Genomic DNA, 230686 nt, shown 5'->3' with positions numbered 1-230686 from the left:
GCGCGTACCCCGCGTCCACCCACTGCTTCCACAGCGAGAGGGCCGCAACTCCCTTGTCGGAGTCCAGCTTCGTGAGGTCGCCGCCCGCACCCCAGAACCAGGGCAGGAACTGGAAGCTGCCCTCCTCGGTGTTGATCGCCGAGAAGGTGATCCCCTTCTTCCCGGCCGCCTTGACCTTCTTCAGCGCGTCCGTGAGCGACGCCCAGTCCTTGACGGAGGCCGGGTCGACACCGGCCGCGGAGAGGACCTTCTTGTTGTAGTAGAGCGCGAGGGTGTTGGCGCCGATCGGGACGCCGTAGGAGGCGCCGTCGATCGTGCCGGCGCCGATGATGTTCTTCTGGATCGAGGAGGTGTCGAGCCCGAGGTCGCTCGTCTTGTTGAGGATCCCCGCCTCCACCAGCGTGGAGACGACCGGGTTGTCGACCAGCATCACGTCCGGCGCGTTGCCCTGCTGCGCGGCCAGCAGCGCCTTGTTGCCCAGGTCGGTGGTGTCGTACGCGGTCCGCTTGAGCTTCACCCCGGCCGCGGTGCCGCACGCGGCCACCCGCTTGCCCCAGTCCGAGGAGGCGTCGAACTGCGGGTACGGGTCCCAGAAGGTGTACGTCCCGCCGGCCGGCGACGACGATCCCGAGGAGCCGGAACCGCCACCGCAGGCGGTGAGGGGGAGCAGGGCGGCCGTGGTGAGGGCCATGAGAGTACGGCGGGTGGGTATCACGGGGTGACCTCGTTGTCGTAGGACGGGGGGTGTCTCAGGAGGTGGGGAGCCAGACGCGCATGCTGCCGTCCTCGCGGTTGGCCCAGACGTGGTACGGGACCGCGGTCAACTCGACCGGCTCGCCGTCCGGTCGGGGACCGGTGCCGGACGCCGTCGCGTACGGCCACCAGCCCCGGTCGGAAAGCGGGCGCCGCCGGCCGGCGGCCACCACGGTGGTGACCCCGCCGAGCAGGTCCGGGCGGTGCTTCACGGCGAGCGGACGGGACGGGTCGAGGACGATGTCGTCCAGACCGCCGCCCGGATGGTCGGCCTGTTCCAGGCAGTGGACGAGCGGCCCGCGCTCGATCGCCACGCAGCCGCGTACGGCGTCCACGCGCGGGTCGGCCGCGGTGAGCCGGGGCTCCAGAACGAGTTCGAGGACCACGCGGTCGCCCGGCGCCCAGGTGCGCGACAGCCGCAGCCAGCCGTCGTCCACCGGCGAGTCGTACGTCTCCTCGCCGCACCGCACCCGGAACTCCCGGCACCACTCGGGGATGCGCAGCGACAGTGTCCAGGGGCCGTCGGACCGGGTCTCCTCGACGGTGAACGCGACCGTGCCGTGCCAGGGGTAGTCCGTCTCGGCCCGCACCAGGACCCGGTCGGTCGCGTACGTCCCGGTGACGAACTGGTGGATCTGCAGGCCCTGCTCGTCGCCCGATGCCAGGTAGTGCTGCAGGCTCGCCAGCAGCCGCATCACGTTGGGCGGGCAGCAGGCGCAGCGGAACCAGCGGGTGCGGCGGGCCGACTGGTCACCGCCGGCGTCGGTGTGGCCGTCGCGGACCTGGAGCGGATTGACGTACAGCCACCGCTCGCCGTCCAGCGAGACCCCGGCCAGGAAACCGTTGAAGAGGGTGCGCTCGATCAGGTCGGAGTAGCGGGCCTCCCCGGTGAGCAGGGCCATCCGCCAGCTCCACTGCACCGACGCGATGGCGGCGCAGGTCTCGCAGTAGGCCCGCTCGTTGGGGAGTTCGTACGGGTCGCCGAAGTCCTCCTTGTCGTGGTGCGCACCGAGCCCGCCGGTGAGGTGGGTCTTGGTGGTGGTCATGGCGTGCCACAACCGCTCGCCCGCTGACCGGAGTTCGCTCTCCCCGGTCTCCGCTGCCAGGTCCGCGGCCGCCGCGAGCAGGTACAACTGCCGTACGGCATGGCCCTCGACGTTCGTCGCCTCGCGCAGCGGGACGCGGTCCTGGCAGTAGGCCGCGCCGTCGAGCAGGCCGTGGCCGTGCCGGTCCACGAAGTATCCGGCCAGATCCAGATAGCGGCGCTCGCCGGTCTCCCGGTACAGCTCCACCAGAGCCGTCTCGATCTCCGGGTGGCCGTCGATGCCGTCGAGGGGTCTGCCGCTGCCGGGGAGGCCGAACACGGAGTCGACGTGGTCGGCGAACCTGCGTGCCACGTCGAGGAGTTCGCGGCGGCCGGTGGAGCGATGGTGGGCGACGGCGGCCTGGATCAGATGGCCCGCGCAGTACAGCTCATGCCCCCAGCGCAGGTCCTGGTACCGCTCTCCGCCCTTGACCAGCTGGAACCAGGTGTTGAGATAGCCGTCGGGCTGCTGGGCGGCGGCCACCAGGGCCACGATCCGCTCCACCTCGGCGGCCAGCGACTCGTCCGGGTTCTCGGCGAGTTGCCAGGACGCCGCCTCCAGCCACTTGTAGACGTCCGTGTCGACGAACGGGAACGCGCCCCGGAACCCGCCCTCGGCCGACGCCTCCGGTGCGGCCGCCGCCAGCCGCAGGTTGTGCAGGTTCCCGGCGGACTCCAGCAGGTCCGGACCCTGGGGGAGGGAGACCCTGGCATTGGTGGTGCGACGGTCGTGCCAGAAGCCCGCGTCGATGGTGACGGCCGCCGGACGCAGCGCCGTACGGGCGTCGGGGGTGAGCCGGACCGGGCCGACGGGGGAGGACGAGGCGGAGCGGGTGCGGGGCATGGCTCTCCGGGGTGAGGAGGGGGTGGGCGCCGTGACGTCAGTGCTGTCGATATGTCGAACACCGTCTGGAGCCTCGGGTATGGCGAGGCCGTGGGACCATTGTGAGCAACCGTTTTCTCGCCGAGAAGTACAGGGCAGCCGGAGACGGGGGTCAAGGCATCCGGCACGGATTTCTCAAGTTGCCCGAGGGGTCTGGTCCTTCACCTGGCGGGCTGCGAGGATGGCGGGCGGCTTTGTCGCCGCGAGACGGGCGACGCAGTCGAGAGACCATCGAGGAAAAGGTTTGCCCGTGACCTCCGCTCCAGACTCCCCGCCCACCGGCCGGGCCAGGCTCGCCGATGTCGCCGCCCTCGCCGGTGTCAGCGTGGGCACGGCCTCCAAGGCGCTCAACGGCGCCGGCCGGATGCGCCCGGAGACCCGGCAGCGGGTGCTGGACGCGGTGGCGGCGCTCGGGTTCCGGCCCAACCAGCACGCGCAGAGCCTGCACAGCGGCCGCAGCTGGACGGTCGGCCTGATGACCACGGACGGCATCGGGCGCTTCAGCACCCCGGTGCTGCTCGGTGCCGAGGACGCGCTGGGCGCCGGGAAGATCTCCGTCCTGCTCTGCGACACCCGCGGCGACGCCATCCGCGAGCAGCACCATCTGCGTACCCTCACCGACCGCCGGGTCGACGGCATCATCGTCGCCGGCCGCCGTACCGACCCCCGCCCGCCGCTGACCGGTATCGACCCGGCGATCCCAGTCGTCTACGCCCTCTCCCCGTCGACCGACCCCGCCGACACCTCCGTCGTCACCGACGACCGCGGCGGGGCCCGGCTCGCCGTGGAGCACCTGCTCGCCACCGGTCGTACCCGCATCGCCCATGTCACCGGGCCCGAGCACCACCAGGCCGCCCGCGACCGTGCCCGGCACGCCGTCGAGCACCTGGCCGGGGCGGGCCTCGAACTCGCGGCGGGGCGAGTGCACTTCGGGGAGTGGAGCGAGGCCTGGGGGCGGCGCGCCGCCGACGCGGTGCTGCGGACGGCACCCGGCACGGACGCCGTCTTCTGCGGCAACGACCAGATCGCCCGCGGGGTCGCGGACGTCCTGCGCGAGCGGGGGAAGGACGTGCCGGGGGACATCGCCGTGGTCGGCTACGACAACTGGGACACCATGGCCCTCGCCTGCCGGCCGCCGCTCACCACCGTCGACATGAACCTGGCCGAGATCGGCCGGATCGCCGCGCTGCGGCTGCTCCAGGCCATCGACGACGAGCCGGAGCCCGGGGTGCACACGGTGCCGTGCCGGCTGGTGGTGCGCGAGTCGAGCTGACGCGACGCCGGACGTGCCGCGAATCTTCACTTCCCGCACGGACATCCTGGTTGCTTAAGTCAATCAATTGACTTACATTCGGGAGGGTCGTGCAGACCCGAGCGGCCCTACGGAGGCCCGACCATGTCCCATGCACAGCCCCGGCCGGCGGTCGCCGGGGACTCCGCCGCGCCGCGGACCAACGTCGTCGTCGCGGTGCTGGCCTTCGGCGGGATCGTGGTCTCGCTGATGCAGACCCTGGTGATCCCCATCGTGCCCGAACTGCCGAAGCTGCTCAACGCCTCGGCGTCCAACGCGGCCTGGGCCGTCACCGCCACCCTCCTCGCGGCCGCCGTCGCCACCCCCGTGATGGGGCGGCTCGGCGACATGTACGGCAAGCGGCTGATGCTGCTGACCAGCGTGCTCATGCTGGTCGCCGGTTCGGTCACCGCCGCGCTGAGCGACACCCTCGTACCGATGATCATCGGGCGCGCCCTGCAGGGGCTGGCGTCCGGCGTGATCCCGCTCGGCATCAGCATCATGCGCGACGAACTCCCCGCCGAACGGCTCGGCTCCGCAACGGCGTTGATGAGCGCCTCGCTCGGTGTCGGCGGCGCCCTCGGTCTGCCCGCCGCCGCGCTGATCGCCGACCACTTCGACTGGCACGTGCTGTTCTGGACCTCGGCCGCGCTCGGCGTCGTCGCCGCCCTGCTCGTGCTGGCCCTCGTGCCGGAGTCGAAGGTGCGCACCGGCGGCCGCTTCGACCTGCCCGGCGCCCTCGGCATGGCGGCCGGCCTGGTCTGCCTGCTGCTCGGCATCTCCAAGGGCGCCGACTGGGGCTGGTCGAGCGGCACCACGCTCGGCCTGTTCGGCGCCGCCGTGGTCGTCCTGCTCGCCTGGGGACAGTACGAACTCCGCACCCGGGAGCCGCTGGTCGACCTGCGCACCACGGCCCGCCGCCAGGTCCTCGTCACGAACCTCGCCTCGATCGCCTTCGGGTTCTCGATGTTCGCGATGTCCCTGGTGCTTCCGCAGCTCCTGCAGTTGCCTGAGGCGACCGGCTACGGTCTGGGCAAGTCGCTGCTCGACGCCGGCCTCGTGATGGCCCCGACCGGCCTGGTGATGATGGCGATGGCGCCCCTGTCCGCCCTCATCTCCAAGAACTTCGGTCCCAAGGTCACCCTGATGTGCGGCGCGGTGATCGTGGCCGCCGGGTACGGGCTCAACATCGTGCTGATGGACGCGGTCTGGCAGCTCGTGCTGGTCTCCTGCATCATCGGCGCCGGCATCGGCTTCGCGTACGGCGCGATGCCCGCGCTCATCATGGGGGCCGTCGACCCGCACGAGACGGCCGCCGCGAACAGCCTCAACACCCTGATGCGGTCCATCGGCACGTCGACCGCGAGCGCCGTCGCCGGGGTGATCCTGGCCCAGATGACCACCGTCTTCGGCTCGACGGCCATCCCCTCCGAGAGCGGCTTCAAGGTGGTCATGGCGGCGGGCTCGGGCGCGGCGGTCCTCGCGCTGCTCGTGGCCGCGTTCATCCCGCGCCGGAAGCCGGCCGCGGCGACGGGCGGGGCGACGGGCGGGGCGACGGGCGGGGCGCAGCGGGCCACCCCCGCGCAGGCCGCGCCGAAGCCGGTCCCCGCGGCGCCGGTGGCGGCGGAAGCGGCTCCGGTGGGCACGGAAGAGGCTGCGCCGAACCTCCCCGTCCCCCTCCCCGCCGCCGGCGACGGCATCCGGGTGCACGGCCGGGTGCGCGGCACCGACGGAAACGGCGTCGGCCGGGCCGCCGTCACCCTGATCTCGCCCGGCGGCCGCCAGCTCGGCCGCGCGGTCGCGGACGCCGGCGGCGCCTACGCGGTGGTGGCACCCGGCGAGGGGACGTACGTCCTGATCGCTGCCGCCGACGGCTGCCGGCCGCAGGCCACCACCCTCGTCGTGAGCTCCGAACCGGTCGTCCACGACCTGCTGCTCTCCGGCAGCAGCGGCCTGGCCGGGGTGGTGCGGGCCGCCGACAGCGGGGCGCCGGTCGCCGGGGCGGCGGTGGTCGTCACCGATGTGCGCGGGGACGTGCTCGCCACCCAGCAGACCGACGGGCTCGGCGAGTTCACGCTCGGCGACCTGGTGCCGGGCACCGTGACCCTCGCGGTCAGCTCGCCCAAGCACCGGCCGCTCGCCCTGCCCGTCGAGATGGCCGGGACCGGGACCACCCGGGTCGACGTGGAGCTGCGGCCCGGCGCCCATGTACGGGGGACGGTCCGGGGAGCGGGAGGCCCGCTGGGCGACGCCCGGGTCACGCTGGTGGACGCCGCCGGCAACGTCGTCGGCACGACCACCACCGGGGACGACGGCGCGTACGCCTTCTCCGACCTGGACAGCGGCCAGTACACGGTCGTCGCGACCGGCTACCCGCCGCACGCCGCCGGGGTGGCCGTCTCCGCCGCCGACGTCCACGACCACGACATCGAACTCGCCCATCCGGGCGCGTAGTTCGCAGGAGCCAGGCAGCGGGTCCGGCGAAGTGGGTCGCGGTTCGGCAGCGCCCCAGACGGGTGCGGGGCCGTACCGAAGGTGCGGCCACCGCCGCGGTGCAGTCCCCCGGGTTCGAGTGAAGCCGGCAACTCGGGGGAGCGACCAGCCGGGACGGCGCCGCAGTCGACCGGCGACAAGTCACGGCGCCTCCGGCGGAGCACTCGGCCGTGCTCGGGCGGAGCACTCGGCCGTGCTCGGGCGGAGCACTCGGCCGTGCTCCGGCGGAGCGCTCAGCCGTGCTCGGGCCGCCGGGCCGCCCACAGGCCGCGGACGTGGCCCAGGTGGCGGGTCATGACCTCGTGCACGGCCCGCTCGTCACGGGCCAGCAGGGCGTCGAGGAGCTCCAGGTGCTCCTCGGCCGAGGCCTTCAGGCGTCCGGCCGCCACCAGCGCCGTCAGCCCGTACAGCCGCGAACGGCGGCGCAGGTCCCGTACCACCTCGACGAGATGGCCGTTGCCGGCCAGCGCCAGCAGGCCCAGATGGAAGGCCAGGTCGGCCTCGACGTAGGAGATCAGATCGCCCTTCACGGCCGAGGTGACGATCTCCAGGGCGACCGGCCGCAGCGCCTCCAGGTCGTCGGGGTCGGCGGTGGCCGCGAGGGCGACGGTCGTCGGGATCTCGATCAGGGACCGGACGTGCGTGTACTCGTCGAGCTGCTGCTCGGAGAGAGCGGTGACCCTGAACCCCTTGTTCGGGACGATCTCGACCATGCCCTCCTTCACCAGCTCCAGCATGGCCTCGCGCACCGGGGTCGCGGAGACGCCCAGGCGTGGAGCGAGCCCCGGCGCCGAGTACACCTCGCCGGGGCGCAGCTCACCGGCGATCAGCGCGGCCCGCAGCACGTCCACGACCCGCTCCCGGAAGTTCGGCTTCCGGCCGCCGAGCGACGGAATGGCGGGCTTGGCGGTGGGCGGGCTGCTGGGCCGGTCGGCCATGGCGGAACTCCTGGAGGATCGTCGGGGGAATCAGAGTACGAAGCCGGCCGGGAACGGGTCGTCCGGGTCCAGCAGATACTGGGCGGTGCCGGTGATCCAGGCCCGGCCGGTGAAACTGGGCAGGACCGCGGGGAGGCCCGCGACCTCGGTGGTGCCGAGGAGCCGGCCGGTGAACCGGGTGCCGATGAAGGACTCGTTCACGAACTCGGTGTCCAGCGGGAGTTCGCCGCGGGCGTGCAGCTGGGCCATCCGTGCGCTGGTGCCGGTGCCGCAGGGGGAGCGGTCGAACCAGCCGGGGTGGATGGCCATCGCGTGCCGGGAGTGGCGGGCCGTGGCACCGGGGGCGATCAGGTGGACGTGGTGGCAGCCGCGGATGGACGGGTCCTCGGGGTGGACGGGTTCCGCCTCGGCGTTGATCGCCGCCATGAGGGACAGGCCGGCCCGGAGGATGTCGTCCTTCCGGGTGCGGTCGAAGGGGAGGTCGAACTCGTCGAGGGGGAGGATGGCGTAGAAGTTGCCGCCGTAGGCCAGGTCATAGGTCACCGACCGGCCGTCGGCGAGCACGATCTTCCGGTCCAGCGCGACGGAGAACGACGGTACGTTCCGCAGCGTGACGTTCTTCGCCGCGCCGTTCTCCACCGCCACCTCGGCGACGACCGGGCCGGCCGGGGTGTCGAGCCGGATGGTGGTGACCGGCTCCACGACCTCCACCATCCCGGTCTCCACGAGCACGGTCGCCACGCCGATCGTGCCGTGGCCGCACATCGGCAGGTAGCCGGAGACCTCGATGTAGACCACGCCCCAGTCGCAGTCGGGCCGGGTCGGCGGCTGCAGGATCGCCCCGCTCATCGCGGAGTGCCCGCGCGGCTCGTTCATCAGCAACTGCTTGATGTCGTCGCGGTGGTCACGGAAGTACAGCCGGCGCTCGTTCATGGTCGCGCCCGGGATGGTGCCGATCCCGCCGGTGACCACGCGGGTGGGCATGCCCTCGGTGTGCGAGTCGACGGCGTGCAGGACGAGTTTGCTGCGCATGACGCTCCTGGTGGTGAGTCAGGCCGGTCGGTCGAGGCGGATCGGGTCGGCCGGGTCGGGGTCGGTCACGCCAGTCCGGCGGCGACGGCCTTCTCGGTGGCCGCGCGGACCACGGCCTCCTGCTCGGGCAGCAGCGGCACGCGCGGCGGGCGGCAGGCGCCGCCGTGCCGGCCGACGATGTCCATGGACAACTTGATGGCCTGGACGAACTCGACCCGGGAGTCCCAGCGCAGCAGCGGATGCAACTGCGCGTAGAGCCGGCCGGCGGTGTCCAGGTCCCCGCGGACCGCCGCGCGGTACAGCTCGACCGACGCGGCCGGCAGCGCGTTCGGGTAACCGGCCACCCAGCCCTTGGCCCCCGCGATCGCCAGCTCCAGCAGGACGTCGTCGGCGCCGATCAACAGGTCCAGCTCGGGGGCGAGTTCGGCCAGCCGGTAGGCGCGCCGGACATCCCCCGAGAACTCCTTGACCGCGTGGACGTACCCCTCCCCGTGCAGCTTGGCGAGGAGCTCCGGGACCAGGTCGACCTTGGTGTCGATGGGGTTGTTGTAGGCCACGACCGGTACCCCCGCCTTCGCGACCTCCGCGTAGTGGGCCAGCACCGACCGCTCGTCGGCACGGTAGGCGTTGGGTGGCAGCAGCATCACGGCCGCGCAGCCGGCGTCCCGGGCCTGCTCGGCCCAGCGGCGGGCCTCGGCCGAGCCGTAGGCGGCGACGCCGGGCATGACCCGGGCCCCGCCGATCGCGGCCACGGCGGTCTCGACGACCTTCGCCCGCTCCTCGGGGGTGAGCACCTGGTACTCACCGAGAGAGCCGTTCGGTACGACGCCGTCGCAGCCGTTCTCGACCAGCCAGGCGCAGTGCTCGGCGTACCTGTCGTGGTCGACGGAGAGATCGTCGCGGAGCGGGAGGGCGGTGGCCACGAGGACACCGCGCCAGGGGCGGGGGTGGGGAGTGGACATCAGGGTTCCTCCGGGGGGTCCGAGTGATCCGGGTGCTAGGTGACATGGCACTGTTAGTCGTCGGTGCCGCCGGCCCGTGCGAGCACCCCGAGCGGCACCGGCCCGGCGAACGGCCTGCGGGCCGCCGTCTGCGGGCAGCCGGTGAGCCCGGCGACCGCGGGCCCGCACATCCGCCCCTGGCACCAGCCCATTCCGGCCCGCGTGAGCAGCTTGACGGTCCGTACGTCTCCGGCGCCCAGCTCGGTCGCGGCCCGCCGGACCGCACCGCCGGTGACCTCCTCGCAGCGGCAGACGACCGTGTCGTCCGTGACCTGCTCGGTCCAGTGCGCGGGCGGTGCGTACGCCTCGTCCATCGTCACGGCGAACCGCCGCAGCCCGGCACGGGCCCGGGCGGCCCCCGCCCAGCGACGCGGGTCCGGCTCCCGGCCGGACAGCCGCGCGGCGGCGGACCGGCCCGCGATGTGCCCCTCGGCGAGGGCGAGGACCGCGCCGCCGACGCCGGTGGCCTCGCCGGCCGCCCACACCCCCGGTACGTCGGTGCGCTGCTCGTCGTCCACGTGCACCGCGACCTCGTCGATCCGGCAGCCCAGGCCCTCGGCGAGGTCGGTGTGCGGGAGCATGCCGTGCCCGACGGCCAGGGTGTCGCAGCCGATGCGCCGCAGCGTGCCCGGCCGGACCCGGCCCGCCGTGTCCAGCGCGGCGACGGTGACGGCCTGGAGCCGCTGGTCGCCGTGTGCCTCGACGACGGTGTGGTGGACCAGGGTCCGGACGCCGTGCCGCAGCAACCGGGCCGCGTAGTGGGCGCCTTCGGCGAGCTTGTCCGGCTGGGCGGCCAGTGCGGGGGAGTGCCGTACGAAGGCCCGCGGGTCCGCGGACTCCACCAGGGCCGCCACCCGGGCGCCCGCCGCCGCGAGCCCGGTCGCGACCGGCAGCAGCAGCGGTCCGGTACCGGCGACGACCGCCGTACGGCCCGGCAGGACCAGTCCGCCCTTCAGCATGGCCTGTGCCCCGCCCGCCGTGACGACACCGGGGAGCGTCCAGCCGGGGAAGGGCAGCACCTTCTCGTAGCCGCCGGTGGCGAGCAGCACGCCGTCCGCGGCAACCTCGACGGGCTGCTCTTGCTCGGGGCCGAGCAGGGCGTGCACGGTGAAACCGGACCGTCGCCGGGTCACGCACCACACGTGGTGGTCCCGCAGATGCGCCACCAGCCCTGCCGCGACGAGCCCGTCCAGGCCGGCGCGCAGCCGCTCCCAGCCGCGCCGGCGGTGGTGCAGCGCCTGCGGGCGGCGGGCGCCGAGCCCGGCGGCGGGCTGCCGGTAGAACTGGCCGCCCGCTTCGGGGGCCGCGTCGACCAGGGTGACCCGTACGCCGCGCCGGGCGGCGGCCAGGGTGGCGGCGAGACCGGCGGGGCCCGCGCCGATCACGGCGAGCCGGGGTGCCGGCTCCCGGCGGCCCGCGTCAGCCATCGTGCCCCGTCCCCTCCTGCGTACGGATCTCGTCGCCCGGGTGCGCGGGCACCAGGCAAGCCCGCTGATTGGGGCGGCCGTTGACCGTGACCAGGCAGTCGAAGCAGACGCCGATCCCGCAGAAGACCCCGCGCGGACGGCCCTCGCCGCGGGTCGTCCGCCAGGACGTGACACCGGACGCCCAGAGCGCGGCCGCGACCGTCTGGCCCGGCAGCGCCACGATCTCGCGCCCGTCGAAGGTGACGGTGAAGGCCGGGCCCGGCCGGGCCCGCACCAGCTGAAGGGGGTTCACGCGCTCTCCTCGCCGAAACGCTCGGGACGGAACGGGGTCAGGTCCAGCTCGGGTGCCCTGCCGCTCAGCACCTGGGCGAGCAACTGCCCGGTACCGGTGGCCAGTCCGATGCCCGCCCCCTCGTGCCCGCAGGCGTGGAACAGGCCGGGCGCCCTGGGATCGGGGCCGATGGCGGGGAGGTGGTCGGGCAGGTAAGGGCGGAAGCCCAGGTAGGTGCGCATCGCCCGGACGCCGGAGAGGAAGGGGAACAGCCGGATGGCGCCGGCCGCCAGCGCCCGTACGGCCGGCAGCGAGAACGACCGGTCGAAGCCGACGCGTTCGCGGCTCGCGCCGATCAGGACGGGCCCGGCCGCCGTGCCCTCGACGACCGGCGAGGTCTGCAGGGCGGCCGAGTCGCTGGCCACGTCGGCCACGTAGTCGGCGGCGTACACCTTGTGCCGTACCCGGCGCGGCAACGGCTCGGTGACCAGGACGAAGCCGCGCCGGGGGAGGACGGGCAGGCGCACCCCCGCGAGCGCGGCCACCTCACCGCCCCAGGTCCCGGCCGCGTTGACCACGGCCGGGGCGTGGATGTCGCCGCGGTCGGTGCGGACACCGCGTACGGTACCGCCGGCGCCGCGCAGCACCTCCGTCACCGTGCGGCCGGTCGACAGGCGGGCGCCCGAGGCCCGCAGGAGATGCGCGGCAGCGAGGGTCGGCATGACCTGGGCGTCCTGCGGATAGTGCATCCCGCCCGCCAGCCCGGCAGCCAAGTGCGGCTCGAGGTCGTGCAGTTGATCCGCGTCGACGTGCTCCGCCGTGACCCCGGCGGCCCGTTGCCCGGCAGCGAGCCCGGCCAGGGCGGCCAGCCCTTCGGGTTCGGCGGCGACGACCACCCCGCCCTTGGGTTCGTACTCGATCCGGTCACCGAACTCCCCGGCCAGGCCGGTCCACAACCGGCCGGACAGCAGGGCGAGTTCGAGCTCGGGCCCGGGCTCCTTGTCGGAGACGAGCAGATTGCCCTCACCCGCCCCGGTCGTGCCGCCGGCCACCGGGCCACGGTCCACCACGATGACGTCCAGACCCGCCCGGGACGCGTACAGGGCACAGGCGGCGCCTGCCATGCCCGCCCCGATCACTACGACGTCGCAGGTCAGTCGCATGCTCACGTCAGTAATATGTCACATGGCACACTGCGGCGGAAGACCGAATGGCGCTCCCGAGTTGACAGGAAGACGATGGAGTGGTGGACGGGAGTTCGAAGGGAGGACACCGTCATGCTGGAGATCAAGACGGTCGACAAGCCGGACGAGCGGCGTGACTTCCCCCGTGGCCACCTGGAGGCCGTGCACCTGACCGGCCTCGACTTCGCCATCGGCACCTTCGAGCCGGGCTGGCGCTGGTCGGAGTCGGTGGCGCCGATCGCGGGCACCGAGAGCTGCATGGTCCACCACAACGGCTATGTGGTGCAGGGCAGGATGCACCTCGTCATGGACGACGGCGGCGAGGGCGAGATCGGCCCCGGCGACGTCTTCGTCCTTCCGCCGGGACACGACGCCTGGGTCGTCGGGGACGAGCAGGTCATCGTGTACGACTTCGCCGGCGGCATGGCGACGGACTACGCGAAGGCCAAGGAGAGCTGAGAGCAACCGCGGGTGCCGTCACCTTCCGTAGCTCACGGCACCCGGTGTGTCACACCGGCAGCAGCCGCCCGATCAGCCCGCCGAGCTGGCGGGCGGTGCGGCACTCGTGCATCTCCACCAGCTCCGCGTAGTCCGGCGCGGCCGAGTCGCCGGTGCCCCACAGGGAGTGCGGTTCGGGGTTCAGCCAGTAGACGCGCCGCGCCTGTCCGGCGATCCGGCGGACGGCGGCGAGGTTCGGGTCGAGGTTGTTGGTGCGGGCGTCGCCGAGCACGAAGACCGTGGTCCGCGGGCCCACCGCGGCTCCGTACCGCTCCGCGAACTCGCCGAGCGCGACGCCGTAGTCGCTGCTGCCGTGCCAGCCGGTGAGCGTCGCCTCGGCGCGGATGCGCGCGCCCAGCCCCTCCGGATCGGCCCGGCCGTGCTCCAGGAGGCCGGTCACCTCGTCGATCCGGTTGACGAACGCGAACACCCGGACCTTGCTGAACTGGTCGTGCAGCGCCTGCACCAGCAGCATCGTGAAGTCGGAGAACCCCGACACCGAGCCCGAGACGTCGCACAGCAGCACCAGCTCGGGGCGGACCGGGCGGCGCCGGCGCAGCACCGGCCGCATCGGCACCCCGCCCGTCGACAGCGAGCCACGCAGGGTGCGCCGCAGGTCGATGGTGCCGCGCGCGGCCCGGCGGCGGCGCGCGGCCAGCCGGGTGGCCAGCTTCCGCGCCAGCGGCTGCACGGTCCTGCGCAGCTCGGTGAGCTGCTCCCGGCCGGCGGACAGGAAGTCCACCCGGTCGGCGGACGGCGCCACCGCCCGCCGGGCGATCCGGTCCCGGCCGCGCCGCTCGGCCACCCGGCGCCGGGCCTCCGCCGCGACCATGCCCCGGAAGGCCTCGATCCGCCGCCGGATCTCGTCGTCGAGCAGCCGGTCCGTGAACCCGGATCCGGTCCCGCCGCGCGCCCGGACGTCCGACCGCACCCGCGCGAGCAGCGTCTGCGGCCGCAGCCGGTCCAGGGTCTGGTACGACGACCAGCCGTCGGAGCCCGGCGAACTCCCGTACCCGCCCAGGCCGTCCACGGCCTCGGCCGCCAACTGCCGCAGCAGCGTGCTGTCGTCGTCCGCCAGCGCGGCGGCGAGCCGCTCCCGCAGCTCCTCCCGGTCGGCGGACGGGTCGCCGGAACCACCGCCGGGCGCGCCCACCGCGCGCGGGAAGTAGAGGTCGAAGACCTGGTCAAACACGGCCCGTTGCCCGGTGCCGTGCAGCAGGGTCGCGGCCAGCCCCTCGCGCAGCAGCTCCCGGTCCGCCAGGCCCAGCGCCGCCACCGCCCGGCCCGCGTCCACGGTCTCCCCGGTGCCGATCCGCACCCCGTGCGTCCGCAGCGCGCCGGCCAGCCCCGTCAGCCGCTCGGCGAGGTCGGCCGGAGCACCGGCCGGCGAGGCGGCCGATGCGTCGGCCGGTGTGCTCACAGCGCGTCCAGGTCCAGCTTGGCGGCCGCCTTCTGGATGTCGTCCTGGTGCTTGAGGATCACGCCCAGGGAAGCGCGTACCACCTGCTCGTCCAGCGTGTCGGCCCCCAGGGCCAGCAGCGTGCGCGCCCAGTCGATCGTCTCCGCCACCGAGGGGACCTTGCGCAGGTCCATCGCCCGCAGCGCCCCGACCACGCGGACCACGGACTCGGTGAGCGCCTCGGTGAGCCCCGGCACCTTCAGCCGTACGATCCGGCGCTCCAGCTCCTCGTCCGGGAAGCCGATGTGCAGGAACAGGCAGCGGCGGCGCAGCGCCTCGGACAGCTCGCGGCTTGCGTTGGAGGTGAGCACGACGAAGGGGCGGCGGGTCGCGGTGACCGTACCCAGCTCCGGCACCGTCACCTGGAAGTCGCTGAGCACCTCCAGGAGCAGGCCCTCCACCTCGACGTCGGCCTTGTCGGTCTCGTCGATCAGCAGCACCTTCGGGTCGTCGCCCCGGATCGCGGTGAGCAGCGGGCGGGGGAGCAGGAACTCCTCGCTGAAGATGTCGGTGCGGGCCTCGTCCCAGGTCTCGTCCCGGCCGGCGCTGATCCGCAGCAGTTGCTTGGCGTGGTTCCACTCGTACAGCGCCCGGGACTCGTCCACGCCCTCGTAGCACTGCAGCCGTACCAGCCGGGCCCCGGCGACCTGGGCCACGGCCTTCGCCAGCTCGGTCTTGCCCACCCCGGCGGGGCCCTCGACGAGGAGCGGTTTGCCCAGCCGGTCGGCCAGGAAGACGGTGGTGGCGACGGCGGGGGAGGCGAGGTAGCCGGTCTCCGCGAGGCGGGCGGAGACGTCGTCGACGGAAGTGAACAACGGGGCCTCCGGCTGATCAGGGTCGTGGAACGCGTGCGGCGAACCGGTCGGGGTTCCTATCTAAGCGCTTGTTCACCTCCCCTGCCACCCTGTATACCGGTCGGTTTCCTCACAGGATCCACGCAGGAGCGGGCCGGACAGGGCGGCGCGGCGGATCCGGTCCTGCTCGCCCGGCAGCTCATGCTGGTCTTCGACGGGGGCCGGCGCCCGGATCGAGCACCTCGACGACGGGCTGGTCACGGCGACGGTGACCACGCGGCTGGACGCGGCCGGCATGAAGCAGCCGCCCTAACGGATCACCAGAACGCGCCCGGCCGGTCGCCCACCCGGTGCAATGGAGGCGTGACCGCGCCCCCGAACGACTGCCTCGCGCGCAACGAGTGGATCTGCGGCGCATATCTGACCAGCCGCCGCCAGATCCTCCTCGACGCGGTCGGCCAGCACGTCCGGCTCACCGCGGTCTCGGTGCTCCTCGGACTCGTCATCGCCGTCCCCCTGGCCCTGCTGGCCCGCCACCGGCGCTGGTCGGCCGGACCCGTCCTCGGCGTCACGACCATCCTCTACACCATCCCCTCCCTGGCGATGTTCTCCCTGCTCCTGCCCGTGTACGGCCTCTCGGCCTCCCTCGTCGTCGCGGGGCTGGTGCTCTACTCGCTCACCCTGCTCGTCCGCAACATCCTGGCGGGACTGCGCGCCGTCCCCGAAGAGACCCGGCAGGCCGCCCGCGGCCTGGGCTACGGCCCGATCCGCCTCCTGCTCGCCGTCGAACTGCCCCTCGCGCTGCCCGCCGCGATGGCCGGCCTGCGCATCGCCACCGTCTCCGCGGTCTCCCTGGTCACCGTCGGCGCGATCGTCGGCTTCGGCGGACTCGGCAACCTGATCTACGCCGGCATGAACACCTACTTCAAGGCCCAGGTGCTCACCGCCTCGGTGCTCTGCGTGCTGATCGCCGTCGCCGCCGACCTGCTGCTGCTCGGCGTGCAGCGGATGCTCACCCCGTGGACGCGGGCGGACCGCGCGTGAACACCCTCGCCGACGCCTGGGCCTGGCTCACCGACCCCGCGCACTGGGCCGGGGAGGACGGCATCGGGCACCGGCTGCTCCAGCACCTCGTCCTCACCGTCGTCTGCCTCGTCGTCAGCTGCCTGATCGCGCTGCCGGTCGCGCTGGTCCTCGGCCACCTCGGCAAGGGCGGCGCGCTCGCCGTGAACATCTCCAACGTCGGCCGGGCCGTCCCCACCTTCGCCGTCCTGGTGCTGCTCCTCCTCACCCCGATCGGCAGATGGGGCGAGGGCCCCACCGTGGTCGCCCTGGTGCTCTTCGCCGTGCCGCCCCTGCTCACCAATGCCTACGTCGGCATGCGCGAGGTCGACCGAAGCACCGTGCAGGCCGCGCGGGGGATGGGGATGACCGGGCGACAAGTGCTGTTCCGTGTCGAACTGCCCCTCTCGCTCCCCCTGGTCCTCAACGGAGTGCGGATCGCCGCCGTCCAGCTCGTCGCCACCGCCACCATCGCCGCGCTCGCCGGCGGTGGCGGACTGGGCCGGATCATCACCGCCGGATTCAACCTGGCCAGCACACCCATGGTGGTCGCCGGAGCGTTCCTGGTCGCGGTCTTCGCCCTGATCGTCGAGGGTGTCTTCGAACTCGCCGAGCGCCTGGCCCCGGTCTGGCTGCGGGGCACGCGATGAGACTGCGGACGGCGGCCGGTGCCCTGCTCCTCACCCTCACCGCCTGCACCGCCGGCCCCTCCCTGGAGAACCGCGGCGAGGTCACCGCACCCCCGGGCGACAGCAAGCACCTGACCGTCGGCTCCGCCGGCTTCACCGAGAGCGACCTGCTCGCCCAGATGTACGCCCAGCTCCTGGACCAGGCGGGATACAAGACCTCCTTCATCACCGTCGCCAACCGCGAACTCTACGAACCCGCTCTGGAGTCCGGGCAGATCGACGTGGTCCCCGAATACGCGGCCACCTTCGCCGACTGGCTCGACGCCAAGACCAACGGGCCCGACGCACCACCCGTGGGCTCCCCGGACCTGACCACCACGATGCGGGCACTGCGCCGCCTCGCCACCCCCCGCGGCCTCACCGTCCTCGACCCCGGCAGGGCGGTGGACCAGAACGCCTTCGCGGTCACCGCCGCGTACGCCCGGCAGCACCACCTCAGGACCCTCAGCGACCTCGGCGCCTCGGGACTGAAGGTACGGCTCGCGGCGGGCGACGAATGCGTGCAACGGCCGTACTGCGAGCCGGGGCTGAAGAAGGTCTACGGCATCGACATCACCGGCGTCGACCCCAAGGGCGTCGGCACCACCCAGGCCAAGCGGGCGGTGCAGAGCGGCCAGGACCAGATGGTGCTGACCACGACCACCGACGCGACCCTCGACCAGTTCGGGCTGGTCCTGCTCGCCGACGACAGACATCTTCAGAACGCCGACTACGTCGTCCCGGTCGTCAACCGCGCGCGGGCCGGCAGCGAGCGGGTCACCAGGGCGCTCGGCAGGGTCAACGACGTCCTCACGACGGCCGACCTGGCCTCGATGAACCAGCAGGTCGACAGCTGGCGGCGACTGCCCGAGGACGTGGCCCGGACCTATCTGCGGGACAAGGGCCTGCTGAAGTGACGGCAGGCGGCGGCCGGTGGGGCGACGGCCCGGGCCGTTGTCAGTGGCGGGCGGTACGTTCGAGGCATGGGGATCTATCTGGTGAGTGTCGGTGCGCAGGAGTGGCTCGACGGCGACGAGGACGAGGGCGGCAAGGGCGCCCTCGCCGCGGCCCTCGACGAGGAGCTGCGGCGGCGCGGGCTGGCGCCGTACGAGTCGGTGCCCGAGGCGGCCGCCTTCGTGCGCGGCTCGGGGCTGTCCTTCGAGGAGAAGCTGGTACCGCCCATGGACGGGTTCGGCGCACTGTGTGGGGAGCACCTGTCACCGAGCGAGGGGGAGCTGCTGCTGGGCTGGACGGTGCTGGTGCCCTTCTCGCTCGGCGACGAGATCCGGCTGCCCGTCGCATCCGCCTACACCGACGAGACGGTGGTCGCCGGCGCACCCGAGGTGCTCGCCCTCGCGCAGCGGCTCGCAGCGGTGATCGGGCTTCCCGTCGAGGCGATACCGGAGGCCTGCGACAACCTCGACCTGACGATGTGGTTCCTGGAGGGTCCGGCGAAGGAAACGGCCGAGTCCCGCCCCGGTCCGTGGGGTCAGGACCTGGACACCTCCTTCTACGTCGCGCTCTACCTGCGCGCCGCCCAGCACTCGCTGCGCCGTGGCTGCCCGATGACGTACTGCTGACGACCGCGGCCGCCCCTGCCGGTCAGGCGCCGGAGACCGAGTCGAACCGCACCTGGCCCCGCGAGACGCCGCGCGCCTCCGCGTCCACCGAGCGGCGCAGCGCCTCGTGGAGCTTGGCCGGGGTGAGCACCCCGAGGAAGCGCGAACCGTCCAGCACCGCGACCCACCCGGCGTCGTACTGGAGCATCACTCCGAACGCCTGCTTCAGCGGGGCGCCCACCGGCACCCACGCGGTCATCCGGTGAGCGAGGGCGTCGACCGTGCCGCCCGCCGCCAGCTCGTCCCGGCCCACCCAGCCGTGCAGGTCGCCGTGCGCGTCCAGGACCACCGCCCACCGGGCGCCCTCGGCCCGCAACCGTGCGGCGGCGCTCTCGGCGGACTCGCCCAGGCGGGCGACCGGCGGCTGCTGCAGGTCGTCCGGCTCGATCGCGGTCACCGACAGCCGTTTCAGCCCGCGGTCCGCCCCCACGAACCCGGCCACGTACGGCGTGGCCGGCCTGCCCAGCACCGCACCCGGGGTGTCGAACTGCTCGATCCGCCCCTGCCCGTACACCGCGATCCGGTCACCGAGCCGCACCGCCTCCTCGATGTCGTGCGTCACCAGCAGCACGGTCTTGCGCACGGCGGCCTGCATCCGGAGGAACTCGTCCTGCAACTGCTCACGCACCACGGGGTCGACCGCGCCGAACGGCTCGTCCATCAGCAGCACCGGGGGATCGGCGGCGAGCGCCCGGGCCACGCCGACGCGCTGCCGCTGGCCGCCGGAGAGCTGGTCCGGGTAGCGCGGCCCGTACGTCTTGGGGTCCAGGCCGACGAGGTCGAGCAGTTCGGCGGCGCGGGCCCGGGCCCTGGCCCTTTTCCAGCCGAGCAGGGCGGGGACGGTCGCGGTGTTGTCGAGGACGGTGCGGTGCGGGAACAGGCCCACCTGCTGGATGACATAGCCGATCCGCCGGCGCAGCCGCACCGGGTCGACCCCGGCGACGTCCGCGCCGTCGACGAGGATGCGGCCCGAGGTCGGTTCGATGAGCCGGTTGACCATCATCATCGTCGTGGTCTTGCCGCAGCCGGAGGGACCGACGAGCGTGACGAGTTCACCCTCGGCCACCTCGAAGGAGAGCCCGTCCACCGCGGTCGTCCCGTCCGCGTACCGCTTGGTGACCTGCTCGAACCGGATCATTCCCATACGTTAGCCGCGAGCGTCACGAATCGCCCGCGTTGACCTCGGTGGTCTGCGGGGTGCCGCCGACGAGCACGACCTCCAGGGTGCGCGGACCGTGCACCCCCTCGACCCGGTCCAGCTCGATGTCACTGGTCGCGGAGGGGCCGGAGATCCAGGTCAACGGGCGGGCCGGGTCGAGCCGTTCGAGGGCCTGGGGCACCGAGGACACGACCTGCTCCGGGACCCGTACCACGCAGATGTGGTGATCGGGGACGAGGGTGATCCGGCGGCGGCCCTGGTCCGGGCCGCCGTCCAGCACGATCGTCCCGGTCTCGGCGATCGCCACCGCACATCCGGTGACCACGCTGCCGACCCGGTCGAGTTCGTGCGGGGTGCTCTCGGCCCGGTCCGCAATCTGCTCGGCCCCGGTCGCCGCGAGCCACTCCGGGGGGAGCCCGGTGGGCACGGCCACCGTCCCCGAACCGCGCTGGGCGATCAACCGACCGATCGTGGCGGCCAGTTCGTCCGCCGCGCACCGGTGCACGACCGCCCGGTAGTCCGCCAGGTTCTCGGCGAGCAGATCCACCGTCTCCGTGAGGCTCCGCTCCCCGTGCTCGCGCAGATACGCCCGCTCGACGGGCGTTTCCTCGTCCCCTGCCCCGGCCAGCGCCCGCCGCACCCGGCCCAGGATCCGCTCCCTGCTGCTCACTTCGCCCCGCCCTTTCCGCCGCCGGTCCGCTGCCACCAGTCCCGGAACGGCTCCGCCGGTACGGCGGGCAGGTCCCGGGTCCCCGTCCACGCCCGGCCGGGGCCCGGCAGCGTACGGGGATGCAGACGGCGGCTGCGGGAGGCGAGCCGCTGGCCGGTGCGCAGGGCCGCCGGGTGCGAGAGCGCCCAGCGGGCCGCGCGCATCGCCGCCCGCTCGGCCGCGTGTCCCCTGGCCGGCTTGAGCAGCACCTTGTTGCCGCCGCGGACCGCCTCGCCGCCCTCGACGACCCGCTCGCGCAGGTGCACCAGCACCTCGGGGATGTCGATGGCGACCGGGCAGACCTCGTAGCAGGCCCCGCACAGCGAGGAGGCGTACGGGAGCGAGGCGTCGATCTCGCTCTGCGTGCCCCTCAGCTGGGGGCTGAGGATGGCGCCGATCGGGCCGGGGTAGACCGAGCCGTAGGCGTGGCCGCCGGCCCGCTCGTAGACCGGGCAGACGTTGAGGCAGGCCGAGCAGCGGATGCAGCGCAGGGCCTGGCGGCCGACCTCGTCGGCGAGGGTGTCGGTGCGGCCGTTGTCGAGGAGGACCAGGTGGAAGGCCTGCGGGCCGTCGCCGTCGGTCGTGCCGGTCCACGTCGACGTGTACGGGTTCATCCGCTCGGCGGTGGAGGAGCGGGGGAGGGTCTGGAGGAAGACCTCCAGGTCCCGCCAGGCCGGCACGATCTTCTCGATGCCGACGACCGAGATCAGGGTCTCCGGCAGGGTGAGGCACATCCGGCCGTTGCCCTCGGACTCGACGACGACCAGGGTGCCGGTCTCGGCGACCATGAAGTTGGCGCCGGAGATCCCGACCTTGGCGCGGAGGAACTTCTCGCGCAGGTGGAGCCGGGCCGCCTCCGCCAGTTCGGCGGGGGTGTCGGTCAGCCCCTCGGGGGCCGGGCGCCCCCATGCGCCCATCTCGCGCCGGAAGATGTCCCTGATCTCACCGCGGTTGCGGTGGATGGCGGGCACGAGGATGTGCGAGGGCCGGTCGTGGCCGAGCTGCACGATCAGTTCGGCGAGATCGGTCTCGTAGGCCCGGATGCCCTCCGCTTCGAGGGCCTCGTTGAGCCCGATCTCCTGCGTGGCCATCGACTTGACCTTCACGACCTCCGACTCACCGGTCGCCTTGACCAGTTCGGTGACGATCCGGTTCGCCTCGTCGGCGTCCGCGGCCCAGTGGACCGTACCGCCGGCCGCCGTCACCGACTCCTCCAGCTGGACCAGGTAGCGGTCGAGATGGCGGAGCGTGTGGTCCTTGATCCGCTTGCCCGCCTCGCGCAGCGCGGCCCAGTCGGACACCTCCCCGACCGCCTTGGCCCGCTTGGCGCGGATGGTGTGCGTGGCATGGCGCAGATTCCCGCGCAGCGTGGGATTGTTGACGGCCTCGTGCGCGGCCTTCGGGAAGGCCGGCATCCCCAGATACGTCCCGCTCATGCGGCCGGGTCCTCCTCCGTGCTCGCCAGGATCTCCGCGATGTGCACCGGCCGCAGCCCGCTGCCGAGCCGGGTCATGGTGCCGCCGATGTGCATCAGGCAGGAGTTGTCGGCCGCGCACAGCACCTCCGCGCCGGTCGACTCGGCGTTGCGCACCTTGTCCGTGCCCATCGCGGCCGACACGTCGGGGTTCTTCACCGCGAACGTGCCACCGAACCCGCAGCACTCCTCCGCGCCCGGCAGCTCCACCAGCTCCAGGCCCTTGACGGCCTGGAGGAGACGGCGGGGGCGGTCGCCGAGCCCCAGACTCCGCAGTCCGTGGCAGGTCGGGTGGTAGGTGACATGGTGCGGATAATATGCGCCGACGTCCGTCACCCCCAGGACGTCCACCAGGAACTCCGTGAGCTCGTACGTCTTCGGCACCACCGGCGCCAGCGCCGCCGCCAGCCCGCTCCCGCGTCCCTCCGCCCGCGCCCGCTCGCCCATCCGCGGATACAGCTCCCGCACCATCGCCCCGCACGACCCGGACGGGGTCACGATCGCCTCGTACTCCCCGAATACATCGGAGAAATGCCGGGCCAGCGGCTCCGCCTCATGACGGTATCCGGTGTTGTAGTGGGCCTGTCCGCAGCAGGTCTGCGCCATCGGGAAATCGACCTCGACGCCCAACCTGGTCAGGAGTTTCACCACGGCACGGCCGGTGTCCGGATAGAGCGTGTCGTTGACGCAGGTCAGGAAGAGAGCGACACGCATCGCGGCTCCTAGAGGTCGATCATCGGATGAGTGCAGCGTAGTGGGCCGGTGAGATCAAAGGGAGACCCGGTCACCGTGTGGCGAGTCGGGGCCGCCGCCGACCGGCCGGCGGTGCCTGGTGAGGAGTGGTCAGCGGGTGGTCAGCCGGGCCTCGGCCGCCTCCCAGCGGGAGGTGTCGCCCTGCGGCGTGTACCGGGTCAGCGGCTGGGTGCGGGTGAGCAGCCGCCGCATGTCGGCGAGGTCACCGACGACACCGTGCGTGCGGGCCTGGACCAGCACGTTCCCGAAGGCGGCCGCCTCGGTCGGCCCCGCCACCACCGGCAGCCCGCAGGCGTCGGCGGTGAGCTGGCAGAGCAGCGCGTTGCGCGTGCCACCGCCCACCACGTACACCGTGTCCACCGGATGGTCGGCGAGCCGCTGCGCCTGGGCGACCGCCCGCCGGTGGGCGAGCGCCAGCGAGTCGAGAATGCACCGGGTGATCTCACCGGGCGTCCGCGGCACCGGCTGCCCGGAGGCCCGGCACGCCTCGGCGATCCGCTCCGGCATCCGCCCGGGTGCCAGGAACCCGGCATCACCGGCGTCCACCACCGACCGCAGCGCCGGCACGCCGGCCGCCGTCCGCAGCAACCCACCCAGGTCCGGGTCGCCCCAGGCCCGTACGCACTCCTGGAGCAGCCACAGCCCCATGATGTTGCGCAGATAGCGGACCGTGCCGTCGAGCCCCAGTTCGTTGGTGAAGTTGGCGGCCCGGCTCTCCTCGGCCAGCACGGGCGCCGTCAGCTCCAGCCCGGCCAGTGACCAGGTGCCGGTGCAGATATAGGCGAACCGCTCACCGACCGCCGGTACGGCGGCCACCGCCGACGCGGTGTCGTGCGAGCCGACGGCGGTCACCGGCACGGGCCCGGTGAGCCCCGTCTCCTCCAGCACCTCGGGCCGCAGCAACCCGGCCGGATCCCCGGGTCGCCGCAGCGGCGCGAACAGCCCGAGGTCGATCCCCAGCCGGTCCGCGACCTCGTACGACCACTCACGCGTCCGGGGGTCGATCAGCTGGGTGGTGGAGGCGTTGGTCAGTTCGGTGCCCTGCTCGCCGGTCAGCCAGTACGACATCAGGTCGGGGACGAGCAGCAGCCGCTCGGCGTGTGCGAACTGGGCGCTCGACCGCGCGGCCACCAGCTGGTAGAGGGTGTTGAAGGGCGCGTACTGGAGCCCGGTGCGGGCGTACAGCTCCGCGGCCGGCAGGGTCGCCCACACCTTCTCGGCGACACCCTCGGTCCGCGCGTCCCGGTAGTGCACCGGGTTGCCGAGCAGCGCCCCGTCGGCGTCCAGCAGCCCGTAGTCCACGGCCCAGCTGTCGATGCCGACCGAGTCCACCTGGCCCGCCGCCCGCAGCCCCTCCAACACCCCCGCGTACAGCCCGAGCACGTCCCACCGCAGCCCCTCCGGCACCCGCACCGGCCGGTTCACGAACCGGTGCGCCTCGGCCAGCTCCAGCGAGTCCGGACTCACCCGGCCGACCATGACCCGTCCGCTGGACGCGCCGAGGTCCACCGCGGCATAGGAGTTCACCGAGCTCATCGCAGGAAAGCGGCCGCCACACCCGCGTCGACGGGCACATGCAGCCCGGTGGTGTGGGTCAGTTCCCCGCCCGTCAGCGCGAACACCGCGTTCGCGACATGCTCGGGCAGTACCTCGCGCTTGAGGATGGTCCGCTGCGCGTAGAACTCGCCCAGCTTCGACTCCTCCACCCCGTAGACGGCGGCCCGCTGAGCCCCCCACCCGCCGGCGAAGATCCCCGACCCGCGCACCACACCGTCGGGGTTCACCCCGTTGACCCGGATGCCGTGCTCGCCCAGCTCGGCGGCGAGCAGCCGCACCTGGTGGGCCTGGTCGGCCTTGGTCGCGGAGTAGGCGATGTTGTTGGGCCCGGCGAACACGGCGTTCTTGGAGGCGATGTAGACGACGTCCCCGCCCAGCCCCTGGGCGATCATCACCCGCGCGGCCTCCCGCGACACGAGGAAGGACCCGCGGGCCATGATGTCGTGCTGCAGGTCCCAGTCCTTGGCAGAGGTCTCGAGCAGTGGCTTGGAGATCGAGATCCCCGCGTTGTTGACGACGAGGTCCACTCCGCCGAAGGCGAGCGCGGCGGCCCGGAACGCCTCCGCGATCTGCTCCTCGGACGTCACGTCCACGGCGACCGCGACGGCCTTGTCGGCCCCGCCCAGCTCCTGAGCCACTGCGGCCGCGCCCTCGGCGTTGAGATCGGCGACGACGACACACGCCCCCTCGGCCACCAGCCGGTGCGCGATCGCCTTCCCGATCCCGCTGCCGGCCCCCGTCACCAGCGCCACCCGGGTGGCCAGGGCCTTCGGCTTCGGCATCCGCCGGAGTTTGGCCTCCTCGAGGGCCCAGTACTCGATCCGGAACTTCTCCGACTCCTCGATCGGCGCGTAGGACGACACCGCCTCGGCCCCGCGCATCACGTTGATCGCGTTGACGTAGAACTCACCGGCCACCCGGGCGGTCTGCTTGTCCTTGCCGAACGAGAACATCCCGACTCCGGGGATCAGCACGATCGCCGGGTCGGCCCCGCGCATCGCGGGGGAGTCCGCGTCGGCGTGCCGCCGGTAGTAGGCGGCGTACTCCTCCCGGTAGGCGGCGTGCAGCTCGCGCAGCCGTGCCACGGCTTCCTCCACCGGAGCGGCCGGCGCCAGGTCGAGCACGAGCGGCCGTACCTTCGTCCGCAGGAAGTGGTCCGGGCAGGACGTGCCCAGCGCGGCCAGCCGCGGGTGCTCGGCCCTGGCGAGGAAGTCGAGGACGACCTCGGAGTCGGTGAAGCGCCCGACCTGCGCCCTGTCCTGGGAGGCGAGCGCCCGGACGTACGGCGCGAGGGCCGCGGCCCGCTCCCGCCGCTCGGCCTCGGGCAGCGCCTCGTACCCCTCGACGAGGGGCCCGAACGGCTCGGCCTTCCCGTGCTCCGCCAGGAATTTCTCGGCGGTCCGGATGATGTGCAGCGAGTTGCGCTCGCACTCCTCGGAGCTGTCACCCCACGCGGTGATCCCGTGCCCGCCGAGCACACACCCGATCGCCTGCGGGTTGGCCGCCTTGATCGCGGCGATGTCCAGCCCCAGCTGGAACCCCGGCCGTCGCCAGGGCACCCATACCACCGTGTCTCCGAAGCACTCCGCGGTCAGCTTCTCCCCGTCGGCGGCGCAGGCCAGCGCGATCCCGGAGTCCGGGTGCAGGTGGTCGACGTGCCGGGCGTCGACGAGCCCGTGCATGGCGGTGTCGATGGAGGGCGCGGCGCCGCCCTTGCCGTGCAGGCAGTAGTCGAAGGCGGCGACCATCTCGTCCTCGCGGTCGACCCCCGGGTAGACATCGGCGAGCGCACGCAACCGGTCCAGCCGCAGCACCGCCAGCCCACCCTCGGTGAGCGTCCCGAGATCCCCGCCGGACCCCTTGACCCACATCAGCTCGACGTCGCCGCCGGTGACGGGGTCGGACGCGGTGCCCTTGGCGGAGGTGTTCCCGCCGGCGTAGTTCGTGTTACGCGGATCAGCACCGAGGCGGTGCGAGCGGGCGAGGAGGGCGGCCGCTTCGGGATGGGTGGACATGAAGGTTCCTAACTTCTCGAGGAGTGGACACCGGTGCGCCCTTCTGGGGCGCTGGGGGTACCCCCAGCCGAAGGCTGGGGGAGGAACTGCGCGACCAGCCACACCCGGCCCGCAGCCCGCGATGAAACAGCCCAGGGCAGACGCTCAGGCCCCCCAACCCGCCTGTTCCCCTCCGACCCGCTCGGCGACGATCTTCTCGGCCCACCCCGACCGGCGGTAAGCCGAAACAGGGTCGGCGTCCAACCCCATCTCCTCCCGCACCTCGGCGAGCAACGGCCGCACATCCGTGTTGTACGCGTCCATCAGCACGGCGTTCGCGGCCAGCACGTCCCCGGCTCGCTGTGCGTCGGCCAGAGCGGCACGGTCCACCAGCAGCGCCTTCGCCGTGGCCTCCTGCACGTTCATCACCGACCGGACGATCGCCGGGATCTTCGCCTCGATGTTGTGGCACTGGTCCAGCATGAAGGCCACCTCGGCCGTGAACCCACCACCCCGCACCACCTCGTACATGATCCGGAAGAGCTGGAACGGATCCGCGGCCCCGACCATGAGGTCGTCGTCCGCGTAGAACCGCGAGTTGAAGTCGAACCCGCCGAGCTTCCCCTCCCGCAGCAGCGTCGCGACGATGAACTCGATGTTGGTGCCCGGCGCGTGGTGACCGGTGTCGACCACGACCTGCGCCTTCGGCCCCAGCTTCAGGCAGTGGGCGTAGGCCGTCCCCCAGTCCGGCACGTCGGTCGTGTAGAAGGACGGCTCGAAGAGCTTGTACTCCAGCAGCATCCGCTGCCCGTCGCCGAGGCGCGCGTAGACCTCGGCCAGCCCCTCGGCCAGCCGGTCCTGGCGGTCCCGGATGTCGTCCTGGCCGGGGTAGTTCGTGCCGTCTGCGAACCACAGCTTGAGGTCCTGCGACCCCGTCGCGTCCATGATGTCGACGCACTCCAGCAGGTGATCGACCGCCTTCCGGCGCACCGCCGCCTCCGGGTGGCAGATGCTGCCCAGCCTGTAGTCGTCGTCCTGGAAGGTGTTGGAGTTGATCGCCCCCAGCCGCAGCCCCCGCTCCTCGGCGTGCTTGGCCAGGTCCGCGTAGTCGTCCACCTTGTCCCAGGGGATGTGCAGCGCCACCGTCGGCGCCACCCCCGTCACGGCGTGGACCTGCGCGGCGTCGTCCAGCTTCTCCTTCGGCGAGCGCGGCACGCCCTGCTGGGCGAACACCTTGAAGCGGGTCCCCGAGTTTCCGTACGCCCACGACGGCGTTTCGACGGCCTGGGTCTTCAGCGCGGCCTTCACCGCGGCGAGGTCGGTCACTTCGGGGCTCCTGAGGGATCGGAACAACGGGGTGGTGAAACGATTCAGAACCGCAAAGTATGAGGCCTGCACGGGAGTGTCAAGCATTCCGACCAACCCCGTTCTCCGTGACTCCGCCGTGACCTTCGGCTATCGAAATTTTTTCGACACGGACCCATTGACGTGACATGCCCGTGGTGTCTACGGTCCCGGCAATCCAGTTGAAACCTTTCACGACGCCGTGAGGTCCGGTTCCCGCCGTCTCGCCGTGTCGTCGAGGAGCCCCCATGACCCACCCGTCCGACACGGGACCGGCCCCGGTGCTGGCGCTGAAGGACGTCTCCAAGTCCTTCGGTGCCGTACGCGCCCTGCGGGACGTCTCCCTGGAGCTGTTCCCCGGCGAGGTGCACGCCCTCGCCGGAGAGAACGGCGCGGGCAAGTCGACGCTGATCAAGACCCTCGCCGGAGTGCACCGACCGGACGCCGGCCAGGTGCTGCTCGACGGCGAGCCCGTCGTCTTCCACGGCCCCGGCGACGCCCGCGACGCCGGAATCGCCGTGATCTACCAGGAACCCACGCTCTTCCCCGACCTGTCGATCGCCGAGAACATCTTCATGGGCCGCCAGCCCCGGCGCGCCCTCGGCCGTATCGACCACAAGGCCACCCACGCGGCCACCGCCGCCCTGATGAAGCGGCTCGGCGTCGCCCTCGACCCCGACCGCCCTGCCCGCGGCCTGTCCATCGCCGACCAGCAGATCGTCGAGATCGCCAAGGCGCTCTCCTTCGACGCCCGCGTCCTGATCATGGACGAGCCGACGGCCGCCCTCACCGGCAGCGAGGTCGCCCGCCTCTTCGGCGTCGTCCGCACCCTGCGCGAGCAGGGCGCCGCCGTGCTGTTCATCTCGCACCGGCTCGAAGAGATCTTCCAGATCTGCCGGCGGGTCACCACCCTCCGGGACGGGGCCTGGATCGCCAGCGAGCTCGTCGACGGCATGACCGAGGACGACCTCGTCCGCCGGATGGTCGGCCGGGACCTGGACGAGCTGTACCCCAAGCAGGACGTCAGCCCCGGCGAAGTCGCCCTGAGCGTACGGCGCCTGACCCGAGAGGGCGTCTTCACCGACGTCTCCTTCGAGGTGCGGTCCGGCGAGATCGTCGGCCTCGCCGGACTGGTCGGCGCCGGCCGTACCGAGGTCGCCCGCGCCGTGTTCGGCGTCGACCGCTGGGACGCCGGCGAAGTCGAGGTCAGGGGACGGAAGCTGACCAACGGCGCCCCCTCCGTCGCGATGTCCGCCGGCCTCGCCCTCGTCCCCGAGGACCGGCGGGCCCAAGGGCTCGTGATGGACATGTCCATCGAGCGGAACATCGGCCTGACCGGACTGCGTACGACCGTGAAGGCGGGCCTCGTCGACCGGGGTGCCGAGCGCAGCCGCTCCCTCGACTGGGCCGTCAGGCTCCAGGTGAAGTACGCCCGGATCGCCGACGCCGTCTCCACCCTCTCCGGCGGCAACCAGCAGAAGGTCGTCCTCGCCAAGTGGCTCGCGACCGGCCCGAAGGTACTGATCGTCGACGAGCCGACCCGCGGCATCGACGTCGGTACGAAAGCCGAAGTGCACCGGCTGCTGAGCGAGTTGGCCGCCGACGGGGTCGCCGTGCTGATGATCTCCTCCGACCTGCCCGAGATCCTCGGCATGGCCGACCGCGTGCTGGTGATGCACGAGGGCCGGATCACCGCCGAGATCCCGCGCTCCGAAGCCAGCGAGGAAACCGTGATGGCCGCAGCCACGGGGAGGGCCGCCGCATGACGGTGACCACCTCCGAACCCACCCCCGTCGCCGAGGCACCCGAGTCCGCGGGGACCCGGCTCGTCGACCGCGTCTTCAAGATGCGTGAACTCGCCATCCTGATCGTCTTCCTGGTGATGATCGCCGTCACCCAGGCCGGCAACAGCGAGTTCCTCTCCGAGCAGGGCATCAAGGACCTGCTGCTCAACGCCACCATCCTGGTGCTGGTCGCCACCGGCCAGTCGCTCGTGGTGATCACCCGCAACGTCGACCTGTCCGTCGGCTCCACCCTCGGCATCACCGCCTTCGCCGCCGGCGACTACCTGCACGGCGGCGGCAACCCGGTCGTCGCGATCCTGCTCGCCGTGCTGCTCGGCATCGGCTGCGGACTCCTCAACGGCCTGCTGGTGAGCCTCGGCCAGGTACCCGCCCTCGTCGTCACCCTCGGCACGCTGTACATCATCCGGGGCGTCGACTCCATCTGGGTCGGCTCCCGGCAGATCACGGCCGCCGACCTCTCCGGCTCCTTCGTCGACTTCGGCTCCGGCGGCCTCTCGGCGATCCCCTGGCTGGCCCTCATCGCCCTCGCGGTCCTGGTCGCCACCGCCTACTACCTCAAGCACTTCGGCAGCGGACGGGAGTTGTACGCCCTCGGCTCCAACCCCGAGGCCGCCCGGCTGGCCGGCATCCCGGTCCGCAAGCGGATCCTCACCGCGTACACCTTCTGCGGCGCCCTCGCGGGACTCGCCGGGGCGATGTACCTCGCCCGGTTCGGCAACGTCGACTCCGGCACCGGCAACGGCTACGAACTCACCGTCGTGAGCGCCGTGGTGGTCGGCGGCGTGGTCTTCACCGGTGGCTCCGGGAGCGTGTACGGCGCCGCCCTCGGCGCGCTGGTGCTCACCTCGATCAACAGCGTGCTGCCGGCCCTCGGGGTCAGCTCCGTGTGGGTCCTCGCCATCAACGGCTTCCTGCTGCTGCTCGCCATCGCCGTCGACCGGATCGTGGCGGTGCGGGTGGCCTCCGCCCTGAAGAAGAGGAGCGCCCGCCATGCCTGACTCCCTGACCCGCGCGGTCCGCTGGGACACGGTCGTCGGCGCACTGCTGATCGTCCTCCTGCTGCTGTCGTTCGGTTTCGTCGACGGCTTCGGGAACTCGCTCAACCTGTCGTTCCTGATCGGCAACACGCTTCCCATCGCGCTGATCGCCCTGCCGATGACGCTGCTGGTCGTCGCCGGCGAGATCGACCTCTCGGTCGCGTCGACCGCCGGCCTCTCGGGCGCCGTCATGGGCAAGCTCTGGAACGAGGGCATGGCGATCGAGACGATCATCCCGCTGTGCCTGCTGCTCGGTGTGGTGTGCGGGCTGGTCAACGGGCTGCTGGTGACGCGGCTGGGCCTGCCGTCGCTGGCCGTAACGATCGGCACGCTCGCCGCCTACCGGGGCATCGCGCAGATCGTCCTCGGCTCCGACGCGGTGACCGACTTCCCCACGCAGTACCTCGACTTCGCGGCGGGGCGGCTCGGCGACACGTTCCTGCCGCGGGCCTTCCTGCCGTTCCTGGTGCTGCTGGTGATCGCGGTGCTGGTGCTGCACGCCACGCCGTTCGGACGGTCGCTGTTCGCCGTCGGGGCGAGCGAGGAGGCGGCACGGTTCGCGGGAATCCGCGTCAGGCGCAACAAGCTGATCCTGTTCGTCGCCACCGGCTTCATGGCCTCGCTCACCGGGATCTTCTGGGCCCTGCACTACGCGAGTGCGCGGTACGACAACGCGACGGGGCTCGAACTGAGCGTGGTGGCGGCGGTGTTGCTCGGCGGCATCGACTTCGACGGGGGCAAGGGCACGTTGGGCGGCGCGATCGCCGGGGTGTTCCTGCTCGGGGCGTTGCAGAACGTGATGAGTCTGCTGAACGTGTCCGCGCAGTCGCAGATCGTCGTGACCGGTGTGTTGCTTGTCGTCTCGGTGCTCGGGCCCCGGGTTGCCCGTCAGATCTCGTTGGCACGGCACAGGGCGGCCAAGGCCGTCTGAACACTGCGGGCCGTTTGTGGCTGGTCGCGCAGTCCCTCCCCCAGCCTTCGGCCGGGGGTACCCCCAGCGCCCCCGAGAGGGGGCACCTCACGAACCCATCTTTCAAAGGACCCGCGTCATGCGTAAGTCATCCCTCCGGCGTGTCTGTGTCGCCGTCGCCGCCGTTTCCTCGCTCGCGCTCGCTGCCACCGCCTGCGGCGGCACCACCAAGAACAACTCCGGCAGCGACGAGTCGTCCGCGGCCACCTCCACCGCCAAGGCCGACCCGAACGCGGCGCTCAAGAAGGGACTCACCGTCGGGTTCCTGCCCAAGCAGGTCAACAACCCCTACTTCACCTCCGCCGACAAGGGCGGCGAGAAGGCGCTCACCGAGCTGGGCAGCAAGTACAAGGAGGTCGGGCCGTCGAGTGCGACCGACACCTCCGGGCAGGTCAGCTACGTGAACACCTTGACGCAGCAGCAGGTCAACGCCATGGCCGTGTCCGCCCAGGACCCCGGCGCCCTGTGCACCGCGCTCAAGCAGGCCATGAGCAACGGCATCAAGGTCGTCACCTACGACTCCGACACCAACGCCGGCTGCCGCAACGCCTTCGTCTCGCAGGCCAGCGCCGAGGACCTCGGCCGCACCGAGGTGCAGCTGCTCGCCCAGCAGATCGGGTACAAGGGCGAGATCGCGATCCTGAGCGCCGCGCAGACAGCCACGAACCAGAACACCTGGATCGGGTTCATGAAGGACGAACTCAAGGACCCGAAGTACAAGAACGTCAAGCTCGTCAAGATCGCCTACGGCAACGACGACGCCCAGCAGTCCTTCCAGCAGACCCAGGGCCTGCTGCAGCAGTACCCGAACCTGAAGGGGATCATCTCCCCGACCACCGTCGGCATCAAGGCGGCCGCCCAGTACCTCTCCGGCTCCAAGTACAAGGGCAAGGTCAAGCTGACCGGCCTCGGCACGCCCAACGACATGCGGCAGTACGTCAAGAACGGCACGGTCGACGCCTTCGAGCTGTGGGACCCGGCCAAGCTCGGCGACCTCGCCGCCCGCACCGCCGTCGCGCTGGTCTCCGGGCAGATCACCGGCAAGCAGGGCGAGACCTTCAGGGCCGGCGACACCACGTACACCATCGGCAAGGACGGCGTGATCAACCTCGGAAAGCCGACCGTGTTCGACGCGAAGAACATCGACCAGTTCAACTTCTAGCGCGAGAGCGGTACTTATGCAGCGCGTCTGTTTCCTCCTCAAGGTCCGGCAGGACCGCCTCGCCGAGTACCGCGAACGCCACGCCGCCGTGTGGCCGGAGATGCGCGCGGCGCTCTCCGCCACCGGCTGGCACAACTACTCGCTCTTCCTGCGCGACGACGGCCTGCTGGTCGGCTACCTGGAGACCGAGGACTTCAAGGCCGCCCTTGCCGGCATGGAGGCCACCGAGGTCAACGCCCGCTGGCAGGCCGAGATGGGCCCCTTCTTCGAAGCCCTGGACGGAGCCCGTCCCGACGAGGCGATGAAACCGCTCACCGAAGTGTTCCACCTCGCCTGAATCACGACAGGAGCCGCTCGTGAAGAGACGTACCGTGCTGGGGGCCGCCCTCCTCGGCGCCGTGACCACCCCCGCCCTCGCCGCCGGCACCGCCCGCGCGGCCGACCCCGGACCGTCGGTGAACAAACAGCAGACCACGCAACTCGACGCCCAGGCGATCTACTTCGTCTCCTACGACGGCCTGGTCAACAACAACTCGTTCCAGAAGAACGGGCTGTTCACGTACAAGGGCTACCAGTACGCCGGCTGGTACACCTCGACCGGCTCCGCCGTGATCGGGCGCCGGGTGCTCGGCGGGGCGTCCTGGTCGACCGTCACCCTCGCCCACCAGCTCAAGTCCAGCGACTCGCACAACGTCATCTCGATGGGCGTGTCGAAGACCGACGGCCGGCTGCACATCACCATGGACTCGCACAGCGACGGCTTCTTCTACGTGAAGTCCGCGGCCGGGCTGCTGGACAACCCCGGCACCACCGCCTGGACAGCGGCCGTCTTCGGCGCCGTACAGACGTCCCTCGACGGGGTGTCGCTCACCTCGCAGTTCACCTACCCGCAGTTCGTCTCCACCCCTGAGGGCAGGCTCCAGCTCAGCTACCGCGTGGGTATCTCCGGGAACGGCCGCAACGCCCTTGCGGAGTACGACGGTTCGAGCTGGACCGCGCTGGGGGAGTGGAGCAGCTCCACCGGGACGTACACGAGCACGCACGGTTCGTCGGCCGCCCGCAACATGTACCTGCACGGCATCGACTACGACGTCAACGGGCGGCTGCACTCGTTCTTCACCTGGCGCGAGCAGAACGCGGCCGTGATGTGCAACAGCGGCGGCATCACCAACCACGACACCGGCTACGTCTACTCCACCGACCGCGGCCGCACCTGGCGCAACGACGCCGGAACCCTGGTCGCCACCACCGGCAGCCCGGACACCGTCGCCGTCACCGACTCCGGGCTGGTCGTCGACTCCCTCAACCCCGACCACTCCCTGATGAACCAGGAGAGCCAGTGGACCGACTCCGCCGGCCTCCCGCACGCGATCATCAGCTACGTCCCCGGCCGCTTCGGCCAGTGCACCACGAACTACGTCAGCGACCGCACCGCCAACGGCCGCGCCTTCCACCTCCGCAAGAACTCCGCCGGCACCTGGCAGAAGACCGAGATACCCGTCGTGCTGAACTCCAGCCAGCGCACCAAGCTGGTCCTGGACAAGTACGACAACGCCTACGCGGTCTTCCCCTACGGCAGGATCGCCGGCGCCTCGAAGTCCTCCGGCTACACCGACTGGGCGCTGCTGTACGACGGCAGCGGCCTGAACGCCTTCGGCGAGGTCGTGATCGACGAGATGCGGGTCAAGGCGGACAATGTCCTGTCGTTCATGTACCAGGAGACGTCGAGCGGCACGACGCCGTCGGCTCTCCACGTCGTCGACTTCGCCCTGCCCGCCTGACCCGGACCGGCGTGCGAATCTGTCGTAATGTGAAGCCCTTCCCGATGTGCCCTTCCGTGCCGTGAAGGCGCCGTCCATGTTTCCTGGAGGTCTCGACCGATGGCCCAGTCGGTGGGTATCAAGGACGTCGCCCGCGCAGCCGGAGTCTCGGTGGGCACGGTCTCGAACGTCATCAACCGTCCGGACACCGTCGCCGGCGAGACCCGGGCGCGGGTGCAGTCGGCGATCGACCGGCTCGGCTACGTCCGCAGCGAGTCCGCACGCCAGCTGCGCGCGGGCCGCAGCCGGATCATGGGCCTGCTCGTCCTCGACATGGGCAACCCCTTCTTCGTGGACGTGGCCCGGGGCGCCGAGCGGGCGGCCCGGGACGCCGGACTCGGCGTGATGGTCTGCAACAGCGCGCAGAACGCCGGCGAGGAGGCCGAGTACCTCTCGCTCTTCGCCGAACAGCGGGTGCGCGGCGTCCTGCTCACCCCGGCGGACGCCACCGGCCGCAACATCGAGACCTTCCGCCGGCACGGCATCCCCTTCGTGCTGGTCGACCGGGTCGCCGAGGGCACCACCGAGTGCTCGGTCAGCGTCGACGACGTGGCGGGCGGCGCGCTCGCCGTCCGCCACCTCGTCGACGCCGGTCACCGGTCCATCGCCTACGTCAGCGGACCGCCCGGCTTCAACCAGGTCCGCGACCGGCGCACCGGCGCCCTGAACGCCCTCGCCGAGGCCGGCCTCGGCCCGGACGCGCTGCGCGAGCTGCCCACCGAGCGGCTCGACGTGGCGGCCGGCCGGGACGCGGGAGCCCGCCTGCTCGGCCTCTCCGACCGGCCCACCGCGGTGTTCTGCGCCAACGACCTCCTCGCCCTCGGTGTCCTGCAGGCCATGTACGCGGCCGGAGTGGTCGTCCCGGACGACCTCGCCATCGTCGGCTACGACGACATCGAGTTCGCCGCCGCTGCCGCCGTACCGCTGACCTCCGTCCGCCAGCCCGCCGTCACCATGGGGGCGATGGCCGCGGACCTCCTCCTGGAGGAGACCGAGGAGCGGGAGGGGCAGGCGGCGCACCAACACCGCCGGGTGGTGCTCCAGCCGGAACTGGTGGTGCGGCGCTCCAGCCTCGCCGCCCGCTGATCGGTTGTTCAGTAACGATTTCATGATCCCGGGGGCGGATCCGCCCGGGACATGTGCTGAACTGGCACGCGTCCGTCCGTCCGTCCCGGGAGAAACGTTGAGCCTCAGCTACCGCCAGCCTGGCGTCGTCCTCACCGACCGCCGCTTCACCGTCCCCCTCGACCACGCGGACCCGGACGGCGAGACCGTCGAGCTGTACGCCCGGGAAGCGGTCGCGAGCGACAAGGCGGACCAGGAGCTGCCCTGGCTGCTGTACCTGCAGGGTGGTCCCGGCTTCGGAGCGAATCGTTTCGTCGGGCGGCAGGCCTGGCTCGACCGGGCCCTGGCGGACTACCGCGTGCTGCTCCTCGACCAGCGCGGCACCGGCCGCTCCACCCCGGTCAACCGGCAGACCCTCCCGCTCCGCGGCGGCCCGGCCGCCCAGGCCGACTACCTGGCCCGCTTCCGCGCCGACTCGATCGTCCGGGACTGCGAGGCGATCCGCCCGCAGGTCACCGGCGGCGCCCCGTGGACGACCCTGGGCCAGAGCTTCGGCGGCTTCTGCACGGTCACCTACCTGTCGTTCTTCCCGGAGGGGCTCACGACCTCCGTGATCACCGGCGGCCTGCCCTCCCTGGACGCGCACGCCGACGACGTCTACCGCGCCGCCTACCCGCGCATCGAGCGCAAGGTCACCGCGCACTACGACCGCTACCCGCAGGACGTCGAGCGGGCCCGCCGGATCGCCGGGCACCTCCTGGAGCACGAGACGCTGCTGCCGAACGGCTACCGGCTCACCGTCGAGGCCTTCCAGTCCCTCGGTCTGATGCTGGGCATGAGCGACGGCAGCCACCGCCTGCACTTCCTCCTGGAGGACGCCTTCGTCCCCACCCCCTCCGGCCCCGAACTCTCCGACGCCTTCCAGGAACAGGTCCAGGGCCTGCTGTCGTACGCGAGCAACCCGCTGTACGCCCTGGTCCACGAGCCGATCTACGGCCAGGACGCGCGCCCCACCGACTGGGCGGCCGAGCGGGTCCGCGCCGAGTTCCCGCAGTTCGACGCGGCCAAGGCGCTCGCCGGTGACGCCCCGGTGCTGTTCACCGGGGAGACCGTGCACCCCTGGATGTTCGAGACGGACCCGGCCCTGCGGCCCCTGAAGGCGGCGGCCGACCTGCTCGCCGCCCGCACCGACTGGCAGCCGCTGTACGACCCGGCCCGGCTGGCCGCCAACGAGGTTCCGGTCGCCGCCGCCGTCTACCACGACGACATGTACGTCGACGCCGGGCACTCGCTGGCCACCGCCCGGGCCGTCCGGGGCCTGCGCACCTGGGTCACCGACGAGTTCGAGCACGACGGACTGCGCGTCGGCTCCCCCCGGGTCCTGGACCGGCTCCTCGCGCTCGCCCGCGACGAGGTGTGAGCCCCCGCCGGTAAAACAGGTTGCGGGCGGGGCGGGGCCGCCTGGTCTGCGGCCGTGGAGGAATGGGGGACATGACCATGGACACGGAACTGCTGGCCGGCCGCTTCCAGGAACACCGCGGCCAACTGCGCGCGGTGGCCTACCGGATGCTCGGCTCGTTCGCCGAGGCGGAGGACGCCGTCCAGGAGGTCTGGCTCAAGCTGGGCCGCGCCGACGCGGACGGGATCAGGAACCTGGGCGGCTGGCTGACCACCGTGGTCGGCCGGGTCTGCCTCGACATGCTGCGCTCCCGTGCCGCGCGCCGCGAGCAGCCCATCGACGAGACCTTCGTCCCGGACCCGGTGATCAGACCGCTGTCGGGCGCCGACCCCGAACAGGAGGTCCTGGAGGCGGACTCCGTCGGGCTCGCCCTCCTCGTCGTCCTGGAGACGCTGGAGCCCGCCGAGCGGCTGGCGTTCGTCCTGCACGACCTGTTCTCGGTCCCCTTCGACGACATCGCGCCGATCGTGGAGCGCAGTTCGGCGGCCACCCGGCAACTGGCCAGCCGGGCCCGCCGCCGGGTGCAGGGGGCCTCCCTGTCGGCCGACCCGGACCTGGGCAGGCAGCGCCAGGTCCTCGACGCCTTCCTGGCCGCCTCCCGGTGCGGCGACTTCGAGGCGCTGGTCGCGCTGCTCCACCCGGACGTGGTGCTGCGCGTCGACTCGGGCGCGCTGGTGCGCGGCGCCGCCGCCTCCAAGGTGCTGCACGGGGCGCGGACGGTGGCCGAACAGGCCCTCACCTTCCGGCAGTTCGCCGACTCGGCGCACCTCGCGCTGGTCAACGGCACCGTCGGCATGGTCACCGCGCCCGAGGGACGCCCGCTCTCCGTCATGGCGGTCACCGTCGCCGACGGCCGGATCACCGGGATGTACATCCTGGCCGACCCCGAGCGGCTGGACCGCCTGGACTTCCCCGCCGGGGACGGCTGACCGCCGTTCGGACGGCGGCGGCCGGGGCCTTCGGGGCGCACGGTCCGTCGAAGCGGGTGCACCCGATGATCACGTCAGACAGCGCCTCCGCGGGGGACGAGGTCCGCGCCGGTCAGTAGGCTGCGCGGGTGCCAGAACAGATATCCGAACGTGGCCGGCTGAGCGGGGACTGCGCCCGCTGTTTCGGCCTGTGCTGTGTCGCCCTGCCGTTCGCCGCGTCGGCGGACTTCGCGGTCGACAAGCCCGCCGGAAAGCCCTGTCGCAACCTCGGCGGCGACCACCGCTGCGGCATCCACGCCGAGTTGCGGCAGAAGGGGTTCAGTGGCTGCACGGTCTACGACTGCTTCGGCGCCGGGCAGAAGGTCTCACAGGTCACCTTCGGCGGCCGCGACTGGCGGAGCGGACCGGCGGCGGACGCCCGCCGGATGTTCGACGCCTTCCCCGTCGTACGCCAGCTCCACGAGCTGCTCTGGTATCTGACCGAGGCCCTCGGCCTGGCCGCCGCCCGCCCCGTCCACGCCGATCTGCGCGCCGCGCTGCGGAAGACGGAGCAACTGAGCCTCGGCACGCCCGGGGAGCTGGCCGCCCTCGACGTGGCCGCGCACCGGCAGGAGGTCAACGTGCTGCTGCTGCGGACCAGCGAGCTGGTCCGGGCGGGGGTGCGGGGGAAGAAGAAGGACCGGCGGGGCGCCGACCTGGTGGGCGCCCGGCTCAGGGGCGCCGACCTGCGCGGGGCGAGTCTGCGCGGCGCCTGTCTCATCGCCGCCGACCTCACCGGGGCCGACCTGCGCGACGCGGACCTGATCGGCGCCGACCTGCGGGACGCCGGCCTCGGCGACGCGGACCTCACCGGCGCCTTCTTCCTGACCCAGCCCCAGCTCGACGCGGCCCGGGGCAACGCGGGGACGCGCCTGCCGGCGTCAGTCACCCGCCCCGTGCACTGGGCGGCCGCCGCTCTCTGACGCGGGCGCGTCCGGCACGGTCACCGGCGCCGGGGCGGGGGTGCGCCGCTCCAGCCGCAGCCGCAGCCCCTCCGGCATCAGCGTCAGCCGCTCGGTCACCCGCAGCCGGTAGTCCGGGTCGGCCACGAGGCCGTAGCGGCGCAGCAGCAGGCCGAGGACGAGGGTGGCCTCGTGCAGGGCGAACTGGCGGCCGATACAGGCGCGCGCCCCCGTGCCGAACGGCTTGAAGGTGTGCGGGGCCCGGCCCCGTGCCGCCTTCGCGTCGAACCGGTCCGGGTCGAAGCTCTCGGCGTCCGGGCCCCACACCTCGGGGTCCCGGTGCAGCATCGGCGTCAGGACCAGCGCCCAGCCGCCCCGGCGGATCGGATGCCGCCCGGCCAGCACGGTGTCCTCACGGGCCTCGCGGGCGAACGCGGGAGCCGTCGGCCACAGCCGCAGCGACTCGTCGAGGACCCGGCGGACGTAGCGGAGCCTGGCCACCTGGTCGTAGCCCGGAGCGGGCGTGTCGCCCCAGACGCGGTCCACCTCGGCGGCGGCCCGGGCGGCGATCCGGGGGTGCAGGGCGAGGTAGTGCAGGGCGAAGGAGAGCGCGCCCGAGGTGGTCTCGTGGCCGGCCACCAGGAACGTGATCACCTGCCGCCGCACGTTCTCGGCGGACAGCCGCTCACCGGTCTGCGGATGGGCCGTCTCCAGCATCCGGTCGAGCAGGTCGCCCTCCCCGCGGCTGGTCCGGCGCCGCTCGGTGACGAGATCGTCGACGGTGCGGTTGAGGAAGCCGATGTCGGCCGCGTTGCGCCGGGCTGCCTGCCGCAGCAGCAGCGGGGCGAGCGGCCCGGGCACGCTGTTCAGGCGCTGCGCGTAGGTGAGCGTGCCGATCATCGCGGTGACGAAGGGGTGCGGCCGGTCCCGTTCGAACGAGCCGAAGTCGTGCCCGAACCCGGTGCGGGCGATCGTCTCCAGGGTCAGTTTGGTCATGTCGCCGGGCACGTCCACCCGGCGGCCGGCCGCCAGCTCCCGGTCCCAGTGGTCGGTCAGCCGCCCGGCCACCGCGAGCATCATCGCGTGGTAGCCCTCCATGGCCTCCCGGCTGAAGCCCGGTGCCAGCACGTCGTGCGCCAGCTGCCAGTTCGGCTCGTGGTTGTACGCCGTGAACAGGCCGTCCCCGGCGACCGGACGGAGATTGGCCACCCCGAGCCCCACGTGCTTGGCGAAGCGCGACTCGTCGGCCATGTCGGCGGCCAGTTCCGCACCCCACACGAAAACGAACTCGTTGCCGAACGCCTTACGGCGGAAGATCGGGCCGAGCTGGGCGCCCAGGCGCATCGAGTCCTGCAGGGGCGTGCGCCGGTCGACGCCCAGGACGTCGCCGAGCAGGGGCAGCCGGCGCGGCGGACGGGGGATGTGGCTCAGCTCGGGCCAGCCCTGTTCGGCGCCCCGGAACCCCTTGGGCAGCGGGGCGTCCTCCTCCGTCCGCGTGACCGTCTCCGCCATGACGCGATCTCCCTCGCTGCTGCGGCAGGTGAGCTAGTTGTACGTGGGTTCAATAAGCGGCTAGTCTCGTCCCGTTGCTGAACCCACGTCAAGTAAGGTGCGGTCATGGCCGCGAATCCGAGTGGGCGCACCCGCCGCAGGCTCAGTACCGCGGAACGCCGTGAGCAGCTCCTCTCGGTCGGGGCCAGGCTCTTCTCCGAGAGTCCCTACGGCGACGTGTGGATCGAGCAGGTCGCCGAGATCGCCGGGGTCTCCCGAGGTCTGCTGTACCACTATTTCCCGACCAAGCGCGATTTCTTCGCGGCGGTCGTGGAGCGGGAGAGCGAGCGGATGCAGCGGATGACGGCGGCCGAGCCCGGCGTGCCCGCGCGCGAGCAGCTCAACGCGAGCCTGGACATCTACCTCGACTACGTCCACACCCACGCGCACGGCTTCCGGGCGTTCCACCGTGCCGAGGCCTCCGGCGACCAAGCCGTGCGCCGCGTCTACCGGCACGCGCAGGCGGCCCAGGAGCGCCAGACCCTCGCCGCCCTGGCCGCCGACCCCGAGTTCGGCCCCGCCCTCGAGCAGCGCCCTGACGCCCGCCTCGCGGTGCGCGGCTGGCTCGCCTTCACCACGCACGTATGCCTGGAGTGGCTGCGCACCGAGGAGCTGACACGGGAACAGGTGCGGGACCTGTGCGCACGGGCCCTGCTGGGCGTCATCTCCTGACCGTCCCGGTCCCTTCTCTCCCCCTTCCGCACGTGCCCGGCGTGGGGCGTGCTTGGCGTACTCCTCGATCTTCGCTAAGTTAGGCAAGGCTTACCTAAGGAGGTTCGCGATGGGTGACGAACAGGCAGCCTGGGCGGCCGGACCGGGCGCGGCGGAGCAGGCCCGGTCCCTGCTGACCGTCGCGTGGTCGTGCACGGTGACCGCGGACGGCGGGCGCGAGGAGTACGTCGGCGCACACGCCGTCGCCGACGACGGCCGGGTGCTGCTGCACGTGCCCGAGGACGGCGCCCTGCGCACGGCAGCGCTCTGCGCGCCGCGCGGTGAGCCGTCTGCGGTGCTGGAGTTCGCCGACGTCGCACCCGTCCCGGTGCGCAGCCGGATCCGGGCCCGGCTCTGGATGGCCGGCTGGTTCACCCCCGCCGGCGAGCACCTCGTCTTCCGGCCCACCCGCGTGGTGCTGCGCCGGCCCTCCGGCGCGGTGGCCGTCGACCTCGACGAGTTCGCCGCCGCGAACCCCGATCCGCTGGCCGGCGCCGAGGCCCAACTGCTCACCCACCTCGCCGACGCCCACCCGGACGCCGTCGAGCGGCTCACCCGGCTCGTCGAGCCCGGGAGCCTGCAGGCCGCGACCCGCGTCCGGCCCCTCGCCGTGGACCGGCACGGACTGACCCTGCGCATCGAACGCACGCGAGCCCAGGGCGACGCACGGCTAGCCTTCCACGCGCCGGCCGACGACGTCGCCCAGCTCGCCGAGCGCATGCACGTCCTGCTGGCCCGGGCGGGCGCGGCCGCCGCCTGCCCGCGGGCGCTACAGCGGCAGCGCGCAGACCGCGACCGGTGACGTGAACGGCTCGCCCGCGAGCCGGAGTTCACCGCGGTCCGGGTCGACGGTGAAGAGGCTCGCTGGGGTGCTCCCTCGACGTGGCCGGCGAAGTTCTGAAGCGGTTGTTGGCGATGGGGGCGCTCGATTGGGACCGTCCCGCGGGCCATGGGCAGGACCGTTTGCTCGTCCCGGCGATCCGTGCCGCGTACGAGCGCACCCGGACCTGCATCGTCTTCTGAGGCTGCGGAATCGGGGGAGGTCCTGGCCTGGCGGGTATGGACGGGTACTGGGTGGGGTCTTCGGGGTGCCGGTGTGGGGCTGCGAGGTGTGGGGTGGGGGGTGTTGTTTTTAGTTTGATTGGTGGGGTGGATGCTGCCGGGCTGGATGAGGGATCGGATCGTCGTGAGTGCTGTGGTGTGCGAGTGTCGCCCGCGCGCGGCCGGTTGCTGGGTGTGTGGGTGTGTGGGTGGGTGTGTGGGTGTGTGTTCGTGTGGTGGGGTGGTTGAGGCGAAGTGCGAGTGGTAGTTATGCGTGATCTTGTTCTGCCGTCGTGGTTGAGGTGGATTGTGCCTTTGTTGATTGGGAGTAGTTGGCCCAAGGCGAGTGAGTCTGGGCTGCTTGATTTGGGTGTGGATCATTCGCGGTCGGTGAGGTTTTTGGGTCATGCGCGGGCGGGGGTGAGTGGGGCGCGTGCGCGGTTGCGGGAGAGTGGTTCGGGGTCTGCTGCTGAGGCGATGGATGCGTATTTGCGGCAGCTTGAGGAGAGTCTTCCTGCGCTGGCGTCGTCGAGTGCGGGTATGGGTTCGATGTTGCGTGATGCGGCGGTGTCGGTGCAGTTCGGCAAGCGTATGACGGTCGGCATGATGGCTGTGGTGGCGGTGGAGGTGGTGCATGTCGCGATGTGTGCGCCGGAGGCTGTTGAGGCTTTGGTGGTTGCGGGGCGGTCGGCTATTCAGAAGTTCCGGGTGGCGTTGACGACTCGGATGACGGCGGTTGCCGCGGCGGAGGCGGGGGGGATTGCGGGGGATATTGAGGCTGCGATGGTGAGTTTGCGGGATTTGCTGGTGGCGGTGGCGGTGGATGCGGGTCAGTATGCGGCTGTGGGTGGGGGGATGAATGCGGGGCTGGACTTGTTGGTTCAGTTGTCGCAGGAGGCGGAGGGTACTCGGGACGGTGTTGATTGGGAGATGGTTCTTTCTGATCTCAAGTCGGGCGCGATTAGTGGTGCGGTTGCGGGGGGTGTTCTGGCTGCGGGGAAGAAGCTTCCGGGTGGTGGCAGGGGGGCGGAGGGGGGTTCGGGGCCGGCCGTGGTGAGTCCTGGGGGTGGGTCTGGTGGGGCTGTTCGTGTGGGGGGTGGTGGTGCGGAGTCGGTGGATGGGGGTGTGGGTGTGGGGGATGAGAAGCCGGTGGTTGGTGTGGGGAAGGAGGGTTTGGTTGGTGTGGTTGTGGGTGGGGTGAGGGGGCGGGGGTCGGGTTCGCCGGGTTCTCCGGTGACGGCGGCTGTGGCGTGGGGTGTGTCGGGTGTGGTGGCTTCCAAGGCGGCTGAAGATATGTCGGGGGAGAGTTCGGGGACGAGTGCGGAGCTGGGGTATGGGTTTTTGTCGGGGGCTGTGGGTGGGATTGTTGACGCCGATCTCATCAAGGGGCATACGGCGCATTTGCAGGCGAAGAATGCGGGTGCGCGCGCGCTGGAGGGGGATGTAGCGCGTGTGCAGGCCGCGGCCGCGGGTGCGCGTGCTGGTGTCACCGACAACGGTGCGGGTGGTTTTGTGGTGGGGGACGGTTCGGCGGCGGCTTTTGTACAGGCTTCTGGTGTGGGGGTGTCTTCGGCTGCTGGTGGTGCCGCCACGGCCTCCGCCATCGGGAACAGCGCCGGGGGCGGACCGTCTGCTGCCGGAGCGGCTGTCGGGGCATCGCGTGGGTCGGCCGGACTGCCGGGTGTGGATACGGTTCTGCCCGGTCGGCGTAGTGGTGACGGCATGGTGGCGGGTGGTGAGGAGGAGTCGAAGGCGGTGCGGGGTGCCGACGGGCCGGTGGGTTTGACGCGTAATCCCCGTGCGGGGGGTGTGCCGGTGCGGGCTGAGGCGTCCTCGGTCTCGGTGGTGCGGGGGCTTGTGGAGCGGCTGGTGGTGGAGCGCGACCGGTTCCGCGCGGCTACGGCGGCCTCTGCCCGTCCCGGCCCGGATGTCGGTCCTGGGCCTGGTCCCGATGCCGGTCCTGGTGCTGCTCGTGGTGGGGATCCGGTCCCGCGGGTGTCCCGCCCGGCTGCGGCTGCGGCTGCGGGCGCGGGTGCCGGTGCGGTGCCGTTGCGGGCCATGACTCTGCGGGAGCAGCAGGAGTGGGTGGAGAGCCGGGTGGCGGACCGGTCGGCCGTGGGTGGGGAGGGCGCGGGCGCTGGGTTGGAGCAGGAGGTTCGGGCTGAGGCGACCCGGTTCATCCGGGAGTTGCATGAGGAGGTCGCGCCGTCGCTTGCGCCCGTCACCGGACATGAGCATTTCACTGAAGCGCCTCACTGGGTGGACCTTGACAAGGTCTGGGCATCGGCCCGGCGCTGGCATGCCGAGCAGGTGCGTATGGTCTCCCTGCGGGAGGCGGAACTAGCGCAGGCTGAGGATGATGCCGCCCGGCAGCAGCGTTTCGGGGACCGGTTTGCCGGGTGGGCAGCGAGCTATACCGGCGGTGTCCCGGAGGCGGAGCCGGATGGTCTGTCGGACGTGTACGCGGACACGGATGGCGGGGCGGCAGGTCCGGATGGCCCCGGGCGCGGCGGCGAGCTGCGGGAGCGGGTACTTGCCCGGGTCCGTGCGGAGGCCGAGGTCCGGGTGGGGCGTCGGCTGGACGACGGTACGGCGGACGTACTCGACACGTTGTCGGGGCTGACGGCTCATCTGGACCGACAGCTGGTCATGGAGCATGCTGTCACGCTGGCCGGCCGGTGGTCTGAGCAGGTTTTTGGTGCCTGGCAGCGTGCCCTGCCCGTCGAGCGACGGGAGTGGCTGCAGCGTCCCGGTCCGGACCGGGTACCGGAGCCGTCGGCGGGTGAGAGCGGGCATCAGGATGAGGCCTTCCCCGGGGAGAGCACGTCGGCGGAACGGATTCTGCAGGCGGCGTGGGAAGTGTTCGAGCGGCAGGTGCGTTCCGCTGTGGAGAGTTTGGTTACTCCCGCGGCGATGAGGGTGGGGCCGCAGCGGTTGCTCGCCGAGATGACACGTGCCATGGACGCCCGGCTCGCCGCCCCCGGCACGGCACCCGGCGACGCATGGTTCAGCGGTGACGGATCTGGCGGTGATCGGTCTGGCGGTGACGGGTCTGGCGACGAGGAGGTCGACGGTCCCGAGTCCGATGACGCACGCCCCCGTGCGGCCGGCACGTCTGCGGCGGACCGGCCGGATGCGTCCGCTGTGTCCTCGCGGCTGACCGGGAGCGTTGAGCGGGTGGTGGGGCGGCTGGCCTCCGCGTTTCCGCGGCTGCATGAGCTCTTCGACCACGCGGTGGCCGACGAGGCCGGCCGTCAGGAGGCGCGAGAGCGTTTCACGGTGGCCGTGGACGCGGCGGACGCCGTGGACCGACGTGGCGCCGGCGGTGCCGTTGAAGACCTCGTGGTGCCGGGGCACGACGGTGTGCTCGTCGTGCGTGAGGTGTTCGGGTCGCGGCTGTCCGCGGGTGGCCGGGAGCGTTTGCTGGGGCAGTGGCTGGCGCAATTCGAGCAGGACCGCCTGGACATATTCGGCCCTCCGGGTGACGTACGGCGGTATGGCGAGGAGCGTGACGGTGCCGAGCGGCGCTGGCGGGAGCTGCGGCAGGTGCGGGTCGGGGAACTGGCGGCCCGTATCGAACTGCACATAGCCAAGGAGACGGCCGCCCGTAAGGCGGTCGAGGCCGTAGGCGGGTCGGCCGCGTCTGGTGACTGGAAGTCGGCCATGGAGAGCCTCGGCGAGCACTTCCGTGACGTGTTCCCGGTTCACGAACACGACGCCGACAGGGCCGTCCAGCAGCGTGCGGCTCTGGTTCTGGGGCATCGTATCCATGAGGAACTGGACCGGTGGGCGGCCGAGGGCGGGCCGGATGCCGGTGTTTTCGGGCGGATCATCACCGAGCACACCGGGGCCGGTGTCGTGGACCGGGGTGTCGCGTTGTCGGTGGCCCGGAATCTGGCCGAGTCGGGGGCCAGGGCCGAGGCGGCCGGCCTGGTCCGGCAACAGGCGCCGTCCGCTCCCTCGGATGCCGTGGACCGGCTGGTGGAGGGGCATGCCGAGCGGGTGACCGCTCTGTTCGACGGGCTGTTCGCCTCGCTGGAGAGCGGGCCGGCCGGGGCCGGGGAGATGGACCGCTGGCATGACGGCCGGCGGAGTCTGAGCGGGGAGCTGCCGGCGCATGTGCGTTTCGAGGTCAGTGCCACCGGCGGCCTTGAGGCATGGGCCGGGGGTTTTCGTGCTTCCGCGGCCGGTCGGGGCCTCGCGGAGGAGGACCTGGCCCGTATCGGCGGGCAGGACCGTGATGACTGGTTCACCGCCTACCAGTGCGGTGGGCAGGGGCGGTGCGGTGGGTGGGGTGGTTGCGGGGGTGTTGGTTGGTTCTGGTGGGGTGGAGGGGGGTGGTGTGTCTGGGCCGGGGCGGGTTCTTTGGGGGGGCGGGGATGAGATCCGGAGTGTGGTGCTGACGGATGCGGAGGGGAAGCCGGCGGGCGTGTCGTTCCTGCCGGAGGGTGAGGCCTCCTTGCGTGCTCATGCTGTTCTGCCGCGGGCGCGGGTTTACTACGCCGGTGGAGCCTCTGGGACGTCGTCGGTGCGGCGGGTGGCCTGGGACGGCATGGATGTGTATCACGTGGTGGCGCACGGGGTGCCTGGCCGGGTCGAGGTGACCACGCGGCAGGGGCACAAGCGGCTGCTGTCCGGCAAAGACCTGGTGCGTGTGCTGGCACCCGGTGTGCAGGAGTGGAGTGACCGGCACCCGGAAGCCGGAAGGCCCGATCTTGTCATGCATGCGTGCAATCTGGCTTCCTTCCCCGAAGGAAAGGCGGTTGTGGATCTGCTGGGTGATAAGCAGCCTGGGCCCCAGGAGCTCGTCGACGCGCTGGCCGGTGTTGTGCGGGCGGTCTTCGCGCCGGATACGGAGATCGGTGTCGGTCCTGTTCGTGCAGGGGATACTGCAGCGGCGGCTGAGGATGTTCTGCTGCTGGGGGGTCCGCGGGCGGTTGGGGTGTATGTGAAGTTCAGGCCGCGGCCGGATGCGGGGCGTATTGCGGAGCTGGCCCGGCTCACGGGGACGTCGCCGGGGGACGTGCTGCGGGTGGTGTGGCTGCTGCGGCTGCTGTTCACGGCGGACGTGGACGACAGGGCGGACTACGAGTCGCTGGTGCGCGCCGTCGCGATGACAGACCGGCGGCGCCGGACCGATGTGCCGGGTCTGCACGGTTCCGTCATGATGTTCGAGCAGATCGTGGGTTACCTGGCCGCCGTGCCACGGGGCCCTGAACCGCTTGCGGACTGGGCCGGGGAGGGCCTGGCGGACCTGGTGCCGGCACTCCGGTCACTGGTGGGGGGTGTCGAGGCACTGGTCGGGAATGCCGGCACGCCGGCGCAGGCTTGGGTTCGCAGGTGGCTGCCCGAGCACCTCATTCCCGTGCGCGGCCCGGTCCCGGATCCGGTCGCCTCCCCGCATGCCGACCATCACCCGATAGCCGTCCCCGCGGGGAAGGTGCACTGGCTCTCCGCACGCCCCCCGGCGGCATACCCGGCACATTCCCTGCACGGCGGCGGGCTGGATACCGAGTGGCGGAAAGTCAGGTGGCTGCCGCCGAGGGAGAAACCAGAAGCGGAAGAGCTTGCTCGGTATGTACTCCAGCTCGATGACAGCCGCTTCCAAAACGCGGCGATCACGGAGAAGCATTACTGGCAGCTGCTGTTCACGACACAGCGCGCAGCAAATATTCTTCCGCATGTCACTGATGTGCCTTTCCGTGACGTACTGCGCCATGCGCGTCTTGATTTTCTCCGTAAAGTGTTGCTGTCGGATGACACAGCCTCTTCAGCGGCTTTGGTCAAGGGGGATCTGGTCATACCGGTTCCCGCCCGTGTGTGGAACCGTACCGCAGAGGTGGCGTCGGGGCTTGACCTAAACCGTATAGATCACGGGTTTACATGGGCAGAAGAATGGATGAAGCCGTCAGGAGGGGGGGCCCCCGTCATGGCGTATTACTACCGTCCGGACGTGCGGGAGCCGGCGCCGTGGGGTGACAGGGTTTATCCGGTGGTGGCCGACGTCGATCCGGGCGATTGGACCATCACGGTGGAGGCTCTGGCTGACGGGCACGCCGTCGTACTGACGCCACCTGAGTTCGCTCGGCTGATCGCAATGGATCCTGAACGTCCTTCTGGCGTCGATATTGCGTTGGTCGGGAACTATACGGCGGACCGGCATTTGGAACGCATCGTCGATACCGCCGTCCGGGATTTCGAGACGGCGCGGCGTATAGAACGCCTCGTCGCCGTTCAAGCAGAGGCTTTCGGGTTCACCCATCGACTGGAGATCACTAAGGAAGGTTATCTCGCGCCTTACCGTAATCCAATCAGTTCCATTCGTCTGGGGCGATGGGTGCGGTCAGCAGGAATTCCTTGGGAGGACCCGTCCAGGTATGTCTCCGCCGTCTTCACTGACGCGAATTACCGGCCGATAGGTCGGGAATACACGGCGGGGGAGCACGACAGGCATCTGGGGCCGAGAAGGGAACTCGGGTCGCTCAGGTTCTTTTCGATCGCTACGGGCGAGAAATCGTTTCTTTTCGCTGGTGAGGTTCCTTGGATTGACAAGACCGCCTATTTCGTCGGGGCACATGGCGATCCGGAGTCTGTTACCCTGCCATTGCGTGATGGACGGAGCGAGAACGTTACTGCTCTGATTTCTCAATTGAAACGTTCGCGGAGTCGGCAAAATTTGTTCGCCCGGAGCAGATCTGAAACTCCGAACCGCCAGACCGCTGCCGTGTGCTTGATTTGTTATGCAGCTTCCTTTCCGGAGAAAGTCAATATTCTCAAAAAAGAAAATCGGTCGACGCTTCAGCAGATGAGCGATGGGTTGAAAGGGGAAGTGGATGTAATATACGGAGCCAATACTATTATAGGCGTTCTGCGAAGTTACGAAGCGGAGGCAGATGCTAGGAATTATATGTACGTTGAGCGGGACAACGAGCCTCCGATGATTGTGGAGGCCCGGCCGATGCCGAGCGACGATGAGCTCTCCGGCCTGGCTCGGTATGCCAATGATTATGTCCCGGAAACAAGGTGGGTGGGCGTCGAGGAAACATGGGGAGTGGTGTATCTGCTGCGGTTGTTGTTCGGACCGGACGTGGGAAGTCGGGAAACGTACCGTGATCTCGTGCGAGCCGTTGTCGTGACGGATGTGTTGAGGAGGACTGATCCGTCGGGCCGCTACGGTTCCGCCGACGGCGACATGTGGTTCGGCGACATCGTCAGGTACGTGCAGGACGATAAGTACCGACACACCCCGCCAGAGGGCGTTAGCGAGCTGGCCTTCAGACAGCTGTGGGCTGCTGCGCAATCCTTCGAACCCAAGAAAGCGTTTTTCGGCAAATGGGTTGATATGAGCGGCAATCGGGCGGGGCGGCTGTCTGCGCCGTCCGCTTCGTGGGGGGTGTCTCGGTCGGGTGGTGGGGCTGGTGTGGTGTCCTCTGGGGGGCCTTTTGGTGTGCGTTTGGGTGGGGTGAGGGGTGGGGGTGTGGGGGTTGAGGTAGGGATGCGGCACGCGGGTGGTGTATGGACTTCTATAACTGATGATGTGAATGGTGGGCGTTTGGGGGCGCTGGTCGGGGAGTTGCCGGGGTTGGGGACTTTCTGGCGTGAGGACGTGGCCGGTGATGGCCGTGATGGTGAGGTGGGGGTGGTGGGGTTGGTGGAGGGGTCGGAGGAGCCGGTGGGGTGGGCTGGTGCTGCGGGGCGTGGGCGGGTGGCGTTTTTCGCGGTGCATGGTGATGAGGGTGCTGTGTATCCGGTGGGTTCGGGTGGCGTGCGGGTTGGGGTGGATGGGGGGGAGTTTGCTCGGCGTGTGGTGGGTCCTGCGCTGAGTGGTGCGGAGTTGACTGGTGAGGATGTGGAACTGGTTCTGCTCGCCTGTAAGTCGGGGGCGGGCGTGGTGGGGCAGCAGGTGGCTGATGCTCTGCGGGGTGTGGTGAGGGGTGTGTGGGCGCCGGTGGGGGATGTGACGGTGGGGGCGGATCAGGTGGTGGGGGGTGAGCGGGTTGCGGTGTCGTTGTCGGTGGGGGTGGGCGGTGGTGGTGAGGGGGGTGCGTGGCGGTGGTTCTCGCCGCGGCCGGCGGGTGTGGTGGCGGTGGGTGGGGAGGTACCCGGTTCGGTGCCGGTGGGTTCGGCGGCGGGGGCTGTGGCGGAGTCGGTGGTTGCCGGGGGTGGCGGGATGGTTCAGGGTGGTGTGGGTAATGGGCGGGCTTGGGCTTATCGGCTCGCGGAACCGGTCGGCGCGTTCGGTGGATCTGACCGGGACGGGGTGCCGGCGCCGGGGTTTTCCATGGACGGGGACCTGGATGCCGAGTGGGATAGTGTTCCCGGGCTGCCGCCGAAAGGCAGTGTAGACGCTGAACAACTTGCTCGGTATGTACTCCGACTCGATACCGACGGCTTCGAAGAGGTATGGATCAACGAGCAACTTTACTGGCAGTTGCTGTTCACGGCAAAGCACGCATCGAAGGTTCCTGATGTGGAGTTGACCCCCGATGGACTGCGGGATGTGCGACTCGGTTTTCTAAAAGAAGTGTTGCTGCGGGAAAATTTGACCTCTCCGGCGACTTTGGGCAGTGCCGATTGGTTTGCCGCTCGCGTATGGGGACGCACGGAAAAGCTTGACGGTCTGCAATCTGGAGCCCTTAACCTCAGCTGGATAAGTAGCGTGCGTACCACGAAGGTAGACGCAGAATCTCCCGATATGTATGTGGGGGAATGGCGGGAGGCGCCGTGGGGCACGAATCTTTATCCGGTGGTGGCTGACTTCGACCCGGAGGACTGGACGTTCACAGTGGACCGACAGGCCGTCGGACATGCCGTCGTACTGACACCCAAAGAAGCCGCTCTGCTGATCGAGATGGATCCATTGCGTCCGCGTGATGCCGAGGTGGTGTTGGCCGGAAACTACACGGCGGCCGAGCATATGGAGCGCCTCGTAAGCTCCATCATTCACAGGGAGGTTTTTGGCTTCACCAACCGGATCGAGATCAACTCGGAAGGTTATCTCGTTCCTGATCCTTCCGTCCCGACAGGGCGATGGGTGCGGTCGGGAGGAGTCGCCTGGAAGAGTCCGTCCGACCCTGTCTCCACCGTCCTGACTGATCGGCATTACATGCCGGTAGGGCGGGCTTTCAGGTTGGAGGATCACGATGAAACGGGGCCGTTCAGGGATATCGCTTCGTTTACTACTTATTCTATCCAGAAGGCTCCGGGCAAGTTTTCTTCCGCTATTGAGGTTCCCTGGCGAGACAAGATCGTCTACTTCGTCGACCTGCACGGTAGTCCGCAGGAGGTGGAAATAGGGTTGCGTAGCGGAGAGACGCAGAGAGGTGGCCGTGCTCTGGGTGAGGAACTGAGGAGGCGGCCGAGCCTGGAAGCGCTGATCCACCGCAACAGGCAAGAGGCTGTGCCCAGAAAAATTGCTGTTGTACTCATACAGTGTCATGCCGCTTCCTGGCCGTATGGAAAGCGCGCGAATGTTCTGGGGAGCCAGCCGCTGGCCCAGGAAGTGGCCGACATGTTGGCCGGAAAAGTCGACGTAGTGTACGGGGTCAACGCGAAAGTGTACCCCTGGCACATATATATCCCTGGATGGGAGCACAATCTTTACCTTGTTCCGAATCCGGGAGTGAAATATTCGACGAGCTGATAGAGAAATCGCGAGCTTACGATCCCAGGAAATCCTGGTTCGGCCATTGGGTGGATAGGGGAGGCGTGCGGGCGGGGCGGCAATCCGTGCAGCCCGCCGCCGGGGCGGCGAGGGCGTTGGCTGGTCCGGCCGAGACCGAGACGCCAGTAAACGGTCGGCACCAGGCCGTGCCCCTGACCGGCCCTCAGGCCGATCACCCGGCTCCTCACCTCGAGGTGGCGGATGTTGCCGATGCCGTCCCCGAGCCGAGGAACGTCCGGTCCGACGGACTGCCCCCGTCGGTGGCGGATTACGGCACGGCCCGCGACCGCGACGGCGCGACGGCCCTGATGCACGTCGCGCCCATTTCACAGGCGACGGTGGAGTGGCTGCACGAAGAGATCTTCCGTTCCGTCGAGAAGGACGGAGTAACGGACGACACCTTCCGGGAGTCGGTGCGCCGCGTCGTCACTCCCGAGCGACTGCGGTATGAGTGGACCCAGTTGATCAGTGAAACAGGCTGGCCCATGCCGGCCGCCTACCGGGGGAACAGCCACCCGATCGCCCTGCGGGTGTCGCTCGAAGTCGTCGGCCCCTCCCCGCAGCGGGTCGACGAGTCGCCTGCCGACCCGCCGGTCGGCCTCCAGCGTTGGATCGCCGATGGCGCCGACACGACCGGAGCCTCAGCGGTCGGCAATGTGCGCTCGGGAAGTTATGACTACGCCAGAGGCATCGACCGGGATGGCAAAAGTTTCAGGGCGTAACGCTGGGCGCTGGACTGACCGTGCGCTCGCCATTTCGGCAGGTGCCGGCGAGAACACTTCGGGGGCTGTACCCCATTCGCAGCAACGAGCCCTCTCGGTCCATCGACTACGAGATGAACTGGGAACTCCGCGAGCACCACCAGCGGAATCTGCTGTCGTCCGAGCCGCCGCTCGATACCGACGGGCACTCGGCGCGTGGTCCCGTGCCGGACCCACTGACGGTCTCGGTCCCCCACCACCTCGCCGCCCCCGACGAGGCCGCTGCCGTCACCGCCGGCGGCCCGTCGGACGAACCGGTACCGGTCAGCGAGCTACGCGACACGCTACCCCCTCTACGCACCGGTGCCCTTCCCCACCACGACCTGCTCCGGGCCCGGATCATGCATTCCTTCGAGAGCCAGCTCGGCGGTCTCGCGGAATATTCCATGACGGCACTGTTGGACTACCTCCAGGAAGGTCATATCCGTGTCAACATCGATCAGCTGTGGGATGGCTCTCTGACGTCCCCCACCTTGTACGACAAGGACGGCCACATCATCGGCCACCTGCGGCTGACCGCCAGCCTGTCCGGTGGCGACCGCGGCACCGGACCCAGTACCACTGACCCGTCAATCGAGGCCCTCACCACGGCCACGCGGTATGTACAGGGCAGTACATCGGTCCTCAACGCGCTCGGTATCAGGGGGCTGCTGAGTGCCAGGTTCTCCGCCCCCAGCAGGCCCGTCGCAGGGTAGCTCACCGCAAACGTCGCCCTTCAGCAGAGGTTCAATCTTGTGCTCAGCCACGCCAAAGCCGGGTGGCAGGTGGGTGGGCTGAGCGTCGGCAGGCGTCTGCTGCGCGTCATTGCGGACATGATCATCAAGGCCACGCTGGTCCGTCGCCAGGGAACGGTCACCCCCGCTCCCGGCACGGTTCTGGCAAACGGAGCCGCGCACAAGATGAACATGCTGGTTCCTTCCAAGGCGCACCTGGGCAAGATGAGGTACAACGCCACCTCGCATCGGAAGGCCGATCCGAGAAAGGCGCTCATGGCCTCGACACGATGCTTTTCACCGCGGTGAACCTCGCTACGGCCGCCGCGTCGACTTTCGTCCTGGCCGCTCCCCACGTCTCGGTCGAGACATCGCGCGGCACCGCCGAAGAGCGGAAGCGGACGGTCATCACCGGCCACAAGACGGTGGCGGAGGCGTCCGTTCCGTTCGAGGCCGCGCTGCGCATCCGGGTGTTCGCCGACGGCGAGAGGCGCCGGCGGAACGGGTGACGGCGCCCCTCGGTCTTGTCATCGAGCTTCCCCCCGCGTTGGTGCCGACGGACAACCTTCGCCCGGTGGACGACAGTGGACCTGTGGGCTGTGCGGCTTCCGCCGCGCTCGGCGGCGACATCACGAGCGGCTCCTTCCGGCAGGGGGGAGATGTGGTCAACGCCGTCGACCTGACGCCCACAGTCGCGGCGCCCCAGGCGGAGCTGTGCGGCCGCGAGCTGGCTCCGGACGCGGCCAAGAAGGTGGTCGCGCAGGTCCTGCCGCTGCTCAACGAATTGGGGTGCCGCAACGACAGCCAGTGGTGGCTGACCAGCGGCCCGGTCTTCCCTCATGATCACGCAGGGCCTGCGCGGCTTCCAGGGGTACTTCCGGGCCAGGGTCACCGTGCGGCCCGCCACCGAAGCGGACGCGCGGCCGGTCGGCGTGAGCATGCTCCGGACCCGGCTGGACCACGGCGGAGGCATGACCGGGGCAGGACACAGACGAAGAAGAGCGCGATCGGCTATCAGGTGCCGGCCAACGTGGCGGGCTGGGTCCATCCGGCGGCGCAGCAGTCGCACCCGGTCAAGGGCTACGCCCCGATGGCCGGCGTAGGGCTCTCCTTGTCCCGGCAGGTGTCCCAGACGCTCCAGTCCCAGTCGCAGACCCACGCGACCTTCACGGTCAAGGAATCGTACGTCCGCTACCGCCATACGGGCGACACCGAGTTGGAATGGCGCACCGGTGACGGCAAACTCCTCTTCACGATCAAGAGTCAGGCTCCCGCCGAGACAGGCGTGCCTCAGCGTGCGGAAACCGGCGATCAGCCGCCCGGCCCAGTGGCGGCCCTGCCGTACGTCCGCCAGGTGCGCCGGCAGTCAGGGCTTCCGTTGCCCCGGACGATGACCCGGCCGAAAGTGCCGGACCGCTATTTCGCGGCGAACAGCAGCCGGCCGTCGGGGGAGAAGGCGATCTGGCGAGGGAAATCCCCGTGCACCGGCACCGTGTCCAGCAGCCGCAGCCGGGCCCCGGCGGCCTCGACCGCGTACCTCGCGAGCGTGTTGTCGCCGCGGTTGGCCAGATAGGCGTAGGCGCCGTCCGCGGTGACCAGGAACTGGGCCGGGTAGTTGGTGGTGCCGGCGGCGCTGCCGGTGGACTGCGGCTTGCCGACGGTCAGCCGGCCGGTGGCCGGGTCGTAGCCGCAGACCGAGACCGCGTTTCCCACCTCGTCGGCCAGGTACGCGTACCGCCCGCCCGGGTGGAAGGTCAGATGGCGCGGGCCCGCCCCCGGCCTCGTGTGCGCCTGGGCGGCCTCGGTGAGCGTGCCCCGCGCGGGATCCAGGCGGTAGCTGTAGACCGTGTCGGTGCCGAGGTCCACGGCGAGCACGTGGCCTCCGTCCGGGCTGGTGATGAACTGGTGGGCGTGCGGGCCCTGCTGGCCGGGCCCGGGCGCCGGGCGGGAGTGCGTGACCAGGTCCGTGCGCTCGCCGAGGGCGCCCGAGGCCTCGATCGGGTGCACGGCCACGCTGCCCGAGGTGTAGTTGGCGCTCAGCAGCCAGCGGCCGGTCGGATGGACCGACACGTGACACGGGCCGGCCCCGCCGGTGCTCCGGCTGCCCAGGATCCGCCGGTCCGACAGGCGTACGGCGGTCACGCTGCCGTCCGCGCGCTCGTTCACCGCGTACAGCGTGCGACCGTCCGGGTGGACGGCCAGGTACGACGGGTCGGAGACCCCGGTGAGCGTGCCGGCGCCGGTGATCCCGCCGGTCGCCGGATCGTAGGTGGCCAGGCCGATGCCGGTGCCGCCGCCGTCCACGGAGGTGTACGTGCCGAGGTAGAGCGGGCGGGGCGCCGAGGAGGTCGTCCCCGGGGCGCCGGCCGCCGGGTGCACGGCCCGGCGCGGCCGCTCCGCGGGCGGTGCCGCCGGCGCCGGGACCGCGACCACGGCGGCCGCACCCCCCAGCGCGCCGACGAAACGGCGCCTGCTCCAGCCGCCGCGCGTCCCTTCCGTACCACTGCCCATGCCACGCACCTCAGGTCGTGAGTCACCCCGGACCTGACACACCTTGACGTGGACCGAGGGGGCAGCGCAAGAAGAGCAACGTCCGTTGCATCACGTGCAATGGCGTCACCAGTCGCCGTCCTCCACCGGCTTGCCCTGCGCGTCCTTCAGGGGCAGCACCTGCCCCGGGGACGGCTGCTGCCAGGGCTCCAGGTCGTCGCCGAGCCACTCGCCGACCGGCTTGACCGCCTCCAGGGCGTCCGTGGGGGCGAGATCCCGGGCGTCCTGGTCGTAGTAGTCGTACCAGGGCAGCCCCGCACGGGTGTACGCCGCCCGGTCCACCGGCGAGGGCGGGGGTGCCTCGCCCGTGATGCGCTGCCACTGCGGGGGCGTGACCAGGTGCACGAAGACGCGTCCGGCCGGGGTCTCGGCCCAGTCCCGCAGCGGACGCTCGTCCAGGTACACCTCCTGGCGCATCGAGCCGCCGACACCCAGGCCCATCGCGGCCGGGGCTGCCGACTTCCGTCCCCGGGGCACCGGTACCGCGCCCGGCGCGGCCGCCGCCATGGGCGCCGCGCCGAACGCGCCGACCGCCCGGGAGCTGTGCGTCCGCTCCCGGGCCAGCCGCTCCCGCCGCAGCCGCTCCTGACGGTGGTACTCGGCGAGCGCCTCCTCGGACAGCGGGAAGGACTGGAGCTGCACCCCGCCCCACACCTCCTCGCCGGTGACCTGCCCCTCCACCGTCGCACCCAGCCCGAGCGGAACCGCCACGAACTGACGGACCGTGCCCTTCCCGGAGTTGATGCCGTCCAGCCACGGCTGCCGGGGGAGCACCAGATAGTTCTGCGGCCGCTGCGAGAGCCGGTCGCTCCACGGTTCGCCGGACACCGCGCACACCTTGCCCACGCCGACCTGGAGCGCCGCCGGCCGCGCCGTGCCCGCGAAGCTCAGCCACATCGCCTCGCGCAGGTAGACCGGCAGCATCACCCCGCCCCGGGCCCGCCACTCGTCCGGAACCGTGTCCGGGTAGTCGGCCACCCGCCGGACCGGGAACTCGCCGAGCCCCGGCGGCAGCGGATGGGTGCCCGTCTCCGGGAGCCGCAGCGTGCGCACGAACCGCACCGCCACCCCGCCCGGCAGCCGCAGTGAATTGCCGTCGATCCGTACCGCCGTGTCCGTCATCGGCGTACCCCCTTCCCCGTCCGTGACGGAGAACGCCCCGGACGGCCGTCCTGGTTCCGCCGCAGCCGCTCCGGTACGCCCGCCCGCTCCCGCAGCCAGGTCAGCCACGGGCGTTTGGCGCGCTGCTCGCCGGAGACGCGGTCCAGCTCCTCCAGCAGGCGGCGGGTGCGGTGCTCGGTGTCGAGCTCGTCGAGGAGCCGGTTGACCTCGGTCAGGACGGCACCGAGCAGCTGCCAGTTCCGGTCGTCGCGGCGGACCTCGTCCTGGAGCAGTTCGGCGAGCTTGTCGCGGGTGCCGGTCGCGGTGTGCAGTTCGGCGGCGAGCCGGGCCTCGGCCGACTCCGCGTTCTCGCTGATGCTGGTGGTCACCAGCACCGCGAAGCTCACCACGGCGTCGGCGATCTGGGACAGCAGCTGCTCCAGGGCCGTACCCGCGTCCGACGCGAACAGCGGCTCGGGTTCGCGGACCTTCGCCAGGTCGGTGAAGGTGCGGGCCAGCACGCGCAGGACGACCGTGCAGATCTCCAGCGTGTCCAGGCCGGTGCGGAGCACCACCCGGTGCAGCAGGCCCTCCCGGACCCGGGGGTTGAGCCGCAGGCTGTCCTCCGCCTGCCGCAGCGCCGCGTCGACCTCGATGATGGCGTGGTCCAGACGGCGGGCCTCGTGCAGCCGTGCGGCGGCCTGCTGCCAGGGCATGATCTCCGCCGCCTCCTCGCCCATCCGCAGCATCAGCTGCCGCAGCCGGCGGGCGAGGCCCTCGATCGACTCCCCGGCCTCGTCCACCCACACCGGGGGCGGCAGGAGGAGGTTGCAGCCCATGCCGACGACCGCGCCGATCAGGGTCTCCACGATCCGCGCCCACGCGGTGCTGCTGATGGTGGTGACCCCGAGCACCAGCATGGCGCTGATCGCCACCTCGGGGATGTACTCGTCGACGCGTACCAGATGCCCCACCGCGAGCGAGGCCACGATCAGCAGGGCCAGGCTCCACCAGGTCAGCCCCACCAGCTGGCTGAAGGCGATGGCGACCAGCACCCCGGCCACCACCGCGTTGACCCGGCGCAAGCCGTTGGTCAGGGTGGCGTACAGGGTCACCTGGACGACCAGCAGCGCGGTCAGCGGGGCGGTGAGCGGGGCCGGCTCGGGGCTCAGGTGGAGCGCGACGACGTAGGCGATCGTGGCCGCGGCGGCCGACCGCAGCGTCTGGACGACCACCGGGTCCCGGTGCCGCCGCAGGAGTCGCGACAGCCCCTCGGTCCACTTCCGTACGTTCTGCATCCCTTGGCCTGTTCCCACTCGGGTGTCACGGCGAACGTGATTTCCACAGATCATGCGCGTGTCGGTGGCCGTTGACCAGAGTCGATTACGGAGGGTGTCCGCCACCGCGCGCCCGCCTCGGAAACCGGCGCGACCGGACCGGCCGTGACCGGCTAGGGTCGGCCGGCATCGGATCGGCCACAGGGGGAACCCGATGGAGTTCGCGGACGCCGGTGCGGCGCGGGGCGCGGCGGCGCTGCGCCATGTGGCCGCCCTGTCCTCGGGGCCGCCCCTCGACCCCGGCCTGCGCATCACCCTGAACTTCCACCCCGACCGGCTCTCGGCCGGCCTGCCGATCCTGGAGGCGCTCGCCCGGGACGGCGCCTACCACTCCCAGTTCGTGACCGGCACCGGCAACGGTGGGCTCACCGCACACCCCGGCGGTGACCGGTGGCGCTGGGAGAGCCGGATCTTCGGCGGGACCTACGACGACGCCCTCCCGGCCGAGCGGCCGGTGTACGGCGCGCTGGACGTCCGCCGCCAAGTGGTCGGCGCGGCGCCCCGCTTCGGATCCTCGCACCTGCGCCTGACCGGGCCGGCACTCCACCGCGCCACCTTCTGCTACCCCGACAGCGCTGCCGAGCCCACGGACTTCGGGGTGGCCGCCGGCACCCACCTGCCCGCCCTGGCCGCGGCCGACGAGAGGGACGCCCTCGACGACTACATCGAGGCGCAGGTGCACGGCGGGGTGCGGCTCGACCGGGACGTCGAGGCCCTGGTGCTGGACGCCTGCTACCGGAACACGCCGGTGGCCGCGGCTGCCCGTCGGCTGCCCTTCCCGGTCGAATGGCACCCCGGCTACCGGCTCACCGTGCCCGACCTGCGCCGGCACGCGGACTTCCGGGGCGCCGAGTACGCCGAACTCGGCGCCGCGATCGCGGAGAAGGGGGTGGTCGACCCCCGGATCATCGGTGCCGCTGCCCGCACCGGCCGGTACGGGATCCAGGACCTGAAGATGGTCTGGCACACCCTGGCCCGATTCGGCGCCCCGGAGGGCGCGGGCACGGCCTGCTCGGCCGGAGCGGGTGGGCGGGCGCTCGGTCCGAGCACGCCCAGGGCGTAGCCGCGGGCGACCGTTCACCGGGGCGCGCGTGGCGTTCCGTAGGATGTTCCAGGACCGCAATCCCGGCGGGAACGCGGACGATCGGCTGACTCCCTGGTGGTGGACGGCCGTTGCGTGGAGGATGTCTACGCGGCGAGCCGACGGGTGCCGCAGGGTGGAGCGCTCCGGCAGGAGCGCGGGAGCTGCGCGGGCGACCATGACGCACCCGCAGCCCGCACCCCCCGCACCCCTGCGGTGCACCCCGTTCTCCAGACCCCTTCACTCACAGCGTGAACTAAGGGTTGGGAAAATATCGCTTCCGCCCTCCCGAAGGAGTATGTTGCAGGTCGGGCAGGGTTCGTGAAGGGAGCCACATGGCGGGGCGGAACGGGCGCACGGTACGCGACCTCAGAAGGGCCAACCGCACGGCCGTACTGCAGCGGCTCTACTTCGACGGCCCCCTCAGCCGCTTCGAGCTGGGCCCGGCCACGGGCCTGAGCTCCGGCTCGGTGAGCAACGTGGTCGCCGACCTGGTCGCCGACGGCCTGGTCGAGGAGGCCGGCAGCGTCGACTCCGACGGCGGCCGCCCCCGCACCCTGCTGCGCGTCGCGCCGCACAGCGGTCACATGATCGGCGTGGACGTCGGCGAGACCCGGGTCCGGGTCGAGCTGTTCGACCTCAACCTCACCGAACTGGCCCGCGTCGAGCGCCCCCTGGAGCAACAGGGCTACGACGTCGAGGTGATCGTCGGCCACATCCGGGACGGCATCGACGAGGTCCTCGCCACCGAGGGCGCCTCGCCCGAACTGCTCCTCGGCGTCGGCGTCGGCGTTCCCGGCATCATCGAGCACACCGAGGACCGGGGCGCCCTCGTACACGGCCAGACCATCGGCTGGGACGCCGTCCCCCTGGAGGAGCTGCTGCGCACCGGCTGCCGGCTCCCGGAATCCGTGCGGTACTTCATCGACAACGGCGCCAAGACCCTGGGCCAGGCCGAGATGTGGTTCGGCGCCGGGCGTGGCGCGGACAACGCGGTCGTGGTGCTCTTCGGCTCCGGCGTCGGCGCCTGCCTGGTCACCCCGGACGTGGAGAACGGCCGGGCGGTCGAATGGGGCCATCTGACCGTACGGGTGCGGGGCCGCCGCTGCCGCTGCGGCGCGCTCGGCTGCCTGGAGGCGTACGCCGGTGCCGAGTCGCTGCTCGCCCGCTGGCGCGAGGAGGGCGGCCGGCCGGCCGAGGGCCTCGACGAGGAGTCCGCCCTCACCGCGATGCTCGCCGCCGCCTACCCCGCCGAGGGCACCGAGCCGGACCCGGTCGCGCTCGCCGTGCTGGAGGAGACCGCCGAGTACCTGGGCGCCGGCCTCTCCGACCTGATCAACCTCTTCCAGCCCGAGCGGATCCTGATCGGCGGCTGGGCCGGCCTCCAGCTCGGCGCCCGCTTCCTGCCGGCCGTACGGCGGTACGCGACCACGTACGCGCTGCGGCACCCCGCCGAGCAGGTCACCATCGACCTCGGCCGGCTCGGCCCGGACGCGGTCACCGTCGGCGCCGCCATCCTGCCCCTCGCCGACTTCTTCAGCCGCGGCGGCCGCCGTGCCGAACCGGCGACCGAGAACCGGCTCCCCGCCTGGCGCGCGGCCCTGGAGGAACGCAGCCCGCGCTGACCCACGCGCCGCCCTCCGGTCCTCGCGTCGGCTCCGCGTTTCGCGCGGTGTCGCCGAGGTACTCGCCCGACGCCCGGAACGAGGCCTCGGAACGACGCGAGGGAGTACGCCGTGGGCGAGAAGCAGGACGGCAAGCCGGTCCCCCGGGACCTGCCGGACCAGCAGGCAGGGTCCGGTCAGGACCCGTGGGAGGCGGCGGAGAGCGGACGGCCCGAGGTCCGCCGCGACGACGACCTCCCCGACCTCGACGAGGCCGGCGCGGGGCCGCACGGCACACCGCGTTCGGGGTCGGCGCACCCCGAGAAACCGGTGCCCGACGAGCCGACGGCCTGAGGGGCGGGAGGAAGGCGCATGACGCTCGCCGACCGGTTCCGCTCCTGGCCCGTCCGCCGCCAGCTCACGGAACGCGGCCTGGAGAACGGCGGCTGGGCCACCATCGTCACCGCCCGCAACCCGTCGAGGCACGGGTCCTGGTGACGGAGCGGATCCGGCCGCTGCGCGTGCAGGGCCGCACCGTCCACCAGATCGGCCTGCCCTTCCACTGGGGGCCCAACGGAGTCGCGACCGGCGACGCGGCCAACGAACTGGTGGCCATCACCCTCGACCCCACGCCCACTCCAGGAGGACAAGGCGCTTACCGCCGACATCCTGGCCGGCCGCCGCCCCCGCGGCCCCGACCTGCCCTGGCTGGTCGCCGAGTACCGCAGGCGGGCCGGCATCACCGCGGCCACCGGAACCGAGGTACGCAAGTGACGGGGGTACGCGTCGGGTTCTTCGCCGGCACCTCCGTCCGCAGCGCGTGGACTTCGGCCGGCGACTCCTGAGGCCCTGCCGGGGCGGCGTTGCGGGTTCACGCGCCCTCAGGCGAACGCGTTCACGCCCGTCAGCTCCGCCGACAGGTCCCACAGCCGGGCGGCCTGTTCCGGGTCGACGGCCCAGGCCTTCACGCCGGTCGGCTCGCCCTCCACGGCGGGTTCGGCGATGTCGCAGTCCTCCAGGTACACCCCGCCGAGGTCCGCCAGCTGCGGGGAGGTGGCCGCCCAGGTCTGGGTGGCCGCACCCTGCTCGGGCGTCTTCAGGCCCGCGACCTCCAGCGGGTTGCCCTGCTCGTCCACCCAGCCGCGCTCGATCTTCTCCGCGAGGGGGATGTGCCGCTGGAGCGGTGTCATGATGCCGCCGGGGTGCAGGGCGAAGGCCCGCACGCCCGAGTCCCGGCCCAGCCGGTCGAGGTGCACGGCGAACAGTACGTTCGCGGTCTTGGCCTGGCCGTAGGCCTGCCACTTGTCGTAACCGTGCCGCCACTGGACGTCGTCCCAGCGCATGCCGGAGAAGTGGTGGGCGCGCGAGGAGACCGACACGACCCGGGCGCCGCCGGGCTGGAGGGCCGGCCAGAGCCGGTTGACGAGGGCGAAGTGCCCGAGGTGGTTGGTGGCGAACTGGGCCTCCCAGCCCGGCCCGACCCGGGTCTCCGGGCAGGCCATGATCCCCGCGCTGTCGATCATGAAGTCGACGGTTCGCCCGGAGGCCAGGAACCGCTCCGCGAAACCGCGCACGCTCTCCAGGTCACCGAGGTCCAGTTCGTCCACCTCGACCCCGTCGAGGCCGGCCAGCGCCTCGCGGCCGGCTTCGACGCGCCGTGCGGGGACGACGACCTGGGCGCCTGCCTTGGTGAGGGCCCTGGTGGTCTCCAGTCCGATGCCGGAGTAACCGCCGGTGACGATCGCGAGCCGGCCGCCGAGGTCGAGTCCGGCCAGGACCTCGTCGGCCGTGCTGTCCGCGCCGAAGCCGGAACCGATCTTGTGCTGAGGTGTCGTAGCGCTCATGACCGAAACGCTACGAATTGGAGTGCGCTCGAAGTCAAGCGCGTGTTCCCGGGCGCCCGGAGCGGCCCCGAACAGGGGAAAGCCCCGGCCGCGACGGGGGATTCGCGGCCGGGGCGGCCAGGTGGTGGGCACGGATGGCGGTCGCCTCTCGGCGAAAGGCTCCACAGGGCTTCAGCCGAACGATCGTCCCTGTGGGCAAAAGGTGAGGCCCGGGGACACTGTCCCATCCGCACCCACGGCCGGTTCAACGGACAACCTCCCCCGGCTGTTCCGCACCGGTACGTGATGCGCGTCACCCGCCGGAGAACGGGCTGTCCGCCAGCGAGCCGAGCAGGTCGGCGGGGTCGGCGTAGATCTCCTCCGCCCCGGCGGCCACCAGGTCCGAGCGGGGGATCCCGCCGCACAGCACCCCGACGCAGCGCACGCCGGCCTTGGTGCCCGCCCGCATGTCCCACACCGTGTCCCCCACGAACACCGCGCGGTCCGCCGGCACCCCGGCCAGCTCCAGGGCGTGTTCCACGGGCTCCGGCGCCGGTTTGCCCCGGGTCACGTCGTCGGCGCTCGCGGTGGCGGCGATCGTGTCGTCGGCGTCGATCGCGCGGCGCAGCGCGGCCAGCTCGGGGCCGCTCGCCGAGGTGGCCAGCACCACCCGCCAGCCGTCCCGGTGCAGGCGCCGCAGCAGCTCGCCGGCGCCCGGCAGCGGTGCGAGCCGGTCGAAGTACTGCCCGTAGAGCGCGGTGTGCGCGGCGCTGAGCTCGTCGTCCTGGCTCCGGTCGCGGTCCTCGCCGAGGAGATGGGCGATCAGGTCGCCGGAGCCGAGCCCGACGGAGTGGTGCACGGCGTTCATGGTGACCTGGTGACCGGCCTGTCTGAAGGCCTCCCACCAGGTCGTGACGTGCAGGTGGTTGGTGTCGACGAGGGTCCCGTCGACGTCGAACACGGCAGCCCGGTCCATCGCTCGGCGCCCCTTCCTGTGGTTCGGCTCCGGCTCACCGGGTACCGCGTCAGGCGCCGGTCACGCGCGCCGGAACCCGTCCCTCGCCGGTCCAGGCCAGCAGCTCCCGCGCGGACCAGGTGGTCACCACCCGGTCGGCGGGCACCGCGCACTCCTCGGCCCGCGCGCAGCCGAGGATCTGCCAGTCCAGCTGGCCGGGAGCGTGGGCGTCGGTGTCGATCGAGAACAGCACCCCGGCGTCCACGGCCCGGCGCAGCAGCCGGCGGGGCGGGTCGAGCCGCTCCGGGCGGCTGTTGATCTCCACGGCCGTACCGGACTCGGCGCAGGCCGCGAACACGTCGTCCGCGTCGAACTCGGACTCCGGCCGCCCCCGCCCGGTGACCAGGCGGCCCGTGCAGTGGCCGAGGACGTCGGCGTGCGGATCGCGGACGGCCGTCACCATGCGCCGGGTCATCGAGCGGGCGTCCATCCGCAGCTTGGAGTGGACCGAGACGACGACCACGTCGAGCCGTTCCAGCAACTCCGGCTCCTGGTCCAGCGAACCGTCCTCCAGGATGTCGCACTCGATGCCGGTGAGCAGCCGGAACGGCGCCCAGGGGGCGTTGAGCCGGGCCACCACGTCCAGCTGCTCGCGCAGCCGCTCCGGGGAGAGCCCGCGTGCCACGGTGAGCCTCGGGGAGTGGTCGGTGAGCACCGCCCAGTCGTGTCCGAGGGCCGCCGCGGTCCGGCCCATCTCCTCGATGGGGCTGCCGCCGTCGGACCAGTCCGAGTGCAGATGGCAGTCCCCGCGCAGCAGCGCCCGCAGCCCGGAACCGGGACCGGTGGCGGGTTCGGCCGTCTCTTCCTCAAGCCTGCGCAAATATCCGGGCAAATCTCCGGCCAGCGATTCGTGGACCACCTGGGCCGTTTTCGGGCCCACGCCGCGCAGCGACTCCAGGGTCCCGGCCCGGGCCCGCGCGGCCACCTCGTCGGCGGGCAGGGCGGCCAGGGCTCTTGCGGCGGTGCGGAAGGCGCGGACCCGGTACGTGGGCGCCAGCGACCGTTCCAGCAGGAAGGCGATGCGTTCCAGTGCCTCGACGGGGTCCATGGCCACCTCCACCGTCAGGGTGACTCAGGCCGGTCACTTCCGCCCGGGGAGATCTACCCTCGATTGCATGACCGAGATAGCGAGCCCGTTCATCTCCCAGCCGCGGATCCTGGTGCTCGGGGTCATGACCGGCAAGCCCGGCACCCCGCCCTTCCGCATCGTGGAGATCGACGGTGAGGTGGTCTGCCAGGCGCGCACCATCACGGATGTGCTGGAGGTCGCCGCGTCCCACGGCATCAAGGTCCACGACCTGGACGACCCGGCCGTGGTCTGCTGGGTGGGCGGGGACAAGTTCACCTGGATGCCCCGCCCGTCGCGCCGCTAGGGGCGAGCACTGCGCTCAGCCGACCGTCCACTTCTGGTTGGCGGCGCCCGTGCAGGTCCAGATCTGCAGCCGGGTGCCGTTGGCCGAGTTGTTGCCGGTGACGTCCAGGCACTTGTTCGCCTGTGGGTTCACGATGTCGTGCGCCGAGGAGACGGCCCATTGCTGGGCGGCGGTGCCGTTGCAGTCGTAGAGCTGGACGGCCGTGCCGTCCGCCGTGCCGCCGCCGGTGACGTCCAGGCACTTGCCGAGCGCGCGGACGGTGCCGTCGCTGGCGACCGTCCACTGCTGGGCGGCGGTGCCGTTGCAGTCGTAGAGCTGCACGGGCGTGCCGTTGGCGGGATTCGCCCCGGCCACGTCCACGCACTTGCCGGCCAGGCCCTTGATCGCGACCCCGGCCGCGCTGTCACTGGTCGTCACCGACACCGAGTCCACGACCAGCTGCGCCGGGAAGGCGGTCGAGCCGTCCGGGTCGCCCGGCCAGTAGCCGCCCACGGCCAGGTTCAGGATCAGGAAGAACGGCTTGTTGAACGCCCAGGTGTTGCCGCCCACGTCGGCGGGGGTACGGGTCTCGTAGACGGTGCCGTCGACCGACCACTTGATCGAGTTGGGTGCCCAGTCGACGGCGAACGTGTGGAAGGCGTCCGCGAAGGCCTGTCCGTTCGGCAGCGAGTAGCCGGCGCCTATCCCGTTGGAGCCGGAGTAGCCGGGGCCGTGGATGGTGCCGTGCACGGTCGAGGGCTCGAAACCGACGTTCTCCATCACGTCGATCTCGCCGGAGTTCGGCCAGCCGACCGACCCGATGTCGGTGCCGAGCATCCAGAACGCCGGCCACATGCCCTGCCCGCGCGGGATCTTCATGCGGGCCTCGACGTGCCCGTACTGGGCGCTGAACTTCCCGGAGGTGTTCAGTCGCGCCGAGGTGTACTGGCAGGTGCCGTACCAGCACTGGTAGTTGGCGGGGTTCTCCTTCCTGGCCGTGATGACCAGGTGCCCCTGGCCGTCGAGGGCCGCGTTGTTGGTGCCCGAGGTGTAGTACTCACGCTCGTGGTTGTTGACGTTGTCGCCGGTCTCCAGCGTCCACTTCGAGGAGTCGACCGGCGAACCGGCGGCCCCGTCGAAGGTGTCGGAGAAGGTCACGGCGGCCGCGCTCGCGCCGGCGGACGCGGACGCGGCCCGCGCGGGCCCGACCGCGGCCGTCGCGACCAGGGCCGCGGAGAGCGCTGCGAAGAGACATCTGCGGAGCGATCGTGGGGAGGCCACGGCTCTTCCTTCCGTCGGCGGCCGGGCGCGGGGAGGCAGCCGACCGGGGTGGGGGGTGAAGGCGTCGCCTCTTGATTTAAGAAGTGAGATAAGTCGGCGTCAAGAGCGTGGTACGGACCAGTGTGCGAAAGGGCGGGACGGCCTCGCCGTGCGCCGTACAGATGCGGGCCGGTGGGGGCCGGCCGCACTTTCCCCGCGCCCCTTCAGGGGGCGCGGGGAACTGCGCGGGGCGCGGGGAACTGCGCGAGCAACCACCCACGGCCCGCCGGCGCCCGCCGGGCGAGCCGGACCCGGCCGTCCCGCCGGGTCACGCCTTGCGCTTGCGGGCGTGCACCGCGCGGCCGAGCCGGCGGCCCAGCAGCAGCCAACCGACCAGCGCCCCCGTGGTGTTGAGGATGACGTCGTCCACGTCGAACGCCCGGCCGGTGACCAGCGCGCCCTGCGCCATCTCCACCAGCAGCATCACGATCGCGGTCAGCAGCAGCACCCGCAGCACGCCCCGGGCGCCGGGTGCGAGGACCGGCACGAGGATGCCGAACGGGGCACCGAGCAGGATGTTTCCGCCGATCTGCTTCACGGCGTCACGGAACCCGGGCTGGTCCAGATAGAGCTTCAGGGTGGCGCCGGGATGCAGGTTGGTGTGGGCGATCGACACGGAGGCCGGGGACGGATCAAGGGTCAGATCGGCCAGCACGACGGCGAAGGCCACCATCGCGGCGAAGGCGCAGGCCATGGCCAGCAACCGCAGGGGCAGGGGGAGCGGGCGACGCTCCGTGCCGGTCCGGGCGGCGGAGGTGTCCGCCTCGCCCGCTGCGCCCTTCCTGCCGATGCGCGTCTTCCCGGCGGCCGGCTCCGCCGTGCCGCCCGCCCTGCGCGCGGTGGCCGTCCCGCCTGCCGCGCCAAAGCCGCGCAACCTGCCGAGGAAGCCCGTCCTCCCGGCATCCGCGGGCTCGGCCGTGCCGCCCGGAGCGGCGGCACCGCCCGCGGTGCCGGAGCCGCGCAACCTGCCGAGGAAGCCCGTCTTCCTGGCATCCGCCGACTTGGCCGTGCCGCTCGGTCCGGCGGTATCGCTCGGGGTGCCGGAGCGGCGCACCCTGCCGAGGGTGCCCTTCTTCCCGGCGTCCGCCGGCTTGGTGGAGCCCCCCTTCGTGGCGGTGCCCGGCTGGTCGCCGCGGACGCCGACGACGCGTGCGGCCCTGCTGAACAGCCTCGCCCTCGTGCCGGTGTCCCCGTTCTTCTTCGTCTCCTCGGTGGTCTCGCCTTTGGTGATGCGCAGGCGCGAGGCGGCGCTGGCCATTGAGTCCTCCACTCTCCAACCTTGCGGCGTGATGAGCCAGTTACCCCCGAAACGCCGGGCGATGCCGTGGCCCGGAGGTCGGCCGGAGCAGACCGCTGGTTTCCGGGTGCGCCCCCTGGGCACTCCGGGTGCGTTCCCGCGTGCCGCCGCTCCCGGCGACGGTCGCGATGCTTGGATGCACAAGCGGCAAAGAAGCGGCGAATCGGACATCGCGCCGCACGGCGACCGAGGAGGCGGCGTATGACCAGGCGCACGGCGCTCGGCGCCGCGGCCGAACTGCTGGCCTGGTGGGCCGTTCTCGCCCTGCTCTGGCTGGTGTTCATCAGCAGCGTCGACACCCTGGAGCGGATCGTCGGCGCGAGCGTGGCGGCGATCGGGGCGCTGGTGGCGCGGGCCGGCCGGCGGGCGGTGAACTGGCGGTGAACGGCTGGATCCTGGCGGCGACCGTGCTGCTGGCGGGGGGCGCGGGCACCGCCCTGTGGGGCGTGGCCACCGGCCCGCTGAGCCGCCGCGTGGTCGCCCAGAACCTCTCCACCTCGGTGGTCTGCGCGAGCCTGCTGCTGCTCGCCCAGGGCTACGACCGTACGTCCTACGTCGACCTCGGCCTGCTGCTGGCCGTGCTGGGCCCCGTCGGCACCCTCGTCTTCGCCCGGCTGCTCGCCGACGACCTGACGGACGGCCGGGCCGCCGCCTGGGGCCTGACCTGGACGACGGTCGGGGTGGACGCGGCCGTCGTGGTCGCCCTGTGCGTGGCGACCGGGCCGGGCCGGGCGATGGTCAAACTCCTGGTGATCGGGGCGTTGCTGACCGGCGGGAACGTGGTCGCCTCCCGGGCGCTGTCCGGCGGCTTCCGGGGGGTGCGCGGTGGCTGACGCGGTGATCGTCGTGGCCCTGCTGCTCACCGCGGGAGCCGCGACCGTGGCCGTGGCGGTCCGGGACCCGGCCCGCCAGGCCCTGGTGCTGTCCCTGCTCGGCCTGTTCCTCGGCGTCGTGTTCACCGTGCTCCAGGCCCCCGACGTCGGCCTCTCCCAGCTCGCCGTCGGCTCCGCCCTGACCCCGCTGCTCATCATGCTGTCGGTGCGCAAGGTGCGGCGGCGCGGGAAGGGAGGCGAGAAGTGAGCCGCTCCTTCCGGCTCTGGGTGCTGGCCATTGGCGGCGCGGGCCTGGCGGCGCTCCTGGTCGCCGCCTGCTTCGACCTGCCCGGCTTCGGCGGCACCCGCCACCCCTACGGCGACCGTGCCGTGCGCGCCTCCCTCGCCCGGCACACCGCCAACGTCATCTCCTCCGTCAACTTCGACCAGCGGGCCTACGACACCCTCGGCGAGATGAGCATCCTCTTCGCCGCCGTCCTCGGCTGCGTGGTCCTGCTGCGCCAGAACCGGGACGAACAGCGGGACCGCCCGGAGCCCACCGAAGTGGCCCTGCCGGTCCGGCGGTACGCCCTGCTGATGCTGCCCGTCGCCCTGGTCACCGGCCTGTACGTCATCGCGCACGGCCAGCTCAGCCCCGGCGGCGGCTTCCAGGGCGGGGTCGTCGCCGCGACCGCGCTGCACCTGCTGTACCTCGGCGCCGACTACGGCGCCCTCGAACGCGTCCGCCCCATCGGCGTCTTCGAGGTCACCGACTCCCTCGCGGCCTGCTCCTACCTGGTCCTCGGCCTCGCCGGGGTGCTGGCGGGCACCGCCTTCCTGGCCAACACGCTGCTGCCGTACGGCACTTTCAACACGCTGTCCTCCGGCGGCACGGTCCCCCTGCTGAACGCGGCCATCGGCATGGAGGTGGCGAGCGCGGTCGTGGTGCTGCTCGCCCGTTTCCTCGACCAGGCCGTCGAGATCGAGGAGGAGAACGGGAGTTGAGCCCGCAGTGACGCACTCCGTGATGCACGTCTTCCCCTACCTGGTCGCCGTCTGGATCTTCCTGGCCGGCTGCTACGGCCTCGCCACCAGCCGGAACCTGATCCACGCCGTCGGCTGTCTGGCCGTCGTCCAGTCGTCGACGTACGTCCTGCTGCTCGCCGTCGGCTATCGCGACGGCGGCACCGCACCCGTCTTCTCCGACCTCGAGCCCGGCGCCCGGCCGCTGGTCGACCCGGTCGTGCAGGCCCTCGCCCTCACCGACGTGGTGGTGGGCGCGACCGTCACCGCGCTGCTGCTCGCGCTCGTCCTGCAGATCGCCAAGCGGCACGGCACGGTCGACCCCGACGAACTGACGGAGCTGCGCGGCTGATGCACCACCTGCTCCCGCTGCTCGCGGCCGGTCCCCTGCTCGGCGCCACCCTGCTGGTGGCCGCCGGCCGCCGGCTGCCCAGGGTCGTCGCCGAGAGCTTCGCCTGCGCGGTCTGTGCGGGCACCTGCGCCCTCGCCCTGGTCCTGCTCCTGAACTCCTCGCCCCCGATGACCGAGTGGGTGGGCGGCTGGCGGCCGGTCCACGGGGAGAGCGTCGGGATCCTGGTGGTCGGGGACGGACCGGCCCTCGGCATGGCCACGCTCGTCTCCCTGCTGACGCTCGCCGCCCTGGTGTACTCCTGGCACTACTTCGAGGAGCCGCCACGCGGCCACGCCGGCTCCTACCCGGCGCTGATGCTGGCCTTCCAGGCCGGCATGTGCGGGTTCGCCATCGCCGGCGACCTGTTCAACATGTTCGTGTTCTTCGAGCTGATGAGCGTGGTCGCCTACGCGCTGACCGGCTACCGCATCGACGAGGCGAAGGCGGTGCAGGGCGCGCTGACCTTCGGCGTGGTCAACTCCCTCGGCGCGTACGCGATGCTGACGGGCATCGGACTGCTGTACGCCCGCACCGGCGAACTGGCCATGTCGAAGATCGGCCGCGGCCTGGACGCGCACGGCCGCCCCGACGCGCTGGTCCTCGCCGCGTTCGTGCTGGTGCTCACCGCGCTGCTGGTAAAGGCCGCCGCCGCCCCCTTCCACCTCTGGCTCCCCGACGCCCACGCCGTCGCCCCCACCCCGGTGTGCATGCTGCTCTCCGGGGTCATGGTGGAACTGGGCGCGTACGGCGTGTGGCGGGTGTACGGCACGGTCTTCGCCGGCCCCGGCGGCATCCCGGCGGCCGACCTGGAACGGGCCCTCGTCGTCCTCGGCGTGCTCACGGCCGTGGTCGGCGCGGTGATGTGCTGGCACCAGCGGCACATCAAACGGCTGCTGGCCAACTCCACCGTCGCCCACACCGGGCTGTTCCTCGTCGCCCTGGGCGTCCTCACCCCGGAGGGCGACGACGGGGCCGCGCTCTACATCCTCGGGCACGCGGGCGTGAAGGCCGCCCTGTTCGCGTGCACGGGCATCCTGCTGGACCGCTACGGCAACGTCGACGAACGTGCGCTGCACGGGAGGGGCCGCGATCTGCGCACGGAGGGCGTCCTGTTCGGCGTCGGCGGGCTGGCCCTGGCCGGCCTGCCGCCGTTCGGCACCGGCATCGGCAAGGCGGTCTCCGAGGAAGCGGTGGGCGGACCGCTCACGGTGCTGTTCGTCCTCGCGTCGGCGGTGACGGCGGGCGCGGTGCTGCGGGTCGGCGCCCGGGTCTTCCTCGGCCTCGGTGACCCGCCGCCCAAGGGCGCCGCCTACGAGACCACCGGGGCCGACGAGGAGCCCGAGACGGAGGGCAGGCTGGACCGCATCCCGGCCACCATGACCCTCGTCCCCGCGGTCCTGCTGGCCGGCGCCCTCGCCGTCGGTGTCGCTCCCGGCCTACCCGAGATGCTGTCCCGTGCCCTCGCCGCGGCCGGCACGGGCGGGACCCCGGCCGCCGTCCACTGGACGACGGCCGGGGTCCTGCTGGGCTGTCTCTCCACCCTCCTGGCCGTGGGCCTCGCCGCCGTCGCGATCGTCCGCCCCGGCCTGCTGTCCGCCCCGGACCGGGCGCTGCCGCTGCGCCGCCTGCAGTCCGGGCACATCGGGGACTACGTGGCCTGGCTGCTGGTCGGCACCGCGGCACTGGGCGCGCTGGCCCTGCCCGCGGTGCTGGGCGGCTGATCACACGGCGTCGATCAGATCGTCCCGTACGACACGTGCACCTCCGTGAATCCGAGGGAGTGCAGCAGCCCCTCCAGCATGTCGGTGGTGTTGGTCTCGGCCCGGGTGGTCAGCCCGCTGTCCTTGGCCGCTGTGTCGATGTGCTTCACGGCCAGCTTCTGCACCGCCTGCTCACCGTTGGGGTTGTCGGAGAACAGGTCGCCGAGCCGGTCGAGCAGGCCGCGCTGCTTGGACACGGCGTAGGAGTGGTCGGGGTCCAGCGTCGCCTTGCCCAGCTGGGCGTGCGGCAGCCGGATGGTGGCCTCGGTACGGTCGCCGTTGACCGTCACGTCCTTCTGCGCGATCCCGCCGAGGTCGACATAGGCGTCGACCGTGCCCGCCCCGACGTACAGGGTGCGGGTGCCGCGGATCGCGCTGGGCAGGTACTTGGCGTCCTTCTCCAGGTCCACGACGACCTGGAAGTTGCCGGAGGCCGCGTCGTAACGGCTCATGTCCTGGATGGACTTGAGCAGCGCCGGGCCGGTGTTGTCGCGGGTCTCCGTGCCGAACAGGTCCTTGATCCCGGGCAGCACCGCCAGTTTGATCCCGGCGAACAGCACCACGAGCACCAGCACCAGCGCGGTGACCAGCTTCGCCCAGCCGGGCATACGCCGGGTCCGGGCCGTGACGGGAGCGTCCTGTGTGGCGCTCGCCTTGCTCTCCTTGGTGGAACTCGCCATGTGACGGTCCTCCTTTCCAACGACACGCATGCCCGCCAAAAGCCCTGCCAGACCGTCTTGTTGGCCGATTGAGACAGCTGAGGCAGGACTGATACACGCGGCGGCGTGACAGTCCCGGCGGCCACCGGCCACCGGCCACCGGCCACCGCTCGCCCGGACGGCCGGTCAGGACCGTGCGGCCAGCTCCGCGATCCGGCGCGCCGACGGCGAACCCGGGTCCGCGGTGACGAGGACGACCTCCTGGTCGTCCTCCGGCACCAGCAGGACGTCGCAGTTCAGCCGCAGCCGCCCCAGCTCCGGATGGTCGAGGAGCTTGGTGCGGTGTCCGGGGGCGTGCACCGGATGGGCCGCCCAGATCCGCCGGAAGTCCTCGCTGCCCGCCCGCAACTCCTCCAGCAGGGCGCTGAGCTGAGCGTCGTGCGGATACCGCTCGGCGGCCCGCCGCAACCGGGCCACCACGATGTGCCCGGTCTCCTCGGCACGGGAGCTCTCGTACATCCGCCCCTGGCCGAGGAAGCGCCGGCGGGCCAGGTTGGTCGTGCCGAGGCCGAGATCGCCGCCGAGCAGCAGCTGGGCGAGAGGGTTCCAGGCCACCAGGCCGTAGGCCGCGTCGGTGACGATCGCGGCGGTGTCGGGGAGCCGTTCCAGCAGGCGGGCCACGTGCGGTCGTACCCGCCGTACCGCCGTGCCGCCGGGTGGCGGCGCGGCCGAGCCGGCCAGGTGGAAGAGGTGGCTGCGCTCGGCGGGGGCCAGCCGCAGTGCCCCGGCCAGGGCGTCCAGGACGCGTGGGGAGGGGCGGGGGCCGCGGGCCTGCTCCAGGCGGATGTAGTAGTCGACGCTCATGTGCGCGAGCTCGGCTACCTCCTCGCGGCGCAGCCCGGGGGTGCGGCGGTCGGTGCCCGGCGGCAGGCCCACCGTCTGCGGGTGCAGTCCCGCGCGGCGCTCGCGCAGGAAGCGGGCCAGTTCCTGCCTCGCCATGCCGGCGTCCTCTCCTCGGTCCGCCTGGTACAGGTGGTCCCTGGCAGGGCGGACGCGGCCGGGGGACCGTGGCTGACATGAACGATCGCACAGCACTCGTCACCGGTGCCAACAAGGGCATCGGCTTCCACATCGCCAGGCTGCTGGCCGAGGAGGGCTTCCGCGTCCACGTCGGGTCCCGGGATGCCGAGCGCGGCGCGCGGGCCGTGGCGGAGATATCGGCGCGAACGCACGGCTCCTGGTCCTCGACGTCACGGACCCCGGCAGCGTCGAGCGGGCCGCCGCCGGAGTCGACCGCCTCGACGTCCTGGTCAACAACGCCGGTGTCCAGCCGGTGACCGGCACCCCCTCGGAGACCGGCGTCGCGGACTTCCGGCGGACGTACGAGGCCAACGTCTTCGGCGTCGCCGCGGTCACCAACGCCTTCCTGCCCGCCCTGCGCCGCTCCGCCCACCCGCGCGTGGTGAACGTCAGCAGCGGTACCGCGTCCCTCGCCTGGAGTACCCGGCCCAATCCGCAGTTCGCCGAGGGCGTCCCCAGGTCCGCCGCCTACCGCTCGTCCAAGGCCGCGCTGAACGCGCTGACCGTCCTGTACGCCCAGGAGCTGGCCGAGGCCGGATTCAAGGTGAACGCCCTGGCCCCGGGACGGCGGGCCACCGACCTGGTGCCCGGTGCGGCCGCCGGGGGCGGCGATCCTGCCGAGGGTGCGCGGGGTGCCGTACGACTGGCGCTGCTGCCCGACGACGGCCCCAGCGGCGGGTTCTTCTCCTGGGACGGCACACCCGTGCCGTGGTGAGAGCGGCACGGTCCGTAGCATGAGCCCGTAGCCCGTACTGATCATGCGAGGAGCGGATCGTGCGAGACATCGCCGTCTTCAGCGGGAGCGCCCACCCCGAGCTGGCCGAGGAGGTCTGCGCGCACCTCGGGGTGCCGCTCAGCCCGACGCGGGTCAGCCGGTTCGCCAACGACTGCCTGGAGGTGCAGCTCCAGGCCAACTGCCGGGAGCGGGACGTCTTCCTGATCCAGCCGCTGGTCCGCCCGGTGCAGGAGCACCTGGTGGAGCTGCTGCTCATGTGCGACGCGGCCCGCGGTGCCTCCGCGGGCCGGATCACCGTCGTGATGCCGCACTACTCCTACGCCCGCTCCGACAAGAAGGACGCCCCGCGCATCTCGCTGGGCGGCCGCCTGGTCGCCGACCTGCTGGTGGCCGCCGGCGCGAGCCGGGTCCTCGCCATGACCCTGCACGCCCCGCAGGTGCACGGCTTCTTCTCGGTACCGGTCGACCACCTGCACGCGCTGCGCGAGCTGGCGGCGCACTTCCGGCGGTACGACCTGTCGCGCACCACCGTCGTCTCGCCCGACCTCGGCAACGCCAAGGAGGCCGCCGCCTTCGCCCGGCTGATCGGAGCCCAGGTGGCGGCCGGCGCCAAGCAACGCTACCCGGACGACCGGGTCACCATCAGCTCGGTGATCGGCGAGGTGGCCGACCGGGACGTCATCGTGCTCGACGACGAGATCGCCAAGGGCAGCACGGTCGTCGAACTCCTGGAAAGAATCAGGGAGCTGGGGCCGCCGCGGTCGATCCGGATCGCCTGTACGCACGGGCTGTTCGCGGCCGGGGCGCTCAAGCGGCTGAGCGAGCAGCCCGACGTGCTGGAGATCGTCTGCACCAACACCGTGCCGGTGCCCGTCGAGGAGCACACCGACAAGCTGCGGATCCTGTCCATCGCCCCGGCCCTCGCGGAGGCCGTACGCCGTATTCACAACGGTGAGTCCGTGAGCGCCCTGTTCGACGAGCCGCGCAACCTCTAGACAGGAAGGAGGAGTTGTAGCGCTGAACCGCGCTCGGCGGCACCGACGCGATCAGGAGGCCCCCCGTGGCGAAGGCCAGGTTCGAGCGGACGAAACCACATGTGAACATCGGCACCATCGGGCACATCGACCACGGCAAGACGACACTCACCGCGGCCGTCACCAAGGTGCTGCACGACAAGTTCCCCCAGCTCAACCCCTTCACGCCGTTCGACCAGATCGACAAGGCGCCCGAGGAGCGGCAGCGCGGCATCACCATCTCCATCGCGCACGTCGAGTACCAGACCGAACGCCGGCACTACGCGCACGTCGACTGCCCCGGCCACGCCGACTACATCAAGAACATGATCACCGGAGCCGCCCAGATGGACGGGGCGATCCTGGTGGTGGCCGCCACCGACGGGCCGATGCCGCAGACCAAGGAACACGTGCTGCTGGCCCGCCAGGTGGGGGTGCCGTACATCGTCGTCGCGCTCAACAAGACCGACATGGTCGACGACGAGGAGATCCTGGAACTGGTGGAGCTGGAGGTGCGCGAACTGCTCACCGAGTACGAGTTCCCCGGCGACGACGTCCCGGTGGTCCGGGTCTCCGCGCTCAGGGCCCTGGAGGGCGACCCGCAGTGGACCGCGGCCCTCCTCGAACTCCTCGACGCCGTCGACCGGTTCGTGCCCGAGCCGGTGCGGGACGTGGACCGGCCGTTCCTGATGCCCATCGAGGACGTCTTCACCATCACCGGCCGCGGGACCGTCGTCACCGGCCGGATCGAGCGCGGTGTGCTGCGGGTCAACAGCGAGGTCGAGATCATCGGCATCCATCCGCACAAGACGCGGACCACGGTCACCGGCGTCGAGATGTTCAGGAAGCTGCTCGACGAGGGCCGGGCCGGGGAGAACGTCGGGCTGCTGCTGCGCGGGGTCAAGCGGGACGACGTGGAGCGCGGGCAGGTCGTCATCAGGCCCGGATCGGTCACCCCGCACGTGGAGTTCGAGGCGCGGGCCTACATCCTGTCCAAGGACGAGGGCGGCCGGCACACGCCGTTCTTCGAGAACTACCGTCCCCAGTTCTACTTCCGCACGACCGACGTGACCGGCGTCGTCACCCTGCCCCCGGGCACCGAGATGGTGATGCCGGGCGACAACACCACCGTGCGCGTCCGGCTGATCCAGCCGATCGCGATGGAGGAGGGCCTGAAGTTCGCGATCCGCGAGGGCGGGCGGACCGTCGGCGCCGGTCAGGTGACGAAGATCCTGCAGTAGGACTCCTGGGGGCGCAGGCCCGCAGGAAACCGGAGTGGCAACGGTGTCATAAGGTGCCGGACGTGGCCTCGGGCTGGCCCAGGGCCGCGTCCAGCGTCGCCCGGGGCGGCAGCAGCCGCGACAGTCCCGTCACCTTGAGCACCCGCAGGGTCAGCGGGTGCGTGCAGACCAGCTGGAGCTCCCCGCCGCGCTTCAGCACCCGGCTGCGCGCCCGGTAGAGCAGCCGCAGCCCCGAGCAGTCGAAGAACTCGACGGGCAGCAGGTCGATCACGACCCGGCCGTTCTCCTGGGCGGTCACCCGGTCCAGATGGGGCGCGATCTCCGTCGCCGCCGCGATGTCGATCTCGCCCCGCAGCTCCAGCACCGTGTGGCCGCGGTCCTGGTGGATGCGCAGGTGCCGGGAGAGCGGCGCGGGATCCTGCCGGGGTTCCTGGCGCACGTCGACATCAACCTCCCACCCCTGCCGGTTCAATTCCGTTCCCCGCACTGCAAGTTACCCTCGATGGAGGGAATTTGAGCATGTTCGATTGACATATGTCTGCTGCTTCGGCTCGCCATTTTCTGTGGCGTGCGCGACAGTCGGGGAACCGGCACGTGAGAGCGGTGCCCGCCTAGGAGAGCGCGTGCCACGCCTTGCTCAGCGCCTGGCGGAACTGCTCCTCCTGGTGCGCGGTGAGCTCGCGGACCATCCGCTCCTCCAGCTCCCGCACCGGCCCGGCGGCCCCGGCGAGCAGTTCGCGCCCGGCGTCCGTCAGCAGGATCAGCAGCTCCCGCCGGTTGCGCGGATTGCGCTCCCGCCGGATCAGGCCGCGCGTCTCCAGGGACCTCACGAGGTCGGCCATCGACTGGGCGGTGACGAACGAGTCCCGTGCCAACTGGGCCGCCGACAGGCCGTCGTGGCGCTCCAGGACGGTCAGGGCCGTGTACTGCAGCGCGGTGATCCCGGCGGGCTTCACGAGCTCGTCGAGGTGTGAGCGCACCACCAGCTCCACCTGCTTGACCATGTACAGCAGCGAGGGGCGTGTCTTTGTACCGACCATGCGTTCACCCTAGACCATTGACAGGAATCCTGTCCGTAATGAGACTGCGGACCAACAGGAATCCTGTTTGTTGAAGGCTAAGCGATCGACGCTGGGGAGTGGGCAATGACGACCACCTTCGAGACCGGACCGGGGCAGCTGTTCATCGGCGGACAGTGGCGGGAGGCCGTCGACGGGGCCCGGACGGAGGTGACCGACCCGGCCACCGGTCAGGTGATCACCACCGTCGCGGAGGCCGGCGCCGCCGACGTCGACGCCGCCGTCCGCGCCGCCCGCGAGACCTTCGACGCGGGGGAGTGGGCGGGACTCAGCGGCCGGGAGCGCGGCCGCGTGCTGCACCGCGTCGCGGAGCTGATCCGGGAGAACGCCGAGGAGATAGCCGCCCTGGAGAGCCTGGACGTCGGCAAGCCGATCACGCTGGCCCGGGCCGTCGACGTCACCAACGCGGCCAACGACTACGAGCACTTCGCCGCCCTCGCCCACTCCCTGGACGGCGCCGTCCGCGACGTACCGATGAACGCCCTCGCCTACACCCGGCGCGAGGCGATCGGCGTGGTCGCCGCCATCACCCCGTTCAACTTCCCGCTCATCCTCGCCGGTTCGAAGATCGGCCCGGCCCTCGCCGCCGGAAACACGGTCGTCCACAAGCCCGCCGACGAGACCCCGCTCAGCGCGCTGCGCATGGCCCGCCTGTTCAAGGAGGCGGGCGTCCCGGACGGGGTGGTCAACGTCGTCACCGGCGCCGGGCCGGTCGCTGGCGAGGCCCTGCTGCGCCACCCGGGCGTCGACAAGGTCGCCTTCACCGGCTCCACCGCCGTCGGGCGGCACGTGACGAGCACGGCCGGGGAGGCGCTCAAGCCGGTCACCGTGGAACTCGGCGGCAACGCGGCCCACCTGGTCTTCGAGGACGCCGACCTGGAGAACGCCGTCGGCGCGGTGATCAAGGCGTTCGTCTTCAACACCGGCCAGTTCTGCATGGGCGGCCCCCGGCTCCTCGTCGCCCGCCCCGTCTACGCCACCCTGCTCGGCATCCTCGCCGAGGCCGTCCCCGGCGTCCCGGTCGGCGACCCGCGCGACCCCGCCACCGTGGTCGGCCCGATGGCGGGGGAGAAGCACCTGCGCAAGGTCGAGGAGTACGTCGACCTCGCCCGCAAGGAGGGCGGCCGGATCGTCTGCGGCGGCGAACGCCTCGACCTCGGCGGTGGCTTCTACTACAAGCCGACCGTCGTCGCGGACCTGCCGAACGACTCCCGGGTGATCCAGGACGAGATCTTCGGCCCGGTCCTCACCGTGCAGCCCTTCGACTCCGAGGACGAGGCCGTCGCCCTCGCCAACTCCACGCCGTACGGCCTCGCCGCGGGCGTCCAGACCGGCAGCCTGGCCCGCGCGCACCGCGTCGCCGCCCGCCTCCAGGCCGGGATCGTCTGGGTCAACGACTGGGCGATGCTCGACCCCGCCGTCCCCTTCGGGGGTGTCAAGGCGTCCGGCTTCGGCCGCGAGTACGGCCCCGAGGCGCTCGCCGCCTACACCAAGGTCAAGTCCGTCGTCGTCTCGCTCGACTGAGCCCCGCAGACCAGGAGTTCCTACGATGTCCCTCACCACCCGAGCCGCCGTGGTCGAGTCCGGCGGCGCCCCCTTCACCCTCGGCGACGTCCAGCTCGACGCACCGGGGCCGTACGAGGCGCTCGTCCGCATGGTCGCCACCGGTCTGTGCCACACCGACCTCAGCGTGGCGAGCGGCGGACTGCCCTTCCCGCTGCCCGGGGTGCTGGGCCACGAGGGCGCCGGCGTCGTCGAGGCCGTGGGCTCCGCCGTCACCGGCGTGGCCCCCGGCGACCACGTCGTGCTGTCCTTCACCTCCTGCGGCTCCTGCCGCAACTGCCACGGCGGCCACCCCGCCTACTGCACCACCTGGCTGCCGCTCAACCTGATCGGCGGCCGGCGCGCCGACGGCACCGCCACCGTCAGCCGGGACGGCGAGCCGCTCGGCGGGCACTTCTTCGGTCAGTCCTCCTTCGCCGAACGGGCGCTGGTGGACGAGCGCAGCCTCGTCAAGGTCGACCCGGACGTCCCGCTGGAGTCGATCGCCCCGCTCGGCTGCGGGGTGCAGACCGGGGTCGGCGCCGTGTGGAACGTCCTTGAGCCGGCCGCCGGCAGCACGGTCGTCGTCCTCGGCGCCGGAGCGGTCGGCCTGTCGGCCGTCATGGCCGCCGCGCTCACCCCCGCCACCACGATCGTCGCCGTCGACCGGGTGGCCGAACGCCTCGAGCTGGCAAGGGAGGTGGGCGGCACCCACACCGTCGACGCGAGCCGGGAGGACGTGCCCGAGGCCCTGCGGCGCATCTCCAAGGGGGCGGGCGCCGACGGCGTCGTGGAGACGACCGGCAACGTCGGCGTCCTGCGCCAGGGCGTCGACGCGCTGGCCGCCCGCGGCACCCTGGTCGTCGTGGGCGCCCCGCCCTTCGGCACCGAAGTCCCCCTGGACGTCAACGGGTTGCTGTCGGGCAAGCGGATCGTCGGCCTCACCCTCGGCGACAGCGAGACCCAGGCCTTCATCCCCACCCTGGTCCGGCTGGTCCGCGAGGGGCGGCTGCCGCTGCACCGGCTGATCAGCACCTACCCGTTCGCCGACATCGACCGGGCGGTGCGGGACATGAGCACGGGCAAGGCGATCAAGCCCGTGCTCACCTTCTGACCCGCGCGGGTCAGTCCACCACCAGGACCAGCTTGCCCGTGGTCCGGCCGGTGCCGCCCAGCTCGTGCGCCTTGGCGGCATCGGCCAGCGGGAAGGTCCCCGCGACGGTCGCGCGCAGCTTGCCCGCCTCCACCAGTTCCGCGACCGCCCGCATCCCCGCCCGGTCGGCGTCCACCAGCATCCGCACCGCCCGTACGCCCAGCCGCTCGGCCTCCTGGAACAGCTCCGGCGAGCCCACCGGCAGGATCGACACCAGGGTCCCGCCCGGCCGCAGCACCCGCAGCGAGGCCACCGACGTGTCGCCGCCGACCGTGTCGAGCACGACGTCGACGTCCCGCACCGCCTCCGTGACGTCCACGGACCGGTAGTCGACCGGCTCGTCCACGCCGATCTCCCGCAGGAAGTCGTGCTTGCCGGCGCTCGCGGTGCCGATCACGTACGCCCCGCGCGCCTTGGCGATCTGCACCGCCACATGCCCGACCCCGCCGGCCGCCGCGTGGATCAGCACCCGCTGTCCCGGCCGGACGTCGGCGTTCTCCACCAGCGCCTGCCAGGCGGTCAGGGACACCAGCGGCAACGCGCCGGCCTGGACGTGGTCGACGGCGGCGGGCTTCGGCACGAGGGCCCGGGCCGGGACGATCACGTATTCGGCGTGCGTGCCGTGCCCGAAGGGGTAGGGCGCCATGCCGAAGACCTCGTCACCGGGCGGATCACCGAACGGGGCTCCGGTGCCGCTACTTTCGGTTAGACTTGGCTTCAGCACGTTGCGAGAACCAAGCGCGTGCTGCTCTTTGATGTTCACGTCAACCGGGCTGGTTCCAACCCGGCTGGTGCTGATCGTGTAAGACTCGGCCACTCGCTGAGCGGTCAAGCTACGTGAGCCAGGAATCCCCCTTCTGCGGTTGGGGGAGGGTTCAAATCGTTCATGGTCACCCAGTTCACTGGGGTGTGCCCACTGGGGAAGGGCACGATTTCCCATTGCCCGTGGAATCGTGCCAGCCCAACCTCTTGGCGAGCGTGAACGTTCCGGCCCGCTCCGCCGTCGAAGGACGGCAACGGTGGCGAGCGGCGGGGGTGGGCATGCGCAGGGGTCTGGCGGCGGTGACGGTGCTGGTGGCGGCCGCGGCGCTGGGGTGCGACGGTGCGAGCGGACCGGACGTCGTGGTCGGGGGGACGCCGCCGGCGACGCCGTACCGCGGGCCGCTGGACATCCCCGCGAAGGAGGCCGACGCGAGCACCGCGCAGGCACTGCGCACCGCCTCGGGCGCGGCCGGCCGCGCGCTGGAGTGCGACGGGGAGATCTACTGGGGCACCGGGCCCGACGGCTGGAGCGACAGGGACGGCGGTGACTCGCCCGAGGACGGTCTGCGGCTCTTCTTCGACATGTTCGACCCGGAGGTGCCGCGGGCCGGCTACCGCGTGGAGCGTCGGGAGGCGGACCGGGTGCTCTACTCCTACGACGTCGGCGGGCGCACGAAGGTGGCCGTCGTGGTCGCCAGGGACCAGCGGGGCAGGCCCGGTTGGGGTCCGGAGACCAGCGCCTCCTGTGATCCCTCGGAGCTCCCGGCGAGCGTGACGTCGGGGCCGGGGTGGCCCGAGATCTGGACCGACGCCCACGGCCGCCGCGTACCTGTCTCGAAGATCACCAGCTCTGCCGGCGCGGAGCACTGCGGCTGGCAGTCCGCGCACTTCCTGACGGTCGGCGGCAGAACCTACGTCCGCGATCCCCACGGCGTGTTCGCCCACGACTCCGCACTCGCCGGACGCTACGACGTTGACACCGCGATGCCTGCCGGCGCCCACGACACCGGATACCGCCTCCGTGCCTGGCGGCTGTGGCTGACGGAGGACGGCGACACGGCCTACGTCCGCACCTCGCACGGCGTGGAGGCCTGGCCGAAGGAGCGGCGCGGGTTCGCCTGCGACTGACCGGTCAGCGGCTCATGTGCAGGGCGACCAGCAACTGCCAGACCTGGTCCGCCACGTCGTCGGCGCCCGCCTCCAGCATGCCGTGCAGCCAGTCGGCCAGCACCCCGGCGAAGGTGGCGGCCACCGCCGAGGCCACCAGCGGGGCGTCGGCCGCGCCGACCAGCTCCCGCTCGGCCAGGCTGCGCGCCCGCAGGTCGCGGTGGAGGACCCGGCCCAGCGGACCCCCGCCGCCCGGCGCGAGCAACTCCCGGTACAGCGCCGCGTGCGGGACCAGCCCGGCGAAGAACTCCCGCAGCGCCGGCGGCGCGTGCACCGGATCCGGCCGGCCGCGCCAGGCGTGCAGCGCGTCGACCGCTTCCCGTACGACGTCCGCGCAGGCGTCGACCGCCAGCGCCTCCAGGCCGTCGTAGTGGACGTAGAACGTGGCCCGGCCCACCCCCGCCCGGCGCGCCACCGCGGCCACGGCGGTCTCGGCGAGCGGTCGCTCGGCGCACTCCTCCAGGAGGGCCGCCCGCAGCCGCGCCCGGGTGCGGGCGGCCCGCGGGTCCTCCGCGGCCGGGCGGCCGGTCATCGGGCGGCGAGGACGGCGGCCAGGGCGAGCGCACCCGGCAGCGCCTGCGCGAACAGAATCCGTCGGTTGGCCGTGACCGCTCCGTACACCCCCGCCACGACCACGCACGACAGGAAGAACACCTGGGCCCGGAAGCCGGTCGGGTCGGCGGCCACCAGCCCCCACACCAGGCCGGCCGCCAGGAACCCGTTGTAGAGGCCCTGGTTGGCGGCGAGCGGCGCGGTCCGCCGGGCCAGGTCGGCGTCGAAGCCGTGGAAGCGCATCCCGGGGCTCTTCTGCCACAGGAACATCTCCATCACCAGGATGTACGCGTGCAGCGCTGCGACCAGCCCGACCAGCACGTTCGCCAGGATTTCCATGATCGGCGGACTCTCCCCATTTCTTGAACAGGTGTCCAGTGTAGCTGGACAGATGCCCAGGAAGCCTGGTGGGGCCCTGGGGCGGGTCATTGGGGGTGCATGTCCCGAAGTCGCGGGCAGGAATGGGTATGTGTTGATTTGCCGCCAACTGGCGGAGCGTGACGGAACCCTCACTTCCTCGTGCTCGTCGAGGTTGATCCTTTGGGGTTCAAACCCGATAAGCTCCCTTCCGTCACAGCGAGTTGACGCACCCCAGGGTGGGTCCGTCCCGCCGTGTGCACTCGTGAGTGCGGTCTTCGCACACCGCCCCTGTTCGCTGTTGTTCGATCGTGTTGCTTCGAGGGATGCAGATGGAACTCGCCACTCCGCCGCCGGCGGCGCGGGCCCCTGTCGCCTGGTACAGCTGGTGGCTGATGCCGCTGGCCTTAGGAGGAGGGACGGTCGCCGCCACGTTCATGAGCTCGGAGCGAATAACCGCGGCCGTCGCCGGCGCCGCGGCCACCGCCGCGAGTTCGGTGTGCGTGCGCCTGCTGATTCGCTCGCAGCGCCAACTGCGCAGCGCCGAAGGGTCCTTCCGCAGCTCGCAGGCCGAGCACTCCCAGCAGTGGCAGCAGCATGTCGCCGGCCTGGAGCGCAAGTTCTCCGCCGAGCGCGCCACCCTGGAGGGCCGGCTCGACGAGCAGGCGGCCGCGTTCGACGCCCAGGCCGCGGAGCAGACGGCCGCCTTCGAGGCCCGGCTCGCCGACCGGACCGCCCACTACGACGCCCAACTGGTCGAGCAGGCCCAGGCGTACGAGGAGCGGCTGGCCGACCAGCTGAAGTCCGCCGAGGCACAGCTCGCCGACCAGGCCGAGGTCTGGCAGGACCAGGTCACGCACCAGCGGGCCGCGATCTCCCGGCTCGCCGACGAGCAGCTGCCCGAGGCCCTCAAGCGGCTGCGCGACGGCGACGCCATCGACGACCTGCTGCCCGCCACCGACCAGTGCGCCAAGGTCGACAAGGACGTCCAGGCCGACCTGCGCCGCATCCTGCGGACCTCGCTGATCGGTGTGGAGGAGGAGTTCAACCGCTCCACCTCCGCCGAGCAGGCCGTGATCAGCATCGGCAACCGCATCCACGTCCTGACCAGCAAGCTGCGCGGCCGGCTGCACGAGATGCAGGGCGAGCACGGCCGGCTGCCCGCCGTGGCCCGCGGTCTCATGGAGCTCGACCAGGAGCTCGGCCCCGCCGACTCGCTCGCCGCCAGCATCGGCGTGCTGGGCGGTTCGGACCGCCCCGGCCGCCAGTGGCAGGAACCCCAGCGCCTGCTCAGCGTCGTGCGCGGCGGCATCGGCCGGATCAAGGACTTCCACCGCGTCGAGGTCCGGCACCTGCCCGAACTCGGCGTCGACGGCGGTCTGGTGGACCACCTCACGCTGATCTTCTCCCACCTGCTCGACAACGCGGCCCGCTACTCGCCGCCCACCGAGCCGGTCGTCGTCTCCGGCAAGGAGGTGCCGAACGGCGTCGGCATCGAGATCCAGGACTCCGGCAAGGGCCTGAGCGAGGAGAAGAAGCGCGAGGCCGAGCACTCCCTGGCGGGCACCGACGCCGGACCCGGTATCGGCGGCATCTCCGAGGACGCCAACATCGGCCTGCGGGTGGTCGGCATCCTCGCCCGCCGCTACGGCATCCGGGTCACCTTCGCGGACTCGCCCTGGCTCGGTACCTCGGTGGTCGTCGTGGTCCCGCACAAGTTCTTCAGCCCGCTGCCCGCGGCCCCCGCCGCTCCGGCCGCCGCGACGGCCGCCCCCGCCGCCGCGTCCCCGGTGCAGGCGCACGGCCCGGTCGCCGTCGAGACCGTCACTCAGCCGGAGTCCGGCGAGGCCCTGGATACCACCCCGGGCGGACTGCCCCGGCGGCGCAGCCGGCGCCGCGACGAGGAGCAGCCCGAGGAGCGCGCCGCGCGCCCGGAGGGCACCGCGTTCCCGGCGGTTCCGCCCGAGGAGTCCTTCGCGGGCCTGGCCGCCTTCGCCACCGCGGGCCGTGCGCCCGCGGCGGACGAAGCCGCGGACAGCGACGCCGAGTTGACCGGAGACGAAGACGACGCGGCACCCGCGACCCCGGCCGGCGCCGATGACACCGCCGCCGGACGCGAGTCCGCCGAGCACCGCACTGAAGAGAGCGACTAGTCCACATGACGCAACAGGGAACCGACGTGAGCTGGGCGCTCCGCGATCTGGTGGAGAGCATCCCGGAGATCCGATTCGCCCTCGTGGCCTCCAGCGACGGCAAGGCCATCACCTCCTTTGGTGCCGAGGACCCCGACGACGTGGACCGCTTCGCGGCCGTGGTGGCCGGGCTCCAGGCCCTGGCCCAGCCGGTCGCCGAGCAGTTCCCCAAGTACGCGGGGCAGCTGCGTCTGGCGATGATCGAGGTCGACGGCGGTCACCTCTTCGTCGTACGGGCCGGTGTGGAGACGTATCTCGGCGTCCTCGCCCGCGAGGGACTCGACCAGGGGCTGCTCGGCCATCAGATGAGGGATCTTTCCCGGCGGATGGGCGAGCTGCTCGGCACCTCTCCGCGCCTGGAGGAGCACTCTGGATGAGTGCTCCCCGCCGACCGTCGGATCCGTCCGGTCTCGAGCGCTACTACGTCCTCACCGGGGGACGCAGCGGACCGGGCGGGTCGGCGTCGAGCCTCGACGTGGCCACCCTCGTCGTCTCCCGCACCGCTCCCGTCCCGGGGATGCAGCACGAGTACGAGGAGATAGTCCGGCGCTGCCGTGATCCGCTGTCGGTGGCCGAACTCACCGCCCATCTCGGGTTGCCCTTCAACATTCTCGCGGTGCTGTTGGCGGATCTGCTGGACGCAGGCCGTATTGAAGCCCGTGATCCCATTCCGGCGCACCACGCCGGACGCGGGCCTGACCTCGCGCTCCTCCAGGAGGTACTCAGTGGACTTGAAAGGCTTTGACCATCCCGGCGACCCCGGTGCCGGGGGGACCCGCTCGGTCAAGGTGATGATCGCCGGGGGGTTCGGCACCGGGAAGACCACCATGGTCCGCTCCGTCAGCGACATCAAGCCGCTCACCACCGAGGAGACACTCACCCAGGCCACCGTCGGCGTCGACAACCTCATCGGCGTCGCGGACAAGGCCGAGACCACGGTCAGCCTCGACTTCGGCAAGATCAGCATCAACGAGAACCTGATGCTGTACCTGTTCGGCACCCCCGGACAGGAACGGTTCTGGTTCCTGTGGAACGGACTGTTCAAGGGTGCGCTCGGTGCGATCGTCCTGGTGGACACACGACGGCTGGCCTCCAGCTTCCGGGCGATCGAGGAGATGGAGCGGCAGAACGTGCCGTTCGTCATCGCCCTGAACGTCTTCCCGGACTGCAAGGAGCACCCCGTCGAGGAGATCCGGGACGCCCTGGACATCTCCCCGCACACCCCGATCGTGGCCTGTGACGCCCGTGACCGGGCCTCCAGCCGTGACGTACTGATCGCCCTGATACGTCATTTGAAGGAACGCTCCGCCGTCGCACTGGAGCCTCGATGAACGAGCAGAGCCCCGACCGTCCCGAGGCCCCCCGCGGCTGTCCGGTGGCACACAGTTCGGCCGAAACGGTGCGGCTGTACGGGCCCGAGGCGGCGACCGACCCCTTCGGCATCTACGAGCGGCTGCGCAAGGAGCACGGCTCCGTCGCGCCGGTGCTGCTGGAGGGCGACATCAACGCCTGGCTGGTGCTGGGCTACCGGGACGGCCGACGGGTGCTCGACAATCCCCGTCAGTTCGCCCGGGACGCGCGGATCTGGCGGGACTGGCGGGAGGGCCGGATCGCGGAGAACCATCCGCTGGTTCCGATGGTCGCCTGGCGCCCGGACTGCGTCTCCCAGGACGGCGAGGCGCACCGCCGACTTCGTGGTGCCGTCAACGACGGGCTGCAGGCCGCCGTCGGCCGCGGCATCCGGCGGCATGCCACGCACTTCGCCAACAAGCAGATCGACGCCTTCGCGGACGAGGGCCACGCCGATCTGGTGGCGGACTACGCCGGCTTTCTGCCGATGCTGATCCTCACCCGCATTCTCGGCCTCACCGAGGCGGAGGGGCGCCGGCTGGTCGAGTCCAGTGCCATGGTGTTCCAGGGCGGCGAGGACGCGATCGTGCACGACGGCATCATCAGGGAGATCCTCGGCGAACTCGTCGAGCGCAAGCGGGTCGAGCCCGGCTCCGACTTCACCACCGGCCTGCTGGATCACCCCGCGGGCCTCGACCACGACGAGATGGTGAGTCATCTGCGTCTGGTGCTGGTGGCCGGGCACAGTACGACCAGCAATCTGCTGGCCCGGGTGCTGCAGCTCCTCCTCACCGACACCTCGCGGCTCACCGACCTGATCAGCGGTCAGCTGACCGTCTCCGCGCTGGTGGAGGAGGTCATGTGGAACTCTCCGCCGCTGTCCGTCCTGCCGGGGCGCTTCGCCGTCAGCGACATCGAACTGGGCGGCCACCGCATCGAGGAGGGCGACCTTCTCGTCCTCGGCCTCGCCCCGGGCAACCTCGACCCCGAGGTCCGGCCCGACCCGGACGTCTCGGTGCAGGGCAACGGGGCGCACCTGGCGTTCAGCTCCGGCCCGCACGAGTGTCCCGGGCAGAGCATCGGACTGTCCATCATCGAGATCGCGGTGGACGTCCTGCTGCACCGGCTGCCGGGGCTGCGCCTGGCCGTGCCGCCGGAGGAGCTCACCGCGACCGCGTCCACCTGGATGTCCGTGCTGGACAGCCTGCCGGTCGAGTTCGCGGTGTAGGTCCGGGCACGCCGTTGCCCGGTCGGGTCGACCCGACCGGGCAACGGCGTGCCGGGGTGTCAGCCGTCGAGCCAGTCGCCCGCGACCTCCGTGGGACGGTAGCCCGTGGCGTTCCAGAGGAAATGCGGGTGCGCGCAGCCGAACATGTAGGCGAGCAGTGTGGTGTCCTCCCGTCCGGTCAGCGGGTCGTGCAGGGCGTGAAACCTTTCTGATCCCACCGCACCGGCGTCCTGCTGGACCTGACGAGCGCGGTCCGGGGACGCTGCGGCGCTGGATGCCTCCACGGCGGCGACGTAGGTGCGGCGCAGGATCTCCCAGGCGTTGTCGGTGTCGCCGTGCCAAGGGCCGTGCACCGCCTCGAAGGCATGGAGCTCGGCGTCGAAGAGGGGCCACGCCACGGGGTGCCGGGCCCGGCAGCGTGCGGACAGCTCGGCGGTCCGCGGGCTCAGTGCCGGTACGGTGGGACGCGGGGCGATGGTGAGGGTCGTGCCGTGGGTGAGGATGCCGGTGCACGCGTTGGGCTGCAGGTCGCACAGCGCGCAGCCCTCGGCCGGAGGCAGACCCTCGGTGATGCCGTCGAACCACAGGGCGTGCCGTCCCGTGAGCCCCATCCAGACGACGGTGGTGGTCAGCAGCCAGGTGTTCCACATCGGGCGATGCGCCTCGGGCGTGCAGCCGTACTTGACGAGGGCTATCGCACAGGCGGCGTAGAAAGCCTTGGTGTGGGTGGGCATCTCGGCGAGCCAGAAGTTGCTGATCTCGCCGGTGAGGGCGTCGGCCCGGACGTCGGCCATGTCGTCGATGACGCGGCACAGCAGCAGGGAGGCGAGGTTCTCCTCCTGCCACAGTTCGGTGTCGGGTGCGACGTGCCAGAACAGGCAGTCCAGCATCTGCAGGACCGAGTAGGAGCCGTGGCCCAGTGGGTTGGTCTGGGGGAGCGTGACGCTGCCCGCGTCGTGCTGTCGGAGCCAGTACTCGTCGACGGACCGCTTGTGGGCCGCGAAGAGCCCGGAGACCAGGGCCCGTGCGCTGTTGGTGCTGAAGCTCTCGGCCAGGCGGTCCTCCACGTGCTGGGTGAGGCGCGTGGTGTCGATGGTCTCGATCACGCGCTTGTACTCGTGGAAGACGAGGATGTCGTCCTCGAAGCGGTGGCGGTGGCCGAGATCGCGCTCCAGGTCGTTCATCTGGCGGGTCCAGGACCAGCCACCGGTCAGGACGCTGTCGAGCTCCCGGCGGTACGGCCAGGTCTTGACGGCGAGGGGACGGCCGGCGCTGTGCCGCCAGCGGTAGTCGTCCGGCGTGCGGGCGGGGGGTGCGGGCAGCCGACGGCACAGCGGGCAGGTGCAGACGGTGGGCTGCTCCTCCGCACGCGGCGGGGCCAGTGCCCGGCTCCGCCAGGCCCCTTCCAGCATCGCGCAGGTCAGTCGGCAGATCTCGGCGTCGGTGCGGACCTCGGGGAAGGCCGCCTCGATCATGCGCAGGCTGGTGTCGAGGTGCCTCAACCTGGCATGGCCCTCCGCGTCGGGTGGGAGGAACTCGGGCGGCGCCTGGTGAAGGGCTCCCGCCAGATGCAGTGTGGTGCCGGAACGGCGGGATCCCAGCGCGTCCAGCCGCTGCCGGGCGGCGTTCTGGAAGTTCCGGTATTCGTCCGTGCTCCCGTTCGTGCGCTGCAGGAAGATGCCGGCCAGGGCGTCCCCCGCCTCCGTGGGCCGGAACTGGGCGCCGGGCTGAGCCGGGAGCAGGCTGTCGGCGGACGCCTTCGGAACAGCACCAACGCCTCGGGTGTTCACAGTGATCTCCTTCAAGTTGTGGTCATGACAACGCAATCGGTCGGCTACGGTCGCCGGAGGTCGTGTCTGCGAACGGCCGGCCTCTTCCGCGAGGGCCTCGCCGGACGGCCGGACGCGAGCGACCGGATCCGGCTCCTGCCGTGAACGGCCGAGAGGGGCGGGCTCTGCGTCGGCGGCCGGGGAGCGGGGCGGGGTCGTCCGGCGGAGCGCGCCGGCCCACGGCGGACGCGTCCTCGGCGCCGCCGGGCTTCCATGGACGGCCCGTCCTCGTCGTGACTTTCTCGCGGCACGACGAGGACCTGGGGCGCGGCCTCAGCTGTGCTGCTGTGGCCGCGCCTCAGGTCCATGTCCCGGATCCGGCGCGGATGACGGGCGCGCGGACTCCGGATGCTCACTGACGGGGGAGTCGAAGGGCAGGTCGAAGGTGACGTCCTGAGGCATGTGGTTCCTTTCGGGCGACAGTGCGCAGAGCCCCCCGTCCCTGCGAGCGGGTGGCCTGTCGGCCACCCGTGCACTCGAACTGGCCTTCGTGGCTCGAAAGTTGAGCCGTGAAGCGCTACGAGGCTGCCCAGAGCGTAAATGATCTACGCGTGACCTGGCCGTGACGTGTGTTACTGCTCATGCCTCCTGAGCCGAGTACACTCGCGCGCCCCCGACGTATGTGTGCGCGACGCGTGCGTCCGCGATGCGCTCGGGGGGCCCGGCGAACGGGTCGCGGTCCAGGACCACCAGATCCGCGAGCGCGCCGACGGCCACCCGCCCGGTGCCGTCGAGGTGGTTCACGTACGCCGAACCGGCCGTGTACGCCCGCAGCGCGGCCGCGAGTCCCAGCCGTTCCTCCGGCAGGAAGACCGGCGCGTCGCCGCCCGGTTCGACCCGGTTCACCGCCACATGGATGCCCTGGAGCGGGTCGGGGCTGCTCACCGGCCAGTCGCTGCCGCCCGCGAGCCGCGCCCCGGAGCGCAGCAGCGACCCGAACGGGTACTGCCACCCGGCCCGTTCCGGGCCCAGGAAGGGGATGGTCAGCTCGTCCATCTGGGGCTCGTGGGCGGCCCACAGCGCCTGGATGTTCGCGGTGGCGCCGAGCCGGGCGAAGCGCGGTACGTCGGCGGGGTGCACGACCTGAAGATGCGCCAGGTGGGGCCGCGTGTCGCTCATCCCGTTGGCGGCCCGTGCCGCCTCCACCGCGTCCAGGGCGTCCCGTACGGCCCGGTCGCCGAGCGCGTGGAAGTGGCACTGGAAACCGAGGGCATCCAACTCGGTCACATACTGCGGGAGGTGCCTGGGATCGATGAAGCTCTTCCCCCGATTGCCCGTCGTGCAGCCGCACTTGTCCAGGTAGGGGTCGAGCAGCGCCGCCGTGCCGTTCTCCGCGACCCCGTCCAGCATCAGCTTCACCGTGCCGGCCCGGAACCTGCCGTGGCTCAACGCGGCTCGCTTCTCGACGAGTTCGGGGATCTGCTCGGCACCGCGCTCCCGGTCCCACCACAGCGCCCCGACCACCCGCGCGGTCAGCGAACCGTCCCGGGCCGCGGTCAGATACGCCGACGACGGATCGTCCATGCCGAGGAAGTCCCCGATCAGCGCGTCCTGCCAGGCCGTGATGCCCAGCGCGTGCAGATGACGCTGCGCGTGCAGCAGCGCCGCCAGCCGGTCCGCCGGGCCGGCCGGCGGGGCGAGCCGGCCGACCAGCTGCATCGCGCCCTCCTGGAGCGTGCCGCTCGGCACGCCGGAGGCGTCCCGCTCGATCCGCCCGTCGGCCGGGTCGGGCGTGTCGCGGCCGATCCCGGCCAGCTCCAGCGCCCGGCTGTTGACCCACGCACCGTGATGGTCCCGGTTGGGCAGGTACACCGGCCGGTCCGGTACGACGGCGTCCAGCAGCTCCTTCGTCGGTGTGCCGCCCTCGAACGCCTCCATGGACCAGCCGCCGCCCAGGATCCACGCCCGCTCCGGATGCGCGTCGGCGTAGGCGCGTACGGCGGCGACGGTCTCCGCCGCGGTCCGCAGCCCGGACAGGTCGCACTGGGTCAGTTCGAGGCCCGCCGGGACCGGATGGACGTGCGCGTCCTGGAACCCGGGCAGCAGCAGCCGCCCGGCGAGGTCGACCACCTCGGTGCGCGGCCCGGCGAGCTCCCGCAGCTCCCCAGGGGACCCGACGGCGGTGATGCGCTCACCGGTGACGGCGACGGCGGTGGCGGTGGCCGTGGGGCCCTCGTCGGTGAGGACGCGGCCACCGGTGAAGAGCAGATCTGCGTGCATGTTTCCTGTTCCTCAGTTGGAGGTCGTGAGCAGCTGGGGCGCGTCGGCGTCGGTGCCCCGGCCGGTGCGGAAGTACGGCGAGCGGCGCACGTACTTCGCCCAGCCGGCCGCGACGAACCCGGACACGATCATCGCCAGCGGGGTGGCCAGCAGGAACCACCCGTTGTCCGCGCTGACCTCGAAGTGGTCTGCGGAGGTGTAGAAGGACCAGCCGAGGTAGCCGCCGAGACCCAGCAGGGCGAGGGCGCTCAGCGCCGGAAGCACCACGGCCGCCACCCCCTGCCGCCAGTCCTCGCGCAGCAGGGAGCGGAAGCGCGCGGCGGCGGCCAGCGCGGTGAGCGCGTAGGACAGGGCGACCACGATGCCGACGGCGTTCACCGTCGCCATGATCATGTCGGCGAGCCGCGGGATCACCAGCGCGAGTCCGGCGACGGCCGCAGCCAGCACGCCGATCAGCAGGGTGCCGGCCGCCGGGGTCCCGTACCGGCCACTGACCCTGGACCACAGCGGCCCGAGGGTACGGTCCCGGCTCATCGCGAACATGCCCCGCGCCGTTGGGATCACCCCGGCCTGCAGCGAGGCCACCGCCGAGAACATCAGCGCCACCAGCGGCAGCGCGGCCCAGGGCTGCGCGGCCAGCCGGTCGCCGAAGAACGCCAGACCCTCGGCCCCGTGCCCGGCCAGCTCCTGCTCCGACAGCACCCGCTGGAAGGCCACCGAGCCGAGCAGGAACAGTCCCAGCATGGTCACCAAGGTGATCAGCCCGGCCCGGGAGGCGTCCCGGGGGTCGCGGACCTCCTCGTTGACGCTGAACGCGGCCTCGAAACCCCAGTAGCAGAACACCGACAGGAGCAGGCCCTGGGCGAGCGCGGTGGCCGACGGGATCGCGAACGGGTCGAACCAGCTCAGGCTGAAGGGATGTGGCCCGGCGACGATGCCGTAGCCGCAGAACCCGAGCAGGACCGCGTACTCGAAGACCAGCAGCCCGGTCTGCAGGCGGGCGGCGGTACGGATGCCGGTCACGGCGGTGAGGGTGACGGCGACCAGGACCACTATCCCGAGGGCCGTGGTCTGCGCCGTCGAGCCGGGGTCGAGCGCGAGCGAGCCGATCCGGTGCACTCCGGCCTCTCCCGCCAGTTGCAGCATCGCGGATCCCGTGACCGCCGTGGTGTAGGCGAGGAAGGCCACCGTCGCCACGATGTTCACCCAGCCGACCAGGAAGCCGAGCCAGGGATTGAGTGAACGGCCCACCCACACGTAGCCGTTGCCCGCGTTCGGCTCCACCCGGTTCAGCCGGGAGTAGGCGCCCGCGATCCCGAGGACCGGCAGGAACGCCAGCAGCATGATGGCCGGCAGATGCAGCCCGACCACCCCGGCCGTCACCCCCAGGCCGATGCCGATGCTGGTGGTGGCCGCGGTGCTGGACGCGGCGACCGCGACGCCGTCGAGGACGCCGAGGGATCTGCGCAACTCAGGGGGGTCCGCCGTGTAGGGCTGGTCGGTCATGGCCGGCACACTCCGCTCGCACCTGGGGGCCGGACTGGTCGGCCCCGGTGACGGGACATGAAACTGCCGGTGCCCTTCACAGGTCAACGGTGTTGTCATAAGGTGCCGGCACGTCATGAGGAGGTCCGTTGAGTGAACGTGTCGTCCCGGCCGCCGCCCGGCAGCGCCGGCGCCCCACCAAACAGGGCGTGGTCCTCTCCGAGGCCCTGATCGTGGAGACCGCGCTGCGGCTGATCGAGGAGCACGGCGCCGACGCCCTGTCCGTGCGCCGGCTCGGCCGCGCCCTGGGCGCCGACCCCAGCTCCCTCTACCGCTACTTCCGGCACACCGACGACCTGATGCTCGCCATCGCCGACGAGCTGATCGGCCGTACCCTGCGTGTCTGGCGGCCCACCGGCGACTGGCGCGCCGATCTGCGCGACCTCGGCCTGCGGATGCACGCCGGCGCCCTCGCCCACCCCCGGGCGGCGGTGCTCAGCGCCCACCGGGTGACGGGGCGGACGTACGAGATCCAGGCCGTCGAGACCATTCTCGGGATACTCCGCGACGCCGGTTTCCCGGACGCCGAGGCGGTCCGCGTGTACCACGCCTTCGTCGACCAGGCCCTCGCCTACAGCGCCCTCGACTCCGCCAACACCGCCCTGCCCAGGCCCGCCCGGGACGCCGAGGCGGACGTCTGGCGGGCGACCTACGCCCGGCTGCCCGCCGCCACCCACCCGAACATCGCGGCAACCGCCGGCCATCTCGTGGCCTCGATGCGGGGCAGCTCCTATCCGGCCGCCCTCGACCTGCTGCTGACGGCGGCCGAGGCCCGGCTGGACCGACTGGCGCCGGGAAGCGGCTGAAGCAACTGGGCGCCGGGAGCGGCTGGTGGGCGACTGAATCCGCTGATCCGGGACAGACGTGTGCCGGGAGAACCTGCCGAGGGAGGAAGCATGGCACTGGTGACCGCGGCCGTCGTGGTGCTCGACTGCGCAGAACCCGAGAAACTCGCCCAGTTCTACCGGGAGTTCCTGGACGCCGAGGACGGCGAGGCCTCGGCCAACCTGATCGAGATCCGGGCCACCGGCGGCTTCCGGATCGCCTTCCGGCGCGACGTCAACGCGACCCCGCCGAGCTGGCCGAGGCCCGAGAACTCGCTCCAGGCCCATCTCGACTTCCTGGTCGAGGACCTCGACGCAGCCGAGCGCCGGGTGGTCGGCCTCGGCGGACGGCCGATCGAGACGAAGGACCCGGCCGGGCCGTACGAGGAACGCGGGTACGCCGACCCGGCCGGACACTCCTTCACCCTGCGCCTGATGCCGACCCCGGCACCTAAGCAGGGCTGAGACCGCTCAGTCCCGGCCACCCTTGCCGGCCGTCGGCCACACCCCGGTGGAGCGCTCTATGGCCCTCGCACCGGTCCGGTCCACGGCGCTGCGCACCACCGCGAAGACCGCGCCCTGGACCGCCGCGGCCAGCAGCACCTCGCCCCAGCCGCGGTCCCGGTCCAGGGCGTCCGGCGCGTCCTCCTCGCCGCGCAGCGCCTTCCAGGTGCGGCGGAAGGCGAGTGCGCCCAGCGCCCCGCCGGCCCAGCTCAGCACGTAACCGAGGGGTGCGTAGACGAGGGGGAGCTTCAGCTTCTTCCTGCTCTTGGCCATGCCTGCCTCCGCCTTCTCAGGGCCGACCCGCGACCGCGACTTCCTCGGCCGCCCGCACAGGGCCGGGCGGCGTCCCGTCCCCGAAGGGCCGGCCGCCGAGCTCCTCCCGGTGATGGGGCGTCAGCCACCCGGCGAGATCCGGGCCGAGGGGGACGATCCGGGTCGGGTTGATCCCGGTGTGGACCTGGTAGTAGTGCCGCTTGATGTGGTCGAAGTCGACGGTGTCACCGAATCCCGGCGTCTGGTAGAGGTCCCTGGCGTACGCCCACAGCACCGGTTGCTCCGTGAGCTTGAGGCGGTTGCACTTGAAGTGGCCGTGGTAGACGGCGTCGAACCGCACCAGCGTCGTGAACAGCCGGATGTCGGCCTCCGTGATCGTGTCCCCGACCAGGTAGCGCCGCCCGGCCAGTCGCCCGGCGAGCAGTTCCAGCCGCCGGAACACCCCGGCGCACGCCTCCTCGTACTTCTTCTGCTCGTGTGCGAAACCGGCTCGGTAGACCCCGTTGTTGACGTCCTCGTACACCTCCGCCATCACCGCGTCGATCTCGTCCCGGTGCCGTGCGGGGTACAGGTCCGGCGCCCCGTCCCGGTGCAGTGCCGTCCATTCGGTGGCCAGGTCCAGGGTCAGCCGCTGGTAGTCGTTGGTGACCAGCTGCCCGCTCGGCACGTCCACGACGGCGGGCACGCTCACCCCGCCCGGGTAGCCGGTCTCCCGGCGGTCGTACGCCTCGCTGAGGTAGCGGATGCCGAGCACCGGGTCACGGCCGCCGGGGTCGAGGGTGAAGCGCCAGCTGCGGTCGTCCTGGATCGGGTCGGTGACGGCGAGCGACAGCGCGTCCTCCAGGCCGAGCAGCCGCCGGGAGATCACCGCTCTGCTCGCCCACGGGCAGGCGCGGCTGGCCACCAGCCGGTAGCGCCCGGCCGCGACCGGCCAGCCGTCCCGGCCGTCCGCGGTGATCCGGTCCCTGAAGTGGCTGGGGGACCGGTCGAATGCCTTGTGTCCCAGCGCGCTGTTGCCGTCGCCGCCGCTCATGCGTCCTCCTTGCCCGGGGGCCGCCCTACGGTCGATCGGGAGGCCTGAGGAAATGCGTTCCCCTATTTCCGCCTCTCGCACGGAGTGATCAGCGCGCGTCGGGGCAGTCGGCGGGCGTGGGCTGGACACCGTCAAAGAAGCATCTGCATCAGAAGCATCCACAACAGAAGCAGCCGGACCGGAAGCGTGGGAATCTGAAACCGAAACAGTCGGACCAGAAACAGTCGGACCACACACAGTCGGATCCGAAACAGTCTGTTCAGCAACACTCGGATCGGAAGCGGCCGGAGCGGGAGCGTTCGGAGCAGAAGCTGTCGGGGCAGCCGACGGCCGATCGCCGGACCCGCGTGACCGTGTTCGTTGCGCTCGCCGCCAATCTGGTGATCGCGGCCGCCAAGGCCGTCGGCGGGGTCGTGGCCGGCTCGCCGGCGCTGCTGTCGGAGGCCGCGCACTCCGTCGCCGACAGCCTGAACGAGGTCTTCCTGCTGGCCGCCCTGCGCCGCAGCCGCCGCCCGCCGGACACCCGGCACCCCTTCGGCTACGGCAAGGAGCGCTTCTTCTGGGCCCTGCTCGCGGCCGTCGGGATCTTCGTCATGGGCGGCTGCTTCTCCTTCTTCCAGGGGGTCGAGGCGCTGCGCAACGGCGCGGACGAAGAGCTCAGCGGCTACGTGGCCGGACTGGTCGTACTGGGCATCTCCCTGCTCGCCGAGGGCGCGTCCCTGATCCGGGCGCTGCACCAGGCCCGCGGGGAGGACCGCGGGCTGCGCGATCCGGCGCTGCGCACGGTGATCGCCGAGGACGGCACCGCGGTGCTCGGCGTCTGCCTCGCGATCGTCGGCATGGTCCTGCACATGGTGACCGGCCAGGTCGCCTGGGAGGCGTCGGCGTCGCTGGCCATCGGCGCCCTGCTCGTGTACGTCGCCTACCGGCTGGGCGCCGACGCCCGCGACCAGCTGATCGGGGAGGCCGCGGATCCGGAACTCAGCGCCAGGATCCGCGAGCTGCTGGAAGCGGAGTCCGAGATCGACAGTGTGGAGGCGCTCTTCACGATGCAGATGGGGCTCGAATCGACCCTCGTCGCGGCCCGGGTCGACCTGGTGCCCGGCCTCGACAGCGAGGACGTGGAGGAGGTCCTGGTGCGCATCAAGGGGACGCTCGCCGACAGGTTCCACGAGACCGACCAGGTCTTCCTGGACGTGACCGACCGCTCCGCGCAGGAGGCACGTGAAAGCCCCGCCGCGACGGGGGAACGCGGCGGGGCCTGATATTCGGCTGCCCGGGCCGAAGCCGGTTCATGCCTCCCCGAAACAGATTTTTCTAAATTCCGACGGTCCCCGGCCGGAATGAATTCCCGGAACCGCCAATTCCCCTGCTGCGGTTCCGGGTGGTCCGGTTCCGGCTACTTCGGTTCCAGCACGAACAACGGGATCTCCCGGCTGGTCTTCTTCTGGTAGTCGGCGTACGGCGGATACGCCGCGACGGCCCGCTCCCACCACTCGGCCTTCTCCGCACCGGTGACCTCACGAGCGGTCATGTCCTGCTTGACCGGCCCGTCCTGGAGCTCGACGACCGGGTGTGACTTGATGTTGAAGTACCAGACCGGATGCTTGGGCGCGCCGCCCTGCGAGGCGACCACGGCGTACTTCCCGTCGTGCTCCACCCGCATCAGCGGCGTCTTGCGGATCTTGCCGCTCTTCGCACCCAGGGTGGTGAGCAGGATGACGGGCAACCCCGTGTCCATCAGTGTCGTGCCCTCCTTCCCGCCCGAGCTCTCGTACAACTCGACCTGCTCGCGCACCCAGGCGGCCGGGCTGGGCTCGTACTCGCCCTCAAGAGGCATGAGGTCCGTCCCCTCGTCGTTTCCAGGAATGACGTGATGATTCAACACGCGAAGTGCCCCGGATCATCCGTACGACACCGGTCCCGTGCCGGTATCCCGCCCGCGCCCCGTGGGCACCGGGCGCCGGCCCGGTCACAGCACCATCCGGGCCGCCAGCCCCAGCATCACGCCGCTCGACAGCAGCGCCGTGACCAGGCGGCCCCGGTGGCCGGTCAGGCCGCGGCCGAGGAGTGCCCCGCCGCCGGCCAGCAGGAGCTGCCAGCTCGCGGACGCGGCGAAGGCCGCGAGGACGAAGACACCCTGCTCCAGCGGCCGTACCGCCTCGGCGGAACGCGTGCCGACCACCAGGGCGGCGAAGTAGATCACCGTCGTGGGGTTGAGCAGCGTGATCCCGAGGAGGCCGAGATACGCCCGTCCGGGGCCGGGTACCGGCCGCTCGGCCCGGGTCGTGAGCCGCCGTTCCCGGTACTGGCGCAGCGCGACCGCCGCGCCGCGCACCGCGAGCGCCACCAGCACCAGGGCCGAGACCCAGCGCAGCGGCGCCAGCACCGGCAGCAGCGCCGCCGCCAGCGCGGCGCCGCCGACCGTGGCGAGCAGGGCGTACAGGCCGTCGGCGCTCGCCACACCGAGCGCGGCGCAGGCGCCGGTCCGCAGTGACGTGCGAGCGGTGAGGGACACTAGATATGTGCCGACCGCGCCGACCGGGACGGCGATCCCGTACCCGGCGAGCAGGCCGGCGACGAGCGCGGCCGTCACGCGCGTGCGGGCTCGGGCCTCCAGGGACGCCCCGGCTGCTGCTGGACCCGCACCCGACGGACGGTCGCGGTGGTCAGCGGCACGATGGCGTCAGGAGAGTTCATGCGCAGATCCTGGGGCCCGCGTCGCCGCACCGGCAAGCGAATTTCGGCGCGGAACCGTCCCCCGGCCGAACGTGGTTCGGCCAGATCACCCGGCGCAGCGATCTGGCCGAACTTCCGGTCGCCCCATAGGTGCCCCGAGCATCTAATGAAGATCGGCACGACGTACGACACTCGTCTGCGAGGTCTTCCATGAACGAAGTTACGGACCTGACGGAACCCATCCCTCCGGCCGGCCGGGCCGACCCCGTGGCCTGGCCGCAGGACCGCACGTGCCCCTACCACCCGCCCACCGGCTACGACCCGCTGCGGAACGGAACCCCGCTGTCCCGTGTCCGTCTCTACGACGGCCGCACCGCCTGGGCGGTCACCGGCCTCGGCGCGGCCCGGGCGCTGCTCTCCGACCCCCGGCTCTCCAGCGACCGCCGGCGGGAGGACTTCCCGATGCCGAACGCCCGGTTCGCGGTGGCCCGGGAGCGCCGCCAGGTCGCCCTGCTCGGCCTCGACGACCCGGAGCACCAGATCCAGCGCCGCATGCTGATCCCGGACTTCACCCTCAAACGCGCGACCGGGATGCGGCCCGCCATCCAGCGGATCGTCGACGGGCTGCTCGACCGGATGATCGCCGAGGGGCCGCCCGCCGACCTGGTGAGCTCCTTCGCGCTGCCGGTGCCGTCCATGGTCATCTGCGACCTGCTCGGCGTTCCCTACGCCGACCACGAGTTCTTCGAGGCACAGTCCCGGCGGCTGCTGCGCGGTCCGGCGCCCGCCGATTCCCTGGACGCGCGCGACAAGCTGGAGGCCTACCTGGGCGACCTGGCCGACCGCAAGAGCCGGGACGAGGCGCCCGGCGAAGGAGTCCTCGACGACCTCGTCCACGAGCGGCTGCGCGCGGGCGCCCTGGACCGCCAGGAGGTCGTCTCGCTCGCCCTCATCCTGCTGGTCGCCGGGCACGAGACCACCGCCAACATGATCTCGCTCGGCACCTTCACCCTGCTCCAGCAGCCTGAGCGGCTCGCCGAACTGCGCGCCGACCCCGCGCTGGTGCCCGCCGCCGTCGAGGAACTGATGCGGATGCTGTCCATCGCCGACGGGCTGCTGCGCGTCGCCCTGGAGGACATCGAGATCGACGGCACCACCATCCGCAAGGGCGACGGCGTGCTCTTCGCGACCTCGGTCATCAACCGCGACGAGTCCGTGTACGACGACCCCGACACCCTCGACTGGCACCGCCCGGCCCGCCACCACGTGGCCTTCGGCTTCGGCGTCCACCAGTGCCTGGGCCAGAACCTGGCCCGCACCGAGCTGGAGATCGCCCTGCGCACCCTGTGGGAGCGGCTCCCGGACCTGCGGCTCGCCGCACCGCCGGAGGAGATTCCCTTCAAACCCGGCGACACGATCCAGGGGATGCTGGAACTCCCCGTGACCTGGTAAGAGGCTCCTGCCATGCACATCGAGATCGACAGGGACGTCTGCATCGGCGCGGGGCAGTGTGCCCTGACCGCCCCCAACGTCTTCACCCAGGACGACGACGGCTTCAGCGCGCTGCTCCCCGGCAAGGCGGACGGCGGCGGCGACCCGCTGGTCAAGGAGGCGGCCCGGGCCTGCCCGGTGCACGCCATCACGGTCGGGGAACCGACGGGTTAGGCAGCCGCCGGCACGTCGAGCACCGCCACCTCCAGCCCGCGCAGCCGCACCGGGTCGGCGACCACCTCGTACGCGGTCACCCGGTCGCCCTCGACGGTGACCCGCAGGACGTGAAGCAGCCGTCCGCGCGGGGCGACCACGAGGCCGACCCGGCCGTCCACCAGGGCCGGTACGGCGAACCGGGCGCGGTCGCGCAGCAGCACCGTGCCCTCCGCGACCGCACGCGCGCCCCGCAGTTCCGTCGCCCTGCCCGGCGGCAGGGCCGCGGGGTCGGCGTACCGGACCACGTCGGGGGCGAGCAGGCCGAGCAGCGCGCCCAGGTCACCGCCCCGGGCCGCGGCCAGGAACGCCTCCACGACCCCGCGGTGCCGTTCCTGCTCGGCGGCCGGCAGCGCGGGCGTGCCCCGGACCTTGTGCCGGGCCCGGCTGGCGAGCTTCTTCGCGGCCGGCAGCGAGCGGTCGGTGACCGCCGCGATCTGCTCGAACGGCACTCCGAACACATCGTGCAGCACGAACGCCACCCGCTCGGCCGGGCTCAGCCTCTCCAGCACCACCAGCAGGGCGAGCCCCACCGATTCGGCCAGCACGGCCTCGTCCTCGGGGCCGTCGCAGGCCGCGCGCTCCGGGAGGTCCTCGCCGTACGGCTCCTCGCGGTGGGCGGCGCGGGCGCGCAGCACGTCCAGGCAGATGCGGGAGACCACCGTCGTCAGCCAGGCGGTGAGGTTGCCGATGCCGGCGCCGCCCGCACGGCTCAGCCGCAGCCAGGCCTCCTGGACCACGTCCTCGGCGTCCCCGGCCGAGCCCAGCATGCGGTACGCGATCGCCCGCAGCCGCCCGCGCCGCGCCTCGAACTCCGCCGCCAGCTCGTCGTGCCGGTCCATGGGGTCACCTTTCCGTCCCGTACTCCGTCACCCCGTCGACGTATCCGGACCGACCGAGGTGACCACCCCATGCTGCTGCACATCGACTCCAGTGCCGACGCGACCGCCGACTCCGTGACCAGGCGCCTCACCGCCGGCTTCGCCCGCGCCTGGCGCGCCGGGCACCCGGTGGGGGAGTACCGCCACCGGGATCTGACCGCGACCCCGGTGCCGCCGCTCACCGGCGCCTACACCACCCTGGGCCGCCGGGTGGAGCGCGAGGGTTTCGTGCCGCCCGCCAAGGTGCCCGCGCTGATCGAGAGCCCGGCCGAGGCCCGCGAGTGGGAACAGACCCTGCCCCTGATCGCCGAACTGGCCGCCGCGGACACGGTGCTGCTCGGCGTCCCCATGTACAACTTCGCGGTGCCCGCGGCCCTCAAGGCGTGGATCGACCGGGTGACCTTCCCCGGCGCCTTCGTGCACCCGGACACCGGGGAGAGCCTGCTGTCCGGTACCCGGGTGGTGGCCGTCCTGGCGCGCGGCGGGGCCTACGGCCCGGACACCGGGCGGGCGGCCTTCGACTTCCAGACCCCGTACCTGAAGGCCTGGACGGGCCGGCTGGGCGTCCGGCCCGAGCACCTCCATCCGCTCGCCGCCGAGCTGACGCGCGTCGACGTGCTGCCCTTCCTGGCCGGACAGGAGGAAGCGGCCGCCGCCTCCCTCGCCGAGGCCCGCACCGCCCTCTTGCGGCTCGCCGCGATGCGCTGACCCTCACCCGGCGCGCAGCAGCACCCGGGCCGCCGCGCGGGCCTCCGCCGCGGGCTGCGCGCTCCCGGCGACGCCCGCGGTGACCATCGCCCCCTCGGCGAGCAGGAACAGCGGCCCGGTGAGCGCGGCGTCCAGCCCGGCGTCGGCCACCAGCCCCGCGACGTAGTCCCGGAACGCCTGCTTGTGGCCCCGCACCTGGGCCGCCACCCGCGGGGAGACGGCGCCGAGCTCGCCGTACGCGTTGATCCAGGCGCACCCCCGGAAGTCCGCCTCCCCGAACCATCCCTCCAGCCAGTCGAAGACCGCGAGCAGCCGCTCCCGGGGGTCCTCGTGGCGCCGGACGTGCTCGGCGAGCCGTTGTCGCCAGCGCACGTCCCGCCGCTCCAGGTAGGCCTCCACGAGCTGCTCCTTCGCGGGGAAGAGCTGGTAGAGCCGTTTGAGGGAGACGCCGGAGGCGCCGCGTATGTCGTCCATGCCGACGGACTGCACCCCGCGCCCGTAGAACAGCCGCTCGGCGGCGTCCAGAGCCTGCTCGCGCGCGACCGCGCTGTCCATGGGCCACTCCTTGACGGCAGAACGTGCGTTCTCCTACGGTAGCAGCGACCTGGAGAACGCACGTTCTCCCTTCGTCGAGGAGGAGACCATGGCCGACCGACCGCCCCTGCCGCCCTTCACCCGGGAGACCGCAGTCCAGAAGGTCCAGGCCGCCGAGGACGCCTGGAACACCCGCGATCCCGAGCGGGTGGCGCTCGCCTACTCCGAGGACTCGGTCTGGCGCAACCGCGGCACCTTCGTCACCGGCCGCGCCGCGATCGTCGAGTTCCTCACCGCGAAATGGGCCCGCGAACTCGACTACGCGCTCCGCAAGGACCTGTGGGCCTTCGACGGCGACCGTATCGCGGTCCGCTTCCAGTACGAGTGCCACGACACGGACGGCCAGTGGTGGCGCTCGCACGGCAACGAGCTGTGGGAGTTCGACGGGCACGGACTCATGACCCGGCGCGAGGCCAGCATCAACGACGTCCGGATCGAGGAGCACGAGCGCCGGATCCACGGTCCGCGCCCGGAGTCCGAGCGGGGCCTGTCCTTCCCGCTCCGGTAGCCCCCCGCATAGGGTTCCCGGATGACCGACGAGCCCCGCAAGCCCTTCCTCTACCTGGTCGTCTGCGCCGCCGGCATCGCCGCGGGCGTCGGCAGGCTCATCGCCGCGGCCCAGGAACGCGGCTGGGAGGTCGGGGTCATCGCCACGCCCGTGGCGATGACCGGCTTCTTCGACACCGCGGAGGCGGAGGCGCGCACCGGCCGTCCGATCCGGTCGGCCTGGCGCCGCCCCTCCGAACCGCGCCCCTTCCCGGCGCCGGACGCCGTCGTCGTCGCCCCCGCCACTTTCAACACCGTCAACAAGTGGGCCGCCGGGCTCGCCGACACCCTCGCCGTCGGCACCCTGTGCGAGGCCCTGGGGCTCGACGTCCCGATCGCGGTCCTGCCCTGCGTGGCCGGCGCGCTGGCCGCACACCCCGCCTACCAGGAGAGCCTGGCCCGGCTGGGCGCGCTGGGCGTCCGCTTCGGCGACCCCTACGCCGGCGAGACCGAAGCGGACGGCGGGCGCCCCGCGTTCGCCTGGGAACAGGCACTGGACCTGCTGGAGCGGCCCTGACACCGTCCGATAACCACCGCCACGACAGGAGACCGGCCGGCCGGCCGACGTACGCTCGCCTCTGTACGACGTGATCTGAAGCTCGGCCGCACCGGTATGGACGTGTCCCGCATCTGCCTCGGCTGCATGACCTACGGCCTGCCCGACCGCGGCACCCACGAGTGGACCCTCGACGAGGAGGCGACCCGCCCGCTGATCCGGCAGGCGCTGGAGGCGGGCATCAACTTCTTCGACACCGCCAACGTCTACTCGGACGGCACCAGCGAGGAGATCGTCGGCAGGGCGCTGCGCGACTTCGCCCGGCGCGACGAGATCGTCCTCGCCACCAAGGTGCACGGCCGGATGCGCCCCGGCCCCAACGGCGGCGGGCTGTCCCGCAAGGCGATCCTCACCGAGATCGACCACAGCCTCGGCCGCCTCGGCACCGACTACGTCGACCTCTACCAGATCCACCGCTACGATCACGCCACGCCGGTCGAGGAGACGATGGAGGCGCTGCACGACGTCGTCAAGGCGGGCAAGGCGCGCTACATCGGGGCGAGTTCGATGTACGCCTGGGAGTTCTCCAAGGCCCAGTACACGGCCGAGCTGGGCGGCTGGACCAAGTTCGTGTCCATGCAGAACCACTACAACCTCCTCTACCGCGAGGAGGAACGCGAGATGCTGCCGCTCTGCGCCGACCAGGGCGTGGGCGTGCTGCCGTGGAGCCCACTGGCCCGGGGCCGCCTCACCCGCGACTGGGGCACGGTCACCGAGCGCAGCGCGAACGACAACTTCGGCAACCGCCTCTACCAGGAGGGCGACCGCGCGATCGTCGAGGCGGTCACCCGCATCGCCGGCGACCGGGGCGTCCCGCGCGCCCAGGTGGCCCTGTCCTGGCTGCTCCACCAGAACACGGTGACCGCCCCGATCATCGGCGCCTCGAAACCGAACCACCTGGAGGACGCCGTGGCAGCCGTCGAGTTGGCACTCAGCGACAAGGAACTCGAAGAGCTGCAGGAGCCTTACGGCCCGCATCCGATCTCCGGTCACTGAGCTTCTTCAGAACGGCCACCGATCGGGTGACGCGCAGCGTCGCGATCCGGGCCGGCACGTCGGCAGTCGCCCTGCTCACCAACGTCGTCAACGCCCAGTGGTTCCTCACTCGCCGGAGGGGCGGCTGAAGAAGCTCACTGAGACGCCCCTGAAGGGGCGCTGGGGGAGGAACTGCGCGAGCAACCACGTCGCACCCGCACCCGCACCCGCATCACAACCGCTCGGTCCCGCACGGACCGCCCCCTTCGCTCTCCAGCAGAGGAACAGGTTCCCCACCCATGGACAACGTCCGGTAGTACCCCCCGATCCGCTCCGCCGACCGCCCCACATAGTGCCCGATGAACGACCGTCGGCTGCGCCCAGCGGAGCGATTGGGCTGGGACCCCTGCACCAGACTCCCGTTGAAGAACAGCACGTCCCCCGGCCCCATGTCGACCGGCACCGCCGCGAGCCCCTCCGGCGGTGCCACGTACTCCCGCGCGAACGACAGCTCCGCATCCGACTCCTCGGGGCAGAACAGGTCCATCCGGTGCGTCCCCGGCACCACCTCGAGGCCGCCGTTCTCCCGGTCAATCGCCTCACAGGCGACCCACGCGGCGACACACGTCCCCGGCTCCACCCGCAGATAGAAGTTGTCCTGATGCAGCGCCTGCCCCCGGGCCCCCGGTGGCTTGAAGTAGAACATGCTCTGCGCGGCGAGCACCTCCTCCCCGAACAGCGCCTCCAGGACCACCCGCAGCCGCTCGTCCAGCAGGAACCGACGCGCGAGGGCACTGATCTCGTGGGGCTGCATCACCCGCGGAAACCGCTGCAGCGGATCGCCCGTCGGCTTCGGCTCGAAGTGCCCCGGCACGACCCGCCCCGCCGCGTGCAGCGCCTCGAACTCCGCGCACAGCCGCTCGATCTCGTCGTACCCGAACAACCCTCGTACGACGGTGAACCCGTCCTCCTCGAACTGCCGCACGTCCGTGGTGTCGATGCCTGTGGCTGTCATGGCCGCCCTCCTCGGTCCGGTGCCCCGGACCTGTCACGCTAGGCCGACGCCACCACGGAGGGGATGCCCATGAGCGCTGCGGAGCTGCCCGGCACTGCTGTCCCGGCCCCGCCGCCGGGCACGGTCGTCACCGGCCGCTACGACGAGGGGCCCGGCTACCGGATCAACCGACCCGGGGGCGCGAGCAGTTGGCTGATCACCTGGACGACGGACGGCTGCGGCCTGCTCCGGCAGGGGGCCGTGCAGACCCCGGCGCGCGCCGGCGATCTCGTCGTCCTCGCCCCGGGCGTCCCGCACAGCTACGCCGTCGGGCCCGGCGCGCGCCGTTGGCGGTTCTGGTGGACCCACTGCCAGATCCGCCCCCACTGGACCCCGTGGCTGGCACCGCGTGCCCTCGGCGACGGCGTGTACGCCGTCGCCGCCCCGCACGGCACCCACACCCGGATCGAGGCGGCCTTCCACCGCGTGCTCGCCGACTCCCGCTGGACCGGCTCCGGCGCGCCGCCCGCCCCGGCCCCCGGTGACGCCCCCGTCGCCGTCGCGCACGGCAGTGCGGCGCGCGAACTCGCCCTGTGCGCCCTGGAGGAGGCCGTCCTGCTCGCCACCGCCGGTCCGCACCCGGCGGCGCCCGGCCGGGCCACCGAGGACCCGCGGGTGCGCCGCGCCGAGGAGCTGATCGCCGCCGATCCGGGCGCCCCGCACACGGTGCGCTCGCTCGCCGCGTGTGTCGCGCTGTCGCCGTCCCGGTTCGCCCACCTCTTCACCGGCCGGACCGGGGTGCCGCCCATGCGGGCGCTGCGCGAGGCGCGGCTGCGACACGCCGCCCGGCTGCTGGAGGGCACCGACCTGACCGTCGAGCGGGTCGCCGCCGCGTCCGGATTTCCCAGCCCGTTCCACTTCAACCGGGTTTTCCGAGAAAGATACGGTGTCCCGCCCGGCGCCTACCGTGCCGGTGAACGCGGTTAATTCACCCGGCTATTGGTTCCGGGGTGGCGTCGGCCGGGCGGCTTGCGCAGGTCGGGGCGTGGTTCAATGGTTGCGCCGATACCAGGACCGTCGGCCCCGAATCCTTGCGTCAATTGCGATGTCGATACAGAGACAATGAGTCGGCTCCGGCATTGACGTTTCGTCAAATTAGCGCAGCCGCCGGGCAATGCGTAAAACCCCGAGATCTCTTGTTCTGCCCTGCTGGCCTGTGCAAAGGTGTGGCGTGTCGGCATGCGGACAATTATTTTCGACCGCCGCGTGCGCGAGGCCGCTCCCCGCGTGCCGAACCCCCCAACACGCCCATCCGGCCTCGGTGTCGGCCGGGCCGCCCACCGGTCGCATACCAGACGGTATGGGCCGAATCCCGCGTTGCGTCTGGAAGGAATGCCGCCGTGAATGACGCAGGCCTGGGGAATTCCCCTACCCCCGCCCGGCCGTTCGACGTCACCGACGAGCAGCTCAGCGCCGAGCTCAAGCAGTGGACGGGCACGGCGCCCGCCCTGCACCCCGTCGGTGAGCTTCTCGACCGGCACTGGGAAGCGGCCTTCGCCTACGCCCGTCTGTGCACCGACGGGACGCGCGGTGCGGGAATGCTCACCACTGCCGCATTCACCCGGCTCTTCGGTGAATCCCTCCGCCAGGCCGGCCCGACCGCTGCCTGGCGCCCCCAACTCCTCGTCACCGTGCGCCGTATCGCCGCCGAATGGGACAACGACGGCCGCGGCGAACTGCTCCACCCCCAGCTGCGCGCCGGCAAGGGCGAGCGGGCCGCCGCCCGGCTGCTTCCGCCCGCGAACCGGCGGCTGCTCTCCCGGGCCTTCCAGCGCCTCACCCCGTCCTCTCGGACCGTGCTGTGGCACACCGAGGTCGAGTCGGAGCCCCTGGCGGCCCCCGCCGCACTGCTGGGCATGGACGAGCAGGACGCGCACGTCGAACTGCGCCGGGCCCGCGAGCGGATGCGCGAGGAGTGCATCCAGGTGCACCGCGAACTCGCTCACGAGGACGAGTGCCAGCGCTACGTCCGGATGATCGACGTGACCTTCCGGCGCGGCGGGATCGACGTCGACCGGGACCTCCAGCAGCACCTGAACGGCTGCAAGCACTGCCGGTACACCGCCGACCAGCTCCACCAGTTCAACGGGGGCGGCCTCGGCGTCGCCCTCGCCGAGGCCGTGCTCGGCTGGGGCGCCCGGGCCTACATGGAGTCCCGGGCCGGCCTGGCCGAGGAGCCCACCGAGCCCGAGACCGCTCCCGCCGGAGGGCTCGCGGGCGGCGAGGCGTTCGCGCCGTCGGCCGCCCCGGGCAAGGGCCTGGTCGTGCATCCCGCCGCCTCCCGCCGGGCCCGGCAGCGGGCCGCCCGCCGGGCCCGCCGCCGCAACCTCACCGTGGCCGTGGCCACGGTGAGCGGCCTGGTCGTGCTGCCGCTGGTGCTGTGGTCGGTGCTCGGCTCCGGCGACGACAGCACCTCGGCCGCCGCCAAGCCGTCCGCCACGCCGGCCGGGTCCGCCACCTCGGGCCCGTCCTGGGTCGGCACCAGCCGGACCACCCAGGGCACGCTGCGCGGCCGGCTCCACAACATCGCCTCCGGCCTGTGCATCGGCGTGGTCGGCAAGAAGGCCGTCGAGGGCGCCGAGACCGAGCTCGCCGAGTGCTCCTCGGTCGCCAGCCAGCAGTGGACGTACGAGGGCGACGGACTGCTGCGCAACGCCGCGGCCCCCGGCCTGTGCCTCGACTCGCACCTCGGCTACTCCGTCCGGCTCGTCCCGTGCACGGCGGCGACCGGGACCAAGGCCAAGAGCGTCCACTACGACTTCACCCTCCAGGGCGCCCTGGTGCCCCGCTGGGACCAGGACCTGGCCCTCGCCCCCGCCGCCACCGACGGCGGCGGCGCGCTGGTGGTAAAGAACCGGACGAACGCCGGCGCCCAGCGCTGGGTGATGGACACCTCCCAGCCCGACCTGCAGATGCAGGTCGTCAACTGGGACGCCGACACCACCCCGACGCCGGCCGCGGCCGCCACCCCGACCACCAAGGCCGCGAAGCCCGCCACGCCCACGCCCACCGCGTCGAGGACCACCGCGCAGCCGACGCGGTCGAGCACCCCGAGCTACGACCCGTGCGCCGAGTACCCGGGCTACTGCTACGGCTCCGGGGGCGGCCAGTACGGCGGCGGCTGGGGCGGCGGCGGTGGTTACGGTGGCGGCTACGGCGGTGGTTACGGCGGCGGTGGTTACGGCGGCGGGGGCTACCACGGGCGCTGAGCCCGTGCCGGGTCAGGGGCGCGGCGGCGGAGGCGGCATCGTCGTCAGATCCGGCGCCCCCTCCGGCCACACCAGCAGCACCGGGCAGGGCGCGTGGTCGACGACGAACCGCGCCGCCCTGCCCAGGCTGTGCGGCCCGAGCCGGGACCGGTCGCCGTCCCGGGCCAGGACCAGCAGGTCGGCGTCGCCGGCGGCGGCCACCACCTCCCGCTCGACCCGGCCGGCCCGCTCCAGCCGGGTGCAGGGCCGCCCCAGCCGGGACTCGGCCGCGTCCAGCAACTGAGCCGCCGAGCTCCCGCCGAGCTCCACCAGCCGCCGCTCCGGATCCGGTTCCGAGCCGGCCCGGCCCAGCAGCCCCGCGAAGGCGCCGTGCGCGAGCCCGGCCACCCCCGGTTCGTCGACGTGCAGCAGCACCACCTCGGACGCGTCCGGCGCGTAGCCGCGCACCGCGTCCACACAGGCGGGCCAGGTCCCCTCGACCAGCCAGACGATCACCCGCATCTCCATGGCCTCCCAGCTAGATCCCGACTGGACACCCGACTAGACCCCGACCACCTGGAGCGCCCCCCACAGTGCCACCACCGCCCCGCACAGCGCGGCCGGCACGGCGAGCAGCCCCAGCCGGGTGAACTCCCCGAGGTCCACGCCGTGGTCGTGCTGGTGCACGATCCTGCGCCACAGCAGCGTCGCGAGCGACCCGGCGTAGGTGAGGTTCGGGCCGATGTTCACCCCGAGCAGCACGGCCAGCACCGCGCCCGGCCCGGCCGGGGCGGCCAGCGGCAGCAGCACCAGCACCGCCGGCAGGTTGTTGACGATGTTCGCGAGGACGGCGGCGAGCGCGGCGATGCCGAGCAGCGCCGGCAGCCCGGTCCCGCCCGGCAGCACGTGGCCGAGCGCGTCCGCGAGCCCGTTGTCGACGACCGCCCGCACCACGATCCCGAGTGCCAGCACGAACGCCAGGAACGCGGGCGCGGCCGCCGTCACCACCGTCAGCGGCGTCGCCCGCCGCCGCAGCAGCGCCCGCCCGGCCAGCACCAGCGCACCCGCGCAGGCCGCCCACGCCGGGTCGATGCCGACCGCGGAGGTGAGCACGAACCCGGCGAGCGTGCAGGCCACCGTCACCAGTGCGAACACCGGCAGCCGGGGCGGCTCGCCGGTGTCCTCGGAGCCCGGCGCCGCCGAGGACAGGTCACGGGCGAAGAACCGCCGGAACACCAGGTACTCGGCGCCGATCGCCACCAGCCAGGGCAGCACCATCAGCGCCGCGAACCGGGTGAAGCTCAGCCCGCTCGCCGCGAAGGCCAGCAGGTTCGTCAGGTTGGACACCGGCAGCAGCAGCGAGGCCGTGTTCGACAGATGCGTACAGGCGTAGACGTGCGGTTTCGCCCGCACCCCGGACCGGGCCGCGGTCGCGAACACCACCGGCGTCAGGAGCACCACCGTCGCGTCCAGGCTGAGCACGGCCGTGATCACCGACGCCAGCGCGAACACCGCGGTCAGCAGCCGCACCGGCCGCCCGCCCGACCAGCGGGCCATCCACGCCCCGCAGGCCTGGAACAGGCCCTCCACGTCGCAGAAGTGGGCCAGTACCAGGACCGCGGCGAGGAAGCCGACCACCGGCCCGAGCTGCTCGGCCTCCGCCCGCGCGTGGTCGAGGGAGATCGCGCCGGTGGCGACGACGATGCCGGCCGCCGGTACGGCGAGCACCGCCTCCGGCCAGCCGCGGGGCCGGATCACGGCCCAGGCGAGGACGGCGGCGAGCAGGAGGACGGACAGGGTCTCGGCGAGCGGGGTGTTCAGGGCGCGTCCCTCGGAGGCGTGATCAAGTACGGCCCACCCATGAAAGCAGATGAAAGCAGATGAAAGCAGACGGACCCGGTTTACGAGGACGGGGTAGCCGCCGCACCCAGGAACTCCCCCCAGCCGCCCGTGGGCTCCTGGCCCGGGTTCAGCGTGCGCAGCTTGCGCAGCACCGCCTGGTCCTGCGCCTCCAGCCATGCCACCAGCTGTTTGAAGGACACGAAGCGCACGTCGTCGTGCTGGGCCATCGTGCCGATCGCCTCCTCGACGGCGTCCATGTAGATGCCGCCGTTCCAGCGCTCGAAGTGGTTGCCGATGAAGAACGGCGCCCGGTTGGTGGTGTACGCCCGCTCGAAGCCCGCCACGTAGCTGTCGCGGGCCTGGGTGCGCCAGGCGTCGTACTGGGCCTTGTCGCCCAGCGGATTGCCGGCGGACTGGTTGTACATCATGTTGTAGTCCATCGACAGGACCTGGAAGGAGTGCCCGGGGAACGGTATGGACTGCAGGGGGAAGTCCCAGATGCGGTTGCCCTGTACCTTGCCCGGCCAGATCTGCAGGCCGCCGGGGGAGGAGGCGTCGTACTTCCAGCCGAGCGCCGCCGCGGTGGGCAGCAGGTTGGCCTGGCCCTCCAGGCACGGGGTGCGGCCGCCCGTCAGCTCCTTGCGGTAGTCGAAGGGCAGCGGCTCCAGGTCGGTGAAGCCGGTGTTCGTCTTCCACCGGGTGACGAAGTCCATGGCCTGGTCGATCTCGCTGCGCCACTCGGCGGGGGACCAGTTGCGCACGCCGTCGGAGCCGCAGAAGTGCCCGTTGAAGTGGGTGCCGATCTCGTGGCCCTCCAGCCAGGCGGCGCGCACCTGCTGGAGCGTGGCGTGGATGTGCCGGTCGGAGAGGTAGCCGATCGCGGAGGCGCCGACCGGGTGCTGCGGGGGACGGTAGAGGTCCTTCTTGGACTCAGGGTGTAGATGCCGGACAGGAAGAACGTCATCTTGGCGCCGTGGTCCGCGGCCACCTTCCGGAAGCGGGAGAACAGCTGGTTGCTGAGCTCGCCCGCGCCGTCCCAGGAGAACACCACGAACTGCGGTGGCTTGGTGCCGGGCGCCATCCGCGTCGCCTTCGGCTGGTGCGGCTGCGCGCCGGTGTCGGCGGTGGAGCCGTCACCGATGAGCTTCAGCGGCTTGGCGGGCACGCTGCCGTTCTTGCCGGCGTCCTTCACGCCGTCGGCCGAGCTGCTGCCGCCCAGCGACCAGTTGCCGTTCGAGCACGCGGAGAGGGCGCCCAGGGCCCCTGCCGTCGCGCCCGCCGTCAGCACCCGCCTGCGAGAGATGCCGCTCATGTCCGCCCCGATTCCGTCGTCCCGGCCCCTCAGGGAGCCGCGTTGCTGTGTGGTCGACGGGTTCGATGGGCGGTCCGGCGAAAAAGATCGGAGCCGGCCGCGCGTGTTGCACGCCTGTGACACTCGTGGCCCGGACATGACGAACCCCGCTGCCCGGGGGAGTGGGCAGCGGGGTCCGGTCAGGGGGCGGTCAGGCGCCGGTACCGGCGCTGAACACGGTCAGCCGCACCGAGGAGGCGTTCCCGGAGACCGGGACCGCGCCGTTCTTCCAGGCGACCTTCAGCGAGTCCTTCTCGTCCGGCGGGGTGACCAGCAGCGCGGCCGGGGTCGCCGTCTTGGCGCCGCTGATCTCCGGGTTGGAGAAGGTCAGCCCCGCCCAGGCGCTCTGGCCGGGCTTGAGCGTGACCGTTGCGGGGGTGCTGCCGGACGCACGCTGCGGATCGGGGCCGAGCTGGGTGCCGGCCGCGTTCACGAAGGCGGCACCCGGGAAGCCGCGCACGGTGCAGGTGCGGCCCGACCTGTTGGTGAGCACGACCGGGAAGTTCTCCTGGCCGGCCCCCGGGTTGTTGCCGCCCACCGAGGCGGCCAGCTCCGAGGTGTGGCAGCGGGCACCGGCCGAGGTGGCGGTGCCGGTCGTGGTGCCCCCGGCCGACGAGCCGCCGCCCGTCGCCGAGCCGCCGGTCTGCGAGGCCGGCGAGGACCCGGTGCCGGACGGGACGGCGGAGGTGCCCGAGCCGTCCGCGCTCGACGCGTTGCCGGTCGCGGGCGCGGCCGTGCCCGACACCGACTCCGGGGACTTGCCCTGGCCGCCGTTGCCGCAGGCGGTCAGCAGGCCCAGGGCGGCGACCGTGCTCGCGAGCAGGGCCGCCCCGCGCCGCAAGGACTGGGACGTGTGCGCCATGTGTCTCACCACTCCTGGATGTGTCGTGGCACGCCCGCGAGGCGTGCCGGAGGCGCTCCGTGCGCCGTCACTCCCCATCCGATGCGAGAAACGGCGGAAAAGTTCGGGGGCACGCCGGAAGTCACCGGGTCAGGTGACCCGAAGGGACCGGAGTATGCCGTCGGTGGCGCTCTCGTCGACGGCGCCCTTCTGCCGGACCTGCACGTACACCTGGGGCCGGCTGTCCCCGTCGGCCGGGCTCAGGGCCACCTCCTGGACCGAACCGCCCGCGCCGGAGCAGCCGCTCCAGCTCCGGACCCGGCCCTTCCAGCCGGTGCCGGTGAAGGCGCGGCTGCCGTCGTAGTGGCAGCCGGTGTGGGAGAGGGCGTTCACCTTGGCGGTGACGTCCCCGTGCTCGCTCACGCCGATGAAGACGCCGTTCACCGCGGTCGTCAGGTCCTGCCACTCGGACACGTCGTCGGCGACCTCGAGGCCCGGCTCGTGCCCGGAGGCCAGTCCCAGGGCCTGCGGGTTCCAGCCGGAGTTCCGCAGCTCGCCCGCCCACCCGGACGGCACCCGGGCCACCACCCGCCCGGTGGAGTCGGCGACCCGCGTCCCGTCCTGCGCCCCGTTCCGGTCGACCATCGTGACCGCGAGGGCGGTGCCGCCGGCCGCGAGGACCGCGGCGACGATGAGCGTGACCGTGTTGAGCCGCCTGCGGACCCCGTCCAGGCGCCGGGGCCGGCGGGCCGCCGCGGCCGCCGCCAGCCGGTCCAGCTCGTCCGCGAAGGCCTGCGCGGACGGCCAGCGGCGCTGCCGGTCCGGCTCCAGGGCCCGCATCAGCGCCCGCTGCACGTCCTCCCCGAGATCCGGCCGCAGCCGCTCCGGCCGGACCACCCTCCCGGGCGCCGCCGGCACCGTCCCGGTGACCAGCTCGTAGCCGACCGCGCCCAGCGCGTAGACGTCGGCGCGGGCGTCGATGCCCTCGCCGGGCTCGGCCTGCTCCGGCGGCTGGTACCCCGCCGAGCCGGCGGCCAGGGTCAGCCCCGACGCCTGTGCCAGGCTCTTCGCCAGACCCAGGTCGGCGAGCAGCACCCGCCGGGTGCCGTCCTGCGCGGTGCGCAGCAGCACGTTGGTCGGCTTGATGTCCCGGTGCACGATGCCCGCCCCGTGCAGGTCCGCCGCGCCGCGCGCCGCCAGCGCGGTCAGCCGCAGCGCGTCGGGGATCGGGAGCGGGCCGCCGCCGAGCAGGTCGGCGAGGGTGCCGGCGTCGGCGTACTCCATCACGAAGTACGGTCGCCCGTCCGGGAGTTCGCCGATGTCGTAGACCTGCACCACGCGCTTGGAGTCGGCCCTCCGCAGCAGCCGCGCCTCGGACAGGAAGCGGTCGTGGATGTCGAGGCGGTGGGACCAGTTGTCGGCGAGCACCTTCACCGCGACCGGGGCGTCCAGCTGGTCGTCGTGGGCGAGCCAGACCGTCCCGAAGGCACCGGTGCCCAGGCGCCGTTCGAGGCGATAGCGGCCGATCCGCTCCAGGGGTTGCATACGACTATCATGCCTGTCCTGAGATCGACTTCGAGGGGGACCTCCCGTGCCGGACGCCGCGCTGACCGAAGACCTCGCCCGGCGGGCCGCCGTCGGCGACCAGGCGGCCCTCAACCAGCTGCTCTCCGAGGTCTGGCCGGACGTCGTACGGCGCTGCGGGCGGTTCCTGCCGTGCCGGGAGGACGCCGAGGAGGCGGCCCAGGACGTACTGCTCCAGATCTCCCGGAAGATCTCCACCTTCGAGGGCCGCAGCCGCTTCAGCACCTGGCTGTACACGGTCGTCGCCAACTGTTCCCGGCAGAAGTACCGGGACCTCAAGCGGCGGGCGGCGGAGCAGCCGGCGGCCATCGAACCCACCGCGCACGTCGACCCGCGTACGACGAGTGTGATCGCCGGGTCCCGGATCGACCTGCTGGAGGCGCTGGACCGGCTGGAGCGGGAGCATCCGCAGCTGGTCGCGCCGCTCGTCTACCGGGACATCTGCCAGCTGGACTACGCCGAGGTCGCCGAGCGGGTGGGGATCCCGCTGGGCACCCTGAAGTCCCGGCTGCACGAGGCCCGTAAGCAGGTCCGGCCCTGGCTGAGCGCGCCGTGACAGCAGAAAGGGCCGCACATCGGCGGCCCGGGGCAGACACGGCAGGAGAGGTTCTTCTCCTCTCCCTTCTTAACGTATAGCGCACGGGGGGGCTTGCCGCAAGGCCCCCCTCGTCCCGCAGAATCGCAGGCCGAAGCCAGGGACCGCGGTATTTGGGGGATGCGCGACATGCGTGTGCTGTTGATGGGATATGGGTCGCGTGGCGACGTGGAACCGCTGGCGGGACTCGCCGTGGCGCTGCGCCGGCTCGGCGCCGAGGCACGGGTGTGCGCCCCGCCGGACGAGGAGTTCGCGGAGTTGCTGGCCCGTGCGGGCGTGCCGCACGTGCCGTTCGGGCCGTCGGTGCGTGCGCTGGTGACCCGGCCGAACCCGGCGCCGGAGGACGCGTTCAAGCTCGCGCCCGAGCTGGTGGCCGCGCACTTCGACACGGTCGGCCCGGCGGCCGAGGGATGCGACGCGCTGGTGGCGAGCGGCCTGATGCCGGCCGGCGCGCGGTCGGTGGCCGAGAACCTGGGCATCCGCTACGTGCTGGCCTGCTACCACACCGCCGGACTGCCGTCCTCGCGCTTCCCGCCGGCGCGCCGGCCGGGCCGCCCGGCCCCGGCCGACGCCGACCTGCCGACGCTGTGGAAGGTGGACGCCGAGCGGGTGAACGCCCTGTACGGCGAGGCGCTGAACACCCACCGGGCCGCGCTCGGCCTGCCCCCGGTGGACAACGTCCGCGACCATGTCCTCACCGACCGGCCGTGGCTGGCGGCCGACCCGGCACTGGCCCCGTGGCGGGAGATGACGGACCTCGACCTGGTGCAGACCGGGGCCTGGCTGCTGCCGGACCACCGCCCGCTGGCGGACGACCTGGTGGCGTTCCTGGAGGCCGGCACACCGCCGGTGTACGTCGGCTTCGGCAGCATGGCCATGCGCGGTGCGCCCGACGCGGCCCGGGTGGCGGTCGAGGCGGTGCGCGCCCAGGGCCGCCGGGTGCTGGTCGGCCGCGGCTGGGCCGACCTCGGCCCGGGCGACGGCGCCGACTGCTTCGCCGTCGGCGAGGTCAACCACCAGGCCCTGTTCCGCCGGGTGGCCGCCGTCGTCCACCACGGGGGTGCGGGCACCACGACGACGGCCGCCGTGGCCGGGGTGCCCCAGGTGGTCGTTCCCCAGGTCGTGGACCAGCCGCACTGGGCCGCACGGGTGGCCGAACTGGGCATCGGCGCGGCCCACGCCGGCCCGACCCCGACCCTCGAGTCCCTCTCGGCCGCGCTCGCGACCGCCCTCACCCCCGCGACCCGGGCCCGTGCGACCGCCGTGGCCGGCATGGTGCGCACCGACGGAGCGGCCGTGGCCGCACGGCTGCTCCTCGACGGCGCCTGAGCAGCGCACACGGCCACCGCTGTGCCCCGTGAGGGGCGCGAGCTGCGCCGGTGCGCGGTCCGCCGGACCGGCGCGACCGGCCACGAGGGCCCCGCGGTCCGTCCGGCACCGCGCTCCGGGACGATCCCTGGGCGGCGGTCGCCGTCTCCCCGAGTTCGTCCGCCCCGTGTTCGTCCCGCCCCATGTTCGTCCGCCTTGTGTTCGTCCCGCCCCATCTTCGTCCGCCTTGTGTTCGTCCCCCCATGTTCGTCCCGTCCCTCCGGACGTCCTGCCGTGCGCGCCCCGGCCGCACGGCCTCCCCACGGAGCTGATGCATTGCAACCCCTGACCACCAGCGCCTTCGACCTCCCCGAACGCCTCTCCGCCAAGGCCGACCCGGCCCTGATCGCCGACGACGAGCGGCAGCTGGCCGCGATCGCCGAGTGCCTCGCCCAGTCGATCGCCGAGCTGTCCGACCGCCTCGACGCCGAGCTCAGGGCGCCGGGCGGCACCGGCCGGGCCGCGATGGACCGGGACGTCGAGGTCCACCGGCTGACCGGACGGCTGCGCACCCTGCGCCGCTTCGGCCTCGACCTCTGCCTCGGCCGCATCGTCGGCATCGACGACCCCGAACCCGTGTACATCGGCCGCCTGGGTCTCACCGACAGCACAGGCCGCCGGCTGCTGGTCGACTGGCGGTCGCCCGCCGCGGAGCCGTTCTTCGCGGCGACCCACGCCGACCCGGCGGGGCTGCGCAGCAGGCGCAGGTACCGCTGGACGGACGGCCGGATCAGCGACTACTGGGACGAGGTGTTCACCGCCGACGGACTCGACGGGCATGCCGCGCTCGACGACCAGTCCGCGTTCATCGCCAGCCTGGGCGCCGACCGCTCGGAGCGGATGCGGGACGTGCTCGCCACCATCCAGGCCGACCAGGACGCGATCATCCGCGCGGGATCCCGTGGCGCCCTCGTCGTCGACGGCGGCCCGGGCACCGGCAAGACGGTCGTCGCCCTGCACCGCACCGCCCACCTCCTGTACTCCGACCCGCGTCTCGGCCACCGCCGGGGCGGGGTGCTGTTCGTCGGCCCGCACCGGCCCTACCTGAACTACGTCTCCGACGTCCTGCCGAGCCTCGGTGAGGAGGGCGTGCAGACCTGCGTCCTGCGCGACCTCGTCGAAGAGGGGGGCGCCGCCGGCGACGAGACCGACCCGGAGGTGGCCCGGCTGAAGTCGTCCGCGGACATGGTGCGGGCGGTCGAGACGGCCGTCCGGTTCTACGAGGAGCCCCCGGCCGAGGGGATGACGGTCACCACCGACTGGGGCGACCTCCGGCTGACCGCCGACGACTGGGCCGACGCGTTCCGGGCACCGGCTCCCGGCACCCCGCACAACGAGGCACGCGACCAGATCTGGGAGGAGCTGGCCACCATCCTGCTGGACAGGTACCTCGGCGACGACGTGGCGCCCGCGGAGTTCCGCAGGGCGCTGCAGCGGGACCGGGACCTGGTCGACACCCTGGACCGCGCCTGGCCGCTGCTGGAGCCGACCGACCTGGTCGGCGACCTCTGGTCGGTGCCCGCCTACCTCAGGCTGTGCGCGCCCTGGCTCGGCCGCGACGACGTGGAAAGGCTCCAGCGCGCCGACGCCCAGGCCTGGACGGTGCCGGACCTGCCGCTCCTGGACGCGGCCCGGCAGCGGCTCGGCGACCCCGAGGCGGCCCGGCGCACGCGGCGGCAGGAGGCCGTGCTCGCCGCCCAGCGCGAGCGCATGACCCAGGTCGTCGACAACCTGATCGGGGCCGTCGCCGACTCCGGCGCCGACGGTGACGAAGGGGAGGGCCTGGTGAGGATGCTGCGGGGCACGGATGCCAAGGTCAGCCTGGTCGACGAGTCCGAACTCTCCGTCCTCGCCCCCGACCTGCTGGCCGGCCCGTTCGCACACATCGTCGTCGACGAGGCCCAGGAGCTCACCGACGCCGAGTGGCAGATGATGCTGCTGCGCTGCCCGTCCCGGAGCTTCACCATCGTCGGGGACCGTGCCCAGGCCCGGCACGGGTTCACCGAGACCTGGCGGGAGCGCCTGGCCCGGGTCGGGTTCGACCGGATCGAACTGGCCTCGCTCAGCATCAACTACCGCACCCCGGAAGAGGTCATGGCGGAGGCCGAGCCGGTCATCCGGGCCGTGCTCCCGGACGCCAACGTGCCGACCTCGATCCGCGGCGGCGGCCTGCCCGTGGTCCACGGCTCCGTGTCCGAGCGGGACGAGATCCTCGCCACCTGGCTCGCCGCCCACGCCGAGGGCGTCGCCTGCGTGATCGGCGACCCCCGCTTCACGGCGACGCCCCGGGTCGCCTCGCTCACTCCCGAACTGTCGAAGGGCCTCGAGTTCGACCTGGTCGTCCTGGTCGACCCGGAGGAGTTCGGCACGGGCGTGACGGGCGGCGTCGACCGGTACGTCGCGATGACCCGGGCGACCCGGCAGCTGGTCGTCCTGACGAGCGACCAGCCGGCACCCCGTCCGTCACGGACCGCCGGGGAGGCCGGCCCGGCCGGAACCCGGAGTCAGGCCACGCCGAGCTCGGTCGCCGCGCGCACGGCGAACCAGACCTCGGTGAAGGCGGCCGTCGTCGACAGGTCCCGGCCGGTCACCTCGCCGAAGCGGCGCAGCCGGTAGGCGAGGGTGTTGGGGTGGATGTGCAGGGCCGCGGCGGCGTCCTCGGTGCGGCGGTCGCGTTCCATCCAGGTGCGGACGGAGACCAGCAGCTGCGACCCGTGCGCCTCGTCGTAGCGCAGGGCCGGGCCGAGGACCTGCTCGACGAGCGCCGACAGCAGCCGGCGGTCCTCGGGCAGCCAGCGCCCGGTGGCGTCCTCGCCGTAGTGGAGGAGCGGCTTGCCCGCCTCCTCCGCGCGGCCGGCCGCCCATTCCGCCTCCTGCTGGGCGACCCGCAGCGGCTCGCCGACGCTGAAGGGGCGGCTCACCCCGCACACCGCGCCGGGCAGCTCGGCCAGGGCCTCGGTGAAGCCGGGTTCGGCGAGGACCAGCCGGTCCTCGCCCCGGCGCAGGGTGAGGTGCGGGTGGCCGGACAGGGCGCCGTCCAGCTGCTCGTCCGGGGTGCGCCGGAGCACCGCGAGAACGACGGGCCGCTGGGCGTCCAGACCGTGGTGGGCCAGCCTGCGCTGGGCACCGGCCGGGTCGAGGGTGTCCTGGAGCATCTCGGCGAGGGTCTCCGCCCCCTCTCGCCGCAGCACCTCGCGTTCCCCGCGCACCATTGCGAGCCGCAGCGCGGCGACGGTGGCCAGGTGCTGGACGACGGCCAGCCCGGCCGGGCGGGCGCCGGCCTGTTCCAGCGCGACCAGGTAGCCGGCCGCGCCGCCCGGGCCGAGGACGGGGAGCACGAAGCCGCCGGGCACGGTCGGCGGGGCGTCGGGGTGCGCCGGCAGCACCGAGAGGTCCTCCGGCGCCGGGACGCCGGGCAGCAGCGGCCGCCCCTGCGGGGTGCACAGGAAGAGGCGGTAGCCGCTGAGCTGCTCCAGGCGGTCGAAGAGCGCAGGGATGTCCAGGTCCTCCTCGGCCATCCAGCGCAGCGCGCCGAAGACCTGGAGCTGGGCACCGAGCCGCTCGGCGGACTTCTCGCTGACCGCGGCGGCGACCTCCTGGGCGATGGTCACGAACGGAACGGTGAGCGGCACCTCGAGGACCGGGAAGCCGCGCTCCTCGGCCGCGGTGAGGAAGGCCTGGCGCAGCGGCGGGGTCCGCAGCTGGGTGCTGAGCACCAGCGCCGCGACGCCCGCGTCGTCGAGCCGCTCCAGGTAGCGCCGCTGCGCCTCGCCGCCGCGGGGCACCGCGAGGCCCACGGTCATGAGGACCTCCGAGCCCTGGAGCCACGGGGTGGGGTCCTCCAGTTCGCTGACGTGGGCCCAGGAGACCGTGCGGCCCAGGCCGCCGCCGCCCGCGAGCAGACGGATCTGGAGGGCCGGGAAGGACAACAGGTCGCCGACGGTGAGGACGGAACGCGGCGTGGCTTTGTGGTCAGACACAAGACCACTGTAGTTCTTCGTTTTGTCAACAATTGACCCTGTCGGCCGGCCGTCCGCACACTGAGGCATCCCCCGCTACCGGAACCACCAGCTCCGGTCCTGGGTCCGCCCACCCGGCGGTGTACGCCCCAGGCTCGACAGGAAGGTGCCCCATGACGACCGAGCCCCGTGGACCCGTGGACTCCTCCCGCGTCCCCCGCTACGCGGGCCCCGCGACCTTCGCCCGGCTGCCCCGCCTCGACGAGGTGCCCCGCGCGGACATCGCCGTCGTCGGCGTCCCCTTCGACACCGGCGTCTCCTACCGGCCCGGCGCCCGGTTCGCCCCGGCCGCCGTGCGCGAGGCGTCCCGGCTGCTGCGCCCGTACCACCCGGCACTGGACGTGTCCCCGTTCGCGTCGGCACAGGTCGCCGACGCCGGTGACATCCCGGTGAACCCCTTCGACATCAACGAGGCGATCGAGACCGTCGAGCACGAGGCCTCGCGCCTCCAGGCGGACGGCACGAAGCTGGTGACCATCGGCGGCGACCACACCATCGCGCTGCCCCTGCTGCGCGCGGTCGCCAAGCGGCACGGACCGGTCGCCGTGCTCCATTTCGACGCCCACCTCGACACCTGGGACACCTACTTCGGCGCCGAGTACACCCACGGCACCCCGTTCCGCCGCGCCGTCGAGGAAGGCATCGTCGACACCGAGGCGCTCAGCCACGTCGGCACCCGCGGCCCCCTGTACGGCAAGCGGGACCTGGAGGAGGACCGCCGGCTCGGCTTCGGCATCGTCACCTCCTCCGACGTGCTGCGCCGCGGCGTCGACGAGACGGTGGACGCGTTGCGGCAGCGCATCGGCGACCGGCCGCTGTACGTGTCCGTCGACATCGACGTCCTCGACCCCGCACACGCTCCCGGCACCGGTACCCCGGAGGCCGGCGGCATGACCTCGCGTGAGCTGCTGGAGATCCTGCGCGGCCTCGCCGGGCTCAACCTCGTCGGCGGCGACGTCGTCGAGGTCGCCCCCGCCTACGACCACGCCGACATCACCTCCGTCGCCGCGTCGCACGTCGCCTACGACCTGATCAGCCTGTTCACCCTGGACTCCGCCGGCCCTCGCGAGGAGCAGACATGACCACCAGCCCGCAAGCGGAGCAGCACGACGCCCCGTCGCTGACCGAGATCGAGACGTACGGCGTCGAGCGGATCCCGGACGCCGACCGCACCGCCCGGCCGCTCGACCTGTTCCGGGTCGCCTTCGGCGGCGCGAACACCTTCGCCACCTGCGTCCTCGGCGCGTTTCCGATCCTGTTCGGGCTCTCCTTCTGGCAGGGCCTGGCGGCCACCGGACTCGGGCTCGCCGTCGGCGCGCTGATCCTCGCGCCGCTGGCCGTCTTCGGCCCGCTGAACGGCACCAACAACTCGGTCTCCTCCTCCGCCCACCTGGGCGTGCACGGCCGGGTCGTCGGCTCCTTCCTCTCGCTGCTGACCGCGGTCGCCTTCTTCTCCATCTCCGTGTGGTCCTCCGGCGACGCCCTCGTCGGCGGCGCGCACCGGATGTTCCACCTCCCGACCAACGAGGGCGTGTACGCACTGGCGTACGGGCTGTTCGCCGCGCTGGTGCTGACGGTGTGCATCTACGGCTTCCGGTTCATGCTCTTCGTGAACAAGATCGCGGTAGCCGCCGCCTCCCTGCTCTTCGTCCTCGGCCTGTTCGCCTTCGGCGGCGACTTCGACCCCGGCTACCAGGGCAGCTTCCACTCGCTGAGCACCCCCGGCTTCTGGCCGGCGTTCATCGGCTCCGCGCTGATCGTGCTCTCCAACCCGGTCTCGTTCGGCGCCTTCCTCGGCGACTGGGCCCGCTACATCCCCGCCGACACCCCGCGCCGCCGGGTCATGGGCGCGGCCTTCCTCTCCCAGATCGCGACGATCCTGCCATTCTTCTTCGGCCTCGCGACCGCCTCGATCATCGCCGCGAAGGCGGGGAACTTCCTCGACCCGAGCGCCCCGGACTACGTCGGCGGACTGCTCGCCGTCTCGCCCTCCTGGTACTTCCTGCCGGTCTGCCTGCTCGCGCTGATCGGCGGCATGTCCACCGGCACCACCTCGCTCTACGGCACCGGCCTCGATTTCGCCAGCGTCTTCCCGAGGTTCAGCCGGGTGCAGGCCACCGTGTTCATCGGCGTCCTGTCGATCTCCTTCATCTTCGTCGGCCGGTTCGCCGCCAACCTGACCCAGTCCATCTCCACCTTCGCGACGCTGATCATCGTCTGCACCGCGCCGTGGATGGTCATCATGACCCTGGGCTTCCTCATCCGCCGTGGCTGGTACGACCCCGACTCGCTCCAGGTCTTCAACCGCCGCCAGCGAGGCGGACGTTACTGGTTCACACACGGCTGGAACTGGCGCGGCATGGCCGCCTGGCTGGCCTCCGCCCTGCTCGCGGTCCAGTTCGTCAACCTCCCCGGCCAGTTCGTCGGTGCCCTCGGCGACCTCGCGGGCGGCGTGGACATCTCGCTGCCCGTCGGCCTGGGCCTGGCCGCGATCCTCTACCTGGCCCTGCTGTGGTTCTTCCCCGAGCCCCGCGCCGTCTTCGGTCCGAAGGGTCCGCGGCTGGTGCGCGCAGTCGACACCCCGGTGCCGCCGATCACCGCCGCCGACGGGGTTCCCGTCGCCGCGCCCGAGCCGGCGGAGGTGTGAGCGCGGTGCGCCTGATCGACCTGTCGGTGCCGTTGCGCACCGGCATGCCGGTCTACCCGGGCGACCCGGAGGTGGACATCCGGCCCGCGCTCACCGCCGCCCACGACGGGGTCAACGTCCTCCGGCTGCACATGGGTTCGCAGTCCGGCACGCACGTGGACGCCCCCTCCCACATCGAGGACGGCCTGCCCGCGCTGGACCAGCTGCCGCTGGACTGGTTCGACGGTCCGGCCCACGTCGTCGACGCCCGGGGCCTGCCGCCCCGGGCGGCCATCGGGACCGACCTGCTCGCCCGCGTCCCGGCCGGCCGGATCGTGCTGATCGCCACCGGCTGGTCCGCCCACTGGGGCACCGACGCCTACCACGACCACCCCCACCTGACCGAGGAGGCGGCCGCCCTCCTCGTCGCCCGCGGCGTGCACACCGTCGGCATCGACGCCCTCAGCGTCGACCCGACCCCCGGCGAGACCCTTCCCGCCCACCGCATCCTGTGCGGCGCCGACGCCGTCATCGCCGAGAACCTCACCAACCTCGCCGAGGTCCTCGACGCCCAGCACACCGGCCACGACGTCCACGTCAGCCTCTTCCCCCTGCACCTGCCCGGCGCGGACGGCGCACCCGTCCGCGCCGTGGCCCGGATCTCGGAGCCGAGACCTTGAGCAACGACCACGACACCGCCCTCGCCGCGGCGGACGCCCTGATCACCGCCTTCGCCGAGGGCCGCACCGACGACTACTTCGATGCCTTCGCGGCCGACGCCACCTTCGTCTTCCACACCACGGGACGACGGCTGGACTCCACCGAGGAGTACCGCGCCCTATGGCGGAAGTGGCGTGAGGAGGACGCCTTCCGCGTCCTCGCCTGCGACTCGGACGACCGCCGCCTCCAGCTCTTCGGCGACACGGCCGTCTTCACCCACTCGGTGACCACCCGCATCTCCACCAAGGCGGGCGAGGAGGTCCTGCACGAACGCGAGACCATCGTCCTCCACCGCACCGACGACGACTGGCTGGCGGTCCACGAGCACCTGTCCGCGGCGCCCGAATAAGGTCTGCGGTTCCGCAACGCGCCCCCTGAGGGGCTCTGGGGGTACCCCCGGCCGAAGGCCAGGGGTGGAACTGCGCGACCGGCCACAATGTCGCCGCACCCGACCGACGACGACACGCGGCGCCCTCAGCGGTCATCCTCCTCGAAGAGGGAAAGCTCCGCCCAGATCGTCTTGCCCTCCGTGGTGTGCCTGGTGCCCCACCGCTGGGTCAGCTGGGCCACCAGCAGCAGCCCCCGGCCGCCCTCGTCCCAGGTCTTGGCCCGGCGCAGGTGCGGGGCCGTGTGGCTGGTGTCCGAGACCTCGCAGATCAGCGTGGTCGTGTCGTGGATCAGCCGGAGCCCGATGGGGTGGGCGCCGTAGCGGATGGCGTTGGTGACCAGCTCGCTGACCACCAGCTCAGCCGTGAAGGAGGCCGTGCTCAGGTCCCAGACGTCGAGCTGCTCCACGACCTGCTTGCGGATCGGCGCGACCAGGGCCGGGTCGGCGGGGATGTCCCAGGACGCCACCCGGGCCGGCGGCAGGCTCTGGGTGCGGGCCAGCAGCAGTGCCACGTCGTCGGCCGCGCCGCCGGACGGCAGCAGGGCGTGCAGGATCCGGTCGCAGGTCTCGTCCAGCGAGTCGCTGTACGCCGCGAGCGCCTCGTGCAGGAGCCAGCGGCCGGTGTCCGGGTCCCGGTGCCGTGAGGTGATCAGCCCGTCCGTGAACATCGCCAGGACCGTGCCCTCGGGCAGCGTCACCTCGGCCGACTCGAACGGCAGCCCGCCCAGTCCCAGTGGGGGTCCGGCGGGCAGATCCAGCAGGTAGGGGCGGTGGCCCGGGCGCAGCAGAACGGGCGGCGGGTGCCCGGCGCGGGCCAGCGTGCAGCGCCGGGACACCGGGTCGTAGACGGCGTACAGGCAGGTCGCGCCGACCTCGCCGGGGCTGCCCTCGCCGCCCTGCTCCTCCGAGAGCCGGAGCACCAGGTCGTCGAGGTGGGTGAGCAACTCGTCCGGGGCCAGGTCGATGTCGGCCAGGGTGCGCACGGCGGTCCGCAGCCGGCCCATCGTCGCCGAGGCCTGCACGCCGTGGCCGACGACGTCCCCGACGACCATGGCGACCCGCAGCCCGGACAGCGGGATCACGTCGAACCAGTCGCCGCCCACCCCGGCCCGCGCCGCCGGCAGGTAGCGGGAGGCGGCCTGCAGGGCCGCCGTGCGCGGCAGTGTCCGGGGCAGCAGACTGCGCTGCAGGGCCAGGGCGGTCTCGCGCTCGCGCGAGTACCGGCGGGCGTTGTCGATGCAGACGGCCGCCCGGGCCGTGATCTCCTCGGCGAGCAGCACGTCGTCCGGGCCGAACGGGTCGAGCCGCCGGTGCCGCCGGAACACCGCGACCCCGAGGGTGGTGCCGCGGGCCTGGATCGGCACCGACATCGAGGAGTGCACACCGAACTCGCGCACCCGCTCTCCTCGGCGCTTGTTCCAGGACAGCCACTGGTCCAGCTCGCCGGAGGTCACCGAGGCCACGATCGTGTGCCCCGCGGTCAGCGAGTCCGCCTGCGGTGAGGAGGCCGGGTAGACCTCGGTCTGCCCGGGCTTGAGGACCGCCTCGGGGACGCCGGGGAGCACCGACTGGTGCGCGATGCGGCGCAGGGTGACCGGCGCGTTCAGCCGGGCCGGGAGGTCGCCGCCGTGCTCCGGCGGGTCCAGCAGGTCGACGGTGACGAGGTCGGCGAGTGCCGGGACGCAGACGTCCGCCAGCTCCTGGGCGGTCCGGACGACGTCGAGGGTGCTGCCGATCCGCACGCTCGCCGCGTTGACCAGCTGGAGCCGCTCCCTGGCCAGGTAGTTCTCGGTGAAGTCGTGGGCGGCCAGGCTCACGCCCCACACCCGCCCGGCGGCGTCGGTGACCGGCGCCATCCGGGCCAGCCAGGCGTGCGCCCGGTCCTCACCGCCGGTCCGCATGTACGTCTGCACGTCCAGGGGCCGGCCCGAGGCCAGCACCCGGAGCATGTGCCGCTCCAGGTCCCCGCTCTCCGGCTTGCCGCCGATCTCGGTGACCCTGAGCCCCTGGACCCGCCCCTCGGGCAGCCCGATGACCCGGGCCATCGCGTCGTTCATCCGGCGCAGCCTGAGCTGGTCGTCGTAGACCGCGATGGCGCACGGCGACTGGGTCAGCGTGGCCGTCGCCAGCGGATCGTCCGGGGTGCGCGGTCCGCCGCCGTCCAGCGGGGAGACCACCAGCCAGTGGCCGGGCCGTCCGTCGCGGGCCGGGGTGTGGTGGGCGAGCAGCCAGACCGGGATCGTACGGCCGTCCCGGTGGCGGAGTCCGAGGGTGCCGTCCCAGCGGGCGCCGACGGGCGCGCGGTGTGCCACCTCCCCGGCGAGCAGCAGCGCCGCCGGCCGGCCCACGACCTCCTCGGCCGGGTGGCCGAGGAGCCGCCGCGCGCCCTCGCTCCACCCGGTCAGTGTGCCGTCCTCGCCGATGACGGCCCGGGCCGTCGCCGCATCGTCGAAGGGGTAGACCCGGCTCATCTCGCCACTCCCAAGCGCACACTCACAGTCAACAGGTGCACCACTCGTGTTCAGGGTAGTGCTTCGGACCCTCCCGCGACCGGCAAACGGCGGCGGCCGGTCGGTCGCGACCGGTCCCCGTCCGGAGTGCCGAACGGGGACCGGTCGACAGGACGAAAGGGGTGGGCGGAGGCCTCCGGACCCTTGACGGGCACAAGTGCCACCCCGTCAGAATCTGTTTGTTAACGATCAGTTGTGAGTAGTTCTGGGCCCCGACGAGGGAGAGCCGCACCATGACGGTCACACGCAGATCGGTTCTGGCAGCCGCCACGGCAGCCCCGGCGGCCGGCGCCCTGCTGGGCGCCCCGGGTGCCTGGGCGGCCCCGGACGCCGGCACGTCCTCGCAGGTCACCGGCCGCCATACGGTCGCCCTGCGGGACGGCTGGCGGTTCGCGCTGGTCAACCCGGGCGGGATCACCGACCCGACCGGCGCCTACGCGGACGCCGCCGACCCCGGATACGACGACTCGGCCTGGCGGCAGGTCGCCGTACCGCACGACTGGAGCATCGAGCAGACCCCCACGACCGACCACGGCACCACCAGTGGCACCGGCTTCTTCCCGGGCGGCCTCGGCTGGTACCGGCTCGCCTTCACCCTGCCGCCCGGCTACGCCGGCAGCCGGATCTCGGTGGAGTTCGACGGCGTCTACATGGACTCCTACGTCTACTGCAACGGCACCCAGGTCGGCCGCCATCCCTACGGCTACACCGGCTTCGCCTTCGATCTCACCGACCTGCTGCACACCGACGGCAGCACCGAGAACGTCCTCGCCGTCAAGGTGCAGAACCAGCTGCCCAGCAGCCGCTGGTACTCGGGCAGCGGCATCTACCGCGAGGCCCGCCTGGTGGTGACCGACCCCGTGCACGTGGCGCGCTGGGGAACGTACGTCACCACCCCGGACGTCACCGCCGGCCAGGCCGTGGTGCGGGTGCGCACGGCCGTCGTCGACGAGTCCGGCGCGGGCGCGGACGTGACGGTCCTGTCCCGCATCGCCGGCCCCGACGGCCGCACGGTGGCCCGCACCTCCTCCACGGTCACCGTCACCGGCTCCGGCGGGGCCACCGCGACCCACGAACTGACCGTCGCGCAGCCGAAGCTGTGGGACGTCGACGCCCCGCACCGCTACACCCTGCACACCGAACTCCGGGTCGGCGGCACCCCCACCGACACCTACCGCACGGTCTTCGGCATCCGCAGCTACCGCTTCGACCCCGACGAGGGCTTCTCCCTCAACGGCGTGCCCATCAAGATCAGGGGCGTCGACCTCCACCACGACCAGGGCGCGCTCGGCGCTGCGGTCAGCGCCGACGCGGTGCGCAGACAGATGACCATCATGAAGTCGATGGGCGTCAACGCCTTCCGCACCTCGCACAACCCGCCCTCGCCGCAGATGATCGAAGTCTGCGAGGAGCTGGGCATCGTCATGATGGTCGAGGCCTTCGACTGCTGGAAGACCGGCAAGACCAGGTACGACTACGGCCGCTTCTTCGACGAGTGGTGCGAGGCCGACGCCACCGAGATGGTCCTCGCCGCCCGCAACTCGCCCGCCGTCGTCCTGTGGTCCATCGGCAACGAGATCCCCGACTCCACCTCCACCGCCGGCCTCGCCATGGCCGACCGGATCATCGCCGCCGTCCGGGCCGCCGACGACACCCGCCCCCTGGTCATCGGCTCCGACAAGTACCGCAGCGTGCCCAAGCAGGGCTCCGCCGCCGACCTGATGCTGGCCAAGCTCGACGGACTCGGCCTCAACTACAACACCGCCAGGTCCGTGGACGCCCTGCACGCGGCCTACCCGCACCTGTTCCTCTTCGAGTCCGAGTCCTCCTCGGAGACCTCGACCCGAGGCACGTACCAGGAGCCGGAACACCTCAACACCGGCGAGAACCACACCCCCGGCCGCCGCGCGACCTCGTCCTACGACAACAACCTGGCCTCCTGGACGATGAGCGGCGAGTACGGCCACAAGAAGGACCGGGACCGGAAGTGGTTCGCCGGCCAGTTCCTGTGGTCGGGCATCGACTACATCGGCGAGCCGACGCCGTACGACGTGTTCCCGGTGAAGTCGTCCTTCTTCGGAGCGGTCGACACGGCCGGTTTCCCGAAGGACATGTACCACCTCTTCCGCAGCCAGTGGACCACCGAGCCGATGGTGCACCTGCTGCCGATGAGCTGGAACCACGAGGAGGGGCAGACGGTCGAGGTGTGGGCGTACGCCAACGTGCCCTCCGTCGAGCTGTTCCTGAACGGAACGTCCCTGGGGGTGCGGGAGTTCGACACCAAGAAGACCACCGACGGCCGTACCTACCTGGAGACCACCGAGGCCACCGGCGACGACAAGACCGTCACCACCGGCCCCTACCCGGGCAGTTACACCAGCCCCAACGGCAGCGCCGGCAAGCTGCACCTGACCTGGGAAGTGCCCTACCGGCCGGGCGAGTTGAAGGCGGTGGCCCGGCGGGACGGCAAGGCGGTCGCGACGGACGTCCTGCGCACCGCCGGCGCCCCGCACGCCGTCCGCCTCGTCCCCGACCGCGACTCCCTGGCCGCCGACGGGCGTTCGCTGGTCTTCGTCACCGCCGAGATCGTCGACGCGCACGGCGTGGTGGTGCCCGACGCCGAGCACCTCATCTCCTTCGCGGTGACCGGCGGTTCGCTCGCCGGGCTCGACAACGGCCGTGAGGAGAGCGCCGAGCGCTACCAGGCCAGCACCCGGACCGCCTTCCACGGCAAGGCACTCGCCGTCGTCCGCTCCGGCACGAAGCCCGGCGGGCTCAAGGTGACCGCCCGGGTGGACGGCCTGCGCAAGGACACCGTCACTGTGCACACCACGCCCGCCCGCACCGTGGCGGGCACCCCCGCCGCCGACTTCGGCCCCGACCACCCCTCCCCGCCGAACCTCCCCTACGCGGACGCCAGTTACTCCGGCCGACCGGACACCCTCCCGGCCGCCATGCTGGACGGCGACCCGGCCACCGGCTGGTCCAACGCCTTCGCCAAGTCGGCCACCGCCCTGCTGCCCGCGTTTGGCGGCGCCCGGGCCACGGACTGGGTGTCGGTCGACCACGGGCGCACCCGCACCTACGACCGGGTGGACGTCTCCTTCACCGTGGACGCCACCCACGCCCTGCCCGCCTCGGTCGAGGTGGCCGTCTGGGACGGCACCGCGTACCGGGCGGTGCAGGACACGGCGGTGGACTGGGCGACCGCCTCGGACACCCCGACCGTCATCACGTTCGGCGCGGCCCGCGGCTCCCGGATCCGGCTCACCCTGACCAGCGCACACCCGGGACAGACCTCGGGCGCGGTACGGATCAGCCGCCTCGACGTCTGAGGAGGCGGCCTCGGTCAGGCCGCGTCGTGGAAGACCAGTCCCAGGGTGCGGCGGCGGCCGGAGCGGACGGTGCTCACGCCGTGCCGCACGGCCCCGGCCGACCAGCCGCGCCTGGTGCGCACCGGGTGGTCGCGGGTGGTGAAGACCAGCCCGTGGCCCTGCCGCAGGGGCGTCGCGCTGCCCCGGGACTGGGCGCGCGGGCGCTGTTCGACCGTCAGGAACTCGCCGCCCGTGTAGTCCTCGCCGTACACGTCCAGCGCGACGACCACCTGGAGCGGGAAGACCAGGTCGCCGAAGACGTCCCGGTGCAGGGCGTTCCAGTCGCCGGGGCCGTAGCTCAGCAGGATCTGGGCGCTGCGGTCCTGGCCGGCCGCGTGGCAGCGCTCCAGCCACTCGTCCAGTGAGTCGGGCCAGGGGGCCGGGCGGCCCAGGCGGGCCGCCCAGTCCCGGGCGACGGGCAGCAGCCGCGGATAGAGCGCGGCGCGCAGCCCGGCCACCGGCGCGGGCAGTTCGTGGGTGAAGTAGCGGTACTCGCCGGATCCGAACCGGTGCCGAGCGAGGTCGACCGTGGTGCGGAACAGCTCCGGCTTCTCGTACAGAGCGGCCAGCTCGCGGCACTCCGCCGGGGTCAGCAGGGGAGCGGTCGGGGCGCTGCCGAGTTCGTCCAGCCCGGCGGCCAGCGCCGTCCAGTCGGTGCCGGCCACGCGCCGGCGGGCCTCGGTACGGGTGAACGTCATGGTGGCTCCTTTCCTCGCCGTCCTCCTCAGCCGAGCATCGGCTGCAGCGCGCCCTCGTGCGTGAGCAGCCGTACCTTGTTCCCGACCCCGCCCGCGTACCCGCGCATCGAGCCGTCGGAGCCGAGCACGCGGTGGCAGGGCCGGATCACGAGCAGGGGGTTGGCGCCGACCGCCGCGCCCACCGCCCGGACCTCGGCCCGGGGCACGCCGAGCCGTGCGGCCAGTTCGCCGTACGTCGTCGTGGAGCCGTACGGGATGTCGTCGAGTGCCCGCCACACCAGCCGCTGGAACTGTGTGCCCCGGTCGGCGCAGGGCAGGTCGAAGCGGGTGCACCGGCCGCCGAAGTAGGCGTCCAGCTGACGCACTGCCTCGGCGAACGGGCGGTCGGCGCGGACGGTCCCGGCACCGCGCCGTCCCGGCAGGGTCAGTGACGTGAGGACGAAGCCGTCGGCCGACTCCGCGCCGGTCAGGCGCAGCTCACCCAGCGGGCTGTCGTACACGGTGTACACGTCCATCGGATTCCTCACTCCCGGAACTCCCGGAACTCTCGGACCTTCTCGGAGCTCTCGGCGTCCGGGCGCTGTGCGCTCCCACGACGCCGGGACACCGAGTCTGTCGCCGTGGCGCCCCGCCGACCGGCGGAAAACGGACATGGCCCTCGGGCCCGGCAGGTACCGTGGCGAGTCCGTCTTGACCTGCGGGTATTTACGGCCGAGTACCCTCGCGGTACCGTGAAGGACATGCCAGCTCTCAACGTGGAGTTCAGCGACCGCGAACTTGAGGACCTCAGGCAGATAGCCAAGGAGCGCGGTACGTCGATGAAGGCCCTCGTCCGTGAGGCGGCCGCCGCCGACATCGCCCGGCACCGGGCCCTGCAGGAAGGCGCGGAGGAGTTCCGCCGTTTCTTCGCGGCCCACGCCGCCGAGTTCGCCGCCGCGTTCCCGGACGACGAGCAGCCGCCATCGAAGGGCGAGGCCGCCTGAGCCATGCCGCCGGTCATCCACATCGACGTGCCCTGGCTGCTCCAGCGCCACGAGGAAGTCATGCCGGAGCAGCCCACCATCAACGACTTCTCCGCGCTGGTCGCCGCCGTCGCCCGGCACCGGGTCGATCCGCCGCGACTCGGCGTGGACTCCGACGCCGCCTGGCGGGCCGCGGCCCTGCTGCACACGCTCGCCCTGCTCAAGCCGCTGCCCTCGGCCAACGCCAGGTTCGCCTGCGCGACCGCCGTGGCCTACATGTACGTCAGCGACGTCGGCATCGACCCGCCCTACGGCGCCCTCGTCGACCTCGCCCGCGACCTGATGAGCGGCAAGGCCGACGTCTACGCCGCGGCGGACCGGCTCCGTTCCTGGCAGCTCTGACACCCGCCCGGACGTGCAGGGAGAGCTGCCCCTGCGGCCCTCGGGGCCGACGGCCGAGGGCGGGAGGAACGGGGCCGGCGGCCTGTTTCGCGCGGAAGAGCCGCCGTTCCGCGCGGGGCCTCGTGAGGAGGGCCGGTCATCAGTGGACCACCCGTGCGGGCGGGCCGGGAGTGTGCGCGCGGGACCGGTGCGGGCGCGCGGTTCACACGGGGCGCGCGGAATGGTGAATGCGGCCATGAAGGGGCAACAGCCACCGCCCCCTTTCTGACTTTCTGTCAATGCTGTCGATGTTGTGCTGGCGCCTTGTTGCTTGTGTGAGACTTGTGCGAGGGTGAATACCCGCGCGGGGTAATGGCCTGGTCCAATTCGGCAGTTGAGGAACGCGACCGGCACCGTGGCGGTGAATTGCCGCTCCCCGCAGGCGCACCGAAGAGGTACGCACCACCGCACCAAAGGAATCCGCTCCGTGCCCACCCCCCACCCGCCTCGCCCTTCCTATCCGCCGCCGGGTGGTGGTGCGGGGGAGTCCGACGAGTCCCTCGCCGCCCCGCTGCGAGCCGGATCGGACATCGAGGCCTCCCGGTCCGCCGCGCTGCTCATGGCCCGGCACTGGCGGCCCGTTCAGGAGTACGCGGTCATCTGCCTGGCCGCCTCCGGGCCCGTCGCGCACATGGTCGCGGCCGCCGCCTTCCACCAGATCCTCGACCGGGTGGCACTCGGCGAGACGGCCGACGCGATCCGGCCGCGCCTGCTGGTCTCCGTCCGCGACACCGTCGCCAACTGGGCCGTGGAGGACCGAATAGCGGAGGTTCTTCCGGACCTCGGGAAACCGGCCGGCGGCCGCGGTATGCGTGCCGCGAAGTCCATGACCCCGGAAAACCGCACCCTCGCGGAGCGTTCATTCCTGGGCCTTCCGGCGCTCGCGCAGAGCCTGCTCTGGCATGCCGAGGTGGAGGCCGAGCCGATAACCGTACCGGCCGGTCTGTTGGGCATGGACACGACAACCGCGTCGGCGGCTCTCGAGGACGCCCGGGAGAAATTCCGCGAGGGCTGCGTCCGCGCCCACCGGGAACTCGCGCCGTCCCAGGAGTGCCGTTACTACAACCGGCTCCTGGACGTGCCGATCCGCCGCGGCGGCGCCCTGCTGCCGGACGTCCAGGAACATCTGGCGCAGTGCCCCTACTGCAGGGCTGCCGCCGAACAACTCGGCCATGTCGAGGGCGGGCTGGGCGTGCTGCTGGTGGAGGCGGTGCTCGGCTGGGGGGCCCGCCGCTACCTCGACTCGCGCCCGGGACGCAAGGGCGGCGAGGAGGCTCCCCGGACCCGCGCCGCGGCGCGGCGCGGCGGAGGGGGCGGGCGCCGGCGCGCGGCCGCCCGGACCACCCGCATCCTCGCCCGCATCCCCGTGCCGGTGCGCCGCCCGCCCGGTCCCTGGTCGTCGAAGACGCTGCTGACCAGTGTCGGCGTGGCCGGCGCCGGACTGCTTGCCTCCGTGCTCGCCGTCAGCACGCTCTCCGGCGGCGGTGACGGCAAGGACGCCGTGGCCACCGCGGGCCTGGTCCCCGGCGACTCCGAGGCCGAGACCACGCCCACGCCCACGCCCACCTCCGGCAGGGCCGGGCTGCCGTCCGCCGACCACACGACGCGGCTGCGCAACGCCGCCGCCCAGCTCTGCCTGGACATCGACGGTGAGCCGAAGCCCGGGGCGAGTGTCGTGCTCGCCGTGTGCTCCACGGCCTCGACCCAGCAGTGGACGTTCGAGAGCGACGGCGAGCTGCGCAGCGCGGCCGGGCCGGACCTGTGCCTGGACTCGCACGCGGACGCCGGAGTGGTCATCCTCGGCACCTGTGCCGCGGAGGACGCCGGGCGCGGCAAGGACGTGCGCTACGACCTCACGGTCCAGGGTGAGTTGCTGCCCCGCTGGGACGAGACCCTCGCCCTCGCGACGGGCGGGGTGGACCCCGGCTCCGACATCGTGGTCAAGGTCCGCGACCACACCAGCGGCCAGCACTGGCTGACCGACGCGCCGCTGCCGTCCCAGAGCCACGGCTCACTCTCCATCGCCGGGACCGGGGGTACGTCGGCACAGCCGGCGGAACTGGCCGGCCACTGAGCGCTCCGCGGGCAGGGCCGTGGTTCGTCTGCGGCGCTGTTGTGGCTGGGCGCGCAGTTCCTCCCCCAGCCTTCGGCCGGGGTACCCCGGCGCCCCTTCGGGGCACTTTCAGTCGGTGTCCGGGCCCTGGGCCCGGACCCGCTCGACGTGTTCGAGGGAATCGCGCAGTTCGGTCAGCCAGTCGTCGGTGTGCCGCTGGACCAGCCGTACGCACCAGGCCAGCGCCTCGCTGCGGCTGCGGGCCACGCCGCCGGCGATCAGAGTGTCCAGCACCTCGCGCTCGGGCTGGCGCAGCCGGGTCATCACCGGCGCGGCCACATGGGTGAACAGCGCCCGCTGACCGGCACACTCCACGCCCCAGGAGACCTTGCGCCGGAACTGGTGCTCCGCCTCCCGCGCCACGGCCATCCGGGTCTCCCGGGTGCGCTCCCGGAACTCCTGGATCCGGCCCTGCACGGCCGCCTCCCGCTCGGCGTCCGACGCGCCGTCCGCCAGTCCGGGGCCGGGGATGCGCCCGATGACGGTGACCTCCTCGCGGTCGACCGTCACCTCGACCAGTTCCTCGAAGAGACCGTCGGGCAGACGGCCGGCGAACCAGCCGCGGAGCTTGTCTCGTTGCTCTTGAGTAATCATGTAATGACGATTACTCCGTTGCACCGCGAAGGCAAGGGCTTGCCGGGAAGTCCGCCGACAGCGGAAGCGGAATGTTTCAGGACGATTAACGAGGCGATGCGATCAGGCCATCTGGCCGCTTCGAGCGATCAAGAACCGCTCCGTTGAGCGGTCGTTGCGTTCGAATTCCGTGACTTCACGCCACTGATTCAATACGCAAGGTTACTGAAACCTATGGGTTCGATGTGTGTTTCGGCGGCGGACTCGGCAGAGTGGCGCCCGCCGCCCCGGCACCCACCGGGCCGAGGGCGGCACCCGTCGAATCGAGCGGAAGGATGCACACAATGCGAACCACCGCGCGCTGGGCAGCGACCCTCGGCCTTGCGGCCGCCGCCGTCTGCGGACCCCTGACGGGGGCCGCGGACGCCGCCCCGAGCTCGCTCTACGCCCCCTCGGCCCTGGTGCTCACCACCGGCCACGGCACAGACGCGGCCACCGCCACGCCCGAGCGCGCCGTCACCCTGAACTGCGCCCCCAGCGCTTCCGGAACCCATCCGGCGGCCACCGAGGCCTGCGCCGAACTGCGCGGCGCCGGCGGAGACCTGAACGCCCTCGTGCCCAAAGCCGACGTGTGGTGCACCAAGCTCTACGACCCCGTCGTGGTCACGGTGGAAGGCGTCTGGCAGGGCAAGCGCGTCTCCTACGAACACACCTTCGGCAACCAGTGCATGAGGGACGCCTACGGAGCGCACGTCTTCGCCTTCTGAGCCCGGGATCGCACGGTCCTCGTGACTGCCGGACAGGTCCGCAACTGGGGAGTGCGGCCCCTGGAGCGGGGAACCTGCGATCCCGCACCGGGGGGCGGACGGGTGGTGTGGGGCTGCCCGTCCGACCCCCGGCATCACCGCCGCTCCCCGGCGTTCCCGTCCCGGGGAACGCCGGGGAGCGGCGGAAAACACCACCGGCCACACCGCACCCGCGCCGGCAACGGCGAGGGGCCGCCGTCTCCCTGCTGACGGCGACCCCTGAGTCCCTGCTGCGGCTCAGCGGGAGTTACATGTGAACAACCGGCGCCGCGTCCGCGTCCTGCTGCGGCACCCCCGTGCGGAACAGCAGGAAGGCGATGACCGCGCCCGCCGCGAACATCCCGGCCGACCACCAGAACGCGGTCGTGTAGCTCTCGATCGTGGCCTGCGCCTGCACCAGCTTGTTGGTCGCGTCCTTCCCCGCCAGGTAGTCCGTCGCCGCGCTCGCCGCGAGCGTGTTGAGCAGCGCCGTACCGATCGAACCGCCCACCTGCTGCATGGCGTTGACCGTCGCCGAGGCGACACCCGCCTCGTCGGCCGTGACCCCGCCCGTGCCCAGCTGCATGGCCGCCGGCATGACCAGGCCCAGACCGAGGCCGGTGATGACCAGCTGCGGGAGCACCGAGCTGACGTAGCTGGAGCCGACGCCGATCCCGGTCAGCCAGGCCATGCCGGCGGCGGAGACCGCGAAGCCCAGCGGGATCACGACCTTCGGTCCGAGCCGCGGTACCAGGGCCTGGGTGCCGATCTGCGCCGTCACCATCAGGCCGCCGATCATCGGCAGGAACGCCACGCCGGTCTTCGTCGGGCTGAAGCCGAGGTTGAGCTGCAGGTAGTAGGTGAGGAAGAGGAACACACCGAACATGCCGCCGGCGGAGATCAGCACGGTGAGGAGCGAGGCCGCCCGGTTGCGGTCCATCAGGATGCCCAGCGGCAGCAGCGGGTGCGCGGCCTTGGTCTGCCACCAGGCGAAGGCCGCGAGGAGCATGACACCCGCGGTCAGGAAGCCCCAGGTCAGCGGAGAGCCCCAGTCGTGCGTCTCGGCGTTGGAGAAACCGTAGACCAGCGAGAACAGACCGGCCGCGACCAGGACCGTGCCCAGCACGTCCAGCTTGGAGTTCCCGGCGTCCCGGTGGTTGTGCAGCAGGGCCATGCCGCCCGCGAAGGCGACGAAGGCGATCGCGACGTTCACGTACAGGGTCGAGCGCCAGTCGAACGTGTCGGTGAGGACACCGCCGAGCAGCAGACCCACCGCACCGCCGGCACCGGCGATGGCACCGTAGACACTGAACGCCCGGGCCCGCTCACGGGCGTCGGTGAACGTGGTGTTGAGCAGCGAGAGCGCGGTCGGGGCGAGCAGCGCGCCGAAGGCACCCTGCAGGGCGCGCGCGGTGACCAGCATCCCGAAGCCGTTCGCGGCACCGCCCAGCGCCGAGACGGCGGCGAAGCCGACGACGCCTATGAGGAAGGCGGTCTTGCGGCCGAACAGGTCGGCGATCCGGCCGCCGAGCAGCAGCAGGGACGCGAAGCTGAGGGCGTACGCGGTGACGATCCACTGCCGGTTGCCGTCGGAGAACCCGAGGTCGGCCTGGGCGGACGGGAGGGCGATGTTCACGATGGTGGCGTCGAGCACCACCATCAGCTGCGCGACGGCGATGACCGCGAGGATCCACCACCGCTTGGCGGAGGCGGCCGGCGGCGCCTCCTCGGCACCGACGCGGACGTCGTCGGTGAGGGTCTTCTCAGACATGCGGGAACCACTCCAGGGAAGTCGTTCGGGATTAACCGAGAATCCGCTTCGCCGCCACGGCACCTACAGGTCCGCGAACGAAACGGTTTCGTACACATCGAGCCTAGACCACTTTCAGCGAAACGGCAACGTTTCGCTGGGAAGGGGGGTGACCATGGTCGGCAGGATGCTCTGACGGCCCGCCCCCTGGACGAGACGGCAAACGCCCCGGAAGCCCCACCCCGAAGGACTGATCCCGATGCCCGCCGAACTCACCGGCACCTACCTCACCCTCGACGACGGCCGCCCCGCCGTCCGCTTCAGCCGTGTCCACGGCCATCCCCTCGACCGCGTCTGGCACTTCGTCACCGACCCCGACGAACTCGCCGGGTGGTTCCCCTCCCGCGCCGAGTTCGACCTGCGCCCCGGCGGCACCGTCAGGTTCACCGGCGACCCGAACATGCCCGAGTCGCACGGCACCGTGCTCGCGGTCGACCCGCCCCGGAACCTGACCTTCGACTGGGGCGGCGACCAGATCCGCTTCGACCTGGAGGACGCCGGACCCGACGGGACCCGCTTCACCCTCACCCACGTCCTGGGCGAGGAGAACACCGCCGCCCGCACCAGCGCCGGCTGGGAGGTCTGCCTCGCCGCCCTCGACGCCAGATCCCGCGGTGAGCGCTTCGAGGGCCCGCACGCCGGCGTCACCGCGCCCTGGAGGGAGTACTACCAGGGCTATCTCGACGCGGGTCTGCCCTCCGGCGCCCCGATCCCCGGCGCCTGATCCGTCAGGCGAGCTGCCGCCGCACCAGCTCGTGCAGCCGCCCCCCGGTGTCGGCGAGCAACTGGGCCGGCGGGCCCTGCTGGGCGACCTTGCCGTCCTCCATCACGATCACCCGGTCGGCGTCCAGGACCGTGGACAGCCGGTGGGCGATGACGATCCGGGTGGCGTTCAGCTTGCGCGTGCTCTCGATGACCGTGCGCTGGGTGTCGTTGTCCAGGGCGCTGGTCGCCTCGTCGAAGAAGAGGATGCGGGGCCACCGGATCAGCGCCTGGGCGATCATCAGCCGCTGCCGCTGGCCGCCCGAGATCGCGCCGCTCCCGGCGACGATCGTGTGCAGCCCCATCGGCATCCGCTTGATGTCCTCCGCGAGCCCCGCCATCTCGGCCGCCGCCATCGCCTCCTCGGGGGTGTACGGCTCGGTGCCGCAGATGACGTCCAGGATCGAGCCGCTGAACGGCTGCGCGTGCTGGAGCACCACCCCGCACTGGCGGCGGACCGCCGACTGGTCGAGGGCGGCCAGGTCCTGGCCGTCGTACAGCACGCTTCCCGAGACCGGTTTGTCGAAGCCGATCAGCAGCCGCAGCAGCGTCGACTTGCCGCAGCCGCTGGGGCCGACGACCGCCACGAACTCGCCCGGGCGGATGGCGAAGGAGACGTCGTCCAGGACCAGGGGACCGTCGTCCGTGTACCGGAAGGAGAGGCGGCGGGCCTCGACGGCACCGGACAGCGGGCCGGGGCGGGTGCTGGCGGTGCGGACCTCGGGGGCTGCTTCCAGGACCGGCCTGATCTCCTCGAAGAGGGGGAGCGCGGCGACCGCGGACACAAAGGAACCCGTCAGCTGGGTGACCGAGGTGAGCAGCATCGTCACCGACGTGTTGAAGGTGAGGAAGGCCGCCGCGTCCATCGCCCCCCGCGCCGGGCCCGCGAGGAGCATGAACATCAGCAGGGTGCAGACCGGGAGGTAGACCGAGCCCAGCACCGTGGTCAGGTTCTTGATCCGGCCCACCTTCTGCTGGAGCTCCCGGCTGCGCGCGAACTCGCCCGCCCAGGCGGCGTACGCGTAGTTCTCGGCCGCCGCCACCCGCAGCTTCGGCAGGCCGCGCAGGGTCTGGAAAGCCTGGTTGTTCAGCTTGTTGCCGAGCACCACGAGCCGGCGCTGCCAGCGCACCTGCCACAGCCCGAGCCCGAGGAACAGCGCGGCGATGACGACGAGCATGGCAAGGGCCGCCAGCGCCATCGGCACGCTGTACCAGAACAGCAGGCCCAGGTTCATCGCCCCGACGGTCACCGACTGGGCGACCACCGGGCCGACGCCCGCCAGCAGCCGGCGCATCGCGCTCACGCCCATCGCCGCGCTGGCCAGCTCACCGGTCGAGCGCTCGGTGAAGAACCTGGTCGGCAGCCGCAGCAGCCGGTCCCAGACGGCCGGCTGGAGAGTCGCCTCGATCCGGCCCTCCAGACGGAGGATGGTCAGGTTCTCCAGGAGCGTGAACGCGGCCGACACCACGGCGCTCACGATCACCGCCAGGCAGACCTGCACGATCAGGTCCGTCTGGGCCTTGGGCACGTAGTCGCCCAGCACCTTGCCGGTGGCGATCGGCACCAGGGCACCGATGGCCACCGTGACCAGACCGGCGAGGAGCAGGCTGCCGAGGTCGCCGCGGGTGCCGTGCATGCTGAAGCGGAGCAGGCCGAGCGGGCTGAGCGCCTTGTCGGGCAGCGGCCGGTAGAACATCACCGCGCGCGACTCGAACTCCGCCGCGTTCGCCTTCTCGATCGGGGTCTCGCGGCCGGTCGCCGGATGGACGGCCACATAGCCGCCCCGCCGCCACAGCAGCGCGACCGGCGCGCCGGACAGGGCGCGGTGTCCGACCAGCGGGCCGACGTTGTCGTGCCACCAGCGGCCGTCCAGACGTACCGCTCGGGTACGGACCCGGGAGGCGAGGGCCACCCGTTCGACGGGGTCGATACGGTCGCTCTCGGTGCCGCTCTGCGCGGGCTCCGCGAGAGTGATGCCCGCGGCGTCGGCGACCAGTCTGCAGGCCGCGTAGGAGGCGTCGGCGTCGGCGGCCGTGGTGCGCTTGGCCGCCTTGCCGATGGAGGCGAGGAGGGTGTGGTCGGCCTGGGCGCGGACCGCCTCACCGGCCTTGATACCGGCCGCCGTCCGTGTCTCGTGGGTGTGTTCCAGCTGCTCGATCCACCGATCCAGGGTGGTCAGCAGCCGGTACTGCTGGTCGACCATGCTCTGCCACAGCGCGGGGTCCGTGAGCAGGTCGGCGGCCGCCTCCGCGCCGTACAGCGAGCCGTACTGCACGCTGCCGGGCGGCACCTGCATCCAGAAGACGTCGTCGTCGGTCGGGGCCGCGGCACGCTCGCTGGCGGTCATCGGGGCCTGGAAGAGGACGGACAGGCCGCGGCCGACGCCGAGGGCCAGGGCGTACTCCAGGGGGCTGGTGGCCGGCGGGACGTACTGGGGGTTGCCGTACTCGTCGTAGGACCAGGTCTGGGTGTGGGAGGGCTGGTACAGCTCGCGCAGGCCGATGCGGTGCACGACGCAGTCGCGCAACGGGCGGGCCACCAGGGTGTGCTGGGGCCCCGCGACCGGGCCGAGCAGGAGGGCACCGGCCTCCAGACGGCCCAGGTGGTGCCAGTGGCCCTGCTGCTCGGCGTCCACCGCGAACAGGTCGAGGGCGCCGGCCGCCACCAGCCACAGCACCTGGGGGCCTTCGAGGTCGAGGCGGGTGAAGCCGGCGCAGTCGATCCGGGTGCCCAGTGATCCGAACGCGCCGAGTACGAGGTCGCCTTGGTCCACGGTCGTCATCTCATCGCTCCCTGACCAGCGCGGCGTACGCCCCGCCGTGTGCCACCAACTCGTCGTGCCGTCCGCGCTCCACGATCGTGCCGTGCTGGAGCACGACGATCTCGTCGCTGTCGCGGACCGTGCTCAGCCGGTGCGCGATGACGACGCACGCGCAGCCGCGGCGGCGCAGGTTGTCCATGACGACCAGCTCGGTCTCGGCGTCCAGGGCGCTGGTCACCTCGTCGAGGACGAGGATGCTCGGCCGGCGCACCAGCGCCCGTGCGATCTCCAGGCGTTGGCGCTGGCCGCCGGAGAAGTTGCGGCCGTCCTGCTCGACCCTGCTGTGGATGCCGCCGGGCCGGCGCGTCACCACGTCGTACAGGGCCGCGTCCCGCAGCGCCTCCTCCACGGCCTCGTCCGGGATCGACGGGTCCCACAGCGCCACGTTGTCGCGTACCGAGCCCTCGAAGAGGAAGACGTCCTGGTCGACGAAGGAGACGGAGGCGGCCAGCGCACCGCGCGGGATGTCCTCCAGGCGCTGTCCGTCGATGCGGATCACGCCCTCCCAGGGGGCGTACAGGCCCGAGATCAGCCGGGAGACGGTGGACTTGCCGCTGCCCGAGCCGCCCACCAGGGCGACCTGGCGGCCGGGGCCGACGGTCAGGTCGAAGCCGGTGAGCAGGGGCTTGTCCAGCGGGCTGTAGCCGAAGCTGATGTTCTCCAGCTCGACGTGGCCCTGCAGCCGCCGGGTGGAGTCGCCCGCGCCGGGGCGGGCGTAGACCGGGTCCGCCTGGAAGTTCTCCACGTCCTTGAGGCGGGCCACGTCGGCCGCGAAGTCCTGGATGCGGCCCGCCACGCCGTTGAGCCGGGTCAGCGGGGCGGTGAAGCGGGTGACCAGGGACTGGAAGGCGACCAGGAGACCGACCGAGATGCCGCCCTCGACCGCCCGCATGCCGCCGATCCACAGGATCAGCGCGCTGTTGACGGTGGCCAGCGTCGGGGCCACCACCCCGAGCCAGGCACTCGGCACCCCGAGCCGCTGCTGCTCCTCGAGCGTGCTCGCGTGCTGCCCCGCCCACCTGCGGAAGTAGCCGTCCTCGCCACCGGTCGCCTTCATCGTCTCGATCAGCTGGAGGCCGGTGTAGGAGGTGTTGGTGAGCCGGGCGGTGTCCGCGCGCAGCTTCGCCGTCCGGGTCGCGCGCAGCCGTACGACGAGCCGCATCGCCACGATGTTCAGCAGGGCCACGCCGATGCCGAGGACGGTGAGCTGGACGTCGTAGGTATAGAGGAGCACGGCGTAGAGGACCACGACCACGGCGTCCACGCCGGCCGCCGCGAGGTCGCGGGCCAGGGTCTCGGCGACCTGGTCGTTGGACTGGAGGCGCTGCACCAGGTCGGCCGGGCTGCGCTGGGAGAAGAAGGTGACCGGGAGGCGCAGCAGGTGGCGCAGGAAGCGGGCGCTGGTCAGGGTGGAGGAGACGATCCGGCCGTGCAGCAGGTTCGCCTGCTGCAGCCAGGTCAGGACCAGGGTGAGCAGGACGCAGGTGCCCATCGCGGCGAACAGCACGGTGAGCAGCGAGGTCTGGCCGCCGATGAGGAACAGGTCGATGTACTGGCGGCTGAGCGCGGGTACCGCCGCGCCCACGGCCACCAGGAGCAGGCTGGCCAGGACCGCGGCCGGCATGGTGCCGGCGGTGCCGCGCAGCCGGGCCGGCAGCGCGCCGAGGACGCCGGGACGCCGGCCGCCCTTCTCGAAGCCGTCGCCCGGCTCCACCACCAGCACGACTCCGGTGAAGCTGCCGTCGAACTCCTCCATGGGCACGAACCGGCGGCCCTTGGCGGGGTCGTTGATGTAGACGCCCCGGCGGCCGAAGCGGCGGCCCATGCCGTCGTAGACGACGTAGTGGTTGAACTCCCAGAACAGGATCGCCGGTCCCTGCACGTCGGCGAGGGCGGCCAGGTCCATCTGCATGCCCTTGGCGGTGAGTCCGTAACTGCGGGCCGCCTTCAGCAGGTTGCTGGCGCGCGAGCCGTCGCGGGAGACACCGCAGGCGATGCGCAGCTCCTCCAGAGGGACATGGCGGCCGTAGTGGCCGAGGACCATGGAGAGGGAGGCGGCGCCGCACTCGACGGCCTCCATCTGGAGCACAGTGGGCGTGCGGACGGTCCGGCCGCGGCCCTTGGGTACCGGACGCTTGGGCGGGGCCGCGCGCCGGCGGCCGCGGGTCTCCTGGGCGGTGGTCACGGGAGCAGCCAATCGACGGGGCGCTGGTCGGCCAGCCGGATCGAGCCCGAGGCCAGGGTCATGGAGTCGAGCCGGAACGGCGGCCCGTCGGCCGAGGACCACTTGTAGCCGCTCTTCGTCCGCCTCGACGGGTCCAGCCGGACCAGTACGGCCACCGGGCGGCCCTTCTTGGTGAACTGGTCGCCGAGCTGGCTGTCGCCGAGGAACGCCGAGATCGACTGGGCCGACTGGGCGGCGCGGTCCACCGACTTCACATGGCCGCGCAGCACGCCGTACTCCTGGGTCGACACCGACGACACGGTCAGGTCGACCGGGGCGTCGGCGGGGATCGAGGAGGCGTTCTCGGCGGGGACGTAGACCGTGGCGTACAGCGGGTCCGAGGCGTGGGCGACCTTCTCCACGGCGGCGACGTTCGTACCGGTCTGGATGATCTGCCCGATGGTGGCGGCGAGCGCGCTGATCCGGCCGGCGGCGACCGTGCGCACGACGGAGTCGCCCTGGCTCGTGTGCACCTTCAGGACGGGGGAGTTCGCCGGCAGCCGCTCGCCCTGCTCGGCGAGGACGGCGGTGACCTGCCCGGCGACCGGGCTCTGCAGGATGTAGCTGCCCTGCCCGTGGGTGAGGATGGCCTGCGCGCTCACCGTGGAGGCGACCGAACCGGTCACCGCCCACACCGAGGCCGCCGCCATCACGACGACCGAGACGGACAGCGCGAGCCAGCCCTGCGGACGGGCGAAACGCACCGGAAGGTCGAGCTCCTCCGGCGACTGGAGCTTGGCGAGGGCCTGTTGGCGGAACTGCACGGAACTTCCCTCACCTGTGGGAGAGACGCGGGGTTTCAGAACGCCCGAGAGCCCCGGGGCCGGGATCCGGCTCCGGGACTCAGCGGCAACGAGGTGCGATCAGAGACCGGCGACCAGGTTGGTGACCGGCTGGGTGTTCAGGCCGGTGACACCCTCGACGGTGCCGACGACCGTGTTGACCAGGCCGGAAACCGGGGCAACGCTGTCCACCAGGCCGGTGACGGTGCCGACGGCGTTCAGGGACAGGCCGCCGGAGACGTTGTCGAGCTCGGCGTCGGAGATCTCGACGGTCTCAACCTGGGGGGTGGAGTTCATGATGGAACTTCCCTTCATATGGGTATTCACAAGGGGGAGAGCGGCCCCCCGACGCCCTTCAGGGACGAACACGGCCCTTGGGGGGACGAGCGGACGGCCGCGACCGCGAGCGCCGGGCGCCCGTTTCCGGAAGCCCTTCGCGGCCCCCGCGGTGCGATGGATCAAAGCACGCCCGCGGTCCGCGCTTCCAATCAACCAGGCGCCTCACCTGGGAACTTGAGCCCCGCAAGGGCGCAACCGTGCAGGCGCGCGCACCGCTTGTCGGCGACTCCTTCACAAGGCGCACGACTTCGCCGCGGCCGCACGGCTTGCCTGCCCGCCGGCGAATCCGGCACTCCGGGCCAAGGGCACGGCAGGGGGCGTGCGGTTGTGCAGATCCGCTGCGTCCCGTGACTCGCTTGGGTAGTGGATGTGCAGATTCCCTGAAGCAAGGATTCCGGTCCGTGATCGTGACAGAGCGTTCGTGACCGGTTGCCGATGGTGTCGGTTCGTCACTGGGGAAGCGCCCGGAGTCAGCCCAGAAGTGCGTAGACCGTGCTCGCCCTGGCCGCGAGCGCCCCCGTCGGCTGATCGCTCATCGTGATGTCGGCGAACGCCGTCCGGCGGCCCAGTTTGGTCAGCACCGCTTCGATCAGGACATCCGAACCGGTCACCGCACGCTGGAACGAGGTCGACTGCTGCACCGTCGTCATCGGCACGAAGCCGCCCCGGGCCGCGGAGACCGCGATCACCGTCGCCGTGTCGGCCGCCGCCATCAGCGCCTGTCCCGACAGCCCGCCACCCTCCCGGGACAACCGGTCCGACCAGGGCAGACGCAGCGTCGCCCGGTCCTCGCCCAGCGACTCGACGGCCAGCCCCAGGTCGAGCACCCAGGGGGCGAAGTTGGCGGACAGGATCTTGTCGGCTTCGGCGGTGGTGATCGTCATATGGGGGATTGTTCCCGGCCCGGTGGCCCGGTACGCGGACCTGGTTCACCACGGGCGCGCCATGGCCGATTCAGCACCGGGTCAAGGAAGTTGGGAAGCGGAATTGAACGCACCGCGTGACCCGGCCGTACCTATGGCCATCCAGGCGCCGCTCACGAACGACTGCCCCGCAACGGCAGACACTCCGTCCCTTGGAGGTCGAGAAGTTTGAGTCACAAGCGAATTCCGAAGCGCAAGGCCGCTATCGCGGTGGGCGGTGTCGCGGCGCTCGGTGCCGCGGCGTTCCTGCTGCCGATGGCCAACGCGTCTCAGGACAACGCCTCCGGCGCCACGGCAACCGCTCCCAAGACGCTCAAGTCGGCGTCCGACGCCTCCGACCTTGCCGCACAGCTCCAGGACCTGCTCGGCCAGGCCTTCGCCGGGTCCTACTACGACAGCGGCAAGCAGCAGCTCGTCGTCAACGTCATCAGCGGCGACAACAACATCGTCGTCCAGGCGGAGAAGGCCGGCGCGGTCGTCCGCCAGGTGCAGAACAGCAACTCCGCACTGGCGGCCGTCGCCAAGACCCTGAAGACCAAGGCGACCATCCCGGGCACCGCCTGGGCCGTCGACCCGAAGACCAACAAGGTCGTGGTCACGGCCGACTCCACCGTCACCGGCGCCAAGTGGGACACGCTGCAGTCGACGGTCCAGAGCATCGGCTCGAACATGGCGACGCTCAAGAAGTCGTCGGGCACCTTCAAGACCCTGGTCTCCGGCGGCGACGCGATCTTCTCCCAGGTACAGAACGGCACCGTCCGCTGCTCCCTCGGCTTCAACGTCACCGCCTCGGACGGCAGCCCCGCCTTCCTGACGGCCGGTCACTGCGGGGTCGCGGCCAAGGACTGGTCCGACTCCGAGACCGGGCAGCCCATCGCCACCGTGGACCAGGCCCAGTTCCCCGGCAACGGCGACTTCTCGCTCGTCAAGTACAACGACGCCACCACCCAGGCGCCGAGCGAGGTCAACATAGGCAACGGCCAGACCGTCGCCATCAACCAGGCCGTCGACGCCACCGTCGGTGAGACCGTGTTCCGGATGGGCTCCACCACCGGCCTGCACGACGGCCAGGTCACCGGCCTCGACGCCACCGTCAACTTCCAGAGCGAGACCGACCCGAACGGTGTCGACACCGTCACCGGTCTCATCCAGACCAACGTGTGCGCCGAGGCCGGTGACAGCGGCGGCTCGCTGTTCACCCAGGACGGCGGAGCGGTCGGCATGACCTCCGGCGGCAGCGGCGACTGCACCTCCGGCGGCGAGACCTTCTTCCAGCCGGTGACCGCCGCCCTGCAGGCGACCGGCGCGACCCTCGGCGACGGGGGCGCGGGCGCGGGTGCCGGCGACGCCGGTGCCACGGCCGACCCGTCCGCGACCGCCGGTGACCAGAACGGCGCCGGCGACCAGGCCGGCGGCGACCAGATCGGCGGCACCGCCGACCCCTCCGCGACGGCCGGCGACCAGAGCGGCACCGGCGACCAGAGCGGCACCGGCGACGCGACCGGCACCGGTGACCAGTCCGGCACGGGCACGGGTGACCAGTCCGGCGCGGGTGACGTGACGGGCACCGGTGACCAGTCCGGGACCGGCGCGGACAACTCCTCGTCGTCCCACTGACCCCTTCCCACTGACCCCGTCGCACGGCCGGCCGGCGGTTCCCCGCCGACGGTGGACGGTCCGGCCCTCCGGCGGGAGGGCCGGACCCTTCGCCGTCGTCGGGGGTCAGCCGCCGGGCTCGGCCCGCAGCAACAGCACCGCGACATCGTCGACACGCTCCTGCGCCGCCGCACTGTGCCGCACGAGCGTGTCGGCGAGCCTGTCCAAGGGCTGGTCGCCGTTCTCCGAGAGCAGTTTTCCCAGGTCGACCAGGGCGTCCTCGATGTCCACGCCGGGGGATTCGACCAGCCCGTCGGTGTAGAGGGCGAGCACCGAACCCGGCGCGAGCGACACCTCGGTCGTCGGATACGTCGCCTCCGAGTCGATCCCCAGCAACGGACCCCCGGCCAGGTCGAGGACCCGTACCCGGCCGTCCGGACGCCTCAGCAGGGGCGGTGGATGCCCCGCCCGGGCCATCACCGCGCGCCCGCGCCCCGGGTCCAGCCGCAGGTACAGACAGCTCGCGAACAGGTCGGCGCCGGAGTCGATCAGCAGCCGGTTGGTGCTGCGCATCACCTCCTCCGGCGCCTGCCCGACGCTCGTGAAGGCCCGTACGCCGGTACGGATCTGCCCCATCAGCCCGGCCGCCGTCACGTTGTGCCCCTGCACGTCCCCGATCACCGCCGCCGCCAGCGGCCGGGTGGGCACCAGGTCGTAGAAGTCGCCGCCGATCTCCATGCCGTGCGTGGCCGGCAGATAGCGGGCGGCCGCCTCGATGCCGGGCGGCGGGGCCAGGGAGTGCGGCAGCAGGGCCGCCTGCAGGCCGTGTGCAAGCTGGTTCTTCGCGTCGTAGAGCAGGGCCCGCTCCAGTGCCTGTGCGATCAGCCCGCCGAGGCTGGTGAGGACGGCACGCTCGTCGGCCGGGAAGGCGTGTGGCTCGGCGTAGGCGAGGACGCAGGTGCCCACCGGGCGGCCCGACGCGATCAGCGGCAGATACGCCCAGGCCGCGAAGCCGTCGGGGGTCTCGTCCCGTGCCGGATACAGCCGTTCCAGCTGCTGCCTCGACTCGAAGAACGCCGGCACGCCGGTGTTCAGGACATGGGTGCCCGGCGTGCGTTCGGCCAGCGGGAGGCCGTCGAAGCGCTCCACGGTCCGCGGATCCTCGTACCCGCGATGGCCCAGCACGTGCAGCCGCCCGCCGCAGGAGCCGAGGACCACCAGGGCCTGGCTGCCGACGGCCGGGACGACCTCGTCCGCCACCAGCTGCACCACGTCCTGCACCCCGACGGCCTCCGTCAGCGACCCGGCCAGGCTCAGCACCTGAGAGATGGTCACCAGCCGGTGCGAGGGCGCTCTGTCCGCACGGGGCGCCGCGCCCACCATCTCGGCGACCGGCCGCGCCCGGCTGATCCGGGTGGTCAGCCCGGTCGTGCTCGGGTACATCCGGAACGACAGCCATTCGCCCGGCGGCCGCAGTGCCACGAACGACGTGACATGCTGGCTGAGCAGCGCCGCCCGGTAGCGGTCCTCGTACATCGGGTCGTTCAGCCACGGCACCGACACCCACGGCTGGGTGCCCAGCAGATCGTCGACCTGCACACCGAGCAGTTCGGCGGCCGCCGCGTTGGCGAAGGAGACCCGCCCGTGCAGGTCGAGCGAGGCGAGTCCGTAGGGCAGCCGCCCCACCATCCGCGCCGCCTCCACCGTGCCCAGTGTGCCCGCCACCCCCGACGGCGGCGCGGCCAGCAGATCCGGTTCGGCGCGCAGCGGACGGTTCTTCCGGGCGACCCGCTCCAGCCGTACCGCCAGCCGGTCGCACGCCGAGGTCAGCGTCTCCCGCTCCCGGTCGGACAGCACCGTCGGATGGGCGCCGGGCCAGGTCACGTACACCGCCCCGTACAAGGTGTCCGCCGTCGCCACCGGCAGCGCGGCGAGCGCGAACGGGTACGGCAGCACCACCGCGATGCGCGGGTACCGGCGGGCCATGTCCTCCTCGCCGCCCACCCAGACCAGCCGCCGTTCGCGCGCGGCGTCCGCGACCGGGATCGGCGCGCTCAGCCCGACCCGTTCCCAGGGCGCCGCGAAGGCCCGGGGCAGCCCCGCCGTCACCGCCATCTCCAGGACCGGCTCGTCGGACGCGAGCAGATACACCGCGCCGGAGTGGGCCTGGACCTCCTCCATCATGGAGGCCAGCGCCAGCGACAGCAGCGGCCGCCCGGACCGGGTGCCGCCGGCCGCCGGCACGTCGACGTCCGGCCTCGCCCCCGCCGGAGGCGCCCCCATCCCGTCGGTCACGCCCGACCACCTCCTCGTCCGGCCGCGCGTCGCTTCCTCGGGATCAAGGCTCCCTCGTGGCGGCGACCGGCGCACGGCGAGAGCGCCGCGGACCCCCGCACCGGGGTGGCCCGGCGTACCCCGTTCGCCCCGGCACATTCCCCCGCAGTCGAAGCGCGCGGCGGGGTACGAGCGCCGGGCGTGCGCCCCCGCGCACCCTGATGGCCGGATCTTCGCGCCCATGGATGGTGGACGGCGCCAACAATGGGGCACGCGTTCCACACCTTGAACGGAAGAACCGACGTATGTCTGGCTGAGGGGGCGGCGGTGGTCCGGGTACTTCTGGTGCACGACGTGTCACTGGTGAGATCGGTCCTGGCGGAGTGGTTACGCCGGGAACCGGATCTCCGCGTGGACGACACGCCGTGGCACGGCGCGCGGGGGCGGGTTCGGGCGGCGCGGCCGGACGTGTGCGCGGCGGACCTCGACAGCTCCGGCACCCACGGTGTGCCGCCGCTGGCCGACCTGCGCCCGGCGGAGCCCGGTGCGCCCGCGCCGAGGCTGGTGGTGCTTGCCGGTGCGAACAGGCCGGGGTTGCTGAAACGGGCGGCCGAGGCGGGGGCGCTCGGCTATGTCGACAAGGCGGGCGCGCCGGAACGGCTGGTGCAGGCGATCCGGCGCGCCGCCGAGGGGGAACGTTTCGTCGACGACTCGCTGGGCTTCGGCTTCCTGAGGGCCGCCGAGATCCCGCTCACCAGACGGGAGCTGAGCGTGCTGGAGCTGGCGGCCGGCGGGGCCTCCATCGCCGAGATCGCCGGCAGCCTGCACCTGTCGAACGGAACCGTGCGCAACTACATGGCGGCGATCACCCGCAAGACCGGGGCCCGCAACCGCGTCGACGCGATCCGGATCTCTCAGGGCGAGGGGTGGCTGTGACGGCGCCGGCCCGTCTCGCCGGGCGCGGACGGTGACGGCGCCGCTCTCACCGGGTGACGGACGGCTGTGACGCGGCCGCCAGGTCCTGGTACAGCGCGCAGGAGCGCAGCAGGTCCTCGTGCGTGCCGTAAGCCGTGCGGGGGCCGTCCAGCACCAGGATCCGCCCGGCGCGGCGGGCCGAGTCGATGCGGTGTGCGACGACCACCAGGGTGCCGCCGGGCCGCGCGGCGAACGCGCGCTCGGCGCGGGCCTCGGCCTCCGCGTCGAGATGGCAGGTGGCCTCGTCGAGGAGGGCGAGCGGCGCGGCGGAGAGGTAGGCGCGGGTGAGCGCGACCAGCTGCCGCTCGCCCGCGGACAGCGCCTCCGGACGCACCGGGGCGTCCGGGCCGCCCAGCCGCTCCAGGAGCGGGGTGAGCCCGACCGCCTCGGCGGCGGCCAGCAGTTCCGGTTCCGGGACAGGGTCCGGGCGCAGCAGCCCCAGGTTCTCGGCGAGGGTGCCCGTCCAGACGTACGCCTCCTGCGGGATCAGCACCCGCTGCGCGGCCGCCCGCGCTCCCGGCACGGGGTGGCCGCACACCCGGACGACGCCGTGCGCCGGTTCCAGCAGCCCGGCGGCCACCGCGGTCAGCGTGGACTTGCCGATCCCGCTCGGTCCCACGACGGCGAGGTGACCGCCGTGCGGGACCACGAGGTCGAGCGCGTCGAGGACAGGGGTGCTCGCGGGGCCGTAGGCGAAGGTGACGGCGGAGAGGCGGAGAGCGGGGGCGCCGGCGTCCTCTTCTCCCGCGGGCTCCACGGGCGTACCAGTGTCCGCGGGCGGGCGCAGTCTGCGCAGGACGACGGTCAGGCGCGCCCCGCCGGTGCCCAGACCGTGCACGAGGTTCTGCAGGGCGGGGAGCAGGGACTGGGTGACGTAGGCGAGCGCGCCGACGAGGGCACCCGCGGTCACGCCGTGGGCGAGCAGCCAGGGCGCGGCGGCGAGCAGCAGCACCAGGGGCAGCTGCCCGCCCACCGCCAGCGCCGCCACCCGTACGGCGCTCCATTGGGCCAGCGCCCGGGCGGCCCGGAACTCCGCGTCCACCCGCTCCCCGACCCGCTCGGCGACCTGTTCCTCGGCCCCCGCCGCCGTGATGTCCCGCAACCCCGGGCCCACCTCGCCCAGTTCCGCCGCGAGCGTCTCGTCGGCGACCAGGAAGGCCTCCTGCCGGCGGGCCAGCGGCCGCAGGGCCGCCGCGAACAGGCCCAGCCCGGCCAGCAGCGGGGGCAGCACGACCAGCAGCAGCGGCGGCGCGAGCGCGCACAGCCCGGCGAGCGCGCCTGCCACCGTGAACACGAACGACCGGGACACCAGCACCAGCCCGGCGAGGGTGTCCCGGGCGATCTCCACCTGCTGGGTCAGCGGGGACAGCGACCCCCGGTCCGCCTCCCGCACCCCGCGCGCGACCACCCCCGCCACCAGCCGGTCCCGCACCGGCTCGACGAGGTCGGCGACCACCCCGTACACGCGCCGGGTCCCGTACGCCCCGGCCGCCACCCCGGCGGCGGCCACGGCGAGCCACCACAGCCCGGTTGGCGCGTCCCCGGCCAGGAACCCGGCGTCGAGCGCGCGGGCCAGGGCGTATCCGAGGAGAAAGGTCTGCCCGGCCTCCAGCAGCGACCAGCCCGCCAGGCGCACCAGCACGGCCCGGCGCACCCGGAGCGGCGAGGCGGTCACCGGGCCGCGCCCTCGGCCGCCCGGGCACCGAACACCGCCCGGTACTCCGGATCACGCCACAGCTCCGCATGGGGCCCCACCGCCCGTACCCGGCCGCCGTCGAGCCAGGCCACCGTGTCCGCACGGGCCGCGGTCGAGGCCCGGTGCGCCACGATCAGCCGGGTCGGTCCCGGGCCCGCCGGCAGCAGGGCCGCGGTGACGCGGTGTTCGGTGACGGAGTCCAGCCCGGAGAGGGCGTCGTCGAGGATCAGCAGCCGGCCGGGGTGGGCGAACGCGCGGGCGAGGCCGAGGCGCTGGGCCTCGCCGCCGGAGCGCGGGGCGTCGGCCAGCCGGGTCGCGCAACCCTCGGGCAGCCGGCGGAGGTAGGCGTCCGCCTGCGCCTTGCGGGCGGCGGAGCGGAGTTCGGCGGGGGAGGGGGTGGTGAGACCGAGGGCGATGGTGTCCCCGACGGTGGTGCCGAGGAGGGCCGGGCGGGCGAAGGCGTAGGTGACGGCCCGGCGCAGTTCGTCGTGGCGGAGCGCGGCCAGCGGGACGCCGTCCAGCAGGACCTCCCCGCCGTCCGGGTCGGCCAGCCGCCCGGCGAGTGCGGCCAGCAGGGACTTGCCCGTTCCGGAGCGGCCGACGACGGCGAGGACGGTACCGCCGGGGACGGTCAGGTCCACGCCGTCCAGTACCGTGCGGCCGTCCCGGTGGACGGTGGCTCCGCGCAGTTCCAGGCGGCCGGGGCCGGGCGGGAGCCGGTGGCTGCCGTGGGCCGGTGCCGGGTGGGCGAGCACCTCGCCGAGGCGCCGCGCGGACGCGTGTGCCCGGGTTGCGGCGGCGAGTTGTCCGACCAGCACGCCGACGCCGGTCGCGAGGACCGCGTAGCGGGAGGCGGCGAGCAGTTCACCGACGGAGATCCGGTGCCGGCAGAGCAGCAGGCCCGCCACCGCGACGACGGCGAGCTGGAGGAGGGGACCCACGGTGACCGCCTGGGCGGCGGCCCGGCCCTGCACCCGCCACATGCGGTGCCCGGCGCGGGCGAGATCGGGCAGCGGGCGCAGCACGCGCGCCGCCTCCCGGACCTGGAGCCCGGCCGCCGCGATCGTCCGGTGCCCGTCGACCGCCTCCGCCAGCGCGGTCGCGATGCGGCCCTGTTCCCGCTGGTACTCGGCGACGCAGGCCGAGGTGTCCCGGGTGAACGCCCGCAGCAGCAGGGCGAGTACGGGTGCCCCGGCCAGGAACACGGCCGCGAGCCAGGGGTCGACGAGTGCGAGCGCGACCACCCCGCCGACCGGACCGGCCAGCGCGGCAAGGAGCGCGGCGAGGGCGGCGGGCCCGGTCCCGGCCTGCGCGGCGTTCCCGACCAGCCGGCCGACCAGGTCCCCGGAGCCGAACCGGGCCGACGCGCGGGGGCCGAGGGCCAGCACCTGCCCGGTGAGCCGCTTGCGCAGCCCGGCCGTGGCGCGTGCGTCGACGGTCCCGGCGAGCACGCCCGTGCAGCCGTCCAGCAGCGCCAGCAGCAGCACCAGCGCGGCGGCCCGGGCCACCCACGCGGTCGCGGGGGCGCCCGCCAGCAGCAGGTCGAGGGCGTGGCCCAGCACCGCGGGCAGCAGCAGCCCGGCCGCCGTGGCCGCCGTGCTCACCAGGCACAGGGCGGCGCAGCGCGCCCCGGCGTGGCGCAGGGCGGTGCGCATCGGATCGAGGTGCGGAGGTCGGGTCATCGCGGCAGTCCTCGGATCGGCGAAGGCCCCGGACGGGCGTATCGGCGAAGGCCCCGGACGGGCCCCCTCCCGAAGGAGAGGGCCGCCCGGAGCCGGTTTCGTCGTGCCGGTCAGAGACAGAGCAGAACGCTCGCCGCCGAGACGCACGACAGGAGGCTCACCGTGCTCGCGCCGCCGCCGTCGTGACCTTCTTCGGACTCCATCGTCTGCAGGTCGAGCAGTGCCATAGCGTGTCCTTTCCGGGGACCGAGCGGCCCCCCGGGTGTGATCGGGGACGGGGTTGTGTCACGACTCCGCCGGAGTGCGGAGCCGCGTTCTGGGGGCCGCCGGTGGCGGCGGGAGGAACGGCAGGTGGGCGGCGCGGTCGCCGCCGAGGGCGGCGGTGAGCGCCAGCAGGCACCCGGCGGTTCCGGTGGCGAGGTCCATGGAGAGCCGCATCATCTGGTGGCCGGGAAAGGCGAGCTGGCCCTGGTAGGCCATCGCGAGCCAGCCGAGTCCGTCGATCTGCGCGGCGAGCCGCTCCGGGTCGGCGCCGGTGCGGGCGAGGTGCAGGATCATGCCCGCGCGGCCTTGGAAGAGGCCCGGCTGGGCGTAGAACCGCGAGGTGGCGGCGGTGCGGATGGCGGCGCGGGCGCGCTCGAAGTCACCGGTGCCGTCCGTGCCGTGGGCGAGCCAGTCGTCGAGCACCATGCCGATCCCCACGCTGCCGTCGCCGAGGTAGGGCAGCGTGCGCCACCCCTCGTCGACCTCCAGGCCCCCGCCCTTCTGCACGACGCAGCGGTCCAGGTCCCGGCGCAGCGCCCGGCCGGCCGCAGCCAGCAGGGCGGCGTCGCCGGTCCGTTCGTGGCGCCGCAGGAGGAACAGCGCCGGTCCGGTCGCACCCCGCAGCAGTCCGGCGCGCCGCCGGGGTGTGTCCGGGAGCGGCTCGGCGAGCCGTCGTACGAGGATCTCCGCGGCCTCGGCGGCGCGGGCGCGCAGTTCCGGCTCGCCGGTCGCGTCGGCCAGGGAGTCCAGGACCAGGCCCAGCCCGGCGAGGCCGCCGTGCAGGTCGGAGGAGAGGCTGCGCCAGTTCTCCCGGAGGACGCCGTCGACGAGATCGAGGGCGCGCTGCCGGTGGCCGAGCAGGTCCAGGACGTGGGCGACGCCCGCGAGACCGTCGTACAGGCCGAGCGGGGTGCCGGGCGGCGGGGGCGCGGTGTGGTCGAGCAGCCAGCGCTCGCCCTCCTCGTAGCGTCCGGCGCCGGCCCGGTCGAGGGCGTACAGCACTCCGGCCGCGCCGTGCGCGAGGCCGAGGCCGCCGCCGTCCCCGAACTGGGCGATGTCACCGGGGAAGAGCCGGTCGTCGCGTCCGGGGGACGCGGAGGCGAGGATCGCCTTGGCCATCGAGTCCCGGCTGTGCGGCCACTCCGCCGGTACGACGGGACGCGCGGCCGGGGCGCCCCGGGTGATCTCCGCGACCGCCTCGTCCAGGAACGCGCGCGGCACGTCCGGGAACTGACCGGCGATCACGTCCGCGAGATGGGCCGCCTTGCCGCGGTCCACGACGAACAGCGTGGTCACCGGCAGGAAGAGGGCCAGGCGCAGACAGGCCAGCGCGTACCGGTCCACCTCGGCGCCCCTGCGGTCGGGCGGGGCGAAGAAGCCCGGATGGGCGACCACCTGACGGCCGTTCTCCCCGGCCGGGGCGGCCGCCTCGAAGTCGATGAGGAACACCGACTCCTCGTCGGGCCCGACCATGATGTTGAAGACGTGCAGGTCGTTGAAGACGATGCCGCGCGCGTGCACCGCCGCCACGGCCTCCTCCACCTTCCGGTGGATGCGCAGCGCCCAGGCCGTGTAGTCCCGTACCGCCCCGGGATCCGGGTCCGCGGTGAGCAGCGGATGCCGTTCGGCGAAGAAGGCGTTGAGCGGGCGGCCTTCGAGGAGGTCCATCACCAGGAACCGGTGCTCGCCCAGCGTGAACCAGTCCCGGACCTCGGGCACCACCCCGCTGCCGGCCACCGCCTCGAGAGCGGCCTTCTCCCTGGCCAGCCGGGCGACGGCGTCGGCGCCGTCGGCCGCCAGCCCCGCGTGCGGCCGCCCCTCCTTCAGCACCACCCGCCGCCCGTCCCGGGTGTCGGTGCCGGCGTACACCCCGCCGCCGTTGGAGAAGTGCAGTGCCTTCTCGATCCGGTACGGCAGGTCGCCCACCGTCGTGGCCTCCCGTGCCGCCAGCTGCGGCCGCAGGAACTCCGGCAGCGTCACCCACTCCGGCACCTGGAAGGCCGGCGACCGCCGGTCCGGTACCGGCCTGCCGGCACCGTCCCGCACCGCCGTCACCAGCGCACCGCGCTCGTCGACGACGTAGGTGCGCGCGAACGCGCCGTAGCGGACGTACAGCGGTCCGTCGTTCCAGCGCAGGTCGGTCAGGATGTACGGCCCCTCGAAGCCCTCCAGGAGCGCGCCCAGTTCCCGCAGCACCTGGTGTAAACGGTCCTCGTCGGGCGGGTACACGGTGACGAACTTCCCACTGGTGTCGCGGGCCGCGTACTTGGCGTTGCGCAGGTGCAGCAGATGCGGTCCCGGAACGAACTTGAACGGGATGCGGCGCGGTACGCAGTAGTCCCACACGATCGCCGCGATCCGCTCCGCGTTCGCCCGGGTGGCCGAGGAGTGGACCTTCCAGCCCTGGGCCGGCGAGGGCAGCGGCGCGCCGTCCGAGCCGAGCGGGGTCATGGTCAGCCAGTCCCCGGAGCGCGCCGCGTGCCAGCCGTCGGGCACCGCGCGACGCGCCGTGACGAACAGCCGCTCCGCCCGCGGCCCGGTGGTACCGAGCCGGTCAGGCGTGTCGTAGAAGTGCCCGTCGGCCAGCGCGTACACCTCGTAGCGTCCGTCCATCTGCGTCCCCCTCCGTGGGCCGGCCTCGACACTTCCAGGCGTCGCACGGTCGCGGACAGTCACGTCTGTCACGACATCCCTGTGCGGAACGCACGGGTCAAGACATGTTCGGTGGGTTTCGAGCGCGTCGGCACCCCGCCCTCCACGGAACGGTCACAGGGGCTGCGCAGACGCCTCATAAGCGCTGTAATGGCGGCGTGGTCAGTGAGGGTGCTGCGATACGCGGAACGAGAACGGATCGCGCCGAAATCGCCCTCGAAACGCTCACTGGCGATCCCGGCGCACCCGATCGGCTCCGCCGCGTGCTCGAACAGGCGCTGGTGTTCGCGGGCGCGTCCTTCGCCGGGGCGTACACCCCGGGCGACGACGGGACCGTGCTGCGCCTCGCCGAGTGGGCGGGCCTGCCCCGCACCCTGTACGGGCTGCGCGACGCCTACCCGGCGGTCGGACGGTCCGCGGCGGCGGAGGCGTACGGCACCGGACGGCCCCTGTGGCGGGGCCCCGACGAACTGGCCGGCTGCCCCGAGGCACGGCGGACGCCGTCCCAGGAGTTCTGGGTGGCCGCCCTGCCGGTGCCCGGTGGCGCCGGGCTCCTCGTCGCCGTCAGCGAGCGCGACGACGGGTTCGGCCCCGAGGACCGCGCCTGCCTGGACCTGGTGGCCCGGGCGATCGCCCTGCCCGCCCCGCTGCCGGACGCGGACACCGGCGAACTGCCCGCCGACGCCTTCAGCCTCGCCATGGACACCGGCCGGATCGCGGTCGGCGACGGCATCCTCGACCTCTTCCGGATGGGCCGGGACGAGTTCGACGGCAAGGTCGAGACGCTGCTGGGCCGCACCCTGCCCGAGGACCTGCCCGCCCTGATGTCCGTCGTCGAGGCCGACCACATGTCCATCGGCGACCGCGAGCTGGAGTTCCGGATCCTGCAGCCCTCCGGCCCGCCCAAGTGGCTGCGGCTGCGCGGCCGGCTGGTGCCCGGCGGCGAAGGACGCCCGGCGCGGCTGGCCGGCACCGTCGCCGACGCCTCCACGCTCCGCTCGGACGTCACCGACGTGACCCGCGTGCAGCAGCTCGCCGCGGCCCTGGCCACCGCCCGCACGGTCAGGGACGTCGGCCAGGCGGTCGTCAGCGCCCTGCGCGAGCCGCTCAAGGCCGACCGGATCGCCCTGGCCGAACTGGAGAACGACCGCCTGGTCGTCACCGTCCTCGACCCGCCCGAGGCCGAGTCGTGGCCCGAGCTGTGGCGCAGCGAGTGGCGCAGCGAGTGGCCCGACGCCCCGGTGCGGGCCATGCCCACCCTCGCTGCCGCCCTGCGCGAGGGCCGCGCCCAGATCTGGCCCGCCCGGGCCGCGCTGGAGCCCGCCCTCGCCGAGGTCGGCCCCGGCGGTCTCGCCGTCCTTCCGCTACCAGCCGGCGGCCGGATGGCCGGGGCCTGCCTGATCGGCTGGGACGCTCCGCGCGACTTCGGCTCCGACGAACGCGCCCTGCTCACCGCCTCCGCGGGCCTCGCCGGCGAGGCCCTGGTGCGCGCCCACGCCTTCGACGCCGAGCACGAGCTCGTCGGGATGCTCCAGCGCGCCCTGCTGCCGCGCCGGCTGCCCCGGCTCCCCGGCGCCGAGGCCGTCGCCCGCTACCTGCCGACCAGCGAGGGCGGCCTGGAGGTCGGCGGCGACTGGTACGACGTGATCCCCCTGTCCGACAACCACGTCGCTCTCGTCATCGGCGACGTCCAGGGCCACAACGCGAGCGCCGCCGCCCTCATGGGGCAGATGCGCACCGCCCTGCGCGCCTACGCCGCCGAGGGGCACACCCCCGACGTGGTCGTCTCGCACGCCAACCGGCTGCTGCTGGACATGGAGAGCGACCTCTTCGCCACCTGCTGCTACGTCGACGTCGACCTGGAGGACGGCACCGCGTGGTGCGTGCGCGCCGGACACCTGCCGCCCGTGCTGCGTCACCCGGACGGCACCACGCGGATCACCGAGACCGAGGGCGGCCCGCCGCTCGGCGTGCTCGGCCGGACCGAGTTCCCGATGACCCAGCTGAGCCTGCGCCCCGGCACCCTGCTCGCGCTCACCACCGACGGTCTGGTCGAGACCCCCGGCGCCGACATCGACGACGGCATGGAGCGCTTCGCCCGCGACCTCGCCGGCTCCGACCCCGCCCACCTCGGCCTGGTCGCCGACACCCTGCTCGGCAACGCCCAACGTGCCGACGACGTCGCCCTGCTGCTCATGCGCTACGACGGCATGGCCGTCCGCCCGCTGCGGGAGAGCTGGACCGTGTGGCGGGTCCCCGAGGCTGCCCGGCACGCCCGCCGCTTCAGCAGGCGCACCCTGCGCTCCTGGGGCGTGACCGACGCGGGCATGGACGTGGCCCTGCTGGTCGTCTCCGAACTGGTCACCAACGCCCTCATCCACACCGACGGACCCGTCCGGCTCGACCTGACCCTGGTCGACCACCGGCTGCGGGTCGCCGTCGCCGACGCCTCGCCGCGCAGCCCCGTGAAGCCCACCAACATCGGCTGGGAGGCCACCGGCGGTCGCGGCATCCTCCTGGTGGAGGCGGTGTCCAGCGCCTGGGGGACCGTGCCGGCCAGCGGCGGCAAGCAGGTGTGGGCGGATCTCGTCCTGACGGACTGACGCCCCGGCTCTCGACAGGCGGCGCGGCCCGACTCTCCTTAATGTCCTTGACGTGGCACACACCTTCGAAGAACTGGTGGCGAAGCACCGCGCGGCCGACGCGGCCCACGACAAGGTCCTGGAACTGCGGGACGCCTACGGGCCCCCGGCCCGGCTGCAGCCGGGCGGGGCGCAGTCGGAGACCTACGAGACGGCCCTGCGCGCATGGCGCGACCTGGCCCGCGACGAACTGACCGCGGTGAACGAGTACGCCCGCGACGAGGGCCGCTCCAGGGCCGAGATCGAGGCCGAGGTGGAACGCGCGGCGGCCCGGCCGGAGGGCTCCTGACCAGCGGACAAACCGGATGAGATGCCGTTGCGCGGCACCTCGTGGTCACAGGGTGTCCGCACCGAGGCCATACTGTCGTAACCAGTCAGGAAAACAGAAGAACGTCTCAATCAGATGTTCACCTATAAGGTGTAGCGAATGAAGGCTTTGGTGCTCTCCGGCGGTGCCGGAACACGGCTGCGGCCGATCACCCACACATCGGCGAAACAGCTCGTACCGGTGGCGAACAAACCCGTGCTCTTCTACGGGCTCGAATCCCTGGCCGCCGCGGGCGTCACCGAGGTCGGGATGATCGTCGGCGACACCGCCGCGGAGATCGAGGAGGCGGTGGGCGACGGGTCGAAGTTCGGCCTGGACGTCACCTACATCCCCCAGGACCAGCCGCTGGGCCTGGCCCACGCGGTGCTGATCGCCCGCGACTTCCTCGGCGACGACGACTTCGTCATGTACCTGGGCGACAACTTCATCGTCGGCGGCATCAGCGGGCTGGTCGACGAGTTCCGCGAGACCCGCCCCGACGCCCAGATCCTCCTCACCCACGTGCCCAACCCGCGCGCCTTCGGCGTCGCCGAGCTGGACGCCGACGGCCAGGTGGTCGGGCTGGAGGAGAAGCCGCAGGAGCCCAAGAGCGACCTCGCCCTGGTCGGTGTGTACCTCTTCACGCCGGCCATCCACGACGCCGTCCGCGCCATCAAGCCGTCCTGGCGCGGCGAGCTGGAGATCACCCACGCCATCCAGCACCTCATCGACCAGCGCGCCGACGTGCGCTCCACGGTGATCAAGGGCTACTGGAAGGACACCGGCAACGTCGTGGACATGCTGGAGGTCAACCGGACCGTCCTGGAGTCCCAGGAGCCGCGCATCGACGGCGAGGTCGACGAGGCCAGCCAGATCGTCGGCCGCGTGGTCGTCGAGGCGGGCGCGCGCGTCACCGGCTCCCGGATCGTCGGCCCCGCCGTGATCGGCGCCGGGACCGTCGTCAGCGACTCGTACGTGGGCCCCTTCACGTCGGTCGCCGAGAACTGCCGGATCACCGCGAGTGAGCTGGAGTTCTCCATAGTGCTGCGGGACTCCTCCATCGACGGGGTGGGCAGGATCGAGTCCTCGCTGATCGGCCGGCACGTCGAGGTCACCCCGGCACCCGGCACCCCCAGCGCCCACCGCCTCGTTCTCGGAGACCACAGCAAGGTGCAGATCCGTTCATGAACCTCCTCGTCACCGGCGCCGCCGGCTTCATCGGCTCCACGTACGTCCGCGGCCTGCTCGCCGCCGACGCGCCCGACGCGCCGCACATCACCGTGCTGGACAAGCTCACCTACGCGGGCACCCTGACGAACCTGCCCGAGTCGCACCCCCGCCTGACCTTCGTCCAGGGCGACATCTGCGACGCCGAGCTCGTCGACAAGCTCATGGCCGAGGCCGACCAGGTGGTGCACTTCGCCGCCGAGTCGCACGTCGACCGCTCCATCGACGGGGCCGGCGCGTTCGTCCGCACCAACGTGGTCGGCACCCAGACCCTCCTCGACGCGGCCCTCCGCCACGGCGTCGGCCCGTTCGTGCACGTCTCCACCGACGAGGTCTACGGCTCCATCGAGACCGGCTCCTGGCCCGAGAGCCACCCGCTCCAGCCGAACTCGCCGTACTCCGCCTCCAAGGCCTCCTCCGACCTGCTCGCGCTGGCCTTCCACCGCACCCACGGCCTGGACGTCCGCGTCACCCGCTGCTCCAACAACTACGGGCCGCACCAGTTCCCCGAGAAGGTCATCCCGCTCTTCGTGAGCAACCTCCTCGACGGCAAGAACGTGCCCCTGTACGGCGACGGCAGCAACGTCCGCGACTGGCTGCACGTCGAGGACCACTGCCAGGGCATCGACCTGGTCCGCACCGGCGGCCGGGCCGGCGAGGTCTACAACATCGGCGGCGGCACCGAGCTCAGCAACAAGGAGCTCACCGGCCTGCTCCTCGAGGCCTGCGGCGCCGGCTGGGAGCGCGTGGACCGGGTCGCCGACCGCAAGGGTCACGACCAGCGCTACTCCGTCGACTGGAGCAAGATCCACGACGAGCTGGGGTACACCCCCAAGCACGACTTCACCTCCGGTCTCGCCGACACCGTCGCCTGGTACCGCGACAACCGGGACTGGTGGGAGCCGCTCAAGGAGCGTGCCGCCCTGGAGTCGCGCAAGGAGCAGGGGAAGCACTGATGAAGTGGCTCGTCGCCGGAGCGGGCGGCATGCTCGGCCACGACGTGGCCGAGGAGCTCACCCGCCGGGGTGAGGAGGTCGTGGCCCTCGGCCGCGCCGGCCTCGACGTCACCGACGCCGACTCGGTGGCGTCGGCGCTCGCCGCGCACACGCCCGACCTGGTGGTCAACTGCGCCGCGTACACGGCCGTCGACGACGCCGAGACCGACGAGGAGCGCGCCCTGCTGATCAACGGCGAGGGCCCGCGCCTGCTGGCCCGCGCCGCCGCCCGGCACGGCGCCCGCCTCGTCCACGTCTCCACGGACTACGTCTTCGACGGCGAGGCCCGCACCAGCCCGTACCCGGAGGACCACCCCACCGCCCCGCGCACCGCCTACGGACGCACCAAGCTCGCGGGCGAGCGGGCCGTCCTGGCGGAACTCCCGGGAGCGAGTGCGGTCGTCCGCACCGCCTGGCTGTACGGCACGCACGGGAAGAACTTCGTGCGCACCATGATCGAGCTGGAGTCCCGCCGGGACACCCTCGACGTCGTCGACGACCAGCGCGGCCAGCCCACCTGGAGCGCCGACCTGGCCGCCCGGATCGCCGACCTGGGCCCCCGCCTGGGCCGGGACGACCGGGCGCACGGTGTCTTCCACGGCACCAACTCGGGTGCGGCCACCTGGTGCGAGCTGGCCCGGGAGGTCTTCCGCCTGCTCGGTGCCGACCCCGGGCGGGTCCGCCCCACCACCAGCGAGGCGTTCGTCCGCCCCGCACCCCGCCCCGCCTACAGCGCCCTCGGGCACGGCCGGTGGGCCGAGGTGGGTCTGGAACCGCTGCGGGACTGGCGGCAGGCCCTGGCGGAGGGGCTGCCCCTCATCCGCAAGGAGCTGTCCGCGTAGGACACCTCCGCAGCAACGCGCCGCAGGGCGGCCGACGGCTCACCGAGCACGTCGGCCGCCCTGCGGCGCATCGGACGGCCTGCCTGGTACCGGGAACGCGCCCCGGCGCCCAGACGTCCGGCTTCCCGGCGATCGGGCCGGTTCAGCCGTGGGTCTTGGCGAGCAGCTCCAGGACCTCGGCCGTGCTGCCGGACTCGCCGAGCCGGGGGAAGATCCGCTCGACGCTGCCGCGGTGCGCCTCGCCGTCGCCGTCGGCCATGGCGTCCGTGGCGAGCGTCACGTGGTAGCCGTGCGCGTAGGCGTCGCGGGCGGTGGACTCCACGCCGATGCTGGTGGCGATGCCGGCCAGCACGATCTGGGTGACGCCCCGGCGGCGCAGCTGCACGTCGAGGTCGGTGCCGTGGAAGGCGCTCCAGTTGTGCTTGGTGACCCGGATGTCGCCCGGGTGGCCGGAGAGTTCGTCGACGACGAGGTCCCAGCCCTCAGGGAAGGCGAGACCGCGCGCCTGGCGCTCGGTGCGGCCCGGGACGGCGTCGGCGAAGTCGGCCGCGAAGGAGACCCGGACCAGGACGACGGGCAGGCCCTGGGCGCGGAAGGCGTCGGCGAGCTCCACCGCGCGGGCCACCACCTCGGCGCCGGTGTACGGCTGGGTGGGCATGCCCACGATGCCCTGCTGGAGGTCGATGACGACGAGGGCGGTGCGCGGGTCGAGCGTGCTCAGAGACATGGGGTGGATCAGGCCTTTCGGGGGGCTTGACGGGGTTCGGGGGTGAGCCGGGCCAGCGAGCGGTCCGGCAGGGTGATCGCCAGCAGGAGTGCCGAGCCGGCGAGCATGAACAGGGCCAGGCCGTGCAGCCCGCCCGTTTCGGCGCGGTGCGGGTAGAATGCCGCGGTCGCGGCGGAGGCCCCCAGCGCGCCGAGGTACATGAAGGTGCGCAGCAGTCCGGCCGCGGAACCGATCCGCTCCGGGTCGGCCTGCCGGTACAGCGCGGTCTGCCCGGCGAGTCCGAGCAGGCCCTGCGGGACGCCGAGCAGCGCCCCGACCGCGAGCAGCAGCCAGACCGGACTGCCGGCGCCGACCGGCAGCAGGGCCGCACAGCCCGCGATCTGCAGCACGGAGCCGATCACCAGCTTGGCGCGGACGGCCTCCCGGCGGCCGGTGAGGGTGGCGGTGACGAGTGCGGCGGCCGACAGCGGCAGCAGCACGAGCCCGGCCGTGGAGGCGCCGAGGCCACGCCCCTGCTCCAGCCACTGCGTGTAGCCGTACAGGAAGGCGTACGAGGTGGTGTACGCGAGCAGTTGGCGCACGTAGGTGACGACGAGCGGGACGTTGCCGCCGAGGACGCGCAGGTCGACGAACGGGTCGGGCACCCGCAGCTCCCGGGCCGCGAAGACGGCGGCCGTGACCACGGCCAGCGTCGGCAGGTACCAGCGGCCGGGCCGCGGGCTCATCAGGAACAGCATCACCGAGACCAGCAGGACGGCGAACAGGGCCATGCCGGGCAGGTCCGTGCGCTGCCGGTGGGCGGCGGTCGCGGTCCTCGGCAGCCACTTCACGCCGAGCACCAGACAGGCCGCGGAGAGCGGCGCGTTGACGGTGAACACCAGGTGCCAGCCGCCGGCGCCGATCAGTATCCCGCCCAGCGTCGGACCGATCACGGCCACGGTCTGGGCGGACACGGCGAGCGCGGTCAGCACCCCGGCCGGGCTGTCCTGCCCGGTGCGCTCGGCCTCGCTGCGGGTCAGCCGCATCGCCGCCGGGTACGCCGCCGACGTGCCGAAGCCGAGCAGCACCCGTGCCGCGATCAGCACCCCGAGCGAGGGCGCCAGCGCACCCATCAGCCCGGCGACGCCCACGAGGCCGGTACCGGCGAGGTAGAGCCTTCGCGGCCCGTACATGTCCACGAGCCGGCCGATCACCGGCTGGCCCACGGCTGTCGCCAGGTACAGCGCGGTGACCAGCCATGCCGTCTCGGCGGGCGGGGCCCCGAAGGCGATGCCGATCGGCACCAGGGCCACGGCGATCATCGAGGAGTTGATCGGGTTCAGCACGGACCCGAGGACCATGGGCGCGATCAGCCGCCGGTCGAATCCGTCCGGGGCCGGGCGGGTGTGGTTGCGGGTTCCCGCGGCGAGCCTGGGTATCACGGGCGCGACAGCCGTTCGAGCAGCTCGATCGCGGTGAGCAGGGTCCGGCGCTCGTCATCGGTGTACCGGTCCTGGAAGGCACGGGCCAGCCACTCGTCACGCGCCTGCCGGTTGCCCTCGACGCGGGCCTGGCCGGCCTCGGTCAGGGTGACCAGCTGGCGGCGGCCGTCGGCCGGGTCGGGGCTGCGGCGGATCAGCCCGTGCTGGTCGAGCGCGGCCAGGGTGGCGGCCATGGACTGCGGGCGCACCCCTTCGGCGGAGGCCAGCGCACTGGCCGTGGCCGCGCCGTGCTTCGACACCAGGGTGAGGGCCGACTCCTGCGACGGGGTGAGGTCCGCGTCCTGGGCGACCTCCCGGATACGGCGGCGCAGCCGGCTGAACATCACGCGCAGCTCGCGTGCCGCGCGGGTCGCGGATTCGGAGATCTCTGCCATGCGCCCACGGTAAAACCGACAGCCGGAACTGTCCAGTCAAAACTGTTAAGTCTGGACTGAAGATCTGTCCGGGGCCTTCTGTCCTACGCTGGCCCGGTGCGCCTGCTCCTGACCTCCGACACCCACCTCCCCCTGCGCGCCAAGCGCCTCCCCGACCAGCTCCTCGCCGAGCTCCCGCGCGTGGACGTCGTCGTGCACGCCGGCGACTGGGTCGACGAGGCCACCCTCGACCTGCTGGAGAGCCGCAGCCGCCGGCTCATCGGGGTGTACGGCAACAACGACGGCCCGGACCTGCGCGCCCGGCTCCCCGAGGTGGCCTACGCCGACCTGGGCGGCCTGCGCTTCGGGGTGATCCACGAGACCGGTCCCGCCCAGGGCCGCGAGGCGCGCTGCGCCGCCCGCTTCCCGGACCTGGACGTCCTGGTCTTCGGGCACAGCCACATCCCCTGGGACACCACGGCCCCGGGCGGCCTGCGCCTGCTCAACCCCGGCTCCCCGACCGACCGCCGCCGGCAGCCGCACTGCACCTACCTCACGGCGACCGCCGCCGACGGTGCCCTCACCGAGGTGACCCTGCACCGGCTGCCGCCGCGCTGACGTCCGGCTGCCGCCGGAGGCGGGCGCCCAGGCGGGTGCCGGAGACTGTGCGCGGGCGGGCGCGGCGCGGCCGCGGTCCGGGCGCGCATTCCCCGCGCCCCCGGGCCCTGCCCTCACCGCCGTCGCGCGGTCCGGTTTCTCCGGCACAGCCTCGTGAGCACCCATGCGACAAGCACGGCCGCCGCTGCCGTCGCCGCCACCCGCTTGGCCACGGGCACACCCGCCGTGCGCAGCAGATCGAGCGGTTCAGCCTCCTCGCCCTCGGCGACCGGTTCGCTCTCCGGCCTTTCGGTCAGCCGCTCCGCCAGGCAACTCGCGAACTGGCCCACCAGGCGGTCGCCCACCTCGGCCAGCACCCCGCGTCCGAACTGGGCCGGGCGGCCCGTCACCGTCAGGTCGGTGCGGACCGAGACCGCCGTGCCGCCGTCGTGTTCGGCGAGCGTCGCGGTGACCGTCGCCCTGGCCGTGCCCTGCCCCCGGGTCTCCCGGCCGCTGGCCGCAAGCACCATCCGGTGCGCAGACTCGTCCTGTTCCTCGAACACCGCCGTGCCCCGGTAGGCCACCGTGACCGGGCCGACCTTGACCTTCACCGAGCCGGTCACGGTCCTGCCGTCGTAGTCCTCGACGACAGCGCCCGGCAGGCACGGCGCGACCCGCTCGATGTCGAGGAGCGCGGGCCAGGCCTCGTCGACCGGCGCGGGGACGGTGAACTCGTGGTGCAGTTCCATGACTCAGTCCTCCTGGCAGTCAGCGGACGGCGGGTGTGTGGATGGCGCCGGTGGTCGTGGCCAGCGGCGCGCCGCTGCCGCCCCAGCGCAGGGCCACGATCTCGGCGGCGACGGACACGGCGACCTCCTCCGGGGTACGGGCGCCGAGGTCGAGGCCGAGCGGCGAGCGCAGCCGGGCCAGTTCGGCCTCGGTGAGACCGGCCTCGGCCAGCCGCGCACGCCGTTCGTCGTGGGTCCGGCGGCTGCCCATCGCCCCGATGTAGGCGGCCGGGCGGCGCAACGCCTCCTCCAGCAGCGGCACGTCGAACTTCGGGTCGTGGGTGAGCACGCAGATCACCGTGCGGTCGTCGGTGTCCGTGCCGCTCAGGTAGCGGTGCGGCCAGTCGACGACGACCTCGACGGCGGCCGGGAACCGCTTCGGGGTGGCGAAGACCGGGCGGGCGTCGCAGACGGTGACCCGGTAGCCGAGGAAGTCGCCGATGCGGGCCACCGCGGCCGCGTAGTCGATCGCGCCGAAGACCAGCATCCGGGGCGGCGGCGCGAACGACTGGAGGAACACGGTGACCGCGTCCTCGCGGCGTTCGCCGTGCGGGCCGTAGTGCCGCAGGACGGAGGCGCCGAGCGCGAGTTCGCCGCGCGCGTCGGCGGTGACGGCGACGTCGAGACCGGTCGTGCCGAGGGCCCCGGCCGTCCGGTCCGGCCAGACGGCGAGCGTGGCGCCCCGGGGCGCGGGCCCGTCCACCACCGTCGCCACGGTCACCGGCTCGCCTGCGGCGACCGACCCGGCCACCGCGCCGAACGCCGGGTCGGAGCCGGCGGTCACCGGCCGGACCAGCAGGGTGATCTCGCCGCCGCAGGTCAGCCCGACCGCGAACGCGTCCTCGTCGCTGTAGCCGAAGGTCTGCAGCGACGGCTCGCCGCTCGCGACGACCTCCCGGGCCAGCTCGAAGACGGCGCCCTCCACACAGCCGCCCGACACACTGCCCACCACCTCGTCGTCAGGACCCACGGCCATGGCCGCACCGGGCCCGCGCGGCGCGCTGCGGCTGACCGCGACCACCGTGGCGAGACCGAACGGGATGCCGGCCGCGTGCCAGTCGGCCAGCGTGGGCAGGATCTCACGCACCGTCCGCTCCCTTCCCCGGTCCTCTCCCCGGCGCACCACCGGCCCGCGCCCCGCGCACCACGGCGGCGAGCCGCTCCAGCGCCGCCAGGCTGTGCCCCGCCACGAAGGCGTCCACGCTGGGCAGCGCCGCCGCCATCCCGGCCGCCAGCGGCGCGTAACCGGGCCGTGCCTTGCGCGGGTTCGCCCAGACCACCTGGTGGGCCAGGGCGTGCAGCCGGCGCATCTGCTGCCCGAGCAGCTCCGGGTCGCCGCGTTCCCAGCCGTCCGAGAGCAGGACGACGATCGCGCCGCGGGCCATGCCGCGCTGCCCCCACCGGTTGAGGAACTCGCGCAGCAGCTCGCCGAGCCGGGTGCCCCCACGCCAGTCGGGCACGGCCGCCGCGACCTGGGCCATCGCCAGGTCCGGGTCCCGGTGCGACAGTTCGCGCGTCACCCGGGTCAGCCGTGTGCCGACGGTGAACACCTCCGTGCGGCCCGCGCGCACCGCGGCGTGCGCGAACCGCAGCAGCGCGTCCGCGTACGGGCCCATCGAACCGCTCACGTCGACGAGCAGCACCACCCGGCGCGGCCGCGCCACCCGCGCGTGCCGCCGCAGCAGGGCCGGTTCCCCGCCACGCCGCAGCAACTCGCGCACCGTACGGCGCGGATCGACCTCGCCGCGCCGGGCCGGCCGGCGCCGCGCCGCGCGCCGGGTCTGCCCCTCCAATGCGAACGCGGCCAGCAAGCGGCGCAGTTGGGCCCGTTCGGCGGGGTCCAGCTCGGTGACGTCGCGGTGCCGGAGCACCTCGGCGGAGCTGGCGAGGACGGCGGTGGGCGGGCCTGGCGGCTCGCTCTCACCGCGGGTCCGGGGCGCCGTGGCCGTCTCCCGTGCGACGAGCCGCAGCCGGGGCGGGGGAGCGGTGCGTACCGGCTGCCGGGCGGGGGCGGCGGGCGGGCCGAAGTAGGCCGCGAACACCCTCTCGTACCGCTCCAGGTCGTCATGGCCGCCGCACAACGTCGCCCGTCCCGCCCAGTACACGTCCGAGCGCCTTCCCGGCCGCAGGGCGGCCACGGCGCGCAGGAACGCGTACCCGCGCTCCGCGCTCGCGTCCACCCCCGCAGCCCGCAACGCCCTTACGAAGCCGAGCAGTACGGCATCCGCCGGGACCCCGGCCACCGTCGACAGCGCCGCGCCCACGCCGGCTCACCCGCCCCGGGCGGCGAGGACCGCCGAGAGATCGAGCCCGCGCGCCCGCTCGGTGTCCTCCCGGTACTTCAGCACCGAACCCAGCGTCGCCACGGCCAGTTCGGCGTCCACCTCGCTCGCCCCCAGCGCGTCCAGCGCCTCCGCCCAGTCCAGGGTCTCCGCCACCCCCGGCGGCTTGACCAGGTCCGCCTCCCGCAGCGCCTGCACCAGGGCCGTGACCTGCTCGGCCAGCCGGGCCGACACCCGGGGCAGCCGGCGGCGCACGATGGCCAGTTCGCGGGCGAAGGAGGGATGGTCGAACCAGTGGTAGAGGCACCGCCGCTTCAGCGCGTCGTGCACCTCGCGGGTCCGGTTCGAGGTCAGGACCACCACCGGCGGTACCTCGGCCCGCAGCGTGCCCAGTTCGGGGATCGTCACCGAGTACTCGGACAGCAGCTCCAGCAGGAACGCCTCGAACTCGTCGTCGGCCCGGTCGATCTCGTCGACCAGCAGCACCGACGGATGCTGCTGGAGGGCCAGCAGCAGGGGCCGGGCGATCAGGAAGCGCCGGTCGTAGAGCTCGCTCTCCAGCCGGTCCGCGTCCTGGACGCCCGCCGCCTCGGCGGCCCGCAGGTGCAGCAGCTGGCGCGGGAAGTCCCAGTCGTAGAGGGCCTGGGAGGCGTCGATGCCCTCGTGGCACTGCAGCCGGATCAGCGGTGCGCCCAGCGCCTCGGCGAGGGCGGCGGCGAGCGCGGTCTTCCCCACTCCGGCGTCGCCCTCGCAGAACAGCGGCCGGTGCAGTCTGAGGGCCAGGAAGCAGGTGACGGTCAGCCCCTCGTCGGCGAGGTACCCCGTCTCCGCAAGGCGGGACCCCACCTGCTCCGGGTCGTCCATCGGGGGAATCGGCGCTCACCCCATTCCGGCGGCGGTCAGCACGGCCCGCCTGGTCAGCACCCGGGCGAGGTGCTCCCGGTACTCGGGCGAGGCCGACAGGTCCTGGGAAGGCCGGGTGCCTTCGGCGGCGGCCTCGGCGGCACGCGCCACGGCCTGCGGGCCGTCGGCACCGGACAAGGCCTGCTCGGCCGCCGCGGCCCGCAACGGGGTGGAGCCCATGTTGGTCAGCCCGATGCGCGCCTCGGCGACATGTCCGTCCTCACGCCGCACGAGCGCGGCGACCGCGACGATGGCCCAGGACTGGGCGACCGCGTGGAACTTCTCGTAGTGGAAGCCCCAGCCGTCCGACTTCGGGATCCGCACCTCCACCAGGAGTTCGTCGGGCGCGAGCACCGACTGGAGGTAGTCGACGAAGAACTCCCGGGCCGGGACGGTGCGCCGGCCGCCCGGCCCGGCGACGACCAGTTCGGCGTCGAGGGCGAGCGCCACGGCGGGCAGGTCCCCGGCCGGGTCGGCGTGCGCGAGGGAGCCGCCGAGGGTGCCGCGGTGGCGTACGGCGGGGTCGGCGACGGTGGCCGTGGCCGCCGCCAGCAGCCCGGCGTGCCGCCGCACCAGCGGGTCGTGGACGACGTCGTGGTGGGTGGTCAGCGCGCCGATGGCCAGCATCTCGCCGTCCTCGCGGACCCCGCGCAGCTCCGGGATCCGGCCGACGTCCACCACCAGTTCCGGGAAGGCGAGCCGCAGCCGCAGCAGCGGCAGCAGGCTCTGCCCGCCGGCCAGCACCTTCGCCTCCTCGCCCGCGCCCGCGAGGGCGCCCACCGCCTCGTCGACGGTGGCCGGGCGGATGTAGTCGAACGCGGGGGGAATCATGCCGAGCCCTCCTCACCGTACTGACCCAGGTCACCGGAGCGGGCGGCCTGCCCGGACTGTCCCGACCGCGCGGGACCGGTGCCGCCGGCCTCCTCGCCCGCACCGCCCCGGCCGGCGCGGGCGGCCCGCACGGCCTGCCACACCCGGTGCGGCGAGCACGGCATCCGTACGTCGGTGACGCCCAGCGGACGCAGTGCGTCCACCACGGCGTTGACCACCGCGGGCGTCGACGCGATCGTCCCGGCCTCCCCGACCCCCTTGACGCCCATGGCGTTCGAGGCCGCCGGGGTCTCCGTCCGGTCGGTGACGAAGTCCGGGAGGTCCGCCGCCGACGGCACGAGGTAGTCGGCCATCGTCCCGGAGACGAGGTTGCCCTCGTCGTCGTAGACGGCCTCCTCGTACAGCGCCTGCGCGATGCCCTGTGCGAGACCGCCGTGCACCTGGCCCTCGACGATCATCGGGTTGACGACACGGCCGACGTCGTCCACGCAGACGTACGACCTGATCCTCGTCTTCCCGGTCTCCGTGTCGACCTCGACCGCGCACAGGTGGGTGCCGTGGGGGTAGGAGAAGTTCTCCGGGTCGACCACCGTCTCGGCGTTGATGGACGGTTCGACGCCGTCGGGCAGGTCGTGGCTGGTGAACGCCTCGAAGGCGATCTCCTGGATGGTCTTCCGCGCCTCCGGCGAGCCCTTCACGGCGAACACGCCGTCCGTGAACTCCAGGTCCTGCTCGCTGGCCTCCAGCAGGTGCGCGGCCACCTTCCGGGCCTTCTCGACCACTCTCGTCGCCGCCCGGTGCACGGCCTCGCCGCCGACGGCGAGCGACCGCGAGCCGTAGGTGTCCATGCCCTGCGGGGAGGACTGGGTGTCGCCGTGCACCACCTCGACGTCCTCGAACGGGACACCCAGCACGTCGGCCGCGATCTGGCTCCAGCAGGTCTCGTGCCCCTGCCCGTGCGGACTGGTGCCGGTCACCACCTCGACCTTGCCGGTGGGCAGCATGCGGATGCTCGCCGCCTCCCAGCCGCCGGCCGCGTACCGGAGGTCCCGCAGCACCCGGCTCGGTGCCAGCCCGCACATCTCGGTGTACGTCGACACACCGATGCCGAGGCGTACCGGGTCACCCGCTTCGTTGCGCCTGCGCTGCTCGGCACGGAGGTCGTCGTACCCGAACAGCGCGAGGGCCTTCTCGGTGGCCGCCTCGTAGTTGCCGCTGTCGTAGGTCAGCCCGGCGATCGAGGTGTACGGGAACTCCTCGTGCCTGATCCAGTTCCGGCGCCGCAACTCCACGGGATCCAGGCCCAGTTCGGCGGCCAGCTCGTCCATGATCCGCTCGATGGCGAAGGTCGCCTCCGGGCGCCCGGCACCGCGGTAGGCGTCGGTGGGCGTCCGGGTCGTGAAGACGCCGGTGCAGGTGAAATCGTAGGCGTCCATCTTGTAGATCGCCGGGTACATGAAGGCGCCGAGGATCGGGATGCCCGGGGTGACCAGCATCAGGTAGGCGCCCATGTCGGCGATCAGGTCCACCTTCAGGCCGAGCAGCCGGCCCTCGCGGGTGGCGGCGACCTCGATGTCCTGGATCATGCCGCGGCCGTGGTGGGTGGCGAGGTAGCCCTCGGAGCGGGACTCCGTCCACTTCACGGGACGGCCCAGCTTGCGGGCGACGGCGAGCGCGACGGCCTCCTCGCCGTACACCTGGAGCTTGGAGCCGAAGCCGCCGCCCACGTCCGGGGCGATCACCCGGAGCTTGTGCTCGGGGACGCCGGTGACGGTGGCCAGCATGATCCGCAGGATGTGCGGGATCTGGGTCGCCGAGTAGACCGTGTACTCGCCGGAGGCGGCGATCGGGGTGACCACGACCGCGCGCGGTTCCATGGCGTTCGGGATCAGCCGCTGCTGGTGGTAGCGGCGCTTGAGCGTCACCTCGGCGCGTTGCCGCACGGAGTCGAAGCTCTCGCCCGTGGCCAGCGGCCAGGTGTAGCAGCGGTTGGTGCCCTTGTCGGAGTGGACCAGCGGGGCGCCCTCGGCGAGCGCTGCCTCCAGGTCGAGGACCGGGGGCAGCGGGTCGTAGTCGACCTCCACGGCCTCCAGGGCGTCCGCTGCGGCGTACCGGTCGCGGGCCACCACGACGGCCACCGGATCGCCGGCGTGGCGGACCTCGTCGACGGCGACCGGCGGGTGGTCGGGCAGCACGATGTCCTCGGTCACCGGCCAGGCGCAGGGGAGCGAGCCCAGCCCGTCGGCGAGATCGGCGCCGGGGAACGCGGCGACGACCCCGGGGCGTTCGAGGGCGGGGGAGACGTCCACGCGGGTGATGCGGGCGTGCGCCATCGGGCTGCGCAGGACGGCCAGGTGGAGCAGTCCGGCGACCTGGATGTTGTCGGTCCAGTGGGTCTGGCCGGTGATCAGCCGGGCGTCCTCCTTGCGCAGCCGGGCGCGGCCGATCTCGTGGGCTGCGGCTGCTACGGCCTGACCGGTCATGCCGTGGCCTCCTCGGGTACCTGTTGCCCGGCGGCGGCGAGCACCGCGCGGACGATGTTCTGGTAGCCGGTGCACCGGCACAGGTTGCCCTCCAGGGCCTGTCTGACCTCGTCGGAGGACGGGTGCGGGTTCTCGTTCAGCAGATCGCGGGCCGCCATGATCATCCCGGGGGTGCAGTAGCCGCACTGGAGGCCGTGCCGCTCGTGGAACGCCCGCTGCAACGCCGTCCACTCCCCGTCCGCGGCCAGCCCCTGGACGGTGGTCACCGTGCAGCCGTCCGCCTGGACGGCCAGCACCGAGCAGCTCTTGGCGGTCGCCCCGTCCAGGTCGACCGTGCACGCGCCGCAGTTCGAGGTGTCGCAGCCGATCGGGGTGCCGGTCAGGCCGAGACGGTCGCGCAGGTAGTGGGCGAGCAGCAGGCGGGGTTCCACCTCGTCCTCGTAGGACGTGCCGTCCACCGTCACCTTGATGTGGGTCATGTGGCCTCCAGACCGTGCGGCGGGACCGAGGGATGTCAGCCATGCGGCGTGATGTAGGTCACTCTAGAACCGGGCCGGGAAGGCGGCGAGTGCTGCGGCGGGGCTTTTGTTGAGCGTTAATCCATTGCCGCGGCCGGGCCCGTCCTGCTCCACTGCTCCTCATCCGACGTCACAGAGAGAGGGCCACCGATGCGCGCTGCGTGCATGTCCACCGAGGAAGCAATCCCACCCATGGCGAAGGACATCACGCTCAGTGCACATGCTCAGTCTCGGCATTCTCGCGCACGTCGACGCAGGTAAGACCACCCTGACGGAACGGCTGCTGCACACGGCCGGCGTCACCGAAGAACTCGGCAGCGTCGACGACGGCAGTACCCGCACCGACACCCTCGCCCTGGAGCGGCAGCGGGGCATCACCATCAGGTCCGCCGTCGTGTCGTTCCCGCTCGACGGCGTCACCGTCAACCTCATCGACACCCCGGGCCACCCGGACTTCATCGCCGAGGTGGAGCGGGTCCTCGGTGTGCTGGACGGGGCGGTGCTCGTCGTCTCGGCCGTGGAGGGCGTCCAGGCGCAGACCCGGATCCTGATGCGGACCCTGCGGCGGCTGCGCATCCCCACGCTGGTCTTCGTCAACAAGATCGACCGGCGGGGCGCCCGCGACGAGGCCGTGGTCGCCCAGCTGGCCCGCAGGCTCGCCGTCCCGCTCGTCCCGATGGGCCGCGCCACCGCGCTCGGCACGCGCGCCGCCCGCTTCCTGCCCGGCCTCGGCCCGGCCGCGCTGGACGCGCTCGCCGACCACGACGACGCGCTGCTCGCCGCCTACCTCGACGGCGGTGTCCCCGAGCACAGGCTGCGCGCCGCCCTCGCCGAGCAGACCCGGCGGGCCGTGGTCCATCCGGTGTACTTCGGCTCCGCCGCCACCGGCGCCGGTGTGCCCGACCTGATCGCCGGCATCGAGCGGCTGCTCCCGGCCGCCGACGGCGATGCGGCCGGCCCGCTGTCGGCCTCGGTCTTCAAGGTGGAACGGGGGCCGGCGGGGGAGAAGATCGCCTATGCGCGGGTCTTCTCCGGGACCGTCGGTGTCCGTGACCGGGTCCGGTTCGGGGACGGCCACGGAGTGGGGGAGGCCGGCGGGCCCGTCGGGACCGGACCGGGGGCCCGGGCGGCCGCCGCCCGCCGCGTGCCCGGCCGAGTCCCGGGCGGGCGGCCGGAAGGGCTGGTCACCGGGCTCAGCGTCTTCGAGGACGGTACGGACCTCCGGCGGGACCGCGCCGGTGCCGGGCGGATCGTCAAGGTGTGGGGGCTGGCCGGCATCCGCGTCGGCGATGCCCTCGGGCTGCCGGGCCGGGCGTACGAGCACCACTTCGCGCCGCCGACCCTGGAGACCGTCGTGGTCCCCGGACCGGGCACCGACCGCCGCTCCCTGCATGCCGCCCTCACCCAGCTCGCCGAGCAGGACCCGCTGATCGACGTCCGGCACGACGAGGCGCGGCAGCAGACCTCCGTCTCCCTCTACGGCGAGGTGCAGAAGGAGGTGATCCAGGCGACCCTCGCCGACGAGTACGGCCTCGACGTCACGTTCCGGGAGACGACCGTCATCTGCGTCGAACGGCTCACCGGCACCGGAGCCGCCGTCGAGTTCAACAAGAAGGACGACAACCCCTTCCTGGCCACGGTCGGCCTGCGGGTGGAGCCGGCCGCGCCGGGCGCGGGCGTCGGCTTCCGTCTGGAGGTGGAGCTGGGCTCGATGCCGTACGCCTTCTTCAAGGCCGTGGAGGACACCGTGCGCGCATCCCTCGGCCAGGGGCTGCACGGCTGGCGGATCCCGGACTGCACGGTCACCATGACCCACTCCGGCTACTCGCCCCGGCAGAGCCATGCCCACCAGGGTTTCGACAAGAGCATGTCGAGCACCGGCCAGGACTTCCGCGGCCTGACCCCGCTGGTGCTCACCGAGGCGCTGCGGCGGGCCGGCACCCTGGTGCACGAGCCGATGCACCGCTTCCGCCTGGAGGCCCCCGCGGACACGCTGGGCGCGCTGCTGCCGGTGCTCGCCGGGCTCGGCGCGGTGCCGCAGCGGACCGGGACCGAGGGGACGCTCGCGGTCCTGGAGGGCGCGGTGCCCGCGGCCCGGGTGCACGGAGTTGAGCAGCGGCTGCCGGGGCTGACCCGCGGCGAGGGCGAGCTGGAGACCGCCTTCGACCACTATGCGCCGGTGGTGCGGGGGCCGGTCCCGGAGCGGGCGCGGACCGACCACAATCCGCTGAGCCGCAAGGAGTACCTGTTGAACGTGACGGGCCGAGTCACCGGCTGAGGGAGCCGATACTCAACTTACTCGTGAGTCAGAAGTATTGACTGTGTCCGGAAATCACCGGACTGTAATGGACATGACGAATATCCGGGCACGTCTGATCGTTGTCCTGGTTGTCCTCTGCGGATTCCTCGCGGTGGCGGCCACCCCGTCCGCCACCGCGGCCACCCCGTCCGACTCCCTCTGGTTCGACGGCACCGCGCTCACCGTGCAGAACGGCCGTTTCGTCGACGGCCAGGGCCGTGAGGTCGTGCTGCGCGGCTACAACGTCTCCGGCGAGACCAAGCTGGAGGAGAACAGCGGCCTGCCCTTCGCCTCGGTCGCCGACGCGAAGAAGTCCGCCACCGCGCTGCGCGCCCTCGGCGGCGGCAACGCCGTGCGCTTCCTGCTCTCCTGGGCGCACGCCGAACCCGTCCAGGACCAGGTCGACACCACGTACCTGGCCGACGCGACCGCGCAGATACAGGCGTTCCTCGACGCCGGCATCCGCGTCTTCCCCGACTTCCACCAGGACCTGTACTCCCGCTACCTGTTCAACTCGGGCAGCTGGTACACGGGCGACGGCGCCCCGAAGTGGGCGGTCGCGCTGGGCGGTTATCCGGCCGAGTCGTGCGGCATCTGCCTCTTCTGGGGCCAGAACATCACCCAGAACGCGGCCGTGCAGAAGGCCCAGTACGACTTCTGGCACAACAACTATGGCCTCCAGGACTACTTCCTGGCCACCGCCCAGACCGCCATGACCTACCTGGCCCAGCACCTGACGTCCGACGAGTTCGCGGGCGTCGTCGGCTTCGACCCGTACAACGAGCCGTACGCCGGCACCTACGACTCCGGCGAGACCTCCCGCACCTGGGAGCAGAACCGGCTGTGGCCCTTCTACCAGAAGTTCCGGGCGCGGATGGACGCGGCCGGCTGGAGCAGCAAGCCCGCCCTCGTCGAGCCCAACCTCTACTGGAACGGCAACGTCACCAACCAGGAAGGCGGACTGCTCGACGCGGGCACGCTCGGCCCGCGGTACGTCTTCAACACCCACTTCTACGACCAGAAGGCCATCTCCGGCATCCTGATGTGGGGCAACGCCTCCGACGGCCAGTACAGCACCGACTTCGGCACCATCCGCGACCGTGCCTCGGCCGCCGGAACGACGGCGGTCGTCAGCGAGTTCGGGCACCCGCTGTCCGGCACCACCTCCGGCAAGGCGCCGACCGTCGACAAGGCGATGTACCAGGCCCTCGACTCCCGCCTGTCCGGGGCGAAGTGGTGGTCCACCCCGGCCTCCTCCGGACCGGTCCTCTCCGGCACCCAGTGGCAGTGGGACATCTACAACGGCCGCCACCACGAGCTGATGAACGACAACCCGGACAAGGTCCTCACCTCCGGCGACGCCTGGAACGACGAGGACCTCTCGGCCGTGAACACGACCGACTCGGGTACGGTGGCGCTCCGTCAGGACGCCCGGCTGCTCGACCGGATCTACCCGTCCGCCACCTCGGGCTCCACCCTCGCCTTCACCTACGAGGACCGCTCCCGGGACGGCTCCACGACCCTGACCTGGAACCCGGTGCCCAGCTCGCTGCCGAACGTGGCCGCCCTGGTCGGCTCCGGACAGTACGCGGTCCAGGTCTGGCGCTCCGGCAGCGCCACCGCACCGACCGAACTCCATCTGCCGGCCTCCTTCGCGACCGCGTCCACCACCGTCGTCTCCGACCTGGGCACGTCCTACGCGCCCCCGTCGTACACGTCCTCGACCGCCGTCGGCGTGGCGGCGGAACCGGGTGGGACGGGCAGCCGCCGACTGCTGCTCACCGACTCGGACTCCGGCGTGCTGCACTTCGCGCTGGTGACCAACGGGGCGACCTCGCCCAGCTCCACCCTGCTGAACGCGGCCAGGGCGGAGCTGGCCGCCTGGGCGGCGGCGAAGTTCTGAGCAGTGCTCCGGCCTCCGGGGTGCCGCGCACCCCGGAGGCCGGAGGTCCGGCTGCGCCGTCAACTACCCGAAGCACCGGTCCAGTCGGCCTGCACATGCCCCAGCCGGACGCGCTGCGGGTGGTCGCCGACCGGCACCGAGGTCACCTTCTGGCCGGTGCCGAAGTCGATCGCGGTCACCTGGTCGGCGCCGCTCTCGGAGATGATGCAGTCCTTGCCGTCACCGCTGACCGTGGCCCAGTACGGCGTGGACGCCGTGATGAGCGGTCCCTCCTGCAGGGTGGCACGGTCGACGATCGTGGCGTAGTTGTCCATGGTCCCGGCGACGCACAGCTTGGTGCCGTCCGGCTTCATCGAGATGCCGTGGTGACGTGAGTCGAGAAGCCAGGTGGTGCGGTCGGTGCTCGTCGCCGGGTTCGCCGGCAGCGTCTTCACCCGGGTGATCTTGTCGCTGGCGATGTCGTATTCCAGGAAGCCGTTGAAGAACGACACCTGGAAGTACATCTTCGACCAGTCGGGCGTGAACGCCGCGGGGCGGATCGCGTCCGAGAAGTCCTTCAGGCCGATCGCGTCCAGCCGGGACCGCATGTCGATGGTCTTGACCTGCTTGTAGGTGGTGGCGTCCGCGACGGTGATGTGCCGGTCGCCCTTGGTCCAGTCCCAGACCGGGTCGTCGAGCGAGGTGGTGACCTCGCCGATCGACATGTTCCAGATGTACTTGCCGTCAGGGCTGAAGACGTTCTCGTGCGGCTTGTCCCCGGTGGCGAACTCGCCCAGCTCCTGGCCGGTGTTGATGTCCAGCACCTGCACCTTGTTCGCGGTGGAGGCCGAGACGGCGACCTTGGTGCCGTCGGGCGAGACGGCCATGTGGTCGGCGCGGTAACCGGCCACCGGGAAACGCCAGTTGATCTTGTCGGTGGCGAGGTCGATGGAGACGACGTCGGCGAAGCTCGGGCGGGAGACGACCACGGACCGGCCGTCCGGCGTGGAGTACATGTCGTCCGCGTACTGGTCGTGGCCCTGGCCCACCTCGTTGCGGATCGACGTGTAGTAGATCCACTTGATGGGGTCCGCGTTGATCTCGGCGATCCGCGCGTCCTTGTCGGGGATGACGTTGATCTGGCCGACCTTGGCGAAGTCGCCGGACGACTTCAGGACGGTCGCGGTGCCGTCCCAGTTGTTGCCCACGAACAGCACCTCGCGCAGGGAGGCGTCGGCCGCGGTGGTGGCGGCGGTCGCGGGCACGGCGGCGGTCAGGACGAGGGCGGCGGCTACGGAGCAAAGGTGCCTGGGTCTGAAAGCAGGCATGACTGCTCTCTCCTCTGAGGGGGGTGGGGACGCGCGGGTGCGGTCACAGGGTCGCGGAATCTGAACACGGGTGCGTTCAAACCGAACTTACTGAAAAGTAAGGAGGGGGTGGAGGACTCCACAAGAGGTGTACGCGAGAAAATTGGCCATCGGGCGGTCGACGGAGGGGGCAGTCGTGGCGGGCAGGCTCAAGGCACCGACGGGTCGTTACGGCGGCCGGTCCGCCGCGGAACGCAAGGCCGACCGGCGTCGGCGCTTCCTGGACGCGGCGCTCCAGCTCTTCGGCGGGGCACCGGGGTTCCGTGCCACGACCGTCGCCGCGCTCAGCCAGGCGGCGGGTCTGTCGACCCGTCAGTTCTACGAGGAGTTCGAGACCCTGGAGGACGTGCTCGCGGCATTGCACCTGGAGGTCAACGGGTGGGCGGAGCGGGCGGTGGCCGACGCCTTCGCCGAGGCGGAACCGCTGCCGCTGGTCGAGCGGGTGACGGTGCTGTTCCGGGCGTACGCCCGTGACGTCACGTCGGATCCGCGGCGCATCCGCATCGCCTTCGTGGAGATCATCGGGGTCAGCCCGCGACTGGAGGAGCAGCGGCTGGCGCGGCGGGCGCGGTGGGTGGAGCTGATATGCACCGAGGCGAACGCGGCGGTCGCGCGGGGGGACGCGGCACCGCGTGACTACCGGCTGGCGGCGACGGCGTTCATCGGCAGCGTGAACGGGCTGCTGCACGACTGGAGTGCGGGGTGGGTGGAGGCGAGCCTGGACGAGGTCGTGGAGGAGCTGGTGCGGTTGCTGGTGGGGATCCTGCGGCCGGAAGGGTGGAAGCCTGGGGGCCCGCGGTAGTGCTGTGTCTGCCGGTGCGTTGTGATCGGCCGGACCGGCGAACGTCTCGGTCGCCGGGGCCACGCCGTCGCCCGCCCTGATCCGTTTGCCCAACTCGCGTGACCGCTGGGCGACTTCACGCCTGTCGCAGGCGTTGACTTCACCCTCCGGCGGCTCTACGGTCGGCGCGCCGACATGTTCGGGTCACCGATCTGTGTCCGGTATCCCGAACGTGAGTGAGTCGTACCCCCTCATGCACCCCCGTGGAGGAGCCGCATGTACCCCCCGCCCAGACCGACCGCCGGCGGTCTCGTACGACACCTGTGGGCCGTTGCCGTACGCACCCTCGCCCTGACCCTGACGGCCGCGGCCGCGCTCCTCTTCGTCACCCCGGGACCGGCCCGGGCGGCGACGGTTCCGCAGGTCCCGGTGCCCACCGCCCCGATGGGCTGGGCCTCCTGGAACAGCTTCGCGGCGAAGATCGACTACGACGTCATCAAGGCGCAGGTCGACGCCTTCGTCGCGGCCGGTCTCCCGGCCGCCGGCTACAAGTACATCAACATCGACGAGGGCTGGTGGCAGGGCACCCGGGACAGCGCCGGCAACATCACCGTCGACACCGATGAGTGGCCCGGCGGCATGAGCGCCATCGCCGACTACATCCACAGCAAGGGCCTGAAGGCCGGCATCTACACCGACGCCGGCGCCAACGGCTGCGGCTACTACTACCCCACCGGCCGCCCCGCCGCCGCCAACACCGGCAGCGAGGGGCACTACGCCCAGGACATGCTCCAGTTCTCCGCATGGGGCTTCGACTTCGTGAAGGTCGACTGGTGCGGCGGCGACGCCGAGGGCCTGGACGCGGCCACCACGTACAAGTCGATCAGCTCGGCCGTCGCCACGGCCGCGGCCACCACCGGCCGCCCGCTGACCCTGTCCATCTGCAACTGGGGCTACCAGAACACCTGGAACTGGGCGACGGGCCTCGCCCCCATGTGGCGGACCAGCACGGACATCTACTACTACGGCGGCACGGCGTCGCAGTCGGCGGTGCTGTCCAACTTCGACCAGACCCTGCACCCGGCCGCCCAGCACACGGGCTACTACAACGACCCGGACATGCTCACCGTCGGCATGTCCGGCCTGACGGCGGCCCAGAACCGCACCCACATGGCCCTGTGGGCGATCTCCGGCGCCCCGCTGCTCGCCGGCAACGACCTCACCGCCATGACCGGCGAGACGGCCGCCATCCTCAAGAACTCCGACGTCGTCGCCGTCGACCAGGACCCGCGCGGCCTCCAGGGCGTCAAGGTCGCCGAGGACAGCACCGGTCTCCAGGTCTACAGCAAGGTCCTGGCCGGCACCGGCAACCGCGCGGTCGTGCTGCTCAACCGCACCTCCGCCGCCGCGAACGTCACCGCCCGCTGGTCCGACCTCGGCCTGACCGGCGCCTCAGCGACCGTGCGGGACCTGTGGGCGCAGTCCGACCTCGGCTCGTACGCGACGAGTTACACCGCAAGCGTGCCGGCCGGCGGCTCGGTCATGCTGAAGGTGAGCGGCGGTACGGAGGCGTCGAGCACGAGCTACAGCGCGTCCTCCACCGGCAAGTACACCGGCGTCGGCGCCGCGGGCACCGGCCTGGACGTCGTCGACGTCGCCTACACCAACGCCGGCTCCACCGCCGTCACCGGCACCCTCCAGGTCAACGGCCAGACCGCCACGACGGTGTCCTTCCCGCCGACCGGGTCCTCGCAGGGGACGGTCTCGGTGCAGGTCGACCTGAGCAAGGGGTCCGGCAACTCGCTGACCTTCACGGGGAGTTCGCTGCCGGCGCTCGGCTCGATCGCGGTCAGCCCGATACCCGGCACCAACGGCACCCTCCTCGTGGGCGGGCAGTCCAGCCGCTGCGCCGACATCTACAACAACACCATCACCAACGGCACCCAGGCCGAGATCTGGGACTGCAACGGCGGCCAGAACCAGGCCTGGACGTACACCTCCCGCAAGGAGTTCGTGGTGTACGGCAACAAGTGCCTGGACGCGTACAACCAGGGCACCACCAACGGCACCAAGGTGGTGATCTGGGACTGCAACGGGCAGAACAACCAGAAGTGGAACGTGAACTCGGACGGGACGATCACGAACGTGAACGCCGGGTTGTGCCTGGATGCGTATGGGGCGGCCACGAGTAACGGGACCTCGCTGGTGCTGTGGGCCTGCAATGGCGGGAGCAACCAGCAGTGGAGCCGGAGTTGAGCCGGTAGTTCGTCGGGCGCGGGTGGGCTGTGGCTGGTCGCGCAGCCCCCCCAGCCTTCGGCCGGGGGCACCCCCAGCGCCCCTTACAGGGGCGCTGAATTCAGGGTGTCAGGACCACCAGGGTCACTGCCGTGAGCAAGGCGCAGATCGGCAGGAAGCCTGCCAGAAGTCGTGTGCGCACGGTCCGGTATCTCTGCTCGTACTCCAGTCGCAGTTCCTCGGCGCGCTCTGCGGTACGACGCCAGGACAGCCGGGCCAGCGCCAGGTACTCCGACTCCAGCTGGCGCTGAAGATCCTCCCGCTGCCCATCCGTCAGCCAACCCAGCCGGTCCGCCACCCGTACCCCCGCCGCGCGGCCCTCCGCCCGGGCGGCGGCCAGCAGCAGATGCCCCTCGACCTGGGCGACCAGAGCCCGTCCCTCCTCCCGCGCCGTCATCGGGTGCTCAGCTCCCGCTCCACGGCGGTGTGGTGCAGGTCGAACGCCGGGGACTCGCTGCGGATCTGGGGCAGGGAGACGAAGTTGTGGCGCGGGGGCGGGCACGACGTCGCCCACTCCAGGGAGCGGCCGTAGCCCCACGGGTCGTCCGACTCGACCTTCGTCCCGTACTTGGCCGTCTTCCAGACGTTGTAGAAGAACGGGAGCAGCGACGAGCCCAGCAGGAACGAGAAGATCGTCGAGACCGTGTTGAGGGTGGCGAACCCCTCCACCGCCAGGTAGTCGGGGATCCGGCGCTGCATGCCCTCGGCGCCCAGCCAGTGCTGGACCAGGAAGGTGCCGTGGAAGCCTACGAACAGCGTCCAGAAGGTGATCTTGCCTAGGCGTTCGTCCAGCATCTTGCCGGTGAACTTGGGCCACCAGAAGTGGAAGCCGGCGAACATCGCGAAGACGACCGTGCCGAAGACCACGTAGTGGAAGTGGGCGACGACGAAGTACGAGTCGGAGATGTGGAAGTCGATCGGCGGGGACGCGAGCATCACGCCGGTCAGGCCGCCGAAGACGAACGTCACCAGGAAGCCCATGGCCCAGAGCATGGGCGTCTCGAAGGACAGCGAGCCCTGCCACATCGTGCCGATCCAGTTGAAGAACTTCACTCCCGTCGGGACGGCGATCAGGAAGGTCATGAAGGAGAAGAACGGGAGGAGGACGCCGCCCGTGACGTACATGTGGTGGGCCCACACCGTCACCGAGAGGCCGGCGATCGAGATGGTCGCCGCGACCAGGCCCATGTAGCCGAACATCGGCTTGCGGGAGAAGACCGGGATGACCTCACTGATGATGCCGAAGAACGGCAGCGCGATGATGTACACCTCCGGGTGCCCGAAGAACCAGAAGAGGTGTTGCCAGAGCAGTGCTCCGCCGTTCGCCGCGTCGAAGACGTGGGCGCCGAACTTGCGGTCCGCCTCCAGGGCGAACAGCGCGGCGGCGAGGACGGGGAAGGCGAGCAGGACCAGCACGGCGGTCAGCAGCACGTTCCACACGAAGATCGGCATGCGGAACATGGTCATGCCCGGCGCACGCATGCAGATGATCGTGGTGATGAAGTTGACCGCGCCGAGGATGGTGCCGAAGCCGGAGAAGGCCAGGCCCATGATCCACATGTCGGCGCCGGCCCCCGGGGTGCGCACCGCGTCCGAGAGCGGGGCGTAGGCGAACCAGCCGAAGTCGGCCGCGCCCTGCGGGGTGAGGAAGCCGCCGACCGCGATGGTGGAGCCGAGCAGGTAGAGCCAGTAGGCCAGCATGTTCAGGCGCGGGAAGGCCACGTCCGGGGCGCCGATCTGGAGCGGCATGATCCAGTTCGCGAAGCCCGCGAAGAGCGGGGTCGCGAACATCAGCAGCATGATCGTGCCGTGCATCGTGAACGCCTGGTTGAACTGCTCGTTCGACATGATCTGCAGACCGGGACGGGCCAGCTCGGCGCGCATCAGCAGGGCCATCACCCCGCCCACGCAGAAGAACGAGAACGCCGTGACCAGGTACAGCGTCCCGATCGTCTTGTGATCCGTGGTCGTCAGCCACTTGAGGTTCCTCATGCCCCGCCTGTGTCCGGGCCGTCCGCACCGGTCACACTCGACGGATGCGACGAGCGTCACGGCGACGGGTGTGACGATCGTGGAGGTGCCGGACAAGAACGGGACATGAGCAACGACGAGATCTTCGCCGCTGCCTATCGCGAGCACTACTGGGCGGTCAGCCGCTATGTCGCGCGGCGACTGGACGGGCGGACCGGCGAGGTGGAGGAAGTGGTGGCGGAGGTGTTCACGGTGGCCTGGCGCCGCCGCGCCGACCTGCCGGCGTTCCCGCTGCCCTGGCTGTACGGCGTGGCACGCAACTGCCTCGCCAACGCGGTACGCGGGTACGGGCGCCGGCGCCGGCTGGTGGACCGGCTGGGCAACGACGACACCGCGCACGGCCGGCACGTCGCGGCCGGCCCCGACAGCGAGCGGCCCGGCTCCTGGGTGCACGAGGCGCTCGCCCGGCTGGCCCCGGCCGACCAGGAGGTACTGCGGCTGACGGCGTGGGAGGAACTCGGCGTCGACGAGGTCGCCGTCGCGCTGGGCTGCGGGGAACGGGCGGCGGCGATGCGGCTGCACCGTGCCCGCCGCCGGCTCAGAGCCGAGATCGACCGACTGCGCCCGCCTGCCGCCGAGGCCCTTTCCGAGGAACACCGCCATGGCTGACGAACTCGACCTGCTGCGCGCCGCCGACCCGGTACCCGCCGACGGCCCCTACTTCGGCGACGGCCCCCTCGACCACACCGCCGAACGGCACCTCAACCGGCTGCTGCACAGCCCCCGCCCCGGCCGCCAGACCTGGTCCCGGCCGCGCCTGCTGTGGGGGCTGACCGCGGCCGCCGTCGTGACGGCCACCACGCTGACCGTGCTGCTCGGCGGCCCCTCGGGCGCCCCGGCCGTCGCCGCGCCCCGGCCACTGACGGTCCGCGCCCACTCCGTAGCCGTACCGCTCGCCCAGGTCGCGGAACTCGCCGCGGTGGCCGCCACGGACGGCTCCCCGGCGCTGCGCCAGGGCACCCATGTGCAGTCCTGGAGCCTGGCCATGAGCGACGACGGGCCGCCGGTCACCCTGCCCGAGGAACGCGTGGTGCGGTGGCGGGCGGACGGCACCAGCACCGAGGTGATCGTGGCGACCGACCCGGACCACCCGGGCCGCCCCGTCCTGACCGACGCGGGCCGGGTCGAGGACGGCAAGGTGCTCAGCCGGCGGACGTTCCCGCCGATGTGGGGGGACGCCCCGCCCTTGTCCACACCCCCGCACGACCCCGCGAAGCTGCGCGGCTACCTCGCCGACCTGATCCACAGCGACACCCTCACCACGTCCGGACTCCTCGACGCCACCGCGGAGTTGCTGGACAACTGGACGCTCGGGGCGCGCGAGACGGCGGCCCTGGCCGACCTGCTCGCCGACGCCAAGGGACTGCGGCCCGCCGGCCAGGTCACCGACCGGCTGGGCCGCACCGGGCAGGCCTACGTCCTCGACGAGGGCAACGGCGGACGGCGGATGCTGATCCTGGACCCGGCCACGGGTGCCGTACTCGGTCTGGAGACCACGTTCACCCGGGACGAGCCCGAGTACGGGGTGCGGGCCGGGGACGTCATGGAGTACCGCGCCTGGATGCGCTGACCCTCACGCCCCGAGCTGCCGGGCGGCCGCCGCCACCGTCTGCTCCAGCAGCACGGCGATGGTCATCGGCCCGACCCCGCCCGGCACCGGCGTGATCAGCGAGGCCCGCTCGACGGCGGTGTCGAAGTCGACGTCCCCGACGTTGCCCTCGTCGTAGCCGGCGTCGAGCACCACCGCGCCGGGCTTGATGTCCCGGCCGCGGATCAGCCGGGGCCGGCCGACGGCGGCGACCACGATGTCCGCCTCGCGGACGACGGCCGACAGGTCCCGGGTGCGGGAGTGGCAGTACGTGACGGGGGCGTCGCGGGCGAGCAGCAGCATGCCGGCCGGCTTGCCCAGGATCGCGCTGCGGCCGACGACCACCGCACGCTTCCCCGCCGGGTCGACGTCGTAGGCGTCGAGCAGGCGCAGGATGCCGCCCGGGGTGCAGGAGACGAAGCCCGGCAGGCCGAAGCTCATCGTCGCGAACGACGCGAAGGTCACGCCGTCCACGTCCTTCTCCGGCGCGATCGCCTCGAACGCGTCCCGCTCGTCGATGTGTTCGCCGACCGGGTGCTGGAGCAGGATGCCGTGCACCGTGGGATCGGCGGACAACTCCCGCAGCACGCCGACAAGTTCGGCGGTGGTCGTGGTGGCGGGCAGGGCCACGTGCCGGGAGGCGATGCCCGCCTTGCGGCTGCGGTTCTGCTTCATCCGGACGTAGGTGACGGAGGCGGGGTCCTCGCCGACCAGCACGGTGGCCAGACACGGCGTGACACCGGTCCGCGCGGTGAGGCCGGCGGCCTGCTTCGCGGTCTCCTCGACGATCCGGCGGGCGACGGCGGTTCCGTCCTCCCCCAGTGCCTTAAGGGCCTGGGAGGTGCCCCCAGGCGGGCCTGGGTCATGCGGCACACTCCTGAGCTGGTTCGACCTTGATCGCCCAGGCGCACGGCATCGACAGTGCGGACCGCTCCCCGGTGGTGCTCCACCTCAGCGCCAGTCACGGCCCGCCTTCAGGGTAACCGAGGCGCTCGGCCCCTCCGGCGGCAGTGCGCGGTCCCCACCGGCTCCCGCAGCGGCGCGTGCGCGCGCGGGGCCGAGGGCAGCGGGCGTGTCCCGGCGTCGCCCGCGTCGGGAAGGGTCCAGGTCAGGCGTGAGCCGACCTGGACCCTTCCGGTCCTTGCGACTACTCGTCGTCCCATGCCTGGATCATGATCTGCTCGGCGATCTTGCCGTCGCGCAGCGTGATCATCGACTCGGCGAGCACCCGGACCCCGTCCCCGTACTCGCAGGACTCGCTGAAGGCGGCCTTGTCGCCCTGGACGATGCACTGGTCCAGCCTGTGCGTCATGTCGCGGCTGTAGACGTCGTCCAGCAGCGCGGCGATGTCCCGGCGGCCGTGCAGGACCTTGGGGTGGCTGGGCTGGGTGTTGCGGTCTACGATGCGGATCTCCGCGTCGTCCGCGTAGAGCGCCAGAAGGCTGTTCCCGGTGTTCCCCTCTATGGCCCGGCGCAGCGTGTCGGTGTCGAACGTGGAACCCGTCGCGGTGCCCATGGTGACCTCCTGCGGGAGCCCGCGACCCGATGCGGAGCGGGCCGCGCGAGCCCCTCACATCGAGCGTCCCCCGCACCGCCGGGCTCGGCAAGCGCAGGCGCGCGCTCCGCCTTGCGGGTGAGGGGGACCGGCTGCCCGTGTCCGGCCCGGCTCCGGGGCCGTTGCTGAGGACATGATCTCAACACGACGTATCGTCGCCGCCGTCGGCCTCGCTGCCGGGGTCACCGGCCTCGCCGCGCCGCTGGCGAACGCGGCCGACGCGAGCGCACAGCACCCCGGGAGGCTCACCGCGCTCGGCGTGCTCGACTCGGTCACCCGCAGCGACGTCCCCGCGGAGTACCGGGCCAGGATGCCGAAGGTCTCGGAGCAGGTGCAGGGTCTGAACGGACTCCACAAGCTCGGCGAACTGCACCAGGTCACCGACCTGGCCGCGCCCGCCATGGGGCTGCTGCCGGGTATCGAAGCCTGACCGCGCCGCACACCGAGGGCCGTCCCGGCAGGGGCGGCCCTCCTCGTTGCCCGCGCTCAGTGCTCCGAGGCCAGGAACTGCGTCGCCGCCAGCTCCGCGTACAGCGGGTCCGCCGCGACCAGCTCCCGGTGCGTGCCCACCGCCCGGACCCGGCCCGCGTCCATGACGACGATCCGGTCCACCATGGTCACCGTCGACAGCCGGTGCGCGACCACCAGCACCGTCGTCGACCGCGCCACGTCGGCGACGGTGTCCCGGAGCGCCGCCTCGTTCACCGCGTCCAGCTGCGAGGTGGCCTCGTCCAGGAGCAGCAGCCGGGGCCGGCGCAGCAACGCCCGTGCGATCGCCACCCGTTGGCGCTCGCCGCCCGACAGCTTGGTCCCACGATGCCCGACCAGCGTCTCCAGCCCCTGCGGCAGCCGGGCGACCAGACCGTCGAGCCGCGTCGTCTTCACCACGCGCGCGACCGCGTCCTCGTCCGCCTCCGGATTGCCGAGCAGCAGGTTGTCCCTGAGCGTGCCCGACAGCACGGGGGCGTCCTGCTCGACGTACCCGATGGCCGACCGCAGCAGCGGCAGTTCCCAGTCGGCGACCGGACGGCCGTCGACGGCGATCGTGCCGGACTCGGGGTCGTAGAACCGCTCGATCAGCGAGAAGACGGTGGTCTTGCCCGCGCCGGACGGCCCGACGAACGCCGTCATGCCCCGCGCGGGGACGTCGAAGGTGACACCGTGGTGGACGTACGGCAGGTCCTCGGCGTAGCGGAAGCGTACGTCGGTGAAGGCGACGGCGGCCGGTTCGGCGCCGGGGGACGGCAACTCGGCGCGCCCGGACGGGGGTTCGGCGGGGAGCCGCAGCGCCTCCTGGATACGGGCGAGCGCGCCGGCGCCGGTCTGGTACTGGGTGATCGCCCCGACGACCTGCTGGATCGGCTGCATCAGATAGAAGACGTAGAGCAGGAACGCCACCAGCGTGCCCACCCCGATCGCACCGGTCGCCACCCGCGCGCCGCCCACCGCGAGCACGGTGATGAACGCCAGCTGCATCGCCAGCCCCGCCGTGTTGCCCGCCGCGGCCGACCACTTGGCGGCCCGCACGCTCTGCCGCCACGACTCCTCGGCCGCCTCGTGCAGGGCGAGTTCCTCCCGGTGTTCGGCGCCCGACGCCTTCACCGTGCGCAGTGCGCCCAGCACCCGCTCCAGCGAGGCCCCCATCACCCCGACCGCGTCCTGTGCTCTGCGGCTCGCCCGGTTGATGCGCGGCACGATCGTGCCCAGCACCGTGCCCGCCGCGGCGATCACGACGAGGGTGACGGCAAGGAGCACCGGATCGACCACCGCCATCATCACCACCGTGGCGACCAGGGTGAGTCCCTCGGTGCCGAGTGCGACCAGCGAGTCCGTGGCGACCTCGCGCAGCAGGGTGGTGTCCGAGGTGATCCGCGCCATCAGGTCACCGGGTTCGGTCCGGTCCACCGCGGTGATCCGCAGCCGGAGCAGGTACGACGACAGGGTGCGCCGCGCCCCGAGCACCACCGACTCACCGGCGCGCCGCAGGACGTACGAACCCAGCGCGCCCACCCCGGCGTTGGCGACCACCAGCCCCGCCATCGCGAGCAACTTGCCCGTGATGGAACGGTCGTGGGACAGGTCGTCGATCAACCCCCGTGCCACCAGCGGCAGCAGCAGCCCGGTCGCACCCGTCACCAGCGAGAGCGCCGCACCGGCCAGCAGGGCCCAGCGGTGCGGCCGTACGTAGGAGAGGAGCAGCCGGAACACGGGCTCTTTTTTCGGTGTCGTCGGAACTGTGTCAGCGGCGGTCACGGTGCTCCTCGTCCGGGCGGCGGGCGGCGCCCTCCGACGTGCCCCAGGCTACGATGGCCGCCGCCGGCACCGGGGCCCGGTCAGCTCCGGGCGGAACCGAGCCTCGCCAGGGTCGCGTCGAGGTCGGCCGGACGCGGACGGTTGTGCGGCAGCTTCGACAGCACCGCGGCCATCCCGCAGGTGTCGGTGAGCGCCGAGAACACCAGGCCGCCCGCGACCCCGGCCGACAGGAGCAGCCAGGCCGGGTGCAGCAGCCCGAGGCCCAGACCCAGGAGGACGGCCGCCCCTGCGGTGAACCGCACCTGGCGCTCCATGGCCCAGGACGCACGGGACTCGCCCCGCGAGCGGTGCAGTGCGTGACCGCGCCCGGCCCAGCCGCGCGTGCCGCCGGTGAGGGTGGCCGCCGGGATGCCGTGCTCGGCGAGGAGTGCCCGGGCGCGCTCGGCCCGGGCACCGGAGGCACACACCAGGAGAATCCCGCCGTCCGCGGCGCGGAGCGCGGGCAGGGCCCGGTGCAGGGCGTCCAGGGGGATGTTGTGGGCGCCGGGCACATGGCCGGTGGCGTACTCGCCGGGTGTGCGGACGTCGACGACGGTCAGCTCCGGCAGGCGGGCGAGGGCCTGGTCGGGGGCGAGATCCGGGTGCGGGGGAGTGGTGGTCATCGCGGGTGCGATCCTTCCTTGCAGTGATGAACGGCAGGTTCGCCCGAGGGGCGGGTAAAATACCCCTACGGGTATGTGAGGAGTGGTGGTCGTGGAGCTTCAGTTCGAGGGCGACGAGCTCAAGTCGGTGCTGAACCGGCTGCGCCGGGCGCAGGGGCAGATCTCCGGCGTGATCAAGATGATCGAGGAGGGCCGCGACTGCGAGGACGTGGTCACCCAGCTCGCCGCGGCCTCGCGCGCCCTGGACCGGGCGGGCTTCGCGATCATCGCGACCGGGCTCCAGCAGTGCATCATCGATCCCGCCCGGAGCGGGGCGGACGGTGAGACGACCGAGCAGATGAAGGCACGGCTGGAGAAGCTGTTCCTGTCGCTTGCCTGAGCGCTCTGCTGCAAGCGCCGCGGTCTGTCGGCTGCGGCGCCGTCGTGGCTGGTCGCGCAGTTCCTCCCCCAGCCTTCGGCTGGGGGTACCCCCAGCGCCCCTTCGGGGCGCGTCAGCCGATCGCGTCGGCCAGCATGAACGCGGCCACCGCGAGCAGCGCACAGGCGAAGAGCCGCTGGAGGGTGCCCGCGGAGAGCCGGGCCGCGAGCCGCTTGCCGTCCCAGGCGCCGAGGATCGCGGCCCCGGCGAAGGGGCCGACGGCCGACCAGTCGAGGTCGATGTGCGAACCGGCGCGTGCCGCCAGCGCCGTGAGCGAGTTGATCGTGATGACGAGCAGGCTCGTACCGACGGCCGCGCGCATCCGCAGGCCGACGACGCTCACCAGGGACGGTACGGCGAGAAACCCGCCGCCCACCCCGAGCACGCCGGTCACGGCGCCGAGGCCGGCGCCCGCCCCGGCCACCAGGGCGGGCCGCACCTGCGCGGGCGCCGTCCCGCCGGCGGTCGACGGGCGCAGCATGCGCACCGCCGCCACGGCCGCGAGCACCGCGAACGCCCCGGTCAGCAACGTGGCCGGCAAGTGGCGGGACACCGCTCCGCCGATCGCCGCCGGCAGGATCCCGGCCGCCGCGAACACCGCACCCGCACGCCACCGCACCGCACCCCCGCGGGCGTGCGCGACGAGTGCAGTGGCCGAGGTGACCGTGACGACGACCAGGCTCGCGGTGGTGGCCGCGGCCGGGCTGAAGCCGAGCAGATAGATCAACGCCGGTACGGCCAGGACGCTGCCGCCACCGCCCAGGGCCCCGAGCGCCAGCCCGGTGACGGCCCCGGCGGCGAGGGCGAGCAGGAGCGTGGTCATGCGGAGGTGCCCTCGCCGCTCACCGCGAGACCTGCCGCGCTCCAGGCGCGCATGCCGCCGACGACGTCCACCGCGTCCAGGCCCCGGGCCGTGAGCAGCGCCGCCGCGTCCTGGGAGCGCTTGCCGGAGCGGCAGATCACGACGACCGGGCGGTCCCCGGCGGCGGGCGGGAGCGGCGCCCCGGCCGCCAGCGCGGAGAACGGGGCGTGCAGGGCCTGGGGCGCGTGACCGGTCTGCCATTCCTCGGCCTCGCGGACGTCCAGCAGGACGGCACCCGCGGCCGTGCGCTCCAGGGCCTCGGCCGGGGTGAGCCGGACCGTGGTCAGCCCTGCCTCGGTCGCCGACGCGAAACCGTCGTCGACGGCGACCACGTCACGCCCGGCCGCGTCCAGCAGTGAGGCCGCGACGGCCGCCCGCATGCCACCCGCGCAGTGCACCCACACCGTGCCCTCGGGTATCTCGCCCAGCCGCTGACGCACCTGGTGCAGGGGTATGTGCAGCGAGCCCCGGACGTGCCCGCCGGCCCGCTCCGAGTCCCGGCGCACGTCCAGTACGACGATCTTCTGCGTCCCGCCCGCGGTCGGGCTCGCGGTCTCCTGCGCCCGGCGCGCGGCCAGGTCCGCGAACGTGGCGCGCGGGAAGGAGTGCGGCCGGTCGCCCGGGCGGAGCCAGGCCTCCGGCGCACCGGTGGCGGCCGCCGCGGGGCGGTCGATGCCGACGCGGGTCAGCTCCCGCTGGGCGGCGGCGAGCTGGGCCGCCGACTCGGCGAGCAGCGTGACCGGCCGGCCCCAGGGCAGCAGCCAGGCCAGATAGGTGGCGAGCTGCCCGTCGGCCTCGAAGTTCACGGTGCCCGACACATGTCCCTCGGCGAACGCCACCCGGTTGCGCAGGTCCACCACCCACTCCCCGGCGGCCAGCCGCGCCGCGATCTCCGCCGCGTCCGCCCGGCCCGGCGGCGTGAGGTCCACGGGGGCCGGGCCACCGGAGTTCAACGGGCCCATGTGGGCGTAGTACGCCGGTACGTCGTCCAGTCCCGCCAGCAGCTCCGCGACGAACGTGTCGACGTCCTTGACGAGCGCCTCGTTCACCGCGCGCTCCCGGCCGATGGTGGTGCCCGGACCGGCGGCGTCCCCGGCCGAGCAGAAGCTGCCGAAGCCGTGCGTCGGCAGCACCGCCGTCCCGTCCGGCAGCTCGGCGGCCAGCCGGTGCGCCGAGGCGTGCTGCGCCCGCGCCAGCTCGCCCGTCAGCCGGGGCTCCACCAGGTCGGGCCTGCCGACCGTGCCGATCAGCAGCGAGCCACCGGTGAAGACGGCCACCGCGCGGCCGGTCTCCTCCAGGACGTACGACGTGTGGTGCGGGGTGTGCCCGGGGGTGGCCAGCGCGCGCAGCGCAAGGCCCGCCTCGATCTCCAGCACGTCGCCGTCGGCCACCGGCACCCGCTCGTACGCCACCAGTGCCCCGGCCGGCACCACGTACGCCGCCCCGGTCAGCCGGGCCAGTTCGAGGCCGCCGGAGACGTAGTCGTTGTGCACGTGCGTCTCCACGACCTGCGTGAGCCTGACCCCGCGCCGGGCGACGGCCGCCAGCACCCGGTCGACGTCCCGGGGCGGATCGACCGCGACGGCGCCGTGCGCGCCGCCCGCCAGATAGCTGCGGTTGCCCAGTCCGGGCACCTCGATGGTGTCGACGAAGGACACGGCAGCACACTCCTCTCCTGGATCCCCTGGTGAATTACCCCCGGGGGTATATGTCCCACCGTAGCAGAGGTACCCCTGGGGGTATGCGGCGCTGATGGTGGCGGCCCGGACGGCGGGGGCGCGGGAGGATCCGCGGCGGTCGATGCGTGCCGCCGCTGATCGTTCCCGCGTAGGGTCGGAACACAGCACGTCAGCAGAGCGACGAAAGGGCAGGCCCATGGCGCAGGAAGTACGCGGCGTGATCGCACCGGGCAAGGACGAGCCCGTGCGGGTCGAGACGATCGTGGTGCCCGACCCGGGGCCGGGCGAAGCCGTCGTACAGGTGCAGGCCTGCGGGGTCTGTCACACCGACCTGCACTACAAACAGGGCGGTATCACCGACGAGTTCCCCTTCCTGCTCGGTCACGAGGCCGCCGGGGTGGTGGAGTCGGTCGGCGCGGGCGTCACGGACGTCGCGCCCGGTGACTTCGTGATCCTCAACTGGCGTGCGGTGTGCGGCCAGTGCCGGGCCTGTCTGCGCGGGCGGCCCTGGTACTGCTTCGACACCCACAACGCGAAGCAGAAGATGACCCTCGCCTCGACCGGTCAGGAGCTCGCCCCGGCCCTCGGCATCGGCGCCTTCGCCGAGAAGACGCTGGTCGCCGCCGGGCAGTGCACCAAGGTCGACCCGGCCGTCTCCCCGGCGGTCGCCGGGCTCCTCGGCTGCGGGGTGATGGCCGGCATCGGCGCGGCGATCAACACCGGCAACGTCGGCCGGGGCGACTCGGTCGCCGTGATCGGCTGCGGCGGGGTCGGCGACGCGGCGATCGCCGGGTCGAACCTGGCGGGCGCCGCGAAGATCATCGCCGTCGACATCGACGACCGGAAGCTGGAGAAGGCCCGCTCCCTGGGCGCCACCCACACGGTCAACTCGCGCGAGAGCGACCCCGTCGAGGCGATCCGTGGCCTGACCGGCGGCTTCGGCGCCGACGTCGTCATCGAGGCGGTCGGCCGCCCGGAGACCTACCAGCAGGCCTTCTACGCCCGCGACCTCGCCGGCACCGTCGTCCTGGTCGGCGTCCCCACCCCGGAGATGAAGCTGGAACTGCCGCTCCTCGACGTCTTCGGCCGCGGTGGCGCACTCAAGTCGTCCTGGTACGGCGACTGCCTGCCCTCCCGGGACTTCCCCATGCTCATCGACCTGCACCTCCAGGGGCGGTTGCCGCTGGACGCGTTCGTCACCGAGACGATCCAGCTCGACGAGGTGGAGAAGGCGTTCGACCGGATGCACCAGGGCGACGTGCTGCGCTCGGTGGTGGTGCTGTGATGACCACGCGCATCGAACGCCTCGTCACCTCCGGCCAGTTCACCCTCGACGGCGGCACCTGGGACGTCGAGAACAACGTCTGGATCGTCGGCGACGAACGCGAAGTGATCGTCATCGACGCCGCGCACGACGCCCAGGCCATCGCCGAGGCGGTCGACGACCGCGTCCTGAAGGCGATCGTCTGCACCCACGCCCACAACGACCACATCGACGCGGCGCCCGCCCTCGCGGACCTCACTGGCGCCAAGATCTGGCTGCACCCCGACGACCTGCCGCTGTGGAAGCTCACCCACCCCGACCGCGACCCCGACAACCACCTGTCCGACGGGCTGGTCATCGAGACCGCCGGCGCCGACCTGACCGTGCTGCACACGCCCGGCCACGCGCCCGGCGCCGTCTGCCTCCACGAACCCGGCCTGGGCGTCGTCTTCACCGGCGACACCCTCTTCCAGGGCGGCCCCGGCGCGACCGGGCGGTCGTACTCGCACTTCCCGACGATCATCGACTCCATCCGGGACAAGCTCCTCACCCTCCCGCCGGAGACGAAGGTCCTGACCGGGCACGGCGACCCGACCACCATCGGCGCCGAGGCACCGCACCTGGCGGAGTGGATCGCCCGGGGACACTGACCCGCACCTGACGTCGGCTTCCGCGGAAGGCCCGCCACCGGCCACCGCGGAACCGGCCACCGCGGAACCGGCACGCCCCTCAGCCGTCGGACTCCGGCCGGGTCGGCCAGAGCGCCGGGTGCCCCGGAGGCAGCGCGAGATCCTCGCGTACGGCGGTGTAGTAGCGCTCGCGGCAGGCCCGCTGCCGCGCCAGCAGCGCCTGCCAGGCGTCCGGGTCGACCGTGCCGGAGCGCATGAACCGCTCCATGGCCATCACCGCGGTCACCCACTCCCGTGCCTGCTCGACCACCTCCCGGCTGCCCAGCATGATCAGCGCCTCCCCGGCCGGATCACGGCCGTCGGTGGCCGCCGCCAGCTGCGGCTCGGCCTCGGCCGGGCAGATCGGGTGCGGATGCGGGTCGTTGCCGAGATGGGCCGCGACGCGGTAGGTGAGGTTCACCGTCCTCTTCAGCGCCCGCGCGTACTCGCTGTACACCGTCAGCCGCCGCTCCTCCCAGCGCGCCTGCTGCTCACGCCTGAATCGCGCCCGGTCACCCCGCACCACCGCGAGATACGAACCGAGCGCGCCTATCACGACACCTATCAGGGCGGGGAGTTGCTGAAGGAACGCGGTCATGCGCGCACGTTATCTGTCCTGTTGATCGTCCGGCCCGTACGGTCGTCGTCATGACCGGACTGACTCGCTTCGCCGGACACGGAGTTCTCGTCACGGGCGCGGCCCGCGGCATCGGCGCGGCCGTCGCCCGCCGGCTGGCCGAGGAGGGCGCACAGGTGCTGGCGACCGACCGGGACCTGCCCGAGGCGGAGCGCACGGCGGCCGCACTGCGCGAACAGGGGCTGGCGGTCACCGCGTTCGCCTGTGACGTCGCCGACCGGGACTCGGTGGAGAGGGCCGTCGAGCGGGCCGCCGGCGCCTTCGGCACGCTCGACGTCCTGGTGAACTGCGCCGCGCACTGCACCCCTGACGTCCCGCGCTTCGAGGACCAGCCGGACGACGGGTGGGCGCTGGACCTCGACATCACGCTCACCGGCGTCCACCGCTGCTGCCGCGCCGCCCTGCCGTACCTCGCCGCCTCCGGCCGGGGCGCGATCGTCAGCATCGGCTCCGTCAACGCCCGGGCGGACTTCGGCAATCACGCCTACAGCGCCGCCAAGGCCGGCCTCGCCTCGCTGACCCGCACCCTCGCCGGGCACGCGGCCGCGCGCGGGGTCCGGGTCAACCTGGTGGAGCCGGGCACGGTCCGCACCTCGGCCTGGGCGGACCGGGAGGACGAACTCGACGCCCTCCGGCCGCTGTATCCGCTCGGCCGGGTCGGCGAACCCGAGGACATCGCCGCGGCCGTCGCCTTCCTCGCCTCCCGCGATGCCGCCTGGATCACCGGCACCACCCTGGGCGTCGACGGTGGACTCACCGCCGTGCACAGCGGGTTCCACGCGGCGCTGCGGCCGCACCGGGAGGCCCGGCACGGCTCAGAGAGCAGCTGAGGCGGTCGCGAGTACCGCCAGCACGCGCCGGGTGTCGTCCTCGGTGGTCCGCCAGTTGCTGAACGCCGCCCGCAGCGCCGGCACCCCGCCGTACACCGTCGGCGTCAGGAACGCCTCCCCGGACGCGGCGACCGCCCGGGCCAGCGCGGCCACCCGTTCCTGCGTGGGCTGGTCGGCGAGGGTGAAGCAGGCGACGTTGAGCCGGACCGGGGCGAGCAGGCGCAGGCCCGGCAACTCCTCGATGCCGGCCCCGAGGCGGCGGGCCTCGGCGACGTTGCGCTCGACGATCTCGCGGTGCCCCTCCCTGCCGTACGCCGTCAGCGTGAACCAGGCCGGCAGCGCCCGCATCCGGCGGGAGTTCTCCGGGGTCAGGTGCAGGAAGTCCGGGGTGCCGGCGGGCGGGCCCAGGTACGGGGACTCGTTCTGGAAGACGGCCACCTGGAGGTCGCGGCGGCGGGTGAACTGGACGGCCGCGTCGTAGGGGACGTTGAGCCACTTGTGCAGGTCCGCACAGACCGAGTCGGCCGCGTCGAGCCCGGCGACGAGCGGGGCGTGGGCGGGGGAGAGGGCGGCGAAGGCGCCGAACGCGGCGTCCACGTGCAGCCAGAAGCCGTACCGCTCCTTCAGGGCGGCGATCGCCCGCAGGTCGTCGAAGTCGACGGTGTTCACCGTGCCCGCGTTGGCGACGACGATCGCGGGCCGCCCGTCCAGGGCGGCCAGCGCCGCGTCGAGCGCGGGCACGTCCACCGCCTCCCGGCCGCCGGGCAGCAGCGGTACCCGGCGCAGCCGGTCCCGGCCGATGCCGAGCACCGACAGCGCCTTGCCGACGCTGGAGTGCGGGCTGCCGGAGAGCACGTCGACCGGGCCGAGCGCGGCGGCGCCGGACCGGGAGACGTCCACCCCCAACCGCTCCCCGAGCCAGGCGCGGGCGATCGCCAGCCCGACCGTGTTCGACATCGTGGCGCCGGTCACCAACGCCCCGCTGTGCGCCTCGCCGAGCCCGAACAACTCGGCCAGCCAGCCCACCGTCTCGCGCTCCAGGGCGGCGCTCCAGGAGCTGGCGTCCCCGGCCGCGTTCTGGTCGTAGGCCGAGGTCAGCCAGTCGCCGGTGAGGGAGGCGGGGGTCACCCCGCCGGTGACGAAACCCAGGTAGCGTGGCCCGGCCGAGGCGGACATACCCGGCGCCCACCGCTCGGTGAACCGGGCCAGCGCGCCGGCCCCGCCCTCCCCCTGCTCGGGCAGCGGCGCCCGCGCGGGCGCGGGCCCGGTCGCGGCCACCGGCCGCTCGGGCGATCCGGCCACCGCACGGGCGGCCACATCGCGGGCGGACTGGAGGAGTTCGGGAAGCCGGGCGAGATCGTCGGCGAGTGCGGGGTGCATGACCGGCACACTAGGTCGGCCACGACGCTGTGGCGCGGGCCACTTCCGGGTAGGTGGACCGATGTCGGCCGGGGCGGCCGCGGCGGGTAAGTTAACCGTTTCGTCACAGCCCGCTCCCGGCTACAACCAATGCCGCGCATCGGGCGGTCCAGTACGACGAGACCACAGCGCAGAAAAAGGAGACAGACGTCATATGGGGGACATACGTAGACGAAGTGCCGTAGTGCTCGGTGTCACGGGCCTTGTGGCGCCCCTCACGCTCGCCCTCACCTCCGCTCCGGCGCAGGCGGCGAGTTGCACCACGCAGGCCGGGCCGTACCAGAAGCAGGTGGAGAAGTTCCTCGGGCGGCCGGTCGACGGCAAGCAGTCCACCGCCGACTGCAAGGCGATCCAGGCCTTCCAGAACAAGCACGGCATCACGCCCGCCGTCGGGTACGCGGGTCCCGTCACCTGGGGCGTGATGGACCTGATGAACAAGCAGAAGGCCGTCGGGAACAAGCCCAACAAGGACGGCAAGTGCCCGACGAACAAGGGACGCATCGCCTGCGTCAACCTCACGCTCCAGCTGAGCTGGATCCAGGACGGCAACAAGCTGGTCTACGGCCCGGTCCCGGTCCGTACCGGCCGGGACGGGTTCGAGACGCGGACCGGTCTGAAGAAGATCTACTGGCGTGACATCGACCACGTCTCGTCCGTCTACAACGTGCCGATGCCCTACAGCCAGTTCTTCGACGGCGGCCAGGCCTTCCACTCGGTGGGTCTCAGCATGTGGAACCCGCCGGGCTCGCACGGCTGTGTGAACATGACCACGAAGGACGCCAAGAAGTACTGGTCGTTGCTGAAGACCGGCGACGACGTCTACGTCTACGGCCGCAAGCCGGGCACCTGACGGTACCCGGCCCGCCGCCGGCCCCGGCCGGCGGCTACGGCTCAGCTCTCCGGGGCGTCCCCGAAGTCCGGGATCTCCAGCCTGGCCCCGCCCTGCCGCGCGGACTCGTGCGCGATGATGCCCGGCAGGGTGTAGCGGGCCGCGACCCACGCGTTGACCGACGGCAGACTGCGCGTGTTGACGGCGGTCACGAAGTCGTCCACCAGGAAGTGGTGGCTGCCCTCGTGCCCGTTGTGCAGCGCGTCGAACTCCCGCGGCAGCCGCGCCCGGTCGTGCACCGGCGCCGAACCGGAGGTGAAGGCCGCCCGCAGCTCCGGCGCGATGTGCTGGAGGGAGGGGTCGTCAGGGGACATGGTGGGCTTGGGTTCGAGCAGTTCGCTGATGTCCCGCACGCCCTTCTTGTCCTGCCACAGCGCCACCGTCGCCAGCTGCTCCATGCTCGCCTCGGTCCCGAAGAACCGGAAGCGCGATTCGCGGATGTGCGACGGGTAGCCCACCCGCCGGAACTCGTTCGTACGGAACGAACCGCCGCCCGCCACCTCGAACAGCGCGGTCGCGTTGGACACGTCGTTGCCGAACTGGCTGACGTCCTTGTCGAAGACGCCGTCGCCCCGGTCGTCCACCACCCCGATCGCCGACACGCTCACCGCGTGGGTCTGCCAGGCGCCCAGCACCCCGCCCACCGCGTGCGTCGGGTAGAGCAGCGGGGGATAGCTGGCGGTCGCCTTCCAGTTCTCGCCGCCGCTGTAGCGGTAGGCGTCGTAGAAGCCGAGGTCCATGTCGTGGACGTAGTCGCCCTCGGCGTAGAAGAGCCGCCCGAAGGCGCCCGCGGCGATCTGGTTGCGGGCGTGCACGGTGGCCGGGTTGTACTGGCTGGTCTCGCCCATCATGTACGTCAGCCCGGTCGCCTTGACCGTGTCGATGATCGCGGCGATCTCCTCGGTCGTGATCGCCATGGGAACCGCGGAGTACACGTGCTTGCCGGCGTTCAGGCCCTGGAGGACCAGCGGGCCGTGCGTCCAGCGCTGGGTGAAGATCGCCACCGCGTCGACGCCGGACTCCAGCATGGCCTCGTACGACGGGAAGGTGCCCGCCAGACCCTGGTCGGCGACGAGCTTCTCCGCCCGCTCGGGCAGCAGGTCGGTGACGTACACGTCGCCGACGCCTGGATGGGCCTGGAACAGGGTGGCGAACTGGCCGGAGAACTGTCCGGCGCCGACGATGCCGAGAGAGAAAGTCATGGGGGTTACTTTTGCTGCGGAAGAATCTTGCCGTCAAGGGGCGGAAGGAAGTCGGAAAGGCGCAGGGAGTGCGTTTATGCGGCGCACCGGGCGCACAGTAGGGTGGCTTGGTTGCTTCAGTTCCGGAAGAAAAGGGATGCCGTGACCGACTGGCTGCCGCTGAGCCCCGCCGAGCGCTCCGTGGCGATCGAGGTGCTCGTCAACGGCCCGCTCTCGCGCACGGAGCTGGCCCGCAGGCTGAACCTGTCCCAGGGCAGCCTCACCCGCCTCACCAAGCCGCTCATCGAGTCCGGCCTGCTCGTCGAGGCCCCTTGGACGGGCGCCCCGGCGGAGTCGCGCCAGGGCCGCCCTTCGCAGCCGCTCGACGTGGTCGCCGAGTCCCGGTCCTTCCTCGGTTTCAAGATCACCGACGAGATGGTCTACGCCGTGGTCACCAGCCTCAGGAGTGACATCGTCGACCGCCTCGACCGGCCTCTCGCCGGCCACGACCCCGAGTACGTCGCCGACCTGCTGGCCGACATGACCGCCGAGCTCGCCGGCCGCCACCCGGCGATCGCGGGCATCGGCATCGGCGTCGGCGGGTTCGTGCGCGAGTTCGCGGTGGTCGGCGAGTCGCCCTACCTGTCCTGGCGTGACGTCCCGCTGGCCGGACTGGTCCGCGAGCGCACCGGGCTGCCGGTCGTCGTGGAGAACGACGTGGCCGCCCTGGTCGAGGCCGAGACCTGGTTCGGCGCGGGCCGTGGACTCGACCGGTTCGTCGTCCTGACCATCGGCGCCGGCATCGGCTACGGGCTGGTGCTCGGCGGCAAGCGGGTCCCGTACGCCGAGGAGGACCGGGGGTTCGGGCTGCACTGGATCATCGACCCGCGGGGACCGCTCACCCCGCGGGGCGAGCGCGGCAGCGCCGTGTCGCTGCTCACCATCCCCAGCATCCGCTACCAGGTCCGGGCCGCCACCGGCCGCGACGCGTCGTACGAGGAGATCCTCGCCGGCGCCGCCGCGGGCGAGCCGATGGCCGCGCGGGTGATCGGCGAGGCAGGCCGGGCGCTGGGCACACTGCTCGCGCAGATCGCCAACTTCGCCATGCCGCAGAAGATCCTGCTGGCCGGGGAGGGGGTCGGCCTGATGGAGGTGGCCGGGGACACGGTGTGGGAGACGGTCCGCACCCACCGGCATCCGCTCGCCGCCCCGCTCGGCCTGGAGACCAAGGTCTCCGACTTCCACGACTGGGCCCGGGGTGCGGCCGTCCTCGCGATCCAGGTTCTGGTGCTCGGCCGGGTCGGCGGCTGAACCGGCGTTTCCGCAGGTGCGGCCGTTGCCGGCCACGGCGAACTCCCGCCTGTGCTTGACACATTGACGTGATGAGTAACACGGTCCGATATGTCCGTATCGACCGTACTTACTCACGGCGCCTTCACGTCGACCGGCATATGCTTCACACCATGTCCACCACTGTTGAAACCGTCTCCGAGCGATCGGCCGACGAGGTCAACGAGGAGATCCGGGCCCTGTGGCTCCGGTCGGGCGGGACACTGAGCACCGAGCAGCGCGAGGAGTACCAGCGGCTCGTCCTCGAATGGGCGGCGGCGACCCCGTAGCAGCCGGACCAGGCGGCCTGACCGCCCGTCCCGGGCACCCGCAGCGGACGGGTGCCCTTCTCGTGAGACCTCGCGCGGCAGACCTCGCGCCGCCCCGTCAGCCCCAAGTGGCCGAGTAGTAGCGCTGGTACGCCTTCCGGTCCTGTTCCGCGCGGATGAAGCGCGTGCCCACCAGCGCGATCAGACTGCCCCCGATCACCAGCAGGCCCGGCCCGATGTTGCGGGTGTCCGTGAGCCGGGCGACCAGGCTGGTGTCGTCCCCGGTGACCGGCGCCGTCGAACCCGGGGTGGCCGCGCTCGGCGCGATGGCGCTGTGGTTGGCCGACGCGGACGGCGCGGGCGTGGCGCCCTGTCCCGCCGCGGCCTGCTTCGTCACGATCAGCTGCACGTTCAGCGCCGCCATCGCCCGTGTCACCGGCTGGAAGAACGTCACCCCGCCCGTGGTGCAGTCACCGCTGCCGCCCGAGGTCATCCCCAGCGCGATGCCGTTGGAGAACAACGGGCCCCCGCTGTCGCCCGGTTCGGCGCACACGTTGGTCTGGATGAGCCCGGTGACCGTGCCCTCCGGGTAGTTGACGGTCGCGTTGAGCGCGGTCACCGTGCCGTCGTGCAGCCCGCTGGTGGAGCCGCTGCGGAACACCTTCTCGCCGACCGAGGGATCGGCCGCCCCCGTGATCCGCACGCCCTGGCCGTTGCCGATCGCGACCACGTCCGCGTTGTCACCGGCCTTCCCGTTCGCGTACTGGATCAGCGAGAAGTCGTTGCCCGGGAACTGCGTGTCGATCGTGGTCCCCACCTGCTGGTCGTTGCCCTGGCCCTCGTCGAACCAGATGGTGTTGGCGGGACCGCAGTGACCGGCGGTGAGGATGAAATCGGTGGTCCCGTTGGTGACGTTGAACCCCGCCGAACAGCGGCCGCCCGTCGACAGGATGGGCTGCGCCCCGTTCAGCCGGGTGGTGAACTTCCCCTCGGAGCGCTGCATCTGCACGAAGCCGCCGATGCCCGCGGCCACCCGGCTCAGGTCCGACCAGTCCGAGGCGGAGACCGTGCTGTCGGCCTCCACCATCACCCGGTTGGTCTTGTAGTCCACCGCCCACGCGGTACCGGCCACCCGGGGCGCGGCCTTCAGCGTGGCGGTCGCCGCCTTCAACTCGTTCATGCTGTGCGACACCATCTTGGGCTCGGCGCCCGCCTGCTTCACCGTCGCCGCGGCCCCGGCGTCGGTCACCGCGACCACCGGCCTGCCGTCGGCACCGATCCAGCTGCCCGCGGTGCGGGCCGTGCCGAGCTTCGCCACCAGCGCGGCACCGGTGTCACCGGCCTGGGTCGCGGAGCCGGAGCTGAACGGGACGGCGGACGTGCCGGGAGTCCCGCTCGCCATGGCCGTGGTGACCATCGCGCCTCCCAGAAGGAGTCCGCCGACCGCCGCCAGCTGTGTCCCCCGCCGGACGACCCGTCGTCGTGCGTGCCTCATCCATGGCTCCCGAACCCCGAACGCGCGGTGCCTGCACCGCGGGGCCCTCCGGTCGTCGAGCGCCCTGCTCTCCATACGTGGGCGGCCTCCGGGGTGTTCACAGTGATAGTGATCTTTACGATCCCGTGGCAGTACGGCACGGCCGTACGCCTCGTTCCCGGGCCCGCCCCGGCCGCCTATGTTGAGCCCATGACCAGCATCCCGCAGGAGTATCCGGGCGAACCGAACCCGCTGCGCGCCCTCACCCTCGACCGGCTGCGACGTCGTACCAGCATGAAATGGCGCACCTATCCCGAGGACGTGCTCCCCGTGTGGGTGGCCGAGATGGACGTGCCGCTCGCCCCGGCCGTCGTCCGCGCGGTCACCGACGCGATGGAACTCGGCGACACCGGATACCCGGCGGGCACCGCCTACGCCGAGGCGCTCGCCGCGTTCGCCGCGAAACGCTGGGACTGGGACGGGCTCGACGCGGCCCGCACCGCGATCGTCCCCGACGTGATGCTCGGCGTGGTCGAGATGCTGAAACTCGTCACCGGGCCCGGCGATCCGGTGGTCGTCAACTCGCCGGTGTACCCGCCGTTCTACCAGTTCGTCGCGCACCTGGACCGCAGGGTGGTGGAGGCCCCGCTCGGCAGCGACGGCCGGATCGACCTCGACGTGCTGGAGACGGCGTTCCGCGGGCTGGGCGGCGGGCGGGCCGGCTATCTGCTGTGCAGCCCCCACAACCCGACCGGCACCGTCCACACCGCCGACGAGCTCACCGCCGTCACCGCCCTCGCCGAGCGGTACGGCGTCCGGGTCGTCGCCGACGAGATCCACGCCCCCCTCACCGCCCCCGGCGTCGGCTTCGTGCCGTACCTGAGTGTGCCGGGCGCCGAGCGCGGGCTGTCCCTGATGTCGGCGTCGAAGGCCTGGAACCTCGCGGGTCTCAAGGCCGCGCTCGCCCTGGCCGGACCAGGGGCCGCAGCCGATCTCGCCCGGCTGCCGGAGGAGGTGAGCCACGGCCCGAGCCACGTCGGCGTCATCGCCCACACGGCCGCGCTGACCGACGGCACGGCCTGGCTGGACGCCCTGCTCGCGGGCCTGGACGAGAACCGGCGCCTGCTCGCTCGGCTGCTCGACCGCCACCTGCCCGGCATCCGCTACCAGCCCGCCGACGCGACCTACCTCGCCTGGCTCGACTGCCGCGCTCTCGGCCTCGGCGACGACCCGGCCGAGGTCTTCCTGGATCGCGGCCGGGTCGCCGTCAACTCCGGCATCCCCTTCGGGACCGGAGGCGCCGGGCACGTACGGCTCAACCTCGCCACCTCGCCCGAGGTGATCACGGAGGCGGTTCGGCGGATGGCGGCGGCGCTCGCCTGAGGCGTGGCCGCGCGGCTGACGGCATGGTCGTGTGCGGGGAGCGGGCCCGCCTAGACTCCGGGCATGGACGACATCACCGGTACGGCCCTGGACCGGCTCGGCGCCGGGAAGTACCTGCTGGTCACCAGCTACCGCAAGGACGGCACCCCCGTGCCCACCCCGGTGTGGGTGGTGCGCGACGGCGACACGCTCGGCGTCTGGACGGTCGCCGACTCCTTCAAGGTCAAGCGCATCCGCCGCCGCGCCGACGTCGAGGTCGGCCCCTGCGACGTGCGCGGCCGCCCGACCGGCGACGCGGTCCCGGCGACCGCCGAGATCGTCGACGCGGCCACCAGCGCCCGCTACCGCCGGCTCATCGCCCGCAAGTACGGCATCACCGGACGCCTCATCCTCCTCGGCAGCAGGCTGCGCCGGGGTGTCGACGGCACGCTCGGCATCCGGGTGACCCTGGCGCCCTGAGGAGGCCGGGACCTCCTCAGGGCACGCGAGGCGCTACGAGCCGTCCAGCACCGTGCCGGTGAGTGCCAGCCCGCCGGGCAGCGGGTTGCCGCCGTCGTCCGTCTGCTGGAAGGTCACCGACTCGTCCGATTCCGCGACCTGGTCCCGCACGGTGGGCACGGTCACGTCGAGGCTCGTCTTCCCGGCGGGCACGTCCAGCCACAGGTACAGCCCGTCCACCCGGGACAGCGGCCGCTCCGGGTCCGGCTCCGCGCCGGAGACGTCGGCCAGCCAGGCGGGGTCGACGTCCTTGGTGGACAGTTCCGTGCCGCCGCCGCCGGGCGGCACCGGCAGGAACAGCGCGCCGATGTCCGTGTCCGCGGCCGCCGAGAGCGAGATCCGCCACTTCAGGGCCGAGCCCTCGGTCACCCGGTCCGCGAGCGGAGTCACGGTGACGGTGGGCGCCGGGTCGTCGTTGTGCACGGTCAGCCCGCCCCGGTAGGAGCCGACGACGGCCCCGTGGACGGCCTTGACCAGCACGTCGTACGGCACGTCGGCGCTGTAGCGGGTGTTGCCCCGCACCTGCACCGGCACGTCGATGCCGTGCCCGCCGGGCCGCACGGTGACCAGGCGGTCCTTCGCGGTCCCGGTCGCCGGGTCGACGACGTACACCCGTACCTGGCCGCTGCCCCGCCCGGACACCCGCACCGGGACGTGGTAGGTACGGACGCCCGAGTCGCCCTCGTCGACCGTGAGCCGGCCGACGTCGACGCGCGGCAGCCCGGCCGCGCGGACCGCCGGGGTGCCCGGCCGCCAGCCCCAGGCGTCCATCAGCCAGGCCTGCCCGGACCCCGAACGCGGCGTCAGCTCCAGGGAGGTCACGGACCGCAGGTCGAGGCCGGCCCGGCGGGCGGCGGTGAGCGGTACGCGCAGCTCGCGCGCCCAGTAGGACGCGGTGCGATCGCTGCCGGGCAGGCCGTCGGCCCGGACCCGGCCCAGCACGGCCCGTCGGCCGTGGCTGTCGGTGACGGACACGTCGAGGCCGGTGCCCCGGGAGTTCGGCGGCACGAAGACCCGCAGCGCGAGTGCCTCGGCACTGGTGAGCGAGACCGGCCGCGCCACCCGGATGCGGGCCGGTGAGCCCGCGGAGGTCCAGTGCAGCGCGATCGCGTGCCGGCCGGCCTCCCGTCCCGTCTCCCACTGCGCGAAGTGCGGCGAGGCGCCCGTGGCGCCCTCGCCCAAGCAGGCCACCGCCGGGTCGGGATCGACCGCTGAGCACAGCCGGCCGCCGGTCACCGTCACCTTTGCGTCCGGCAGGAACCCGGCACCGCGGTTCGCGCCGACCGCGTGGCTGAGCACCCGCGCCGGATCCGCGGACGGCGCCCGCCGTCCCGAACCGTCCAGCAGCGGACGGACCTTGTCGTCCCCCGCGACGAACAGCCGGGCCGCCGCCGCGATGTACGCCGAGCCCGCCCGGTGCTGCTGGCCGGCCGTCAGCCGGGTCGCCGTCCCCGGGGAGCAGACCGGGTCCGGGTGGTCCGGGTCGTCGAAGAAGTCGTCCTCCGCGGGGGCCTGCGCCTGCCCGGGCGTCCACTCGGTGTTGAAGAAGTTGTGGTCGGCGCCGATCACGTACACAGCGCTGTGCAGGGCCTTGCCCTTGCTGACCGCGCGCGTGCCGTCGACGTACACCTCGCCCTGGAGGTCGGAGACGTCACCGTCGCAGCCCGGCAGGATCGTGAGCGACGGCACGTCCGGCACCGGGTTCTGGCCGAAGACGGTCGGGCCGATCAGCACGGTCCCGCTGATGTGCCAGCGCACCTTGCCGTGATAGCCGTCCTGGTCGGCCGGCGGCGGGTAAAGGCTGTCCAGCGCCGCCCGGTTGACGCCTTCGCCGCCCCGCGAGTGGCCGATCAGCAGCACGCGGGAGAGGTCGGCGCGGGGTGCCTCGCGCACGACCGGGGGTGCGTGGCGCGGGTCGCGCGCCCAGTCGGCCCAGTGCGCGAGGTGCAGCCGGATCAGCGACGAACGGGCCTGCGCGCCGCCGTCCTCGGCCTGCCAGTCCTGGCCGTTGATTCCGTTCGCCGAGATCGACACCGTCACATAGCCCTGGGAGGCCAGCAGTTGCTGGTCGCGCAGGTAACCCCGGTGGCTCGGAACGGGGAGCGTGCCGGTCGGGCACGGCCAGGCGCCGGAGGCGTCGTCGGAGCCGCCGTGCGGGGCGTAGCAGGTGGCGTGGCGGCCGTGCAGGAACAGCGCGAGCGGGCGGGCCCCGGAGACCCCGGTGGGCGCGACCACCACGGCCTGCATCTCGACCGGTACCGAGAACCCGGGCAGGCGCACCGGCCTGAGCCGGTACGAGCCCGTCTTCGTGCGGTAGCGGCCGGGCTTTCCCGGGTCCACCGGATTGGCGGGCAGCGGGGCGGGCGGCCGGACCGCCGCTGCCTGCCCGGACGGGGCCGCGCCGGGGCGGGTGTCCAACCGGCGTCCGCCGGACCAGACCTGAAGGTTCTCCAGCGCTCCCGCCTGTGCTCCGCCCAGGCCGAGCCGGAAGGTGTGCCCGTCCCGTTCCGGTTTCGGCACCCCCAACAGCCGCCCGTCCGCACGGAATTCGACCCGCGCGTCCCCCATCGGCACGCGTCTGCCGGACCGCCACACCAGCTGGGGCGCCTGCCGTTCCCGGTCGATGTGCCAGCCGGGGGGCAGCTTTCTTCCGTCGGACGTGGCTGCGGCCGGGGCCTGTTGGGCGTGTGCGGTGGTGCCGGACACTCCTCCCGCGAGCGCGAGCACCGCCGCCGCGGTGACCCATATGCGCCGGGTACGGACCAATGTTCCTCCTCCTCGGAAGGCGAGCACGGACCGCCCCGGACATCCCGGGGGAGCCCCTCGCCCTCCGGAGGACGGGGAGTTGAGTCTGTGGGTTGCCTGTGAGGCCCGAGTGAACGGATCACGTGCGGGAGACCGTGGTGAACGGGTCGGGCGCGGGAGACCGTGGTGAACGGGTCGGGCGCGGGAGGGACGGCACCTGTCGCGCCCGGGGGCGGGGGACGGAGGCCCGCCCGGGAGCCGGCGACACGGAACCCACCCCCCGACGACGCGCGGAAGGCGGCGGTGGCCGTCCCGTCGTGTGCCGCCGTAGGGGCCGGCGGCAACCGGCCCTCGCCGGCTGCCCGTCCTCCGCGTGCTACGCGACGCCGGGCGGTACGGCCGTGGCGTGGTGGTAGTACATGCGCCAGGCGCCCTGCTCGTCGTGCCGGCGCCAGAGTGAGCTGTGGCGGGAACGGCGGTCGCCGAGACGGGCCTCGAAGGTCACCTGTACCAGCCCGGGAGCGAGGACGACACCGGTCAGGCCGGACGGCTCGTACCGGGGACCGTCCGCCGACGCGCCCGGCTTGTCGGGCAGTTCGGCGAGCAGTTGCTCGTACGTGAACCGGCGGCCGGACGCGCCCACCTCCACGAACTCCGGGTCCAGCAGCTCCGCCGCCAGCTCCCGGGAGGCGCGCACCGCGGGATCCATCAGCCGCAGCTCGCCCGCGATCGCAGCCGCCACCTGGGCCCTCTCGTCGTCCATGGGCACATCCTCGCCCAGGGTCCCGGTCGCCGGGCAACCGGATTTCGGACCGTCAGCTCCAGGCCCGGTACGGCTCGTCCAGCAGCTGGAAGACCGGCTCGCCCCGCACCGGGTCCTTGGCCGTGGAGAGCCTGACCCGGTCACCGCTGTGGATGCCGATCGGCGGGCCCATGACCCGGCCCCGGACCACGAACCCCTCGGCCATCTCGATCAGGGACACGTTGCGCGCGGCGGGAGTGTTGCGGTGCACCACCGTCGAGTGGCGGACCGTGCCCGTGCCCTCGCTGCGCTCCGTCCGCAGCTCGCTGCCCTGGCACACCGGACACAGCAGCCGGTGGTACATCGCGGTGCCGCACCAGGTGCAGCGCTGGTAGACGATGGCGTCCTTGGCGCGGTCCGCGGACGCGGGTTCGAGAACGCCCGTCGCGAATCCGACCGCCGACTGCGCGACGCTCGTCGAGTGGTGGTACACGCTGGTCAACTCCCTGCGCTCGCCCGGAATCCCGCGTGTCCGGAGTCGGCCGGGCACGCCTGTGCCCGGTTGGCCGTGCCACCGTGCACGCCGACAGAGTATGGCACTCAGTGCCAGCCGTAAAGGTACTGCGTACCCCGAATATGAGAACGTCCGGATCTCAGGCGCGGCCGAACGCGGTCTCGATCTCCTGCACCACCCGCCACAGCGGGGCGTCCCGCCGCGAGACGAGGACGACCACGTCGTCCGGGTGTTCCGCCGGGCCGCCGAACAGCGCGGCGGACGCCCCGCCCGCGCCGGCGCCGACGGCCCCGGCGGGGACGGGGGCCTCGGTGCCGAACGCGGCCTGCACGTACCCGAGGGCGTGGTCGACCGTCTCGTCCGCGTCGACCCGCCCCTCCGAACGCAGCCAGGAGCGGAGGGCGTTGTTGTGCGCCGCGACCACGGCCGCCGCGACGACGTCGGCCCGCAGCGTCCCGTCGGGGCGGCCGGCGTACCGGCCGCGCAGGTACTCGGCGAGCGCGCGCTCGTAGCGCCACACCACCGACAGCTCGTACGCGCGCAGGCCGGGGACCTGTTTGGTGAGCCGGTAGCGCTGCACGGAGAACGTGGGGTTCTCCGCGTACATCCGCAGCACCAGCCGGGCCGCGTCGCACACCCGCCGCACCGGCTCGCACTCGGGGGCGTCCGCCGCCAGGAAGGCGGTCATGTCGGCCAGGCACCCCTCGTGGTCGGGGAAGACCACGTCCTCCTTGGACGGGAAGTAGCGGAAGAACGACCGGCGCCCGACCCCCGCGAGGGCAACGATGTCGTCCACGGTCGTCTGCTCGTACCCGCGCTCCAGGAAGAGCCGGAAGGCCGCCGCGACCAGGGCGTCCCGCATGGGCGGCTTGGCGGGCGGTGCCACGCTGCTGGAGCTCATGGACGCGAACGTAGCATTCCGTCGGCCTCTCTGGCACTCAGTGCACCAGGATGGGGGACTGAGTGCTCTGCCGGCCGTCACGGGCCCGCTCGCGCTGCCGGGCTGAACCGGTGGGGCGATCCTCCCGTATGTGTTCTCGGGGATCGCGGACTCCCCGTGCGCACGGGGAGTGGAAGGAGAGCAGTGTGTCGACACCGCCCGACCCTGAACAGCAGCACCGCGGGCCGGTCCTGGAACCGGTCCGGGTCCTGCGCCCCCGCCGGCTCGACACCCTCGCGGAGCTGATGCGCGAGTTCCATGCGGACGCGGAGGCCGCCGCGAGGACGCGAGAGGCGAAGGATGCGAAGGAGAGGAAGGAAGCGCGGAGCCGGGGGCCCGCCGACTTCGAGGCCTTCGCCCCCGCCGTCGGTTCCGGCGCCGGCTCCCTCGGCTCCGGCATGGAGGACGAGACCCAGGAACTGCCGCCCGTCACCGACGGCCCGCGCACCGCGCACGGCGGCCGTGGCCACGGCGCCGGCCCCTCCCGTGCCTTCGGCTTCGGGCCGGGACTGCGCCGGGCCGCCGTCGTGGTGGCCGTCGGTGCGGCCGCCCTGGTCGGCTTCGGCTGCGCCCTGCTGCTGCCCGGCCGGGAGGGTACCGCGGAGGCCGCCCAGCCGTCCGAGTCCGCCACCACCGCACCGGCCACCACCCCGCCGGCCTCGGACACCTCCACCGATCCCGACGGCGCCGGCACCCTTCGCCAGGGTGACACCGGTCCCGGGGTCGTCGAGCTGGAGCAGCGTCTGCTGCGCATCCCGGACGTCTACCGCGACGGCTCCACCGGCGGCACCTACGACGCGGCCCTGACCGCCGCCGTGGAACGGTTCCAGATCTGGTACGGCATCAGCGGAGACGAACGCGGTGTCTACGGCGACGACACCCGCCGCGCCCTGGAGTCCCGCACCAGCCTCACCGACGGCTGAGGGCCCGCAGGTGCGACTACTCCTCGTCCTCCTCCGGCACCCGGATGTCCAGCACGCAGACGTCGTCCCGGCGCTCGCCCGCCAGCATCGCGGTGAGGAGCGCGTCCAGGGAGGAGGGTCCGGCGGCGAGCGCGGCCGCGGCCAGGCGGTCCAGGCCCGCGTCGATGTCCTCGCCGGGACGCTCGACCAGGCCGTCGGTGTACAGCAGCAGCCGGTCGCCGGGCTGCAGCTGGAACTCGGCGGACTCGTAGACCGGGTCCGCCGACGCCCCGAGCAGCATGCCGGCCGGACGCTCGAGGCGGTACGCCTTGCCCCCGCGGACGAGGAGGGGCGGCGGGTGACCCGCCTGGGCCCAGGCGAGACGCCGCGCGGCCGGGTCGTAGCGGGCGAGGACGAGCGTCGCGGTGGACTGGGCGTCGCGTGAGTGCAGGAGCAGGAAGTTGAGCCGGGCCAGCGCACCGGTGAGGGAGGAGCCGGTGCTCACCATGCCCTTGGCGGTGAATCGCAGCTGGGCCATGGTGGCGACGGCGTCGACGCCGTGGCCCGCCACGTCGCCGACCACGAACAGCGCGGCCTCGTCGGGCAGTTCGATGGCGCTGAACCAGTCACCGCCCACGTGCACCCCCGCCTGGGCGGGCAGGTAGGCGACCTCGACGCGCAGCCCGTGCAGCCGTACCGGATTGCTGGGCAGCGGCAGCAGCGCGTGCTGGAGCCGGGCGGCGAGCGCGCGTTCGGCATCCAGGACGCCGCGCTGCACGAGGATCGCGCGCTCGCTGTCCACCAGGGCGAGTTCCGCGCTGCGCTGCGCGGTGAGATCCTGGACGAAGCCGTGCACCTCGACGACCGTGCCGTCCGCGGTGCTGACCGCCTCCGCGACGGCCCGCAGATGCCGTACCGCGTTCCCGGTCCTGATCCGGAACGGCACGTCGAACGACCGGCCGGTGCGGGCGAGTTCGGAGACGGCTCGGGCCAGCGCCTGGGCGTCCTCGGGCAGCACCAGGTCCGGCAGCAGGTCCAGCGGCACCGCGCCGCGTCCCGGGTCGCGGCCCAGGATGGTGTACACCTGGGACGACCAGTGGATCTGACGGGTGACCAGGTTCCAGTTCGCCCAGCCGAGGTTGCCCAGCCGCTGCAGCTCCGCCAGCCGCTGCTCCTGCCGCTCCTCGGTGTCGTGCCGCAGCCAGGTCACCAGCAGTCCCTCGCCGAGCCGCGCCGCGCGCACCGAGTAGGTGGCGGTCACGGTCACCCCCGCGACGATCTCCTCGTAGACGAACGGCTCGCCCTCGTACGGCTCGCCGCCGCTGAGCGCCTTCAGATACCCCTGCCACAGCGACTCGCCGGCTACGGAGGGATAGCTCTCCAGGATGTGCGAGCCGATCAGCTCGCGGCCGGCGCGGCCGAGGATGTCGACGGCGCCCGGAGTGGCCGCCTCGATGCGGTAGTCCTCCACCTCCCCGGCGGCGGTGCGCAGCGGGATCAGCAGGACCGTCGCTCCCGGCAGCGCGTCGAGCACCGACTGCACCGCCGTGGAGAGGTCCGAGCTCACCGGCTCGGCGGGGGCGCCCAGGGCGCTGAGCCGGCCGGCGCTGAGCCGGGCGACGGACTGCAGCAGCTCACGATCCGCCGGCCGGAAGGCGGCCGCGGGACGGCGCAGCACGCCGAGGGCCACTTCCGCCGAGACCGGCAGCCAGGCCCGGGACAGCCAGCGTCCGGGCGGCTCGTCGATGAGCTGGTACAGCTGCCGGTCCTCGGCGAAGTGCTCCAGCCACAGCGGCTCGCCCGCCTTCAGCGCCTCCAGCGGGGCGATCCCCCGCAGTGGCGGCACCTGGTGCCACTGGACGGCGAGCGTCGCGTCGAGACCCGCGTGCCCGACGAGTTCGAGCCCGTCGCCGGGCAGCCGCCGGTACAGCAGCACCGCGTCGGCGTCGACCCGGGGTGCCAGCTGCTCGAGGAGTGTGACGGCCAGTTCCTGCGGGGAGCCCACGTGCAGCAGGGCCTTGCCCAGACGGCCGAGGATCTCGGCGGTGCCGGGCCCGGCCGGCGTCTCCCGGGCCACGGCCGGGGCGAGCGGTTCGGCGGCGGGGACCTCGGCGGCGGGCGGGCTGGGCATCAGGGCGCCGAGGGTGAGCCAGCACTCCTCCAGCAGCGTGCGGTTGCCGGTCTCGGCACGCCGTACCAGTGCCTCGTGCGCGGCGTCGGGGGAGCAGCCCGTGGTGGCCATCAGCGCGCCCTTGGCGCGCTCCACCACCGCGGAGGTGGCCACCGATTCACGCAGCCGGTCAAGCTCGGCGCGCTGCCTCGAGACGACCCTGGCCAGGGCCGCCAGCTCGGCGACGGCACCGGTGTCCACGGCAGGCAGGTACTCGCTCGTCACGGATCGAGCATGTCACAAGACGGTGCCTCCGATCACACTCGTACCCGATCCGTGAAGGATATGGGTATCCGTGGACCGATATGGTCAGCGACCGGTGCTGTGCCCGACGAGTGCCTCGGTGACCGCGCGGACGCTGCGGGCGATGTGCTGCAGTTGCATGACCTCCGCCGCGTACAGCTTGATGGTGTGCTCGATGACCGACTCCGGCAGGCCCAGCAGGGGAAGTTCCGCACGCGCCGTCTGCAGCGCGGTGCGTGCCACCCGGACCTCTTGCTGGACCTGGATCTGCGCGTGCCGCGCCAGCAGTACGGGGTGCCGGATCAGCGCCGGGTAGCTGGCGTACCGGGCCGGGACCAGCTCGCGCAGCCACTTGGCGGCGGAGCGCTCCCAGTCGTAACTGCCCGGCGCCTTGACCTGGCAGGGCCAGTCGGGGCTGATGCGCGCGGTCGTCGTCAGAGTCATGATCATCGCTTCCGGGTGTGCGGCGTCGTGAGGCCGGCCGACGGCGGTCTGGGCGGCTCCGGCCTAGGGGATGGCCGGAGCCGCCGCGGGCGAATCGCGCAGGCGATGCCCGTTCGAACATCCCCGGCGCCGACGCGGGTAGGAGACGGCGGCTGGGGGTGTCCGTGCGAGGCCCCGGGCGTCGGCCGCCGGCACTGCGGGTGGTGCTGCGTGCGCATGGGCGGTCCGTCGGCTTTCTCGGGGCGGGTGCGAGCGGTGCGTCCTCGGGTGCGGAACGTGCCCGGAGTAGGCCGGGGGTGATCCGTGAGCAGTATTTATATATGCCGTCCGGTTTGCAAGACGTATGAAAACATTCATGCGTGAAATGAGGTGAATACTCCCCTTACGAGGCGGTGCGGGGGACGTCGGGCCCGAGGCCGGCGTTCAGTCCTCGAGGTCAGTCCTTGAGGAAGAACTGGTGTTCCTCGGCGACCTGCTCGTACTCCTCCAGCCGCGCCTGGGTCCGCCCGGGGTCGGCGTCGGTCATGGCCTGGAGCAGGGCGGCGGCCATCAGGCCGGGTGCCGCGTATGTGTCGAAGACCAGACGGGACCCGATGCCGGTGCTGAAGGTGACGTCGGCCTCGTCGGCCAGCGCGCCGAGCGCCAGGTCGGTCACCAGCGCGACCCGCAGTCCCGCCGTGCGCGCCACCCGGATCGCGGTCAGCGTCTCCTGTGCGTGCCGCGGCATGCCGAACGCCAGCACCCAGGTGCCGCCCGCCTCGCGTGACTGCAGCAGCGCGTCGTAGGCCACGCTGCCGCCCCGGGTCACCAACCGTACGTCGGGGTGGATACGGCGGGCGGCGTAGGCGAAGTACTCCGCCAGCGAGACGGAGATGCGCAGGCCCAGCACGGTCAGCGGGGACGACTGGGACAGCTCGCGGCCGATCCAGATCACCCGGTCCGGGTCGGCGAAGTCCCGGCGCAGGTTCTCCAGGTTCTCGATCTCGGCGTCGACGGCGGCCTGGAGTTCGTTGCTGCGCTGCTCGGTGGCGGCCCCGGTGCCGCCGGCCAGGGTGCGCAGCGCGATCGACTGGAGCCGCTCGCGCAGCGCGGGGTAGCCGCTGAAGCCGACCGCGCCCGCGAACCTGGTCACCGACGGCTGGCTGACCCCGACCCGCTCGGCGAGGTCGGTGATCGACAGGAAGGCCGCCTCGGTGATGTGGTCGATCAGGTACTGGGCGATGCGGCGCTGGCCGGGGGAGAGCCGGGGACCGTCGAAGAGCCCACGGAGCTGGGAGGTGGGCGCGGCCTCCGCCTCCGGCACGGTTTTGCCCGAGGTGATCGCGGATGCCTGTGCACGTGCCTGCTGCGGCGATGGCACCGAAGCGCCTCCTTTGTCTCCCACGAGGACTCAACATAGCTCACGGACCGTGGTGACCAGGGCTTGTGCGGTACGCCGGACCGACCCGGCGGCCGCACGCTCCGGATGCGGAGCCGGCCCCGGGAACTGGGCGCTCACCGGCGACGAATGCGGTGGCCGTCGCCGGTGGACCGTGCGGTCAGCGCCGGTAGATGGTGATCGAATGACCGACATCATCGACCGGACGGCTGGTGCCGATCAATTCGGCCAGCCTGCCCCGTGCCTTGGCGGCCGACGAGTCCGAGACGACCAGCAGCCCGTGCACCCTCCCGGGCGGCACGTTGCGGGGGTCGGCGGCATGGATCCCGTAGTACTCCGGGACGCCACTGCCCTTGTAGACCAGCCAGATCCGTTCGCCCGGGTAGTGCTCCCGCAGCCGGTCGGCGAGCCGGCCCAGGTCCTGCCCCCAGTCCACGTTGGAGTCGTGCAGCCACAGATGCGTCTTCGCCGGACCCCCGAACGCCTCGTTGGCGTACGGCAGATAGAACGGGAACGTCCGCAGCGAGCTCACCGCGACGAACAGCACCAGCGCCCCGCCCACCGGCCGCGCCCAGCGCCGGCGCACCGTCAGGGCCGCGGCCCCGGCCACCGCGAGGAACATCGGCATGAAGACCGCGTAGCGCGTCCCGAAGTCCCGTGACCCGGTCATCGCCGAGGCCAGCAGCACGGCAGGCGGCACCAGCAGGTAGGGCGCGGCCCGCCGCAGCCGCCGTACCGCCACCAGCGCGACGGCACCGGCCGCCCACAGTGCCAGCATGCCGAGCGGGGTCTTCACCAGCAGGGCGGCCGGCAGGTAGTACCAGCGGGAGCCGGTGTACAGGTGCCCGAACAGATAGCCCTGCCAGGGGTGGTCCTCCAGGGCGAACTGCATCCGCATGCCGTCCCGGTAGGACCGCGGAAAGGGCATCAGGTCGACCAGGAGTCCGCGCAGACCGTGCACCGCCGGAGTGGGCTCGGCGGACAGGAGACGCAGCCGTGGGTCGACCGCGAGGTAGGAGAGCCACACGACGGCGACCGCGGTCACGGCGACCACGGCCGAGGCCGCCACGGCGCGCAGCGCGCGGCCGGGGCGCGCGCCCCACACCGACACCACCGCCAGTGCCACGAGCACCGGCACGGCGGGCAGCGCGCTCATCTTCGTCGCCACCGAGGCCCCCAACGCGGCCCCGGCCAGGGGCAGATACCGCCGCGGCCGGCGCCGGGCCCGCCACACCAGCCACGCGGACGTCAGCACGAACCCGGCCGACGGCACGTCCAGGGTGGCCAGCGAGCCGTGCGCGATGACGTCCGGCGAGAAGCAGTAGAGGGCGAGCGCCAGCAGCCCCGCGGCCGTACCGAGAACCTCGCGGGCGAAGGCGAGGACGACCAGGCCGAACAGCAGCGTCAGCACGATCACCGGCAGCCGCGCCCACAGCATCACCCGCCAGGGGTCGTTGCCCGACGAGTACAGCAGGTGCCGGCCCACCTGCCCCTGGTCGCCCCGGTACGACGGGTCGTAGTGCGGGCCGGCGACGGCGATGCCGGCCATGATGACGAGCTTGCCGAGCGGCGGGTGCTCGGCGTTGTAGCGCACCCGGTGCTCGTGGAGGTAGTCGGTGGCCGTGGCCACGTAGACCGGCTCGTCGATGGTGGGCGTCTGCTGGGCCGCGGTGGTCACCATCGCCGCCGCCATCTGGGCGAGCAGCAGCACCGTGAGGACCGGGACCAGCCACCGGCGGCGGGCGCGCAGGGCGGCGGTCAGCCGCACCGCGGCGGAGGGCCGGGGGAGCGGCCCGGGACCGGCGGCGATGCCGGGGACGTCGGGTTCGAGCACCGACTGCTGTTCGCTTGCCATCATCCGCCCCGCGGGGACACCGGGCCCACGGTGACGGGAGCGATCACGAGCAGTCATGGGCCCTACTGTCGCATCGCTCCCGCCACCGGGCGCGTCACCGCTTCACGAGTCGTACCGACAGACCGTCTGCCGTGTAGACGGGTACGGCCCGCAGCGTGGCGGAGTTCAGCTCCACCTTGTCGAACTGCCCGCGCAGCCGCGGAGCGTCGACGACCGGGAGGGTGCTGCCCGCGGCCGGCGGGCGCTCGGTGTCGAGCTCCAGGGACAGGGTTGTGCCCCGGCCCAGGACGGCCAGGTGCTTGACCGTCAGCGGCGCCTTGCGGCCCTTGGCCAGGGTGACCTCCAGGGTGCCCGCGTCCTGCGTGTACGTGCCGCGCACGAACAGCTCCCCGGCGACGCGCAGGGTACCGGCCGAGACCCGGACGTCACCGCGGCCCAGCGCGTCCTCGGAGGCGGCGACCAGGGTGCCGGCGGCCAGCACGGTGCCGCCCCGGTAGCGGTTGTCGCCGGTCAGGGTCAGCGTGCCGGTGCCCTTCTTGGTCAGCCCGCCGCGGCCGTCGATGTCGTTGCGCCAGCTGTCGGCCGCCGCGAAGCCGCCGGCCGCCGCGTCCAGGGTGACCGTGACGTCCGTGTCGAAGGCGCCGTAACCGTCCGCGGCGGCGAACAGGTTGAGGCGGCCCCACTGCTCCGGGCCGTCCAGCAGCACGTACCCGGACGGCAGGCCGGTGGTGCGCAGCACCTCGCGGCGCTGGTCGGCGGTGAGGTACGGCTGGCGGGTCTCCAGCAGCACCTCTGCGCCCTTGGGCACGTCGAACGGCAGCTCGCGGCCCTCCCGGTCCAGGATGTACGTCAGCCGGGGCGTGGCCGCGCGCTCGTTGGCCTCGCGGTCGGCGTACGGGTCGGTCGCGGTGTCGGCCGAGTGGGCGTAGGCGTACAGGGTGTCGGCGGTGGAGCCGGTCTGCGCCTCGAAGTAGGCGAGCGCCTGGGCGCGGGCGGCCGCCTTCAGGTCGGCGTTGGCCGGGTCGGCGAGGGTGGCGGCGGCCAGCGCGGTGGCCATGATGCGGCCGCCGATCACGTCGACCGTGTTGTGCATACCGGCGACGATCCGGGTGTCGCTCAGCTCCAGGGCGCGGGTGACCAGCTCCTGGAAGCGTTCCGGCACCGCGTACGCGTAGGCCAGGCCCGCCAGGTGGAAGGCGTTGGTGTGGCCGGAGGGGAAACCGCCGTCGTCGGTGGGGGAGGTGCTGCGCTGGCGCAGCAGCTGCGGGGCGACGGCCACCTCGGAGTCGTACACCGGGAAGCCGTACGCGTCGGTCCTTCCGGTGTCGACGACCTCGCTGTCCTCGTTCATCCGCCACGGACGCGGGTACTGGTAGGCGTACTTGGACGGGTTGCCGGAGGCGTAGTTGCCGCGCAGCGTGTCGACGAGGGTGGCCACCTTGCCGAGCGCCGACTCGTGCGAGCCCGCGCCGAGCGCCGCGCCCGCCGGGGCGTCGGCCGGGACGGCGTCGCTGACGGTGGTGGCGGGAGTGCCGTCGGGGGCGCTGGTGATCGAGGTGACCGCGAGGGAACCGGCCTTGTAGAGGTCGGCGAGCGGACCGAGGCCGGCGATCATCGCGTAGCTCTGGTGCTGGCGGTCGTAGATGAACGCCTTCTTGGCGTCGGCGGCGCTGCGCTTCCTGGTGATCTTGGCGCAGTAGCGCATGTTGTCGCGCAGGATGTCGGCGCGCAGCACGCTGCCGGTGTTCCAGGCGGAACCGGTCTTCCATATCCGGGCGAAGCCGCCGAGGATGCGGACCACCGCGTTGGTGTCGGCGGTGAGGTTGGTGCTGATGTTCGTCTTGTAGTCGTCGACGAATGCCAGGGCCGTGGCGGCCTTGGCGTCGGCGGCCGCGAGCCAGCCGACGAAGGTCGGGGCCGCCAGCACACCCGCCGACGCGCCGAGCGAGGTCTTCAGGAACCCGCGTCGGCCGACGGCGAGTCCACGGGCCGGAGAAGCGGGGTGGTGCCCGGCAGGTGACGGCATGGAGGTGCCTCTCATGAGTTCTTCGGGGGAGTTCACGCGGACGGCCGGTGCTCCGGATGCGCGTGAGCGTGCGGGATCGCGTGGGAAAAGTGTTGAACGAGCGAAGTTCTAGGGCGAGTTCGTGTCCTGGCGGTCATCGTCCGACGACCGCCGGGTGACCCGGAGTTGAACGACAGCCCTGTGGTTCATCGGAAGAACCGCCCGGGACCTGCGCGTTCGCAGCGTCGAACGGCCCGTGGTCCAGGCGTGCGGGACGGACGGGCTGCGGACAGTTCCTCACAGGATCGAACGCGCCAGGGCCACCGCTCCCTCGACCGGCGGGAGCCGCAACGGCTGGGGCCGCGCTCCCGGTACGGATGCGGCGAGCGCGGCGGCGAAGGCGTCGTACAGGCGCGGCTGGGAGAGGATCGTGCCGCCCGCGACCACCACGTCGTCCACGGCGAGGCCGCGGTCGGCGAGCCGGGCCACCAGGCCGGCGAGGGCACGGCCGCCGTCGGCTATCACGTCCGCGGCGAGCCGGGAGCCCGCGTCGGCCGCGGCGAAGAGCACCGGTGCGTGCCGGCCCCACTCCGCGGAGACGTCGGCGGCGCCCTCCAGCGCGGCGCCGAGCGCGGGCACCTCCGCCACCCCGAAGGCGGCGACGAGGCCGGTCGTGAGCGCGTCGGGCGCCTCGCCGCGGTCGTGCGCGGCCCAGACGGCGCGGGCGGCCTCCCGGACGAGCCCGGCGGCGCCGCCCTCGTCGCCGAGGACCGCGCCCCAGCCGCCCACCTGCACGGGGCTGCCGTCGGCCTGCCGGCCGACGGCCACCGAGCCGGTGCCGGCGACCAGGCCGACGCCCTTGTCCAGGCCGGCGGCGGGGACGAGGAGCTCGGCGTCGCCCACCACCCGGACCGGCACGTCGAGGAGGTCCCGCAGGGCGGCGGCGATGCCGGCGCACTGGCGGGGGGTCTCACAGGCGTGCCCGCCGACGGCCAGGGAGGCCGGGCGGGTACCGGGGGGCAGTGCGTCGTGGACCAGCGCGGTCAGCCAGCGGGCCGCGGCGGCCGCGTCGTGCGGCCGCCAGCCGCTGCTCGGGCGGACGTGGTCGGCGACCCGGTCCCGGCCGGCGAGGGCGCGGAGCTGGGTCTTGGTGCCGCCCACGTCGATGCCGACCACGAGCGGAGAAGAAGGAGCGTCCTGCACGGATCCTCTTTCGTCGTCTGAGCGGACAGCGCCGAAGAGCCTGGCACTGTGCTGCGACGGCGGGCGAACCGTTTCTGGCCGAACAGGAGTTGAGCACGTAGGGAAGCCCCGGGACGGGCTTCTTGCGGAGCACGGCAGGCGAGTACCGTGTACTTCGTTAGGAAGTTAACTAACGAAGTACAGTGCGTCAAGAGTTGCCGCGGACTCGATCGACGGGACGTTGTCGAGGCCAGAACCGCGCGGCACAACGGCACCGCATATCGCCGCATCCCGCCACACCGGGGGAGCGCGGCCCCTGACCCATGGGGGAACTGTGGAACACGTCGTGGCTGAGGCCTCCCGGCTCACCGAGAGCGCCGGCGCGGTCTTCGCCGTGCTCGCACAAGCCGGCAGCGCCACCCGGCCGCAGCTCGCGAGCCTCGCGGGCCTGTCCAAGCCGACGGTCTCCGCCGCCGTCGCGGAACTGGAGGGGGCGGGACTGGCCACCCACTCCGGCACCGCCTCCGGCGGCACCGGGCGGTCCGCCGCCGTCTACGGTCTCGGACCCGCCGCCGGCTCGGTCCTCGCGGTCGACCTGGGCCCGGCCCGGATCCGGGTCCGCGCCTGCGCCCTGGACGGTGCCCTGCTCGCCGAGGCGGACACGCCCCGCCCCCGGGCCGCCGACGCCGTCCGCGAGGCGCTGGCCGCGCTGCCGGCGGGCGCCCCGCTGCGGGCCATCGTCGTCGCCGTCGGTGACGTCACCGCCCCCGACCGGGCGGGCACCGGCATGCGCCCGGCGACCGCCAAGGCCGGGCCCGTCTTCGACGCGGTCTCCGTCGCCCTGCCGCCCGGAGTCCCCGTCCACCTGGAGAACAACGTGAACTGCGCGGCCCTCGCCGAACTCCACGAGGGTGCAGCCCGGGGCCGGCGCACCTTCGGCTACCTGCGGATCGGTGTCGGTATCGGTCTGGGCATCGTCATCGGCGGCCACGTGCTGCGCGGCGCCAACGGCGCGGCCGGTGAGCTCGCCCGGCTGCCCTACCCCTGGGACGACGACCGGGAGCCCCGTCAGGAGGCCCTGGAGGCCTACGTCGGCTCGCAGGCCCTGCTGCGCCGCGCCGCCGAGGCCTGGCGGGAGGCCGACGGCCCGCCCCCGCGCACCGCCGACCGGCTCTTCGCGCTGGCGGCCCAGGGCCGGGAGCCCGCCCGTGCCGTGGTCGCCCGGCACGCCGCCGACGTGGGCCGGCTGGCCGCCGCGGTGGCCGCCGTACTGGACCCGGGGCTGATCGTGCTGGGCGGCAGCACGGGCGCGGACCCGCAGGTCCTGCCCGGGGTGCGGGCCGAGCTGGGGCGGCTGAGCTGGCCCACCGAGGTGGTCAGCAGCCAGATCGGCGATCTGGGTACCGTGGTGGGTGCCGCCCGGCTCGCCGTGGCCAAGGGAGTCCAAACCGTGACCGAAGGCGCGCAGGTGAAGGATTGACGGCTTCCTGATCGGTCTGCCAATGTCCGGACAAGCGCTTTCTAAGTCGGTCGGGACACCGGCTTGGGGTGAGCCTCCCAGCCCGTACACGACGTACGGCAACCACACGAGGGCGTGTCCGTGCGGTGACGGCCAGGACGGCCGGGGATCTCGCCCCGCGTGGACGATGCGGCCGGGCGAGGCCGCGCCCCCCGGAAAGCGACTTTTCCTTCAAAATGCACCCGTGCCGCCTCAGCCGGCGCCGTGCTCCGTCCCTCCGAAGAAATGGGATCGAAGATGACCACTGTGGGTGTGCGGCGTTCCAGCCGACTCGGCCGCGGCGGTATGCGCCGCCTTGTTCCCCTCGCTGCCGCGACCGCGGCAGGAGCCCTGCTGCTCTCCGCCTGCGGCTCGGGCTCCGGCTCCGGCGGGACCTCCAAGTCGCTGACCTTCTGGATCTCCACGGTTCCGGGGCAGGACGCGGGCTGGAAGAAGCTGGTGGCGCAGTACAAGAAGGAAGCCGGCGTCGACGTCAAGCTCGTCAACATCCCCTACGACGGCTACACGACGAAGCTGCACAACTCCGCGCAGGCGAATGCTCTGCCCGACGTGGCGGCCGTACCGGCGCTGGACCCGATCTGGTCGAACAAGCTGATCGACCTGAGCTCCATCGCCGGCAACAAGAGCTACAACATCAACGCCAACTTCCTGGCGAAGGACTCGTCCGGCAAGGTGCTGGCCATCCCCTCGGACGTCACCGCGTCCGGGCTGTTCATCAACACGACGCTCTTCAAGAAGGCCGGCGTCTCCTTCCCCGCCTCGCCCTCGAAGACCTGGACCTGGACCGACTTCATCGCGGCCGCGAACAAGGTCCGGGAGAAGACCGGCGCCAAGTACTCGCTGACCTTCGACCAGTCGCCGTCGCGCCTGCGCGCCATGGTGTACGAGATGGGCGGCCAGTACGTCCACGCGGACTCCTCCGGCAAGTTCTCGGTGGACGCGGCGACCAAGAAGGCCGTGAAGACCTTCGTCGGATGGAACGACGACAAGACCATGCCGAAGTCGGTGTGGACCAGCGGCGCCGACCCGTCCGCGATGTTCCAGAGCGGTGACGTGGTCGCCTACTGGTCCGGCGTGTGGCAGGTCGCCGCGTTCGCGGACAGCATCAAGAAGTTCGACTGGGCCAGCGTCCCGACCCCCGCCCAGCCCGTGCAGGCCAGCGACGTCAACAGCGGCGGCCTGATGGTGGGCTTCAACAACAACGGCGCCGCGGCCACCGCCGCGAAGAAGTTCATGACCTGGGTGTACGACCCGAAGCAGTACACCGAGCTGGTCGAGAGCTCCGGATTCCTCCCGGTCGAGAGCGGCCTGACCCCGAACTACCCCTTCAAGTCCGACGCGGCGCAGTCGGCGTTCAAGCTGTACAACGAGGAGATCCCGCTGTACGCCCCGATCTCCGGCTACTTCAACGGTGCGCAGACGGACTGGGTGCTGAAGGGCAAGAGCCTCACCACCGACCCGACCAAGACGGAGCTCGGCAAGGCGATCAACGGCCAGCAGTCGTCCGACAAGGCGCTGGAGAACATCGTGGCCGGCTACAACCAGCAGGTCGGCGGCTGATCGCAGACCCCAGGGCCGGGCGGCGGGACCGAGCCCCCGCCGCCCCGCCCTGGCCAACCACGTGATGCCGGGCTCATCGCGTGAACCCACCGCAACCCATTCCACCAGCACGGAGTCAGGAAGATGACAAAACGCGCCTCGGCCGTGTCCGCGAGCCCGCCCAGAAGACGCAGTAAGTACACCCTTGCGCCGCTCACCCTCATTGCGGCCAATGTCGTGCTCTTCGCGCTGTTCTTCGTCTGGCCGGCGGTGATCGGGCTCGTCTACTCCTTCACGAACTACACCGGTGTGGGCGCGTTCCAGTTCATCGGACTGGACAACTACCACAACCTGTTCGGGGACTCCACGTTCTACGACGCGCTGACCCGGACGCTTCTGTACACCGTGCTCTTCGTGCCGCTGAACTTCGCGCTCTCGCTGCTCGCCGCCAACCTGGTGGTGAACAAGCACGCCAAGGGCTCGTCCGTCGCCCGCGTCATCTTCTTCATCCCGTGGCTGCTGTCGCCCATCGTCGTGGGTGTGCTGTGGCGGTGGCTGTTCGGTGAGAACTTCGGCCTGGTCAACTACGTCATCGAGAAGCTCGGCGGCAGTGCCGTTCCGTGGCAGTCGAACGCGGACCTGTCGCTGCTCGTGGTGGTGATGGCGGCGTCCTGGATGTGGACGGGTTTCACGATGCTGCTGTTCATCGCGGCGATCAAGAACGTACCGGTGTCGTACTACGAGGCGGCATCGCTCGACGGCGCCGGACCATGGCGCCAGTTCTTGAGCATCACGCTGCCGAGCATCGCACCGACCTCCTTCATCGTCGTCCTGCTCAACACGATCAACGCGATGAAGGAATATCCGGTGTTCGTCTCCCTGAACAACGGCGGACCCGGAACGTCGAACAACCTGCTTGTCCAGTACATCTACCAGACCGGCTTCCAACGGGGCCAGATCGGCTATGCGAGCGCCGCGTCGTTCGTGCTCATGCTCATCCTGATGGCCGTCGCGATCATCCAGCTGATCGTCAACCGGCGGGTGGAGAACCGATGACAACCACAGACATGCCTCGCAACGCCGACGCCGATCCCGGTCGGACTGTTTCCAAGAAGCGGACCCGCGCCGCGGCGAGCGGTGGGATCCGACAGGCGGTGTCCGCGACCACCCTGCTGTGGATCCTCGCGTGCCTCTACGGGCTACCGGTGCTGTGGTTCATCCTCAGCTCCCTCAAGCCGGCCAGCGACCTGTTCTCCTATCCGCTGACGCTGGTTCCGCACCACCCCACCCTGTCCGGGTACCTGACGGCGTGGCGCAGTGCCAACTTCTCCCAGTTCTTCATCAACACGACCATCGTGTGTGTGATCACGACGATCCTCACGGTGGGAGTGAGCTGCTGCACCGGGTACGCGCTGGCCAAATACGACAACAGATGGCTCAAGGCGTTCTTCATCTGCATCCTGGCCACCACGATGCTGCCGGGTGAGGTCATGCTGGCCCCGGAGTTCCTGGTGGTTCGCAACCTCGGCCTGTACAACTCGTTCGCCGGCATCATCCTCCCGGCGGTGCTCACCGCGACCGGATGCTTCATGTTCCGCCAGTTCTTCCTGACGGTTCCCGACGAACTCGTGGAAGCGGCGCGCATCGACGGTGCCCGCGAACTGTCGATCTTCCTGCGGATCATGGTGCCGCTCTCCCGGCCCATCATGCTGACCCTCGCCATCCTGTCCTTCCAGTGGCGGTGGAACGACTACATCTGGCCGCTGCTGATGCTCAACGACCCCAACAAGTTCACCGTGCAGATCGGCATCCAGAGCATCGTCGGCGCGCAGAACATCAACTGGTCGGTCCTGCTCGGCGCCTCGGTCATCTCCATGATCCCGCTGATCGTGATCTTCCTGGTCTTCCAGCGCTACGTCATGGGCGCCGACATCAACGCCGGACTGAAGGACTGACCGTGCCCACCCCGCTCGACCACGAGTTCCTCCGCGCGGTGGCCGGAGCCGCCGACCGGTCGGCCGCCCCGCTGGCGGCCCGCCCCGAGGAGGAACCCGCCGGTGTGACCCACCGCGTCCTGGCCCGCCGGGTGAAGACCCTGGTCGCGGCGTACCGCTCCGCGGACTCGGCACTGCACGGCAGCAGCCGGGCCGTCGCCGCCGCGCTGACCCACCTCCGCGCCCTGCTGGCCGCGCAGACCGCCTCCGGCCTCTTCGCCGGCGGCGACAACGTGCAGTCACCGCCGGACTCCGCGTTCACCGTGAACGACGTGTGCGACGCGCACGTCCTCGCCGCCGGCGCGGGACCGGAACTGTGCGACGTCACGGCCGCGCTCGCCGAGATCGCCGGCGCCGCCTCCGCCGCCCTCCTCACCGGCGGGGTGCACACCCCGAACCACCGCTGGGAACTGTGCGCGGCGCTGGCCCGGCTGCACCGGTCGTTCCCGGACAGCAGGCTGCTCGACCGCATCGACGCATGGCTCGCCGAGGGCGTCGACATCGACGCGGACGGCCTGTACTCGGAGCGCAGCGCCAACTACGCGGCCCACGTCTCCAACCCGTCGCTGCTGCTCCTGGCCGACGTCCTCGGCCGCCCCGACCTGCGGGACGCCGTCGAACGCAACCTCACCGCGACCCTGGACCTGATCAGGCCGGACGGCACGGTGGAGACCGTCCACTCGCGCCGGCAGGACCAGCACCATCCGTTCCCGCTGGCGCCGTACCTGCCGCACTACCGGCTGCTCGCGGTCCGCACCGGCCGGGGCGACTTCGCCCGGGCGGCGCGCCTGGCAGCGGCCGGCGGGGTCGACGACCCCGGCCTGCTCGCCGAGACCCTCCTCACCCCCGACCTGTGCCACGCCCTGCCGGCACCGGATGCGGAGCCCCTGCCCCGCGACCGGTACCTCGGCACGGCGCGCCTCGCCTCACGTGCCTCCGCCACCGCGCACACCGTCCTGTACGGCGGCTCGGACGTGCCCGGGCACCGGCGCATCCGCTCGGGACTCGCCTGCAACCCCACCTTCCTGCGCCTGTTCGCCGGCGACGCCGTCCTCGACGCGGTCCGGCTCTCCCGGGGCTTCTTCGACCTGGGCCCGTTCCGCGCAGCCGACATGCAGCAGGTCGCCGGTCACCGGTACCGGCTCACCGAGACCCTGACGGCCGCCTACTACCAGCCGCTCCCGCCGGACCGGCGACGGGACGACGGCGCCTACCGCGTGGCGGACGAGGGACGCTTCTCGGCCGCGATGGCCTTCTCGGACCGGCCTCGGGACGAGGTCTCCCACACGACCCGCGTCGAAGCGGAGCTGCGGGACGACGGCGCCGACCTGCGGATCGACATCAGCGGCCCACGGGTGCCCTGGGCCCTCGAACTGACCTTCCGGCCGGGGGGCGTGCCAGTGGGCGCCGTACCGGTCGGCGACGGACGCTGGTGCCTGACGACCGGGCCGGTGACCTACCGGGCCGGTGCCGACGAGATCCGGGTCGAGGCCGCCGTCGAGGCCGGCGAACCGCTCGCCGGACCGGAGCGGAGCGACGTACTACGGTACGACCCGGGGCAGGACCACACCGTGGTGGGCGGCACCGACGCGACGACCGGGAACCGCGTCTACCTCGGTGGGCACGGCCCGCAGACACTGACCGTCACCCTGCGCGCCCGGCGTCCTCCCGCCCCCGGCGTCCGACCCTGACCATGTCCGCCACGGCCACCTCCGGCAACGAAGGGCTGACCTCCCCCGATGCACCTGCCGCGCCAGCTCGGCCCGCTGCACGACCTGCCGTCCACCCCCGAGGCGTACGACGCGGTCCTCGCCGACGTCGCCGAACAGGCCCTGGCCCGCCTCACCCCCGAGGGCAACCTCGAACACCCCGACGCGGACGACGACATCGGCGACACCTCCCTCGGCGTCACCTCCCTGCTGGCCCTGGCCTGGCAGCGGTCCAAGGACCCGCGGCTGCCGGAGGCGGTGCGCCGCAGCCTCGCCTTCCATCTGCGTGAACGGGTCTACACCGGGGACAACCCCGGCTACCCGAACCTCACCGTCCGCGACTCCGGTCTCCCGTACGCCCGTTACGTCCTGGAGGCGGGCGCGCACCCGATCGGGGACTGGCCCAGCACGGTCTGGGCGCTGCTCCAGGCCGTGAACGTCCTCGACCTCTCCGACGGCCTCGTCGACGACGGACCGCGCGCGGAGCTGGTCGAGCTGGGCCGCGGCTACTGGCGCTGGCTGACCGAGGCCACCTTCTTCAACCCGCAGGAGGCCGGCAACCAGGCCATCGGGTGTGTGGTCGGCGGGCTGATGCTGGCCCGGCACCTCCCGCCCGAGGTGGCGCAGCCGGTCCGCGAGCGGGCACTCGCCCTGTACACCGACAGGATCCGCGCCCACCGAGTCCTCGACCGGGGCGCGCTGCTGCCGCCCGAGCACGGCGGCGCCTACGACAACAACTACGGCCCCATCTCGCTGTCCTTCCTCGCCCAGGCGCACCGGATCAGCGGCGCGGAGATGTTCGCCGAGGACGGCGACGCGCTCGCCCGCTACATCGACGCCCGCCTGCCGAACGGCGGCTTCGACAACGGCGGGCCCCGCTACAGCGAACAGCACTCCGGCTTCGAGTCGGTGCTCGGGCTGCGCTACTTCGGCGCCCGGATCGGCTCCGACCTGGGCCGCTACCGGGGCGACACCAACTGGGGCCGGCACGCGGTCAAGCCGGACGGCGGTGTCGACGGGCACTTCGCGTGGATGCTCGTCTGGCAGATCCAGGACACCACCCCCTGGCACCGCGAACCGTCGACGGCCCCCGCCCGCCACCGGCTCCGCGCCGGATCGGTCTCGGTGGCCTTCGACCACCGCATGACCCCGTCCCTGGTGGAGGCGGGCGGCACCTACTACCTGCCGGCGGCGGTGAACCGGCAGCACGGCTTCGGGCCGGTCCTGGGCGGCTTCCTGTACTGCAGGCCGATGGGCGAGGTCCGGGTCCGGGACGTCCGTGCCGACGGCCTGACCGCCAAGCTGGTCGGCAAGCCGGTGGTGGGGCGGGACCATGTCCTGCGCCACGTGCGTTCCCTGTACGTCACGGACGGCACCCGGCTGTGGGTGACGGTGGCCGTGGAGCGCCTCGGCGGGACGCCGTACCTGCTGGCCGGGCTGCCCTATGCGGCCGACGACGGCGACCGGGTGCGCCGGGTCGCCGAGGGCGAGGCCGCCGCGGCGGGAGCCCTGCGGCTGACGCATCCCGGCCGGCAGGGCGCGGACCACTTCGACGCGCGTGCCGAACTCACCCAGGAACAGGCCGCGTTCGCGCTCGCCGCCGACCCGCGCGGGTACGGCGACCCGGACGAGGGCTGGCGCCACCTGGTCGCCTCCACGGCGTACGAGGCCGAACCGGCGCCGGGCGCACCGGAGCACCTGCACGTGTTCGCCGTGCGGTACGGGCCCGGCGGTGACTTCGCGCCGTCCTTCGAGGGCGACCTCACCGTGCGCACCGAGGCGTTCACGGCTGTCATCGGGGCCGAGGATGCCCATGGCGTGCCCGAGCTGACTCTCGCTGCCTGCTGAGTGCGACGGCGGCACCGCCGCGCTATGCCGTCTGTCGGCTGCGGCGGCGTCGTGGCTGGTCGCGCAGTTCCTCCCCCAGCCTTCGGCCGGGGGTACCCCCGGCGCCCTTTACGGGGGTGTCGTTAACGAGCGGCGAACCACGTGACAAGTAACCCGCCAGTAGCTTTTGGATCGAAGGCGCTCCGTATGCGCGCATGTCAGAGGACCCCGGCCGCGGTCGGGGTCCTCTGAGGTTCTGGGGTCGGGCTACGCGGCGGCCGGCTCGGGGTCTGGCTCCTGCGGGACGGGCCGGGCGAGCTGAAGACGGCGGCCCACATTCAGCCGTATCTCGCCGAAGGGCTGGATGTGCATCCAGAACAGCGGGGTCAGGGCGCGTTTGTCCTCGTCGGTCAGGAGGTCTGCCCACTCCGGATCGGCGAGCATGTGTCAATCCCCTCGCAGCGTGGAGACGATCTGTTGCGGCCAGTCCCTCGGCGAGGCTGGCCCTGTACTCGCGTTCGTAGTCGATCGGGCTCTTGAACCCGCATACGCTGTGTAGCCGCCTGGTGTTGTAGAAGTCGGTGATCCAGGTGGCAATCTTGATGCGGGCCTGGGTGCGGGTGCGGAAGGTGTGCCGGTGGACGTACTCGACCTTGAGCACGATGTTGAACGCCTCGCTCACGGCGTTGTCGAAACAAGATCCGACTCTGCCCATCGACTGCACGATGCTCAGCTTGCGGCAGGCCCTCTTGAACCGCCGTGAGCAGTACTGGGCGAGTTCAACCGGTCGTTGCAACACCGGGCCGTTGTAGCGAGCGTAGGTGCTCGCCGAATACCTCGGCGGGAGTCTTCCAGCCGAGGATCTTGTGGGGTCGGTTGTTGATCGCCAGGGCGACGGCCTCGAGGTCCTCGGCAGACCACCTGGCCAGGTCGGTCCCCTTGGGGAAGTACTGGCGCAGCAGCCCGTTCGTGTTCTCGTTCGTCGGACGCTGCCAGGGCGAGTGCGGGTCGGCGAAGAACACCTTCGTCTTGGTCTCGAGCGTAAACTGGGCATGGCCGGAGAGCTCCTTCCCGCGGTCCCAGGTCAGGGTCCTGCGCAGTTGCTCGGGCAGCCGCGTCACCGACGCCATCAGCGCGGCGTTCATCGCGGCGGCGCCGTAGCCGCCCAGCGACGGGCTGTTCCTCTCCGGGGGCTTCTGGGCCCAGCCCTCCAGCCGGGGCAGGTGGACCAGGATCGTGGACCGGCTGCTGCGCTCGACGAGCGTGCCGATGGCGGACCGGCCGGTCCCGATGATCAGGTCACCCTCCCAGTGCCCCGGCATAGCACGGTCTGCGGCCTCAGCAGGGCGTTCGCTCAAGACGACGTCCGCGGTGACATGCCCCTGCGGCTTGTTCCGTGATCTCGCCCGGGGCTCTCGAAGTGCCCGTCCGGTGCGCAGGCAGGCGACCAGCTCCCGCTTGAGGGTTCGGCCAACGAGATCGGAGGCATGCCGCCAGCGTGACGAAACCACCTCGCACCCACCGGCCACGACACGCCAACTGCCAGCGACGCCTCCACCGTCGTGACCCCCGTGGCGATCAGTCGCCAGAACTGGTGCTGCACGACCCGAGACGGATCAGGCCGCCCCGGCGAACGCATCGCCGGCCGCAACGCACGGTCAGCCTGCCACTGCCGACGCCGATCCTCCCGAACATCGCTGGTCTTCAAGCTCCAGTCCGCCGTGGCCACGTCGCACGCCTCCGAGATCAGGGTGTTGCGACGACCAGTTGAATTCACCCTCGCTACCCCTGTCCGTGTGCATGATCACGCCGCGGGCGTCGCCTCCACGGGTGGCCGCCGCCATGTTGAGTGAGGCCACCACCAGCTCGGCGCCATGCCGGGCGCCCATCGCGAAACCGAGCAGCGGGCGGGAGAACAGATCGACCGCCGTAGCCAGGTAGAGCTTGCCCTCGCCAGTGTCGATCTCGGTGATATCGCCCACCCAGACGAGGTCAGGCTCCTCGGCGGTGAAGTCCCGGCGGACGAAGTCCGGGGCCGCGGGCCGCTTGCCCGGCCTGGTCAGTGACCGGCGCCGGCGGACCTTCCGTCCGGCCAGCCCGAGCTCGGCCATCAGCTTTGCGACGGTATTCAC

At 72.4% G+C, this 230686-nt stretch carries 197 protein-coding genes, 6 pseudogenes and 1 riboswitch (1 of these 204 cut by a window edge); of the genes and pseudogenes, 102 read left to right on the top strand and 101 right to left on the bottom strand.

Features of this window, described 5'->3' with window-relative positions; genetic code table 11:
- Positions 1-691: the 5' portion of an extracellular solute-binding protein gene (locus JF597_RS09505; RefSeq protein ID WP_293991720.1), read on the bottom strand. 524 nt of this gene lie to the left of the window's left edge; 691 of the gene's 1215 nt are visible here — the first part of the coding sequence; it begins with the start codon at positions 689-691; its stop codon lies beyond the left edge, outside the window.
- A gap of 58 nt (positions 692-749) precedes the next feature.
- Positions 750-2681, bottom strand: coding sequence for a beta-L-arabinofuranosidase domain-containing protein (locus tag JF597_RS09500; protein ID WP_293991718.1), 1932 nt, complete (start codon positions 2679-2681; stop codon positions 750-752).
- A gap of 289 nt (positions 2682-2970) precedes the next feature.
- On the opposite strand from JF597_RS09500, the gene JF597_RS09495 reads away from it, so the two are divergent.
- Positions 2971-3993, top strand: coding sequence for a LacI family DNA-binding transcriptional regulator (locus JF597_RS09495; RefSeq protein ID WP_293991715.1), 1023 nt, complete (start codon positions 2971-2973; stop codon positions 3991-3993).
- A gap of 123 nt (positions 3994-4116) precedes the next feature.
- Complete coding sequence (locus tag JF597_RS09490; protein WP_293991713.1) at positions 4117-6465, top strand: MFS transporter; 2349 nt, start codon at positions 4117-4119, stop codon at positions 6463-6465.
- 272 nt (positions 6466-6737) lie between these two features.
- Here JF597_RS09490 and JF597_RS09485 read toward each other — a convergent pair whose 3' ends face one another.
- The 6 genes from JF597_RS09485 to JF597_RS09460 all read right to left on the bottom strand — a co-directional run bounded on the left by JF597_RS09485 (position 6738) and on the right by JF597_RS09460 (position 12342).
- Positions 6738-7442 carry a GntR family transcriptional regulator gene (locus JF597_RS09485; protein ID WP_293991711.1) on the bottom strand — a complete coding sequence of 235 codons (705 nt, stop codon included), beginning with the start codon at positions 7440-7442 and terminating at the stop codon, positions 6738-6740.
- 30 nt (positions 7443-7472) lie between these two features.
- Complete coding sequence (locus JF597_RS09480) at positions 7473-8474, bottom strand: proline racemase family protein (RefSeq protein WP_293991709.1); 1002 nt, start codon at positions 8472-8474, stop codon at positions 7473-7475.
- A 65-nt stretch (positions 8475-8539) separates the two neighbouring features.
- A complete protein-coding gene (locus JF597_RS09475) occupies positions 8540-9436 on the bottom strand; it encodes a dihydrodipicolinate synthase family protein (RefSeq protein WP_293991707.1) in 897 nt (298 codons plus the stop codon).
- Between the two features lie 53 nt (positions 9437-9489).
- Positions 9490-10902, bottom strand: a complete 1413-nt coding sequence (locus JF597_RS09470; RefSeq protein WP_293991704.1) for an NAD(P)/FAD-dependent oxidoreductase — start codon at positions 10900-10902, stop codon at positions 9490-9492.
- A complete protein-coding gene (locus JF597_RS09465) occupies positions 10895-11194 on the bottom strand; it encodes a (2Fe-2S)-binding protein (protein ID WP_293991702.1) in 300 nt (99 codons plus the stop codon). Before JF597_RS09465 ends, JF597_RS09470 begins: the two co-directional genes overlap by 8 nt.
- Positions 11191-12342, bottom strand: coding sequence for an FAD-binding oxidoreductase (locus JF597_RS09460; protein WP_293991700.1), 1152 nt, complete (start codon positions 12340-12342; stop codon positions 11191-11193). Before JF597_RS09460 ends, JF597_RS09465 begins: the two co-directional genes overlap by 4 nt.
- Before the next feature lie 108 nt (positions 12343-12450).
- Here JF597_RS09460 and JF597_RS09455 point away from each other — a divergent pair, with 108 nt between their 5' ends.
- The gene (locus JF597_RS09455) at positions 12451-12816 is read left to right on the top strand and encodes a cupin domain-containing protein (RefSeq protein ID WP_293991698.1); all 366 of its coding nucleotides are present in this window, start codon (positions 12451-12453) and stop codon (positions 12814-12816) included.
- Positions 12817-12865: 49 nt separating this feature from the next.
- On the opposite strand, the gene JF597_RS09450 is transcribed toward JF597_RS09455, so the two are convergent.
- Positions 12866-14275, bottom strand: a complete 1410-nt coding sequence (locus JF597_RS09450) for a VWA domain-containing protein (protein ID WP_293991696.1) — start codon at positions 14273-14275, stop codon at positions 12866-12868.
- Positions 14272-15129: a MoxR family ATPase gene (locus JF597_RS09445; RefSeq protein ID WP_293991693.1), complete on the bottom strand. Its 858-nt coding sequence runs from the start codon at positions 15127-15129 to the stop codon at positions 14272-14274. Before JF597_RS09445 ends, JF597_RS09450 begins: the two co-directional genes overlap by 4 nt.
- 342 nt (positions 15130-15471) lie before the next feature.
- On the opposite strand from JF597_RS09445, the gene JF597_RS09440 reads away from it, so the two are divergent.
- From JF597_RS09440 to JF597_RS09425, 4 genes are all read left to right on the top strand, one after another.
- Entirely contained in the window at positions 15472-16152 is a 681-nt protein-coding gene (locus JF597_RS09440) for an ABC transporter permease (protein ID WP_293991690.1), read from the top strand.
- The gene (locus tag JF597_RS09435; RefSeq protein ID WP_293991768.1) at positions 16149-16820 is read left to right on the top strand and encodes an ABC transporter permease; all 672 of its coding nucleotides are present in this window, start codon (positions 16149-16151) and stop codon (positions 16818-16820) included. Before JF597_RS09440 ends, JF597_RS09435 begins: the two co-directional genes overlap by 4 nt.
- Positions 16817-17755 carry an ABC transporter substrate-binding protein gene (locus JF597_RS09430; protein WP_293991687.1) on the top strand — a complete coding sequence of 313 codons (939 nt, stop codon included), beginning with the start codon at positions 16817-16819 and terminating at the stop codon, positions 17753-17755. Before JF597_RS09435 ends, JF597_RS09430 begins: the two co-directional genes overlap by 4 nt.
- 66 nt (positions 17756-17821) lie before the next feature.
- Positions 17822-18418, top strand: a complete 597-nt coding sequence (locus JF597_RS09425; RefSeq protein ID WP_293991686.1) for a hypothetical protein — start codon at positions 17822-17824, stop codon at positions 18416-18418.
- Positions 18419-18440: 22 nt separating this feature from the next.
- Here the strand turns inward: JF597_RS09425 and JF597_RS09420 are convergent, their stop codons facing one another.
- The 7 genes from JF597_RS09420 to rhaI form a co-directional block, all read right to left on the bottom strand.
- Complete coding sequence (locus JF597_RS09420) at positions 18441-19595, bottom strand: betaine/proline/choline family ABC transporter ATP-binding protein (RefSeq protein WP_293991683.1); 1155 nt, start codon at positions 19593-19595, stop codon at positions 18441-18443.
- A gap of 22 nt (positions 19596-19617) precedes the next feature.
- Positions 19618-20286, bottom strand: coding sequence for a lactate utilization protein C (locus JF597_RS09415; protein ID WP_293991681.1), 669 nt, complete (start codon positions 20284-20286; stop codon positions 19618-19620).
- Positions 20283-21761: a LutB/LldF family L-lactate oxidation iron-sulfur protein gene (locus tag JF597_RS09410; protein WP_293991678.1), complete on the bottom strand. Its 1479-nt coding sequence runs from the start codon at positions 21759-21761 to the stop codon at positions 20283-20285. The genes JF597_RS09415 and JF597_RS09410 overlap by 4 nt, the downstream gene beginning before the upstream one ends.
- Positions 21758-22513, bottom strand: coding sequence for a (Fe-S)-binding protein (locus tag JF597_RS09405; protein ID WP_293991676.1), 756 nt, complete (start codon positions 22511-22513; stop codon positions 21758-21760). The genes JF597_RS09410 and JF597_RS09405 overlap by 4 nt, the downstream gene beginning before the upstream one ends.
- Positions 22514-22642: 129 nt before the next feature.
- Positions 22643-24088 carry a rhamnulokinase family protein gene (locus JF597_RS09400; protein ID WP_293991673.1) on the bottom strand — a complete coding sequence of 482 codons (1446 nt, stop codon included), beginning with the start codon at positions 24086-24088 and terminating at the stop codon, positions 22643-22645.
- Positions 24085-26124, bottom strand: a complete 2040-nt coding sequence (locus tag JF597_RS09395; protein ID WP_293991670.1) for a bifunctional aldolase/short-chain dehydrogenase — start codon at positions 26122-26124, stop codon at positions 24085-24087. The genes JF597_RS09400 and JF597_RS09395 overlap by 4 nt, the downstream gene beginning before the upstream one ends.
- Positions 26125-26268: 144 nt before the next feature.
- Positions 26269-27429, bottom strand: coding sequence for an L-rhamnose isomerase (gene rhaI, locus JF597_RS09390; RefSeq protein ID WP_293991668.1), 1161 nt, complete (start codon positions 27427-27429; stop codon positions 26269-26271).
- A 266-nt stretch (positions 27430-27695) separates the two neighbouring features.
- On the opposite strand from rhaI, the gene JF597_RS09385 reads away from it, so the two are divergent.
- The 10 genes from JF597_RS09385 (at position 27696) to JF597_RS09340 (ending at position 38656) form a co-directional block, all read left to right on the top strand.
- On the top strand, positions 27696-29213 hold the full coding sequence (locus tag JF597_RS09385) for a sugar ABC transporter ATP-binding protein (protein WP_293991666.1): 1518 nt from the start codon (positions 27696-27698) through the stop codon (positions 29211-29213).
- Positions 29210-30250: an ABC transporter permease gene (locus JF597_RS09380; protein WP_293991663.1), complete on the top strand. Its 1041-nt coding sequence runs from the start codon at positions 29210-29212 to the stop codon at positions 30248-30250. Before JF597_RS09385 ends, JF597_RS09380 begins: the two co-directional genes overlap by 4 nt.
- Positions 30243-31220 carry an ABC transporter permease gene (locus JF597_RS09375; protein ID WP_293991661.1) on the top strand — a complete coding sequence of 326 codons (978 nt, stop codon included), beginning with the start codon at positions 30243-30245 and terminating at the stop codon, positions 31218-31220. Before JF597_RS09380 ends, JF597_RS09375 begins: the two co-directional genes overlap by 8 nt.
- Before the next feature lie 118 nt (positions 31221-31338).
- A complete protein-coding gene (rhaS, locus tag JF597_RS09370; RefSeq protein WP_293991659.1) occupies positions 31339-32421 on the top strand; it encodes a rhamnose ABC transporter substrate-binding protein in 1083 nt (360 codons plus the stop codon).
- Between the two features lie 16 nt (positions 32422-32437).
- A complete protein-coding gene (locus JF597_RS09365) occupies positions 32438-32758 on the top strand; it encodes an L-rhamnose mutarotase (RefSeq protein ID WP_293991656.1) in 321 nt (106 codons plus the stop codon).
- 19 nt (positions 32759-32777) lie between these two features.
- Positions 32778-34202: a BNR repeat-containing protein gene (locus JF597_RS09360; protein ID WP_293991654.1), complete on the top strand. Its 1425-nt coding sequence runs from the start codon at positions 32778-32780 to the stop codon at positions 34200-34202.
- 99 nt (positions 34203-34301) lie between these two features.
- A complete protein-coding gene (locus JF597_RS09355; protein ID WP_293991651.1) occupies positions 34302-35327 on the top strand; it encodes a LacI family DNA-binding transcriptional regulator in 1026 nt (341 codons plus the stop codon).
- 97 nt (positions 35328-35424) lie between these two features.
- Entirely contained in the window at positions 35425-36726 is a 1302-nt protein-coding gene (locus JF597_RS09350; protein ID WP_293991649.1) for an alpha/beta fold hydrolase, read from the top strand.
- A 71-nt stretch (positions 36727-36797) separates the two neighbouring features.
- Positions 36798-37694 (top strand): RNA polymerase sigma factor SigJ, encoded by an 897-nt coding sequence (sigJ, locus tag JF597_RS09345; protein ID WP_293991646.1) that lies wholly within the window; start codon positions 36798-36800, stop codon positions 37692-37694.
- A gap of 128 nt (positions 37695-37822) precedes the next feature.
- Complete coding sequence (locus JF597_RS09340) at positions 37823-38656, top strand: pentapeptide repeat-containing protein (RefSeq protein WP_293991643.1); 834 nt, start codon at positions 37823-37825, stop codon at positions 38654-38656.
- Here JF597_RS09340 and JF597_RS09335 read toward each other — a convergent pair.
- Positions 38615-40147 (bottom strand): cytochrome P450, encoded by a 1533-nt coding sequence (locus JF597_RS09335; protein WP_293991640.1) that lies wholly within the window; start codon positions 40145-40147, stop codon positions 38615-38617. The genes JF597_RS09340 and JF597_RS09335 overlap by 42 nt on opposite strands.
- 105 nt (positions 40148-40252) lie before the next feature.
- Between JF597_RS09335 and JF597_RS09330 the strand changes: the two genes are divergently transcribed.
- The 8 genes from JF597_RS09330 (at position 40253) to JF597_RS09295 (ending at position 53585) form a co-directional block, all read left to right on the top strand.
- Positions 40253-40858, top strand: a complete 606-nt coding sequence (locus tag JF597_RS09330) for a TetR/AcrR family transcriptional regulator (protein WP_293991638.1) — start codon at positions 40253-40255, stop codon at positions 40856-40858.
- Positions 40859-40967: 109 nt separating this feature from the next.
- On the top strand, positions 40968-41699 hold the full coding sequence (locus JF597_RS09325) for a DUF2470 domain-containing protein (RefSeq protein WP_293991635.1): 732 nt from the start codon (positions 40968-40970) through the stop codon (positions 41697-41699).
- A gap of 2297 nt (positions 41700-43996) precedes the next feature.
- Positions 43997-46321, top strand: coding sequence for a hypothetical protein (locus JF597_RS09320; protein ID WP_293991633.1), 2325 nt, complete (start codon positions 43997-43999; stop codon positions 46319-46321).
- A gap of 10 nt (positions 46322-46331) precedes the next feature.
- Positions 46332-51581 carry a hypothetical protein gene (locus tag JF597_RS09315; RefSeq protein ID WP_293991630.1) on the top strand — a complete coding sequence of 1750 codons (5250 nt, stop codon included), beginning with the start codon at positions 46332-46334 and terminating at the stop codon, positions 51579-51581.
- 167 nt (positions 51582-51748) lie between these two features.
- Positions 51749-52324 carry a hypothetical protein gene (locus JF597_RS09310; RefSeq protein WP_293991628.1) on the top strand — a complete coding sequence of 192 codons (576 nt, stop codon included), beginning with the start codon at positions 51749-51751 and terminating at the stop codon, positions 52322-52324.
- Between the two features lie 113 nt (positions 52325-52437).
- Positions 52438-53058, top strand: coding sequence for a hypothetical protein (locus JF597_RS09305; RefSeq protein WP_293991625.1), 621 nt, complete (start codon positions 52438-52440; stop codon positions 53056-53058).
- A 39-nt stretch (positions 53059-53097) separates the two neighbouring features.
- Complete coding sequence (locus JF597_RS09300; RefSeq protein ID WP_293991623.1) at positions 53098-53385, top strand: hypothetical protein; 288 nt, start codon at positions 53098-53100, stop codon at positions 53383-53385.
- A complete protein-coding gene (locus JF597_RS09295) occupies positions 53382-53585 on the top strand; it encodes a hypothetical protein (protein WP_293991621.1) in 204 nt (67 codons plus the stop codon). Before JF597_RS09300 ends, JF597_RS09295 begins: the two co-directional genes overlap by 4 nt.
- Positions 53586-54492: 907 nt before the next feature.
- Here the strand turns inward: JF597_RS09295 and JF597_RS09290 are convergent.
- From JF597_RS09290 to JF597_RS09280, 3 genes are all read right to left on the bottom strand, one after another.
- Complete coding sequence (locus tag JF597_RS09290; protein ID WP_293991618.1) at positions 54493-55587, bottom strand: lactonase family protein; 1095 nt, start codon at positions 55585-55587, stop codon at positions 54493-54495.
- Positions 55588-55692: 105 nt separating this feature from the next.
- On the bottom strand, positions 55693-56748 hold the full coding sequence (locus JF597_RS09285; RefSeq protein WP_293991616.1) for a hypothetical protein: 1056 nt from the start codon (positions 56746-56748) through the stop codon (positions 55693-55695).
- Positions 56745-58025: an aromatic acid exporter family protein gene (locus JF597_RS09280; RefSeq protein ID WP_293991613.1), complete on the bottom strand. Its 1281-nt coding sequence runs from the start codon at positions 58023-58025 to the stop codon at positions 56745-56747. Before JF597_RS09280 ends, JF597_RS09285 begins: the two co-directional genes overlap by 4 nt.
- Before the next feature lie 193 nt (positions 58026-58218).
- Between JF597_RS09280 and JF597_RS09275 the strand changes: the two genes are divergently transcribed.
- The 4 genes and pseudogenes from JF597_RS09275 to JF597_RS09260 form a co-directional block, all read left to right on the top strand.
- Positions 58219-59127, top strand: a complete 909-nt coding sequence (locus JF597_RS09275; protein WP_293991611.1) for a DUF3626 domain-containing protein — start codon at positions 58219-58221, stop codon at positions 59125-59127.
- 353 nt (positions 59128-59480) lie between these two features.
- Positions 59481-60770, top strand: a complete 1290-nt coding sequence (locus JF597_RS09270) for an ROK family transcriptional regulator (protein WP_293991608.1) — start codon at positions 59481-59483, stop codon at positions 60768-60770.
- A gap of 111 nt (positions 60771-60881) precedes the next feature.
- Positions 60882-61103 (top strand): hypothetical protein, encoded by a 222-nt coding sequence (locus JF597_RS09265; RefSeq protein ID WP_293991606.1) that lies wholly within the window; start codon positions 60882-60884, stop codon positions 61101-61103.
- A gap of 69 nt (positions 61104-61172) precedes the next feature.
- Positions 61173-61523: pseudogene (locus JF597_RS09260) on the top strand (molybdopterin dinucleotide binding domain-containing protein); the annotation flags it as partial.
- Positions 61524-61630: 107 nt separating this feature from the next.
- On the opposite strand, the gene JF597_RS09255 reads toward JF597_RS09260, so the two are convergent.
- The 3 genes from JF597_RS09255 to JF597_RS09245 form a co-directional block, all read right to left on the bottom strand.
- Positions 61631-62593 (bottom strand): SDR family NAD(P)-dependent oxidoreductase, encoded by a 963-nt coding sequence (locus JF597_RS09255; protein ID WP_293991603.1) that lies wholly within the window; start codon positions 62591-62593, stop codon positions 61631-61633.
- Between the two features lie 292 nt (positions 62594-62885).
- A complete protein-coding gene (locus JF597_RS09250; RefSeq protein WP_293991601.1) occupies positions 62886-63548 on the bottom strand; it encodes an HAD family hydrolase in 663 nt (220 codons plus the stop codon).
- A 49-nt stretch (positions 63549-63597) separates the two neighbouring features.
- Positions 63598-64635, bottom strand: a complete 1038-nt coding sequence (locus JF597_RS09245) for a PHP domain-containing protein (protein ID WP_293991599.1) — start codon at positions 64633-64635, stop codon at positions 63598-63600.
- 67 nt (positions 64636-64702) lie between these two features.
- On the opposite strand from JF597_RS09245, the gene JF597_RS09240 reads away from it, so the two are divergent.
- Positions 64703-64960 carry a hypothetical protein gene (locus JF597_RS09240; protein ID WP_293991596.1) on the top strand — a complete coding sequence of 86 codons (258 nt, stop codon included), beginning with the start codon at positions 64703-64705 and terminating at the stop codon, positions 64958-64960.
- Between the two features lie 15 nt (positions 64961-64975).
- Here the strand turns inward: JF597_RS09240 and JF597_RS09235 are convergent, their stop codons facing one another.
- Complete coding sequence (locus JF597_RS09235) at positions 64976-66220, bottom strand: family 16 glycosylhydrolase (RefSeq protein WP_293991594.1); 1245 nt, start codon at positions 66218-66220, stop codon at positions 64976-64978.
- Positions 66221-66527: 307 nt separating this feature from the next.
- A complete protein-coding gene (locus JF597_RS09230; protein WP_293991766.1) occupies positions 66528-67049 on the bottom strand; it encodes a VanZ family protein in 522 nt (173 codons plus the stop codon).
- A 708-nt stretch (positions 67050-67757) separates the two neighbouring features.
- On the opposite strand from JF597_RS09230, the gene JF597_RS09225 reads away from it, so the two are divergent.
- From JF597_RS09225 to JF597_RS09200, 6 genes are read left to right on the top strand one after another with little or no spacing between them, the layout of a single operon-like run.
- Positions 67758-67940: a hypothetical protein gene (locus JF597_RS09225; protein WP_293991591.1), complete on the top strand. Its 183-nt coding sequence runs from the start codon at positions 67758-67760 to the stop codon at positions 67938-67940.
- Entirely contained in the window at positions 67937-68389 is a 453-nt protein-coding gene (locus tag JF597_RS09220) for a monovalent cation/H+ antiporter complex subunit F (RefSeq protein WP_293991588.1), read from the top strand. The genes JF597_RS09225 and JF597_RS09220 overlap by 4 nt, the downstream gene beginning before the upstream one ends.
- Positions 68382-68636 carry a hydrogenase subunit MbhD domain-containing protein gene (locus JF597_RS09215; protein ID WP_293991585.1) on the top strand — a complete coding sequence of 85 codons (255 nt, stop codon included), beginning with the start codon at positions 68382-68384 and terminating at the stop codon, positions 68634-68636. Before JF597_RS09220 ends, JF597_RS09215 begins: the two co-directional genes overlap by 8 nt.
- The gene (locus JF597_RS09210) at positions 68633-69373 is read left to right on the top strand and encodes an MnhB domain-containing protein (protein ID WP_293991583.1); all 741 of its coding nucleotides are present in this window, start codon (positions 68633-68635) and stop codon (positions 69371-69373) included. Before JF597_RS09215 ends, JF597_RS09210 begins: the two co-directional genes overlap by 4 nt.
- A 22-nt stretch (positions 69374-69395) precedes the next feature.
- The gene (locus JF597_RS09205) at positions 69396-69743 is read left to right on the top strand and encodes a sodium:proton antiporter (protein ID WP_293991764.1); all 348 of its coding nucleotides are present in this window, start codon (positions 69396-69398) and stop codon (positions 69741-69743) included.
- The gene (locus JF597_RS09200) at positions 69743-71503 is read left to right on the top strand and encodes a complex I subunit 5 family protein (protein ID WP_293991580.1); all 1761 of its coding nucleotides are present in this window, start codon (positions 69743-69745) and stop codon (positions 71501-71503) included. Before JF597_RS09205 ends, JF597_RS09200 begins: the two co-directional genes overlap by 1 nt.
- 14 nt (positions 71504-71517) lie before the next feature.
- Here JF597_RS09200 and JF597_RS09195 read toward each other — a convergent pair whose 3' ends face one another.
- Both JF597_RS09195 and JF597_RS09190 read right to left on the bottom strand, forming a co-directional pair.
- The gene (locus tag JF597_RS09195) at positions 71518-72150 is read right to left on the bottom strand and encodes a DUF4230 domain-containing protein (RefSeq protein ID WP_293991761.1); all 633 of its coding nucleotides are present in this window, start codon (positions 72148-72150) and stop codon (positions 71518-71520) included.
- Between the two features lie 237 nt (positions 72151-72387).
- Positions 72388-73200, bottom strand: a complete 813-nt coding sequence (locus JF597_RS09190; protein ID WP_293991578.1) for a helix-turn-helix transcriptional regulator — start codon at positions 73198-73200, stop codon at positions 72388-72390.
- 77 nt (positions 73201-73277) lie between these two features.
- Here JF597_RS09190 and JF597_RS09185 point away from each other — a divergent pair.
- The 3 genes and pseudogenes from JF597_RS09185 (at position 73278) to tuf (ending at position 76271) form a co-directional block, all read left to right on the top strand.
- A pseudogene (locus tag JF597_RS09185) lies at positions 73278-73996 on the top strand (SDR family NAD(P)-dependent oxidoreductase).
- A 59-nt stretch (positions 73997-74055) separates the two neighbouring features.
- Positions 74056-75012, top strand: a complete 957-nt coding sequence (locus JF597_RS09180; protein WP_293991576.1) for a ribose-phosphate pyrophosphokinase — start codon at positions 74056-74058, stop codon at positions 75010-75012.
- Positions 75013-75077: 65 nt separating this feature from the next.
- On the top strand, positions 75078-76271 hold the full coding sequence (gene tuf / locus JF597_RS09175; protein ID WP_293991574.1) for an elongation factor Tu: 1194 nt from the start codon (positions 75078-75080) through the stop codon (positions 76269-76271).
- A gap of 46 nt (positions 76272-76317) precedes the next feature.
- On the opposite strand, the gene JF597_RS09170 is transcribed toward tuf, so the two are convergent.
- Both JF597_RS09170 and JF597_RS09165 read right to left on the bottom strand, forming a co-directional pair.
- Positions 76318-76710 (bottom strand): anti-sigma factor antagonist, encoded by a 393-nt coding sequence (locus JF597_RS09170; protein WP_293991572.1) that lies wholly within the window; start codon positions 76708-76710, stop codon positions 76318-76320.
- A 172-nt stretch (positions 76711-76882) separates the two neighbouring features.
- Positions 76883-77311, bottom strand: a complete 429-nt coding sequence (locus JF597_RS09165) for a MarR family transcriptional regulator (RefSeq protein ID WP_293991570.1) — start codon at positions 77309-77311, stop codon at positions 76883-76885.
- Between the two features lie 105 nt (positions 77312-77416).
- Here JF597_RS09165 and JF597_RS09160 point away from each other — a divergent pair, with 105 nt between their 5' ends.
- Positions 77417-78874 (top strand): aldehyde dehydrogenase family protein, encoded by a 1458-nt coding sequence (locus tag JF597_RS09160; RefSeq protein WP_293991567.1) that lies wholly within the window; start codon positions 77417-77419, stop codon positions 78872-78874.
- Positions 78875-78899: 25 nt separating this feature from the next.
- A complete protein-coding gene (locus JF597_RS09155) occupies positions 78900-80006 on the top strand; it encodes an NAD(P)-dependent alcohol dehydrogenase (RefSeq protein WP_293991564.1) in 1107 nt (368 codons plus the stop codon).
- Positions 80007-80016: 10 nt separating this feature from the next.
- Here the strand turns inward: JF597_RS09155 and JF597_RS09150 are convergent.
- Positions 80017-80712, bottom strand: a pseudogene (locus JF597_RS09150) (NADP-dependent oxidoreductase); the annotation flags it as partial.
- 374 nt (positions 80713-81086) lie between these two features.
- Here JF597_RS09150 and JF597_RS09145 point away from each other — a divergent pair.
- On the top strand, positions 81087-81935 hold the full coding sequence (locus JF597_RS09145; protein ID WP_293991562.1) for a hypothetical protein: 849 nt from the start codon (positions 81087-81089) through the stop codon (positions 81933-81935).
- A gap of 4 nt (positions 81936-81939) precedes the next feature.
- Here JF597_RS09145 and JF597_RS09140 read toward each other — a convergent pair whose 3' ends face one another.
- Both JF597_RS09140 and JF597_RS09135 read right to left on the bottom strand, forming a co-directional pair.
- Positions 81940-82506: a TetR family transcriptional regulator gene (locus tag JF597_RS09140; RefSeq protein ID WP_293991559.1), complete on the bottom strand. Its 567-nt coding sequence runs from the start codon at positions 82504-82506 to the stop codon at positions 81940-81942.
- Entirely contained in the window at positions 82503-82865 is a 363-nt protein-coding gene (locus JF597_RS09135) for a DUF1304 domain-containing protein (protein WP_293991557.1), read from the bottom strand. Before JF597_RS09135 ends, JF597_RS09140 begins: the two co-directional genes overlap by 4 nt.
- A 350-nt stretch (positions 82866-83215) precedes the next feature.
- Between JF597_RS09135 and JF597_RS09130 the strand changes: the two genes are divergently transcribed.
- The 5 genes from JF597_RS09130 to JF597_RS09110 are packed head-to-tail and all read left to right on the top strand — an operon-like array spanning position 83216 to position 87653.
- Entirely contained in the window at positions 83216-85036 is a 1821-nt protein-coding gene (locus JF597_RS09130; RefSeq protein ID WP_293991554.1) for an ATP-binding protein, read from the top strand.
- A 5-nt stretch (positions 85037-85041) separates the two neighbouring features.
- On the top strand, positions 85042-85452 hold the full coding sequence (locus JF597_RS09125) for a roadblock/LC7 domain-containing protein (protein WP_046733906.1): 411 nt from the start codon (positions 85042-85044) through the stop codon (positions 85450-85452).
- Positions 85449-85820 carry a DUF742 domain-containing protein gene (locus JF597_RS09120; protein WP_089103419.1) on the top strand — a complete coding sequence of 124 codons (372 nt, stop codon included), beginning with the start codon at positions 85449-85451 and terminating at the stop codon, positions 85818-85820. The genes JF597_RS09125 and JF597_RS09120 overlap by 4 nt, the downstream gene beginning before the upstream one ends.
- Positions 85801-86406 (top strand): ATP/GTP-binding protein, encoded by a 606-nt coding sequence (locus JF597_RS09115; protein WP_293991544.1) that lies wholly within the window; start codon positions 85801-85803, stop codon positions 86404-86406. The genes JF597_RS09120 and JF597_RS09115 overlap by 20 nt, the downstream gene beginning before the upstream one ends.
- The gene (locus JF597_RS09110; RefSeq protein WP_293991542.1) at positions 86403-87653 is read left to right on the top strand and encodes a cytochrome P450; all 1251 of its coding nucleotides are present in this window, start codon (positions 86403-86405) and stop codon (positions 87651-87653) included. The genes JF597_RS09115 and JF597_RS09110 overlap by 4 nt, the downstream gene beginning before the upstream one ends.
- 59 nt (positions 87654-87712) lie before the next feature.
- Here the strand turns inward: JF597_RS09110 and JF597_RS09105 are convergent, their stop codons facing one another.
- From JF597_RS09105 to JF597_RS09095, 3 genes are all read right to left on the bottom strand, one after another.
- Positions 87713-89443 carry a hypothetical protein gene (locus JF597_RS09105; RefSeq protein ID WP_293991540.1) on the bottom strand — a complete coding sequence of 577 codons (1731 nt, stop codon included), beginning with the start codon at positions 89441-89443 and terminating at the stop codon, positions 87713-87715.
- Between the two features lie 618 nt (positions 89444-90061).
- The gene (locus JF597_RS09100; RefSeq protein WP_293991538.1) at positions 90062-91702 is read right to left on the bottom strand and encodes an amidohydrolase; all 1641 of its coding nucleotides are present in this window, start codon (positions 91700-91702) and stop codon (positions 90062-90064) included.
- Between the two features lie 12 nt (positions 91703-91714).
- Complete coding sequence (locus tag JF597_RS09095) at positions 91715-93208, bottom strand: APC family permease (RefSeq protein WP_293991535.1); 1494 nt, start codon at positions 93206-93208, stop codon at positions 91715-91717.
- Positions 93209-93336: 128 nt separating this feature from the next.
- Here JF597_RS09095 and JF597_RS09090 point away from each other — a divergent pair, with 128 nt between their 5' ends.
- Both JF597_RS09090 and JF597_RS09085 read left to right on the top strand, forming a co-directional pair.
- Positions 93337-94053: a TetR/AcrR family transcriptional regulator gene (locus tag JF597_RS09090; RefSeq protein ID WP_293991533.1), complete on the top strand. Its 717-nt coding sequence runs from the start codon at positions 93337-93339 to the stop codon at positions 94051-94053.
- Between the two features lie 90 nt (positions 94054-94143).
- A complete protein-coding gene (locus JF597_RS09085) occupies positions 94144-94536 on the top strand; it encodes a VOC family protein (RefSeq protein WP_293991531.1) in 393 nt (130 codons plus the stop codon).
- Positions 94537-94542: 6 nt separating this feature from the next.
- On the opposite strand, the gene JF597_RS09080 is transcribed toward JF597_RS09085, so the two are convergent.
- Both JF597_RS09080 and JF597_RS09075 read right to left on the bottom strand, forming a co-directional pair.
- Positions 94543-94848: a DUF4235 domain-containing protein gene (locus JF597_RS09080; protein WP_293991528.1), complete on the bottom strand. Its 306-nt coding sequence runs from the start codon at positions 94846-94848 to the stop codon at positions 94543-94545.
- 16 nt (positions 94849-94864) lie between these two features.
- Complete coding sequence (locus tag JF597_RS09075; protein ID WP_293991526.1) at positions 94865-95881, bottom strand: glutathione S-transferase C-terminal domain-containing protein; 1017 nt, start codon at positions 95879-95881, stop codon at positions 94865-94867.
- Between the two features lie 311 nt (positions 95882-96192).
- Between JF597_RS09075 and JF597_RS09070 the strand changes: the two genes are divergently transcribed.
- Positions 96193-97146 carry a cation diffusion facilitator family transporter gene (locus tag JF597_RS09070; protein ID WP_293991758.1) on the top strand — a complete coding sequence of 318 codons (954 nt, stop codon included), beginning with the start codon at positions 96193-96195 and terminating at the stop codon, positions 97144-97146.
- Between the two features lie 134 nt (positions 97147-97280).
- Here JF597_RS09070 and JF597_RS09065 read toward each other — a convergent pair whose 3' ends face one another.
- Both JF597_RS09065 and JF597_RS09060 read right to left on the bottom strand, forming a co-directional pair.
- Entirely contained in the window at positions 97281-97721 is a 441-nt protein-coding gene (locus JF597_RS09065) for a nitroreductase family deazaflavin-dependent oxidoreductase (RefSeq protein WP_293991524.1), read from the bottom strand.
- A gap of 132 nt (positions 97722-97853) precedes the next feature.
- Positions 97854-98477 carry a LysE family transporter gene (locus JF597_RS09060; RefSeq protein ID WP_293991521.1) on the bottom strand — a complete coding sequence of 208 codons (624 nt, stop codon included), beginning with the start codon at positions 98475-98477 and terminating at the stop codon, positions 97854-97856.
- 293 nt (positions 98478-98770) lie between these two features.
- Between JF597_RS09060 and JF597_RS09055 the strand changes: the two genes are divergently transcribed.
- Both JF597_RS09055 and JF597_RS09050 read left to right on the top strand, forming a co-directional pair.
- Positions 98771-100012 carry a cytochrome P450 gene (locus JF597_RS09055; RefSeq protein WP_293991518.1) on the top strand — a complete coding sequence of 414 codons (1242 nt, stop codon included), beginning with the start codon at positions 98771-98773 and terminating at the stop codon, positions 100010-100012.
- A gap of 12 nt (positions 100013-100024) precedes the next feature.
- Positions 100025-100225, top strand: coding sequence for a ferredoxin (locus tag JF597_RS09050; protein WP_293991516.1), 201 nt, complete (start codon positions 100025-100027; stop codon positions 100223-100225).
- Here JF597_RS09050 and JF597_RS09045 read toward each other — a convergent pair.
- Entirely contained in the window at positions 100222-101106 is an 885-nt protein-coding gene (locus JF597_RS09045) for a sigma-70 family RNA polymerase sigma factor (RefSeq protein WP_293991514.1), read from the bottom strand. The genes JF597_RS09050 and JF597_RS09045 overlap by 4 nt on opposite strands.
- Before the next feature lie 69 nt (positions 101107-101175).
- Between JF597_RS09045 and JF597_RS09040 the strand changes: the two genes are divergently transcribed.
- Complete coding sequence (locus JF597_RS09040) at positions 101176-101853, top strand: NAD(P)H-dependent oxidoreductase (protein ID WP_293991512.1); 678 nt, start codon at positions 101176-101178, stop codon at positions 101851-101853.
- 3 nt (positions 101854-101856) lie between these two features.
- Here the strand turns inward: JF597_RS09040 and JF597_RS09035 are convergent, their stop codons facing one another.
- Positions 101857-102408, bottom strand: a complete 552-nt coding sequence (locus JF597_RS09035) for a TetR/AcrR family transcriptional regulator (protein ID WP_293991510.1) — start codon at positions 102406-102408, stop codon at positions 101857-101859.
- Positions 102409-102496: 88 nt separating this feature from the next.
- Here JF597_RS09035 and JF597_RS09030 point away from each other — a divergent pair, with 88 nt between their 5' ends.
- The 3 genes from JF597_RS09030 to JF597_RS09020 all read left to right on the top strand — a co-directional run bounded on the left by JF597_RS09030 (position 102497) and on the right by JF597_RS09020 (position 104545).
- On the top strand, positions 102497-102955 hold the full coding sequence (locus JF597_RS09030) for a nuclear transport factor 2 family protein (RefSeq protein ID WP_293991508.1): 459 nt from the start codon (positions 102497-102499) through the stop codon (positions 102953-102955).
- 21 nt (positions 102956-102976) lie between these two features.
- Complete coding sequence (locus tag JF597_RS09025; protein WP_293991506.1) at positions 102977-103510, top strand: flavoprotein; 534 nt, start codon at positions 102977-102979, stop codon at positions 103508-103510.
- 96 nt (positions 103511-103606) lie between these two features.
- Positions 103607-104545 carry an aldo/keto reductase gene (locus JF597_RS09020; protein WP_293991503.1) on the top strand — a complete coding sequence of 313 codons (939 nt, stop codon included), beginning with the start codon at positions 103607-103609 and terminating at the stop codon, positions 104543-104545.
- 211 nt (positions 104546-104756) lie between these two features.
- Here JF597_RS09020 and JF597_RS09015 read toward each other — a convergent pair whose 3' ends face one another.
- Complete coding sequence (locus JF597_RS09015; RefSeq protein WP_293991502.1) at positions 104757-105539, bottom strand: phytanoyl-CoA dioxygenase family protein; 783 nt, start codon at positions 105537-105539, stop codon at positions 104757-104759.
- 69 nt (positions 105540-105608) lie between these two features.
- On the opposite strand from JF597_RS09015, the gene JF597_RS09010 reads away from it, so the two are divergent.
- Both JF597_RS09010 and JF597_RS09005 read left to right on the top strand, forming a co-directional pair.
- Positions 105609-106505 (top strand): helix-turn-helix domain-containing protein, encoded by an 897-nt coding sequence (locus JF597_RS09010; protein ID WP_293991499.1) that lies wholly within the window; start codon positions 105609-105611, stop codon positions 106503-106505.
- 413 nt (positions 106506-106918) lie between these two features.
- Positions 106919-108787, top strand: a complete 1869-nt coding sequence (locus JF597_RS09005; protein WP_293991497.1) for an RICIN domain-containing protein — start codon at positions 106919-106921, stop codon at positions 108785-108787.
- A gap of 12 nt (positions 108788-108799) precedes the next feature.
- Here JF597_RS09005 and JF597_RS09000 read toward each other — a convergent pair whose 3' ends face one another.
- From JF597_RS09000 to JF597_RS08980, 5 genes and pseudogenes are all read right to left on the bottom strand, one after another.
- Entirely contained in the window at positions 108800-109288 is a 489-nt protein-coding gene (locus JF597_RS09000; protein WP_293991756.1) for a universal stress protein, read from the bottom strand.
- A 39-nt stretch (positions 109289-109327) separates the two neighbouring features.
- Entirely contained in the window at positions 109328-110587 is a 1260-nt protein-coding gene (locus tag JF597_RS08995) for an arsenic transporter (RefSeq protein ID WP_293991754.1), read from the bottom strand.
- Positions 110588-110667: 80 nt separating this feature from the next.
- A pseudogene (locus JF597_RS08990) lies at positions 110668-111920 on the bottom strand (hypothetical protein).
- Between the two features lie 190 nt (positions 111921-112110).
- Positions 112111-112821 (bottom strand): DUF4232 domain-containing protein, encoded by a 711-nt coding sequence (locus JF597_RS08985; RefSeq protein ID WP_293991494.1) that lies wholly within the window; start codon positions 112819-112821, stop codon positions 112111-112113.
- A gap of 129 nt (positions 112822-112950) precedes the next feature.
- Positions 112951-114345, bottom strand: coding sequence for a serine/threonine-protein kinase (locus JF597_RS08980; RefSeq protein WP_293991492.1), 1395 nt, complete (start codon positions 114343-114345; stop codon positions 112951-112953).
- 46 nt (positions 114346-114391) lie between these two features.
- Between JF597_RS08980 and JF597_RS08975 the strand changes: the two genes are divergently transcribed.
- The 3 genes from JF597_RS08975 (at position 114392) to helR (ending at position 118963) form a co-directional block, all read left to right on the top strand.
- Positions 114392-114940, top strand: a complete 549-nt coding sequence (locus tag JF597_RS08975) for a sigma-70 family RNA polymerase sigma factor (protein WP_293991490.1) — start codon at positions 114392-114394, stop codon at positions 114938-114940.
- A 168-nt stretch (positions 114941-115108) separates the two neighbouring features.
- Positions 115109-116308 carry a glycosyltransferase gene (locus tag JF597_RS08970; RefSeq protein ID WP_293991488.1) on the top strand — a complete coding sequence of 400 codons (1200 nt, stop codon included), beginning with the start codon at positions 115109-115111 and terminating at the stop codon, positions 116306-116308.
- 315 nt (positions 116309-116623) lie between these two features.
- A complete protein-coding gene (gene helR, locus JF597_RS08965; RefSeq protein WP_293991485.1) occupies positions 116624-118963 on the top strand; it encodes an RNA polymerase recycling motor ATPase HelR in 2340 nt (779 codons plus the stop codon).
- Here the strand turns inward: helR and JF597_RS08960 are convergent.
- Positions 118852-120327 carry a PucR family transcriptional regulator gene (locus JF597_RS08960; protein WP_293991483.1) on the bottom strand — a complete coding sequence of 492 codons (1476 nt, stop codon included), beginning with the start codon at positions 120325-120327 and terminating at the stop codon, positions 118852-118854. The two genes, helR and JF597_RS08960, sit on opposite strands and share 112 nt — an antisense overlap.
- A 152-nt stretch (positions 120328-120479) precedes the next feature.
- On the opposite strand from JF597_RS08960, the gene speB reads away from it, so the two are divergent.
- From speB to JF597_RS08940, 4 genes are read left to right on the top strand one after another with little or no spacing between them, the layout of a single operon-like run.
- Positions 120480-121448: an agmatinase gene (speB, locus tag JF597_RS08955; RefSeq protein ID WP_293991480.1), complete on the top strand. Its 969-nt coding sequence runs from the start codon at positions 120480-120482 to the stop codon at positions 121446-121448.
- The gene (locus JF597_RS08950; protein WP_293991478.1) at positions 121445-123013 is read left to right on the top strand and encodes a cytosine permease; all 1569 of its coding nucleotides are present in this window, start codon (positions 121445-121447) and stop codon (positions 123011-123013) included. The genes speB and JF597_RS08950 overlap by 4 nt, the downstream gene beginning before the upstream one ends.
- 5 nt (positions 123014-123018) lie before the next feature.
- On the top strand, positions 123019-123672 hold the full coding sequence (locus tag JF597_RS08945) for a cyclase family protein (protein WP_293991476.1): 654 nt from the start codon (positions 123019-123021) through the stop codon (positions 123670-123672).
- Positions 123669-124061, top strand: a complete 393-nt coding sequence (locus JF597_RS08940) for a nuclear transport factor 2 family protein (protein WP_293991473.1) — start codon at positions 123669-123671, stop codon at positions 124059-124061. The genes JF597_RS08945 and JF597_RS08940 overlap by 4 nt, the downstream gene beginning before the upstream one ends.
- Before the next feature lie 125 nt (positions 124062-124186).
- Here the strand turns inward: JF597_RS08940 and JF597_RS08935 are convergent, their stop codons facing one another.
- A complete protein-coding gene (locus JF597_RS08935) occupies positions 124187-126571 on the bottom strand; it encodes a SpoIIE family protein phosphatase (RefSeq protein WP_293991445.1) in 2385 nt (794 codons plus the stop codon).
- Between the two features lie 272 nt (positions 126572-126843).
- On the opposite strand from JF597_RS08935, the gene JF597_RS08930 reads away from it, so the two are divergent.
- Complete coding sequence (locus JF597_RS08930; protein WP_293991442.1) at positions 126844-129945, top strand: glycoside hydrolase family 2 TIM barrel-domain containing protein; 3102 nt, start codon at positions 126844-126846, stop codon at positions 129943-129945.
- Positions 129946-129959: 14 nt separating this feature from the next.
- Here JF597_RS08930 and JF597_RS08925 read toward each other — a convergent pair whose 3' ends face one another.
- Together JF597_RS08925 and JF597_RS08920 are read right to left on the bottom strand one after the other, a co-directional pair.
- Positions 129960-130682, bottom strand: coding sequence for a 2OG-Fe(II) oxygenase (locus tag JF597_RS08925; RefSeq protein ID WP_293991440.1), 723 nt, complete (start codon positions 130680-130682; stop codon positions 129960-129962).
- 26 nt (positions 130683-130708) lie between these two features.
- Positions 130709-131197, bottom strand: coding sequence for a methylated-DNA--[protein]-cysteine S-methyltransferase (locus JF597_RS08920; protein ID WP_293991438.1), 489 nt, complete (start codon positions 131195-131197; stop codon positions 130709-130711).
- Positions 131198-131422: 225 nt separating this feature from the next.
- On the opposite strand from JF597_RS08920, the gene JF597_RS08915 reads away from it, so the two are divergent.
- From JF597_RS08915 to JF597_RS08905, 3 genes are all read left to right on the top strand, one after another.
- Positions 131423-131665, top strand: coding sequence for a hypothetical protein (locus JF597_RS08915; protein ID WP_293991435.1), 243 nt, complete (start codon positions 131423-131425; stop codon positions 131663-131665).
- Positions 131666-131668: 3 nt separating this feature from the next.
- On the top strand, positions 131669-132046 hold the full coding sequence (locus tag JF597_RS08910) for a toxin Doc (RefSeq protein WP_293991433.1): 378 nt from the start codon (positions 131669-131671) through the stop codon (positions 132044-132046).
- Between the two features lie 466 nt (positions 132047-132512).
- Positions 132513-134159, top strand: coding sequence for an RICIN domain-containing protein (locus tag JF597_RS08905; protein ID WP_293991431.1), 1647 nt, complete (start codon positions 132513-132515; stop codon positions 134157-134159).
- A 108-nt stretch (positions 134160-134267) separates the two neighbouring features.
- Here JF597_RS08905 and JF597_RS08900 read toward each other — a convergent pair whose 3' ends face one another.
- A complete protein-coding gene (locus tag JF597_RS08900) occupies positions 134268-134792 on the bottom strand; it encodes a hypothetical protein (protein ID WP_293991429.1) in 525 nt (174 codons plus the stop codon).
- Between the two features lie 323 nt (positions 134793-135115).
- Here JF597_RS08900 and JF597_RS08895 point away from each other — a divergent pair, with 323 nt between their 5' ends.
- A complete protein-coding gene (locus JF597_RS08895) occupies positions 135116-135538 on the top strand; it encodes a subtilase-type protease inhibitor (protein WP_293991426.1) in 423 nt (140 codons plus the stop codon).
- Positions 135539-135824: 286 nt separating this feature from the next.
- On the opposite strand, the gene JF597_RS08890 is transcribed toward JF597_RS08895, so the two are convergent.
- Positions 135825-137327, bottom strand: coding sequence for an MFS transporter (locus JF597_RS08890; RefSeq protein ID WP_293991424.1), 1503 nt, complete (start codon positions 137325-137327; stop codon positions 135825-135827).
- Between the two features lie 238 nt (positions 137328-137565).
- Here JF597_RS08890 and JF597_RS08885 point away from each other — a divergent pair, with 238 nt between their 5' ends.
- Positions 137566-138090, top strand: coding sequence for an SRPBCC family protein (locus tag JF597_RS08885; RefSeq protein ID WP_293991422.1), 525 nt, complete (start codon positions 137566-137568; stop codon positions 138088-138090).
- 4 nt (positions 138091-138094) lie between these two features.
- Here the strand turns inward: JF597_RS08885 and JF597_RS08880 are convergent, their stop codons facing one another.
- The 5 genes from JF597_RS08880 to JF597_RS08860 form a co-directional block, all read right to left on the bottom strand.
- On the bottom strand, positions 138095-140911 hold the full coding sequence (locus tag JF597_RS08880) for an NHLP bacteriocin export ABC transporter permease/ATPase subunit (protein WP_293991420.1): 2817 nt from the start codon (positions 140909-140911) through the stop codon (positions 138095-138097).
- 1 nt (position 140912) lies between these two features.
- A complete protein-coding gene (locus JF597_RS08875; RefSeq protein ID WP_293991417.1) occupies positions 140913-143135 on the bottom strand; it encodes an NHLP family bacteriocin export ABC transporter peptidase/permease/ATPase subunit in 2223 nt (740 codons plus the stop codon).
- Positions 143132-143938 carry an HlyD family efflux transporter periplasmic adaptor subunit gene (locus JF597_RS08870; protein WP_293991415.1) on the bottom strand — a complete coding sequence of 269 codons (807 nt, stop codon included), beginning with the start codon at positions 143936-143938 and terminating at the stop codon, positions 143132-143134. The genes JF597_RS08875 and JF597_RS08870 overlap by 4 nt, the downstream gene beginning before the upstream one ends.
- A 99-nt stretch (positions 143939-144037) precedes the next feature.
- Positions 144038-144253 carry a type A2 lantipeptide gene (locus JF597_RS08865; protein ID WP_293991413.1) on the bottom strand — a complete coding sequence of 72 codons (216 nt, stop codon included), beginning with the start codon at positions 144251-144253 and terminating at the stop codon, positions 144038-144040.
- Positions 144254-144765: 512 nt separating this feature from the next.
- Positions 144766-145179, bottom strand: coding sequence for a PaaI family thioesterase (locus JF597_RS08860; RefSeq protein WP_293991410.1), 414 nt, complete (start codon positions 145177-145179; stop codon positions 144766-144768).
- A gap of 207 nt (positions 145180-145386) precedes the next feature.
- Here JF597_RS08860 and JF597_RS08855 point away from each other — a divergent pair, with 207 nt between their 5' ends.
- Positions 145387-146835 (top strand): alpha-lytic protease prodomain-containing protein, encoded by a 1449-nt coding sequence (locus JF597_RS08855; RefSeq protein ID WP_293991408.1) that lies wholly within the window; start codon positions 145387-145389, stop codon positions 146833-146835.
- Positions 146836-146940: 105 nt separating this feature from the next.
- On the opposite strand, the gene JF597_RS08850 is transcribed toward JF597_RS08855, so the two are convergent.
- Entirely contained in the window at positions 146941-149097 is a 2157-nt protein-coding gene (locus JF597_RS08850) for a SpoIIE family protein phosphatase (RefSeq protein ID WP_293991752.1), read from the bottom strand.
- 318 nt (positions 149098-149415) lie between these two features.
- Here JF597_RS08850 and JF597_RS08845 point away from each other — a divergent pair, with 318 nt between their 5' ends.
- Positions 149416-150024, top strand: a complete 609-nt coding sequence (locus tag JF597_RS08845; RefSeq protein WP_293991405.1) for a response regulator transcription factor — start codon at positions 149416-149418, stop codon at positions 150022-150024.
- A gap of 46 nt (positions 150025-150070) precedes the next feature.
- On the opposite strand, the gene JF597_RS08840 is transcribed toward JF597_RS08845, so the two are convergent.
- The 4 genes from JF597_RS08840 to lanKC all read right to left on the bottom strand — a co-directional run bounded on the left by JF597_RS08840 (position 150071) and on the right by lanKC (position 156318).
- Positions 150071-151738, bottom strand: a complete 1668-nt coding sequence (locus tag JF597_RS08840) for an ABC transporter ATP-binding protein (protein WP_293991403.1) — start codon at positions 151736-151738, stop codon at positions 150071-150073.
- On the bottom strand, positions 151735-153441 hold the full coding sequence (locus tag JF597_RS08835) for an ABC transporter ATP-binding protein (protein ID WP_293991401.1): 1707 nt from the start codon (positions 153439-153441) through the stop codon (positions 151735-151737). Before JF597_RS08835 ends, JF597_RS08840 begins: the two co-directional genes overlap by 4 nt.
- Positions 153442-153551: 110 nt before the next feature.
- Positions 153552-153668, bottom strand: a complete 117-nt coding sequence (locus tag JF597_RS08830; protein ID WP_093506696.1) for a SapB/AmfS family lanthipeptide — start codon at positions 153666-153668, stop codon at positions 153552-153554.
- Between the two features lie 58 nt (positions 153669-153726).
- Positions 153727-156318 carry a class III lanthionine synthetase LanKC gene (gene lanKC, locus JF597_RS08825; RefSeq protein ID WP_293991394.1) on the bottom strand — a complete coding sequence of 864 codons (2592 nt, stop codon included), beginning with the start codon at positions 156316-156318 and terminating at the stop codon, positions 153727-153729.
- A 197-nt stretch (positions 156319-156515) separates the two neighbouring features.
- On the opposite strand from lanKC, the gene JF597_RS08820 reads away from it, so the two are divergent.
- The 5 genes from JF597_RS08820 (at position 156516) to rfbD (ending at position 162370) form a co-directional block, all read left to right on the top strand.
- Positions 156516-158960: a SpoIIE family protein phosphatase gene (locus JF597_RS08820; RefSeq protein ID WP_293991392.1), complete on the top strand. Its 2445-nt coding sequence runs from the start codon at positions 156516-156518 to the stop codon at positions 158958-158960.
- A 52-nt stretch (positions 158961-159012) separates the two neighbouring features.
- Positions 159013-159288, top strand: coding sequence for a hypothetical protein (locus tag JF597_RS08815; RefSeq protein ID WP_293991389.1), 276 nt, complete (start codon positions 159013-159015; stop codon positions 159286-159288).
- Between the two features lie 138 nt (positions 159289-159426).
- On the top strand, positions 159427-160494 hold the full coding sequence (locus JF597_RS08810) for a glucose-1-phosphate thymidylyltransferase (protein ID WP_293991386.1): 1068 nt from the start codon (positions 159427-159429) through the stop codon (positions 160492-160494).
- The gene (gene rfbB / locus JF597_RS08805; protein WP_293991383.1) at positions 160491-161489 is read left to right on the top strand and encodes a dTDP-glucose 4,6-dehydratase; all 999 of its coding nucleotides are present in this window, start codon (positions 160491-160493) and stop codon (positions 161487-161489) included. Before JF597_RS08810 ends, rfbB begins: the two co-directional genes overlap by 4 nt.
- Positions 161489-162370: a dTDP-4-dehydrorhamnose reductase gene (rfbD, locus tag JF597_RS08800; protein ID WP_293991380.1), complete on the top strand. Its 882-nt coding sequence runs from the start codon at positions 161489-161491 to the stop codon at positions 162368-162370. Before rfbB ends, rfbD begins: the two co-directional genes overlap by 1 nt.
- A gap of 142 nt (positions 162371-162512) precedes the next feature.
- Here the strand turns inward: rfbD and JF597_RS08795 are convergent, their stop codons facing one another.
- From JF597_RS08795 to JF597_RS08785, 3 genes are read right to left on the bottom strand one after another with little or no spacing between them, the layout of a single operon-like run.
- Positions 162513-163097 (bottom strand): hydrolase, encoded by a 585-nt coding sequence (locus tag JF597_RS08795; protein ID WP_293991378.1) that lies wholly within the window; start codon positions 163095-163097, stop codon positions 162513-162515.
- An 8-nt stretch (positions 163098-163105) separates the two neighbouring features.
- A complete protein-coding gene (locus JF597_RS08790) occupies positions 163106-164518 on the bottom strand; it encodes an MFS transporter (protein ID WP_293991375.1) in 1413 nt (470 codons plus the stop codon).
- Complete coding sequence (locus JF597_RS08785) at positions 164515-164952, bottom strand: MarR family transcriptional regulator (RefSeq protein WP_293991372.1); 438 nt, start codon at positions 164950-164952, stop codon at positions 164515-164517. Before JF597_RS08785 ends, JF597_RS08790 begins: the two co-directional genes overlap by 4 nt.
- 96 nt (positions 164953-165048) lie before the next feature.
- On the opposite strand from JF597_RS08785, the gene JF597_RS08780 reads away from it, so the two are divergent.
- A complete protein-coding gene (locus JF597_RS08780) occupies positions 165049-165549 on the top strand; it encodes a metallophosphoesterase (protein ID WP_293991369.1) in 501 nt (166 codons plus the stop codon).
- 113 nt (positions 165550-165662) lie between these two features.
- Here JF597_RS08780 and JF597_RS08775 read toward each other — a convergent pair whose 3' ends face one another.
- Genes JF597_RS08775 through JF597_RS08745 form a run of 7 tightly spaced genes read right to left on the bottom strand, consistent with a single transcriptional unit; the run spans position 165663 to position 173294 of the window.
- Positions 165663-166277 (bottom strand): SRPBCC family protein, encoded by a 615-nt coding sequence (locus tag JF597_RS08775; protein WP_293991366.1) that lies wholly within the window; start codon positions 166275-166277, stop codon positions 165663-165665.
- Positions 166278-166296: 19 nt separating this feature from the next.
- The gene (locus JF597_RS08770; protein WP_293991364.1) at positions 166297-167403 is read right to left on the bottom strand and encodes an XdhC/CoxI family protein; all 1107 of its coding nucleotides are present in this window, start codon (positions 167401-167403) and stop codon (positions 166297-166299) included.
- Entirely contained in the window at positions 167396-168580 is a 1185-nt protein-coding gene (locus tag JF597_RS08765) for a VWA domain-containing protein (protein WP_293991362.1), read from the bottom strand. Before JF597_RS08765 ends, JF597_RS08770 begins: the two co-directional genes overlap by 8 nt.
- 6 nt (positions 168581-168586) lie before the next feature.
- Positions 168587-169462, bottom strand: coding sequence for a MoxR family ATPase (locus JF597_RS08760; RefSeq protein ID WP_293991359.1), 876 nt, complete (start codon positions 169460-169462; stop codon positions 168587-168589).
- A gap of 15 nt (positions 169463-169477) precedes the next feature.
- The gene (locus JF597_RS08755) at positions 169478-170332 is read right to left on the bottom strand and encodes a xanthine dehydrogenase family protein subunit M (protein WP_293991357.1); all 855 of its coding nucleotides are present in this window, start codon (positions 170330-170332) and stop codon (positions 169478-169480) included.
- Positions 170329-172815, bottom strand: coding sequence for a xanthine dehydrogenase family protein molybdopterin-binding subunit (locus tag JF597_RS08750; RefSeq protein ID WP_293991355.1), 2487 nt, complete (start codon positions 172813-172815; stop codon positions 170329-170331). The genes JF597_RS08755 and JF597_RS08750 overlap by 4 nt, the downstream gene beginning before the upstream one ends.
- Positions 172812-173294 carry a (2Fe-2S)-binding protein gene (locus JF597_RS08745; RefSeq protein WP_293991353.1) on the bottom strand — a complete coding sequence of 161 codons (483 nt, stop codon included), beginning with the start codon at positions 173292-173294 and terminating at the stop codon, positions 172812-172814. Before JF597_RS08745 ends, JF597_RS08750 begins: the two co-directional genes overlap by 4 nt.
- 253 nt (positions 173295-173547) lie before the next feature.
- Here JF597_RS08745 and JF597_RS08740 point away from each other — a divergent pair, with 253 nt between their 5' ends.
- Both JF597_RS08740 and JF597_RS08735 read left to right on the top strand, forming a co-directional pair.
- Entirely contained in the window at positions 173548-175611 is a 2064-nt protein-coding gene (locus JF597_RS08740) for a TetM/TetW/TetO/TetS family tetracycline resistance ribosomal protection protein (RefSeq protein WP_293991350.1), read from the top strand.
- A gap of 67 nt (positions 175612-175678) precedes the next feature.
- Positions 175679-177535: a cellulase family glycosylhydrolase gene (locus JF597_RS08735; RefSeq protein ID WP_293991348.1), complete on the top strand. Its 1857-nt coding sequence runs from the start codon at positions 175679-175681 to the stop codon at positions 177533-177535.
- A gap of 59 nt (positions 177536-177594) precedes the next feature.
- On the opposite strand, the gene JF597_RS08730 is transcribed toward JF597_RS08735, so the two are convergent.
- Positions 177595-178842 carry a YncE family protein gene (locus JF597_RS08730; RefSeq protein ID WP_293991346.1) on the bottom strand — a complete coding sequence of 416 codons (1248 nt, stop codon included), beginning with the start codon at positions 178840-178842 and terminating at the stop codon, positions 177595-177597.
- 175 nt (positions 178843-179017) lie between these two features.
- Between JF597_RS08730 and JF597_RS08725 the strand changes: the two genes are divergently transcribed.
- Positions 179018-179683: a TetR/AcrR family transcriptional regulator gene (locus JF597_RS08725; RefSeq protein WP_293991343.1), complete on the top strand. Its 666-nt coding sequence runs from the start codon at positions 179018-179020 to the stop codon at positions 179681-179683.
- Positions 179684-179938: 255 nt separating this feature from the next.
- Positions 179939-181918 carry a ricin-type beta-trefoil lectin domain protein gene (locus JF597_RS08720; protein WP_293991340.1) on the top strand — a complete coding sequence of 660 codons (1980 nt, stop codon included), beginning with the start codon at positions 179939-179941 and terminating at the stop codon, positions 181916-181918.
- Positions 181919-182018: 100 nt separating this feature from the next.
- Here the strand turns inward: JF597_RS08720 and JF597_RS08715 are convergent, their stop codons facing one another.
- Positions 182019-182354 (bottom strand): hypothetical protein, encoded by a 336-nt coding sequence (locus JF597_RS08715; RefSeq protein WP_293991337.1) that lies wholly within the window; start codon positions 182352-182354, stop codon positions 182019-182021.
- Positions 182351-183949 (bottom strand): cytochrome c oxidase subunit I, encoded by a 1599-nt coding sequence (ctaD, locus tag JF597_RS08710; protein WP_293991335.1) that lies wholly within the window; start codon positions 183947-183949, stop codon positions 182351-182353. The genes JF597_RS08715 and ctaD overlap by 4 nt, the downstream gene beginning before the upstream one ends.
- A 105-nt stretch (positions 183950-184054) precedes the next feature.
- Between ctaD and JF597_RS08705 the strand changes: the two genes are divergently transcribed.
- On the top strand, positions 184055-184597 hold the full coding sequence (locus JF597_RS08705) for a sigma-70 family RNA polymerase sigma factor (protein ID WP_293991333.1): 543 nt from the start codon (positions 184055-184057) through the stop codon (positions 184595-184597).
- Complete coding sequence (locus JF597_RS08700; RefSeq protein ID WP_293991330.1) at positions 184590-185558, top strand: CU044_5270 family protein; 969 nt, start codon at positions 184590-184592, stop codon at positions 185556-185558. The genes JF597_RS08705 and JF597_RS08700 overlap by 8 nt, the downstream gene beginning before the upstream one ends.
- Positions 185559-185561: 3 nt before the next feature.
- Here JF597_RS08700 and JF597_RS08695 read toward each other — a convergent pair whose 3' ends face one another.
- Positions 185562-186398, bottom strand: coding sequence for a bifunctional 5,10-methylenetetrahydrofolate dehydrogenase/5,10-methenyltetrahydrofolate cyclohydrolase (locus JF597_RS08695; protein WP_293991749.1), 837 nt, complete (start codon positions 186396-186398; stop codon positions 185562-185564).
- 70 nt (positions 186399-186468) lie between these two features.
- Positions 186469-186551: riboswitch (ZMP/ZTP riboswitch) on the bottom strand.
- A 172-nt stretch (positions 186552-186723) separates the two neighbouring features.
- On the bottom strand, positions 186724-187092 hold the full coding sequence (locus JF597_RS08690; RefSeq protein ID WP_293991328.1) for a nuclear transport factor 2 family protein: 369 nt from the start codon (positions 187090-187092) through the stop codon (positions 186724-186726).
- Between the two features lie 172 nt (positions 187093-187264).
- Here JF597_RS08690 and JF597_RS08685 point away from each other — a divergent pair, with 172 nt between their 5' ends.
- Entirely contained in the window at positions 187265-187561 is a 297-nt protein-coding gene (locus JF597_RS08685; protein ID WP_293991326.1) for a hypothetical protein, read from the top strand.
- Positions 187562-187617: 56 nt separating this feature from the next.
- Here JF597_RS08685 and JF597_RS08680 read toward each other — a convergent pair whose 3' ends face one another.
- Together JF597_RS08680 and JF597_RS08675 are read right to left on the bottom strand one after the other, a co-directional pair.
- On the bottom strand, positions 187618-189384 hold the full coding sequence (locus JF597_RS08680; RefSeq protein ID WP_293991323.1) for an ABC transporter ATP-binding protein: 1767 nt from the start codon (positions 189382-189384) through the stop codon (positions 187618-187620).
- Between the two features lie 80 nt (positions 189385-189464).
- Positions 189465-190046 (bottom strand): rhodanese-like domain-containing protein, encoded by a 582-nt coding sequence (locus tag JF597_RS08675; protein WP_293991321.1) that lies wholly within the window; start codon positions 190044-190046, stop codon positions 189465-189467.
- Between the two features lie 91 nt (positions 190047-190137).
- Between JF597_RS08675 and JF597_RS08670 the strand changes: the two genes are divergently transcribed.
- Positions 190138-190425: a metal-sensitive transcriptional regulator gene (locus JF597_RS08670; protein WP_293991319.1), complete on the top strand. Its 288-nt coding sequence runs from the start codon at positions 190138-190140 to the stop codon at positions 190423-190425.
- A gap of 112 nt (positions 190426-190537) precedes the next feature.
- Here the strand turns inward: JF597_RS08670 and JF597_RS08665 are convergent, their stop codons facing one another.
- Entirely contained in the window at positions 190538-191287 is a 750-nt protein-coding gene (locus tag JF597_RS08665) for a sulfite exporter TauE/SafE family protein (protein WP_293991316.1), read from the bottom strand.
- The gene (locus JF597_RS08660; protein WP_293991314.1) at positions 191284-192984 is read right to left on the bottom strand and encodes an MBL fold metallo-hydrolase; all 1701 of its coding nucleotides are present in this window, start codon (positions 192982-192984) and stop codon (positions 191284-191286) included. Before JF597_RS08660 ends, JF597_RS08665 begins: the two co-directional genes overlap by 4 nt.
- A 217-nt stretch (positions 192985-193201) precedes the next feature.
- Here JF597_RS08660 and JF597_RS08655 point away from each other — a divergent pair, with 217 nt between their 5' ends.
- Both JF597_RS08655 and JF597_RS08650 read left to right on the top strand, forming a co-directional pair.
- A complete protein-coding gene (locus JF597_RS08655; protein WP_293991312.1) occupies positions 193202-194290 on the top strand; it encodes an S-(hydroxymethyl)mycothiol dehydrogenase in 1089 nt (362 codons plus the stop codon).
- On the top strand, positions 194290-194919 hold the full coding sequence (locus JF597_RS08650) for an MBL fold metallo-hydrolase (protein WP_293991310.1): 630 nt from the start codon (positions 194290-194292) through the stop codon (positions 194917-194919). The genes JF597_RS08655 and JF597_RS08650 overlap by 1 nt, the downstream gene beginning before the upstream one ends.
- 79 nt (positions 194920-194998) lie before the next feature.
- Here the strand turns inward: JF597_RS08650 and JF597_RS08645 are convergent, their stop codons facing one another.
- Positions 194999-195535 carry a hypothetical protein gene (locus tag JF597_RS08645; protein WP_293991308.1) on the bottom strand — a complete coding sequence of 179 codons (537 nt, stop codon included), beginning with the start codon at positions 195533-195535 and terminating at the stop codon, positions 194999-195001.
- Between the two features lie 50 nt (positions 195536-195585).
- On the opposite strand from JF597_RS08645, the gene JF597_RS08640 reads away from it, so the two are divergent.
- Complete coding sequence (locus JF597_RS08640; protein WP_293991305.1) at positions 195586-196404, top strand: SDR family NAD(P)-dependent oxidoreductase; 819 nt, start codon at positions 195586-195588, stop codon at positions 196402-196404.
- On the opposite strand, the gene JF597_RS08635 is transcribed toward JF597_RS08640, so the two are convergent.
- Positions 196390-197784 carry a pyridoxal-dependent decarboxylase gene (locus JF597_RS08635; RefSeq protein ID WP_293991303.1) on the bottom strand — a complete coding sequence of 465 codons (1395 nt, stop codon included), beginning with the start codon at positions 197782-197784 and terminating at the stop codon, positions 196390-196392. The genes JF597_RS08640 and JF597_RS08635 overlap by 15 nt on opposite strands.
- A 193-nt stretch (positions 197785-197977) precedes the next feature.
- Here JF597_RS08635 and JF597_RS08630 point away from each other — a divergent pair, with 193 nt between their 5' ends.
- Positions 197978-198673 carry a L,D-transpeptidase gene (locus tag JF597_RS08630; protein ID WP_293991301.1) on the top strand — a complete coding sequence of 232 codons (696 nt, stop codon included), beginning with the start codon at positions 197978-197980 and terminating at the stop codon, positions 198671-198673.
- A gap of 41 nt (positions 198674-198714) precedes the next feature.
- On the opposite strand, the gene JF597_RS08625 is transcribed toward JF597_RS08630, so the two are convergent.
- Positions 198715-199914 carry a Gfo/Idh/MocA family oxidoreductase gene (locus tag JF597_RS08625; RefSeq protein ID WP_293991298.1) on the bottom strand — a complete coding sequence of 400 codons (1200 nt, stop codon included), beginning with the start codon at positions 199912-199914 and terminating at the stop codon, positions 198715-198717.
- A 141-nt stretch (positions 199915-200055) separates the two neighbouring features.
- Between JF597_RS08625 and JF597_RS08620 the strand changes: the two genes are divergently transcribed.
- Together JF597_RS08620 and JF597_RS08615 are read left to right on the top strand one after the other, a co-directional pair.
- Complete coding sequence (locus JF597_RS08620; protein WP_293991296.1) at positions 200056-201204, top strand: ROK family transcriptional regulator; 1149 nt, start codon at positions 200056-200058, stop codon at positions 201202-201204.
- Positions 201205-201356: 152 nt separating this feature from the next.
- Positions 201357-201512: a hypothetical protein gene (locus JF597_RS08615; protein WP_293991774.1), complete on the top strand. Its 156-nt coding sequence runs from the start codon at positions 201357-201359 to the stop codon at positions 201510-201512.
- Between the two features lie 97 nt (positions 201513-201609).
- Here the strand turns inward: JF597_RS08615 and JF597_RS08610 are convergent, their stop codons facing one another.
- On the bottom strand, positions 201610-202986 hold the full coding sequence (locus JF597_RS08610) for a S1 family peptidase (RefSeq protein WP_293991293.1): 1377 nt from the start codon (positions 202984-202986) through the stop codon (positions 201610-201612).
- Positions 202987-203175: 189 nt separating this feature from the next.
- Between JF597_RS08610 and JF597_RS08605 the strand changes: the two genes are divergently transcribed.
- Complete coding sequence (locus JF597_RS08605) at positions 203176-204348, top strand: aminotransferase class I/II-fold pyridoxal phosphate-dependent enzyme (RefSeq protein WP_293991290.1); 1173 nt, start codon at positions 203176-203178, stop codon at positions 204346-204348.
- A 63-nt stretch (positions 204349-204411) separates the two neighbouring features.
- Positions 204412-204807 (top strand): PPOX class F420-dependent oxidoreductase, encoded by a 396-nt coding sequence (locus tag JF597_RS08600; protein ID WP_293991288.1) that lies wholly within the window; start codon positions 204412-204414, stop codon positions 204805-204807.
- A gap of 33 nt (positions 204808-204840) precedes the next feature.
- Here JF597_RS08600 and JF597_RS08595 read toward each other — a convergent pair whose 3' ends face one another.
- From JF597_RS08595 to JF597_RS08580, 4 genes are all read right to left on the bottom strand, one after another.
- On the bottom strand, positions 204841-207612 hold the full coding sequence (locus tag JF597_RS08595; protein ID WP_293991286.1) for a hypothetical protein: 2772 nt from the start codon (positions 207610-207612) through the stop codon (positions 204841-204843).
- A 355-nt stretch (positions 207613-207967) separates the two neighbouring features.
- A complete protein-coding gene (locus JF597_RS08590) occupies positions 207968-208354 on the bottom strand; it encodes a nuclear transport factor 2 family protein (RefSeq protein ID WP_293991283.1) in 387 nt (128 codons plus the stop codon).
- Between the two features lie 52 nt (positions 208355-208406).
- Positions 208407-208826 carry a zinc ribbon domain-containing protein gene (locus JF597_RS08585; protein ID WP_293991746.1) on the bottom strand — a complete coding sequence of 140 codons (420 nt, stop codon included), beginning with the start codon at positions 208824-208826 and terminating at the stop codon, positions 208407-208409.
- A gap of 160 nt (positions 208827-208986) precedes the next feature.
- The gene (locus JF597_RS08580; RefSeq protein WP_293991281.1) at positions 208987-209748 is read right to left on the bottom strand and encodes a TetR family transcriptional regulator; all 762 of its coding nucleotides are present in this window, start codon (positions 209746-209748) and stop codon (positions 208987-208989) included.
- A 185-nt stretch (positions 209749-209933) separates the two neighbouring features.
- On the opposite strand from JF597_RS08580, the gene JF597_RS08575 reads away from it, so the two are divergent.
- A complete protein-coding gene (locus JF597_RS08575; protein WP_293991278.1) occupies positions 209934-210710 on the top strand; it encodes a peptidoglycan-binding protein in 777 nt (258 codons plus the stop codon).
- Between the two features lie 16 nt (positions 210711-210726).
- Here the strand turns inward: JF597_RS08575 and JF597_RS08570 are convergent, their stop codons facing one another.
- The 6 genes from JF597_RS08570 to JF597_RS08545 form a co-directional block, all read right to left on the bottom strand.
- A complete protein-coding gene (locus tag JF597_RS08570; RefSeq protein ID WP_293991276.1) occupies positions 210727-213084 on the bottom strand; it encodes a SpoIIE family protein phosphatase in 2358 nt (785 codons plus the stop codon).
- 84 nt (positions 213085-213168) lie between these two features.
- A complete protein-coding gene (locus tag JF597_RS08565; RefSeq protein ID WP_293991274.1) occupies positions 213169-213552 on the bottom strand; it encodes a hypothetical protein in 384 nt (127 codons plus the stop codon).
- A 430-nt stretch (positions 213553-213982) separates the two neighbouring features.
- Positions 213983-214906 carry a MurR/RpiR family transcriptional regulator gene (locus JF597_RS08560; RefSeq protein WP_293991271.1) on the bottom strand — a complete coding sequence of 308 codons (924 nt, stop codon included), beginning with the start codon at positions 214904-214906 and terminating at the stop codon, positions 213983-213985.
- A 178-nt stretch (positions 214907-215084) separates the two neighbouring features.
- Positions 215085-216836 (bottom strand): phospholipid carrier-dependent glycosyltransferase, encoded by a 1752-nt coding sequence (locus JF597_RS08555; RefSeq protein ID WP_293991269.1) that lies wholly within the window; start codon positions 216834-216836, stop codon positions 215085-215087.
- Between the two features lie 37 nt (positions 216837-216873).
- Positions 216874-218805 (bottom strand): phosphatase PAP2 family protein, encoded by a 1932-nt coding sequence (locus JF597_RS08550; protein WP_293991744.1) that lies wholly within the window; start codon positions 218803-218805, stop codon positions 216874-216876.
- Positions 218806-219081: 276 nt separating this feature from the next.
- A complete protein-coding gene (locus JF597_RS08545; protein ID WP_293991266.1) occupies positions 219082-219987 on the bottom strand; it encodes a BadF/BadG/BcrA/BcrD ATPase family protein in 906 nt (301 codons plus the stop codon).
- Positions 219988-220312: 325 nt separating this feature from the next.
- Between JF597_RS08545 and JF597_RS08540 the strand changes: the two genes are divergently transcribed.
- From JF597_RS08540 to JF597_RS08515, 6 genes are all read left to right on the top strand, one after another.
- A complete protein-coding gene (locus JF597_RS08540; protein ID WP_293991264.1) occupies positions 220313-221446 on the top strand; it encodes an ROK family transcriptional regulator in 1134 nt (377 codons plus the stop codon).
- 276 nt (positions 221447-221722) lie between these two features.
- Complete coding sequence (locus JF597_RS08535) at positions 221723-223045, top strand: extracellular solute-binding protein (protein ID WP_293991262.1); 1323 nt, start codon at positions 221723-221725, stop codon at positions 223043-223045.
- A 123-nt stretch (positions 223046-223168) separates the two neighbouring features.
- Complete coding sequence (locus JF597_RS08530) at positions 223169-224080, top strand: carbohydrate ABC transporter permease (RefSeq protein WP_293991259.1); 912 nt, start codon at positions 223169-223171, stop codon at positions 224078-224080.
- Positions 224077-224979, top strand: coding sequence for a carbohydrate ABC transporter permease (locus tag JF597_RS08525; RefSeq protein WP_293991256.1), 903 nt, complete (start codon positions 224077-224079; stop codon positions 224977-224979). Before JF597_RS08530 ends, JF597_RS08525 begins: the two co-directional genes overlap by 4 nt.
- Before the next feature lie 2 nt (positions 224980-224981).
- Entirely contained in the window at positions 224982-226709 is a 1728-nt protein-coding gene (locus JF597_RS08520) for a hypothetical protein (protein ID WP_293991254.1), read from the top strand.
- A 48-nt stretch (positions 226710-226757) separates the two neighbouring features.
- A complete protein-coding gene (locus JF597_RS08515; protein WP_293991251.1) occupies positions 226758-228575 on the top strand; it encodes a hypothetical protein in 1818 nt (605 codons plus the stop codon).
- A gap of 246 nt (positions 228576-228821) precedes the next feature.
- On the opposite strand, the gene JF597_RS08510 is transcribed toward JF597_RS08515, so the two are convergent.
- The 4 genes and pseudogenes from JF597_RS08510 to JF597_RS08495 all read right to left on the bottom strand — a co-directional run.
- The gene (locus JF597_RS08510) at positions 228822-228998 is read right to left on the bottom strand and encodes a hypothetical protein (RefSeq protein WP_293991772.1); all 177 of its coding nucleotides are present in this window, start codon (positions 228996-228998) and stop codon (positions 228822-228824) included.
- An 82-nt stretch (positions 228999-229080) separates the two neighbouring features.
- Positions 229081-229269 (bottom strand): annotated as a pseudogene (locus tag JF597_RS08505) (integrase core domain-containing protein); the annotation flags it as partial.
- A 64-nt stretch (positions 229270-229333) separates the two neighbouring features.
- Positions 229334-230017: pseudogene (locus JF597_RS08500) on the bottom strand (IS30 family transposase); the annotation flags it as partial.
- A gap of 195 nt (positions 230018-230212) precedes the next feature.
- A partial coding sequence (locus JF597_RS08495; protein ID WP_293991249.1) for a DDE-type integrase/transposase/recombinase occupies positions 230213-230686 on the bottom strand: 474 nt, incomplete at its 5' end.

Origin of the sequence: Streptomyces sp. (assembly GCF_019510245.1) — a bacterium.
In the GTDB taxonomy this organism is placed as follows: domain Bacteria; phylum Actinomycetota; class Actinomycetes; order Streptomycetales; family Streptomycetaceae; genus Streptomyces.
The sequence above is the reverse complement of the archived record's forward strand: the minus strand, read 5'-3'. Positions and strand labels throughout refer to the sequence as shown.

What these genes read in the sequence shown, in the direction of transcription:
- JF597_RS09135 (WP_293991557.1), bottom strand. Translation starts at nt 82,865, where the DNA reads ATGGAAATCCTGGCGAACGTGCTGGTCGGGCTGGTCGCAGCGCTGCAC.
- JF597_RS08715 (WP_293991337.1), bottom strand. Translation starts at nt 182,354, where the DNA reads ATGACGGCGCGGGAGGAGGGACGGGCTCTGGTCGCCCAGGTCGAGGGG.
- JF597_RS08750 (WP_293991355.1), bottom strand. Translation starts at nt 172,815, where the DNA reads ATGACCGGTCAGGCCGTAGCAGCCGCAGCCCACGAGATCGGCCGCGCC.
- JF597_RS08590 (WP_293991283.1), bottom strand. Translation starts at nt 208,354, where the DNA reads ATGGACGACGAGAGGGCCCAGGTGGCGGCTGCGATCGCGGGCGAGCTG.
- JF597_RS08650 (WP_293991310.1), top strand. Translation starts at nt 194,290, where the DNA reads ATGACCACGCGCATCGAACGCCTCGTCACCTCCGGCCAGTTCACCCTC.
- JF597_RS09355 (WP_293991651.1), top strand. Translation starts at nt 34,302, where the DNA reads ATGGCCCAGTCGGTGGGTATCAAGGACGTCGCCCGCGCAGCCGGAGTC.
- JF597_RS08865 (WP_293991413.1), bottom strand. Translation starts at nt 144,253, where the DNA reads ATGAACTCCACCCCCCAGGTTGAGACCGTCGAGATCTCCGACGCCGAG.
- JF597_RS08705 (WP_293991333.1), top strand. Translation starts at nt 184,055, where the DNA reads ATGAGCAACGACGAGATCTTCGCCGCTGCCTATCGCGAGCACTACTGG.
- lanKC (WP_293991394.1), bottom strand. Translation starts at nt 156,318, where the DNA reads ATGGACGGACGCTACGAGGTGTACGCGCTGGCCGACGGGCACTTCTAC.
- JF597_RS09385 (WP_293991666.1), top strand. Translation starts at nt 27,696, where the DNA reads ATGACCCACCCGTCCGACACGGGACCGGCCCCGGTGCTGGCGCTGAAG.
- JF597_RS08795 (WP_293991378.1), bottom strand. Translation starts at nt 163,097, where the DNA reads ATGTCTCTGAGCACGCTCGACCCGCGCACCGCCCTCGTCGTCATCGAC.
- JF597_RS09010 (WP_293991499.1), top strand. Translation starts at nt 105,609, where the DNA reads ATGAGCGCTGCGGAGCTGCCCGGCACTGCTGTCCCGGCCCCGCCGCCG.
- JF597_RS09420 (WP_293991683.1), bottom strand. Translation starts at nt 19,595, where the DNA reads ATGATCCGGTTCGAGCAGGTCACCAAGCGGTACGCGGACGGGACGACC.
- JF597_RS08890 (WP_293991424.1), bottom strand. Translation starts at nt 137,327, where the DNA reads ATGTCTGAGAAGACCCTCACCGACGACGTCCGCGTCGGTGCCGAGGAG.
- JF597_RS09205 (WP_293991764.1), top strand. Translation starts at nt 69,396, where the DNA reads ATGCACGTCTTCCCCTACCTGGTCGCCGTCTGGATCTTCCTGGCCGGC.
- JF597_RS09245 (WP_293991599.1), bottom strand. Translation starts at nt 64,635, where the DNA reads ATGGACCCCGTCGAGGCACTGGAACGCATCGCCTTCCTGCTGGAACGG.
- JF597_RS09155 (WP_293991564.1), top strand. Translation starts at nt 78,900, where the DNA reads ATGTCCCTCACCACCCGAGCCGCCGTGGTCGAGTCCGGCGGCGCCCCC.
- JF597_RS09100 (WP_293991538.1), bottom strand. Translation starts at nt 91,702, where the DNA reads ATGCACGCAGATCTGCTCTTCACCGGTGGCCGCGTCCTCACCGACGAG.
- JF597_RS08580 (WP_293991281.1), bottom strand. Translation starts at nt 209,748, where the DNA reads ATGAGCTCCAGCAGCGTGGCACCGCCCGCCAAGCCGCCCATGCGGGAC.
- JF597_RS08535 (WP_293991262.1), top strand. Translation starts at nt 221,723, where the DNA reads ATGACCACTGTGGGTGTGCGGCGTTCCAGCCGACTCGGCCGCGGCGGT.
- JF597_RS09285 (WP_293991616.1), bottom strand. Translation starts at nt 56,748, where the DNA reads ATGACGGACACGGCGGTACGGATCGACGGCAATTCACTGCGGCTGCCG.
- JF597_RS08835 (WP_293991401.1), bottom strand. Translation starts at nt 153,441, where the DNA reads ATGACCCGACCTCCGCACCTCGATCCGATGCGCACCGCCCTGCGCCAC.
- JF597_RS08755 (WP_293991357.1), bottom strand. Translation starts at nt 170,332, where the DNA reads ATGATTCCCCCCGCGTTCGACTACATCCGCCCGGCCACCGTCGACGAG.
- JF597_RS09480 (WP_293991709.1), bottom strand. Translation starts at nt 8,474, where the DNA reads ATGCGCAGCAAACTCGTCCTGCACGCCGTCGACTCGCACACCGAGGGC.
- JF597_RS08850 (WP_293991752.1), bottom strand. Translation starts at nt 149,097, where the DNA reads ATGGGGGCGCCTCCGGCGGGGGCGAGGCCGGACGTCGACGTGCCGGCG.
- JF597_RS09025 (WP_293991506.1), top strand. Translation starts at nt 102,977, where the DNA reads ATGACCGACGAGCCCCGCAAGCCCTTCCTCTACCTGGTCGTCTGCGCC.
- JF597_RS09490 (WP_293991713.1), top strand. Translation starts at nt 4,117, where the DNA reads ATGTCCCATGCACAGCCCCGGCCGGCGGTCGCCGGGGACTCCGCCGCG.
- JF597_RS08735 (WP_293991348.1), top strand. Translation starts at nt 175,679, where the DNA reads ATGGACATGACGAATATCCGGGCACGTCTGATCGTTGTCCTGGTTGTC.
- JF597_RS09130 (WP_293991554.1), top strand. Translation starts at nt 83,216, where the DNA reads ATGGAACTCGCCACTCCGCCGCCGGCGGCGCGGGCCCCTGTCGCCTGG.
- JF597_RS09280 (WP_293991613.1), bottom strand. Translation starts at nt 58,025, where the DNA reads ATGCAGAACGTACGGAAGTGGACCGAGGGGCTGTCGCGACTCCTGCGG.
- JF597_RS09095 (WP_293991535.1), bottom strand. Translation starts at nt 93,208, where the DNA reads ATGACCGACCAGCCCTACACGGCGGACCCCCCTGAGTTGCGCAGATCC.
- JF597_RS08635 (WP_293991303.1), bottom strand. Translation starts at nt 197,784, where the DNA reads ATGCACCCCGCACTCGCCGACGATCTCGCCCGGCTTCCCGAACTCCTC.
- JF597_RS09125 (WP_046733906.1), top strand. Translation starts at nt 85,042, where the DNA reads ATGACGCAACAGGGAACCGACGTGAGCTGGGCGCTCCGCGATCTGGTG.
- JF597_RS09290 (WP_293991618.1), bottom strand. Translation starts at nt 55,587, where the DNA reads ATGGGCAGTGGTACGGAAGGGACGCGCGGCGGCTGGAGCAGGCGCCGT.
- JF597_RS09320 (WP_293991633.1), top strand. Translation starts at nt 43,997, where the DNA reads ATGACTCTGCGGGAGCAGCAGGAGTGGGTGGAGAGCCGGGTGGCGGAC.
- JF597_RS08910 (WP_293991433.1), top strand. Translation starts at nt 131,669, where the DNA reads ATGCCGCCGGTCATCCACATCGACGTGCCCTGGCTGCTCCAGCGCCAC.
- JF597_RS08980 (WP_293991492.1), bottom strand. Translation starts at nt 114,345, where the DNA reads ATGCAACCCCTGGAGCGGATCGGCCGCTATCGCCTCGAACGGCGCCTG.
- JF597_RS09375 (WP_293991661.1), top strand. Translation starts at nt 30,243, where the DNA reads ATGCCTGACTCCCTGACCCGCGCGGTCCGCTGGGACACGGTCGTCGGC.
- JF597_RS08775 (WP_293991366.1), bottom strand. Translation starts at nt 166,277, where the DNA reads ATGGAACTGCACCACGAGTTCACCGTCCCCGCGCCGGTCGACGAGGCC.
- JF597_RS09145 (WP_293991562.1), top strand. Translation starts at nt 81,087, where the DNA reads ATGCGCAGGGGTCTGGCGGCGGTGACGGTGCTGGTGGCGGCCGCGGCG.
- JF597_RS08925 (WP_293991440.1), bottom strand. Translation starts at nt 130,682, where the DNA reads ATGACGTTCACCCGTACCGAGGCCCGCCGGCGCGTGGCCGGCACCGAC.
- JF597_RS09255 (WP_293991603.1), bottom strand. Translation starts at nt 62,593, where the DNA reads ATGAGCGCTACGACACCTCAGCACAAGATCGGTTCCGGCTTCGGCGCG.
- JF597_RS08785 (WP_293991372.1), bottom strand. Translation starts at nt 164,952, where the DNA reads ATGGCAGAGATCTCCGAATCCGCGACCCGCGCGGCACGCGAGCTGCGC.
- JF597_RS08630 (WP_293991301.1), top strand. Translation starts at nt 197,978, where the DNA reads ATGGGGGACATACGTAGACGAAGTGCCGTAGTGCTCGGTGTCACGGGC.
- JF597_RS08675 (WP_293991321.1), bottom strand. Translation starts at nt 190,046, where the DNA reads ATGACCACCACTCCCCCGCACCCGGATCTCGCCCCCGACCAGGCCCTC.
- JF597_RS08985 (WP_293991494.1), bottom strand. Translation starts at nt 112,821, where the DNA reads ATGGCGCACACGTCCCAGTCCTTGCGGCGCGGGGCGGCCCTGCTCGCG.
- JF597_RS08685 (WP_293991326.1), top strand. Translation starts at nt 187,265, where the DNA reads ATGATCTCAACACGACGTATCGTCGCCGCCGTCGGCCTCGCTGCCGGG.
- JF597_RS08605 (WP_293991290.1), top strand. Translation starts at nt 203,176, where the DNA reads ATGACCAGCATCCCGCAGGAGTATCCGGGCGAACCGAACCCGCTGCGC.
- JF597_RS08525 (WP_293991256.1), top strand. Translation starts at nt 224,077, where the DNA reads ATGACAACCACAGACATGCCTCGCAACGCCGACGCCGATCCCGGTCGG.
- JF597_RS09270 (WP_293991608.1), top strand. Translation starts at nt 59,481, where the DNA reads ATGGCGGGGCGGAACGGGCGCACGGTACGCGACCTCAGAAGGGCCAAC.
- rfbB (WP_293991383.1), top strand. Translation starts at nt 160,491, where the DNA reads ATGAACCTCCTCGTCACCGGCGCCGCCGGCTTCATCGGCTCCACGTAC.
- JF597_RS09400 (WP_293991673.1), bottom strand. Translation starts at nt 24,088, where the DNA reads ATGAGCTCGGTGAACTCCTATGCCGCGGTGGACCTCGGCGCGTCCAGC.
- JF597_RS09195 (WP_293991761.1), bottom strand. Translation starts at nt 72,150, where the DNA reads ATGCCCGGCTGGGCGAAGCTGGTCACCGCGCTGGTGCTGGTGCTCGTG.
- JF597_RS09020 (WP_293991503.1), top strand. Translation starts at nt 103,607, where the DNA reads ATGGACGTGTCCCGCATCTGCCTCGGCTGCATGACCTACGGCCTGCCC.
- JF597_RS09470 (WP_293991704.1), bottom strand. Translation starts at nt 10,902, where the DNA reads ATGGCTGACGCGGGCCGCCGGGAGCCGGCACCCCGGCTCGCCGTGATC.
- JF597_RS09035 (WP_293991510.1), bottom strand. Translation starts at nt 102,408, where the DNA reads ATGGACAGCGCGGTCGCGCGCGAGCAGGCTCTGGACGCCGCCGAGCGG.
- JF597_RS08935 (WP_293991445.1), bottom strand. Translation starts at nt 126,571, where the DNA reads ATGAGCCGGGTCTACCCCTTCGACGATGCGGCGACGGCCCGGGCCGTC.
- JF597_RS08615 (WP_293991774.1), top strand. Translation starts at nt 201,357, where the DNA reads ATGTCCACCACTGTTGAAACCGTCTCCGAGCGATCGGCCGACGAGGTC.
- JF597_RS09330 (WP_293991638.1), top strand. Translation starts at nt 40,253, where the DNA reads ATGGCCGCGAATCCGAGTGGGCGCACCCGCCGCAGGCTCAGTACCGCG.
- JF597_RS08760 (WP_293991359.1), bottom strand. Translation starts at nt 169,462, where the DNA reads ATGGACGACCCGGAGCAGGTGGGGTCCCGCCTTGCGGAGACGGGGTAC.
- JF597_RS08655 (WP_293991312.1), top strand. Translation starts at nt 193,202, where the DNA reads ATGGCGCAGGAAGTACGCGGCGTGATCGCACCGGGCAAGGACGAGCCC.
- JF597_RS08950 (WP_293991478.1), top strand. Translation starts at nt 121,445, where the DNA reads ATGACCACCAGCCCGCAAGCGGAGCAGCACGACGCCCCGTCGCTGACC.
- ctaD (WP_293991335.1), bottom strand. Translation starts at nt 183,949, where the DNA reads ATGAGGAACCTCAAGTGGCTGACGACCACGGATCACAAGACGATCGGG.
- JF597_RS08900 (WP_293991429.1), bottom strand. Translation starts at nt 134,792, where the DNA reads ATGATTACTCAAGAGCAACGAGACAAGCTCCGCGGCTGGTTCGCCGGC.
- JF597_RS08970 (WP_293991488.1), top strand. Translation starts at nt 115,109, where the DNA reads ATGCGTGTGCTGTTGATGGGATATGGGTCGCGTGGCGACGTGGAACCG.
- JF597_RS09430 (WP_293991687.1), top strand. Translation starts at nt 16,817, where the DNA reads ATGAGACTGCGGACGGCGGCCGGTGCCCTGCTCCTCACCCTCACCGCC.
- JF597_RS08885 (WP_293991422.1), top strand. Translation starts at nt 137,566, where the DNA reads ATGCCCGCCGAACTCACCGGCACCTACCTCACCCTCGACGACGGCCGC.
- JF597_RS09485 (WP_293991711.1), bottom strand. Translation starts at nt 7,442, where the DNA reads ATGGCCGACCGGCCCAGCAGCCCGCCCACCGCCAAGCCCGCCATTCCG.
- JF597_RS09000 (WP_293991756.1), bottom strand. Translation starts at nt 109,288, where the DNA reads ATGCGGGTGATCGTCTGGCTGGTCGAGGGGACCTGGCCCGCCTGTGTG.
- JF597_RS08915 (WP_293991435.1), top strand. Translation starts at nt 131,423, where the DNA reads ATGCCAGCTCTCAACGTGGAGTTCAGCGACCGCGAACTTGAGGACCTC.
- JF597_RS08665 (WP_293991316.1), bottom strand. Translation starts at nt 191,287, where the DNA reads ATGACCACGCTCCTGCTCGCCCTCGCCGCCGGGGCCGTCACCGGGCTG.
- JF597_RS09065 (WP_293991524.1), bottom strand. Translation starts at nt 97,721, where the DNA reads ATGCCTCTTGAGGGCGAGTACGAGCCCAGCCCGGCCGCCTGGGTGCGC.
- speB (WP_293991480.1), top strand. Translation starts at nt 120,480, where the DNA reads ATGACGACCGAGCCCCGTGGACCCGTGGACTCCTCCCGCGTCCCCCGC.
- JF597_RS08530 (WP_293991259.1), top strand. Translation starts at nt 223,169, where the DNA reads ATGACAAAACGCGCCTCGGCCGTGTCCGCGAGCCCGCCCAGAAGACGC.
- JF597_RS09335 (WP_293991640.1), bottom strand. Translation starts at nt 40,147, where the DNA reads ATGGCGGAGACGGTCACGCGGACGGAGGAGGACGCCCCGCTGCCCAAG.
- JF597_RS08565 (WP_293991274.1), bottom strand. Translation starts at nt 213,552, where the DNA reads ATGATCATGACTCTGACGACGACCGCGCGCATCAGCCCCGACTGGCCC.
- JF597_RS08830 (WP_093506696.1), bottom strand. Translation starts at nt 153,668, where the DNA reads ATGGCACTGCTCGACCTGCAGACGATGGAGTCCGAAGAAGGTCACGAC.
- JF597_RS08930 (WP_293991442.1), top strand. Translation starts at nt 126,844, where the DNA reads ATGACGGTCACACGCAGATCGGTTCTGGCAGCCGCCACGGCAGCCCCG.
- JF597_RS09120 (WP_089103419.1), top strand. Translation starts at nt 85,449, where the DNA reads ATGAGTGCTCCCCGCCGACCGTCGGATCCGTCCGGTCTCGAGCGCTAC.
- JF597_RS09160 (WP_293991567.1), top strand. Translation starts at nt 77,417, where the DNA reads ATGACGACCACCTTCGAGACCGGACCGGGGCAGCTGTTCATCGGCGGA.
- JF597_RS08515 (WP_293991251.1), top strand. Translation starts at nt 226,758, where the DNA reads ATGCACCTGCCGCGCCAGCTCGGCCCGCTGCACGACCTGCCGTCCACC.
- JF597_RS09395 (WP_293991670.1), bottom strand. Translation starts at nt 26,124, where the DNA reads ATGTCCACCCATCCCGAAGCGGCCGCCCTCCTCGCCCGCTCGCACCGC.
- JF597_RS09500 (WP_293991718.1), bottom strand. Translation starts at nt 2,681, where the DNA reads ATGCCCCGCACCCGCTCCGCCTCGTCCTCCCCCGTCGGCCCGGTCCGG.
- JF597_RS09110 (WP_293991542.1), top strand. Translation starts at nt 86,403, where the DNA reads ATGAACGAGCAGAGCCCCGACCGTCCCGAGGCCCCCCGCGGCTGTCCG.
- JF597_RS09080 (WP_293991528.1), bottom strand. Translation starts at nt 94,848, where the DNA reads ATGGCCAAGAGCAGGAAGAAGCTGAAGCTCCCCCTCGTCTACGCACCC.
- JF597_RS08610 (WP_293991293.1), bottom strand. Translation starts at nt 202,986, where the DNA reads ATGAGGCACGCACGACGACGGGTCGTCCGGCGGGGGACACAGCTGGCG.
- JF597_RS08600 (WP_293991288.1), top strand. Translation starts at nt 204,412, where the DNA reads ATGGACGACATCACCGGTACGGCCCTGGACCGGCTCGGCGCCGGGAAG.
- JF597_RS09275 (WP_293991611.1), top strand. Translation starts at nt 58,219, where the DNA reads ATGGAGTTCGCGGACGCCGGTGCGGCGCGGGGCGCGGCGGCGCTGCGC.
- JF597_RS08880 (WP_293991420.1), bottom strand. Translation starts at nt 140,911, where the DNA reads ATGACGACCGTGGACCAAGGCGACCTCGTACTCGGCGCGTTCGGATCA.
- sigJ (WP_293991646.1), top strand. Translation starts at nt 36,798, where the DNA reads ATGACCATGGACACGGAACTGCTGGCCGGCCGCTTCCAGGAACACCGC.
- JF597_RS08895 (WP_293991426.1), top strand. Translation starts at nt 135,116, where the DNA reads ATGCGAACCACCGCGCGCTGGGCAGCGACCCTCGGCCTTGCGGCCGCC.
- JF597_RS09250 (WP_293991601.1), bottom strand. Translation starts at nt 63,548, where the DNA reads ATGGACCGGGCTGCCGTGTTCGACGTCGACGGGACCCTCGTCGACACC.
- JF597_RS08555 (WP_293991269.1), bottom strand. Translation starts at nt 216,836, where the DNA reads ATGACTGCTCGTGATCGCTCCCGTCACCGTGGGCCCGGTGTCCCCGCG.
- JF597_RS09325 (WP_293991635.1), top strand. Translation starts at nt 40,968, where the DNA reads ATGGGTGACGAACAGGCAGCCTGGGCGGCCGGACCGGGCGCGGCGGAG.
- JF597_RS08860 (WP_293991410.1), bottom strand. Translation starts at nt 145,179, where the DNA reads ATGACGATCACCACCGCCGAAGCCGACAAGATCCTGTCCGCCAACTTC.
- rhaS (WP_293991659.1), top strand. Translation starts at nt 31,339, where the DNA reads ATGCGTAAGTCATCCCTCCGGCGTGTCTGTGTCGCCGTCGCCGCCGTT.
- rfbD (WP_293991380.1), top strand. Translation starts at nt 161,489, where the DNA reads ATGAAGTGGCTCGTCGCCGGAGCGGGCGGCATGCTCGGCCACGACGTG.
- JF597_RS09075 (WP_293991526.1), bottom strand. Translation starts at nt 95,881, where the DNA reads ATGAGCGGCGGCGACGGCAACAGCGCGCTGGGACACAAGGCATTCGAC.
- JF597_RS08625 (WP_293991298.1), bottom strand. Translation starts at nt 199,914, where the DNA reads ATGACTTTCTCTCTCGGCATCGTCGGCGCCGGACAGTTCTCCGGCCAG.
- JF597_RS09045 (WP_293991514.1), bottom strand. Translation starts at nt 101,106, where the DNA reads ATGGACCGGCACGACGAGCTGGCGGCGGAGTTCGAGGCGCGGCGCGGG.
- JF597_RS09240 (WP_293991596.1), top strand. Translation starts at nt 64,703, where the DNA reads ATGACCGAGATAGCGAGCCCGTTCATCTCCCAGCCGCGGATCCTGGTG.
- JF597_RS09140 (WP_293991559.1), bottom strand. Translation starts at nt 82,506, where the DNA reads ATGACCGGCCGCCCGGCCGCGGAGGACCCGCGGGCCGCCCGCACCCGG.
- JF597_RS09050 (WP_293991516.1), top strand. Translation starts at nt 100,025, where the DNA reads ATGCACATCGAGATCGACAGGGACGTCTGCATCGGCGCGGGGCAGTGT.
- JF597_RS08550 (WP_293991744.1), bottom strand. Translation starts at nt 218,805, where the DNA reads ATGCCGTCACCTGCCGGGCACCACCCCGCTTCTCCGGCCCGTGGACTC.
- JF597_RS08745 (WP_293991353.1), bottom strand. Translation starts at nt 173,294, where the DNA reads ATGACCCACATCAAGGTGACGGTGGACGGCACGTCCTACGAGGACGAG.
- JF597_RS08700 (WP_293991330.1), top strand. Translation starts at nt 184,590, where the DNA reads ATGGCTGACGAACTCGACCTGCTGCGCGCCGCCGACCCGGTACCCGCC.
- JF597_RS09365 (WP_293991656.1), top strand. Translation starts at nt 32,438, where the DNA reads ATGCAGCGCGTCTGTTTCCTCCTCAAGGTCCGGCAGGACCGCCTCGCC.
- JF597_RS09165 (WP_293991570.1), bottom strand. Translation starts at nt 77,311, where the DNA reads ATGGTCGGTACAAAGACACGCCCCTCGCTGCTGTACATGGTCAAGCAG.
- JF597_RS09380 (WP_293991663.1), top strand. Translation starts at nt 29,210, where the DNA reads ATGACGGTGACCACCTCCGAACCCACCCCCGTCGCCGAGGCACCCGAG.
- JF597_RS09015 (WP_293991502.1), bottom strand. Translation starts at nt 105,539, where the DNA reads ATGACAGCCACAGGCATCGACACCACGGACGTGCGGCAGTTCGAGGAG.
- JF597_RS08645 (WP_293991308.1), bottom strand. Translation starts at nt 195,535, where the DNA reads ATGACCGCGTTCCTTCAGCAACTCCCCGCCCTGATAGGTGTCGTGATA.
- JF597_RS09085 (WP_293991531.1), top strand. Translation starts at nt 94,144, where the DNA reads ATGGCACTGGTGACCGCGGCCGTCGTGGTGCTCGACTGCGCAGAACCC.
- JF597_RS08640 (WP_293991305.1), top strand. Translation starts at nt 195,586, where the DNA reads ATGACCGGACTGACTCGCTTCGCCGGACACGGAGTTCTCGTCACGGGC.
- JF597_RS09405 (WP_293991676.1), bottom strand. Translation starts at nt 22,513, where the DNA reads ATGCGTGTCGCTCTCTTCCTGACCTGCGTCAACGACACGCTCTATCCG.
- JF597_RS09305 (WP_293991625.1), top strand. Translation starts at nt 52,438, where the DNA reads ATGAACTGGGAACTCCGCGAGCACCACCAGCGGAATCTGCTGTCGTCC.
- JF597_RS08730 (WP_293991346.1), bottom strand. Translation starts at nt 178,842, where the DNA reads ATGCCTGCTTTCAGACCCAGGCACCTTTGCTCCGTAGCCGCCGCCCTC.
- JF597_RS09055 (WP_293991518.1), top strand. Translation starts at nt 98,771, where the DNA reads ATGAACGAAGTTACGGACCTGACGGAACCCATCCCTCCGGCCGGCCGG.
- JF597_RS08690 (WP_293991328.1), bottom strand. Translation starts at nt 187,092, where the DNA reads ATGGGCACCGCGACGGGTTCCACGTTCGACACCGACACGCTGCGCCGG.
- JF597_RS09030 (WP_293991508.1), top strand. Translation starts at nt 102,497, where the DNA reads ATGGCCGACCGACCGCCCCTGCCGCCCTTCACCCGGGAGACCGCAGTC.
- JF597_RS09225 (WP_293991591.1), top strand. Translation starts at nt 67,758, where the DNA reads ATGACCAGGCGCACGGCGCTCGGCGCCGCGGCCGAACTGCTGGCCTGG.
- JF597_RS08510 (WP_293991772.1), bottom strand. Translation starts at nt 228,998, where the DNA reads ATGCTCGCCGATCCGGAGTGGGCAGACCTCCTGACCGACGAGGACAAA.
- JF597_RS09475 (WP_293991707.1), bottom strand. Translation starts at nt 9,436, where the DNA reads ATGTCCACTCCCCACCCCCGCCCCTGGCGCGGTGTCCTCGTGGCCACC.
- JF597_RS09410 (WP_293991678.1), bottom strand. Translation starts at nt 21,761, where the DNA reads ATGAGCGGGACGTATCTGGGGATGCCGGCCTTCCCGAAGGCCGCGCAC.
- JF597_RS09200 (WP_293991580.1), top strand. Translation starts at nt 69,743, where the DNA reads ATGCACCACCTGCTCCCGCTGCTCGCGGCCGGTCCCCTGCTCGGCGCC.
- JF597_RS09040 (WP_293991512.1), top strand. Translation starts at nt 101,176, where the DNA reads ATGCTGCTGCACATCGACTCCAGTGCCGACGCGACCGCCGACTCCGTG.
- JF597_RS08810 (WP_293991386.1), top strand. Translation starts at nt 159,427, where the DNA reads ATGAAGGCTTTGGTGCTCTCCGGCGGTGCCGGAACACGGCTGCGGCCG.
- JF597_RS08920 (WP_293991438.1), bottom strand. Translation starts at nt 131,197, where the DNA reads ATGGACGTGTACACCGTGTACGACAGCCCGCTGGGTGAGCTGCGCCTG.
- JF597_RS09425 (WP_293991686.1), top strand. Translation starts at nt 17,822, where the DNA reads ATGGGGATCTATCTGGTGAGTGTCGGTGCGCAGGAGTGGCTCGACGGC.
- JF597_RS09190 (WP_293991578.1), bottom strand. Translation starts at nt 73,200, where the DNA reads ATGGCGAGGCAGGAACTGGCCCGCTTCCTGCGCGAGCGCCGCGCGGGA.
- JF597_RS08720 (WP_293991340.1), top strand. Translation starts at nt 179,939, where the DNA reads ATGTACCCCCCGCCCAGACCGACCGCCGGCGGTCTCGTACGACACCTG.
- JF597_RS09455 (WP_293991698.1), top strand. Translation starts at nt 12,451, where the DNA reads ATGCTGGAGATCAAGACGGTCGACAAGCCGGACGAGCGGCGTGACTTC.